Source organism: Flagellimonas sp. (assembly GCF_965222555.1).
Taxonomy (GTDB): domain Bacteria; phylum Bacteroidota; class Bacteroidia; order Flavobacteriales; family Flavobacteriaceae; genus Flagellimonas.
In genome coordinates this window covers 57,672-288,357 of record NZ_CBDCUG010000005.1, presented here as the reverse complement: position 1 = coordinate 288,357, position 230,686 = coordinate 57,672, and the positions used below count along the sequence as shown (strand labels likewise).

Here is a 230,686-nt window from a genome sequence, read left to right as displayed (position 1 = left end):
AGCCCACGCCCCAGGTGGTCAAAATAAATTTTGGATTGCTCATATCCGGTTCAATTTTGGAACGTAAACGGTTAATATGTGAGTTTACGGTATGCTCATATCCTTTAAAATCATAGCCCCAGATCATGTTCAGTAATTTTGTGCGGTCATAACTTTTTCCAGGGTTTGAGGAGAGAAGCACCAACAATTCAAACTCTTTTGGGGAAAGTTCTATTTTTCTACCATCCAAAAGCACTTTTCGCATGTCGATATCAATGGAAAGGATATCAAACTCCATAAGTTTTGGATTTTTCTCCGAAACGGATTCCACAATATCCATTTTTTGTCGCCTAAAAATGGCCTTTCACCCGAGCTATAAATTCCCGTACGCTAAAGGGTTTGGTCAAATAATCATCGGCTCCAACCTCAAGACCCAATACCTTATCAATTTCCTCAGAACGTGCCGTGAGCATCATAATGGGGGTTTTAATCTCACGTGCCCTGATTTTTTGGCAAATTTCAATACCGTCCATTTCAGGCAGCATTACGTCCAATATAATAAGGTCGGGATTTTCATTGATGGCCTTTTGCAGTCCAATATCACCTCGGATAGCTGTCAGCACCTGGCAACCCAAATCTTTAAGGTGTATTTCCAAAAGACGGATGATCTCAATATCGTCCTCAACAATCAACACTTTTTTCATGGTTCAACGAATTAAAAAGTAAAGTATCACGGAAAGTTCACCGTTTGCTATAATTTTTTGATGAAATGATGTTTAAAAAGTCAGGTTTTAAGGTAAATCTTTACAAAAAACACCAATTTTTATCGTAACAAGTTAAAAATCAGCAAGTAATATTTTTTGATTTTTATGTGATACTTCTGCAACAACTTCCCTTTTCATTTGTGGTACAATTTAAAAAACAAGAAAATGAACAACTTAAAATCGTTATTGATGCTATTGTGCATCGGAGTAATATTGAGCTCTTGTGACGGGGATACTGATGATGCACCTGTTGTACTGGATGCTGGAACACTCTCAGGTGGTCCGTTTACTTTTACCATGGATGGAACCCCAGATATGGTAAGTGGAATCACTTTGGACAATTCCAATGTGAATGGAACAAACAAAACCTATGTAATTACAAATGATGAAGGGAAGATTCTAGGACTTCCCCCGACCCTTGATGCCTTGGAAGGGGTGAATTTTGACCAGGCGGGTGTCGGGAATTTGCTTCATCTGGCATGCTGTTTACGAAGATGGACTTACCGGACTGGAAGTTGATATGAACACCAGCGACCTTTCTGGTGAGTATGACCTTTCCAATTCAATCATGGTTACTAGAAATGGATTGAACGCAGGAACACTTTCTGGCGGACCTTTCTATTTTACGGTTGATGGAACTCCTGATATGGTGAGTGGAATCACTTTGGATGATACCGATTTAAATGGAACCAATCAGACCTATGTGATCACGGATGATCAAAACAACATTTTAGGATTGCCTCCAACACTTGAAGCTGTGGAAGGCGTAAACTTTGATGGTGCCGGTGCCGGGGTCTGCTATATATGGCATTTGACCTATGAAGATGGTTTAACTGGACTGGAAGCAAGCAAAAATGTATCCGATTTTAACGGAGAATATGCACTTTCCAATTCCATTAAGGTAACAAGGAGCGCACTTAACGCTGGTGTACTTGCTGGTGGGCCATTTACTTTTGTTGTTGATGGTGAAGCGGACATGGTCAGCGGAATTACTTTGGACGATGCCGAGTTAAATGGAACCAATCAGATCTATGTGATTACGGATGATCAAAACAACATTTTAGGATTGCCTCCAACACTTGAAGCAGTGGAAGGCGTAAACTTTGATGAAGCTGGTGCTGGGGTCTGCCTTATTTGGCATTTGACCTATGAAGATGATCTAGAAGGATTGGAAGCAGGTAAAAATGTAGCTGATTTTAACGGGAACTATGCGCTTTCCAATTCCATAACGGTTACCCGAAATGAGCCTGTAGCTACTAATTTTACCGTTACCATTGAAAATGTGTTCCAACCCAGGGCGTATTTTGCCAATGGCACTACCGGGTTGATCATGCCTGGAAATTCAGAGTCAATTACGTTTAATGCTGGGGTAGGACATTATTTGAACTTTGCCACCATGTTTGTGCAGAGCAATGATTTGTTCTTTGCTCCGGATGAGAACGGAATTCCCTTATATGACGCCAATGGATATGCCCTGACAGGGAACATCACCGATAAAATTGAATTATGGGACGCAGGTACCGAAGTGAATGAAGAACCTGGCGTGGGTCCAAATCAGGCTCCTAGACAATCTGGTCCAAATACGGGAATGGATGAAAACGGAACCGTGGAACTGATTGAGAATATAAACGATGGCTATACGTATCCAGCAGTTTCAGAAACCATTAAGGTGAAACTGGAACATGATGGAGGAACGCAATTTACACTGACCATTTATAACATTTCCAACACCTGTTCCATTCCAACGCCATTTGCCCCAGGTACTTGGGTGATTCACAGCGCTGACCAAACGCCGTTGTTCGTTGAAGGTGAGGCCGCCTCAGAAGGTTTGGAGCGTATTGCCGAAGATGGTGATACCAGCATCTCAGATGCGGAACTATCCGCTGCCAGTGGCTTGGTATCCCCATTTGCCCCGGGTGCCTATGAAATAAACGGGCAAGTGTTCACAACAGGTGAAGTTTCTTCCGCAGCCTTTGAAGCTCTTGCAGAGGACGGTAACCCTTCGGGTTATGCCAATGTGTTCAACACACCTGTGGGCGCTGGCGGACCTGCTCCTATTTTCCCGGGAGAATCCTACAGTTTTGAATTTGCTGGCTCGGCAGGAGATGTACTCTCTTTGGCCACCATGCTTGTACAGTCCAACGATTGGGTAGTTGGTGCCAATAATATTGCGCTGTTTGATGGTAACACCGCACTATCCGGAGATATTACTTCCATGTTTAGTATTTATGATTCTGGAACCGAAGTGGACGAATATCCCGGAGCGGGTGCCAACCAGGCTCCTAGACAAGCTGGTCCAAACACGGGAACGGATGAAAATGGCTATGTGGAACTGGAAACGGACCTACCCGCAAATGTACCTGCTATTGCTGATATGATTAAAATTACCATTACAGCAAACTAGCACTATTGAAAAAGAAAATTAGGTGATTTGGTTATTTTGTTTGTAATGAAAACACCCAGGTGAAAGCTTGGGTGTTTTTGTATTCTATAGGTCATTCCGAACGAAGTATGAGGAGGAATCTCTTCAAATTTGGATTTCTCGTCGCTCATAAAATCGCTCTGTCGAAATGACATATAGAATAATACGAATCAGTGATTTAGGTTATTAATTAAGGATGAGAATTTCTTTCTCAGCGTAGAGCCTGACTCTTAAGCAAATGCTCCTGAAACATCCTGTATAAATTGTAGGGTGCCTTTTTCCAAGGTTTGCGTTAAGGTGTCCAAATCACTAAAATTGGGATTCTCTACCAAAATGTGTTCAATTATGGACTCTTTTGGGGTAGGTGAGAGGGGATATTTGTTCCAATTGTTGTTTTGGAACACTTCCCAATAGTTTTTTTGGATCTGTTTGTTCTGCCCAACCAGCCAAATCTCAAACCGAAGTTTTTCATGATTGAAAACCAAGCCTATTTTTAGTTTTTGGCTTTTTAGGGATTTTGGAGTAATGGGAAAATAGCTCATGTCCATATACCCTTGATAAAAATTGCCCACGATAAATTCCCCGGGATATTGATTGATAAAATGGTTCCTAAGACCCATCAGATATTCCATAAGTGCCTTATAGGCTTTGGGAACATGGCCTAATGCCATTTGTGCTTTGTACTGCGGGAAATGTTGATTAAGAGATTCTTTCATTTATTTGATTGTTGAGATTTTAGGGTCGGAATCCAGCACCGAACTTTTTTTTGATAAGCTAAGTAAGCTTCGCCAAAACGATTGACCATGTTTTTTTCCTCAATAGGTTTTACAACAAGGTGCCAAATCAGTCCTCCGATCAAAGTGTAAATTAAAATATGAATCGAGTTAAAATATAGGCTTACCGCAATTCCTTGCCCCATGCCCGCAATGGCCATAGGATTTCTTACGTATTTGTATGGCCCGCTGATGACCAATTTTTTGGTCTGATCTATGGGAAGGGGAGTGCCCTCTCCCTTTTTCACAAAAGTATAGGCACTATAAAGACCCAAAAAACTTGAAAAAAGAAACAAAACAATACTAGGAATGGCATTGGTGTTGTTGAAAATAATATCTATTTCAAAAGCCTGCATGATCATCCAAGGAAAGAATACAAGGGTTATTATCCAAACACAAATAATTTGGACAAACGTTTTTAATACGTTGACCCATATTGCACTGGATTTTGATTCTTTAAATGCATGGTCGTAATGGACCAAGAATAGATTGTAGCCCAAGCCAAGCAACATGATCGTTGTTGCCAAATAACCTCCTCCTGAAAGTATGGATGCATTGAGACAATAAAAACTTCCGTAGGCAAAACCTCCAAGAATAATAAGCTCCAAATCCCTTATGGGGCGATAAGCCCTTACAATGGATAGCACTGTTATGATGATAATATCCGGAGCAAAAAAGGAATTGAATGCCAGGCTGCTGATCTCTGGAAATTGGAACGCCGCAAAGAAATTGGGACTTATGGATAATCCCAACCACCAAAGTAGTATTATGGTAGCTTGTACTAAATAGGCTGTTCCTTTCAAATGAAGCAATTACAATTTGTAATTCTTAAAGATGCAAATATTATTAAAAAAAGAACAATCAAAATTTGAAATCCAATAAGAATTTGTCAAAGTCATAATTTATTATGACCCTTAAAACTGGGATGGGACATATCTTTGATTTGAAACGATAATCAAATGGATATTGATAAAAATATGGTACAGGAAAGTTTAATGGAACTGGTTAAAGAAGGATACGGCTCTCCAGATAAAATGGCCAATGTTTTGGATTTGGGAGTGGAAATGTTGTTTTATGTGGAAGAAGGTGCCTTTACCCAAAGGGAAATACAGCATGTGGTTACAGCTATCAGAGATATTGTTGGGGTTTTGAGAGGGTGATTGTAATTGTTTTAGTGAATTATCATTGTTACATATTCAGATTTGCACCAGTCAATTACCTTTCCATTTATATCCAGTTCTAGGTGATAAATGTTTCCCTGCCTTTGGGTAAGTTCATAGACATTTATAAAAAACCTGTTGTTTTCGGCAATTCTTGGATAGCTCAAATAGAGCTTCGGAAACCTTCCCATATTATTCCTTCTGATTCGGAATAGTTTTTTATTTAGATTGCTGAGGTCTAGTTCAAATTTGTCGGAATCAATGTGGTCTTGACCGTATTCTTTGCGATTTAGCTTTGAAACATCTTTTTTAAATACTGGTTTTTTTAAACATTCACCTTCCGAAAAATACATGTTGGAATCCTGAAAATCCATGTAATAACGATAAATCGTTACTTTTTTCTCCACGGGGTAACGTTTCAAGATTTCCGATTGGTAAAAGTCAAATGCCGCTTGTTCGAAAAATGGAAATTTGGATTGCGCCCATCCCATACAAAAACCAAAATTCCAAAGGGTAATGATTAGAAGTGTCCGTTTGATCACATGAGTTTTTAATTGAATTCTAATTTACCGATTTAATGGTTAAGAATACAAATGTTGTTTTACGTTGAGGAAGGTGCCTTTTCCCAAAGGGAAATACAGCAGGTGGTCACTGCCATTAGAGAAATTGTTGGGGTTTTGAGGAAAACAAAAACTCAATATGATTTCTGATAACAAAAAATGGCAAATGTTTTTTAGTTCATTATTGGTGTTTGTGGTAGTACAAAACTCAGTCCATAAAAGTAAATGATTCCAATTATAGTTATTATAATGTAGATTGCTTTGAAGTGTACTTTTTTTAAATCCCGCCATAGCGAATTAAGTTTCTCCTTATTGTTCATAGTAACTTTCGTATTGGCCAAAAAATCTCCTATCCGTCTTTCAGGATTGATATACCCCACGACTACTTCAATTGGCCATATAAGACAAATGGTCAGATTCCGGATGAAACATTGTAATTCACTTGCGGGTTTTTCGGTTTTTCGGTCTATTACTTGATAGCCTAAAATCCGTTTTGCTGGGCTCTTTCCGTTCAAAAAATCCTTGTTTAAATAGATAAAAAATGGGAAAAACATTAAACTAGTACCAATCCAATTATTAAGGCTTTGTTTAAAATTTATGACAAGCACGAAAATCAAAATTGAAAGGGGGACAATTACTATACATAATACTACGTGATCTAGCAGCATGCTTGAAATTCGATGAAATCTTGGATTGATATTGGAAAGTTTTGAAACTTCTTTATGCAAGGGCCCTTTATAGCTTGGTTCATTCATTTCAAATGGCTTAAAATATGTTTGTATAGATTGAAACACATCATTATATACCACAAATGGGACATAAATCTATGGTTTTACAACCTTACACAGCCACAACCCCTTTAATATGTGGGTGAGGGTCGTAGTTGAGCAATTCAAAATCGTCAAAGGTAAAGTCAAAAATGTTCTGTACACTAGGGTTCAACCGCATGGTAGGCAAAGGGCGTGGATCACGGCTCAGCTGTAGCTCCACTTGTTCCATATGGTTGTTGTAAATATGGGCATCACCAAAGGTGTGTATAAAATCCCCGGGTTGGTAGCCGCACACCTGAGCCATCATCATCGTAAACAAAGCGTAGGAGGCAATGTTAAAGGGTACGCCCAAAAAAATGTCGGCACTACGTTGGTAGAGCTGGCAGGAGAGTTTGCCATCGGCCACATAAAACTGGAAAAAGGCATGGCAGGGGGGTAGAGCCGCCTTTCCGTTGGCCACATTTTCACCAAAAGACACGGAGGTGTCTGGTAATACGCTGGGGTTCCAGGCAGAGACCAACATACGTCGGCTATTGGGATTGCTTTTTAGGGTATCAATTACTTCTTTTATTTGATCTATTTCCTCGCTGTTCCAATTGCGCCATTGGTGTCCGTACACCGGGCCCAAATCTCCGTTTTCATCGGCCCATTCGTTCCAAATACGTACACCGTTCTCCTGCAGGTAACCCACATTGGTATCCCCTTTTAAAAACCATAGCAACTCATGTACAATGGATTTTAAGTGCAATTTTTTGGTGGTCACCATTGGAAATCCTTCGGATAGGTCAAACCGCATCTGGTAGCCAAAAACGCTCATGGTTCCTGTTCCGGTACGGTCGCCCTTTTGGTTTCCGTGCTCCAATACGTGTTTTAGTAAGTCGTGGTATTGTTTCATTCTATATGTTGCTAAATCGTCATTTCGAGTGATTTCAGTTAACTGAAATCGTATCGAGAAATCTTTGATTGGGAAAGCCTTGTTTTCGATATTAAATCCATATTTAGGATTTCACTCAAACTGACGGCTTTTTTTAACCCATCTAAATTACACTAAGTATAAAGTTGTATAAAGTTAATATAGTTGGACTTATAAAGATTTTATTAACCAAGTGATTTTTCTTGTTCATTTTGTCTTGAAACAAAACGAACCAAAATTTCAAGAAGATTCCTAGGAAATTTTTGTGATGAATCACAAAACCGCTGATAAATCCAACCGCTACATGCTCTTTTTTGCTTTGCAAAACGCACTTCCACTCGATTTACAGCTATTTCTGGGGAATCTTCCGAGGGCTAGCCTTAGAATCATCCCAGCGATGGTAGCAGAAAGCAGCGAAGCCAGTGATCCTCCCAAAACGGCCTTCATGCCAAATTCGGATAGGGTTTTGCGCTGACCGGGAGCCAAAGAGCCAATCCCACCAATTTGGATACCGATGGAAGCAAAGTTGGCAAATCCGCAGAGCATATACGTAGCCATGATTACGGATTTGTTATACGTGAAATGTAGGTTGCTGGCCATATTTTTTAGTTCGGCAAGCTGAATGTAGCCGATGAATTCACTGGCAGCCAATTTTATTCCCAACAGCTGCCCCATGAGCATTATATCGTCTCCGTTTACACCAATCAACCACATTAAAGGAGCAAAAACGGTCCCTAAAATGGCTTCAAGCGAAAAACTGTCGTAAGGTGAGTTGGCAGCAATCCATGTGTTAAACGTGGTTAGATCGCCTACCCAACCTAAAATACCATTGATCATGGCGATAAAGGCCACAAAAACGAGAAGCATGGCACCTACGTTCATGGCCAATTTAAGCCCTTCAGTGGTTCCATTGGCAATGGCATCTAAAATATTGGCCCCGATTTTTTCTGTGGATACTTTTACGTCGGTATTTACTTTTTCGGTCTGTGGATATAAAATTTTGGAAACCACAATGGCACCAGGTGCAGCCATTACAGAAGCTGCTAACAAATGCTTGGCAAAGATCAAGCGTAATGCAGGGTCGTCTCCGCCCAAAAATCCAATGTAGGCCGCTAACACGGCTCCTGCCACCGTTGCCATTCCTCCAATCATCACCAAAAGGATTTCTGATCGGTTCATTTTTTCCAAATAGGCCTTGATCAATAATGGAGCTTCGGTCTGACCCAAAAAGATGTTTCCGGCAATAGAAAGACTTTCGGCACCTGAAATGCCCAAAGATTTAGTGAGCAACCAAGCCAACGCCCTTACTACTTTTTGGATAATGCCCAGGTAAAACAGTACGGATGTCAATGCCGAAAAGAAAATAATGGTAGGCAGTACCTGAAAGGCGAAAATAAACCCGAAAGTGTCCATATCTACTACTAGGCCTTCAAATAGGAACTTGCTCCCTGCACGTGTGAAATCAAGAATACTCACGAATACTTGTCCGATTTTTTCAAATATCAATTTTACCAAAGGCACTTTCAATACCCCAATGGCTATCAATAATTGAAGTGAAAGCCCTATTCCCACTGTTTTCCAGTTAATGGCTTTTCGATTAGAGCTGAAAAGAAAAGATATAAAGATCAATACTGCCATGCCCAAGGCTCCCCTCCAAAGACTATTTATGGTAAAACCTTGATTGGGTATGATCTCTGGTGCCTGGTTTTGTGTAATATCGTCAATGATGGTAGTCTCGGCAACAACGTTCAACGAATCTGCTGGTAGGGCATTCTGACCAAAAGTGGCTATACTGGTAAATAATAAGAGTATGAGAAAACTTCTGGTTTTGTTTGGCATGTAGTTGGTTTATTTACGCTTGGAGATTTCGTCCCGTAGTTTTGCAGCTTTTTCGTAGTCTTCGTTGGCCACTGCTTTGTCCAATTCTTTGTGGAGCTCCTCCAAGGTCATTTCCCTGTACCCTTGTGATGAAGCGCCTGACTCAATTTCCACGGTTTCTCCTTCTTGAAGGATTTCATCTACCACTATGCTGTCGTCATCTTCATTTTCCTCACTTTCCTTTGATGAAAATTTGAGAAAGATTCCCGCTTTGTCCAGTATGGTCTTGTAGGTGAAAATTGGCGCATCAAAACGTAGGGCCAAAGCTATGGCATCACTTGTCCTTGCATCAACAATCTCCTCTGCTTTATCGCGCTCACAGATGATGCTGGAATAAAAAACTCCATCCACCAATTTATGGATGATCACCTGTTTTACAACAATCTCAAACCTGTCCGCAAAATTTTTAAAAAGATCGTGCGTAAGCGGTCTTGGGGGTTTTATTTCTTTTTCAAGCGCAATAGCAATGGACTGTGCCTCAAAGGCACCAATAACTATTGGAAGTTTTCTGTCTCCTTCAACTTCATTCAAAATAAGGGCGTAGGCACCATTCTGTGTCTGGCTGTATGAAATTCCCTTTATTTTTAATCGTACTAAGCTCATATTATCTTCCTAAAAAGCAAAAAAGACTGTTCAAATAAGTGGCATTACCTTTTATCTGAACAGCCCCTTGCAAAAGGCAAATTAACAAAAATTAAGCGTTCTGGGCTTTAAATTCCTTTAATTTTTCGATGAGTTTAGGCACTACTTCAAAGGCATCACCAACTATTCCGTAATCTGCCGCCTTAAAGAACGGAGCTTCGGGGTCGTTATTGATCACTACTTTGGTTTTTGAGGCACTTACCCCTGCCAAATGCTGAATGGCACCAGAAATACCTACTGCCACGTATAGATTACTTGCCACGGGTTTTCCGGTTTGTCCTACATGCTCCCCATGCGGGCGCCACCCTAGATCGGATACAGGTTTGGAACATGCTGTTGCAGCTCCCAAAACTTCGGCCAGTTCCTCGATCATGCCCCAGTTTTCGGGTCCTTTTAAGCCTCTTCCGCCAGAAACCACGATATCGGCATCGGCAATAGTGGCTTTTCCGACCACTTTATCCACTTCAACGGATTTTGTGGCAAAATCTGCATCGCCAAGAGTTGGATTAAAATCTTCAACCGTAGCCGTACCTCCATTTTCGTGAACTCCGTAGGCATTATTGGACACACCAACTATCTTTACTTCGGAACTGATTTCAGTATGGGCAAAGCCCTTGTTGCTAAAAGCGGTTCTTTTCACTACAAATGGAGAGGTACTCTCTGGAGCAGCCACTACATTGGGAACGTAGCCCGCACTTAAATTAGCGGTCAAGATGGGTGCTAAAAATTTGGAGTCCGCACTTGAGCTTACTATGATAACCTTAGCTCCTTCGGCCTGAGCAGCCTGTGCAAGTATGTTGGCATAAGCTTTTGCGTTGAAGGTGCCCAATTGGTCATTGGAAACTTTTAAAACCTTGGATGCCCCATAATTCCCCAAAGAAGCATCGTATTCCGCATTTATGGTTACTGCTGTGACACTTTCACCTAGTTCTTGTGCCACTTTATGCGCATAAGATGCTACTTCAAAGGCGTTTTTTTTAAATTTTCCTTTATCTGATTCGGTATATACTAATACTGACATAATTTTTTGAAATTTCAAGATTCAAATTCCAAATTCCAAAATGGCGTTTGGTGCTTGGAAGTTGTGGTTTGATTATTTAGATGACTTTAGCTTCGTTGTGCAATAGGTTGACCAATTCTCCCACATTATCGGCATCTACCAACTTAACGGGTCCTTTTGCCGCAGGTTTTTCAAACTTTTGGTCTTGTGTTGGTTTGGGTGCGTCAATAGGTTCAACAACATTCAAAGCCTTTTTACGCGCCATCATTATTCCCCGCATATTGGGAATGCGAAGATCACTTTCCTGCACCAATCCTTTTTGACCTCCAATTACCAAAGGTAAAGTGGTGCTGATGGTTTCTTTTCCACCATCAATTTCGCGGGAAGCGGTTGCATTGTTTCCATCCACTTCAAGCCCAATACAGGTGTTTACAAAGTTCATGTCCAATAAAGTGGCCAATATGCCCGGGACCATTCCACCGTTGTAGTCTATGGATTCCCTTCCTGCAATAACCAGGTCATATCCGCCATTTTTGACCACTTCGGCCAATTGTCTGGCTACAAAAAATCCATCTGTTGGCTCTGCATTGATACGGATGGCCTCATCGGCCCCAATGGCAAGAGCCTTGCGGATGGTGGGTTCGGTCTGTGCACCTCCCACAGTAGCTACATGTACTGCGGCCCCCTGCTTTTCCTTGAACCACATGGCGCGTGTCAACCCAAACTCATCATTGGGATTAATCACAAATTGTACTCCGTTTGTATCAAACTTGGTGTCCCCTTCGGTAAAATTGATTTTGGAAGTGGTATCCGGTACGTTGCTAATGCAAACTAAAATCTTCATATGCTCTTTAGGTTTATCGCATCAAAGATAGCTATAAAAATCTGAAATTTATTATGCATGCATAATAAATTTTTGTTCTTTTTTTTGGAACCCATCAGCGTAATATTCCTGTATATTTTGCTATTTTTGCGTGCATTTTTAATGCGAGCTAAATCAACTTTTTAGTACTATTTAATGAAAACACTACAGTTTAGGGAAGCCATCAAGGAGGCGATGTCCGAGGAGATGCGAAAAGACGACTCTATATATTTAATGGGTGAGGAGGTTGCCGAGTACAATGGAGCCTACAAAGCTTCAAAGGGAATGTTGGATGAGTTTGGACCGGAAAGGGTTTTGGATACCCCAATTTCCGAGTTGGGTTTTGCCGGGATAGGAGTAGGTTCCGCCATGATTGGGAACAGGCCTATTATTGAGTTCATGACCTTTAACTTTTCACTGGTTGGAATTGACCAGATTATAAATAATGCAGCAAAAATCAGACAAATGTCTGGCGGACAGTTTGCTTGCCCGATAGTATTTAGAGGACCAACAGCTTCTGCAGGGCAGCTGGCGGCTACGCATTCGCAGGCTTTCGAAAGCTGGTACGCGAACTGCCCTGGTTTAAAAGTGGTGGTACCATCAAATCCAGCTGATGCCAAAGGGCTTTTAAAATCGGCTATTCGTGATGATGACCCGGTTATCTTTATGGAATCTGAGCAGATGTACGGTGATAAGGGTGAAGTGCCAGAGGGAGAGTATACCATTCCATTAGGAGTTGCTGAAATTAAAAGAGAAGGTACCGATGTTACCATTGTTTCCTTTGGAAAAATCATCAAAGAGGCCTATAAAGCAGCAGATGAATTGGAGAAGGAAGGTATTAGCTGTGAGATTATCGATTTACGTACCGTTCGTCCAATGGATCATGATGCCATCTTAAACTCGGTAAAGAAAACCAATCGCATGGTTATTTTGGAAGAAGCGTGGCCTTTTGGCAATGTTGCTACCGAGATTATCTACCATGTGCAGGATAAGGCATTTGATTATTTGGACGCTCCAATAGTAAAACTGAACACGGCGGATACACCAGCTCCGTATTCGCCAGTACTTTTGGCGGAATGGTTGCCAAATTCCAATGATGTGATAAAAGCTGTTAAGAAAGTGTTATATAAATAAACAGCTTATATTTGTAAGGTATATTAGCCTCGTCAACAAAAAAGTTGGTGAGGCTTTTTTTAAGGAACAGTTTTTGATAAAAAAATACTTTTAAACCAAAAATGACCGTTGCACTTCTGAAATTCCCGCTAGGATTTTCAATTGCGGCATATATCAAAACATGAAAAGATTCCTTTTAGTTTTTTCTCTCGTATTTAGTGTTTTAGCTTTTTCCCAGACCAAGGTAGGGGGTATTGTGGTGGATGATTTGGGCACACCCGTTGCTTTTGCCAATATTGTTTTCAAAGATTCTTCCGAAGGAACCATCACTAATGATAATGGACGTTTCTATATAGAATCCGATGAAACCTATAGCACCATTCTAGTTTCTTTTATCGGTTATGAAACCAAAGAGATTGAGCTTCAACAGAAGGTGAATTTTAATATGGAGATTGTGTTGACCGAATCTACCGAGCAACTTAAGGAGGTAATCGTGTACACCGGGAAGCAATCCAAGAAGGACAATCCGGCTATAGAGATCTTAAAGAAAATCTGGGCCAAGAAAAGGGAAAATGGCGTTCGGAAGTTCAAGCAATATCAATATGACAAGTACGAAAAAGTAGAGTTTGACCTGAATACGATTGATAGCGCCTTGATCAAAAGCAAAATGTTCAAAGGCTTGGAGTTTATGTTTGAAGATTTGGATACTTCGAGAATTACCGGTAAGACCTACCTACCCATGTTCTTGAACGAAAGTTTTTCCAAAGTTTATGGTGATAATGTTATAAATGAGGAAAAAGAAGATGTGCTGGGCAACAAAAATTCCGGTTTTAGCGGGAATCAGGCGATAACCGCTTTTGTGGAGGATTTGTATTCGGATTATGATATTTACAATAACTACCTGAAATTTTTTGACAAAAGCTTTACCAGCCCTCTTTCTAAAACTGGGGTTGATACCTATAACTATGTATTGTCCGACAGTACTTTTATAGACAACAAATGGTGCTATAACATTATATATTATCCCCGTCGTAAAAATGAGTTGACCTTTAAAGGGGATTTTTGGGTAAACGATTCTACATATGCCATAAAAAAAATAAATCTTCAGGTAACCAAGAGTGCCAATATCAACTGGGTTAAGGAAATTTATATTGAACAGGATTTTGACGTGGTCAACGATTCGGTTTTTTTGCTGAAACGGGATTATATGCTCAGTGATTTCAGTTTTTCAAAAAAGGAAAAATCACGTGGTGTTTATGGTAAACGAACAACGGTCTACGACAACTACCAATTTGATACGAGCAGGCCCGAGGAATTTTACAAGGCAGAATCTGACCCCTATGATCCTAGGGTGTTTGCCCGCGACAGTACTTTTTGGAAGAATGCGAGGTTAGAAACCCTTAATGAAGACGAATCGGGTATATTCAAACTGTTGGATACCCTAAAAACAGTGCCCAAGTTCAGAACCTATTACGACATTGTAAGTATTTTGGGTTCAGGATATATCGAAATTGATAAGTGGAACATAGACATTGGAAATATCTACAGCGTTCTTGGATTTAATGACGCCGAAGGAACACGGGTTCGGTTAGGTGCAAGGACCTATTTTGGACAAAACGATACTTGGCGCTTGGAAGGTTATATGGCTTATGGCTTCACCGATAAAAAAGCAAAACACGGTTTTTCGGGTAAATTTTTACTGGATAGAAAGAGCAGACTCATTTTTTCTGGGGGAAACCGGCGGGATATTGAGCAGTTGGGGTTGAGTTTAACCAGCACCAATGATGTGTTGGGAAGGAGCATAGCCTCTTCTTCCTTGGTCACCGTTGGGGCCAATGACCGGTTGACCAACATTAACCTTTCCACCGTTAACCTGGAAATGGAACCCGTTAAAAACTTTAGGGTTAGACTGGGCAGCTCCTTTAGGACATTAAGTTCCGCATTACCTGATGCATTTAGTTTGGATTATGTGGATTTGGAGTCTCCAACCGGAATATCATCGGAAGTAAAACAGTTTGATATTAATACCACCCTAATCTATACCCCGGGGAAAAGAACCATAGGTTATGGTGTGGAACGTGCTGATATCAATGATGATTATAGTACACTACTTTTAAACTATACCAAAGGAATAAGTGGGTTTTTGGAAAGTGATTTTGACTATGAGCGCATCCAGTTTTCATATCGCCAACCATGGCAGATTGGTGGTTTTGGAAGATTGACAAGCAGTATTGAATTGGGTAAGACCTTTGGAGAGGTGCCTTTGTCGCTTTTGAGTGTAGTTCCTGGAAATCAGACACTTTTTTCCTTATATAATGTCTTTCCCAATCTTGATTTTTACGAATTTGTGACCGATACCTATGCAACCCTGCATTTGGAACACAACTTTAATGGTAGGTTGTTTTCTAGGATTCCTGTATTGCGAAAACTGAATCTTCGGGAAATAGTTGGGCTTAGAGGGGCTTGGGGGCAGCTTTCTGATGAAAATATTGCGTTGAGTGCACCTACCAATATTCCATTGATGGCGCCTGAAGACCAAATATATTGGGAGTATTCCTTCGGAATAGGCAACATCTTCAAAATCCTCAGGATTGATTTTAATTTCCGAGGAAACTATCTCGATAATCCAGATGCCCGCCCATTCGGAATTACAGGTACCTTCGGATTTAATTTTTAATTAACAGAAAGGTCTGGATTTGTTGACCGTATTCCTTTTAACCGTGTTATTTTTGCAAAAAATTAAAACCGTATAATGTCAAAGAAAGAAGTAACCTTCGATGTGCTGATTGAAATCCCAAAAGGAAGTAGAAATAAATACGAATACGATTTCGCCTTAAATAAAATACGATTCGACAGAACCTTATTTTCCTCCATGATGTACCCTGGAGATTATGGTTTTGTGCCGGAGACCTTAGCGTTGGACCAAGACCCCTTGGATGTATTGGTATTGGGTACGGAACCAACCTATCCTATGGTGGTGATGGAGGTGAAGCCTATTGGAGTATTCCACATGACCGATGAAAAAGGCCCAGATGAAAAAATTATCTGCGTACCGGTTAGTGACCCGGTGTGGAATAATAAGGAAGATATCACTGATATCAATCCACATAGAAAAAAAGAAATTGAGCACTTTTTTGCCGTTTATAAGGATTTGGAGGAAAAAAAGGTAGATACTGGTGGTTGGGGCAATGTTGATGAAGCCATAGAAATCTACAATCAATGTGTAAAGCGTTACGACGAAAGTGAACACAAAAAGAAAAGGACCTTTACTATTTAGATAAAATGGACTTAAAAAAATGCGCTTTTGATATCAAAAGCGCATTTTTTTTATTAGGGTGTATTTTACTACATTAGCTGCCATTAAAAAAATCATAAATAACAACTAACTATGGATTTAATTGTAAAGTTTCTGCCCGCATTTGGTGTTTTGGGCTTGTTGTACGTGTTCATTAAAAACGTATGGGTCTCAAAACAGGAGGTAGGGGATGATAAAATGGCACGTATTGCCAAGAATATTGCTGATGGGGCAATGTCATTTTTGAAGGCAGAATATAAAATACTTAGCATTTTTGTTATCGCCGTTGCGATTTTGTTGTACTTTAAAGGAAGCAGTGAAGAGGGGTCTAATGGAATGGTGGCCGTTTCTTTTATTGTTGGTGCTATTTGTTCAGCTCTTGCTGGTTTCATCGGAATGAAGGTTGCTACAAAGGCCAACGTTAGAACAACAAATGCAGCCAGAACTTCCTTGGGGAAAGCCCTTGAGGTTGCCTTTGCAGGTGGTGCAGTAATGGGGCTTGGTGTTGTAGGATTGGGAGTTCTAGGATTGAGCGGGCTTTTCATGTTGTACAGTGGACAAGGCTGGGCACTTGGTGAAATATTGAACGTACTTTCTGGTTTCTCTTTGGGAGCTTCTTCCATCGCACTTTTTGCACGTGTGGGAGGTGGTATTTATACCAAAGCGGCTGATGTTGGTGCCGACCTTGTTGGTAAAGTTGAAGCAGGTATCCCTGAAGATCACCCGTTGAACCCTGCAACCATTGCGGATAATGTTGGGGATAATGTTGGGGACGTTGCCGGTATGGGTGCTGACCTTTTTGAATCTTATGTAGGATCTATCATTGGTACAATGGTATTGGGAGCTGTATTTGCTACACTTCCAGAATTTGCTGGTGCTTATGATGGTTTGGGAGCTGTATATCTTCCTTTGGCATTGGCTGCCATTGGAATCGTAATGTCGATCATAGGAACATTCTTTGTTCGTGTTAAGGATGGTGGTAACCCACAAACAGCATTGAATATTGGTGAATTTGGCTCTGCCGCCCTTATGTTGATAGCTTCATACTTCATTATAAATGGTATGTTGCCAGAGGCTTGGGTTGAAGGTGGAAAAGAATATTCTGCAATGGGTGTTTTCTGGGCAACTATTGCTGGTCTTGTTGCTGGTCTTGCCGTTGGTAAGGTTACAGAATATTACACGGGAACTGGAACAAAACCTGTTAACTCTATTGTACGTCAATCAGACACTGGTGCTGCAACCAATATCATTGCTGGCCTGGGTGTGGGAATGATGTCTACGGCTATTCCAATCATCTTGATTGCCGCTGCTATTTTGGTTTCACATCACTTTGCTGGTCTTTATGGTATTGCAATCGCTGCTGTAGGAATGTTGGCAAATACTGGAATCCAATTGGCTGTTGATGCTTATGGGCCTATTTCCGATAATGCAGGTGGTATTGCTGAAATGGCTGAATTGCCAAGCGAAGTTCGTGAACGTACCGATAAATTGGATGCTGTAGGTAACACTACTGCTGCTATTGGAAAAGGATTTGCAATTGCCTCTGCTGCTTTGACGGCTTTGGCGCTTTTCGCAGCTTTTATGAAAACAGCGAATGTAACCTCAATTGATGTCTCTCAACCCGATATCATGGCAGGTTTGCTGATTGGAGGTATGCTTCCGTTTGTATTCTCTGCACTTTCCATGAATGCGGTTGGAAGAGCTGCCATGGCGATGATTGAAGAAGTACGTCGCCAGTTTAGAGATATTCCTCAATTGAAAGCTGCTTTGGAAGTGATGCGGGCTGTTGATTCAGATATGTCCAAAGCCACGGATGAACAAAGAGCAACTTTTGACGCTGCCGATGGTGTTGCGGAATACGATAAATGTGTTGCTATTTCAACACAGGCCTCTATTAAGGAAATGGTATTGCCTGGACTTTTGGCCATTGCCGTACCCGTTGCTATTGGATTTATAGGCGGAGCTGAAATGTTGGGTGGATTGTTGGCCGGTGTGACCACTGCAGGTGTGTTGATGGCAATTTTCCAATCCAATGCTGGTGGTGCATGGGATAATGCCAAAAAGACTATCGAAAGTGAAGGACGCAAAGGTTCCGATGCCCATAAGGCCGCTGTTGTTGGTGATACTGTTGGAGATCCTTTTAAAGATACCTCAGGTCCATCATTGAACATCTTGTTGAAATTGATGTCCGTTGTGGCCTTGGTTATCGCTCCAAGTTTGGTGAATTTGGATGCATCGGATGAAATTAGCATGTTGAAGGCTGATGGAACTACAATTTCCATTACCGAAGATGGCATGAAAGAAACCATGCAGGTTGAAAAGCAAATCCGTGTAGAGATCAGCAACACCGCCGAAGGTGCTTATAAAGCTGTAGTGACTTCAACCCATGAAGTGGCGGGAAAAGCTACAGAAGAGGTAAAAGAATTTACTGCTGCTACCAAGGAAGAAGTCCAAAAGTTGGTAGATGAGTATAAAGAAAAGAAGGAGTAATATTCTTCACTTTTTAAAATATAGAAGAGCCACACCTTAAGGTGTGGCTCTTGTTTTTCAAGCTATTGTCAATTCGAGCACAGTCGAGAACTTAAGCAATTGCATCTGGACTGTACTTCGATATAATACTTATTGAAGTTGAAACACTATCGGAATGGAAAAAGGCACCTTTACAGGAGTACCTCTTTGCTTTCCAGGTGTCATTTTGGGTAATTTTGACAAAATGCGAGCGGCTTCGGCCTCCAATATCTTGTGCGGTCCACGCATTTTAACCTCACCAATACTGCCATCTTTTTGAATAGTAAACTGTGTGAATACTTTTCCTTGTAGGCTCATGTCAACAGCATTTTCAGGATATTTAAAATTCCTTCTTATGTGCTTTTGCATCATTTCCTGAAAACATGCTCTTTTACCCTCTTTGGTTTTTTCATTTTCACAACCAGGAAAAACGGGTACATCTTCAACAACAATAAACGATACTTCACTTGGAATATCTTCTGGGATAAAATCAACATCTTCAACATCCATTACTTCTGTGTCCTGATCTGGTTCATTGGATTCAATTACGGTTTCAATAATATCCTCCTCATCGTCAACAACTTCAATTACTGGTGGGGTTTGAATTTTTGGTGGCGGAGGTGGTGGGAGTTTCTGAAAGGTAATCGGTGCTTCTTCAATCAATTCTTTATCAGGGTTTAAACTTGCAAAATCATTATCGAATGCAGGGTAATATGTTTTCCACTCCATGGCCAAATAAGCCAACAACAAAATAGCTGTTAGTCCTATCATAAAATAAAGAGTGCTGTTCTTTTTCAGTTCCAATTTTGGATTTTTCTTGAATTCCATACGTTCAAATTTTATGAAGCCTAAGCTTCGAGTTAGAAATAGTGGGTGTTAACCCTAATCTAAAACTAGGTTGAAACTAAAGAGGATAAAACCAAGAATGAGGGAACGGGCCTTTTGAGTGAGGGAAAATTCAAATTTTGTCATGCTGAACTCGTTTCAGCATCTCACAAGAAGATATCTACCTATAATGCTCGGGTGTGATTCTGAAATAAATTCAGAATAAGGAGTGCTGATTAAAGCTTAAAACAATCCATGAATCTCAGCATCAATTTTATTGATAACCTGGCCTAAATCCTCTGGTTCATCAACAAAGTTGATGTTGTCCACATCAATGACCAGAAGCTTACCTTTTTCATAGGTGTTTACCCATGCTTCGTAACGTTCATTTAAACGGCTGAGGTAATCTATGGAGATACTGTTTTCGTATTCCCGACCTCTTTTATGGATTTGATTCACCAAATTGGGAATAGAACTGCGTAGATAAATCAATAAATCTGGTGGTTGCACCAAGGTTTCCATCAATTCAAAGAGACTTTTGTAATTTTCAAAATCCCGGTTGGTCATCAATCCCATAGCGTGTAGGTTGGGTGCAAAAATATGCGCATCTTCATAGATGGTACGATCCTGAATCACATTTTTGCCACTTTCCCTGATTTTGAGAATCTGCCGATAACGACTGTTCAAAAAATAAATCTGGAGATTAAAGCTCCAGCGTTCCATTTGCGTATAGAAATCATCTAAATAGGGATTGTCCACAACATCTTCAAATTGGGCGTTCCATTTGTAATGTTTGGCCAAAAGAGTGGTCAATGTGGTTTTTCCTGCTCCGATGTTTCCTGCTACGGCAATGTGCATGGGTGTTAATCTTGAATGGTTATTAGTTTACAGCGTTTAGTCGCAAAGGCATACAATATACAACGAATCTTGTGGACGATAAAACCAACTTTAGCGGTTTTATCAACGTTTCGATGAAAAACCATTATCAGTGCTTTAGCGCATGGCAACTGCAACCTGGAATGGTGAAACTCTGGGTCTGTTCGTGCCAGGGAAATGCTTGGTTGTACTTGTTGTTTTCCCAATAAAATTTACTACGCTCTTTAGCCTCATTACCAATTTCGTTCATGGTCTCTGTGTCATAAAGCCGTCCATTTATCATGGTATAGCGAACAGAGTGTGTGTTCTCAATATCTTCCAATGGATTTTTATCGAGTACGATCAAGTCGGCTAGTTTGCCCACTTTCAAAGAACCAATTTCACTTCCCATACCTATATATTCGGCTCCGTTGATGGTGGCTGCTTTTAAAGCATCCATATTGCTCATGCCCCCAGCTTGTAACATCCAAAGCTCCCAATGGGCACCCAAACCTTGCAACTGCCCATGAGCACCAAGATTGGCTTTCACCCCTGCATTTGTAAGATCCGTAACGGTTTTGGAAACCAATACATGTCCGTTGGTATATTCTTCTTGCGGTGCCTTGGTTCTGTGACGACTTCTGGAATCAATAATATGTCTTGGAGTATACTTCAACAACTTTTCATTTTCCCAAACATTATCCCGTTCGTAATAGAAATATTCTCCGTTTAAACCTCCGTAATTTACGATTAGAGTCGGGGTATATCCACTTTTACTATTGCTCCATAGCGTAAGAATGTCATTGTAGACCGGAGCAACAGGAATATTATGTTCAATACCCGTGTGTCCATCCATGATCATGCTCATGTTATGGAAAAAGGTAGAACCTCCTTCGGGAACCACATTGACTCCCAATTCTTTTGCAGCCTGCATGATCTGTTGTCGTTGTTCCCTTCTTGGTTGATTGTAGCTCTTGACCGAAGTGGCTCCAAAAGCCTTAGTTCTTCGAATGGCAGAACGTGCATCATCCAAACTATTGACCAACGCTTTAAAATCACCATCCGCACCATAAAGAATGAATCCAGTGGAATAGATTCTCGGACCAACCATTTCACCACTTTTCACCAATTCGGAAAGTCCAAATACGGTCTCGCTATTAGCAGATGGATCATGTGCCGTAGTGACACCAAAAGCAAGGTTGGCGTATAATTGCCAATGTTTTTTTGTATTCAATCCAGAACGGAACGCTCCAATATGAGCATGGGCATCCACAATGCCGGGCATGATGGTCTTGCCTTTGGCATCAATTATTTCAGTATTTGAAGGGATGGTGATTTCTGAAGAGGCACCTATGCTTTCAATTTTGTTGTCCTTTATAATTATAGTGGCATTTTCCAGAACTTCATCGTTTTCCATGGTGATGATTCTGGCATTGGTAAATGCGATACGCCCTTTTGGTCTATCTGTTTTCGTAACCAAGCCTACTTGTAAACCTTTTTCTGTTATTGGAGGAATGCTGTCAGGTGAATTTTTAAGGTAGGTGAATCTTTGATTCACATCATTGGAGAAATATTCACTGCCCAGGGTCCAATGCAGTTTTTGACTGTCGTTGGACCAATGTAGGCTATATCCGGCATCCTTTGCCACTTGTGTAACAGGGAAAGCTTTGCTTTTTGGGTCAAACTCTATCGTTTGACCAGTCATGGTCATCGGTGCTACATAAGCTTTGTGCAGATTGGAGAACAGCAACCATTTATTGTCAGGAGATGGTACAATATGGTTGGCATATTTGGATTTGAAATGTGTGCGTTCATCCTTCCCGTTCAAATCGATGCTTTTGAGTTCCTTGGTCAAGGATCCAAAGAATTGCCCTCCAGTTTGAAAGAAAATCCGCTTATCATCCACACTAAAGGTTGGGGTCAACCCATTGCCGGTAAGTTTTTTGGCATTATTTCCATTGAAATCCATCATATAAATCCCAGGTTCTTTGGTGAATGTATGCCCTTGATCATTGCTTCCCCCTTGTTTTCCATAAACAATATGTTTTCCATTATTGGAAAAGGAAGGGAATCTGTAGATTCCTTTAACCGAAGTCAGTTTAGTTGAAGACCCTCCAGTAGCGGGTATTTTATGAATGGCGCCCAGGTTCCCATCATCCCAGGTCACATAAATAATCTCCTTTCCATCTGGAGAGAAAGAGGGTTCAAATTCCAAATCAGTACCTTTTGTTAGACGTTTTGGTTTGCCATTGGGCAAAGTTTTGGTCCAAAGGTGTCCCAAAGCACTGAAGACAATTCTTTTGCCATCTGGAGAGGTTTTTACATGACGGATTACTTTGGCGGTAAACTCATCTGAATCTACTTGATGCTGCACCCGATGTGTCTCCGCAATTTTGATTTTTGTATCTATTTGAAAAGGAATACCGCTGACCTGAAGGGTTTCAATATTGATTTTTTGGATTTTACCCCCCGCCCAGAAAACAATTTCCTTGTTGTTGGGCATCCAACTAAAATTGGGATACGTACCAAAAATGGCCCAAGCTTCCATCTGGTCTTTATTCAACGCATCATAAATTGGCCACTCTTCACCAGTTTCCAAATCATGGATAAACAAAACGGTTTTGGTACGGACACGTTTTACAAAAGCTAACTTTTTATTGTCGGGCGATACCGTTGGTCTTGACGCACTTCCGGGACCTCCGGTTATGGTAATAGTCTTTCCAGTTTCAAAATCGTAACGTTTGATCGCATAGATCTGTGCATTCGGATTCTTGTTGTATTGGAAAAATCCACCTGGATACATGTCCTCACAGTAGTACAAATATTTGCCGTCGTTTGAAACGAAAGGTTCGTTAACATCTTGCTGGTCGTTTTTTCTCTTTGTCAACTTTAACCCACTTCCTCCAGTGATATGATACTGCCACATTTCACCCGCGCCCAAGGATCGTTGTGAAGTAAAGTGTTTTCTTGCTATTAAATGATTGCCATCCGGTGTCCAAACAGCATTGTTCAACAATCTGAAATTTTCTTTGGTGACTTGTTTTGCATCGTTGCCATCAACATCCATCACCCATATATTGTCACCGCCCCCGGCATCGGAAGTAAAGGAAATTTGTTGTCCATCTGGACTAAAACGAGGCTGAACTTCAAACGGAAGTCCAGAACGTAAAGCTTTGGCATTTCCTCCTGAAATGGGCATGATATAGATATCCCCAAGCATATCAAAAACAACTTGTTTGCCATCAGGACTGACATCTAGGTTCATCCATGTGCCTTCATCGGTTGATAAATCTACTTCATTGATTTTCCAATCGGTATAAGGATTGGAAACATCCCATTTTTTTTCGTCCTTTTTATCTTGACCTATAACTAGGAATGTAAATGAGAATAGAAGAATGGAAAGTAAAGCTTTGTTTTTCATGATCTGTGGATTAGTCGGACAGCAAAATACGGATAAACTGATAAAAATTATCCATGGAGATTTTAAAAAACTGTTCGAAAAGTAGTTTTTAGTACAAGAATGTCTGGGGATGTTTTCCTATGTAGAAATTAACAAATCAATTTATAGCCAAAGCCGCGGACATTGATGATTTGAATATTAGGGTCTTGCTTTAATTTTTTTCGGAGTTTGGTGATAAATACATCCATGCTACGAGCATTAAAAAAATCGTCATCTCCCCATAATGTTTTTAAGATTGTGGAACGATCAAGGACAAGGTTCTTTTTTTGGACCAAGTGATATAATAGTTGCGATTCACGATGGGTAAGCATGACTTCTTCAGTTTCCCAGGTCAATAATTGTTTTACACTATTAAACCGAAACTTACCTATAACAATGTCTTCCAAATTTTCTTGTAGTGATACACGGTTCAGAAGTGCCTTTATACGAACAATAAGCTCTTCCATGCTAAATGGCTTTTTTAGATAATCGTTGCCACCATGTTCAAACCCCTCAACAATATCTTTGGTCTGAGATTTTGCCGTTAGAAAGATGATGGGAATGGTCGGATTTTCCATTCTTATTTCTTTGGCCAGTGTAAACCCGTCTTTTTTGGGCATCATTACATCCAATACCAAAAGATCTGGTTTATTTTGACGATAAGCTTTAAGGGCTTTTTCTCCATCTTCACAAAAGGTGACCTCAAAATTCCTTGTTTCCAGACTTTCCTTGATGATTGTACCCAGCGCGGTCTCATCCTCCGCTAAAATTATTCTAATCGTTTGAGTCATAACTGGATTTTGAAAATAGTCAGTTTTTTGTCAGCGACCAGTTGTAGGGTGCCTTCGTGTTTTTCGATTATTTTTTTGGAATAGAAAAGCCCGATACCAAACCCCTTTACGTCGTGCTGGTTTCCAGTTGGGATGCGGTAAAACTTTTCAAAAATGCGATCTTTTTGCGTTTGGGAAATGTTGCCCCCGTTATCTGCAACTGTAATCTCAGTTTGATCAATCACCGAGTTGAGGTTCACCTGTATTTGATTGCCTCCATATTTAATGGCATTATCGATAAGGTTGGCCACAGCATTTTCAAAATGGAACGGATCTACTTCAACCTGAAGTTCAGGACAATTGGCACTGAACAACAATTCCTTTTCTGGGGCAATCATCCGATATTTTTCAACCAATTGCTTTAGCATTTTTATAAGATCAATGGGTTCCTTGTTTATAATGAGTTTATCATTGTCCAAGGTAGCTGTCTCTAAAAGCTTTTCCACCATTTGATTCAGCTTTTGCAATTGTTGGTTGGAAATGTCCAGATATTTTTCCGTTTTTACTTTGTCATTTTGCTGATTGAAATTCTTGATTCCCTCGATAGCTGTGGTTACCGTGGCAATGGGAGTTTTGAACTCGTGGGTGATATTACTTATAAGATCATTTTTGATTTCCGACAGTTGCTTCTGCTTGGTTATGATGCGAAGTAGGTGTAAAAGACAGAGAATGATGGCGGTGGACAGGACAAACGAAAGTAAGATGCCCGTTAAGCTTCTTTTGAGAATTGCCAAAGTCGGGTTTGAAAAAAATAATTGCAGGTTTTGTGAAGCAGGTAAATAGGTAGATTTTGAAAAGGTCTTTAGTTTAAACTTTTTTGGAATATTTCCTTTGGAACCATAGAGTATGGAATCATCTTCACAATGAACCAATTTGTAACCTATGGTGATGTCCTTTCTCTTAAGCTCATGAGCGAGCAAGCTGTCCATAGTGGTAAAGTTTATGCTGTCGTTTATGGCAGCTATGACCAATCGGTTGGCAAATTTTCGCATCTCTCCCGAGCTGTCCCTCATCATTTGTCTGAATATATGTAAAGGTTTTAGTGATGGATGATTTTCTCCTAATTCTATTATTGAAATTGATTCCTTAGAGCCATCCTTCCTGTTGAAAGCTCTTTGTTGGATAAATAAAGAGTCTAATCTGGATTTTATGCGCAGCGAATCCTCCCCAACTGCTTTCCAAAAGAAATCATTTCGTTTTTGCCTGTTTTTTTGATTGGTTCTTCCAGCAAATGCAAAAAAGTCGGTTTTGGCAAGTCCTGCATAGTAGGCCTCTACGCTGTTGTCCAAACTAATTTGTACTTCATTGATCAATCGCTGCTTATTGGTGGCATAGTTTTGAATGTTCCAATATATCTGGATGCCAATGGTAACCAGTATTGTCAACCCGATGAGATAAACTAACGTCCTATGTTTTTTGTAATCCACTACCTCTAAAGTAAAGGTTTGTGTCGGTAATTTATCGACGGTTAACACTAGTTAACACTGGTTAACGGTATTTTCTCCGCTTGGAGTTCAAATTTGTGGAAACGTTGAACCTATAAAAACAGTCATGACAAGTATTAAGTACATTATTCCAATTCTAGTATTGATTTTGTTCCAAGGCAATGGAATTGCCCAAGATTTCCAAGGAAAAGCCACATATTTTAGCAAAACTTCCATCGATTTGAATTTGGACGGAAGACAAATTTCCGAAGCACAGAAGCAGCGCATACAGGAACGGATGAAGAATTTATCGGAACGTACTTATGAACTGACCTTTGATAAAACGACTTCATTATATGAGGAAGAGGAAAAACTGGAAACCCCATCCAATTCCCAGGGAAGGGGGAGAGGTGGAGTTCGGATGTTTGCTAGCTTTTCCGGTGCAGATGGCAAATATTATAAGAATGTGCAAAATCAAAAGTATTCAAACCAAACCGAAATGTTTGGGAAACAGTTTTTGATTCAGGATAGCCTTAATCAATGGGAATGGAAGTTGGGTTCCGAGACCAAAAAAATAGGGAATTATACCTGTTATAAAGCTACAACGATAATTCAACCGGACACCACTGCATTTGATCGCTTTAGAAGAATGGCCCGTAGGGCACGTGGGAGGCAAGGACAACAAGTAAGGGAAAATGACACCATTGTGAAGGATAGTACCGAAAACAATTCTCTTTTGTCCCGAATTGAGGAACCTGAGGAGCGGATTGTCACAGCATGGTACACTCCAGAGATTCCAATTAGCCAGGGACCTGGACCCTATTGGGGATTGCCTGGTCTCATATTGGAAGTGAATGATGGAAGAACCGCCATTTTATGCAATAAAATTGTAATGAACACAAAGGATAAAGAAGAGATTAAAGTGCCCACTAAAGGAAAAAAGGTGAGCCAAGAAGAATATGATCAAATATTGGTTGAAAAAATGGAGGAAATGTCAGAGCGATTTCGTTCTGGAAATAGACGTGGTGGAGGTTCAATACGAGTCATAAGAGGTTAGGGAACATGTGGAATTATAAATTAATAATCTGTACCATACTTTTTGGTGCACTGGGAAGTTTTGTCCAGGCTCAAAAAATAACGGTAAGCGGAATGGTAAAAGATAGTTTGGGCAATGTATTGGATGTGGCCAATATTGTTGCCATCAATCAGACGGACCAAAAGTTGGATGGTTTTGGGATTACCAATCCCGAAGGTTTTTATAAAATCAACATCAAAGCGAATTCAACTTATATATTAAAGGTGAGCTATTTGGGGTTCCAAACTCGAGAAATTCAGCTAACTACCCAAGAAAATGATGTTAAGCTAGACGTTACCCTGTTTGAAAAGCCTGAAAGCCTTGATGAAGTAGAAGTGGTTTATGAAATACCCATTACCATTCAGGGTGATACAATCGTGTATAATACGGACTCCTTTGTCTCTGGCACAGAAAAAAAATTGGCCGATGTTCTGGAAAAGCTCCCTGGAATTGAAGTAAACGATGACGGTGAAATTGAGGTCGAGGGTAAACGTGTTTCCAAGGTGATGGTGGAAGGTGAGGATTTTTTTGATGGGGATTCCAAATTGGCATCAAAAAATATTCCTGCCAATGCATTGGACAAGGTAGAGGTATTGCGCAATTATAGTGAAGTGTCACAGTTACGCGGTGTTACCAATAACCAAGATAATGTAGCGCTGAACATCAAACTAAAAGAAGGAAAGAAAAAATTTTGGTTTGGTGAAGTCACGGGAGGTACAGGACCTGATGGTCGTTATGTGGCCCATCCCAAGTTGTTCTATTATAGTCCTGAGTATAGTATCAATATACTTACAGATCTTAACAATATTGGAGACTTACCTTACACCGCGCGTGATTTAAGAAATTTTACTGGGGGCTTGCGGGGAGGCACTAGGCAAAATAATGGGACTATTTTCAATACGGGGTCCAATGATTTGGGGTTGAGCCTACTTCAAAATAATAGGGCCAAAGAAATCGATTCACGATTTGGAGCTGTCAATTTCAGCTATAAACCTTCGGAAACGTGGCGTTTTAGTGGTTTTGGTATTTATTCATACAACAACAGCCTTATGGAAACCAATGCCATGCGAACCTTTATCACTACCAATCAACAGGAATCAACCATGACAGAAACAGATCAGGTGTCCAAATTGGGATTGATAAAATTTGAATCCAATTTCAGCCCATCATCCAACTTTCAATGGAATTATGATGGGTTTATAAAATTCTCAGATGAAGAGGAAGCGGTAAATGTCCTTTCTATAGCCAACGTAACCGACAATATTACAGAAAACAAGGTGCAACGACCAACAAACTTCACGCAGAATTCAAACCTGTATTACACCCTGAACAAAGACCATATTTTTGCTCTGGAACTGCAATATATACACAAGGATGAAGACCCTTTCTACAACGCTATTCGTGAAGAACAGCCTTTTTTGAACATTATTCCGTTTGATGACACGCAAAACAATTTTGATATTGGTCAAGAACAACGTGTTTTGACCAATAGAGTTGATGCCAAATTGGATTACTATTGGGTCACAGGTCCCAAAAGCAATTTGAATTTTACTTTTGGAACCACGCAGAGCAGCCAAAATTTTGACTCGGGAATCTTTCAGATTTTAGATAATGGCTCAACCTTGAATTTTGGTGGGGATGAGTTGAACAATAGGGTCAGTTATAATTTTTCCGATACCTTTTTTGGGTTTCATTATAAACTTATTTCCGGGAAGTTCACTATCAATCCAGGGTTTACCATACATGATTATACCGCGACCAATTCCCAATTGGGGACCGATGTAAAGGATGGACTTTTTAACATCGTTCCGGATATGTTCGTCAACTTGCAGTTGAAACAATCAGAAAGCCTTAGGTTGAATTACAATGTAAGCCGCAACTTTTCTGATATCAACCGTTTTGCACAGGGGTATGTGTTCAATAATTACAATTCGATATACCAAGGGAACAGAAATTTGGAAAGTGCCCTTTATCACAATGTGTCATTGAATTTCTTCAGCTTTAATATGTTCAATCTGCAGAATATTTTTGCCAATGCTTCGTACAGTAAAAGAATTGATGCTTTTAAAAGTAGTTCGAATATCCTTGGTATTAATCAGGTCAATACTACGATCAATTCTAACCTGGAAGATGAGACCTTCAACCTAACAGGGAATTTTCAACGCACATTTGGAAAGATAAAAATTAGTTCAAGGGCAAGTCTAAACTATTCAAACACCAATAATATTGTGAATGATGCCCCTAGAAATTCCACTTCATTGACACAGAGCTACAGTGGATCCGTGGGAAGTAGTTTTAGTAATGCGCCCAACCTGGAATTGGGGTATCGCTATACCGTCAATGACTATGATAACGGCGGAACGGAATCTACCTTTTTTACGGATCGCCCGTTTGCCAAATTCGATATGGCATTCTGGAATGGCTTTATTCTTTTAGCGGATTACGACTATTATTTTTATCGTGATAGATTGGGCACGGTGGAAAACAAATATGGGTTTCTAAATGCCAGTCTATCCTATCAAAAGAAGGATAGTAAGTGGGAGTACAGCATAAATGCTACCAATTTGACCAACAATCAGGTGTTGAACAGCGATACTTTTAATGACTTATTCTTCAGGACATCATCCTATGTGGTTCAACCCCGTTATATTGTCTTTAAAATAAAATACGATATCTGATCAGCGCTTTGAACGGGGATTAATTTTGCGGATTTTAAGTTTTCCCATACTTTTGCCCTTCATAAATATTGAGGAAAGATTTGACTGATTGCAACCTCAGAAGCTGAAACAAATTCAGCGGAAACAAAAATGCTAAAAGGAGTGTAAACTTTTTTGGGCTGTACCGTCAAATCTCTCCGTATAAATATAAGTACATGCCATATTTGTTTACATCAGAATCTGTAAGTGAAGGACACCCAGACAAAATAGCCGATCAAATCAGTGATGCACTTTTGGATAATTTTTTGGCCTTTGACCAAGAAAGCAAAGTAGCTTGCGAGACATTGGTGACCACGGGTCAGGTAGTGTTGGCAGGCGAAGTAAAGAGCAATACATATCTGGATGTGCAAAATATAGCACGGGATGTAATCAATAAAATAGGGTACACCAAAGGGGAATACCAATTTAGTGGGGATTCTTGCGGTGTAATTTCATTGATTCACGAACAATCCCAAGATATCAACCAAGGAGTTGATAGAGGAAGTAAGGAAGAGCAAGGTGCGGGCGATCAGGGTATGATGTTCGGCTATGCAACTAAAGAAACTGAGAATTACATGCCTTTGGCATTGGATATTTCGCATAAAATTCTTCAGGTCTTGGCAAAATTAAGACACGAAGGAACGCAAATAGCTTATTTGCGGCCGGATGCCAAAGCACAGGTGACCATTGAATATTCAGACGATAACGTACCACAACGAATAGATACCATTGTGGTGTCCACCCAGCACGATGAGTTTGATTCTGATGAAAAGATGTTGGCCAAAATAAAAGAGGACATTCTTTCAATTTTGATTCCGGAAGTCAAAAAATTGTTGCCAGAATCCATACAAGAGCTATTTAATGATGATATTAAATATCACATCAACCCAACAGGCAAGTTTGTGATTGGTGGACCTCATGGTGATACTGGCCTGACAGGGCGTAAAATTATTGTGGATACCTACGGTGGAAAAGGTGCCCACGGTGGCGGTGCTTTTAGTGGAAAAGACCCCAGTAAGGTAGATAGAAGTGCGGCCTATGCGGCCCGACACGCAGCCAAAAACTTAGTGGCGGCAGGAGTAGCCGATGAAATTTTGGTGCAGGTGAGTTATGCTATTGGGGTAGTTGAGCCCACTTCCATTTTTGTGGATACTTACGGTACCGCTAATGTCAATCTATCCGATGGCGAAATTGCCGAAAAAGCTTCAGAATTGTTCGATATGCGCCCTTTTGCCATTGAAGAACGATTAAAGCTGAGAAATCCTATCTATCTGGAAACTGCCGCATACGGACATATGGGAAAACAACCTCAAAAGTTGACCAAGGTCTTTGAATCGCCATACAATGGAAGGGTCGAAAAAGAAGTGGAGCTTTTCACCTGGGAAAAACTGGATAATGTTGATGCAGTTAAAGCGGCGTTCAATTTGTAAAACGCATTCCTATATCTTTCTTAACTAAGAAGATTTCTTTGTAGTTTTAGGCATCAATCAAAATTTCCTTAAGATGAAAAGAATACTTCGTCCCATAATGCTAATGTTTGTTTTAACATTGGCAATCTCAGCCTGTAAAAAAACTGTCAAAAAAGAGATTCAGCAAGAGGATACCTACGTAGCTGATAATTACAACAAGGAAGAAGTGGATATTGAGATGAGGGATGGTGTAAAGCTGCACACCACCATTTATTCACCAAAAGATACTTCAAAGGAATATCCCATTTTAATGCAACGCACACCGTATAGCTCAAGACCCTATGGCGAGGGGAATTTTAGAAAGCAGATTGGTCCCAACGTACATTTAATGAAGGAAGGAAACATTGTTGTATATCAAGATGTTCGCGGTAGATGGTTAAGTGAGGGACATTATGAGAATATGAGGGCCTATATTCCCAATAAGACATCGGACCAAGATGTAGATGAAAGTTCAGATACTTACGATACCATTGAATGGTTGGTGAACAATGTGGAAAACAACAATGGAAGAGTTGGTGTTTGGGGTATTTCGTACCCCGGATTTTATGCGACCTATGCAACGGTTGATGCCCATCCAGCATTAAAGGCATCTTCTCCACAAGCTTGTATTGGAGATTTCTTTTTTGATGATTTTCACCATAACGGAGCTTATTTATTGAGCTATTTTAGGGCGACTTCACTTTTTGGAACACCTAGGCCCAATAATGATCAACCTATTGATACGGCCTGGTATACTTTGCCAGATATTCAGACCGATGACCAGTATCAGTTCTTTTTGGATGCCGGCCCATTGGAGAACCTAAACTCTTTTTTTGAGTATGAAACGGCGGATACACCTACCATACGACCAGATGGACAAACTGATGATTTTTTCTGGAACGAACTAAAAGAACATCCCAATTACGATGAGCTTTGGCAGAGTAGGGGAATCATTCAGCATTTAAAAAATGTAAAGACCAATGTAGCCACCATGATTGTTGGTGGGTGGTTTGATGCAGAAGATTTGTACGGGCCTTTGGAAACCTATAAAAATATTGAACGCCATAACGAAGGAAACTACAACACCATGGTTTTTGGACCTTGGGATCATGGCGGATGGGCAAGAAAAAGAGATAGGAATGTAGTAGGCAATTATTACTTTGGAGATTCCATTTCTTTGTTTTATCAGAAGAATATTGAAACAAAATTCTTTAATCACTTTTTAAAGGGAGAAGGTGACCAAAACAGTGGACTTCCAGAGGCCTATGTTTTTGATTCTGGAAGAAAAGAGTGGAAAACATATGATGCATGGCCTCCACAAGGTGTTGAAAAGCAGACCATGTTTCTTTCAGAAGACCAAGAATTGACCACAGAACAAAAAGAAGTTTCCGGGATTCAATTTATTAGCGATATCAAAAAACCGGTTCCGTATTCTGAAGATATCAAATCGGTATTTACACCCAGAAAATACATGACGGATGATCAACGTTTCGCCGCACGTCGGTCGGATGTACTGGTTTTTGAAACTGAGGTGTTGGAGGAGGATTTGACCTTAGCTGGAGATATTTTAGCGAAACTAAAAGTAGCGACAACGGGCACTGCAGCGGATTGGATCGTGAAAGTGATAGATGTGCACCCTCCGGATTCCGAAACCAATGAAGAGATGCAAGACCATTTAAAAATGGCCAATTACCACCTAATGGTTCGAAGCGAGGTGCTTCGTGGACGTTTCAGAAAAAGTTTTTCCGACCCAGAGCCATTCACACCAAACAAAAAAACAGATGTGACCATAAAATTGCAAGATGTTTTCCATACCATCAAAAAAGGACATAAGCTGCAGATTCAGGTGCAGAGTACTTGGTTTCCTTTAATAGATTTGAATCCACAGACCTACGTGGACAATATTTTTAAGGCGAACGAGGATGACTTTAAAACCCAGACCCATACAGTTTTTACAGACTCGAGTATTGAGTTTTCGGTTTTAAAATAAAATGACTTCACCTAAGAAAATTAAAAGACCATGGCCCACCAAAGCGGCAATGGAGCAAATTTATGAGGCCAAGCTATGGGGGGATAATGGTTCCCATTTTTATTCAGGCGATGGGTCACATCATCCTGAATTGGTCGAACCCTACATAGCTATTCTTCAATCCTTTTTAAAATCTTTTGAAAATCCATTGACCGTAGCTGATTTAGGTTGCGGAGATTTTAATATCGGTGCCGCATTGGTTGTGGACACCAAAAAATACATTGCAGTGGATATTGTTGAAGACCTAATAAACTTCAACAAAAGGAAATTCCAACGTCCAAATTTGGAATTCCATTGTTTGGATATAGCAAAAGATAACCTACCTATGGCGGATTGTGCCATTTTAAGGCAAGTATTGCAACATTTATCCAATTCCGAAATCAAAAACATTGTGGACAAACTCCCTGACTTTAAATTTGTGATTTTAACCGAGCATTTGCCCCAAGGTGATTTCGTTCCCAATATCAATATCATTTCCGGTCAAGGAACTCGATTGAAAAAGCAAAGCGGGGTGGATTTATGCGAAGCGCCCTTCCACTTAAAAGTAAAGGAAGCAAAGCAACTGTTGTCAATTAAGTCTCCAAACCATGGTGGACGATTGGTAACAACTTTATTTAAGATGTTTTGAGTTCGATAAAACGTACATGGTGGGCTCATTTTGAACGAACGTGAGAAGTCTATCCGCCATGTCCTTATAAAATGATGTGAATTTGTAAAATTTCCCAAAATCATTAGGATTTTAAAGAATTCTGCCGTTATATTTGTCCTCACAAGTTCAAACACGTATTGAATAGTTATCAAGAAAGGTGGAGGGAATAGACCCTATGAAGCCTTAGCAACCCTTGACTCCTTATGTCAAGAAGGTGCTAAATTCTATCCCATTTGGGAATAGATAACAACAACTGAATTATTTCAGTTTCACTTTCTTATAACTTTTTGATTTTTCCTATCGACCCAAAGGTCGAGCAGGGTTTGGCTTTTTTGTGTTTTTAAAATGAAATTTTAAAACATTGTCATTCCTACGAAAGTGGGAATCTAAAAACAGAACAAGTTTAATTAAAAGCAAAAAATCATGAGTGATCAAAAATTTTCAACCAATGCTTTGCATGCCGGGCATGACACAACACAAACAGGCGGAACCAGAGCTGTGCCTATTTATCAGTCAACTTCCTATGTGTTCAATGATACGGACCATGCGGCAAATCTATTTTCCTTGGCCGAATTGGGCTTTATTTACACGCGCTTGAACAATCCCACCAATCAAATTTTACAAGAAAGAGTGGCAGCTATTGAAGGCGGGGTAGGTGCTGTTGTTTTTGCATCTGGAACTGCGGCAATTTCAACGGGATTGCTAACCCTTTTAAGGGCAGGTGATCACATAGTGGCATCAAGCAGTTTGTATGGAGGTACATACAATTTATTGAACGTTACCTTGCCAAGATTGGGCATTACCACCACTTTTGTGGATGCGTCTGACCCATCTAATTTCGCTGGTGCTGTACAAGAGAACACCAGAGCCTTCTTTGTAGAGTCTTTGGGGAACCCAAAATTGGATGTTTTGGACCTGAAAGGTATCTCAAAAGAAGCTAAGGCCGCTAAAGTCCCATTTATTGTGGATAATACTGTCGCTACTCCAGGGCTGTTGAATCCTATTGAACATGGTGCCAACTTGGTAATCCATTCATTGACCAAATATATTGGTGGTCAAGGAAATTCACTTGGAGGGGCCATTATTGATGCTGGAACATTTGATTGGGCCAATGGAAATTTCCCGGAATTTACAGAACCATCTGCTGGATACCATGGTTTGGTATATAGCGAAGCATTAGGTGCGGCAGCTTTTACATTCAAGCTTATTTTGGAAGGGCTTCGAGATTTTGGTGGAGCGTTGAGTCCCTTTAATGCATTTCAAATCATCCAAGGTTTGGAAACTTTGCCAGTTCGAATCAAGCAACATAGTGAAAATGCATTGGCTTTGGCAGAATGGCTACAGGATAGGGAAGAAGTTGCATGGGTGAATTACCCAGGTCTAAAGGGCAACAAGTATTATGATTTGGCACAGGAATACCTTCCCAAAGGACAAAGTGGTATTGTGACTTTTGGAGTAAAAGGAGGTTTTGAAGCTGCAAAAAGTTTAACTGATGCAACAAAGGTGTTTTCACTGCTGGCCAATATTGGAGATACAAAATCTTTGATTATCCATCCTGCCAGTACCACGCACCAACAATTGGACGATGACCAGCAAGAATCTGCTGGTGTCACTAAAGATTTGATTCGTTTGTCGGTTGGTCTTGAAGATATATCCGATTTGAAAGCAGATTTGGAACAAGCATTTGCCGCTATCGATAAATCAGTTTTAGCTTGATAATACTCTTTCGGTTTGAGTGCAGTGGAGAATAATTCCTTAAGGAATACCTCGCTTGGCACAGACTGATATCAATTTTTATAAAGAATGCTCCATAAAACGGAAATAAAGAATTACAGGACCATAAGTGGTGTAGCCCAAGATTTGCAGTTGTCTTATCAACTCTTTGGAAAAGAATTGCATACTGCGCCCATTATTCTGGTAAATCACGCCCTTACAGGCAACTCGAATGTCACGGGAGAGTCAGGCTGGTGGTCCGATATCATTGGTAAAGGTAAAAGTATCGATACTGATAAATACACCATTTTGGCCTTTAATATCCCTGGGAATGGATATGATGGTCTTGTAATTGATAACTACAAAGATTTTGTGGCCGGAGATATAGCCAAAATATTTCTTCGAGGGTTGCAGCAGTTGAAAATTGACCGTTTGTACGCCATTATCGGAGGGTCTTTGGGAGGAGGAATTGCTTGGGAAATGGCCGCTTTGAACCCCGAGATTACAGAGCATTTGATTCCAGTGGCATCAGATTGGAAGTCTACCGACTGGTTGATTGCCAATTGCCAGATACAGGAGCAGTTTTTGGTGAATTCAAAACAACCAGTTCATGATGCCCGCATGCATGCTATGCTTTGTTACCGAACACCAGAATCTTTCAAAGAGCGATTCAAACGTAGCACCAATGAGGAACTTCAGGTTTTCAATGTAGAAAGCTGGTTGATGCACCACGGGAAAAAGCTACAGGAACGTTTTCAATTATCGGCCTACAAACTGATGAATCAGTTGTTGAAGACCATTGACATTACAAGAAATGGGGATGAGGCATTTAAGGCGCTTCAAGAAAGCGATACCAAAATCCATATTATTGGTGTCAATTCTGATTTGTTTTTTACTGCTGAGGAAAACAAGGAAACTTTCAGGCGATTGGCATTGGTCAACACCAATGTCACCTATGGCGAAGTACAATCCCTACATGGTCATGATGCCTTTTTAATGGAGTTTGAGCAGTTGGAAAAGCTCCTAGAGCCCGTGTTCCAAAAAAATGGAAAGTCGGAGCGCATCAAAGTTTTAAAATTTGGCGGGAAATCTTTGGCCAACGGAGAAGGTATTGAACGTGTGCTTAAAATCATTTCAAAAAAGGCGAAAGAAAAAGAACATTTTGCGGTGGTACTTTCGGCGAGAGGAAAAGCTACGGATCAATTAGAGTCCTTGTTGAAAAAGGCTGCAAAAGGAGATGGTTTTGATGAAGAACTGAAACACTTCTCGGATTATCAAAAAGAAGGATTGTCTGATGCGTCAATTATTGCGAATGAGCTCAAAGCGGTAGAAAAAATCCTACAAGGAGTTTCATTGACAGGAGATTTTAGTCCTAAGACCAAAGATGAGCTTATGGCTAATGGCGAACTGATTTCGGGCAAAGCTGTGACTGCAATGCTAAAAGAGTTGGGAGTCAAGGCCAAATTATTGGATTCACGAGAGTTGATCAAAACAGATGATACCTTTACCAATGCTGAGGTGGATGAAGGGGTTTCCAAAGAAAATGTAATTCGGTCTTTTAAAAGTCTAGATTCAGATGTAGTTCCTATTGTAACCGGCTTTATTGCATCCAATAGTGAAGGAGAGACAACTACATTGGGAAGAAACGGAACCAATTATTCTGCCGCATTGCTTGCCAATTTTTTAGATGCCGGTGAATTGCTCAATTATACTCATGTAAATGGAATTTACACGGCCAATCCTGATTTGGTAGCTGATGCCAAGCTTATTGACGTTATTTCGTATGCCGAGGCGAACGAATTGGCCAATTTTGGAGCCAATATTTTGCATGCCAAGACCATTATTCCATTGATTGAGAAAAATATCCCACTTCGGATTCTTAATACTTTTAATGATGATAATGAAGGAACATTGATTGGCCCAAAAACTGATAACGGGGGGATAAAATCTTTGTCTGTTTTGGAGAATGTTGCCCTTATAAATCTTGAGGGAAGAGGGCTTTTGGGAAAAGTAGGTATCGACGCGCGGATTTTTAAGTCACTTGGGCAGAACAATATCAATGTCGGGATTATTTCCCAAGGGTCATCAGAAAGAGGCATTGGTTTAGTGGTAGATGCCAAAGAAGCACAAAAAGCCAAAAAAGTGCTTGATTTGGAGTTCGAAACTGACTATTCCTCCCATGATGTTAACCAAATCACGGTGGTAAATGATGTTTCTGTCATTTCCATTGTAGGAATGGATTTGAGTACTTTTCACGAACCCTTCAATGCATTGGTGAAGAATCAAGTGGTTCCCTTACTTTTTAATAATACCGTTTCGGGAAAAAATGTGAGCTTGGTATTGAAAAAATCTGATTTGCACAAAGCAATCAATGTGGTGCACGGGCAGATTTTCGGCATCGCCAAAAAGGTAAACCTTGCCATTTTTGGTCACGGTAACGTGGGAGGTACTTTAATTGATCAAATATTGGATTCCAAAGTTAGCATTGAAAACAGAAAAGATATTGATTTACGGGTTTTTGCGGTGTCCAATTCCAAAAAGGTATTGTTGAATGCTGGCGGTATTTCGGAAAACTGGAAAGAGGATTTGGATAAAACGGGAATTCCTTATCAAATTGAAGATGTTATCGAGTTTGCTAAGGCAAATCATCTGGAAAATTTGATTGCAGTGGACAATACGGCTAGCGAGGCATTTGTATCCCATTATGAGCACTTTATTGATAACGGGTTTGATTTGGTTTCCTCAAACAAGATTGCAAATACGCTTGGTTTCGATTATTACAAATCAATTCGAAAGCATTTGGAGAAAAATCAAAAGCAATATCTGTATGAAACCAATGTTGGAGCAGGACTTCCACTTATAGATACCATTAAACTATTGCACCTTTCTGGGGAAAATATTACTAGAATAAAAGGAGTGTTCTCTGGTTCGTTGAGTTATATTTTCAATACATTTTCAGAGAATGAAATTCCATTTTCCAATATTGTAAAAGAGGCAATGGAAAAAGGGTTCACCGAGCCTGACCCTCGTGAGGACCTTTCTGGAAATGATGTGGGTAGAAAATTGTTGATTTTGGCTCGCGAACTCGATTTGCAAAATGAGTTTTCGGATATCCAAGTTGAAAACCTTATTCCGAAGGAATTACAACCTCTGAATTTTGATGAATTCATGGGGCAAATAGAAGTTATGGACATGGTTTATGGTGAAATCAAAAAATCTCAGGATGAAGGTCATGTACTCCGATATATTGGTGATTTGCATGGAGATTTACAGCAAGACAAGGGTGTTTTGGATGTAAAACTGGTTTCAGTGCCCAAAGAAAGTGCGTTGGGTCAGGTAAGTGGTTCAGATTCCATAATTGAGATTTATACCGAGTCGTATGGGGAAAATCCTTTGGTGATTCAAGGTGCCGGTGCTGGAGCCGCGGTTACTGCTAGAGGGGTTTTTGGAGATATTTTAAGAATAGCAGAAAAAATATAGAATAATAATTGTCCTCTTGAGGGGACTTTAGGGGTGTTTTTTATGAAGAACGATAAACAACTTGGTTTTGAAACAGAAGCGATTCGTACACAAATAGAACGATCGCAATTTTTGGAACATTCCAGTCCGATGTATTTGACCTCAAGCTTTGTTTTTGAGGATGCAGAGGATATGCGAGCTTCTTTTGCGGAAGAAAAGAATCGGAATATCTATTCCAGATATTCCAACCCAAATTCAACGGAATTTATAGATAAGGTCTGCAAAATGGAGGGAGTAGAAAGTGGTTTTGCTTTTGCCTCGGGTATGGCGGCGGTATATGGCACGTTTGCGGCTTTGTTGGAGAGTGGCGATCATATCGTTTCGTGCAAAAGTATTTTTGGCTCAACCCATACACTATTTACTCAATTTTTTCCAAAGTGGAACATTACAACAAGCTATTTTAATGTTAATGATTTGGATGCGGTTGAAGGTTTGATCACGGATAAAACCAAGATTATTTATGCCGAATCCCCGACTAACCCCGGGGTGGATGTTTTGGATTTGGAAGTTTTGGGGAATCTGGCTAAGAAACACAATCTCATCTTTATTATCGATAACTGTTTTGCTTCTCCGTATTTACAGCAACCTATTAAGTTTGGAGCTCATTTGGTCATTCATTCAGGCACAAAATTAATGGATGGACAGGGACGTGTATTGGCAGGAATCACTGTTGGGAATAATGATCTTATTGATAAGATTTACCGTTTTTCAAGAATCACTGGACCGGCGCTTTCCCCATTCAATGCTTGGGTATTGTCGAAAAGCTTGGAGACTTTGGCGCTTCGAGTGGACAGACATTGTGCAAATGCCTTACAATTGGCCACTTTTTTGGAAAGCCATCCTGAAATAGCATGGGTAAAATATCCATTTTTGAAATCTCACCCCAAATATGAAATTGCGAAAAAACAGATGAAAGCCGGTGGCTGTGTGGTAGCGTTTGAAGTAAAAGGAGGATTGGAAGCGGGAAGAAAATTCTTTGATTCGGTTAAAATGCTGTCACTTTCAGCCAATTTGGGAGACTCGCGAAGTATTGTCACACATCCTGCATCAACAACGCACAGTAAATTAACGGTCGAAGAACGACAATCCGTTGGAATCTCGGATGGAACTGTTCGAATTTCAGTTGGCTTGGAGCATATTTATGATATCATTGCCGATATTGAACAGGCACTGGATTAAGTAATTTTGACTTTCATTTAAATGAAGATAGCCAATTGTTAAATTTCGCTATCTTCGTGAGATGCTCTCCAAGAAGACCAAATATGGGTTAAAGGCACTTACTTATCTAGCTTCGCTGGAGAGTAGGGAGCCCGTTCAGATAGCTGAAATTGCCAAACATGAGAATATTTCTCAAAAGTTTTTAGAAAGCATCTTGCTTACCCTTAGAAGAAATGGTTTTTTGGGTTCAAAGAAAGGCAAGGGCGGGGGGTACTATTTAATTAAGGAACCCGAAGATATTCTGATGACTGCGGTAATGCGGGTATTGGAAGGTCCTATTGCAATGGTACCATGCGTTAGTCTCAATTTTTACGAAAAATGTGATGATTGTCCTGATGAAAACAAATGTTCGGTAAACAAGTTGATGCTTCAGGTTAGGGATAGTGCACTTGAAGTCTACAGAAACAATACCTTAGCGGATTTGATAGCCTCTTAAGTTAAAATCCTTTATTATTTGAGATTTAGGATCGATAAATCTGTAAAATTTCCTGTCTCATTTGTTAAAATCTATAAAAACGATAGGGTAATGGTAATTTTATATGGTTTTTAACGATTCCAATTAAATAAAACACGTATGTTTGTATTTCCTAGTAAACCGATAGGAAAATAAATAAACAAATGATTGCAGACCAATTAGTACTGAATTCAAAAAAGACCAAGACATCCTTTGAGAAGGATAAAAATTCGGAAAAACCGCTTCGAAGCATAGCAAAAGCTGTTAGTTGGAGAATAATCGGAACCTTGGATACTCTGATTATCTCCTATTTTTTTGTTGAAGAGGTTGTCTTGGCAGCATCAATAGCCTCCATAGATTTTGTGACCAAAATGATTCTTTACTTTTTTCATGAAAGAATTTGGAACAAAATAGGTTGGGGCAAATAAATTAATATGTCATGGCATTTTCAGAAGAAAGCATAGCAAATTTAAATAAGCACTTTAAGGGTATTGACCCCCAAGAAATAATTTCTTGGGCTATAGCCAATGGAAATACTCCAGTGGTTACCACAAATTTTCGTCCTTACGAAGTAGCCATTCTTCATGCGGTTACCGATATCGACAGGAATATTCCGGTTATTTGGTGTGATACTGGGTATAATACACCAAATACCTACAAGCATGCTGAAGAATTGATTTCCCGTTTAGGACTGAACATCGAGCTATATGTGCCCAAACAGACTTCATCGCATAGAGATGCCGTTATGGGAATTCCACAAATCGATGATCCATTGCATGCCACTTTTACGGAGCAAGTAAAGTTGGAACCTTTTAGAAGAGCTATGGAAGAACATAAGCCGGATGTTTGGTTTACCAATTTACGTAAGGGGCAAACCGCACATAGAGATTCACTGGATGTATTGAGCCTGGGTAAAGATGGTGTACTTAAAGTGAGCCCATTTTATTACTGGAGCGATACGCAGTTGGATGCCTATCTACGCGAACGTGATTTACCCAACGAACATAAATATTTTGATCCCACCAAGGTTTTGGAAAATCGGGAATGTGGATTACATACATAAAAGAAATAGAACATTGAGCACACTTTTAGAAGAAATACAAAAACCAGAACTATTGGACTTGGAAAAAAGACCAAAGGCCAATGCATTGGAGCATGAGGCCATTTATATCATGCGTGAGGTTGCGGCCCAGTTTGAAAAACCCGTTTTATTGTTTTCGGGAGGAAAGGATTCCATAACATTGGTAAGATTGGCTCAAAAAGCCTTTTGGCCGGCAAAAATTCCTTTTCCCTTGATGCATATTGATACTGGACATAATTTTCCTGAAACCATTGAGTTTCGGGATAAATTGGTTGAAGAACTTGGGGTTGAACTTATTGTAAGAAATGTTCAGGACTCTATAGATCAGGGTAAAGTGGTTGAAGAAACTGGAAAATATGCCAGTAGAAATATGTTGCAGACCACTACTTTATTGGATGCCATCGAAGAATTTAAATTTGATGCATGTATAGGTGGGGCGCGTAGAGATGAAGAAAAAGCACGTGCCAAAGAGCGTATTTTTTCTGTCAGGGATGATTTTGGCCAGTGGGATGAGAAGAACCAACGCCCAGAGTTGTTCGACATGTTGAACGGTGAAATTGAAATGGGACAAAATGTCCGTGTTTTTCCGATTAGCAATTGGACGGAACTTGATGTTTGGAGCTACATTGAAAAAGAAAATATTGAGATTCCATCCATCTATTTTGCGCACAAACGAAACATCTTTTTAAGAGATGGTTTGATTTGGTCGGCAGAAGATGGTGTGGTATTTAGAGCAGAAGATGAAGTTGTTGAAGAACGAATGGTTCGTTTTCGTACCGTAGGAGATATGTCTTGTACAGCGGCGGTGGCTTCTTATGCAGATACTATTGAGAAAGTAGTAGCCGAAATCAGGGAATCAAAAATTTCAGAGCGTGGAGCAAGAATTGATGATAAACGTTCCGAAGCAGCAATGGAAAAACGTAAACAACAAGGATATTTTTAAAAAGATTATGGAAGTATTGAAAATTGCTACCGCAGGTAGTGTGGATGACGGTAAAAGTACCTTGATTGGACGACTGTTGTATGATACTAAATCATTGACAGACGATAAATTGGAGGCCATTGAGCGAACCAGCAAGCAAAAAGGATATGATTATCTTGATTTCTCTTTGGCTACCGATGGTTTGGTGGCTGAAAGAGAACAGGGTATCACTATTGATGTTGCTCACATCTACTTTTCAACCGCGAAAAAAAGCTATATCATAGCCGATACTCCTGGTCACGTGGAATACACCAGGAATATGGTTACGGGTGCATCCACTTCCCAAGCGGCAATCATATTGATTGATGCTAGAAAAGGAGTGATCGAGCAGACCAATAGACACTTTTTTATCAACAATCTACTTCGTGTCAAAGAAGTGATTGTTGCCGTGAATAAAATGGATTTGGTAGATTTTTCGGAGGAAAAATACAACGCAATCAAAGCCGACTTTGAACAATTGATGAGCAAGCGGGATTACGCAGATCAAAAAATAACATTTATCCCCATAAGTGCATTGAAGGGAGATAATGTTGTGGAGAAATCCAAAAATACACCTTGGTACGATGGCGAAACCATATTGGAACACTTGGAAAGTTTGGATTTGGCAGCTGTATCTAATGTAGGAACTCCAAGATTCCCTGTGCAATATGTGGTTCGACCAAAAACAGAAGAATTCCATGATTTTCGTGGCTTTGCTGGAAAGGTATATGGTGGCGAACTTAGTGTGGGAGACGATGTTGTGGTACTGCCATCAATGACAAGAAGCAAAATCAAGAATATTTATTTCTACGACAAAGAATACCAAACAGCACCAAGAAGGTCTTCTGTTACTATTACTTTGGAAGATGAGGTCAATGTAAGTCGCGGAGATATGTTGGTCAAGGCGGGTGATTTGCCTACAATAGACAAACAGCTCACCGCAACAGTTTCCTGGATGGATTCTGATAATCTGACTGCCGGTGGCAAATATGTGATACAACATGGAATAAACAAGGTATTGGCGAAAGTTGATGCCATTGAGCATAAGATTCATCCCGATTATTCAGGGATTGAAGAAAATGTTTCAACCTTACAAATGAACGACATTGCCAAAGTAAGGTTGAAATTGAACAAGCCCATTTTTTACGATCGGTTCAAAGACCATCGTACAAACGGTTCCTTTATAATTATCGACAGTAGAACAAATACCACCGCGGGTGTTGGCTTCATAAATTAAATGGAACAACACTAAAATAGGAGGTGATAGAATAGTTGTTAATAAAATCTATTAACCAGATAGGAAAAATAGAATAATGAAAAGCTTTAGAACAGAAATAGAGAACCCTATAGTTGAAAAGGACATCATTGAGTTGGAAAGAAAGATTCGCCAGTTTAAAGGTGGCGAATTGGACGAAGAAAAATTCAGGAGTCTACGTTTGGCACGGGGAGTTTACGGCCAACGGCAGCAAGGTGTTCAGATGGTACGAATCAAATTACCGTATGGCAAGGTGACTTCCAATCAATTGCTTCGCATTTGTGATGTTTCTGATGAATATTCTAGGGGAAGACTACATATCACCACACGTCAGGATATTCAAATCCACTATGTGGACCTTGACCGGACCCCAGAGCTTTGGGCTGAACTGGAACGAGATGATGTGACCCTTCGCGAAGCCTGTGGAAATACCGTACGTAATGTAACGGCAAGTGAAACTGCAGGAATCGATGTTGATGAACCTTTTGATGTTTCTCCGTATGCCCATGCCGTTTTTCAGTATTTCCTTCGGAATCCTATTGGACAGGAAATGGGAAGAAAATTCAAGGTTTCCTTCTCTTCGAGTGATGCCGACACTGGACTTTCCTATATGCACGATTTAGGCTTCATCGCCAAAATCAAAAATGGAGAAAGAGGATTTAAAGTGATGTTGGCCGGTGGTTTGGGTTCACAGCCCCGCCATGCCGATGAGCTCTATAGCTTCTTGCCAACAGATAAAATTGTTCCATTAATGGAAGGCGTAATCCGTGTTTTTGATAGATACGGAGAGCGTAAAAGTAGAGCCAAGGCCCGTATGAAATTCTTATTAAAGGATATTGGTCTTGAGGGATTCAAGGTATTGTTGGAAGAAGAGCAATTGGCTATTCCTATTCAAACCTATCCCATAGATTTTGAAAGTTACCCAAAACCTGTGGTTGCCAATGTTAATGTTCCTTCGGTTCAGATTGAAAAAAATAAGGAGTTCCAACAATGGAAATCCACCAATTTAGTTCCACAAAAGCAAAAAGGGTATGTAGCTATCGGAATCAAGGTCTTGTTGGGGGATTTTTACACTGATAAAGCAAGGGAATTGGCCAAATTGGTTCAAAATTATGCGGCAGGCGAAATTCGTTTATCACTGCGTCAAAATATTCTTATTCCTTATGTAAAAGAGGAATTGGTTCCATTTTTCTATTCGGAACTGAAAAAATTAGGCTTTGTAGAAGCCGGATACAACAAAGCTTTAGATATCACAGCATGTCCAGGTACTGATACCTGCAACCTTGGAATTTCAAGCAGTACAGGAATCGCCGAGGAATTGGAGCGTGTAATTAAAGCAGAATATCCGCAATATATAAGCAACCCAGATGTGGTCATTAAAATAAGTGGTTGTATGAACGCTTGTGGGCAACACAATATGGCGAACATTGGATTCCAAGGAATGTCCATCCGTACCAAGGATAAATTGGTTGCTCCGGCACTTCAGGTGTTATTGGGCGGTGGAAACTTTGGAAATGGTAAAGCCAGATTTGCAGATAAAGTGGTAAAAATTCCAAGTAAAAGAGGCCCCCAAGCCCTCAGATTGATTCTGGATGATTTTAATGCAAATGGGAATGGGGCTTCCTTTGCTGATTACTACTGGGAAAAAGGAGAACAATATTTCTATGAGTTCCTAAAACCGCTTACAGACATTGAAAATCTAACCCAAGATGATTTTATCGATTGGGGTACCGAAGAAAAATACAAAAAGGAAATTGGGATTGGTGAGTGTGCAGGAGTTATTGTCGATTTGGTGGCGACCTTATTTTTTGAAAGTCAAGAAAAGATTGAAAAAGCAGAGGAAGCATTGGCCGAAGAAAAATGGGCTGCAAGTGTTTACTATGCTTATCAATCCATTGTAAACTCAGCGAAGGCACTTCTAACATCTGAAAAGGTCAAGGTTAATACCCATTCAGGAATCATCAAGGATTTTGACAGATTGTATGTTGAAACTGGAAAAATTGATTTAGCAATCAGTTTTGAAGACATAGCACTTCAGCTAAATAAAAATAAGCCAACCAAAGAGTTTGCAAACTCCTATTTAGAAGATGCAAAACAGGTTTTGGAAACATTGGAAGCTTATAGAAAATTGGAATTGGCTCATGTTTAACGGAAAATTGACAGTAGTTGGGGCTGGCCCTGGGGATGTGGATTTGATAACACTAAAGGGAATCAAGGCATTGCAACGCGCAGATGTGGTGTTGTACGATGCCCTTGTCGACTCTGAACTATTGGAATATGCACCTAATGCCGAACACATCTTTGTAGGCAAACGAAAAGGGTGTTATGCTTACCAACAGGAACAAATCAATGAGTTGATTGTGCAACGCGCAAGTTTGAACAAGCATGTGGTTCGATTAAAAGGAGGTGACCCATTTGTTTTTGGAAGAGGAGCCGAAGAAATGGAATATGCTGCATCACACGGTTTGGATGTTGAGGTTGTTCCAGGAATTTCTTCATCTGTTGCAGTGCCAGCAGCTCAAAACATTCCGGTGACTAAAAGAGGTGCAACAGAAAGTTTTTGGGTGATTACAGGTACAACCAAAGAGCATAAACTATCCGCGGATGTAGCTTTGGCGGCGAAGTCCAATGCTACTGTTTTGATTTTGATGGGAATGTCAAAATTGAAGGAGATCACAGAGCTCTTTAAAAAAGAAGGCAAATCCAATCTTCCGGTGGCCATCATTCAAAATGGTACAACGGACAATGAAAAAATTGGAATTGGTACGGTTTCCACAATTGTAAATCAAGCAAAAGAGCAACAATTGTCAAACCCAGCCATAATTGTTCTGGGCGAAGTAGTAAAACATCGTCAAAAAATAATGGAGATTCAAAAGAATTATAAAAGAGAGGGAATAAAATTGTTTGAAAAAGTATAAATATCAGTTTATGCTGAGACTTTTAAATTAAGATTATGATCAAGACAGATATACTAATAATTGGAGCGGGACCAACGGGATTGTTCACGGTTTTTGAAGCAGGATTGTTAAAGCTGAAAACGCATTTGATTGATGCGCTTCCACAGCCTGGAGGCCAATGCTCGGAGATTTATCCAAAGAAACCTATTTATGATATTCCTGCCTATCCAGAGATTTTGGCGGGTGATTTGGTAGATAGGTTAATGGAACAGATCAAGCCGTTTGAGCCTGGTTTCACCTTAGGTGAAAGAGCCGATACGTTGGAAAAACAAGAAGATGGTTCTTTTATCGTTACCACAAACAAAGGGACTAAACACCATGCACCGGTAGTGGTCATAGCCGGGGGATTGGGCTCTTTTGAGCCAAGAAAACCCCTGATTTCCAATATTGGTGATTTTGAGGATAAAGGTGTGGCATATATCATCAAGGACCCAGAAGTATATCGAGACAAAAAAGTGGTCATTGCCGGAGGAGGAGATTCAGCTTTGGACTGGGCAATTTTCTTGGCGGATGTGGCTTCAGAAGTGTCTTTGGTTCACCGAAGAAACGAATTCAGGGGCGCCTTGGATTCGGTTGAAAAAGCATCCGAATTGGCCAAATTGGGCAAAATTCAACTATACACGGAGGCAGAGGTGAAAGAGTTGCATGGGGAGGATGAGCTAAAAGCGGTTGTTGTTAAGCATAATGATGAAGCAAAAGGAGAAACCTATGTGGAAACAGACCATTTTATTCCACTTTTTGGACTTTCACCAAAACTTGGACCCATTGGCAGTTGGGGCTTGGAGATTGAGAAAAATGCCATCAAGGTCAATAATGCTAAAGATTACCAGACCAACATACCCGGAGTTTTTGCCATTGGCGATGTAAACACCTATGAAGGGAAATTAAAACTGATTCTATCAGGATTCCATGAGGCAGCGGTAATGTGCCAGTATGCCTACCAAATCATAAATCCAGATAAACGATTTGTAATGAAATATACCACAGTTGGCGGTGTAACCGGATTTGACGGTTCCAAAAAAGAAGCCAAAAAAGAAGTGGTGCAAAGTATAGTCTAAAAGTTTTTTTAGGTTATTTGAGTTAGTCAAACCTTCCATTGTTCCACTTTGGAAGGTTTTAACGTAGAAAAAAGGGACAATAAGTTGCTTTTAAGTATAAAGTGTGGTTATTTTGTCCCCAGTTCATTTAAAAATTGAAGTTGTTATCAAGAAAGGTGGAGGGATTGGACCCTGTGAAGCCTTAGCAACCCTTTACTTATAAAGAAGGTGCTAAATTCTACCCTTATCACAAGATTGGTTCGGGAAGGATAACATAGGATACATTCCTAACGCATTTCCAATATTTTTCTTGATAGCATTTATAACCCTAATTAGGGGTAATCGTGTTATGAAACGAATTGAAGAAATATTGCAAGAGCGAATTTTAGTGTTGGATGGAGCCATGGGGACCATGCTACAGCGCTATAAGTTTGAGGAGGAAGATTTTAGGGGAGAACGTTTTAAGGATTGGGAACATCCGTTAAAGGGAAATAACGATTTACTTTCGCTGACCCAACCAAAAGCCATTGCCGAAGTACATCGAAAATACTTTGAAGCAGGAGTGGATATTGTTGAGACCAATACCTTTTCTGGGACTACCATTGCCATGGCAGATTACTATATGGAAGATTTGGTATATGAACTCAACTATGAATCTGCACGAATTGCCAAGGAAGTTGCAAACGAATTTACGGCTAAAGAGCCCCATAAACCTCGATTTGTGGCTGGAAGTATCGGTCCGACCAATAAAACGGCCAGCATGTCACCAGATGTCAATGACCCTGGATTTAGAGCTGTTTCCTTTGATGAGCTTAGAATTTCTTACAAAGAGCAAGTAGAAGCTTTGTTGGATGGAGGCTCCGATATTCTGTTGGTAGAGACCATTTTTGATACGCTAAACGCAAAAGCAGCATTGTTTGCCATTGAAGAGGTAAAGGATGAACGAAATATTGAAATTCCAATAATGGTGAGCGGCACTATTACGGATGCATCAGGTCGTACGCTATCAGGACAGACAGCAGAGGCATTTTTGATTTCTATTTCCCACATTCCAATTCTATCCGTTGGATTTAACTGCGCTTTGGGTGCAAAACAACTGGTTCCGCATCTAGAGGTGGTTTCGGCCAAAACAGATTACGGGGTTTCCGCGCATCCCAATGCCGGTTTGCCCAATGCCTTTGGCGAATATGATGAATCTCCTGAGGAAATGGCTTCCCAAATCAAAGAATATGTGGAAAAAGGGTTGGTAAACATTGTTGGTGGATGCTGTGGAACCACTCCAGAGCATATTAAGGCCATAGCTGATTTAGTGGCAGAATATGAACCAAGAAAATTGACGCAGACCCTAACCTCATAAAAAACAAACAAATGAAAAGTAGTCTATTCATATTAGTATTGATTTTGGGACTGTCCTGCAAGGATAAGACCAAGGTTCCCGCACCTGCAGAACCTAAAAAGGATTCTGATAGAAGCATTGTTGGAACATGGAAGTTAGTCTATGGAGAAATAAAAGAGGAAGATTCCGTCCAAATTAAAGATTTATCCGAAGCTGATTTCATCAAAATAATCAATGAAGATCATTTTGCCTTTTTTAACCAACCCAAGGAGGGTGGCGAAGGTTTTTATGGTGGTGGAGGTACGTACACCTTGGATGGAAACAATTATACAGAGGTGTTGAATTATGTTGCTGTTGATGAAGTTAGGGGCCATGAGTTTCCCTTCAGCATAGAAATAAAAGGGGACACTTTGATACAATCTGGGATTGAAGATGTACCAGAAGCTGGTATCAAAAGGCATATTGTGGAAAAGTATATTAAAATCGATTAAGTAAGGAATTGGCAAAAATGACCGAACCTAGATATTTAAAGCTATCGGGCCTAGAACCCTTGGTGATAACCCCAGACAGTAATTTTGTTAATGTAGGGGAGCGGACCAATGTGGCCGGGTCTAAAAAGTTTCTTCGTCTGATCAAGGAAGAAAAATATGATGAAGCTTTGGATGTTGCCCGACATCAGGTAGAAGGAGGGGCCCAGATCATAGACATCAATATGGATGATGGGCTTATCGATGGAAAAGAAGCTATGGTACGGTTCCTCAACTTAATTGTGGCTGAACCTGATATCGCTAGGGTTCCCATCATGATTGATAGCTCAAAATGGGAAATCATTGAAGCTGGGCTGCAAGTAGTTCAGGGTAAATGTGTGGTCAATTCCATCAGCCTAAAAGAAGGAAAAGAGCAGTTTGTCCATCAAGCCAAATTGATTAAACGTTATGGTGCAGCTGTCATTGTAATGGCATTTGATGAGGTTGGGCAAGCAGATACGTATGAGCGACGGGTTGAAATAGCCGAACGCTCGTACCGAATATTGGTGGATGAGGTGAATTTTGCACCAGAAGATATCATTTTTGACCTTAATATCTTTCCCGTGGCCACCGGAATGGATGAACATAAGCTCAATGCCCTCGATTTTATTCAGGGAACCAAATGGGTACGGGAAAATTTACCCCATTGTAGTGTTAGCGGTGGAGTCAGCAATGTTTCTTTTTCATTCAGAGGGAACAATCCGGTAAGGGAGGCCATGCATTCCGTTTTTCTTTTTCATGCAATTAAAGCGGGAATGAATATGGGAATTGTAAACCCAGCTTTGCTGGAGGTTTATGATGATATCCCCAAGGATCTTTTAGAACATGTTGAGGATGTGATTCTTAATAGACGAGATGATGCTACGGAACGATTGTTGGAATTCGCAGAAACAGTTGTTGGAAAAGCCAAGGAAAGCAAGGTCGATTTATCATGGAGGGAAGAGCCTTTGCAGGACAGAATAACCCGTGCCTTGGTCAAGGGAATTGACCAATACATTGTTGAGGACGTTGAAGAAGCAAGATTGGCAGCTTCTAGACCATTGGAGGTGATAGAAGGCAACCTAATGACCGGAATGAATGTGGTGGGTGATCTGTTCGGAAGTGGAAAAATGTTCTTGCCCCAAGTGGTAAAATCTGCCCGGGTGATGAAAAAGGCGGTGGCTCATCTTACTCCATACATAGAAGCATCTAAAGATGCAACAGCTTCTGCAGCTGGTAAAATATTGATGGCTACTGTAAAAGGAGATGTCCATGATATTGGAAAGAACATTGTAAGTGTGGTTTTGGCCTGTAACAATTATGAAATTGTTGATATGGGCGTAATGGTTCCACCGGAAAAAATCATTAACAAGGCTAAAGAAGAACAGGTTGATATTATTGGTTTAAGTGGTTTGATTACACCTTCTTTGGATGAAATGGTTTTCTTGGCCAAGGAAATGGAACGCCAAGACTTTAGTGTACCATTGTTGATAGGCGGAGCTACAACCAGCAAAGCCCATACAGCGGTAAAAATCGACCCACAATACAGTCATTCAGTGGTACATGTAAATGATGCTTCACGTGCGGTTACAGTTGTTGGGGATTTGTTACAAAAAGAAACATCTGATAGTTATAAAAAGTCTATCAAGCTGGATTATGAAAGTTTCCGGGATAAATTTCTGAATCGAACTAAGGCAAAGGAATATTTGACCCTTGAGGAGGCCAGAAATAACAAACTTCAAATAGATTGGGATTCGGATGATATCAAAAAACCCAAGGAACTGGGAATTCAAGTTTGGGAAGATTTCGATTTAAAAAAGCTGTTGGATTTTGTGGATTGGACACCTTTTTTCAGAAGCTGGGACCTGCATGGAAAATATCCTGACATCCTTAAGGATGAGATTGTGGGAAAACAGGCCACTGAGCTTTTTGAGGACGCCCAAAAAATGTTGAAGAAAATTTTGGACGAAAAGCAGTTAAAAGCAAAAGCTGTTTTTGGATTGTTTCCGGCCAACTCAGAGAATGATGATGATATCGAAGTCATTTCGAATGGAGGACAGAAAACTATCTTCAGGACCCTTCGTCAACAACTGAAAAAAAGGGTAGGGGTCCCAAACATTGCTTTAGCCGATTTTATAGCTCCAAAATCTTCAGGAATTCAAGACTATATGGGCTGTTTTTGTGTGACTACTGGATTTGGAACCCAAGAACTGGCCAAAAAATATGAAAAGAAGCTGGATGATTATTCCTCCATAATGGTGAAGGCATTGGCCGACCGTTTGGCGGAAGCATTTGCCGAATACCTTCACAAAGAAATCCGAATCGAGCATTGGGGATATGCCTGCAAGGAAAGTTTGTCCAACAATGAGTTGATTGATGAGAAATACCAAGGAATAAGGCCAGCGCCTGGTTATCCTGCTTGTCCAGACCATTTGGAGAAGCTCACTATTTGGAAATTATTGGATGTTGAGGAAAAAATAGGCGTTCAATTAACTGATGGTTTGGCCATGTGGCCTGCAGCCAGCGTAAGTGGATATTATTTTGGACATCCACGGGCCAAATATTTTGGATTGGGGAAAATTAAGCAAGATCAGGTAACAGATTTTGCGAACAGAAAAGGAATTGAATTAGAGAAAGCACAAAAATGGCTGGCTCCCAACATAGTGGACGAATGAATTTGAGATTTATTGAGTTGACCCTGGGGAATTACACAGTTTCCCATGGATATGAAAACAATAAGGAAATACTTGAAGATTTTAAAAGCGATGCGCCTTCTAAAAAGTTGGTGGCCATTGACAGGATTAAATCGTTAGGTGAAAAATACATTTTGATAGACTATCTGGATGGACGTTGGGTGTACTGGGAATATGAGGAGAGCTATCAGCACGTTAAAAATCTTTTGACCGCAAAGTAAGATGAAAGTAATCGACCATATAAAACAAGCAAAAGGAGAAACACTCTTCAGCTTTGAAATTATACCGCCCGTAAAGGGAAAGAGCATACAGGAACTCTATGACAACATTGACCCGTTGATGGAGTTTAAACCTCCATTTATTGATGTTACAACCTCTCGTGAAGAATATGTATATATAGACCGGGATGGTCTTTTGGACAAAAAACTGACCAGAATGCGCCCAGGAACTCTAGGTATCTGTGCCTCCATTACCCATAAATACAATGTGGACACAGTTCCCCATGTACTGTGTGGCGGATTTACCAAGGAAGAAACTGAGTACTTGTTAGTGGATTGCCATTATTTGGGAATCGACAATGTTATGGCCTTACGAGGGGATGCCATGAAAGAAGAAAAATACTTTTCGGCGACCAGTGGTGGACATCAATTTGCTTCAGATTTGGTGCGGCAAATCAGTGATTTGAACAAAGGTAATTACCTGCATGAAGTTATCGAAACCGACAATTGTGCCGATTTCTGTGTAGGTGTGGCCGGATATCCAGAGAAACATATGGAAGCACCTTCTTTAAAATCCGATCTAAAAAGATTAAAACAAAAAGTTGATTTGGGTGCTGATTACGTGGTGACTCAAATGTTCTTCGACAATAAAAAATTCTTCGAATTTGTGGAAGAGGCCCGAAAAATGGGAATCAATGTGCCTATAATCCCTGGAATAAAGCCTATTGCCGTAAAGCGACATTTACAATTGTTGCCTCAAGTATTTCGAGTGGATATACCTGAAGAGCTGATTGATGCTGTTGAATCATGCAAAAATAACAAGGAAGTAAGGCAAGTAGGGGTGGAATGGTGCATTGAACAATCCAAAGAGCTCAAAGAAGCTGGTGTACCAGTATTACATTACTATTCCATGGGAAAATCAGATAATATCAAAGCTATTGCAAAGGAGGTTTTTTAATTTCCTACTTTAGCGCCTCATGAAGCGCCTACTTTATTTATGTGTTTTTTTAAGCTGCTTTTATGGATTCTCCCAGCAAAAGGAAATCTCTAAAAAGTATGTGTTGGATGCCAGTCAGTTCTATGGCTCCGTACTTTTACACAACACAGATATTTCCCATTTAATCACCAATCACCCAGGAGGACTCATTCTTGGATTTAACCGGAAGAGATTCGGAAACGAAGAATGGGAATCCCTTTATGGATATCCTGACACTGGGTTTACGTTTGTCTATCAAGACATGAACAATTCCACTTTGGGAGAAAATTTTGGACTATATGCCCATTATAATTTCTATTTTTTTAAGCGGAATCTACAATTTCGAGTGGGGCAGGGGGTAGCCTATAACACAAACCCTTATGATAAGAACAACAATTTCAGGAACAATGCCTATGGGTCACATTTGTTGAGTTCCACCATGGTAATGCTTAACTATCACAAGGAAAATTTGTTTTCGGGATTAGGGCTGAAGGCGGGACTTTCGTTAATTCATTATTCCAACGCTAATTTTAAGGCACCCAATACTTCCACCAATACGATGGCCTTGAATATTGGACTGACCTATGATTTGGATGGAGGAAAAACGCATGAATTCCTTACTCCCGAGTCCAAAGAAAAAATTACGGAGCCAATTCGCTATAACCTGGCTTTTAGAACCGGGGTTAACGAAAGTGATGTGATTAATTCAGGGCGTTATGGATTTTGGATACTTTCAGCCTATGCGGATAAACGATTAGGAAGAAAAAGTGCAGTTCAATTGGGCACCGATGTGTTCTTTTCTTATTTTTTAAAGGAATTGATTCGATTTCAGTCCATTTCATTTCCTGAACTTAATGTAGCTCCAGATACCGATTTTAAGCGAGTGGGATTGTTTTTGGGGCATGAGCTGTTCATCAACAAAATGAGCGTTGTGACCCAATTGGGGTATTATGTCTATTATCCGTTTGATTTTGAAGGTCAGGTCTACAATCGAATTGGATTGAAACGTTATTTCGGAGATAAAGTTTTTGCAGCCATTACGCTAAAATCCCATGGTGCTAAAGCTGAAACTGTAGAATTTGGAGTTGGAATTAGACTTTAGTATTGAGATGAGAGTATTGAGAAAAAAGATAGATATTAAAAATGTCACCTTGAGCGCAGTCGAGAGGTCTTTTTATTTGGTTTTGTTTCTCCTTTTCTTTGCTTGCAATGGCGAGAATACCCCAGATTGTTTCCAAAATGCCGGGGATACAATAAGAAGGACCGTTGAAGCTTCAGATTTTACAACGATAACTGTATTCGAGAATATCAATTTGGTCGTAAAGGAAGGAGCAGAGCAAAAAGTAGAAATTGAAACGGGAGAATTTCTGCAAAACGAAGTTACGGCGTCTGTTGAGGACAATAGACTTGTTTTACGAAATGAAAACGGCTGTAATTTTATTCGTGATTACGGATTGACTACGATTTATGTTACCTCACCTAACATAACGGAAATACGAAGCAGCACGGGATTGTTGGTTTCAAGTGATGGAATTTTGAATTACCCCAACCTTAACTTGATCTCAGAAAGTTTCAACAATCCGGAATCGGAAACCACCGATGGTTCTTTTGATTTAAATGTAAATGCAGAGAATGTTCGGATTACGGTCAATGGGATAGCATTTTTTAAAGTGCAGGGGAGTACCACAAATTTCAATGTCAACATAGCTGCTGGCGACTCTAGAATAGAAGCAGAGGGTTTATCAGCTCAAAATGTAAACTTGAATCATCGTGGTTCCAATGATGTAATAGCCAATCCACAACTAAGAATTTCCGGGGTGATACGAGGTACAGGGGATGTCATTAGTATCAACCGTCCACCAGAAGTTGAAGTAGAGGAACTTTTCAATGGACGGCTGATCTTTAGAGACTGATTTACTGGATCGGAATGTAAATCTCGGTCTTCAGTTTATCTTCTGCTGTTTTTTCAGGATTGTTCAAGTATTTTTCGCGCACAGGTTCATCGCGAAGTTCATGGTCGCTTTCCATTAGCCAGGTGTTAAAAATGTAATCGTAAACACTCCCAAGATTGGAATAACTTCCTTGATAGTGGAAAACAACAAACCTACCACCCTTCAGTACTTTTGTTCCCACTTGTCCAGAAGATTTGGCCTCTTTGTGGATAACAAGGCAGGCATCATATCGGATATTGTTTTCTTCGGTGACATTGGGGTCATCAAACGGTTGACCAAAATGTTCGATTCCTGCGGTAAAGAGTTTTTGTTCCTTCACTACTTGCCATAATTTGGTCCATGCAGAAGGATAGTCCAATTTTTCGTAAGCACCCTTAAGGGTGAGATAAATACAGTTTTTTTGGTCAAGACTGACCACTTTTGGTTTTTTGATATTCAATGCTGTTGCTTCCATATGTACTGCTGTTTTAAAATTGATTTTTTTGTTTTTTCTATATTTTGATGGGGTTGTTCCAAAATGTTGTCGAAATGCCTTGGTCAATGATGAAGGGGTTTCGTAACCCACATGATAACAGATTTCTTCAATGGACAACTCGGAATACCGAATCATTTTGGCCGCTGTTTCCAATCGAATTCTTGTGATATAAGTGCCAATGGGTTCTCCCAGCAATGCACGGGTAATCCTATGAAAATGAAATGGCGAAAAATGAGAGAGTTCGGCCAAGGTTTTTATCTCAATTTTTTCATCCAGATGATTATGGATGTATTCCACAACCTTGTTCAACTTTTGTTGGTAGATTTCCCTATTGCTTTTGACTTTTGGCACTTTGTTCAGGTTTATGACACAAATGTATAGGGAAATGGCGCTATGAACTTTTCCAATCTTGCGGACTTTTCATAAGGTTAATAATTGGGGATAAAAATCTTGGAAATGTTGGATTTCTCATTACATTCGGAACTAGGAAATCCACGGAATTGAAATCACTTATTAGTTTTTTTAGAGAATTGTTGACTGACTCACCAAAGCAATCTTTGGAAGGTTTGTCTGCATTGGAAAAAGCTGATGCCATGCTTCATAATTTAGCTGTTGAAGCAAAGGTTCCGGGAATGGCCGTCACCATTTTGAAGGAAGGCAAGATTGTGTTGGAAAAGGGTTATGGCTATGCCAATCTTGAAAAAAGAACTCCGGTGTACCCTCAAAATACCCTATTTCGAATTGCAAGCATTTCAAAATGCATTACAGGAATCGCTTTGGCCAAGATGGTAGAGGAGGGGTTGGTGGATTTGGATTCTTCATTCTACGCATATGTACCGTACTATCCCAAAAAAGAATACGACTTCACCTTACGGCAATTGGCAGGACATACGGCTGGAATAAGATCATACCGTGGAAAGGAATTTGCCTTGAACCAACCATTTTCCATAAAAGAGAGTATAGAAGTTTTTAAAAATGATCCCTTGGTTTTTGAACCTGGAAAGGGGTACCTGTACAATAGCTTTGATTTTGTGTTACTTTCCTTGGCCATGCAAGAGGCTGCTGGAATCCCTTTTGAGGATTATGTCATGGAAAAGGTTTTGGGCCCTTTGAGCATGAAAAATACCCATCCCTCAAGTAAATACGATATTGATTTGAAAACTAAAGTGAATCTGTCAGAATTCTATACAAAAACTGCAACGGGATTTAAAAAGGCAGTGGCGGTAAACAACAATTATAAAATAGCAGGAGGAGGCTATTTGTCCACAAGCAATGACATAGCCAAATTAGGAGATGCAATATTGAATCAGAAATTGGTAGCGCCTAAAATTCTTAAAGAGGTTCTTACTTCCCAAACCGTTAATGGTGACTCCACCTACTATGGCTTGGGTTTTCAGGTCAGTCAAGATATAGAGGGTAAAAGCTTTGTTGGGCATGTGGGCAACAGTGTAGGGGCATACTCCAACTTTTTTGTGTATCCCAATGAGCAAACGGTGATTTCCATTTTGATTAATTGTACTGATCCCAAAGTGCAAAATGAACTTGATTCCATAAATATTTTATTTAATTAGGAATCCTTACTATATTTGCAAAGCAATATTGCAAAAACCTTAAAAAATAGAAGAAATGAGTAAATCAGTTTTTTATCACGCAGGTTGCCCTGTATGCGTAAGTGCCGAACAAGATTTGGTTAATCTTATCGGTTCCGAGAATGTTACAATAGTTCATGTCGGAGAAAATGAAGAAAAAGTAGGCGAAGCCGAACAAAAAGGCGTTAAATCAGTTCCAGCTTTGGTGACCTCAAATGGAAATGTGTTGCACATTAATTATGGCGCATCCATTGAAGATTTGAAGAATTAATTTTTTTAACTTTAAAAGTTAGGATTCCTAATTAAATTATTCGAAATGAGAAATAGAAATTTATTTATGATGAGCTTGTTAGTGGTTTGCGGACTATTCACTTCTTGTGCCCAAAAAAGTCCATATAACAATGCTGATTTTCAAATTAAAACAGTTGAAGTTACTAATAAGCCTGATTTAGGCGTCATGGTATGGGAGATTACGGTTAATGGTCAAGCAGGCAGTACTCTTCCAGTTCCGGCTGGAAAGTTGGATGGAGCACCTGTTTTAGGTTATGTTTTTCCAACAAGCTTAAAACCCACCGATGTTGGTTTTAGCGCTACAGAAGGTATTCTGGCATTGGCCCTCACCTCCCATCCCGATTTTGATGACACTCCTTTATGGGACGAGAACAATGATTCAGTTTTTGACAATGACGGAATCATATGGCATCCCCATTGGGTAGTACTTACTAAAGATGAGCGTGTAGCGGGTGGACTTTCGGTAAAACAGTTCAAAAAAGCAGATGAAACCGTTGTATTACCACCAACCAATCCTGGTATGCCCATGTATATGGATTCTCCTGGATATCCAGTAACGGCTGCAAGCAATAGCATAAAAGTTGTTGTGCCCAATTATCGGATGAACAATAAGACGGATTTCAACTATGACGGCGTTGCAGCTTTTATGAAAGTCAACACTAGTGTTGATGATTTACCCATGCTGGGTGTTTATGAAGTCTTTAGTGTGGCAAGTGGCGACCTGTCCTTACCCTATACCGTTAAGTAATGGAAGTTTCAGTTTGGGATACCTATGTGCCAAGGGAGGACGGAAAAGTAATGCATTTTGACATTTTGGTCCCTTCGTCCATGACCGATACTAATATTATTTTTGAATATGGAAGGGAATATTTGAAGTCCAAATCCTTTCCGTCTGGAAAATTATCTGCTAACGAGTGTCGATTCTGCCATATGCAATCGGCACCAGAGAATGTGGTAAAAAACATTGAAGCGGAAGGATATCATATCATTGAAATGGAAAATTGTTCCTAATTTAATTAGGATAACTAACTTTGCCTGTCGAGACTGTCGGCAGGCATTGTTCACTATGGATAGAGGAAGCGTTTTTGACCCGGAACAGCAGCAGAATGACCTTTCGAGCAAAATAATTGCTGGATTGGAGCGTATTTCACAAGCGTTCAAGGCACTTTTATGGGAAAAAGCGAAACAATTGGGGTTAAGCCCCATCCAGATTCAAATCTTGATTTTTGTTGCGTATCATAAAAGTGAGTTCAACAATGTGAGCTTTTTGGCTCAGGAATTTAATGTGACCAAACCTACCATCAGTGATGCCATACGTGTTTTGGTCAAAAAGGAATTGGTAATCAAGGACCATTCCTCTGCAGATAACCGTAGTTATTCCATTCTTCTTTCTGGAGAAGGAAAAAAGATTGTTGCCGAAACAGAACATTTTGCGAATCCGCTGGCTGAACAGTTGGAATTTGTTGATGCTCACGAAAAAGAAAATCTGTTCAAAACCTTGAGTAAATTGATTTATCAACTGAATCAAATTGGGGTGTTGACGGTTCAGCGTACCTGTTTTGCTTGTAAATTCTATCAAAAAACTGCGGACAATCATTATTGCAATCTATTGGAAAAACAATTAAAGCATTCCGATATTCGATTGGATTGTGTGGAATTTGAGGAAAAGCCATGATTTCTACAGTGTTGTTGAAAAAATATGGTGCTTCAGAGATACATCTTGAAAAAAGGGAAATACTCTTTAAGGTGGATACCCAAGCTCGATACTTTTATCAGGTGAACTCTGGCAAAATCAAAATGAACAATTTCAATGAAGACGGAAAGGAGTTTATTCAGGGAATATTTTCGTCAGGTGCAAGTTTTGGAGAACCTCCCTTGTTTGCTGAATTGAAATATCCTGCCCAGGCCGAAGCTGTGGAAAAAAGCTCGGTTTGGAGATTGGAAAAAGAAAGTTTCTTTAAACTGCTCAGGGAAAATCCGGAAACACATTTGGAATTGACCAAAGTACTTGCAGGCCGTCTGCACTATAAAGCCACCATGGTTGCTGAGATTTCAACGGAAAGCCCGGAGCACCGATTGCTAAAGTTGATAGATTACTTCAAAACCCATATCCATAAGATTCCGAAAGAGGAACCCTATTTGGTGGAATTATCTCGGCAACAAATGGCCGATCTTACCGGTTTAAGGGTGGAAACCGTGATTAGGGCCATTAAATCCTTGGAGAAAAAGAAGATGGTTCAGCTACAATCGCACAAGATTTTACGATAGAAGTAGGATTACAATCCGTTTTTATGATTTCAGTCATAAACAATAGCAGTTCGGCTCCGCTAATTTTGTTCCATAATATGACAAAAATCAGGTATTATGGAACTCTACCACAAAGGACTATACGAATTTAAAAAGAACATGAGCGGGTACGCTGCTATTTTTATTATTGCCCAAAGCTGTTTGGGGTCTGTGGCCGCTCTTTATATTCTTGTAAACGGAGTTGCTCCACTTCAAATGTTTCAGTTGTTTTTGATTACCATAGCCTGTATGGGATTCAATGCTGCGGTTTTATCCCAGCAAAAGCCAAAAGTGGTTTTCAACCTATTTATTGTTAGCATTTTACTGAGTACCGCCGTATTAATCCTAAATTTGCTGTAGCATGCAGAGAAAGAACATAGAAACCCGGGAGGATGTTAATTTTTTGGTGACCAAGTTTTATGAAAAGGTCAGAAAAGATGCTGAAATAGGTCATTTTTTTAATGAGACTATTGAGGATTGGCCTGAACACATAGAAAAATTGACCAATTTCTGGGAAACCAATTTGTTCTTTGTTCAAAAATACAAAGGTAATCCGCTGATGGTCCATGCAGAAGTGGATGAAAAAATGGATCGGACCATAACCAATTATCACTTTGGTATTTGGTTACGGCATTGGATCGATACCATTGACACCAATTTTATTGGTGAGAATGCCGAAAAGGCCAAACAACGGGCAAGAAATATTAGCGTACGGATGTTCATGACCATTTTTGAACATCGCAAACGTCTATCAGCAAAATAAGCTACATTCTGCCTAACTGTAGTCTTTGGCAAAGTCTTCGCAGAGTGTCAAAGTCTCCTTCACATCATCAAAAGTGGTCCTTGGGTTGATCAGGCACATACGCAAAACCACTTGTTTGTGTAAAATGGTTGTGACCAATAGCGCTTTTCTGGAAGAAACTACCTTTTCTGAAATATGCTGATTGATTGCATCCAGTTTCTTTTGCGAATATTTTTTTCCGATGGGATTGTACCTAAAATTGATAACGGCCAGTGTTGCCGGAAAAACAACCTCCCAATTTTTACTGGCTCTTAAGAGATTTTCTACCTCTTCCGCTAAATCAATGTTATAGGTAATGGCATTTCTGAACTCCTTAAGACCGAACGTTTTAATGGACATATAAAATTTAAGTGCCCTGAACCTTCTGGTCAATTGAATACCGTGATCATAAAAATTGATTTCAGAGGTATTTCCTTCAATGTCCCTTAAATATTCGGGTTTTTCTGTGAAGGTGTGGCTTAAATGTTTGTGGTTTCTCACCAAAAGACATCCCATCTCATAGGGTTGAAAAAACCATTTATGCGGATCTACGGTCAACGAATCGGCTTTTTCAATACCTTTCATCAACTGTTTTCCTTTCTGGGATAGAATGGCTGCTGCGCCATAGGCGCCATCAATATGAAACCAGATATCTTCTTTCTTGCAGATTTTGGCCAACTCTGGTAGCTGGTCTACCGTCCCTGTGTTTGTTGTTCCTGAGGTGGCAATCAAACAAAATGGGAAAAGACCTTCCAAACGGTCTTTGGCAATACAATTTTTAAGCTTATTGATGGCAAATTTGAATTCAATATCAGTTGGAATGATTCGAATCTGTTCTTTTTTGAATCCTAAAACCCGAATTGCCTTAATATTTGAAGAATGCGCCTGATCTGAAAGATAAATTACCGCCTTGGAGAAATCTTCTCCACATTTAACCCTTCTTGCCGTGGTTAAGGCCGTCAGATTGGCCATTGAACCTCCGCTGGTAAAAATTCCTCCACCTTTTTTCTGTGGAAACCCGAAAATTTTGAGTAACCATTGAATAGTGATAATTTCCAATTCTGCCGCTGCGGGTGAAGCTGCCCATCCACCAGAGAAAATGTTATACCCAGTAGCCAACGTATCGGCCATAACACTCACATAATTGCTAGGACCTGGCACAAAGGAATAAGATTTGGGGTGGGACATATTGGTACTATTGGTCATCACCTTTTCAAGGACAAAATCCAAAACCTTTTTCGAATTCATTCCTTCTTCTGGGGCTTCTTCCAAAAAAAGAGAATCCATTTCTTCCCGTGACCCCATGGCTACGGGTAGTTTTTTGTTTTGAGTGTGAAAATGGTCGACAATGGCATCAATGACCTGATAACCATAGTTTTTCATCACTTCCTTGTTCAATTCTAGCTTGGAATTGTTCTTTTTCATGGATTTGGTTTAGACCTAAGCTGCAAAAATACCTATTTGGCACTTCAGATAACATGATATTTGGCGTAAAATGAAATTGTTTCTAAAAGCAAATACCGTAAATTTATTCAGTAAGTATTGGCGATGTACAAATCATTTTTAGTTTTCATTTTTACCCTTTTTGGATTACAGCTTTCGGCACAGAATGCTGTTTCAGGTTTTGTGAATTTTGATGATTCAGAGGCTTGGAAACCTAAAATATATCTGAGTCAAGTTCCATTATCTGGCTTGGAGCATAACAAAAGACAAATGCGCATTGCTATAGCTGATATCCAGGATAATGGTTTTTTTAAGTTTGATAAAAAGCATTTCTCCGATAGTAACAAGATTTATCAATTGCATGTTGAGCGAATACGTCAAATTGTGAACGATACTGTGACCACCAATGTGACCTTCATGCTATCCGGAAAAGATAAAATTGAATTCAAAAGAGGGAACCAGGTTTTTGGGGAGTATTCCACAACTAATCACGCTGACAAGGAATGGCAAAAATTAAAGGCATTTGAGTCAAACCTGGTAAGTCAATACTTGGTGCAGGGTGAAATGACAGACTCTAGAAAGGGCTTTGTAAAGGACTCGCTTCAGATTTTAATGGTAAAATTGATAGGAATAAAACAGTTGGAGAGCAAACAATTGTTGGACAAGGATATTTCTGAGAACCCGTCCTATTATCTTGATGTTTTGGCAGACCTAAAAGAAAGCACCATTGATGCATCTGAGTATTGGTTTTTGGAGAAAAAAACCGCCTATTTGACCCAAATGGTTATGGAAAAAGAGCTACAGAAAAGTAGATGGTTGAACATGGGGCTTGGCTTCTTGGTTTTGGTATTGGGTGTAGTTATTATTGGAATGAAGAAAAAGCGACAAGCAGTGTTGATTTCAGGATTGAGCAAACAGGAGAAAACAGTTCGAAACCTTATTCTTCAAGGAAAAACCAACAAAGAGATTGCCAATGAACTTTTCATTAGCTTGAGTACGGTAAAAACCCATATCACCAATATTTACAGCAAGCTGAATGTTGGTAGTAGAAAAGAATTAGTACAAAAAAGTACAGGTACTAGTACCTAATTCAGACCCAAGAATTCCCTTATAAAGCCTAGAGTCTTTTTAATTGCATCAAAAAAGCAATGGTGCAGGTATTTTACAGATACTTTTTTCCCTTTCACAAACAATTTAAAAACTGGAACATCTTACTAGGGTGGGTGGTCTTTTTTAATGCCCTCATCACTTATAGCCTAACCGTTGAACCCACAGTTAGTTTTTGGGATTGTGGCGAATACATTGCTACATCAGCAAAACTTGAGGTGCCCCACCCGCCTGGCGCTCCTTTTTTTCAAATGGTGGGAGCTGTTTTTAGTTTTTTGGCACAGGATAAAACCCAAGTGGCGTTAATGGTCAACTATGTATCGTGCTTATCCAGTGCATTTACCATTTTGTTTTTGTTTTGGACCATAACTAATTTGTTGAAAAAACTATTGAAGGATGACCAAAAGATTGATGGTTCAAGAACGTTGGTGATTTTGGGGAGCGGAGTGATTGGTGCTTTGACCTTTACATACTCGGATAGTTTTTGGTTCAATGCTGTTGAAACTGAAGTTTATGCCATGGCAAGCTTGGTTATGGCATTGTTAATTTGGCTTGGTTTAAAATGGACGGATAATCTGGATAATCCAAGAGGCAATAAGTGGTTGTTGCTAATGTCATTTGTCGTGGGACTGACCTTCGGTATTCAGTTTATGGGTTTTTTGACGATTCCTTCACTAGTGTTGCTCTATTTTTTCAAAAGATACAGGGAAATTACTTTAAAAAAGTTCATTGTTTTCAATTTGATTGCGGTTGGAATATTAATGTTGGTGTTTAAATTTTCTTTGACCAACATTTTAAAACTATTCTGGGGACTGGAAATTTTTTCGGTTAACCAATTGGGGATGCCATTTAATACCGGAACTTTATTGGCCCTACTTTTTTTGATGTTTCTCGCCTACTCAATTTTAAAATATGCGCATAGAAAGAAACACTATACACTGCATACGGCCATTTTGTGTATGTTGTTTTTGGTTATGGGCTTTACTCCCTGGTTGGTACTGCCCATAAGGGCAAACGTAAACGTGGGCATTAATGAAAACAACCCGTCAGATGCACGTTCATTGCTGGCGTATTATAATCGGGAACAATATCCAAGTACGGACAGCCCCTTTTATGGGGCTTATTATTCGGACAGATTTGTGGCATCTGAGGGCTACAGAGACGACAATCCAAAGTACGAACAGAATACAAAGTTGGAGAAGTATGAAATAGTCAACCCGTATAAAAATGCGCTGCATAAACCCAACCAAAAGCACAAAGGTTTTTTACCACGGATGTGGAGTGGAGAAAGTGCAGAGAACTATATGAAGTACTTTGGGGCATTGCGTTTCCATATTAAACCAAAATATGTGTCCAACGAAGAACTTAGAACGATTGTGGGTGATATTAGGGACAAATTGAACAGCGGAGAGCTTGATGTTGGCCAGTACATTGAATTCCTAAAGAAGTTTCAAGAATACATTGAGGTTGAACCGCCATCGCTTTGGGATAACATCAGATACATGCTCCAATATCAGTTCAGTTACATGTATTTCAGATATTTCATGTGGAATTTTGTGGGAAAGAACAATGACATTCAAGGGCGTTATGATGGCAATGGGGAATGGTTGAGCGGAATTGAGTTTTTGGATGCTCTGCGTCTTGGGGACCAAAAACATCTGCCAAATGATATGCAAAAAAACAAAGGACGGAACACTTATTTTTTTCTACCCTTGTTGATAGGAATTATAGGTTTTGTATTTCAAATCTCGCGAGACCCAAAGCAGTTTTGGGTGCTTTTTGTGTTCTTTTTATTTACAGGTTTGGCAATTCAGTTTTATACAAATCCACCCATATTTCAACCTCGTGAAAGGGATTACTCCCTTGTTGGTTCCTTTTATGTGTATGCTATTTGGATAGGTATGGGAATTTATGGACTTTATCATCTGTTTCAAAAAATCATTCAATCCAAAAAATCCATAGTGCTGTGCCTCCTTTTAGGTGTTGGTACAGTGCCCTTGTTGATGGCTTTTCAAAATTGGGATGATCATGATAGATCCAACAAATATACAGCCAGGGCTTCGGCAAAGGCTTATTTGGATTCCACAAAATTAAACTCGGGAGCCATACTATTCACTATTGGGGACAATGATAATTTTCCATTATGGTATTTACAGGAAATAGAAGAATATAGAACGGATGTTAGGGTAATTGTAACAAGCTATTTTGCAACAGATTGGTTTATTGACCAGATGAAGAGAAAATCCTATGAAAGTGACCCTATACCGTCACAACTGAAACATGAACAATATTGGTATGGGACCAGAGACTACATATATCATCAACCTTTAACGGATAAGCGGTGGGATATCAAGGATTTTATGAATTGGATAGCAAGCGATAATCCAGTGACAAAACGAAGAGATTTGTTGGAAAAAAATGGAGTTGACATAAGTCAATATTCCGAAAGTGAATTGAACACCGTCTTTTATCCCACCAATAAGATTAGGGTGCCTGTGAATAAGAAGAAGGTTCTAGAAAATGGTTTGGTGAATGAAAAGGATACGGCACTTATTGTGGATTATATCGATATTGACCTGCCAGATATATTGTATAAGAACAGGATTATGATGCTGGATGTTTTGGCCAACAATGATTGGGAGCGGCCCATCTATTTTTCTGGAGGAAGTTTTGATGATGGAGAATACATTTGGATGAAAGAATATTTGCAACTAGACGGGCTGGCATATAAACTGGTGCCCATACATACACATTATAAGGGGGGAATTGATATGGGCAGAGTAGATGCAGACCTTTCCTTTGAGATGGTAAAAAAATGGGATTGGGGCAACTCGGGTAGCGATAAAATTTATCATGACCCGCAAACCAGAAGACAATTTGGGGTTACTTTCAGAATTTGTTTGGCTAGATTGATGGAGAAGCTGATTGAGGAAAACAAAATAAAGGAAGCCAAAGAAGTGATTGATATGGCTATGGAGAATGTCCCTTTTGAACATTACGGATATTTCATGTTTGTAGAACCTTTTTTGGATGGATATTATAAAGTAGGGCAAACAGATGATGCCCGAAAGTTGTTCGAAAAACTTAAAACCGTTTATCAAGAACGATTGGATTATTATGCAAAGCTTTCGGTTGATGATCAATTTGACCGAATTGAAGAAATCATTTCGGATATCCAGGCTTACCAAAGAAATATTGATATACTTCTGGAGAACAAGGATGGGAAATTCGGCAAAAAAGAAACAGAAAACTTCAATCCGTATCTAAAAAAGTTTCCCCATTTTTTGGGAGAATAGATTATGAAGAGGTCAACTCCGTGAACAAACTTTCCAAGTTTTTGTTTTTTCTACTCAACTGAAGTGTTTTTAGCTTGTTGTCATGGGCAAAATCAAAAACAGCAGGTCGCATATCCTCAGCCGTGGAAAAAGTAAGTTCGTAAACAAACCCTCCAATGTTTTTGACATTTGTAATATGGGGAAGGTTTTTCAGCAATTGTTCTTCTACCCTATAATCAAATTCCACCTCAATGATTTGCTCATTGGCCGTTCGTAACTCTTCTAACTTTTTGTCGGCCACCAATTCACCTTTATTGATAATGATGACCCGATCACAAACCGCTTCCACTTCTTTCATAATATGTGTAGAAAGCAAAATGGTCTTTTCTTTCCCTATTTTTCGAATCAGCTTTCTAATTTCCACCAGTTGATTGGGATCTAGACCAGTTGTGGGTTCGTCCAGGACCAATACTTGTGGGTCATGTAACAAGGCAGCCGCCAGGCCCACACGTTGGCGGTATCCTTTGGATAACTGTCCGATTTTCTTGTGAGCTTCCGCTGTTAACCCAGTTTCTTCAATAACATCAGCTATTTTGGTTTTGGGAACATTATACACATCGGCATTAAAGGTCAAGTACTCCCGTACGTACATTTCCAAGTACAACGGATTGTGCTCAGGTAAATACCCAATACTCTTTTGAACCTCGCGTTCAGCTTTTAAAACATTAAACCCATTGACTTCGGCTTCGCCAGAGTCTGCCTTATAATACGTGGTTAAAACCCGCATCATAGTCGATTTTCCAGCTCCGTTCGGACCCAAAAAACCTACAATCTCACCCCTATCAATTGAAAAAGAGATATCGTTCAATGCTTTTTGTTTTCCAAAAGTCTTGGTGATGTTCTGAACTATAATGGACATTCAAGTTTATTTGAATTCAATTTTCCTGAAATACTGTTTTAGATTTCTCTATGGGAAAGAGAGGCCATATTTTGGAAAGGGAACACCAATTTTGAGGAATCATTTATCATTTCAAAAATTCCAAATCCTTAAAAAATCAATGGTTCTGCGGAGCAAAATGTAACAAATGGAACAAATTCCCTAAAAATCGAAAAAATTTTGACTTTGTCTTTTGTTTTTCAATTGAATACCTATCTTAGCCCAAGATTTTAATGAAATGACAAAGACGTATTTCTGGAACAGCTTTTATTTCTACTTCTTTTTTAAAGGAAGTACGGGACTGTTCTAGATATACTTTAAGTATAAAAAAGATATGAAGTCCCGATGTAAATCGGGATTTTTTTTTGCCATGAGTTTAAAAGTAGCCATTCAGGGAATTAAAGGATCGAACCATCATCAGGTGGCTAACGATTTTTTTGGAAATAATATTGATTTGGTCGAATGTCTTTCATTCGATGCCATGATCGATAATATATGCAACGGTACAGCTGACAAAGGCATTATGGCCATTGAAAACTCGATTGCAGGCTCCATAATTCCAAACTACAATTTGGTTTACCATAATAATATTCACATCATTGGGGAGCATTATCTAAGCATACATCACAATTTGATGGTTTCGCCTGGAATAACTATTGAAGGTATCCAGGAAGTGCATTCACATCCTATGGCCCTGTTGCAGTGCAAGGAGTTTTTTAGACAATATCCCGAAATCAAATTGGTGGAAAGTGTGGATACCGCAGAAACGGCAAGGAGAATCAAGGAGGAAAAATTGACCACTATTGCAGCAATTGCACCCAAGAAAGCAGCTGAGCTATATGATCTTGAAATAATTGCGCCAGAAATCCAGACGATAAAGAACAACGCCACAAGGTTTATCATTCTAAAAAAGCAGAACAAGGTTCTTCCGAAGGAAGAAATCAATAAGGCATCATTGCGTTTTATCACGGATCATAAGCGCGGGAGTTTGGCAACGGTATTGAATGTTATGAGCGATTGTAATATGAATTTGACCAAAATTCAGTCTTTACCCGTGATTGAGACCCCATGGAAATATGCATTTTTTGTGGATGTGACCTTTGAAACATACGATCACTTTGCCAAAGCAAAATCATTATTGGAAATTATGTCTGAAGACTTTAGGGTCTTGGGCGAATATAAAAATGCATTACTGCCATGATCACAGCTGAGCGATTAAATACGGTTCAGGAATACTATTTCTCTAGAAAACTAAGGGAAGTCAGGGGCTTGTTGAATAACGGAAAACCCATCATCAATATGGGTATAGGCAGTCCAGATTTGGCACCATCACCAAAGGTGTTGGAGACATTGAAAGACTCCATAACCGATATGGGCGCACATCAATATCAAAGCTATCAAGGTCTACCTGAGCTAAGAGATGCCATTGCAAGCTTTTACCAGAAAAAATTTGCGGTGGACATGGATCCATCCAATGAGATTTTGCCTTTGATGGGATCCAAAGAAGGCATTATGCACATTAGTATGGCCTTTTTAAATGAAGGCGATGAGGTACTGCTGCCAAATCCCGGCTACCCGACCTATGCTTCGGTGACCAAATTGGTGGGAGCTGTTCCCAAAACGTATGATCTAAGTGCTGATAATGGATGGTTCCCAGATTTGGAGGCACTTGCTGCGCAAGATTTGTCCAAAACCAAGTTAATGTGGGTAAGTTATCCGCATATGCCCACAGGAGCAACCGCGAGCAAAGGACAGCTAAAATCTTTGGTGGATTTTGCCAATACACATGAGATTTTATTGGTGAACGACAATCCATACAGTTTTGTCCTCTCCAATAATCCTATAAGTATTTTGTCTGTTGAAGGCGCCAAAAATTGCGCACTGGAACTGAATAGTTTGAGCAAAACCTTCAATATGGCAGGTTGGAGAGTTGGGATGATATTAGGAAGTCCAGAGCATATCAATGCCGTACTGAAGGTAAAGAGTAATATGGATTCCGGGATGTTCTACGGAATCCAAAAAGGAGCAATTGCCGCCTTGCAAAGCGGCCCCGAGTGGTTTGAAGAACTCGATAAGATTTATACCAAACGGAGAGAGCTAATTTTTCAACTGGTTGAAAAATTGGGTTGTGATTATGATAAAAATGCGGTGGGCATGTTTGTATGGTGTAAACTTCCAGAAGGGTCGGTTTCTTCTGAAGAGTTTATTGATCAAGTGCTATATGACAAAGATATTTTCATTGCCCCTGGAACTATTTTTGGAAGCATGGGTGAAGGATACATTCGATTTTCACTTTGCGTTAAAGAGGAAAAAATCATGGAAGCAATAGAAAGATTTTAAACATGAATATTGTTGTAATAGGTATCGGTTTAATTGGAGGGTCTTTTGCGAAGGATATGAAACTAGCGTATCCCAATGCCAATATTGTGGGAATTGATAAGAATGAATCCCATTCTGCTGAGGCTTTGGAACTTGGTATTATTGATGAAAAAGGGGATTACGGCACTTTGTCTTCGGCAGATGTGGTATTTATCAGTATCCCAGTGAATGCATTGGTGTCGGAACTGCCCAAAATTTTGGATGCTGTTGGAGATGAAACTGTTGTAATCGATGCAGGATCAACGAAGGGCCTGATCTGTAAAGTGGTTGAGAACCATCCCAAGCGTAGAAACTTTTTGGCAAGTCACCCTATTGCGGGAACTGAATTTTCTGGACCTTCGGCAGCTATCAATGGTTTGTACGATGGGAAAACAAATATTATCTGCGAAGTAGAAAAGACAGCATTTAAGCTTCAAGAAAGGGCATTGGAGCTTTTTCAAAAATTGAAAATGCGTATTCGTTATATGAATCCCGAGGCACATGATAAACACATAGCTTACGTATCCCATTTATCACATATTAGCTCATTTATGTTGGGAAAGACGGTTATTGAAAAAGAAAAAAATGAGCGCGATATTTTTGACATGGCGGGCAGTGGTTTTGAGAGCACGGTGCGTTTGGCAAAAAGCTCTCCAGCAATGTGGACACCAATTTTTGAACAGAATAAGGACAATGTTATTGAAACCTTGGAAGAATACATTCAAAATCTTGAAGAGTTTAAACAATTGCTTTTAAACAATGATTTTGAAAATGTGTATGAAGAAATGAACAATACCAATAGAATAAAACAAATATTAAAAGGAATACCACTTACCAAAAATGTAAAATAGATTATGGAAAACAATAAGGAAATGAGAAAATGGTTGGATGATATGAGTTTGCCGCATCCGTTGGTGATAGCCGGACCATGTAGTGCAGAAACCGAAGACCAAGTACTAAAGATTGCCCACGATTTAAAGGATACCGATGTGAACTATTACAGGGCTGGTATCTGGAAGCCAAGAACACGGCCAGGTAATTTTGAAGGCGTTGGGGCCATTGGATTAAAGTGGTTGCAAAAAGTAAAAGAAGAGACGGGCCTAAAAACTGCTACAGAAGTTGCTAATCGTGCGCACGTGGATCTTGCCTTGGAACATGATGTGGATTTATTGTGGATAGGCGCCCGTTCTACAGTGAGCCCGTTCATTGTTCAAGAAATTGCGGATGCACTGGAAGGAACTGATAAAATTGTATTGATCAAGAATCCTGTAAATCCAGATTTATCATTGTGGTTGGGAGCTGTAGAAAGACTGTACTCGGCAGATATTAAAAAACTAGGGGTAATCCACAGAGGGTTTTCAACCTATGAAAAATCCAAATACAGAAACATTCCTGAATGGCAAATGGCGATTGAATTGCAATCCAAGTTTCCAGATTTACCAATTATCAATGACCCAAGTCATATTACGGGTAAACGAGATATGATTTTTGATGTATCGCAAACTGCTTTGGACCTGAACTTTGACGGTTTGATGATAGAGACCCATCACGATCCTGATAATGCCTGGAGTGATGCTGCTCAGCAAGTGACCCCAGATACCCTGGTACAAATCATGAAAGATCTTCGCATTAGAAAAGAGACTGATGAGGAAGCGGAATACAATAGTAAATTGAGCAACCTAAGAGCTCAGATTGATGTGATAGATAATCAATTGATTGATATTCTTGGAAAACGTATGAAGGTTTCTGATGGCATTGGACAATTGAAGAAACAAAAGAATGTTGCCGTATTGCAATCAAACCGATGGAACGCGATTTTGGGTAAGATGATTTTGGAAGGGGAAACCCAAGGTCTCAGTGAAGAATTTGTGTTGAGAATGTTCAAGGCAATTCACCAAGAATCCATTAATCATCAAGAGAAGATTATTAACGCGTAGGCAATTTAGATTTAATTTTGAATGCCATTAAGGTTATGAAAGTAATTTTCAATCCTTAATGGCATTTTTTATGGACAAAACTGTAACAGTTGCTGAAAAACTTCATCTTTTAAAAAGTTAACACGAACAATTATGAAAAAACTGTTTACACTCGGTCTAATATTCTTTTCTACTACCATTTTTTCACAAAGAATGATTGATACAGAGGTAGGGGAGTTTAGCAAAATCAAGGTTTTTGACCTAATAGAAGTAAATCTTATCCAATCTGATGAAGATAGGATAGTGATAAAAGGAAGAAATGTGGATGATATTATCTGGATGAATAGGGATGGTGTACTGAAACTAAGGATGAAGTTGGATAGGAAATTTTTAGGTGAGGATACCTTGATTGAAGTTTTCTACACCAATTTGGACGTTATTGATGGCAACGAAGGGGCTAAGATTACCTGTAACGAAATGGTGAAGAAAAACAGAATCGAACTCAAGGCGCAAGAAGGGGCTGTGATTCGTATTGGGATGGATGTAGGATATGCCGATATAAGAGCGGTAACGGGTGGGATTGTTCAAGCCTCGGGATTGGCTCAAAATCAAAGTATAGTAATAAATACTGGAGGTATTTTTGATGGTAAGGATTTAAGAACAGCTACTACGGATGTAAGAATTTCAGCGGGAGGAGAAGCAGATGTCTTTGCGTCCGATCAGGTGGATATCAATGTAAAGGCTGGAGGGGATGTACATGTGTATGGAAAGCCTAAAAAAGTTTACAAGAACACTTTTGCCGGAGGAAGAATCTATATAGTGGACTAATATTTTGAAGCTATAAAAAAAGGCCCCTTATCAATAAGGGGCCTTTTTTGTTTTTTTACTGGTTTATTTTTTGAAGATGTATCGGGTCACAAAGATTCCTTGGCCATCATCTTCACCTGCGTCGCTTTCAACGGCGCTGTTTACAAAGGCCAATTCCCAACCGTTGGCTACCATGTCATTGATCATGGAGGTTAGCATGGCGTCATTGGCGGCAATATTCTGAAAACGAATTCCACCAATGTTATAGAAGTTCAACAATTTGGTTTCCTCAAAGTTTTTTACCCTGATTTTACCTCTTTTCGATTTGTTCCGAGTATTGTCATCTTCGGTTTGTACACTGGTGTACTCCCTATAATCCTTATCCTCTAAGGCATTGATGATTCTTGATCTACCCAACCCGTTGGGTACAATGGACTCAACACTGGTGATTACCTTATACTCTTGGGCACTTGCCCCAAAACTCATGGTCAATGCTAAACTTGCAACAAATAAAATTTTCTTCATGATTATTTTTCTTTTCTATACCAAAAAGACAATTGCATGGGGTAAAGGGTTGCATTTAGGGAAATAAAAAAGCCCTTTGCTCAAGCAAAGGGCTTCGTATATGGCTAAAATCTTTAGATTTTATTTCTTAAAAATGTATCGGGTAATAAAAATACCTTGACCATCACCTTTCCCGCCTTCACTTTCTACGGCGCTGTTTACAAAGGCCAATTCCCATCCATTGGCAACCATATCATTGATCATAGAAGTAATCAAGGCATCATTGGCAGCAATATTTTGGAATCGGATACCACCAAGGTTATAGAAGTTCAACAGTTTGGTTTCTTCAAAATTCTTTACACGGATATCCCCTCTTTTTGATTTGTTTCGGGTGTTGTCCTCCTCAGTCTGTACACTGGTATATTCCCTGTAATCTTTATCCTCCAAGGCATTAACGATTCTGGAACGTCCCAGACCGTTTGGTACAATGGATTCCACGCTGGTAATAACCTTAAATTGTTGTGCATTCATTTCAACTGTTGCAGCTAGGGCTATCACTGCGATAAAAAAGATTTTTTTCATGATTAAATTATTTTGGTTTAATAAACTGTTAACTACATATATCGTACCAATAAGAGGATTATTGTTTCTTTGCAATGAAAATGTTAAAAAATAATGTTGGGAACTGTCTATAAATCTACTGGAAGCTGGTACACTGTTAAAACAGAGGACGGTAGTTTTTATGAATGCCGAATCAAGGGCAAGTTCCGAATTAAAGGTATTAAAAGCACAAACCCTGTTGCCGTGGGCGACATTGTAACTTTTGATTTGAAGGAGATTGGTGACGAAAAAGTTGCCGTTATTTCCGAAATTAAGGAACGCAAGAACTACATCATCCGAAAATCCGTAAACCTATCTAAACAGACACATATTATTGCAGCCAATTTGGATCAGGTTTTTCTGTTGATTACATTGAACAACCCACCTACATTTACCAGCTTTATAGACCGTTTTTTGGTTACTGCGGAGGCTTATGGCATTCCTGTGGTGCTTTTGTTTAATAAGATGGATATTTACGATGATGGGGAAATGGTTGAGGTGGATTATTTGGTGCAGTTGTACAAAGAAATTGGATATCATTGCATAGATATTGCGGCCAAGGAGGGTGTTAATGTGGAATTGGTGAAGGAATTGATGGTGGATAAAACCAGCATGTTTGCAGGTCATTCCGGTGTAGGAAAATCCACTTTGGTCAATGCATTGGAACCTGGGTTAAAACTAAAAACTGCAGAAATTTCAGAACAACATTTACAAGGTCAGCACACCACAACCTTTGCCGAAATGTATGATCTTTCCTTTGGTGCAAGAATTATAGACACACCTGGAATCAAGGGATTTGGTATTGTGGATATGGATCAGGACGAGATTGGCGATTATTTCCCCGAGTTCTTTAAACTCAAATCAGAGTGCAAATTCAACAATTGCCTTCATTTGGACGAACCTAAATGCGCCATCAAGAAAGCACTGGAAAATGATGAAATCTCTTGGAGTCGATATCGAAGTTATGTACAAATGGTAACGGGGGAGGACGAAAATTATAGAGTGGATATTTATAAATAACAAGGATTGAGAGCAGTTGTACAACGCGTTTCAAGGGCTAGCGTAACAGTTGAGGGCAAAACTATTTCAAGCATTGAAAATGGACTCCTTGTCCTTTTGGGCATTGAGGATGCGGATGGCAAGGAAGATATAGATTGGCTGTCCAAGAAAATTACTAATCTTCGCATTTTTGGAGATGATGATGGTGTTATGAACCGTTCCGTTCTAGATGTTGAGGGAGATATTATAGTGGTAAGTCAGTTTACGCTACATGCGCTTACCAAAAAAGGAAATCGGCCATCATACATCAAGGCATCCAAGCCTGAAGTAGCCATTCCAATTTATAAGGCTTTTGTGAAGCAATTGGAAATGACCCTAGGAAGAAAAGTTGGAACAGGAATTTTTGGGGCCGATATGAAAGTGGATTTGCTTAACAACGGGCCTGTAACTATTCTAATTGACACAAAAAACAGGGAATAGGGGCTGTTAGTCGAAATTGTTTTTATATTTTGTGAGAAAATTAACAATTTAGCGCTACACAATTCAACCTACCAATCTTAATGCGAATTCTTACTTTTTTTCTATTCTTAGCCAGTATACAATTTTCTTTTTCACAAAATTACAGTTACAGCACCATTCCTGAAGAACTTCTAAAGAATGCCAATGCTATTGCGAGGTTGGATGAAATGAACATCCAAATAGAGGCCATTGATAAAATGACCTATAACGTAAGGCAGGTTGTGACTGTGCTCAATAAAGAAGGGGATAGGTATGCAAGAACATCGGCATCCTATGATAAGCAAAGGAAAATAAAAAAGATAGAGGCGTTTGTATATGATGGTTCTGGTGAAGAACTGGAGCATATCAAAAGAAAAGATTTTAGGGATATTGCTGCCGTCGACGGATTTTCCCTGTACTTGGATGACCGAATTCTTTATTATAGATATGTTCCAACACAATACCCTTACACCCTTGAGTTCACTTATGAGATAGAAACCACCGATACGGGTGCATTTCCTTCTTGGTATTTTGTTTCAGGATATGGGCTTAGTGTGGAAAAAAGTAACTACACAATTTCGTATCCGTCGGAGGAGTTAAAACCAATAATCAAGGAACAAAACCTATCTGGGATAGCATTTCAAAAAACAAATGATTCCAATATTACAGGTTACACATCGGATGGCATTGCGGCCATTAAACAAGAGAGTTTAAGTCCTCCGTTTAATAAGCTTTCACCAAAATTATCCGTGCGACTGCCCAATTTTCATTACAAAGGGTTTAATGCCAAAATTGACAATTGGAAAGAAATGGGGATTTGGATAGATGAGAAACTCTTATCCGGAAGGACAAAATTGGACGAAGGAACCATTGCTAAAGCAAAAACGCTTGTAAACGGAATTGAAGACGATTTGGAAAAGGCCAAGATTATTTACCAATATGTGCAGGAAAATACCAGATATATCAGTGTCCAGATAGGAATTGGTGGTTTTCAGCCCATTAGTGCAGTTGAGGTGGATAGAGTTAAATATGGAGATTGCAAAGGACTTTCCAATTATACAAAAGCATTGTTGGAGGCGGTTAACGTTGAATCTTATTATGCAGTTGTCCAAGCGGGAAATACCAAGGTGGATTTTGAAGACGATTTTGCTGATTTGATTCAAGGAAACCATGCAATTTTGGCCATTCCCTATAACAATAAATTGCATTGGATAGATTGTACCTCACAAGTACATCCTTTTGGATTTATCGGTGATTTTACGGATGACAGAAAAGTGCTTGTTGTTAAACCTGAGGGAGGTGAAATAGTTAGGACCACTGCATATATCAATGAAGATAACCATCAAAAAGTTGAAGGGAAATATAAGATTTTGGAAGATCTTTCCATTGTGGGTGAAACAACAATTAAAACCCAAGGTGTTCAGTACGATAACCGTTTTGGCCTGGAAACCGATTCAAAAGAAGATGTAATTAAACATTACAAGAATGCATGGAACAACATTAATGGACTTAAAATAAAGACTTACAATTTTGATAATGATAAAAATAAAATAGTCTTTACCGAAGAAGTGACTATGGAAGCAACAGATTATGTTTCCAAAACAGGGGAAGATTTGATATTTACGTTAAACGCATTTAACAACAATAATTATGTTCCCACCAGATACAGGAACAGGAAAATGCCCTTTAGAATTCAGAGAGGATATTTGGACGAAGATGAATATGTTATTGAAATACCGGAAAGCTTTCAATTTAATGCGCTTCCTGCAAAAATTGCAAAAGAGACAAAATTTGGTTCTTATGAAATGGAGGTTCTAAAGAAAAATGAAAACCAACTCTTGTATAAAAGAAAATTGTTGATAAAAAAAGGAGATTATACCAAGGAAGAATATGGTGACTATAGGTCATTTAGAAGATTTATTGCCAAGAACGACAACCAAAAGATTGTTTTAACAAACCAAAAACAGTAATGAAAAAAAACCTTTTTATCCTACTCCTGATTGTAGCGGGAAATCTAAAAGCGCAAGATTATAAATTTGGAAAGGTTTCCAAAGAAGAGCTTCAAGAAACGGTGTATGCCAAAGATTCATCAGCGGTAGCAGCTTATCTCTACAAAAAAAGAAGCTCATACCACAGGTATATAAAAGGGCAGGGACTGGAGCTTATCACCGAAGTTCATAAACGCATAAAAATCTATAATACTGAAGGCTTCGATTTTGCAACGGAGACCATCAATTTATACCAAGGTAGTGGTGATGAGGAAAAAGCTTCTTCCATTAAGGGCTATACATACACATTGGAGAATGGTGAAGTTGTCAAAACAAAGCTTAGTAAAGATGGGGTATTTAAATCCAAATATTCCAAGAATACGAATCAGGTAAAATTTACCATGCCTAATGTCAAAGCAGGTTCGGTGGTTGAATTTGAGTATAAAATTTCATCTCCCTACGTTCAGAACATAGATGAATTTATATTCCAACATTCCATTCCAATAAAGAAATTGGATGCAAGTATGAAGATTTTGGAGTATTTCAAATTCAACCAAAGGCAAAAAGGATTCCTCCCACTGATTCCTAAAATTGAAAAAATCAGAGATCATACATTAGACGCTTCAATAACACAGACCTCATTTAACCTTACTGATGTTCCGGCCCTAAAAGAAGAGAGTTTTGTCTCGAGCATAAAAAACTTCCGTTCTGGGGTGAAATTTGAAATAGTTTCTTTGGAAATACCCGGGAGTATTCACAGGGTATATTCCAAAACTTGGGATGATGTTGTCGAAACGATATACAATAGCAGTTCTTTTGGAGATGAATTGAATAAGGAAAAGTATTTTAAAGAAGAATTGGATGTGGTTCTACAAGGTGTTTCGGATCCAGAAGAAAGAATAAAAAGGGTATTGACATTTGTAAAACAAAAAGTAAAGTGGAATTCCTATAAAGGATTTAGTGCTTACGAGGGAGTTAGAAAAGCATATAAAGAAGGTACGGGTAACAGTGCAGATATTAATTTAATGCTGGTGGCCATGTTAAAATATGCCAGAATAACAGCACATCCGGTGCTCGTAAGTACAAGGGATCATGGAGTTCCGTTGTTTCCAACCCTTAATGGATACAACTATGTGGTTGCCGCGGCAAAAATTGGTAGTGAATATTTTCTTTTAGATGCCACAAGTGTATATAGTACTTTGGATGTTTTGCCAACTAGAGCCTTGAATTGGTACGGAAGAATGGTTTCTGAGGATGGGAATTCCATTGAAATGGATTTAATGCCAAAGAAAAAATCCTTGGATGCGGTTATGATGAATGTCGATTTGCATGAGGATGGTTCTTTTGATGCCCAATACAGGCAACAGTATACCAATAACAATGCTATGTTATATAGAAACATGTATAACAAAGGCACCGAGGATTCTTTTTTGGAAGAACTTGAAAAAAAACAAGGAGATATAGAAATATCAGACTTTGACCTAAAAAATAATGCAGATTTGGATAAACCCATTGTTCAGAGCTATAACATATTTAAAGAAGATGCATTTGAATCTATAGCAGGCAAACTATATTTCTCCCCCATGTTCCATTTGTGCACCACAGAAAACCCTTTTAAATCTGAAAAAAGGGAATATCCCATAGATTATGGGTTTCCTTGGGAAGATAAATACATCATCACCATAAAAATCCCAGAGGGGTATAAAGTGGAGTCATTACCCGCTCCAATGGCCATAGCACTTCCGGACAATATGGGGTCTTTTAAATATAATTTGTCCTCTAACAATAATACGGTCAATTTACGAGCTTCCATTAGTGTCAATACAGCAATAATGCCGGCTCTATATTATGATGGATTAAAGGAATTTTATAGACAACTTGTAGAAAAAGAATCAGAAAAGGTAGTTTTGTCTAAAATCTAGATTATGAACATTCAAAACGCCCAAAAAGCTGTTGATGAGTGGATTAAAAACCACGGAGTACGTTATTTTAATGAGCTTACCAATATGGCCCAACTTACGGAGGAAGTGGGTGAAGTGGCCAGAATAATAGCTAGACGCTATGGGGAACAGAGTGAAAAAGAATCAGACAAGACCAAAGATTTGGGCGAAGAATTGGCAGATGTATTGTTTGTAGTGCTATGTCTGGCCAACCAAACAGGAATAGATTTACAGGAATCATTTGATAAAAAACTGGATCTGAAAACAAAACGGGACCATGATCGTCACCAGAATAACGAAAAACTTAAATAAAACAGGTTACATCACAGCTTAATAAAGGTGTTTTTTCTAGCTTTGGGCTTTCAATCAAATTAAAACCATTGAGACTCCAACTTTCCTTTCCTGCCAATAAAAAAATAACCAAAGCAATAAAGATTACGGGCTCCAAAAGTGAGACGAACCGATCTTTATTGCTACAAGCTCTTTTTCCTAATGTCAACATTGAAAACCTGTCCAATTCAGATGATGGCCAGGTCATGCAAAAGGGATTGGCAACATCCCATGGTGAGGTCGACATTCACCATGCAGGAACCGCAATGCGATTTTTAACGGGGTACTTTGCCTCCCAAGTTGGAAAAGAAGTGGTCTTGACGGGTTCGAAACGTATGAAAGAGCGTCCAATAAAGGTTTTGGTCGATGCCCTTCGTGAACTGGGCGCTCAAATTGAATATGAAGGTGAAGAAGGCTGTCCTCCCATTAAAATAAAGGGGAAAAAGCTGGATAAAAGCAAAGTGTCTCTACCAGCAAATATCAGTAGTCAGTACATTTCATCACTATTGCTCATTGCGCCAAGTCTTCAAAATGGTCTGGAATTGGAACTTATAGGTAAGATTACCTCAGTGCCATATATTAAAATGACTTTGGCACTTTTGGAGGAGATAGGTGTGGACACAGAATTTGAGGCAAATACCATAAAAGTAGCTCCAAAGGAACAAGTGAAAAACACAACTTTGGTAGTAGAATCAGATTGGAGTTCGGCAAGCTATTTTTATAGCATTGCTGCCATGTGTGAAGTGGGTACTGAAATCAAATTGTCCTCTTATAAGGAAAATTCGTTGCAGGGTGATAGCGTTTTGGCAAAACTCTACAAAGATTTTGGAGTGGAAACCAAGTTTTCCAATAACCAGATTACCCTATCCAAGGTTAAGGAGTGTGGGCTTAATACGGTTAATTATGACTTGTCCAATGCCCCTGATATAGCACAGACCATTTCCGTTACCTGTTTGGGGCTGGGAATGGGGTGTCACCTCACAGGCCTGCACACACTTCCCATAAAAGAGACCGATCGTTTGGCGGCGATGAAGATAGAATTAGAAAAATTTGGGGCAAAAGTGGACATTGACTCCGAAAGCCTTACGCTACAACCAACAAAAGAGATCCTTTCTGGAGTATCGGTAGATACCTATAATGATCATCGAATGGCCATGGCATTTGGTCCCTTGGCAATTAAAACAACCTTTGCCGTCAATGATGCCGGGGTAGTTTCCAAGTCGTATCCAGATTTTTGGAATGATCTTAAAACCCTCGGTTTTAGTGTTCAGTAAATGTAATTTGCATTTAATCACCAAATTACTTGACATCCCCTATACCGAGATTGTATATTTGCCCTCTTTTAAGAAAAACCAAAATAGCTCTACATGAAATTATCAAACTTCAACTTTGAATTACCCAAGGAATTATTGGCTGAATATCCTGCAGAAAACAGGGATGAATCCAAATTGATGGTGATTCACAGAGAAACAGGAAAAATTGAACACAAAATGTTCAAAGATCTTATTGATTATTTTGATGAAGGAGATGTAATGGTCTTGAACAATACAAAAGTATTTCCTGCAAGATTATACGGTAACAAGGAAAAAACCGGAGCGCGTATAGAGGTGTTTTTGCTGCGTGAACTAAATCAAGAACAGCGCCTTTGGGATGTTTTGGTAGACCCTGCAAGAAAAATAAGAATTGGTAACAAACTTTATTTTGGAGAAGATGAGAGTTTGGTGGCAGAAGTGATAGACAACACAACTTCCAGAGGAAGAACCCTTCGTTTTCTTTATGACGGGTCGTATACCGATTTTAGAAGAAAACTTCGTGAGTTAGGAGAAACTCCACTTCCTAAGTACATAAAAAGGGATGTTGAACCGGAAGATGAAGAACGTTACCAAACCATTTATGCCAAATACGAAGGTGCCGTAGCGGCTCCAACGGCTGGATTGCACTTTTCTAAACATTTGTTGAAACGTTTGGAAATCAAAGGAGTCGATTTTGCCGAAGTAACCCTTCATGTTGGTCTGGGAACCTTCAACCCGGTTGAGGTAGAGGACCTGTCCAAACATAAAATGGATAGTGAGGAGTTGGTGATTGACGAGAAAGCTACCGAAGTGGTGAACAATGCAAAAACGAATAAAAAACGTGTTTGTGCAGTGGGAACTACAGTAATGAGAGGACTGGAAAGCGCTGTATCATCAGAACATACCTTGAATACTTTTGAGGGGTGGACAAACAAGTTCATATTCCCTCCATATGATTTCAGTATTGCCAACTGTATGATTACCAATTTCCATTTGCCAAAATCTACATTATTGATGATGGTTTCGGCATTTATTGGACACGACTTAATGAAAAAGGCCTATAAACAGGCCATTTTAGAAGGATATCGTTTTTACTCCTACGGAGACGCGATGTTGATCATATAAAAATGAAATGCCCATTTAAGTGGGACCATAAGGCAAAATCCCGTTCAGCAAGTGAGCTTTTCGGGATTTTTTCTTGATTATATTTGACTTGTGGAAATCAAAAAAAGAGACATAAGGGCACTTACCAAAGAACAGCTACGCGACTTTTTTGTAGCGCAGGGCGATAAAGCTTTTCGTGGTAACCAAGTGTATGAATGGTTGTGGCAAAAATCAGCATACTCCTTTGATGCCATGACCAATATTTCCAAAGAGACAAGGAAGATGTTGGAAGATAATTTTGTAATCAACCACATTCAAGTAGATCAAATGCAGCGCAGTTCCGATGGGACCATTAAAAATGCTGTACGACTTCATGATGGATTGATAGTGGAGTCCGTTCTTATTCCCACGGAAACAAGAACAACAGCTTGTGTTTCAAGCCAGGTAGGCTGTAGCTTGGATTGCCGGTTTTGTGCCACCGCACGGTTAAAGCGTATGCGGAACCTAAATCCGGACGAGATCTATGATCAAGTGGTCGCTATAGACAATGAAAGCCGATTGTATTTTGACAGACCGTTGAGCAATATTGTTTTTATGGGAATGGGAGAGCCATTGATGAATTATAACAATGTGTTGAAGGCAATTGATAAAATCACTTCCCCTGAAGGTTTGGGCATGTCACCCAAGCGTATTGTAGTTTCCACCTCTGGTGTTCCCAAAATGATCAAAAAGATGGCGGATGAAGAGGTGAAGTTTGGATTGGCAGTTTCACTGCATTCGGCAATTGATGAGGTACGAACATCCATTATGCCATTTAATGCTACTTTCCCTTTAAAAGATTTGCGCGAAGCCCTGGAATATTGGTATAGCAAGACCAAAAATAGGATTACCTATGAATATGTGGTGTGGGAAGGAATCAATGACACTCAAGAAGCTGCCAATGCTTTGGTCAAATTTTGCAAGTTTGCCCCTTCAAAAGTAAATCTGATCGAATATAACCCTATTGATGACGGTGAATTTCAGCAGGCATCCAACCAAGCTGTAGAAATGTACCAACGCACTTTGGAAAAAAACGGAATAACGGTCACCGTTAGAAGATCACGGGGAAAAGATATTGATGCAGCCTGTGGACAGTTGGCCAATAAAAGCTAAATTCAATTATCACAGTTTATGATAAACTGTTTAATGTCCACAGCATTTCACCGAAGGTTTTGCCATGCCATCCTAAAACTTGGAACATCCAGCAACGAACTCTATCATTTTCCCTACTTTTAGGCTTTCAAACCAGATTAACCAAACACGGTTGCATTGAAGGTAGTTTCGCAGATTAGGGAGCCCATTGAACAAGAAATGGAACTTTTTGAAGATAAGTTCCTGAAGTCCATGTCTTCAAAAGTGGCATTGTTCAATAGAATAACGTACTACATCGTCAATAGAAAAGGGAAGCAAATGCGTCCCATGTTTGTGTTTCTTACAGCGAAAGTGATCAATGATGGCATTGTGAACGATAGAACATATTGTGGAGCATCCATTATTGAGTTGATTCATACCGCAAGTTTGGTTCATGATGATGTGGTGGACGATAGCCATAAAAGAAGAGGATTTTTCTCCATTAATGCCCTTTGGAAGAACAAAATTGCCGTTTTGGTTGGCGACCTGCTGTTCTCTAAAGGAGTTCAAGTAGCGTTGGAAAATAAGGATTATGACCTTTTGCAAATTATTTCGGATGCTGTCAAGGATATGAGCGAAGGAGAATTGCTTCAGATAGAAAAAGCAAGACTCCTTGATATTACCGAAGAAGTGTATTACGAAATCATTCGCCAAAAAACAGCAACTTTGATAGCTGCCTGTTGCAGTATGGGGGCTTGTTCCGTTAAACCGGATTCAGAACACGTAGAAACTTTTAGAAAATTTGGGGAGCTTTGTGGCATGGCCTTTCAAATAAAAGATGACCTGTTTGATTATGGGGCCGACAAGATTGGAAAGCCTACGGGAATAGATATCAAAGAGCAAAAAATGACCCTTCCACTGATTTATGTTTTAAACCAAAGCAATAAGGAAAAAAAGCGCTGGTTGATCAACTCCATTAAAAATCACAATAAGGATAAAAAGAGGGTGAAAGAGGTCATTGCCTATGTAAAGGAAATGGGAGGATTGGAATATGCCGTCTCCAAAATGCTGGAGTTTAAGGATGAAGCATTATCCTTGTTGGACAACTACCCAGATTCCAACTATAAAGATGCCCTTACCTTGATGGTCAATTATGTGGTTGATCGCAAAAAATAAATCGCAATAAAGGTATTTACCTGTCATATCGAGCGCAGTCGAGATATGCTTTCAGTTAAAAAAAAATGAATTTGGTTGTATGTGAACATGACCAAAAACAAAAAAATCCTATACCTAGACAACCTTTTTAAAAACTACCGCGTCTATCTTTATAGAAAACAAACCAAGACCACTTTTGAAAATTGTGTCATTATATACCAACGAAAAGCTTTTGATTAAAAAAGCTGTAGCTGGAAACCAGCGAATACAAAGGCAATTGTATGAAAAGTATGCACCCAAAATGTTGGGTGTTTGTAGACAATATATCAAGGATCTACAATTTGCGGAAGATGTTATGATAAATGGGTTTGTAAAGGTTTTTCAAAACTTGAAATCCTTTCAGCATAAAGGAAGTTTTGAAGGGTGGATCAGGAAAATTATGATTAGGGAGAGTATTTCCTATTTACGAAAAAAACAATTTGTGGTCTATGATGATGAGGTTTATGAGTCTAAATCCAAGGAATTGGAAAATGACTCTTCATTATTGGATGTGGAATACGTACAACATTTGATTGACACATTGCCCGAAGGGTATAAAATGGTCTTTCTGTTGTATGCCATAGAAGGCTATAAGCATCATGAAATTGCAGAGATGCTAAAAATATCCGTAGGGACATCGAAATCCCAGTTGTTTAAAGCAAGAAAAATGCTTCAGGAAAATTTACAACTGAAAGGAATGTCACCTCGAGCACAGTCAAAAGGTAAATAGAAAAAATGATGGAAAAGTTGGAAAAGCATATCAAAGAAAAATTGGGAGAACGAAAGATCACCCCCTCTCCAAAGTCTTGGGATAAAATAGCTTCCCAAGTGGCTATAGATGAGAATCCAGGGCGAAGAAAATGGTTTCCCTATGCCATAGCGGCAAGCTTTATAGGTATCCTGATTGTTTCAATGCTGTTTTTTATATCAAAATCACCCGATAAAGACCCTATTCAGGTAGTGGAGGAAAACAAGTCGAAAAAGACCGGTGTTCAGTCAAAAGAAGAAATATTGGAGATAAAAACTAAGGAACAGGAACAATTGGAAGTTGTTGAAATAAATGCAAAAAAGGAGGTTCACCAAAGAGAAATGAAACAGGAAAGAACTTTGGAATCCACTTCTGAACAAGAATTGGTAGAGCATGTGGTAAAGCAACCCATCAATGATGATTTTTTACCTGAGTCTGATCCATTGATAGCTCAAAAGATCAATGAAATTGTGGAGCAAGTAGCGATTCTGGAAAGCACTAACACAGAGGTCACGGAAGCTGAAGTAGATGCTCTTTTAAGAACGGCCCAAAGAGAAATTCTTACGGAAAAACTTTTTGCTTCGGACGGTACAGTAGATGCCATGGCTTTATTGGCGGAAGCTGAGGACGAGCTGAACGAATCGTTTAGGGAACAAATTTTTGATGCCCTCAAAGATGGTTACTCCAAACTAAGAACAGCCGTGGCCGAACGAAACAATTAAAATATTCATCAATCAAAAACACCTTTTTAATTTTCCCATCTTGAGATTTTCAGGATGGGAGGTTAGAAAGGGCATAAATCAAAAACAATCATGAGTAAAATTACACTGTATTTAGCATCAATCTTAGTATTGCTTCTTTCCCAAACTGTGATGGCCCAAGAGGTTTATGAACGTAAGATAGAAGTCTTAAAGGCTCAAAAGGAGAAGATTACCGAGCAGGAAAAGGAAGCCCTGAAATTTGAGATAGAGGAAATCAACAAACGGTTGAAGAACAGGGATATTTCTGAAAGTGAAGCCAAAATATTAAAGGAAGCGGCGGCAAAGAAAAGAGCCTTGAATATTGAAAACAGAATTGGCATTATAGATAATCAAATTTCACTTCTGGAGCGTAATGAAGGCAAGACTCTGGCTAAAATAGAGGTGGATTCCCTTGATATAGACCGAATAGGTTTTACCATAGATGTTAATGGCGAACCTTTGGTTATTTCAAGATCACGTAGGTGGAAAAGGGAGATAAAATATGACAGACGCACCTATTCTGACTTTGTTTTTGCAATTGGATTGAACAATGCCTTGATAGAAGGGCAATCTTTGGACAATTCACCCTATAAAATTGGAGGAAGTCGGTTTTTTGAAATGGGTTGGCAGTGGCGTACTCGAGTATTTAGTAGATCAAATTGGTTGCGGTTCCATTACGGATTTTCATTTCAATTTAATGGTTTAAAACCGGATAACAACCAGATTTTTGTCCAAAATGGAAATCAGACCATGTTGGAAGAGTTTGAATTTGAATTGGACAAATCCAAATTACGAATGGACAACTTGGTATTTCCGGTACATTTTGAGTTTGGCCCCTCCAGATTGCGTAAAACCGAAAAAAGCATACGATATTCCATTCAGAACCAATTTAGAATGGGAATTGGCGGCTATGGGGGATTTAACTTGGGAACCCGGCAAAAACTAAAGTATAGCCGTGAAGGGGAACAGGTAAAAGATAAATTTAAACGGGATTACAATACCAGCGACCTCATTTATGGTCTAAGCGCTTACGCAGGCTTTGATGGGGTACTCCTATACATTAAATACGATTTAAATCCCATATTTAAGGATGCGGCCATAGAGCAAAACAACATTTCCTTGGGCTTTCGGTTTGATCTGTAACCAACCACCATTTTATCAGTTTGAGCGAGGTCGAGAACAATTGTTGCGTCTCGACTTCGCTTTACACCGTATTAAAAAAAAGAATCTGTTTTATAGTGCCCTTTCCATTTCGGAAGTAAATTCTTCCTTATAAAAACCGCGCTTGCAATGCGAACATTCCGCAAATTGGGATGTTTTCAGCTTAAAAATGGGAATCCAGAACAAATGCACATAGTTGGGTTGTGTGATAGCGGTCAAAGTCCCTGTTTGGGAACAATGTGGACATGAAACATTGGACAATGTTTTGGTCTGTTTTTTACCGGAACGTGTGCCGAAGAATAAAATCATCACTACAAAACTACTATTCTTCAAAAAACATGGCGATGTTTTTGAGTTAATACATGATATGCTGCTTGGATTTATCTTTCCAGCCCGCTTTATAAGCAGAGTCCACAAAATAAATTCTTAAATCGGCCTTATAATTGGAATCAACAAAGTAAATCTTCTTTTTTGCTTTATATTCAGCATCTGTGAAGAACCACTTGCCTTCATTTTCCTTGGTTTTGTACTCGGCATCTACTTTATAGACCAAAAGGTCTGCCTTATACTCTTGATCAACCACAAATACTTTAATATCTGCTTTATATGCTTGGTCGGTGGAATAGACCTTTTGTGCATGAATATCATGGGCTATAAACAGCATCGCGGCAAATGGAAGTATTCTTTTCATTGGTATGGATTTAACTTGATTATGCTGTTGATATCAAGTTTTGTTCCAAAAGGCATTTTAGTAACCGTCTAAATCCAAATATCCATTGGACCTAAGCCATTTTATCATCTCATTTCCAACTTGAAGATGTTCTGTTGAGTGATTAGGTACAATCTTGTTTTCAGACTTTAAAGATTCCTCTTTTATGGAATTACCACTACGCGCACTGAATTTTTTTGATAATTGCCTTAGTATTTGATCGTTTTTATAATAATATCTTTCTTCTGTTACCGATACTAAAGGTTTGCTATTATTGAAATGGTTATAACTTTGATATTCCGAATAGGAAAAGAATATCCTCTCTTGATCAAAATGGAATTGGTTTTTTCTAAAGAAGTTGCCATCAGGCCAATCCCATTTTGAAACCTCAATTTTTTTGACTTTGCCATTCCAAAAAAACACTGTTATCTCTGCATCCAAAGTAAAGTTTTTAACCGTATCCTTTAAATCTACTTCATAGGCACCGTGATAGGAAAGTACCCATAATTCTGGAACGTTGTCAAAAACTCTGTTTAGAATAATCCTTTTGGCATGGGGCAGTGAATCCTCAATATTTTGGTATTTGATCCTGATTTCTTGGATGTCAGATTCTATTGGCTGGCCTAAGCAGGTATTGAAAACCATGGTTAAAACAAGGGAGAGGAATTGTTTCTTCATTTTAACTTATGTTTTAATAGCCATCCAAGTTCAAATATCCATTGGAAAACAGGAATTGGATGATTTCATGCCCATCCTTAATATTTCCCATGTCGCCTTCAACAATATCAATTTCTTGGTTAGGAGCATTTTCAGATTTGCGTTTAATCTCATCTTTATTGTCATTTGGATGAATGGAAAAATTCTTTTCCAAATGTTTTATCAATTTTGAATGCTTATAGTAGTATCTTGATTCTGTAATGGTTGACAAACAATCATTCTCAATAGAGGAGTCATTATCCTGGAATTTTGTATTTGAGAAAAAAACTTCCCCATCGAAAAATTCGGGTCCATTATCAAAATAAAAAAACACCTCCCGGAAATTGGAATTATCAATGGCTTTTCCTGAGTATGCTAATTTTTTGATTTTGTTGTTCCAATAGTATACAATTAATACTGCATCTTCTTTATGATTTTTGGCACAATCCAAAAAATCTATCTTGAAAGTATCATGAAAGGAAAGAACCCATAACTGAGGATGGGTATTTGGTAATCTTTTTAATATAATTCTAGTGGCATGAATTAATGAATCCTCAATATTTTGGTATTTGGTTCTGATTTCTTGGATGTCAGATTCAACGGATTGGCTTAGACAGATGTTGGAGGCCATTATTAAAATGAAGGACAGGAATGGTTTTTTCATTTGTGTTTAAGCAGTTTTCTTGCAATGGTAGATTAGCTCGGCTGAATCAAAACCATATCTGTTTTGATCTTTAAGCGAAAAGGTATTTACGAAATCATCTTTGAATACCTCGAAACCAACTTTTTCAAGACGTTCTTGGTAATCTTTGCCATACCACCTCACATGATCATATTGGCCGAATTCTTTTTCCCGTTCTTTGGGATTGGTAATTGATGGATCTTCGTAGGTGACCTCCCTGGAATAATCTATGGGTACTTGAAAGATACCAAACCCACCACTCTTCATAACCCTAAATAATTCGGACATTGCTTTTTTGTCATCGGGAATATGTTCTAAAACGTGATTGCAAAGAATGAAGTCAAAATAATTGGATTGAAAAGGGATGTCGGTAATATCTCCTTTTAGTATTTTATGGGAGTTGGGATAGTTAAAACTATCTGGATATAAATCACAGGGATAATATTCAATAACCTCATTTTTGGACAGAATTTCAAAAAACTTTTTTTCAGGAGCAAAATGCAAAACCTTGATTGGCCTGTTTAATATGTCAAACTTGTCATTTAGATATTTCCAAATTAATCTGTGTCTTTGAAAAGAACCACAATTATAACATCTGGGTTTCTTTTTTCCTCTCCACCCAAACGTCTTAAACTTTTTAAAGCCGGATTCACATACACAGCAATATACGTTGTCGCCTTTGTACAGGTTTGAGTTTAGTTGCTGTTTAAAAAGGTCAAATGTTCTCTTTATCATGGAATGTGTACATTTTTTGAATTCTTTCAAAGAAATCGGTTAAGTGAGAATTTTGTGGCTTGTTTGAATATTTGCGTCTAGTGGAAAAAATTGGTATTAAAAATGGCAACAAGCTGGAGTTTGGGAGGGTTTAAATTGATGGATTGCCAATATGATCTGACCGAATGGTTATTTCTAGGAAAATTTCGTTTTTTACTTACCTTTAAAGGCTATTTCAAAGCACTGATTTGATTTCAAAAACTACCATAGATCAAGTATATGAAACTGCCCGTCTGGAGGAGGTCATCGGGGACTTTGTGCAATTGAAGAAATCGGGTTCCAATTTTAAGGGGCTGAGTCCCTTTACCGATGAACGCACCCCTAGCTTTATGGTTTCGCCTGTAAAGCAGATTTGGAAGGACTTTAGTAGTGGAAAAGGAGGCAATGTGGTGGCTTTTTTAATGGAGCATGAGCATTTTACCTACCCAGAGGCCATAAAATATCTGGCCAAGAAGTACAATATTGAGATTGAGGAAACCGAGCAGACCAATGAACAAAAGGAGCAGGCCAATGAAAGGGAAAGTATGTACTTGGTATCGGAATATGCCCAAAAGTACTTTTCAGAAACATTGTGGGACACCGAACCTGGCAAGGCCATAGGGCTCACCTATTTTAAAGAACGTGGGTTTACCGATGAAACCATAAAAAAGTTTGGTCTGGGCTATGGCCTGGATGAATGGGAAGCCTTTACCAAAACAGCCATGGACAATGGCTACCAATTGGAATTCTTGGAGAAAACTGGTTTGACCATAGTCAAGGAGCAAGCTGGGGGAGAATCCAGAAAATTTGACCGTTTTAAAGGCCGTGTACTTTTCCCGATACACTCTATGAGTGGTCGCGTGCTTGGTTTTGGGGGTAGAATCTTGACCAGCGATAAAAAAGCGGCCAAGTATTTAAACTCTCCGGAGAGCGATATTTACCATAAGAGCAAAGTGCTTTATGGTATCTATTATGCTAAACAGGCCATTGCGAAAGAGGATAATTGCTATTTGGTGGAAGGGTACACTGATGTAATCCAATTTTACCAAAGTGGTGTGCAGAATGTGGTGGCCTCCAGTGGAACAGCTCTGACTCCCGAGCAAATTCGGTTGATCAATAGGCTTACGAAGAACATTACCGTACTTTTTGATGGCGATGCTGCTGGTTTGCGGGCTTCGTTACGTGGAATAGACCTTATTTTAGAACAGGGAATGAACGTTAAGGTCTGTACCTTCCCCGAAGGGGAGGACCCAGATAGTTTTGCCAAAAACAATACCTATGAGGATTTGGTACTCTATTTAGAGGAAAATGCCAAGGATTTCATTCAGTTCAAGACTTCGCTTTTAGCAAAAGAGGCAGCAAATGACCCAATAAAACGGGCGGATACTGTTAGAGATATCGTAAATAGCATCAGCAAGATTCCTGACCGCATTAAAAAGGAAATCTATATTCAGGAGTGTTCCAAAATGATGCAGATTTCTGAAGAGGTACTCTACAATACGCTGGCACAAATAGATAAAAAAGGCTTTGCAGATGCTGCCAAAAAACTAAAACAAGAACAGAAAGCTTTTGAGGTCGTAAAAAATGAACAACCTGCTGAGAAGGTCGATGTTCAATACGAGTTGGAGAGAAAAATCATTGAAATGCTCCTTTTGTACGGAAATCAAAAGCAAGAGTTTGAAGATTTGGTACTAAAAGAAAACGAGGAAGGAGATTTAGTATTGGAACCTGAGATTGTAGAGGCTAAAGTATATGAAAAGGTATACTTGGACCTTCAGGAAGACGAAATTGAGCTGACCAATGAACAATTTAAGGCCATTTATTACAAACTTATTGAAGGATTGAACGAAAGTGAGGATTTTACCGTAAACACTTTTTTGGCCAATCTGGATCAAGAAATGGTAAATGAGGTTTCTTCAATTTTAATGGAGGAAGAGCGTTATGTGCTCCATGATTGGGAACGGAAAGACATTTATCCCAAGGAAAAAGGAGAGGGAGTGGCACAATTGGTAGGGGAGACCATACTTACACTACGCTGCAACCTGATAAAAAACCGAATTCTTAAACTTCAAAAAGGAACAGAGGGAAACAATGGTGATAATTCTGAGGTATTGGAAGAAATTGTGAACTACCTGCAGTTGAATAAACTATTGAATGCCAAACTGAACCGAGTACTTTCCTAAAATAAAAATCCCGAACAACTGCTCGGGATTTCCAATAAATTGTACTGAGCTGTCCAACATTATGAAATATTGGATAGATTATAATCAAGGTCTTTTATCAGATCTTCAGGTGATTCAAGCCCTATTGATATCCGCATATCTCCTAAACTTATTCCCATGCCTTCAAACTGTTCTTTGCTGAGCTCTTTTAAATAACTTATGGCAGGAGCATAAATTAGACTTTCATGCCCTCCCCAGCTAACACCTATTTGAAATAGGGACAGACCGTTGAAGAATTTCTTTATTTCATCCAAATTATTGGTTTTCAATTGAAAACTCATCAGCCCACTATACCCACTCATTTGTTTTTGTCCCAATTCATATTGAGGGAAACTCTTTAGTCCGGGATAATTCACTTTTTCAATCTTTGGATGTTTCTCTAGAAATTGAGCAATGGCCAATGCACTTTTTTGATGTTGCTCCATCCGTATTTTTAGTGTTCTCAAACTTCGCAACAGCAACCAAGCTTCAAACGGTGCAACCTTTGCCCCAAACAATTCAAATTCCCGAGTGAACAAATTGTCGATATCATTTTTGGAACCAATGACCACACCTGCAACAACATCGCTATGTCCACCAATGTATTTGGAACAGGAATGAATCTCCAAATCCACACCTAAACTCAACGGTTTTTGAAAAATTGGAGAAGCCCAGGTATTATCAATCACCGTTTTTATTCCGTTTGATTTGGCCAAACGACCAATTGCTTCAATATCTTGCAAACTTAATATTACGGAAGATGGACTTTCCAGATAGATTAGCGAGGTGTTTTCTTGAAGTGCATCTTCAAATTCATTAACATCGGTCCCAGAAACATAGGTAATCTCAATATCAAACTTGGGCTTAAAATAGGTTTGGAGCAAATTATTTGCTGGCCCATAGATGTTTTTCACGGTTATTATGTGGCTCCCTTTTTCTATACAGGACAGTATGGATGCGCTAATAGCGCCCATTCCGGAAGCGAATAATTTTGCAGAATCACCACCGGCTATTTGGGCCAATTTTTCCTCAACTATTCTGACGGAAGGGTTGTTTCCCCTAGTGTATATGTAATTGTTTATTCTATCATCAAAGGTCTTGTCCACATCGTCCCAACTTTCCATGGTGAACAGGGAATTTTGATAAATTGGAGGAACCACAGCGCCTTTACTATGCGCCTTTTTACCATCATGGACCAATAAGGTCTCCGTACTCAACTTTTTCATTCTTAACTATTATAATTTTTTGGGTGCTCTTTCATTTCGAAAACAGCCTATTCCTGTTATTGCGAGGAGAGGAGCAATAAAGATATTCAATAATGAAAGCAGTTGCCAATGCCAATAATCGGCATAACTTACCCCTAATGTTGCTACCACAAACAGGGTTGAGGCCGTCCATGGAATAAGTGTTTCGATCATGGTGCCATAATCTTCTATAGATCGGGACAATACTTTTCTTGATACGCCTAATTTATCGTAGGCGGGTTTAAAGGCATCTCCAATAATAAAGCTGGTGGCACTTTGGTTGGATGTGAAAGCATTGGTAAATGCGGTTGCAATTAAAGAAGAGATGATCAAGGTCCATTTTTTTTTCACTCCTTTAAAAACAATATTTACTAGGGTGGGCATAGCCTTGACCAAATCTAAAATTCCTATAAAAATAAACACCATAAAAGTGAAAAAGATGGCTTCGTTGAGGGCATACAGTCCTCCTCTGTTAAAAAGCGTGGCCACATTGTCGGGCACCGCTGTTTCCCATATAGCCATATCCACATGATACCCTTTTAAAAGGGTCTGTACCAAATCTTGCAAGGAATAATCCTGGAAAATAGCTGATAGTACACAGGCAGCAAAAGCCGAAAACAACATCACCGGAACGGTAGGTTTCCTTTTTATAGATCCATATAGGATTATGGCTGGTGGAATAATCAGCAAAACGTTAAAATTGAACAAGCTATTTATAGCTGTTAATGTCTCTTCGGAGGTTGCACTACTACCAATTTCAGCGGATGGAGGATAAACAAAGGACAAACTGAAAAAGATAGTTGCTGCTATTATTGCAGAAGGCACGGTTGTATACATCATTGAGTGAATGTGATCGTACAACTTCACCCCTGTAGCCGCGGAAGCAAGATTGGTGGTATCGGATAATGGGGACATTTTATCACCAAAAAAAGCGCCTCCTATTATGGCCCCGGCGGTGATTCCCAAATCAACTCCAGCGATGGATGCAATACCGATAACGACCACACCAATTGTAGCTATGGATCCCCATGAAGTTCCAGTGAGCATTGAAAATACAATGGAGACAATAAATGCGATGATATAAATGTAATCGGGGTTGATTATTTTGATTCCGTAGTACACAAACATTGGGATTGTACCAGAAATCATCCAAGAACCTATCAGAATTCCTATGGAGAAGAAAATGAGTATGATAGGAAAGCCTTTAGCTATTTTTTTAACGACCGCCTTTTGAATTTGTTTCCACGTATACCCAAGAATCATTAGCTGGGATGCGGAAAAAACGGCAGCCAGTAAAAAAATGATTTCTAAGGGGAACTGTTTGAGTCCTAAATAATTTGGACCGATTACCAGACCAAACGAAATAAGTACAAACAAAAAAATGACGGGTAGTAGAAGTTGGTAGGTTTTTAGGTTAGAATGCTCCAAACTTTATATCTGATTTTTGGCGGTGAGTACCAAATATAACGTTGTTATTTGTTTTAAGGCTGTGTTACCCTATAACAATTGCATAATTGTACTTTTCTGTACCAATATGTTATAACATTAGGGTAAAAAAAATCCCGAACAAAATGCCCGGGATTCCTAAATAGTTTGCACTGGTTATTTCAATATAGCTCCAAAGCTTTCGCCTGTTGCAATAAGTCTACCAGGTTGTCAACGTTTAATTTTTTCATTAAACGCGCTTTATAGGTACTAACGGTTTTTTCATTTAAGTTTAACCCTTCAGCAACCTCTTTGTTTCTTTTTCCGCTAGCCAAAAGCTTTAGAACTTCTACTTCTCTTGAAGAAAGTTTTCTAAAGAACCTTCTTGGCTTTTGTGTTCCTTCATCAAATGCTAGGCGTTGGGCCAGCTCATTGGTGATGAACATGTTTCCTTCACTAACCTTTCTAACGGCAGTGATCACGTAATCTAAATCTGCTGTTTTGGATAAGTATCCAAATGCTCCGGCACGAATGGTGCTTAGGGCATAAACATCTTCAGATTGTCCACTGTACATTAGGGATTTAACGTTGGGGAACTCTTGTTTCAATTTTCTTAAAGTGGCAATCCCGTTTATTTCAGGAATGTCCATTTCAAGCATAACTACGTCTGGGGTAACTTTTTCAAGTGATTCAAATAATTCGGATGTTGTTGAAACATCGGCAATGACCTCAATATCTGGACTTGATTCGAGCACCTGCTTAATGCCCAGTCGAACTATGGGATGATTGTCAGCTATTAATACTTTTATCATTTGGTTTGAGTTTAATTCTGTTTAGTACTTAATTACTTACGTGGCGTGGCAAGCAAGTTAACGATTTAGTGACGTAAAACTGTAATTTTTTTCTTAAAACCACAGAATTTCTGGGGTTTTTTTCGTCTTATGCTGGGTTTTTTGGGTTAAAAGGTCATTTTAGACGAGCAGGAATTTCACAAATAGGTATAGGAATCATCTTATGTTTGTTAGAAGTATTAAACTTTTTATAGATGTCGAATACTACTTTTTTTCTGTCAGAAAAATCATCAGAACTTTTTCCCATTGAATCCATTTCCATGGCCCATTCCAATTCTGGGTAGGAGGCGCCTATTTGGTCTTCGTCCGTTCTGCTATCTCCCCAAAGCCCATCAGTAGGGGCTGCTTCCATAATATCTTGGTTGATGCCAAGTACCCTTCCTATTTCATAGACCTCTGTCTTTAGTAGATCGGCAATTGGGCTTAGATCAACGCCACCATCGCCATATTTGGTATAAAATCCTACACCAAAATCTTCAACCTTGTTTCCCGTGCCTGCTACCAAGTATCCTTCCAGTGCGGCAAAATAATATAATGTTGTCATTCGCAACCGGGCCCGTGTATTGGCAAGGGACATAAAACGTTCCTCTTCGTTATCCACTTTTGGGAACGCGTTTACCAGAGTATCAAAAACAGGAGTTAGATTAACCTGTTGTCTCTTAACCTTAAAAAAGTTTGTAACCAACCAATCAATATGTTTATCTGCACGGGTAACTTGATTGGCTCCTTGATGGATGGGCATCTCCAAACATAATAAGTCCAATCCCGTTTTGGCACAAAGTGTAGAGGTGACTGCAGAATCTATTCCACCAGAGATGCCAATGACAAATCCTTTGCATTTTGCATTGGTTGCATAATCTTTTAACCAGTTAACAATATGTTCTATTACCTTTTCGGTTTGCATGTCTTACATTTTAGATTCAATAAATTACCTTTGTGCCCTGTAAATTTAAACGCTGTTACCTTAAAAATGAAGAGGTTGTTAAAATACTTTGCTAGCAATGTATTTGTTGGTGCTGTTTTTCTGATGCTATACCTATTTTTCGGTTGTAGAGAAGAAGATAAAACGGCAGCGGCCATTTCCAATATCCAGGTTGATCTTTCAATAGCACGTTTTGATCGTGAGTTTGCAAAAGCCAGTGTGGATGATATCCCAAAGCTTAAAGAAAAGTACCCTTATTTGTTCCCGGAACAGTTTGCTGACAGCATTTGGATTGCGAAATTAACAGATACCATTCAGTTGGAGTTGTCCAGTGAAGTGGATAAGGCCTTTGGAGACTTTAAAAAAGAGACAACAGATTTAGAATCTCTTTTTAAGCATATTGTTTATTATTTCCCAAAGTATAAAGAACCAAAGGTGGTAACGGTCACCTCAGATGTACGATATAATGATAGGGTAATACTTACTGATTCACTTTTGTTATTAGGGTTGGACAATTATCTGGGACAGGACCATCATTTTTACAATAGTATTCAGCGGTATGTAGCCAAGGGACTGGATAAGGAATACCTAACATCGGATGTTGCCAGTGCATTTGCAAAAAAGGTGGTAAAGCGTCCCGGCAACCGTTCCTTTTTATCACGAATCATATATTATGGTAAAGAGCTTTATGTAAAGGACAGATTACTTCCATTAATTTCGGATGCCCAAAAAATTGGGTATACCAATGAGGAAATGGATTGGGCACAAACCAGTGAAGAGGATATTTGGAAATATTTTGTGGAGCGCGAATTGTTGTACAGTACGGATTCAAAGTTGGACAGGAGATTTTTGGACCCTGCTCCATTTTCAAAATTCCAACTGGAATTGGATAGTGAGTCTCCAGGACGGTTGGGAAGATATATGGGATGGCAGATTGTTAGAAGTTTTATGGAAAAAAATGATGTTTCCCTAAACCAGCTTCTTACTATGTCTGCGGATGAAATTTTTAAGAAATCAAATTACAAACCAAGAAAATAAATGGCGGTAGCACATACTTCAGAAATAAAACTAACAGTGGGACTTGATGAAAACAGGGTTCCCGAGCAACTAAATTGGTCTGCGCAAGATGGCGGAATAGAAAATGAGGAAGCCAAAGCAATGATGCTTTCCGTTTGGGACAGTAAGAACAGAGAATCCCTTAAAATTGATCTTTGGACCAAGGATATGCCGGTTGATGAAATGAAAATCTTTTTTCACCAGACTTTGGTGACCATGGCAGATACATTTATGAAGGCAACCCAGGATGAAAAAATGACCGCCACCATGAGGGACTTTTGCGATTATTTTGCTGAAAAACTGGAAATAAAATAGGTGTAATTAGTTCAGAGGCTGATTGCCCTTGTTGAACGCTGCTTTGTCACTCCCTGTAAGATTTAGGGTGCGAATTATTTTCTCTCTTGTTGGCCTGAGCATAAAGAAATATAGTATCAGAATGGCAGATATCAACATAAAAACAAGATTCCCGGTCATGTAATATGCAATGATTCCAAAAAAGGCTGCAGCCTCAACCAGGGCGTACCTAATTATGGAAGCAGTCTGGAATCGTACCAACTTTTGCCTTAGGCTACTTGTCCTTGCAATATTTTTAATGGATTGTCCAAAGATAAAATTCCCTAAAAAAATACTGGACAGTGCAAAAATGGGAATTACAATCAGGAACATATCATCCGTATTGGAGAAATTGATATGTGTACTTTGGCTATTGAAATAAACAATCAAGCCAAAAACCAGGGGACCGGCAATCAGTCCCAAATGGATGATCGATAAGGTTCTGATAAACCTTTCTGGAGTAAAAGGGTCCGATTGGTTTTCCATGTTTTTTGCGTTGATCGGTTCTCAATATATAAAGGAATGTAAAAATAACACAGTATTTATGTGTCAATTGACCAAACCATGTTATGGAATAAAAGATACTGGGTTTGGGTTGATATTTTTAATATTTACCTATTGCTGAAAAATGGTTAAAAACGTTTGGTGTAAGATCCAATATCTTTTAAAAGACTCAGATTAGAAGTATGACATTCATTGTTGTTTAAACAGCTCTGCGGTGTAATCCAACAATTCTGTACCTCCTTCCTTACCATGTCCTGGAACCACAATTTCAACATCTGGAAATTTTGTTTTTATTCGTGATATTGTTGCGGACCACTCACTTACATTGGCATCTGAAAGATTACCTTTACTAGCTCCCATTTCTTTGACAAGGCAACCACCAAAAAGAAGTTTATCATCTTTAAAATAGCTAACTACATTGTCCTTTGTGTGACCTTCTCCTAAAAAGATGGTCTCTGTTTCCATTTGTCCCACCTTAAGTAAAATTTTGTCATCGAACGCATGGTTTGGCGGAACCAGGCTATCTTTTTTGGCCTCAGCAATAGTTAGAGTACTGCCATAAGATGGAATATCGTGTTCATGAATCGCCTCAAGTCCACCTAGGCAATCATCATGGAAATGGCTTGCCACCACGCCTTTAATAGTACATTCCAACTCCTTTTGAATATAATTTATCAATTCTGAGGTAACTTGAATGTTGGAAGGAGTGTCAAATATTATAGCGTCCTTGTTGTTCACGTAAATTACTCCATTACAGGGAAAAGAACCATAATCTGGAATGTGAAGGTAGGAGGTGTGTAGATAGACATTTTTGGACAAAGATTTTATGGAAAGTGTCTTGGATTCATATACCGTTGAGAGACGCTCTTTTTTGCATCCTAAGATGCTCAGGCTTATGATGACCGTAAGTGTTAGCACTTTCAAGATTTTACGACGAAATGTAGATGTGTAGGCCAATGGGAATGAAATATGTATTTTCAATAAAAATAAGCTGCTTTCCTTTACCGTGAAAAAGAAATCCATCCAAAAACTGCTTTTTGTTTACAATGCCAATTCTGGAACCCGCAATGCCATAATGGATAGTATGCACAAAGTTTTTAGTCCAACTACGTATCAATGCAGTCTTTGTGATATCACCTTTGGAATTGTTTCGGAAAACAAAATCTGGAAAAAGTTCAGGCAAGAAAGTGAACATGAAATGGTATTTCTGCATAAAGATGAATTCGCCAAAGAGTATACATCAAAATCGATGAATAAATTTACCTTCCCAATTGTGTTTTCAGAAAGTGAAAAAGGATTGGAGGTTTTTATACGTACTGAAGAGTTGAATCAATTAAAGTCGGCACAAGAACTGGTACGGCTAATTGAAGAAAGGATTTAAGCAATCGGTTACTTGGACTATGACTGGGAAGAAAAAAACTCCTGATTGATTTCACCAATATAATTGAGCAACTCATCCCTGCCTGTACGATTTGATGAAGAGGTAATAAAATGTGGAGGTGTTTCTTCCCAAGCACCTTCAAGTAATTTTTGAAGATAAGTATTGGCCTGCTTTTCAATTACTGCGGGTTTTAGCTTATCGGCCTTGGTGAAAATTATGGCAAACGGAATTTGATGCGAGCCCAACCATTCCATAAACTCCAAATCTACCGGTTGTGGATCGTGCCTAATATCCACAAGCACAAAACCACAGACCAATTGTTTTCTTTTTTGAAAATATTCGGTAATGTATTTTTGAAAAACCTTTTTGTCTTTTTTGGAAACTCGTGCATAACCATATCCTGGTAAATCCACCAGAAACCAATTATTATTGACCTTAAAATGATTGATGAGCTGGGTCTTTCCGGGTCGACCCGAAGTTTTGGCCAAACCTTTGCGTTCCATCAACATATTGATCAACGAGGATTTTCCCACATTGGAACGTCCAATAAATGCATATTCAGGTAAGGGTTCGTTGGGGCATTTGGCCACATTGGAATTGCTCATTACAAATTCGGCCGAGGTAATTTTCATGATTTAGAAGTTCCGCTTGTTGAGCCAGGCTTCAAGAATCCTGTTAAAATCTTCTGGGTGTTCCATCATTGGGGCATGGCCACATTTTTCTATCCAGAACAAATCGGAATCTGGAAGCAATTCATGGAACTCTTTGGCTACGTTGGGAGGGGTGACTGTATCATTTTCGCCCCAAATAATACAAGTTGGCGTATTCATATGCGGCAAATCCTTGGACATATTATGTCGTATGGCACTTTTTGCAATGGCCAATGTCTTTACCAGCTTCATACGGTCGTTTACCGTGGCAAACACTTCATCCACAATTTCTTTGGTGGCAACTTCAGGGTCATAGAAAACATCTTGCGCTTTCTTTTTTATGAATTCATAATCGCCGCGTTTAGGGTAACCATCTCCCATGGCACTTTCATAAAGTCCTGAACTACCTGTAATAACCAGAGCTTTGACCATTTCAGGGAACATTTTGGTGTGTAGCAGTCCAATATGCCCGCCTAGCGAATTCCCCAACAGAATAACATCCTTAAGGCCTTTGAACTCGATAAACCCTTCCAAGAACTTCGCAAAATTCTTGACTGTGGTTTTTAGCATGGGCATATCATAAATAGGAAGCTCTGGAATAAGAACCTGGTATCCCTGGGATGGAAAATACTCGGATACCCCTTGGAAGTTGCTGAGTCCCCCCATAAGGCCGTGCAATATAATCATGGGAGTACCTTCGCCCATTTCAATATATCGGTATTTACCTTCCTTGATAATATGTTCTTCCATCTATAGTTAGTTGGTCCTAAGAAGGGCAAATATAGGCAATTCAAGTTACACAGATTTTAGGTTTTTGGGATTGTAAAACCTTACCTTTTTTATGCTTCTCAAAATCATTCTAAAGGTTATGTTTTTCCTGTAAGACATTTTATAACCTATAAATCCATTTTTTCTGTAAAAGTGGAGAATTTATTAACAAAAGTGATGTTAAGTGGAGAAATGTGGAAATAAAATCTATATATTTGAGTTATTAATTGTAACCAATTGATTTCTAGTGACCCATATCATAGGACAACATGACTGTAAAGCTGATACCAAAGGAAGGGTGATTTTACCTATTTCCCTAAAGAATCAGTTGTTGCCCGTTTTAAAAGATGGTTTTGTGATAAAGCGCTCTGTTTTTCAACAGTGTTTGGAGCTTTATCCCAAGAGCGAGTTTGATGTATTGATGCAAAAGGTCATGAAAAAAAGCAAGATTAACAGAAAGTATGATGCTTTCGTAAGAAATTTTGTGGCGGGAATGAAAGAGGTCACAATAGATGGTGATACGGGAAGGTTGCAGATACCAAAAAATTTAGTGGAGCATGCTGAAATTGGAAAAGAAGTCGTGTTGAACGCTGTTTTTGACAAGATAGAGATCTGGAACAAGGATAAATATGAAAAGGTCCTGGCTGAGGGTGAAAAGGACTATGCAGACCTAGCGGAAGAGATTTTTGCAGACGATGACTAGGGAATATCATAATCCGGTATTGCTGCAAGAATCTGTGGATGGATTGAATATAAAGGAAGATGGGGTATATGTAGATGTCACCTTTGGTGGCGGAGGGCATTCCAAAGAAATATTGAAAAGGTTGGGAGAGGGTGGAAAATTGTTTGCATTTGATCAAGATGAGGATGCACTGGCCAATGCCATTGACGATGACCGGTTTCAGTTGATCAATCAAAATTTTCAGTTCCTCAAGCAATTTTTAAAGTTCTATGGCATTCGGAAAGTTGATGGAATCTTGGCGGATTTCGGGGTTTCTTCCCATCAGTTTGATGAGGCGGAACGTGGCTTCTCCATTCGTTTTGATGCGAATCTGGATATGCGGATGAACAAAAACAGTGAGTTGTCGGCTTTTGAAGTGGTGAATTCATATTCCCAAGAAGCTTTATCATCGGTTTTGTTTCAATATGGTGAATTGCGCAATGCAAATGCCGTGGCCAAAACCATTGTTGAGGCGAGGTTACAGGCTCCAATTAAAACAACGGATCAACTTAAGGCGGTGTTGAAGCGGTTTTTACCCAAAATGAAAGAGAACAAGATTTTGGCGCAGATCTATCAAGCTATCCGAATTGAGGTCAATCAAGAAATTGAAGTTCTAAAGGAGTTTTTACTGCAGGTACCAGAGGTTTTGGATAGGGGAGGAAGATTAAGTCTGATCAGCTATCATTCTTTGGAGGATCGATTGGTGAAACGATTTATCCGTGCTGGCAAGTTTGAAGGTGAGCCCGAAAAGGATTTTTATGGGAACATAAATGTTCCGCTAAAAAAAGTGGGAGGATTAATAGTGCCATCGGCAGAAGAAATTGCAAGGAACAATAGGGCAAGAAGTGCAAAGCTCCGTATCGCTGAGCGGATTTAGATAACGAGAACAAGAATGAAAAAAGGATTACTGGACATATTAAAAGGAAAGTTTTTGGTGAGTGGCGATGCTCCCAAAAACTGGATGTTCTTGCTGTTTGCCTCCTTTCTGGCGGCCATGATGATATCCAGTAGCCATAGAGCGGATAAGAAAGTGCATGAAATTGCTGCACTTAGCGAAGAGGTAAGAAAACTTAAAAGCGAATTTTTTGAATATAGGTCAACGGTGCAGCAATTAAAGTTGGAATCGTCCTTAAGGGAATCAGTAGCTGTTGAAGGGCTTTTGCCGTCAAAAAATCCACCATATAAAATCAAAGTGAAATCTAGCAAGTAATGGCGATTACGGAAAAAAATATTATGAATAGACTGTACCTGGTAGCGGGCTGTCTGGTCGTTTTTTCCATTTGTGTGGTAGTCAAGTTGGTGGATATTCAAATGATCAAAGGTGAGGATTACAAAGAGTTGGCCTTGAACAAAACTGAAAAAATGTTCACCATAGAGCCAAATCGGGGAAATCTATATTCGGATGATGGCAGTTTATTGGCGGCTTCCGTACCAAAATATGAGATTCGATTTGATGCAAAAACAGTTTCCGAAGAAAATTTTCAGAATAACGTAGCGGCACTTTCCGATTCTTTGGGCAAACTTTTTGACCGACCTTCTTCATATTATAGGAAGCTCTTCAGAAAAGCACGGGCAAATGGTAATCGTTACAAATTGGTGGCCAGAAATGTGGATTATTTGGATTATGTGCGGATAAAGCAATTTCCATTGTTCGAGCTTGGACCGTATAAAGGCGGTTTTATAGAAACACACCGGGTTGTTCGTGAATACCCTTTGGGTAAAATGGCCGCTAGAAGTATTGGTTACGAAAAGGTGGATGAAAATGGCTACTACACTAGAGTTGGATTGGATGGTGCTTTTGGGGAACAATATCTCCGTGGAAAGGAAGGAAAACGCCTAAAGCAAAAAATTGCAAAAGGGCAGTGGAAACCAGTTGGGTTGGACAATATTGTAGAACCGCAGGATGGATTGGATGTAGTATCCACTATCGATATCAGTATTCAGGATATTGCCCATCATGAGCTTTTAAGACAATTGGAAAAATACAAAGCCGATCATGGTTGTGTTGTAGTGATGGAAACCGCTACAGGTGAGATTAAGGCCATTTCCAATTTGGGAATAACCTCTAAAGGAAAGTATTATGAAAAGCTGAACTACGCTGTTGGCGAATCCCATGAGCCAGGTTCTACTTTCAAATTAATGTCCATGGTGGCAGCTTTGGAGGATAAAGTGATCGACACCAGTACAGTTATTGATACAGAAAAAGGTAGGTATCGAATCTATGACAGGGTGGTTAAGGATTCCAAATGGGGTGGATACGGTAAAATTTCGGCAGCAAAGGCTTTTGCGCTTTCTTCCAATACCGCTTTTGCTAAAATAATCCATGAAAACTATAAGGAAACACCAGGGAAATTTGTGAACCGCTTGATGAACATGGGATTGCATAAAAAATTGGGACTGCCCATCATAGGAGAGGGGAGTCCGGTAATCAGATACCCTGGGGATGAAGGATGGTCGGGAATTTCATTGGGTTGGATGTCTCACGGATACGAAGTGTCTATGACTCCAATGCAAACCTTGGCCTTTTATAATGCCATTGCCAATGATGGTGAATTTGTTAAGCCAAGATTGATCAAGGCGGTCAAGGAAGGAAATAAAGTTATTAAAAGCTTTGATAAAGAAGTTGCCAACGCCTCCATCTGCTCCAAAGAAACCATGCTCAAAGTACGTCAGCTTATGAAAGATGTAGTGGAAAAGGACTATGGAACTGGGCATGGACTTTATTCCAAGAATTTTTCAATGGCGGGCAAAACAGGTACTGCCCAAAAGAATTATGTAGCTAAAGATCCAGATAAATTACAATATATCTCATCTTTTGCAGGGTATTTCCCAGCAGATAACCCTAAATATTCATGCATTGTGATAATTCATGAACCAGATCGGGATTTGGGGATATATGGAGCTGATGTAGCTGGTCCTGTTTTTAAATCCATGGCGCAAAAAATATATGCCACCTCGCCAACGGTAGATGAAGTTGAAGGGAAAGCCATGAATGGGGAGGTTTTGGAAAAGAAATATGAACAATACTTTGCCCAAGCGCAAAAAAAATATACCAAAGTCCCTAATGTAAAAGGGATGAGCGGAATGGATGCAGTTTCATTGTTAGAGAATCTTGGACTTAAAGTTGAGGTTCACGGTAATGGAAAAGTGAAAAAACAATCCATTGTTCAAGGGACGGAAATCAATCAAGTTAAAAAAATAGTACTGGAGCTTTCATGAAGTTGTTGAAGGACATATTATATGGAGTTAGACTATCCGCGGTAAACGGGGACACCAATGTAATGGTAAACCAGATTCATTTTGATTCTAGAAAAGTTGAATTGGATGATGTTTTTGTGGCAATAAGAGGTTTGGTGACAGATGGGCACAAATACATTCAAAAGGCCATAGAACTTGGAGCCAAAGCTGTTGTTTGTGAAGAATTCCCGGAAATATTGGTCAATGGGGTCACCTATTTAAAGGTAGTGGATAGTAACAGTGCTCTGGCCATTATTGCTGCCAATTACTACGATAATCCTTCCAAAAACCTAAAATTGGTTGGAATTACAGGTACTAATGGCAAGACCACGGTGAGCACATTACTTTATAATCTGTTCAAGAAGGCAGGTTTTAAGGTAGGGTTGATCTCCACTATCAAGGTTTTGGTGGATGATAAAGAATACACTACCAGTCATACTACACCCGATGTGTTGACGATTAACGGTCATCTTTCTGAAATGAATGAAGAGGGAGTGGAGTATTGTTTTATGGAAGTGAGCTCTCACGGAATCCATCAAAAGAGATCCGAAGGATTGCATTTTGAGGGAGCCATATTCACCAACTTATCCCATGATCATCTGGATTACCATAAAAGCTTTGCAGAGTATAGGGATACCAAGAAAAAACTTTTTGATAATCTTCCGAAAACCGCTTTTGCGCTAAGCAATATTGATGATAAAAATGGTTTGGTGATGTTGCAAAACACCAAGGCAAGAAAAGTTAGCTATGCGCTCAAAACGTATGCTGATTATAGAGCGCAAATCTTAGAAAAACAGTTTAATGGCCAGTTGCTGAAGATTGATGACAATGAAATTTGGTCCAAATTGATAGGAGATTTCAATGCTTATAATTTGCTCGCCATTTATGCAACGGCAGATATTCTGGGGCTGGAAAAAATGGAAACCTTGAAGCTTATCAGCGAATTGGAAAACGTTGATGGCAGGTTTCAATACTATATATCAAAAGAAAAAATAACGGCAATTGTTGATTATGCCCATACTCCGGACGCGTTAAAAAATGTGTTGATTACCATCAATGCATTGAGGACTGGAAATGAAAACGTCATCACCGTAGTGGGGTGTGGTGGTGACCGTGATAAGTCTAAGCGTCCGGTTATGGGTCATATCGCTTCAGAAATGAGCAATCAGGCCATTTTCACCTCAGATAACCCAAGAACAGAGTCTCCTTCTATAATTATTGAGGAAATGGAAGCGGGAGTAGAGCCGCAAAACACGAAAAAAGTGCTTTCCATTGAAAATAGAAAGCAGGCCATAAAGGCAGCTTGCAAATTGGCTTTGGCCAATGATATCATTTTGGTGGCAGGAAAGGGACATGAAACCTATCAGGAAACCAATGGGAAAAGGGTGGATTTTGATGATTTTAAAGAGGTAAAAGAGGCTTTGGCGAACTTAAATAAATAATGTAGTCCATGTTATACTACTTGTTTGAATATTTAGAGAAACAATATCAATTACCAGGAGCATCACTGTTCCAGTTCCAAACCTTTAGGGCTGGAATGGCGGTCTTGTTCTCGCTGTTGATTGCTATGGTCTATGGTAAGCGGATCATTCTATTCTTGCAAAAAAAACAAATAGGAGAGAGTATTCGTGATTTGGGACTGGAAGGACAACGGCAAAAAGCAGGAACGCCCACCATGGGTGGTCTTATCATTATAATGTCCACACTTTTACCAGTGGTACTGTTCGCTGACATAAAAAACATTTATATCATTCTCTTAGTGGTCACCACTATTTGGATGGGTATTATTGGCTTCATCGATGACTATATCAAAATCTTCAAAAAAGATAAAAAGGGACTAAAAGGAAGATTCAAAATAATGGGACAAGTGGTATTGGGGCTTATCGTTGGCGCTACCCTTTATTTTCATCCAGAGGTCACCATAAAAGAAAAAGATACTACACGAATCACTGAAAACTTTAAGGTAGAAAGGGTGTTTGGTCAAGAAATGAAAGAGGTGATGACCAATGTTCCCTTTCTAAAAGGTAACGAACTGAATTATGCGGATTGGATTTCTTGGACAGGGGAAGGAATGGAGGAGTATGCTTGGTTAATCTTTATCCCTGTGGTGATATTGATAGTTACAGCTGTTTCCAATGGCGCAAACCTTACGGATGGAATTGATGGCCTTGCAGCCGGTTCTTCGGCAATAATTGTGTTGACGCTTGGAATCTTTGCATTGGTATCGGGGAACATCCAATTTTCAGATTATTTGGACATATTTTATATCCCAAGAGTTGGGGAGCTATTGGTTTTTATAGCGGCCTTTGTTGGTGCATTGATAGGTTTTTTGTGGTATAACACTTTTCCTGCCCAGATTTTTATGGGAGATACGGGAAGTTTGACCATCGGCGGGGTAATAGCAGTTATAGCCATCATCGTAAGAAAGGAACTGTTGATTCCCATTTTGTGTGGAATTTTCTTTGCGGAATCACTTTCAGTGATGTTACAAGTGGGTTATTTCAAACACACCAAAAAGAAATATGGTGAAGGCAAGCGAATATTCTTAATGGCACCGTTGCACCATCATTTTCAAAAGAAACTATATCACGAGAGCAAAATAGTGACCCGGTTTTGGATCATTGGAATTATGCTGGCCATTATCAGTATAGTGACGCTAAAAGTGAGGTAGATGACACGTTTGGTGATTCTTGGTGGTGGAGAAAGTGGAGTGGGAACGGCCATATTGGGGCAACAAAAAGGATTTGAAGTCTTTGTCTCGGACAAAGGAGAAATAAAAAAAGAGTACAGCAAAGTTCTTGAACATTTTGAGATTGAATGGGAGTCTGGTAAGCATACAGAATCTAAGATTCTAAATGCCGATGTAGTTATGAAAAGCCCTGGAATTCCGGATAAGGTGCCACTTGTAAAAAGGTTGGTGGAAAAAGGAGTTCCAGTAATTTCAGAGATTGAGTTTGCATCCAAATATACTGATGCTACACTGATAGGAATTACGGGAAGTAACGGCAAGACCACAACTACCATGTTAACACATCATGTGTTGAAAAATGGCGGATTAAACGTTGGAATGGCGGGGAATATTGGTGATAGCTATGCTAAGATGGTCGCAGAGCAGGATTTTGACCAGTACGTGCTTGAAATAAGCAGTTTTCAGTTGGATGGTATTGTGGATTTCAAACCACATGTTGCAATCCTTACGAATATCACGCCGGATCATTTGGACCGATATGATTATCAGTTTGAAAACTACATAGCTTCAAAATTTCGCATTGCGATGAACCAAGATGAAAATGACTACTTGATTTATGATGCCGATGATGAAGTTATTGAAGATTGGTTGCAACAACACCCGATTCAATCCAAATTGGTTCCTTTTTCATTAAAGGAAAAGCAAGAGCAGGGAGCTTGGCTCGAAAACGATACAATTAAAATAAAAATAGAACATAAAACCTTGGAAATGAGTACTGATATTTTGGCCTTGGAAGGGCAGCACAATGTAAAAAACACCATGGCAGCTAGCCTTGCAGCGCTATTGGTAAATGTGAGGAAGGAGACCATTCGTCAGAGTATCCAAAACTTTCAGGGAGTTGCCCATAGATTGGAAAAGGTGCTCAAAATAAATCATGTGGAATACATCAATGATTCCAAGGCAACCAATGTTAATGCAACCTATTACGCCTTGGATGGGATAAAAAAGCCCATTGTTTGGATTGTTGGTGGGGTGGATAAAGGAAATGATTATTCCGAATTGATGCCCATTGTAAGGGAAAAGGTCAAAGCCATTATTTGTTTGGGAATGGACAATTCCAAGTTAAAAGATGCCTTTGGCAATGTCATTGAGCCTATGGTAGAGACCTATTCCATGGAAGAAGCGGTGAAAGTGGCCTATAAAATTTCAGAACGGGGAGATTCAGTTTTGTTGTCACCGGCATGTGCCAGTTTCGACCTTTTTGAAAATTATGAGGATAGGGGGAATCAATTTAAAGCAGCAATAAAAAATTTGTAAATAATGTTAGCGGTTTTTAAAAATTTGAAAGGTGATAAAGCCATCTGGGGTGTAGTGGCCCTTTTGGCACTTTTCTCATTTTTACCGGTGTACAGTGCCAGCACTAATCTGGTCTATGTAAATGATGATGGAACAACCGTAGGCCATTTGATAAAACATGCAGTCTTACTGTTTTTAGGCTTTGGAATTATCTATGCGGTTCACCGTATACCCACACATTATTTTAAAGGGCTTTCCATCATAGCACTGCCCATTGTACTCATTCTTTTGGCGTACACATTGACCGTGGAGACAAAAATAGGTGGAGTTACGGCAAACCGATGGATAAAAATTCCCTTTGTTGGGGTAAATTTTCAAACATCAACCTTGGCGTCGGTGGTACTGATGATATGGATAGCTCGGTATTTGACCAAAATCAAGGATGTGGCCATCACATTTAAAGAAAGCATACTGCCACTTTGGTTACCTACTGCTTTGGTGGTACTGCTGATTTTGCCCGAAAACTTTTCTACGGCTGCCATCATTTGTTTTTTAGTATTGGTGTTGTGCTTTTTGGGAGGATATCCTCTAAAATATTTGTTCAGTATTGTTGGGGTTGGTCTTGTTTTGGCTTCCATGTTTTTGTTTGTGGTGTTCAAAACTCCAGAGGTGATACCGGGTCAAAGAGCCACTACATGGAAATCTAGAATAGAAACTTTTTGGAGTCCTGAAAAAGCTGGAAAAGATGATTTGCACCAATTGACTTTGGCAAAGATTGCCATTGCCGAAGGGGGAGTCGTTGGAAAAGGAGCTGGTAAGAGCGTGATTAAGAACATGCTCTCGCAAAGCACATCCGATTTCATTTTTGCCATCATTATTGAGGAATATGGACTTTTAGGTGGAGGAGCATTGTTGTTTTTCTATTTGTTGTTGCTGTTCCGGATTGTGGTTGTGGCAAATTCGGCCAAGACGGTTTTTTCAAAATTATTGGTGATAGGCGTGGGCTTGCCCATTGTTTTTCAAGCTTTTATCAATATGGCGGTAGTGGTACAATTGTTTCCGGTTACCGGGCAGCCCTTGCCATTGATCAGTATGGGAGGGACATCCATCTGGATGACCTGTATGGCTATTGGAATTGTATTGAGCGCAAGCAATAAAAAAGAAAATTTAGAGGAGGAATCCTTAGATATAGATGAAAGCAATCCTTTAGAAGTATTGAGTGGGCAATTATAGGTTTATACTTTCTGGAGGAGGAACGGGAGGACATATTTATCCGGCGATAGCCATAGCCAATGAGCTAAAGCGACGGTATCCAAAAGCGGAATTTTTATTCGTAGGAGCCAAGGATAAAATGGAAATGGAAAAAGTGCCACAGGCTGGTTATAAAATACAAGGCTTGTGGATCAGTGGATTACAGCGGAAACTGACATTGAAGAATCTAATGTTTCCGATTAAAGTGATAAGTAGTTTGATAAGAGCACGTAAAATAGTAAAGCAGTTTAAGCCAGATGTTGCCATTGGCACCGGAGGCTTTGCCAGCGGTCCATTATTAAAAATGGCCGAAAAGGCTAGTGTGCCGTGTGTGCTTCAAGAACAGAACTCTTATGCTGGCATTACAAATAAGCTCCTTGCGGGTAAAGCAGAGGCCATTTGTGTGGCGTATGATGGAATGGAACGCTTTTTTCCGAAAGATAGAATTGTAAAAACGGGAAATCCAATACGGTCAGATTTAGTGAATCTGAAAGTAGGCAGAGAAGAAGCTATCCAATTTTTTGACTTAGACCCAAACAAGAAAACCATTTTGATTATAGGTGGGAGCTTGGGGGCAAGAAGAATCAATCAATTGATTGAAAAAGAGCTTGGTTTTTTTAAAGAACAGGGAATACAGTTGATTTGGCAATGTGGGAAGCTCTATCACGATGAGTATAAAAAACATGATTCTGAATCCGTAAAAGTGCTGGCATTCCTAAATAGAATGGATTGTGCATATGCGGCGGCCAATATTATCATATCCAGGGCAGGAGCGGGGTCGGTTTCAGAACTCTGTTTAGTGGGCAAACCGGTAGTATTTATTCCATCACCCAATGTTGCAGAGAATCATCAAACCAAGAATGCCGAAGCATTAGTTTCCAAAGAAGCGGCTATACTATTGAAGGAAAACGAGCTTGATGAAAAATTTGAAACGACTTTTTTGGAAGTAATGAATTCTGAAAAGTTGCAGGAATCCCTAGGGAGCAATATCAAAAAAATGGCAATGCCAAAGGCTACAGAGCATATAGTTGATGAAATAGAAAAATTATTACAATGAATCTAAAGGACATACATAACGTTTTTTTCATCGGTATCGGTGGGATAGGTATGTCCGCCTTGGCACGCTATTTCAATTTTGTTGGAAAGCAGGTAATGGGCTATGACAAAACCAAGACTCCAATTACGGATGAATTGATTGAAAATGGAATTGCTGTCCATTTTAAAGATAGCTTGGATTTGATTCCTGAATCCTTCAAAAATGTTGAAAATACATTGATAGTCTATACTCCAGCGGTGCCTTCATCCCATTCCCAACTGCAATTTTTTCAAAATAATGGTTTTGAAGTAAAAAAACGTTCTGAGGTATTGGGCATTGTTACCCAAGATACATTCTGTTTTGCCGTGGCGGGTACTCATGGTAAAACCACCACATCTTGCATTCTAGCGCATATTCTTAAAGAAACGGGCACTCCGTTAACAGCGTTTTTGGGAGGTATTTCAGAAGATTTCAATAGCAATTTTGTGTTGGAGGGAACAGACTACTCAGTGGTAGAGGCTGATGAGTTTGATCGTTCCTTTTTGCAATTGTCGCCCAACGTGGCCTGTATAACTTCCATGGATGCCGATCACTTGGATATTTATGGAACTGATACGGAATTACAGCAATCCTTTAAGGATTTTACAAAAAAGATAAAGCCAAACGGAACTCTCTTTGTTAGAAAAGGTTTGCCACTTGAGGGAATCACTTTTGGAATACAAGACGGTTCTGATTACAGCATAGAAAACATTTCAATTGAACATGGTACCTACATATTTGATTTGATCACGCCTTCGGAGGTCTTGAAGCAAGTTCGCTTCAACAAACCTGGAAGGCACAATTTGCTCAATGGATTAGCTGCTTTTGCAATGGCGGTGCAAATAGGATCCCCACCCCACCGCCTAGCCAAAGCTTTAGGGACATTTAAAGGCGTTCAACGGAGGTTTTCGTATCAAATTAAGGAAAAGGACTTTGTTTTTATAGATGATTATGCGCATCACCCTACAGAAATAAGTGCTGTGCACCAAGCAATAAAGGAAATGCATCCCAACGAATTGGTGACTGCTGTTTTTCAACCCCATTTGTTTTCAAGAACAAAGGATTTTGCAGATGATTTTGCGGCAAGTCTATCAAAATTTGATGTCATTTTGTTGTTGGATATCTATCCGGCACGGGAAGAACCCATTGAAGGAATTACATCAGCTTGGTTATTGGATAAAATTGATGGCCCTAAAAAGAAATTGATTTCAAAATCAAACCTAATAAATGAAATAAATAATTGTAAAACAGGTGTTTTGGTGACCATGGGGGCGGGTGATATTGGACTGGAAATACCAAAACTCAAAAAAGAATTGGCGTATGCGAGTTAATTGGGATTATATAAAATTGACATTGCTTTCTGTGGCCATAATTGGGCTTTATGGCTTTGCAGACCATAGGAACAAGAGCAAAAAAGTGAGTGATATTTCCATTAAATTTTTGGGAGACAATAACTTATATCTTACCGAGGCCTCAGTTAATAAATTGTTAATACAAAAATATGGAGCGGTAAAAAATAGGGCAAAAGAACAACTAGCTTTGAATACCATAGAGGAGGTAATTCTGTCCAACGCTATGGTGAAAAACGCCCAAGTCTATCTTACTATAAATGGAGAACTTATATCTAAGATTGTTCAGCGTAAACCGATTGGGAGAATAGAGGGAATCTCCAAATTTTATTTGGATGATTTGGGTGAACGTATGCCGTTATCCAAGCATCATTCAGCAAGAGTTCCCATAATTACAGGTAAAATCACGGGAAAAAGCCTTGAGGATGCCTATACTATTCTGAATTACATCAACGAGGACGATTTTCTTAGGAAAAATGTTATCGGAATACATATTGAGGAAGAAGGAAAATATCAGCTCAAGTTTAGGTTGGAAAACTTTGTGGTGAATTTGGGAGGAGTGGAGAATCTCAATGAAAAGTTTAAAAATTTTATGGCATTTTATGCCAAGGCATCCAAGGACAATTCTTTGGAAAAATATGCAACAGTGAGTTTGGAGTTCAACAATCAAGTGGTTTGCACCAAAATATAAAGTATGGAACAGGGTAAGTATTCAGTTGGTTTGGATATTGGAACTACTAAGATCGTAGCGATTATTGGTAGGGAAAATGAGTATGGAAAAATTGAGATTTTAGGAACGGGGAAATCCAAAAGTCTGGGTGTCCACCGGGGAGTGGTCAACAATATTACCCAGACCATTTCATCAATTCAACAAGCTGTGGAACAAGCAGAGGTGAATTCTGGGTTAAAGATTGGCTCTGTTGTGGTTGGTATTGCTGGACAACATATCAGAAGCCTTCAGCATAGTGATTACATTACCAGGCCAAACTCTGAGGAGGTCATCAATGATGACGATTTGGAGAAACTCTGCAACCAGGTTTACAAATTGGTGATGCTTCCAGGAGAGGAAATCATCCATGTACTGCCTCAAGAATATAAAGTGGATGGTCAATCTGAGATAAAAGAACCCAAAGGAATGTATGGTGGACGTTTGGAAGCCAATTTTCATGTGGTAGTGGGGCAGGTTTCGTCTATAAAAAATATTGGCAGATGTATTAAAAGTGCCGGATTGGATTTGGGGAATATCACTTTGGAACCGCTGGCATCCGCCGAAGCTGTTTTGAGTCAGGAAGAGAAGGAAGCTGGTGTTGCTTTGATAGATATAGGTGGTGGAACCACTGATTTGGCCATTTTTAAAGATGGCATAATCCGTCATACCTCTGTAATCCCATTTGGTGGAAATGTTATAACCGAAGATATCAAAGAAGGCTGTTCCATTATTGAAAAGCAAGCCGAGTTGTTGAAAATTAAGTTTGGGTCTGCTTGGCCAGGGGAGAACAAGGACAATGAAATTGTGTCCATTCCTGGCTTAAGAGGTCGTGAGCCCAAGGAAATAACCTTGAAGAACCTATCCAAAATTATCCATGCCCGGGTGGTGGAGATAGTGGAGCAGGTGTACGTGGAAATCAAGAACTACGGACACGAGGATCAAAAGAAGAAGCTTATTGCCGGAATTGTACTTACCGGTGGAGGTAGCCAATTGAAACACTTAAAACAATTGGTGGAATATATCACTGGGATGGACACGCGCATTGGGTATCCCAACGAACATTTGGCCGGAGATTCCGATGAAGAGATAGCAAGTCCATTATATGCTACGGCTGTAGGGCTTTTAATGAACGCCTTGGAGACCAAAACCAATAATGTGCTGGAAAGCGAAATGGAGCAGGAGGAAGAAGAGGTTTTGGTGGGACAAGAAAGCGTGGCAGGTCAGTCGACAAGTACGCGAACGGCACCTAGAAAATCCATTTTTGATAAATGGTCCGAGAAGTTGAAGGACTTTTTGGACAATGCAGAATAATAACCCCATTAATAGTAACAAAACAGTCATGAGTAAGAGCACCGAATTTGACAACATTTCTTTTGACCTTCCAAAGAACCAAAGCAACGTAATAAAAGTAATTGGCGTTGGTGGCGGAGGTAGCAATGCCATTAACCACATGTTCCAGGCCGGTATTAACGGAGTGGATTTTGTAATCTGCAATACAGATGCCCAGGCTTTGCAAAACAGCGCAGTTCCCAACAAGATTCAGTTAGGAGTATCCCTGACCGAAGGACTTGGCGCTGGAGCTAATCCAGAGGTTGGTGAACAGGCAGCTTTGGAGAGTATGGAAGACCTCAAGGCCATGTTGGGAAATACCACAAAGATGGTTTTTATTACTGCCGGGATGGGTGGTGGAACAGGGACAGGTGCAGCTCCCGTTATTGCCAAAGTAGCTCGGGAAATGGATGTTCTAACTGTGGGAATTGTTACTATCCCTTTTCAGTTTGAAGGTGCTATGCGAAACAAACAAGCGCAAACCGGGATTGAAAAGTTACGCTCCAACGTGGATTCTTTAATTGTAATCAATAACAACAAACTACGTGAAGTATACGGAAACCTCGGGTTTAAGGCCGGTTTTTCAAAAGCAGATGAAGTATTGGCAACTGCAGCAAGGGGGATTGCAGAAGTAATTACACATCACTATACGCAGAACATTGACCTTAGGGATGCCAAGACAGTGCTTTCCAATAGTGGAACGGCTATAATGGGCTCTTCTACAGCTTCTGGCTCTGCAAGGGCAGGTGAAGCCATTATGAAAGCCTTGGATTCTCCGCTGTTGAATGATAACAAAATTAACGGCGCCAAAAATGTGTTGTTGCTTATTGTCTCCGGCACGCAGGAAATCACTATAGATGAGATTGGTGAAATCAATGATTACATTCAGATTGAAGCTGGACATGGAGCCAATATCATTATGGGTGTCGGTGAGGATGAAAACCTGGGAGATGCCATTGCGGTTACCGTTATTGCAACTGGATTCAACATTGATCAGCAAGACCATATTGTAAATACGGAAAGCAAGAAGGTGTTTTACACCTTGGAAGACGAACAGACCGCCGAGCAGGAATTGGCACCTGAAACAACATCCGTTCAGGAAATCAATGTTGAAAAAACTCCGGTGGAGGCAGAACCAATGATTGTAAAGCATACATTGGAAATGGAAGAAGAGGAAGTGGTTGAGCCAAAACAACAAGAATCTGATCTTATTCCTACAACAAATTATATCAGAAACTTTAATGTTTTCTATGAAGAAGTGGTACCGGAAAATGTTGAGGATGATTTTGTGATTATAGAAGCCAAAAGTATCCTAAACGATATCGAGGTGGTAGATCCAGAGGTAATCTCACCAAAGGCTGCAGAAGATCAGTTTGCCTTAACTTTTGATATGCCGTTAAATGCTTCCAAAGAAGAGGAAGAAAAAGAGCATACCATTACGTTTGACCTAGATGAAGATGTGAAGGATATCGATGTAAATGAATATGTAGAGGTAAAACCTGTTTTGGAATATAAAAAAGAGGGTGAAACCAGATACAATTTGGAAGAGTACATGGAATTGGAGACCCAATTAACGGGCGCTAAATCCGTTGCGGAGACCCACGAACCCAAATTGGTGGAAGATGAACTGGTTTTTGAAAAGAAAACTATCAAAGTTGAAGCTAAAGCGGAAGGTGATAACAGTGGCAATGTGGACCCATTCAATAGTTCCATCAATGAATTGTTGAAAGATAGAGCGGATGAACGCAGAAAAAAATTGAAAAACTTCAACTATAAATTTCAGAACAGCAGAAATAGTATTGATGAGATAGAGAAGCAGCCTGCATATAAAAGACAAGGCGTTGATTTGGACGATACACCACAAGAGCAGAAGGTCTCCAGAACAACATTGAGCGAGGACAGCAATGATGATTTGCAATTGCGATCCAATAACTCCTTCTTGCACGATAATGTTGATTAGTAGTGTTTAAATTGACTCCATTTTTAATGGAAAACCTAAACCCGTAAGTTAAGAGACTTTCGGGTTTATTTTTTATCTTCGCAGCCCAAAATAAAGACAACATGAGTTTGCAAGAACAAATAATGACAGAGATGAAATCGGCAATGAAAGCCAAGGATACTGTTGCTTTGGAATCCTTGCGAGCCATAAAATCTGCAATTTTGTTGGCCAAGACCGATAAAGGTGGTGGTGGAGAGCTTTCGGAAGCCGATGAGGTAAAACTGGTTCAAAAATTGGTGAAACAGCGTAAGGACAGTGCAGCAATCTTTACTGAGCAAGGTAGAGATGATTTAGCGGCTCCGGAGTTGGCACAAGTTGCAGTTATTGAAAAGTTTTTACCCGAACAGCTTACGGAAGAAGAGATTGAAAAAGTTGTGGTTCAAACGATAGATTCCATTGGGGCATCTGGAATGCAGGATATGGGGAAGGTAATGGGGTTGGTTTCCAAAGAATTGGCTGGTCAGGCCGATGGAAAGACCATTTCAACCATAGTTAGAGCAAAACTAAGTTAGTAATAATATAATGGCCACGTAGCTCAGCTGAATAGAGCACTGGATTTCGGCTCCAGCGGTCGTAGGTTTGAATCCTACCGTGGTCACAAAAATTACGATAAAAACGTTCAAGTTTACCTGAACGTTTTTTTATTTTCAGTCCAAAATGCAGCTGGGTTCGCTTTGGAATAGCTTAATCGTTTGTCATCCATGAGGAGATATCATCAATTAATTGTGATGCTTCGGGTATGGTTGGTGAAAAGTTCCAAAATGTATGGAACATATTGGGATATAATTTGTAACGGGTTGGTGTACTATTTTTTATGAGTTCGGTTTTAAGAGCCTCAGTTTGATCTAGTAAAATTTCGGCACTACCTACACCAATAAAGGTTTTTGGAAGCTGTGGTATGTTATCCACATTGAATGACATAGGGTAATCGGAACTTTCCATCTTATTTCCTAAATAGAGTTTATAACAATTGGTTACAAAAGTTCGATCTCCAATATCATTGTCATTATTATAGTTTATTGATCCAATTTCAGAAAGAGGATCTACCCAAGGTGATATAAGTACCGTGCCATGGATATTTTTCCTTTCGGTTGTATTGAGATTTTTGAAAGTTGATAGTGCCAGAGCCGCCCCCGCCGAATCACCTGCAAGTATTAAGTTGTCACAGTCTTTCATGATTTCCCTTACAAAATTTAAACAGGCTATTTGAGCTTTTGGATATTCTGCTTCTGGCGCCGTAGGGTACTCAGGGATTAATATCACCGTTTTTAGGGCAATGCTGAGTCTAGTTATGAATTCCAGAGAAGCTTCCGGAGAGCCCAGGGTGTATCCGCCACCATTAAAGTAAACAACTGTTTTATTGGAATCTGCAATAGCATGTGGGGTAACTTTTATATAGTTGATGCCTTTTATTGAATTATGATCTATGTTGATTTGCTTTTTCAAAGTAGGTTTTGGCATAAACTTTTGTGATATTCTTTTCAACCATAATAAACCATATTTGTTCGAAGCGAGAAGGGTCATACGTGATGTGGCCCAAATGATTTCTGTTTTGACGGACCAATTAGGATATTTTTTATAGCCCAATAGTCTTTTGAGCAAAACTTGTACAGTGACCCCAACTAATGAAATGATATACAACAGACTATTCATACTTCAATATTTTGCCCTTTTCTTTCAGCAAGGTTTTAGCTACTCCCCATTTAGGAAACTCATTTGCATCTATGGTCAGGGTTCTTACTTCCTTGGCAATTGAGCTGGTTTTTTTTACAGCGGCTAAATGATTGCCACTCCTGGAAAATTTATTCATTTCCTCTTTATTGGGCCAAAGGGTCATGGTATAGTGTTCTGTCCAAAAACCTCTTTTTTTGAGCCCTATACACGAAGAGCCCTTTATTTGATGGACTACGCGCATAGCTTTCATGGACAAAGAAAAAAACATCCAAGGAGATTTTAATTTAATGCAGGTAACTACTAATATCATATTTGATTGTTTCTAAATTTTTTTGAGTAATTAAAAGTGACTAAGAATATTAGAAATCAAAAGATACGCCCGTTTTGAAAAAGACAATGAGGTACTAGTTGTTTTTTGATAAGATTAACTATTACTTTTTATATGGGTTCTGGTTAGACGCATTATTTCCCACATAATTGCCTGACTTTTATCCCCATTATTAGTTAAAATGATGACTTGTAGGTCTAGATCAGGGTTGATTGATAAAACCGAACGATATCCATCAAAACCTCCGGAATGCCAAAAATCATTGGGGTCGGATAATTCATCGGTATGCCAATATTTTCCTGTTCCAGTCATCCAACCATAGCCGTAATCCGCTATTTCTTCCACAGGCCCTTGTGTTGCCGTCATAGTATTAAGACTTTGTTCTGTGATTATGTCAAAATTCAAAAGTGCTTCAGTAAATAGGTTAAGGTCGTGGGTTGAACTCACCACACCACTACCTCCATAAATCAATGAATCAAACCCCAATACCTTTATTGAATTACCAAAGGATAGTGCATAATTAGCATTGACATCTCCTAAGTGTTCATCCTCGTAAATTACAAAAGTATTGATCATTCCTATGGGCTCAAAAATATTTTCCTTAAGGAAATCAGGGTACGACATACCACTAACTTCTTCAATGACCAGCGCAAGAAAAACATAGCCTGTATTTGAGTATTCACCTTCAGAACCGGGCTCAAATAAAAGGTTGCCCAACCCAGAACCAGGGATAATGGACGGAATTTGGGAAATAGTGACACCATCAAGGGAAGATAGATTGTTGTTATCGTCTATATAATCCAATAGACCAGACCGATGTGATAACAGATGTGCTATCGTGATATTTGTAAAAGAGTTGGGTAAATCTGGTAGAATGTCAAGCAGTCTATCCTCTAATGAAATTTGGTTTTGTTCCACCAATTTCATTATAGAAATTGCCGTTATGGTCTTGGTTATCGAACCTATTCTAAAACCTGTGTGCTGATTTATAGCATGATTGCCTTCTAATCTGGCAAGCCCTTTGTGATTTTGATACAAAATTTCTCCCTGGTACTTGATCAATATGCTTAATCCAGGATCAGAATCGGATTGGTTCTGGTCTAAATATTCTGTAAGAGTGGTTGTAAGGTCTTTTTCTGTAGGTATTGAAACATCGTTGTCATCATTACTGCAGGACATAAAGAACAATACAAATGGAGCAATGAAATACAATTTGAGGTTGGTACTGGTGTTTTGAATTAGCATGGTATCAGTTTTTTGTTCGATATTGAAATCGAATGTTACAGATACAAATGTGAAGCGTCTCAACCAATAAAATGCCTCATGCGATAACCTGAGACCTAATTGTTACTTCAGGATTGAGCCCAATTTATTAAATGGTACGTGGTGATTGGTTTTGCTGAAACTCTTTTGGGGATTGCCCAACAAAATTTTTAAAGACCCTGTTCATTGAAGCTTTTGAATTGAAACCGCTTTCAATTCCCATAGATAGAATTGTAAATTTATGATTATTGGGATCGGACAGCAGTTTTTTGAAATGTTCTACGCGATAGCGGTTTACAAAGTCAAAGAATGTTTTATTGGACTTGGAGTTGATGATTTGTGAAACTTTATGGACAGAAATATTGAGTCTTTGGGCTATTTCTTCAATTTTGAACTGTGGCTCAAGAAACAATTTCTCCTGATCAAACAATTGTACTATTTCTTTGAAATAAGTGTCGATATTTTCTTTGGTCAAACTTGATGATTGATACTTCTCGGTTACCAAAACATTTTTTCGTGAACCAGAAACCAATATTATTTCGTCATTGTTCCTTACTGAGGCTAAAGAGTATTGTTTTATTCCATTGTAGCATAGGTAAAACAATAGAATTATGAAGATCATGTATTCAATGCCAAAGGGAATTTCTATGTTTTTGATTATACCGGCACTGAAACTTGTGAAAATTACAAGACCTATACTACTAAGGCACAAAAAAGAAAGGATAAAAAAACGAAACCAATTTAAGTTGATATGTTCAATGGTTGAATAACGGCTCTTGATTTCCAAAGTATATGCTTTAAGTTTTTTCCAAAGCCATATTAAAAGAACTATGACATAGATATACTGCGTCAAATAAAAGAATAGCTGATATTTTGATGGTTCTGTAAATAACTTCTGAACAGCTACTGGGGAGCCATAGTCGTTTAATACCAAAACATCAAGAAGTATAAAAATGGTATAAACGATCGGATAGCCATAAATCCACAACCACTGTTTATTGAACTTATTATTACCACTCAATAAAATTAGTCCATAGATCATCAGGACTGGAAAATAGTAGGTGTTAAAAAACAAACTTATTAGATAGGCCTCAATAGAAAGCCATTTTTCCATTATGATGTGGGTACCAAGTATTCCTGCAAAAAAGAAAATAATCGCAATCAAGTAATAATCGCTCAAAACCTTGTCTTTTTTGGGTAAGATGAACAACAGGAATATTGCTAGAATGCTTAAGCCAACAACGATGAGAAAAATCATAGAACTTTAACTTAAGTTATAAAACATTTTCCTGAGAATACAGTTTTAAGAAATGATCAAAAAGCATGATAAATAATTGCAAGTTAGCGAAACCTAGTTATCAATCTCAAAACAATTGCCCTATTGGATATGTCAGTTCATTTTAATTTTGAAAACACCTACGGATGAACTCCATTATGAACAAATGTTTTTTTGGGTTACATTGATCTATGACCAATTTAAAATATCTGTTTTTTAAAAGCTCACCCTAAAAACAAAATTGGGCGTAGTACCCAAAGAATACCTTGTTATTTCCTGCAGCTCTATTGTGCTGTTGTTTTGCTGATCGGTTATCTGAAACAACCCAAAATTCCTATTCAGAATGTTCTTTTGGCCATAAATGTTTTGAACGGAAAGACCAATTTTGGCGGTAACTGGATTTTCTTTTTTGGATAGCACAAAATCGTAAATCAATGAAAAGTCCAAACGATGATAGTCTGGTAATGTTTTGGCGTTGATGGCTCCATACTGAATTTGGATATCATCACCTTCCCCAATTGTCCCAATAGCTTCGGTAAACGGAATCCCCGTTCTATATTTCCACCCCAATGAAAATTGAAGATTTCTCCAAGTATAAAAATGAGACCAAGTGAGGGAATGCCCAATGTTGTTGTTGCCCTTAAAAGCATTTCCCATATTGAGTTCGGAAAACTTGAAGTCGGTGTTGGAAACCGTATACCCTAACCAGGAGGAATAATTGTTCCATTTCTTTTTTATAAACAGGTCTATTCCTTTGGTAGTACTTTTTCCTTCGGTAAAATTGGCATCAACGGACTCAAAACCCCTTGTAAAAGAGGTAATCCCATTGATGGTTTTATGATATGCCTCAAAATCCATGCTCCATCCTTTTTTGTACCATAAAAGCCCCGTGGAGAACTGATAACTTTCAAGCAACGGAATATCATTACCGTTGGCCAAAGCCCAAATTTGGTTTTCCAGTCCAAAATCTTGGGTGGCAAACTCCAGAATTTGGCTAATGGCCTGCCCCCTGACTTCTGCCGACCCTTTTAATCTAAAATTATCTCCAATTTTTTGTTCGGCATAAAGCCGTGGTTCAGCAAGAAAACGTTGCAATTCTGAATAATAGGAAGTTCGAAGTCCCATCTGGACATAACTTTTTCCAAACTGATAGACCAGATTTTGAAATAACGTATGGGTTGGATTATCAACTTTGTCAGTTTCGGATAAATCATCCTGTTGCAACAGAAAATCAACTCGATTATTAAAAAATTGATAACCATTGGATAGCGACCATTTCTCATTGATTTCCCAATCCATTTTGAATGAAAACCCAGTTTCCTTGATAGTGTTTCTTTTAGAAGTGATTAGTTCCGATCCAAAGTATTCGTTTCGTCCATCATAACTGAAATCATATGCAGAATGGTACAGCTGCAACTCTGAAGAAGTTTTGCTGTTCCAGATGCTACTCCAAGTGGCATTGGCCCCATAGTTTTTGATGTTAAGCTTGTCACTGGAAGCATCTGTAAATTCAGTGTCCGCAAAAGAATAGTCCAATTTGTTCCTTGTGGAAAGTCCTGAAACCATTATTTTATCTTTTTCCGAGACATCCCAAATGGTCTTTAGGGTTATGTCCGTAAAATAAAAGGATTGGGTACTTTCAGTAAACTCCGGTTCAAATACTTCTTGATTTCTCCGAATGCTGGTATTCTGGAATGCTTTGTCTGTAAATTTGCCAAAAGTAGGGGAGTCAAAGAGGTCAGTAAACGCTCTCCTTGCAGATACCTGAACTCCAAATTGTTTGGTTAGGGGAATTTTAAGGAAAGCGTCCCCATGTGTCATGTTAAATCCGATACCACCTTGAGCCATGTCCGCGACGGTATCATCTGTATTGATATCCAATACTCCGGAGACCCTATCTCCATATTCCGGAAGGGCGCCACTACGGTACACTTTTACATTTTTGACAATGTACGGATTGAATGCCGATAACATACCAAAAAAGTGATCGGAATTGTACATTTTGATGCCATCCCACAGAATAAGGTTTTGATCGGGAGTACCACCTCTTATGTACAGTCCTGATGCCGTTTCATTGGGGCTTTCAATTCCAGGCAGCAATTGGGTGCTTTGAAGCACATCAGGTTCGGGCAGTCCTGAAAGGATATCCTGGTTATTGGGAGCAATTTGTATGGATCCGTCTTGGTTTTTGGATATCCCCCGAGCCAAATACTCCTTGACCACGACTTCTTGAAGAGTTTCGGCATTGGCGGATAATTCCAAAAGGGTACAATCATCTTTGTTGACAGCACTGCCCGGTAGAACAAGTGTTCCATATCCCAAATATGAAATGGAAAGAGTATCGGTTTCACCTACGTTTTCCAGTTTAAAAAAACCATTGTTATTGGTAATTATTCCAGTTTTCTTTTTGGTATTTGCCACGGTGGCACCAACTATGGCAAGACCATCAGCTTTGTCCTTTAGATAACCGCAAAAAACGTGTGTTTGTCCCTTTAAAATATAATAACGTTCATTGACTCTCTCAAAGGTAAGTCCGGCAGAATTGGCCAAATCCCCAATAGCCTTTTTAAGAATCGCATTATCAATATTTAGGGTAACATGTTTGTTTTTGACCAATATGGCCTTGTAAGAGAATTTAATATCGAAAGTTTTGGCCACTTGGTCAAGGGCCTGCGATAAAGGAACATTATTGAACGTGAACGAATGCACGGCTTCTTGGGCGGATGCAGCAATGCACAGTAGGAAAAAAAAAGAAACAAAAAGGTTTTTCATCTACTTCTCAACAAGAATAACGGTATTCTTGTTGGTAAAAGTATATGTAATATCCATGGACTCAAAAACAATTCGTAAGGCGGCATTTAGGTCTCCGTGGGTAAAACTTCCTGTAAATCGCGCATCCGTGTCCACATTTTCTGCATTGATGGAGATTTCAAACTGATTTTCAAGAGCTTTGATGACCTGTGATAGGGGAGCATTGGTAAAATTGCTCTCACCTTGTATCCAAGTAGGTTTTGCATCTGACAATTTCCAATGCTCAACAGTTGCCCCATAAATTCTCAACGCATCTCCTTGATGTAATACTTGGGTAAGATCATTATTAGTTACCTCTACTTTTCCTTCATAACAAATAACTTGAAAAACACGGTCGCCGGAATTTACGGTGAATTCGGTTCCTAATACGGTCACATTGCCATTGGTCGTTTCAACCTTAAAATCTGACCCTTTCTGTACTATAAAGAAAGCTTCTCCTTTTAAATTCACTGTTCTGTCTCCGTTTTTCCAATCTTCTTTTATATAAGATAGAGCGGAGTTTGAATTGAGTATGATTTCGGAATTATCAGGGAGTTGGGCGGTCAACTGTTCTCCAAAGCCTGTTGTGTAATCAACCGTGGTACCGGCAAACCATATGTATCCAAAAAGCAATACTGCAATTGCTGCAGCGGTGGCATACACCCATTTGGGAATAAGCGTAACAACCTTTCCACTGTTTTCTCTTTGCTGCTGTACCTTTAGGTACAGGTCTTCTTTTTTATAAGATGGCACATCCAATGCCTCTGTTCCCTCCAGAATAGCTTTGTAGTACACATACTCTTCTGATTGTTCAAAAGTTTTCTTTTCAGCATCGGACAGTTCCCCACTTGCCCATTTGGCCAAAAAATCATCTATGTTATTCAATTCTTCCATTTTTTTGTCTTAAATGGACCTTCCTATCTTTTCCCTAAGCTTTAACAGCGCAAGATGCATGCGACGCTCTACCGCTTTTTGGGTAATGCCTACGATTTCAGCAATTTCCCGATATGTTTTTTTATCTTTTCTGCTCAATAAAAACACTATCCTTTCCTTTTCAGGAAGACTGGAAATGCTGCGTTGTAATTTTTCCATGAATTCTTGCTCTTCCATTAAAAAATCAGGACTTTCTGTAAACATCTTTTTAATGGAAACGGTCGAATTGTATTTCAAAACCACTTTTTCATGGGCAGCTTCATTGTAAAATGCATTTTGAGCAACTTTCATTACAAACGACTTTGCTTTGCTAAAGACCACTTTCTTGCAATTCTTCCAAAGTTTTACAAAGGCATCCTGAGTTAGATCTTCTGCCTGCTGCATGTCTTTGCATTTGTAATAGATGAAATTTCGAATCACTTCGGAATGATCATCAAATATCTTCTTAAAAGTGTTTTCGTCACAAACGGATTTATGCTCAAATCCCATATTTTGAAATAAGGTTTGTATTTCAAAACTAATTATTTCAAAAAGGTTATTCCCATCATTTTTCCATTATTCCGGATTTCCCCTTGTTGATGATACAACAGGAAGGTCTGCACATACCCTATTTTTTTAATGGTAGTTTTTTTTGTCCGGAGGGTTATCGAAAAATTCTGAAAAAAAATAGGGTACTCCAAAAGTTGCCTGTTGTGGTGTTAAACAATGTTCAATTAAAGATTTTATTTATGAAAAGGCTGCAACAACTAAAATGGATTTTATTACTATTCTTTGCTATACTCACCATTCAATCCTGTGAGAAGGATGATGTTCTTATAAATGGCGATTCCGTTGCGGATACTACAGGCACGGATGGCAATGATAATTCCGGAGGAGATGACAATGTAGATAACAATGGCAACGACAACTCTGATGGTGATAATAATGGAGACCAGGGAGATAATTCGGGAACGGATGGTGAAGAGGGGGAAATAACCTTATATAAGGTTGACGGTGCCAACATTACAAAACAAACGGACTATAAGGTATCGGGAACCGATCTGGAACTTCAAAAAGACACCAATAAACATCAAGAAGTTTGGGAGTTGGTAAAGAAGATTGTCCCGACCAGCTATCTTTCCAAAATGAGTGAATTTATGATATTCTCAGGGGAGAGTAGTGGAACGGCCGGATATGTGTTTCCCACTGAAAATGACCTGTCTAAATGGCAAATGGGCATAGCCATAGATTTTGCATACGAAGGTGGTTTTAATGCCGGGGGAGAACTGGCCTATACCATAATCCATGAGTTTGGACATATTTTAACCTTGGATATTGACCAAGTGAATGTCTCTATTTCCCAAAGCGATTGTAAAAACTACTTTACTGGGGAAGGCTGTGCAAAGACCGATTCGTACATCAATAAGCTGCAAACTCGATACTGGGCAGATATATGGAGCGAGTTTGAGTCGGCTCAGGAAAATGAAGATAAAATGGAACAGTTCTATCAAAAACATAAGGAGCGCTACGTAACTGCTTATGCATCCACAAATCCGGGTGAGGACATTGCTGAGGTATTTGCCACTTTTGTGACCAGAAAAGGAGGTCCCAATGGTAATTCCATTGCCGAGCAAAAGATTCAACTCATGTACGATCATCCGGAACTGATATCCTTCAGAGATTTTATCCGAAACAACATGGCATCTGCCAAAGGTAGAAGTTACCTGCCAGTTGCAGGTTCTTGGAAAAAGGCAAAAACAATTGGACACCCCAAAAAGGGCTGCACCCATAAAAAGGCCGGGTGATAATAAAGAATTCAATGCCCCTTGACCAAGTTCAAGGGGCTTTATTACAAAAAGATTCAATTATGAAAAAAATATATATGATTTTGGTTTTTACATTGTTTGCTTGTAAATCTGGCGAGGGAACATCAGCCATTCCTCAAGGAGAACCGTTACTTCAGTATTCCAAGGGTCCTTGTTTGGGAAGATGTCCGGTTTATGATTTTATGGTTTATCCGGATGGAAACTTCACCTATAAAAATGTAAGGGCAATTGGGCCCAACAAGGAAATAAAAGGAAGGTTGGCCACAGAGGAAATGGAAAAATTGACAAGTGCCCTCAAAAGTGAACTTGGAACACCGAGTGCCTTTAAAAGGGTAAGGGATCTTCCTATTACTAAATTAAAGTTTGACACAAAGAAGTATGAGTATCATGCTTCCAAAATAAGTGAAGGGTTAAAGAAGGTCAACACACTCATTGAAGATATGGTGGCAGGGATTGTTGTAGGGCAGTAGTTGGTCAATCCTCTGAGCCCTATATTTTTATGAGATCAATTAAGTATAAACCGGTTTTTAAATATTGAAATAATATGTGCTTACACAACCATAAATTCTAAATTCCGTCTATGGATGTTCATGAACAAAGCTTAAATATATTTTTTTAAGTTTGTTTATATTCAACCTAAGGTAAGAGCAGGTGTGGGCTCAAACATGCACTAGATTATCTATGGATCAGGGCAATTTATGGTCAAAATTTAAAGCTGGAGATAAGACTGCATTCGAATCGGTGTATAAGTCATGTATTGATGATATGTATGCCTATGGTTTGAAGCTAGATTCTGATAAAGAATTGGTAAAGGACAGCATCCAAGAAGTGTTTATAGACATTTTTGAACATCGAAACGCCATATCCGAACCCAACAATATCAAGTTTTATATTCTTAAGGCGCTAAAGCACACCATATTTAAGAAAAAGAAAAAGGAAAGAAAAAAGACAAAACTTCACGAACAGCCTGGATTTAGTGTTAGTGCGGGCTATAACTTCGAGGACAAAAGAATCCTATCAGAATTGGATGAAGAAAAGCGTAATCTGGTGAATGAAGCATTGGATTCCCTGACACCAAAACAAAAAGAGATCATGTATTTGCGCTTTAGCGTGGGGCTGGGCTATGAAGAGATTTCTGAAATTGTAAAAATTGACCATTCCTCGGTTAGAAAACAGGTATACAGGGCGGTTAAAAAGCTTAGGAACAGTAAAGCCTTTGATGATTACAAGGGCATAGTCCTGTTTTATTCCATGCTAAAGATTTTTTAGCATTGCCTTCTTTTTTGATCAATTTAGTTTTAAAGATTTTTAAAATACAATACATTGATTTTGAGCGTATTGTGTTTAAAAGTGAAAAAAAACTTAAAAAAAGTGTCCACAAAATGAAAACTTCTGTCCCTATAGAACAAATAGCATTGAATTGGACGATTTTACCAAATATCTTGATGACGAAAAATTTGTGGATTGGATTGCCCATCCAACCAATGAAAAAAACGCCTATTGGGAGAACTACATAAAAGAAAACCCTGAAGAGGGAGCAAAAATCCAAATTTTAAGGGATTGCCTTGGAACTTTAGGGGCAAGCAATGAAAAGCTTTCACAGCACGAAAAGCGCGAGATTCTTGATAAGATTTATGAAAAGGTAGGTAATAAGGAGTCTAGACGTGGTCCAATCTATCTTAGCATATTCAAATATGCTGCAGTTCTGGCGATTGTTGTGGGAACAGCCATTTATCTGACTACGAGCCGAGATAAGAATGAAAGACCAAATATAGAATCGCTATTGCAGGTTTCCATCGATTCAGCAACAGATACAAAACTGATACTAGAGGATGACCAAGAAATTGCGATAGACCAAAAAAGGTCTAATATCAACTATTCCGGTAGCGACAATCTGGTTATCAACAACAAAGATACTTTAGACATTGGTGGTGAAGATACCTCTGGAGTGCCTCAAATGAACCAGTTGATAGTTCCGTTTGGCAAGCACAGCAAGATTACATTGAGCGATGGGTCAATTGTACATGTGAATTCAGGATCTAGATTGGTTTTTCCAAAAAAGTTCATTGGAAATTCGCGGGAGGTCTATTTGGATGGCGAAGCCTTTTTTGAAGTGGAATCCAATGTGAACAAACCTTTTACGGTAAGGGTGTTAAAGGATGATGAGTTTTCCATTACTGCCGTTGGAACCAAGTTCAACGTAAATTCTTATAGCAAAAACGATAAGGTGACCACTGTTTTGGCAGAAGGAGAAGTCCATTTGGTAAAACAAACCAAAAACACCTTGTTTGGTAAGGAAGACAAAACTATTATGAAACCGGGAGAGCTTGCAGAATGGAGCGTATCAGCCAAAGTTGTCCAAAACAGAATGAAGGTTGATACCGAAATTTATATTTCTTGGATTGAAGGACTTTTGATATTTAGGGGAGAACCGTTGCAGGATATTGTGGAACGGGTGGAGACTTACTATAATATTAAAATAAGCCTGGCAGAAGACATTAATCAACAATTTAAACTAGCTGGTAAACTGGATCTTAATGATTCAGTTGAAAAGACCATGGAAAATTTGGCCATGTCAGCATCAGCTAAATATGAAAAAACTGGAATCAATGAATATTTGATAACCAAATAAAAAACCAGAGCATGTTCGTACCATGCTCTGGCGGGTAACCTGTAAAAACAGGAATTGTTAAAACTAACAACTAACTAAATTATGGAAAAAAAGGGGTTTCCGTATGGTCGTTCAGGCGATTTTATGGACAAAATCAAAAAAGTGATGAGGTTTCTGACACTATTTTTATTGCTCTTCACACTTTATTCTTACACTGACTCTTACTCACAAAAGACAAAGTTAAAAGTCAACCTAAAAGATGCCACGCTACTGGATATCATTTATAGCATTGAGGGGCAAAGTGAGTTTGTTTTTATGTATGGAGAGGATTTGCTGCCTGCCTTGAACAAGAAAAAGGGGGATTTTAATATCAAGAATGAGACAATTGATGCCACTTTGGAGCAGCACTTTAAACCAAATTATATTGACTACCATATAAATGGTAGGCAAGTTGTCTTGAAAAAAAGCGCGAAACAGTCCAAAAAAGCTTCTGTAAAGGGAGTGCAAATGGCAGTTTCGGGAACAATTACAGATGATACCGGCCCATTGCCAGGAGCAAGTGTTGTCGTTAAAGGCACAACAAATGGAACCACATCGGACTTTGACGGTAATTACACTTTGGAAGTAGACGATGGGAATGCCATTTTGGTTTTTAGCTATATCGGTTATGCCTCCATGGAGGTTCCCGTTAATGGACAAACTACCATCAATGTGGTTTTAAAGGAAGATGCCCAAGCCCTGGATGAGGTGGTGGTAACGGCTTTGGGTTTTGAGGTACGTACAGATAAATTAGGAAGTGCGGTCTCAAGTGTAAAACCAGAAGCTTTGGTGCGATCAGGAGAGACATCGGTGGCAAACGCAATTCAAGGTAAAATGGCCGGTGTTAATATAACCAGGTCCAATGGCGATCCCGGCTCAGGTTCCAATATTAGGATTCGTGGGGCAAATACCATTTTTGGGAGTACCCAACCTTTAATCATCGTAGACGGAATCCCGATAAGTAACAGCAGTACCCAAGGAGGTGCAAGCAGTGCTACTGGTAATGGTACATCCCAGCAATCGCGTTTAAACGATATCAACCCCAACGACATTGAGACGCTGCAAGTGCTTAAAGGAGCTTCTGCAGCTGCATTATGGGGGTCAAGAGCATCGAACGGTGTGGTTATCATAACAACGAAATCAGGGAAAAGAGGGTTTAGGGTCAACCTAAAAACTTCCATATCCTTGGATGAAGTGAACGCTATAGCACCTTTGCAATCAAATTATGGGCAAGGACTTAGCGGTAGGTATAGATACGGCTATCTACATGGATGGGGAGATGAAATATCAACAAGGACAGGTGGTGAAGATACCTTCGATACTTCAGGCGGCTTTTTTATAGGAGACCAAACGGGTAGAACATATTATCCCATTGCTGATGGAACAACTGATAATCTGCATGGAGGCAAAAACTCCAGGGAAACCTTTTTGGACGAAAACTTCGACCAGGTGTTCAGAACAGGTATTTTGTTGGAGCAGTCTGTTAGTATAAGCGGGGGTGATGAAAAGAGCAATATTTTCTTCAGTTTGGGAAATACGGATCAAGAGGGAATCATTAGAAACAATGATTACAGACGCCATACGGTAAATCTAAGCGCTTCGCACAAATTCAATGAATACATCAACCTTAAACTTAAAGGGAAATATTCCAGGATAAGCGCAAACAGAATTCAGCAGAACTCAAATACTGCTGGATTGTTGCTCGGATTTTACAGAAATATTTCCGACTTCAATATTGAGGATTATACAGGAACCTATGTAAGTGATACCGGTGCAGAATTTAGTGGTAGACATAGATCTTACCGAAACCCAATTGGGGAAACGGAACGGCCAAGGTATAACAATCCATTGTGGACTACCAATGAACAAAAAGCTCCAAACATTGTAAACAGGCATATTTACTCTGCTGAGATTGATGTTTATCCTGTAGATGGATTGAACATTAAACTTAGGGGAGGTGTGGATACCTATAGTGATGATAGAACCTATTTATACCCGCGAGGGTCTGCAAGAACTGGTCTTATTCCAAGATTGGAAGGAAACCTGACTTTTGAAAGTATCGGCGCCACAGAATTAAATTTCGATGCCATAGCAAAGTATGATACAAATCTGACCGAAAATATTACCTCTTCCTATATTTTGGGGTGGAATATAAATGATAGAAAGTTCAATAGGGAGACCACTATTGGTAGCGACTTTATTGTGAACGATGAAATCTATACGCTGGACAATTCCAGGATTATCCAGGGAGATAATTTTATAAGCCACAGAAGATCTAATAGAGGTTTTGCCACAGCAAATTTTGGACTGTACGACCAATTATATATTGATCTTTCTGGTACAGTTGAAGCTGCTTCAACTATAAAAGATCCGTTCTTTTATCCATCTGCCAGCGTTGCTTGGCAATTTTCAGACGCTGGATTTTTCTCTGAAGAAAGCTTTATCAGCTTTGCAAAAGCGAGGTTGAGCTGGGGTAAAGTGGGTATTCAACCTGCCATTTATAGAAGCTCAACAAACTATGAGGGTGATTTTACCTATAGTAATGGAATTTTTGGAAATCTTTCCTCTACAAATCATGGTGGTGGATTTAGATTGGACAACCGATTGGGGAATGCCAATTTAAGGCCTGAGATAAAAACAGAAATTGAAGGAGGGCTTGAGTTACGGTTTTTTGATAATATGTTGAATACCAGTTTCACTTATTACACCAACGACATTGAGGATATATTGTTGACCTTGGATAGGTCGCCTTCAAGTGGTTTCTCCAGTATTTATACCAACGGGGCTTCTATGAAAAACCGAGGATTTGAATTTGAATTCAGCGCAAATTTTTTAAGGGATAGTAACAACTGGACGTTCACGCCCTATGGTAATTTTGCGACAAACAAAAATGAGGTCACTAGTTTGGCTGGGGCAGATGTACAGCGCCTAACCGGTTTTGGTACTGGTGATTCTGTGGCTGCCGTAGGTTATCAGATGGGTGCAATTTTCGGAGGAAAATTACCGCGCAATGCAGATGGTAGCATAGAATTGGATGCCAATGGATTTCCTGTCGGGACACCTGAGTATGATGTCATCGGAGACCCTAATCCAGATTGGACTGGAGGACTCGGATTTAACCTAGGGTTTAAAAATTTATCATTGAATGTACTGTTTGAGCATTCACAAGGAGGTGATTTTTACGATATGACCCGCCAGATTAATAGTCAAAGAGGTTTCAGTAAAGAATCTGGTAACAAAGTTACCATACCCTCCGATGGTATTACCGATGTAACGGGTGCCACCTATACTTCTGGACAAGTTGTAAGGGGAAATCTATACGATTTTGGCGCAGGGCCGGTTCTTTTGGAACAAAACTGGTATCGCGGAAATGGAGCTGGAAACAGAGGCTTTAGCGAGCTTTGGCTTCAAGATGCAACTTGGACCCGTTTAAGGGAATTGACCCTTACATACTCTTTGAGCAAAAAGATTGTTGAGAAATTAAAACTATCTGATCTAAGTCTGAGTTTCACTGGAAGAAACCTAGTGCTTTGGACCGATGTTATTGGCAATGATCCAGATAAGAATTTTGCCGGAGTTGGGAACTCAAGAGGATTGGATTATTACACAAATCCATCCACCAAGTCCTATTTGTTCAACTTGAGTTTAACGTTTTAAAAAAAAGAGTTATGAGATTATTTAAAATAGCTACAGTTATAGTAATTCTTTTCAATTTTCTTGCATGTCAAGAAATAGTTGATGATATAAATGACAACGACCCCAATACCATTAGTAAGGTAGATGGTCAGACGCTGTTTACCGGAATGCAATTGGCCAATATTACTGCGCAATTGGGATATTTAAATTGGGCAGCAGGCGTGTGGACCGGAAATTTTGTGGGAAGCGGAAGATTTGCACCTATTCAAGAATATCAATATGGAAATACCAACTCCAATACACCTTGGTTCAATATTTATGTTGGAGTTGTACAACAAGCCAGGGAACTGCGAAGCGGAATTCCGGTGACAAATAAGGATTTTTTCTTTGGAGCCTCCAGGGTTTTGGAAGCACATGCCTTGGGTACGGCGGCCAGTATGTTTGGAGATGTTCCTTTTACCGATGCTGTAAATGCCGAGATTCCAACTCCAACCTACGATGGTCAAATTGCGGTTTATGGCAGTGTACAGAGTTTACTGGATGAAGCCATAGCCAACTTGCAAGCTGCTGGTACAGGAGGGGGAATCTCTGAAGATTTGTTCTTTGGAGGAAACTCCACCAACTGGATCAAAGCAGCATATTCGCTTAAAGCCCGTTTGTATCTTGAGGTTGGGGATTATAGCAGTGCAATTGCTGCAGCCCAGAACGGGATTTCTTTACAATCTGAGTCAATGCAGTATCACCCACCTGCTGTTGTTTTGACAGGGGATACAAACTTGTTGAACCAGTTTTTTACAGGAAGTTTTCCTGATGATTTAACTACCGAAGGGGCATACTTGATTGATTTGATGACTGGCGCCAATAACAGGAATAATGCCAAAACAGATGAAGTGGACAGAGCGGCCTATTATTTTGATGGGACCCAGATTAACCTGAACGGCATTGCTGGAGTGGATGAACCTATGAATCTGATTTCATTGCAAGAAAACCTGTTGACATGGGCCGAAGCAGCCATACGATCAAATGATTTTGCCACAGCCTTGGCTAAATTGAACGAGCATCGGGGCAATTTGAGAAACGGAGAGTACTTTGCAATAAGCACAGGAATATATGATGACTATGTTGAAGCGGATTTTGAAGCCGCTGGAATAGAAAATGTAGATGGGTCGTTGTCCAAAGAAGATGCACTTTTGAGGGAAATTATTCAAGAGAGATACGTTTCTTTCTTTGCCGAATTGGTGAGTTTCAACGATTTGAGAAGAACCAAGAAAGATCCAACGGCAATACAAGTAGGTGTTCCGTTCAATACAGGTAGTCAACATCCAGAAAGATTCCTGTATCCATTTTCAGAAGAAAATACCAACGGCGCCAATGTTCCTGACATTGCGGACATATTTGTAAAGACGCCTGTCAACCAATAAGAAATTGAGTTAGCTAAGTTTAGTGATTTTAGATTAAGTGATGTTCTGTGAACAGGCTGTCCAGATCCACCTTTGGACAGCCTGTTAACCCAGACTTTCCTATAGCTCAGATAATCAACCCATTTTCAATACCAGTTATGTCAGCAAAATATATCATTACTGTTCTTTGCCTTGCCACATTAATGGTGGCATGTAAACCTGAAAATGGCAATGCTGATATGGTTTTTGATACTTCTTTTAAAGGAGCAAGACTCAGTAAGGTGGAAAATATAGGAGAAAAGAAATATGTTGGATATGTCCATCCAGAATCGGAACCGGTGAACAAAAGTCCATGGTTTGCGTTTGCGGTTACTTCCAAGGTTAAAAAAAATATTGAACTAAGGCTGGAATATGGAACGCATAAACATCGCTACATTCCAAAACTAAGTACCGACAAAGTACATTGGAAACCAATGGAGCTAAATAAGATAAAAGTTGATACAACTTTAGGAACGGCAACACTCTTACTGGAAGTTTCACCCAAAAAGCTTTATGTAGCTGCCCAGGAAATAGAAACTTCTGTGGATACCTATGGTTGGATGAAAAAGTATGTTGATGGAGACTACGGGGTCAATCTCAAAGTGGCTGGGAAAACAGCTCTCAACAATGCCAATTATGTCTTGGAGCATGAAAAAAAAGATGTAGAAGACTTCATTGTTTTGGTGGCAAGACAACACCCCCCGGAAATACCTGGTGGCACCATTGGGTTCAAAAGTTTTTATGAAACTGTTTTTTCTTCTTCGGAAACAGCTAAAAAGTTTAGGGAAAAATTCAATATCTACACATTTCCATTGCTAAATCCAGATGGGGCAGATAAGGGAAATTGGCGCCACAATGCCAATGGGGTTGATTTAAATAGAGATTGGATTGATTTTACGCAACCTGAGACCAAAATGGTAAGACAGTTTGTTGCGGATAAGGTTGAACAGGGCGGAAAAATCCGTTTTGCGCTGGATTTCCATACTTCGTACAGCGGTCCGTACATGTTGGTTTTGGACAGTATAAATGAAACTAAAACTTCTGGGGTGATTCCCAAATGGATTGAAACTATTGAATCTACTTCTTCCTTTAAGGTAGAAGCAAGACAAAGAAGTCAAGAACTGCCTTATTGCTATAATTACTTTTTCAATACCTACGTGGCAGAAGCGGTTACTTATGAAGAGGGAGATGAAATAAATCGCGACACCATTCGAAAGCGAGCTAGTGTATATGCCGAAAAATTGATGCAAACCTTGTTGGAAAAACAAAAAAACAATGCTTTTACGAAGTAAAGTGCTATATGCATATGTATTGCTGCTTACAGTTGTTTCTTGCTCAGAACCACAGCTCAAGGTCGATTTGCTTATTGTAAACGGAACCGTGTACAACGGCCTTGATAAAGAACCTACCTTGGTTTCTATAGGTATCTCTGAAGACAAAATTGTTTTCGTGGGCGATGAAATCAACAACATTTTCGCCAAAAAAAAGATTGATGTTTCTGGAATGATTGTATCACCAGGATTTATTGACCCGCATACCCATGCAGATAGGGATTTGAACAAACCAGAGACCGCACATAATCTTCCTTTTTTAATGCAGGGAATCACCACGGTCATTGTAGGCAATGATGGGGATAGCTTTTATCCGCTGTCAAAATACAAGAAACTTTACACCGAACAGGGTGTAGGAACCAATGTGGTTCCCTTGTTGGGGCATCATGAAATTATAGAATCAGTGGTGGGCAAAAGTGATAAGAGACCCTCTCCGGAGGAACTTCAAAAAATGCAGGAATTGGTGCAAAAAGAAATGGATGCTGGTGCTTTTGGAATGTCCACAGGCTTGTATTATGCCCCGGGGAGCTACACAAAAACCGATGAGGTAGTGGAATTAGCCAAGATAGTTGCCAAAAATGATGGTGTTTATGATACCCACCTCCGTGATGAAGGTTCTAGCAGTATAGGTCTGGTCAATGCGGTAAAAGAAGCTATTGAAATTGGCAGAAAAGCCAATTTACCTATTCATCTGTCCCATATCAAATGTTTAGGGGTAGATGTTTGGCACAAAAGCGATTCCATAGTGGCCTTAGTCGAAAATGCGCTGTCGGAAGGCTTGCAAATTACGGCTAATCAATACCCTTATGATGCTTCGGCTACCAGTTTAAATGCAGCGGTTTCACCAAGATGGGCTGAGAGCGGGGGTAAAGATTCCTTATTGTTGAGGGCAAAGAATCCCAAAATCAAAAAAAAGATTTTTAAGGAAACAAAAGAGAATATTGTCCGCAGGGGAGGCCCTGATAAATTGTTGATCGTTAAGTGCGATGACAATAGGTTTCTTGGGAAAACACTTTTGGAAGCTTCCAACATTTTGCAGATGCCCCCGGAAGAAGCTGTATACCCCATTCTGGAAACCGGTTATGTACGGGTGGCCTCTTTCAATATGAACCCATACGATATTGAAAATTTTATGAAACAAGATTGGGTTGTGACCGGTTCTGACGGGAACACCGGACATCCTCGAAAATATGGCTCCTTTCCCAGAAAATACTACAAATACGTAAAACAAGATAGTGTAATCGGTCTTACTTCATTTATCAACGGAAGTACGGCAAAAACAGCCAAAATCTTTAAGATACCCAACAGAGGGGCGATCAAGGAAGGATTTTATGCTGATATCATCATATTCAATCCTGATACGTTCAGGGACAAAGCTGACTATTCTGATGCCTTTCAATATGCTGAAGGATTGGAATACAGCATTATCAATGGAAAAATATCAGTGGAAAAAGGAGAGTTCACCAAAAAACTGAATGGAAAAGTATTGACAAAATAGCGACCATCAAGTTGTTGGTACTGCAAAACAAAAAATCATGAGAAGATTAAAAATTTCCGCTTCAATTATAGTTGTGTTGCTCGTAACGGCGTGCAAGCAAAAGGAAACTGCTGCAACAGTGCATACTGAAACGGTCAAAGAAAACATCATAAATACCATCATTAATGATGAGGATAACTTTTATCATATTGATTTTGAGAATTACCCAACCAATGATAAAACCTTACCTATTGGTGTTTTTGATTCCGGTACAGGTGGATTGACCGTGTTGAAAGCCATTGTCAATTATGATCAAAACAACAATAAGTCTTTGGATAATGGGGGTGACGGTCAACTCGATTTTAACAATGAAGCTTTTATTTATCTGGGAGATCAGGCAAATATGCCCTATGGTAACTATTCTGAAGTCGAAAAAGTCGATTTGCTCAAAGAGCACATCATCAAGGATGCCCAATTTCTATTAGGCAACAAATACTATTCTGATGAATTGGATAAAGATGCGAACACTGATAAAAAACCTGTAAAGGCCCTGGTCATTGCATGCAATACAGCTACTGCCTATGGTAAGAATTATATTGAGGAATTTCTGAAAAAAGCCGATGCCAATATCAAGGTTATTGGGGTTATCGATGCAGGAGTAAGAGGAACTTTGGAAGGAATAGGTAAAAATGAAGATGCCATAGTTGGAGTTTTGGCAACAGCCGGCACAGTGTCTTCAAAGGGATATCGCAATACCATTTTGAAACTAAAAGATGAAATGGGGTATACGGGTAACATTCAGGTTTTTTCACAAGGTGGTGTAGGTATAGCCGAAGCTGTGGATGAAGACCTGGATTATTTCAACAAAAACTTAGAGACTCCAAGAGAAGATTACAAGGGGCCGGGATTGGAGGGCAACCTAAAAATAGACAAGACTCTCTTTGATATCTACAATTTTGATTTTGAAAGTAATAAGATGCTCTGCGACACAAAAAATACGGATGATTGTTCCATAATGCAGATCAATGATGCTGAAAATTATGTGCGGTACCATTTGGTCACACTATTGGAAAAAATCAGGAAATCAGGAATCGCCAATAAGCTTAAATCATTGATTTTGGGTTGTACCCATTATCCTTACATGACAGAAGAGATTAACGATATTCTACAAGAGTTATACAACTACAGGTCAAAAAACGGGGATTATTTGTATCGCCCTTTTATGGTGGAAGAAATCAGGTTAATTGATCCTGCGGTGGACACTGCTAAAGAACTATATGCCCATTTAAAGGAAGAGTCACTCTTCAATCCAGAGGGAAGTATGAAGGAAAGTGAGTTTTATATCAGTGTGGCAAATCAAGACAATAAGGCAAATGTAATTGACCAAACGGGACGCTTTCCATATGATTTTAAATATGGAAGGAATGCTGGGGAGATACAGGAATACGTGAAAGTGGTTCCCTTTAGTCGGGACAATATCTCGGATGACATCCTGGCTCGTTTTCAAAAACAGATTCCCCATGTGTACCAGTTAATGCAGAATTTTAATGAAACCAACACCAAGGCAAAAGAGCTAAGAAAGGAAAGCAAAATTTAAACAATGTCGATGAAATTAAAACTTGCACTTCACTGGAAAATTTTGATAGGAATGACACTGGGTGTTCTGTTTGGTCTGATGATGTCTTTGTTAGATGGAGGAAAAGGGATTGTACAGGACTGGGTGAAACCTTTTGGGAAGATATTTATAAATGCCTTGAAACTGATTGCCATTCCCTTGATATTGGCAGCTTTGATAAAAGGAGTATCCGATTTAAAGGATATTTCAAAACTCTCTAAAATGGGAGGTAGAACCATAGGAATTTATTTGGCCACCACCCTTGTTGCTGTGAGTATTGGATTGTTTTTGGTGAATATTATAAAGCCCGGCAATTCCATAACGGAGTCCACGCGAACAGAAATGGTGAGCAACTATACTGACAATACCCAGACGTATAAGGAAACGGCAAAACGGCAAAAGGCAGCGGGGCCTTTAAAACCACTGGAGGATTTGGTGACCGATAACATTTTTGCATCGGCCACTAGTAATAGGAATATGCTGCAAGTGATCTTCTTTGCGGTCTTTTTTGGTATAGGACTTATTTTGATTCCGCCAGAGTTGGGCAGTACTGTAAAACACTTTTTTGATGGATTTAATGAGGTAATCCTTAAAATGGTGGACCTTATAATGCTGGCAGCACCCTATGGCGTATTTGCATTGCTGGCCGCAATTGTTGTAGAAGCCCCCAGTGTGGATTTGTTCAAAGCATTGGCTTGGTATTCTTTAACGGTGGTCATTGGGTTGTTCATAATGATATGTATCTATACACTGTTGGTGTTTTTGATAACCAAAAAACCTCCCCGCTTTTTTATCAATGGGATTTCGCCTGCACAACTCTTGGCATTTTCCACCAGTTCTAGTGCTGCAACCTTACCAGTGACCATGGAAAGGGTAACAGAACATTTGGGTGTAGAGGAGGAGGCTGCAAGCTTTGTACTCCCTATTGGTGCTACCATAAATATGGATGGCACTAGTCTTTATCAGGCCGTAGCAGCGGTCTTTATAGCACAGGCATTTGGTATGGACCTGGATTTCTCTACCCAATTGGGTATAATCGCTACAGCAACCTTAGCTTCAATTGGTTCGGCTGCGGTACCTGGCGCGGGAATGGTAATGCTGGTAGGGGTAATGGGATACGCCGGAATTCCAGAAGCAGGTCTCGCCCTTATTTTTGCTGTTGACCGACCATTGGATATGTGCAGGACTATGGTAAATGTAACTGGAGACGGAGCAGTGTCCATGATAGTTGCCAAATCGGTGGGGAAATTAGGAGAACCTCAGATAAAAAATTGGGATGACCACTACAAAGGTTAGTGTGGAATTAAATAATCAGAATCAATTGAACAGTACACTCATGAAGAAGCGTAACAAATTAATAAGAAGAAATATCCAAATGTATTTGGGGTTGATGCTTGCCATTTTGGCAAGTGGTTGTAGTTCACTGAAAAGAGTGGCTTTTGAAAAACCCATAGATACAAAAAACAAGGAAATTTCCCTTCAGACCAAAAAGAACCACTACTTTGAGGGTTTGGATGTATGGGTTGGCAATCAATTTGATGGAGCCCGATTAAATGGTGCATCCCAATTAAATGATTCTACCATAGTATTGCAATTTGATCCAGAGAACCTTCCTATTAACAAGAGTCCATACTATGCCTTCAATACTTGGTCAAACACCCCAAAACAAGTTTATTTCAAGTTCGGTTACCCAGAGGGATTTGAGCATAGATATAAGCCAAAAAAGAAAACAAATGGGCATTGGGATGTATTGGATTCCTTGGATATGATCAAAACAGACAATGGGGTCTTGTTAAAACTGAACGTGGGTAAAGCCCCTGAAATAGTTGCTGGTCAGGAAATCAATTCATCAAAAGATGTACAGCAATGGTACATGGAGAATATTGTAAAATCAAATGATTTTGTGCACTTGAAAAGCGCTGGAGAAACCAAATTGGGAAGAAATCTTCCTGTTTTGGACATTTATCACGGTAATCCGCAAAACAAGCCCATCATAGTTTTATTAACAAGGCAGCACCCACCAGAAGTTACAGGATATTTTGCGTTTCAGAGTTTCTTGAAAACAATAGTGGACCAAACAGAACTTTCTAAAGCCTTTTTAAACAAATACAGAGTTTTGGCATTTCCAATTCTAAATCCCGATGGTGTTGATTTGGGTCATTGGAGGCATAACGCTAATGGTGTTGACCTAAACCGGGACTGGTCAAAATACCGTCAACCAGAAATTAAGAGTGTAGTGTCTTTTGTAACAAATGCCAGTAGGGAAAATGACGGTAAGATTATTTTAGGGTTGGATTTCCATTCCACCTATGAAGATGTATTTTACACCAATGTTAAAAGAGAGGGAACCACGTTGCCCAACTTTATTGATGAATGGTTTCAATTATTGGAAAAAAATATTTCTGGATATAAAGTGAATGAAAAAGCTGCGAATAGCACTACACCAGTTTCTAAGGGTTGGTTCCTTTATGGACAACAAGCTACAGGGATTACCTATGAAATAGGAGACCATACACCAAAGGATAGGATTTTGGAAATCGGCACCCATTCAGCAACTGCAATGATGGAGGTACTTTTAAAAGAATAGGTTTAAGGCCATGTTTGGATGAGGTGGTTTGGGCTTGATTCCATAGTTTTCCAACTACCTAAAATGTGGAATGTGTCTTATGGGAAATATTCTTTTTCCTTTGGGATTCTTTTTAACCATTATGGATTACTTTTGACTTCTTATAAAAAGGTTGAAGGACGTCCTGATGAAATATTTGATTCACACTATTTGCTTTCGATTTAAGCACGCACCTAAGTGCTTTGTATTGTTCATGCTGATTTTATCGGCATGTAAAGAAAAAAAGGAAGAAAAGACTACTGTCAAGGCTGAGGCAAAAACACAAAAAAGTGTGGAAGTCGATACCGTTGACTTAATTAAGGCTCAACCTGCAGGTATTGAGGTTCCTAAAGGAATGGTATGGATTCCAGGGGGAACCTTTAAACAGGGAGCCATACCTCAAGATAAAGAAGCCATGCACCACGAAAAACCGGCCCACCAAGTTGCGGTTGATGGCTTTTTCATGGATACCACTCACGTGACCAATGCAAAATTCTCAAAATTTGTAAAAGAAACGGGATACCTTACTGTCGCAGAACGCAAACCGGACTGGGAAGAGCTTAAAAAGCAACTTCCAGAAGGAACGCCTAAGCCCCATGACTCGATAATGCAGCCGGGGTCCTTGGTTTTCAAGAAAACAAAATCCTCGGTACCTAATCTATATGATTTTTCCCAATGGTGGACATGGTCCATTGGAACCAACTGGAAAAACCCTGAAGGACCTGGGAGTTCCATAAAAGGGAAAGATGATCATCCTGTAGTACATATTTCATATGAGGATGCATTGGCCTACTGTAAATGGGCTGGAAGGCGTTTGCCTACGGAAGCAGAATGGGAATATGCCGCTAGAGCCGGAAAATCTGATAACACCTATTTTTGGGGAAATGATGTGAGTGAGCTGTCAAAATATGCCAATACCTGGGAAGGAGAATTTCCGGTAAACAATACCAAAGTAGATGGTTTTGAGGGCAGTGCACCTGTAGGAACATTTCCATCCAATGATTTTGGACTGTATGATATGTCGGGGAATATTTGGGAATGGACCAGCGATTGGTACAATACAAATTATTATAAGGAATTGTTGTCAAAGGGTATCGTTCTAAATCCGAAGGGAGCGAAGCAGCCCTTCAATTCTACCAACCCCTATGCGAAGGAAAAAGTAATTCGGGGTGGATCATATTTATGCAGTGCCTCATATTGTGCCAGTTATAGGATTTCTGCAAGAATGGCCTCCACTATGGACTCTTCAATGGGACATTTGGGTTTTAGGACAGTTTTAAGTGTTGATATGCTTTCTAAATAAACTAAGATTTAGCGTTCAAATAAATACATTTGCCAAAATAAAAATTGATAATTACACAACCGAAAACCAAATTCTTTTATACATATGGAATTGACAGGTAAAAATATATTGGGTTATACCCAGTCTGCTAAAGGAGAAACCCTTTTTTATGCTAAGAACCCGTCTACGGGAGATCAATTGAAAACACCGTACCACGAAGCTACGCAACAAGAGATAGACGAAGCTATGGCTCTTGCGGAAGCAGCTTTTACGGAGTACAGGGAGAAAAGTGGAAAAGAAAAGGCGGTTTTTTTAGAAACCATTGCGGATGAATTGGCTTCTTTGGAGCAAGAAATTGTTGCCATCGGGACTCAAGAAACTGGATTGCCTGGAGGTAGATTGACAGGTGAGTTGGGACGAACCACAGGTCAATTGCGATTATTTGCTTCTTTGTTACGCGATGGATCATGGGTAGATGCCAGAATAGATGCTGCTGACCCCAATAGAACACCGGTTCCAAAACCAGATACACGACAAATGCAGATTGCATTGGGGCCGGTTGGAGTTTTTGGGGCAAGTAATTTTCCCTTGGCTTTTTCAGCTGCAGGTGGTGATACAGCTTCTGCCCTTGCTGCAGGCTGTACGGTGGTAGTCAAAGCACACCCTGCACATCCTGGAACTTCTGAATTGGTGGGAAATGCAATCATCAAGGCAGCCAAGAAATGTGATATGCCAAACGGAGTTTTTTCAATGGTCAATGGAGCTTCCATTGCTGTGGGGCAGGCTGTTGTTCGACATCCTTTAATTAAAGCGATTGGGTTTACAGGGTCTTTTAGAGGAGGAAAATCTTTGTTTGATGAGGCAGCCCGACGTGAGGAACCTATCCCGGTTTATGCTGAAATGGGAAGCTCTAATCCTGTTTTTGTACTTCCAGGTGCTTTAAAAGAGAATCACCAAGCTTTGGCGGAAGGCTTGTCCAGTTCCGTTCAATTAGGAGTAGGACAGTTTTGTACCAACCCTGGGTTGACCATAGTTCCAGAACAGGAGGAAGGTGATCTTTTTGAAAACATATTAAAGGAAAGTATTTCTGGTGCTGAATCGGCAACCATGCTTACGGAGTCTATTCAAAAAGCATATAATTCAGGACTTGAAAAACTAAAGGCAAAAGCTACTGTTGCATCTGTTTCTTTCGGAAAAAAAGGTGAGCAACAGTCACAAGGAGTTCCAGAAGTTCTTTCTGTTTCTGCCAATGATTTTCTATCCGATAAAGAATTGGAAGAAGAAGTATTTGGTCCATCAACACTTTTGGTGAAAACGCAGGACAAAGCCGAGATGATCAAAATAGCCAAAGGATTAAATGGTCATCTTACCGCTACGGTACAGGGTACGGAAGCTGATTTGGTTGAGTATGCCGATTTGCTTAAGATTTTGGAGCGAAAAGTAGGTAGATTGCTTATAAATGGATTCCCAACGGGGGTGGAAGTATGTCATTCCATGGTACATGGTGGACCTTTCCCTGCAACTTCGGATGCTAGAATGACGTCTGTCGGAACTGCTGCCATAACAAGGTTTACAAGACCTATTTGTTATCAGAATTATCCGGATGCATTGCTTCCAGAGGAATTGAAAACTGCAAATCCACTTAATATCTTGAGGCTGGAAAACGGTGCTTACGTGCTTCCAAAGCAATAGGGTAAGGCGCTAGAGCTCTTTTTTTAAGGTTTTGATATCAGCTATCAATTGGGAAATGGCCGTTTTGTTGAGTCCGTTATAGATTCCTCGGATATGTCTTTGTTTGTCGACAAGGATAAAGTTTTCGGTATGGAGAAAATCGTCTTCCTCTTTGGGAATACCCAAATCCTCCTCTACAAAATAGGCAAACCTCCCAAGGTCATAAATTTCCTTTCGGGCTCCAGTGGCCAAATGCCATTTATTGGGCAACACACCCTTGGCGTCTGCATAGTTTTTTAAAATGGATACAGAATCGTATTCCGGTGTTACCGAATGGGACAACAACAATACATCGTTGTCGTCCTTAAAAGCATCTTGGACCAAAGACATATTTCGAGTCATTTTAGGGCAAATGCCCGGACAAGAGGTGAAAAAGAAGTCGGTCACGTATATTTTATCGGCGAAGGTCAGTTCTGAAATGGTATCTCCGAACTGATTGACCAGCGAAAATTTGGGAATGGTATGCATGCCCCAAATGGAATCGTTTCCGGGTGTTATCCATTTTGGAGTAAAAGAAGGGTCATCATAAAAAGGCAATATATGTACCCTGCTCTCCCTCTCCGCATTTGTTTCTTTACAACTGGAGAGCAGGGCTGCTATCAACATCAATATGATCTTGTTAAAACTAACGTTGTACCACTTCATCCTTAAGTTCATAGCAAAGATTTGAACGTTTTAATCCAAAAAACCGACCATTTTTGGCTTCATAATTGGCATATAGCTTGCCAGTTTTTAACCAAGCTTGCTGCAAACCTTCTTCAAATCCATTGTTGAGGTGCGTTTTGCGAGCCAATTGACCGTTTGGATACCATTTCTTCTGTACTCCATTCCGAATTCCCATAACATAAGTGGATTCCGTACTTAAAACGCCATTGGGCCACCATGATCTAGAGGTGCCATCCAATTTATTGGCATTGTAAACCATCTGGGCCCTCAAAACCCCAGAATTGAACCATTTTTTGGCGATACCTTCCTTTTTGCCTTGGGAATAGCCGGTTTTAGTGGCAAGAATGCCATTTTTATGATATTCCACCGCATATCCGTCAAAGGGAAGGTTTAAATAATACCATCTACCTGCTGTCTGATCTAATTTCAACTCACTTTTGGGGACCTCTGTTTGTTTGATGTATCTCTTTCTGGTATGGTTTTGCGAACAGCTTTCAATAAAAAGTAGACAAAGTGTACAAACAGAAACCAGTTTAATTGATGGCACTTGGAGTGCCTTGATAATCTCCTGGGAAAATGACATAATATTGATTTAAGTAAAGTTCATTCTCTATATGATAATGGTACTCTTCCTCCGTGGCATACTGGGTTGTGGAAGTATGCCCACCTGAAGCATCCAAATCACTGGGATAATCCCCTGTGGAATCACATTTTCTTCCATAGATGAAGAATCCGTCTGCTAAAATTCCAATAAGTTCCCCATCATCTTCCGACCAAGCAGTTGGTTCCAAATGATAATGATACTCAGCAGGGCCAATATGTCCACCAGTGTAATCTAGACTTACGGCAGCATCATTTAGCGCTCCATTGCCCTCCTGATCATTGAAGATTGCTGCTCCGCTTACAGCAATACCGATGGCACCCATATTGGTAGAAGTGCTGCTTGAAGCTTGCTGTGGATTTTGTGGCACCCTTAGGGTAGCATCTGCATTGAAGTTGGGAATAATACTTGGAGTGGTTTCCACATCTGGTTCATCAATATATAGATCTTGGCCATTTCCCCAGTATACAGTAGTGTGGTTGGGGAGTCCGTTGGTCTCAATCACCACATTGGAACCTTCCAGATAAATGTCAGTATTGTTTTCATCAAACGCTGCAAAAGCGGCATGTAACTCACCAGTGGTTTCCTCATCAGCTTCGACATCATCAATATCTTCACTATCCGAACTACAGGCAATAAAACCAACAAAAAGGAATGAAATACCTGCTAAAATTGTGGGGAATTTGTACTTGATCATAGACTTTTTCATAACATATAATTTTATTATTGCTTTTTTGGCCCTCTTTTGGGTTTCGGGGCTTTTTCAAATTCCTCTTCGGTTAAGAGGCCATCTTCATTTAGATCAATCTTGTCAAAATGTTTTTCCAAAGGACCCTTGGCTTCCTCTTTGGAAATTTTCCCATCTTCATCTGCATCCATTTTTTCGAGAAGTACTTTAAAGGAAGGAGGGCCTTTACGTTCGCCTTTTTTATCTTGTTTTTGTGCTGATAAATTGCAGGAGACCAATATTCCGATAACTCCTAAATAAATGCCTAGCTTCATGGATTTACGCATCATAATTCAATTGTTTTGCTTTTTTGTTTTAGATGCGAGTCTTTTCAAAAACTTGTGCATACCGATTATTTTTTTCTCTTTTTATTCTAAAAAACCTTCTAAATTGCATGAAGATTAACCACGCAATTTATTGGAAGACAAGCAGTTTTTAGCGGATCTTAAAGATCACAAACAGTCTGCATACAGTAGGCTGTTGGACGAGTATCAGTCCAAGGTCTTCAATACCTGCATATCATTTGTCCCCAATAAGGAAGATGCAGAGGACATTGCCCAAGAAGTTTTTGTGGAGGTATATAATTCCATTAAAAAGTTTAAAGGAAATTCCAAGCTTTCTACATGGATATACAAGGTTTCGGTAAACAAGAGTTTGGAATTTATACGGAAGAAAAGCGCTAAAAAGCGATTTGGTTTTATGCAATCCATTACAGGGGGAGATATTCCAATGGACCGTTCCAGCTATTTTACCGAGTTTAACCATCCAGGAATTCAACTGGAAAATAAGGAGAAGAGCGAAACGCTTTTTAATGCAATCAATAGATTGCCCGAAGCACAAAAAGTGGTGTTCACATTGCACAAGATAGATGGGTTGAGTTACAAGGAAGTTAGCGAGATCACCGAAAAAAGTGTGTCCTCTATTGAATCATTGTTGTTCAGGGCCAAGAAAAATTTGAAGAAGATTTTAACTGTTTACTATAAAAATGAGCCATAGACCGCAAGGTTGGATAAAAAATTACATCTAATTAATATAACGTTAACAATTATGGATGGTAAAAAAATTACGCAGCAAAAAATAGATGAGGTTTTGGAAACAGCTTCCCAAATTGACACTGTCGATACCTCACCATTTTTTAAGGACAAGGTGCTTTATCGATTGGCCAATGTGGAAGAGGAGAAAGAACCTTATTTTCCATTGGGATGGTTCACCCCAAAATACCAGGTTGCTGCCCTGTTCCTCTTTGCAATTCTGAATATTGTGGCTATCTACACATATCGTTCTTCAAATCAACAGGAGCAAATAACTGCTTTTGCTGAAGCTTTTGGTCTTTCAACTTCGGATGACGAATCATTTTTAAATTAGGGGATGATGAAAAAAAATATACTCCTTGCAATTTTGTTGATTTTTTTAATGGTGATGAATGGCGTTCTCCTGTTTTTACTATTGAACAAACCTGAAAAAAGAAAAGGCCCGCCGGGAACATTTATTTCAAGCCAACTTGGATTTGACCTAGGGCAACAGTCCGATTTTTTGGAAATTGATAGAATACACCATCTAAAAATGAGGGAGATAGGTAATCGCTCTAGAAACCTGAAGGAATATCTCTTTGCCAACATGGACGACGTTGATTTCACTGATAAAAAATTGGATTCCATTACCGATTTGATTGGGAAATTGGGTGCGGAAAAAGAAAGAGAGGTTTTTAGTTATTTTAAGCAAATTGAAAGTATTTGTAACAAAGAGCAAAAACTTAAATTGGAAAGTATTCTTCAACAAGCACTTAGAAGGGGTCCTGGACCCGGGCCTGGACATGGCCCTCCAGGCCCACCACCACATTGATAGTACTTAAAATTTTGATTTATCGCACAAGTTTTTGAAAAGATTCGCATCTAATCATAATACAGGCTTACAAAGTTTGGAGTTGTGTTCATTTTTTGGCAATAAACGGAGTAACCTGCCATGTTTTTGATTGGGGATTAGATTTTTTGGTTATTGAAGGCCTGGGAACATTGGTTTCTGGGCCTTTTCTTCTGCTATCCTTTTAGTATTGGTTTTTGCATTAACTTACTGTTGTAATGCGAATTAAAACATTTCGACCTAAAAGCTAGTATCAACTAACTCTAAATACCGAACCAAACATGTCACAAAAGCTTATTGAGATTGCCAAAGTTTCCAACCTTGAAGAGAAAAAACCAGCTTACGCCTTAGTCAAAAACACGGATTTAGTCATTATAAAACATGAAACTGGGATATCTGTTTTATATGGCCGTTGCCATCATCGAGGTGCTCTTTTAGCTGATGGACATGTGGATGGACAGAATCTGATTTGTGGTGTGCACGGATGGGATTACAGGTATGACACGGGTATCAGTGAATACAATAATGATGAACAACTCCATAAATTCCAAGAATATATTGAGGGCGATTCACTTCAGGTTGATGAGAACGAGGTGGCCGCTTTTGAAAAAGAACACCCGCAACCGTTTGACCGAGAGACTTACTTGGGCACTTATGCCGACACGCATCCTGAAGACACCGAACCGTACACGGGATATATTAAAGAATTGGCTAGAAATGGATTGAAGAATTTGGGCCATCATGGATTTTCAGCCTCCATGGGAGTGGATAGAAATACGCTTCCCAAATGGAGTGACATCCAATTTTTACCGGCCCAATTGGCAACAAGACCTTTGTTGGACCATGAAGAAGTCGCCACCAAAGTGACCATTGGCCCAAAAGCAAAAAAACCGTTGATATTGGACATTCCGCTTTTTGTGAGTGATATGAGTTTTGGTGCTTTGTCCCAAGAAGCCAAAATAGCATTGTCCAAAGGGGCAGAGATGGCCGGAACTGGAATCTGTTCGGGAGAAGGAGGTATGCTGCCCGATGAACAAAAGAACAACTCTAGATATTTTTATGAATTGGCCTCGGCACAATTTGGTTTTTCTTGGGATAAGTTGGACAACGTACAGGCTTTTCACTTTAAGGGAGGTCAAGGAGCCAAAACGGGTACCGGAGGACATCTGCCAGGAAACAAAGTAAGTAAGGAAATTGCCGAAGTACGTGGCCTAAAAGAAGGCCAAACCGCAATTAGTCCTGCTACATTTCCTGATTTTCATGGAGTGGAGGACTTTAAGTCCTTCGCCGAAAAAGTAAGGGAGCGAACTGGTGGAATTCCCGTGGGTTTTAAAATTGCAGCAAGCCATATTGAAAAAGATATTCAATTTGCGTTGGATGTTGGTGTAGATTATATCATTTTGGATGGAAGGGGAGGAGGAACCGGTTCCGCGCCCACCATTCTTCGTGATAATATCAATGTGCCTACAATTCCCGCACTGGCCAGGGCCAGAAAATATTTGGATAAAGTTGGAGCAAAAGACGTAAGCTTGGTCATTACCGGTGGGTTACGAATTGCAGAAGATTTCGCCAAGGCCATGATGCTTGGAGCGGATGCCATAGCGGTTTCCAATTCGGCCATTCAGGCGGTAGGTTGCTTGGGAATGAGGGCATGTGGAACCAATAATTGCCCTGTGGGTATAGCAACACAAAAAGAAAATTTACGAAGTAGGTTGATCATTGAAGCTTCTGCCAAGCAACTCTATAACTTCTTTACGGCTACCAATGACCTGATTAAAGTGGTGGCACGTTCATGTGGATATGATGATATTTCCAAGTTTAATCATGATGACCTGTCAACCTTCAACAAGGATATGCACCAGTTATCTGGAATCAATTATGCGGGTGTGCAGTAAGGCTATTTGTATAAGGAAAATGCTTCCTGAAAGAAATTGACAGCTGTTTTTTCGGTTGTGCCGGATGTTTTTAATATTGCACCTTTAAAACCATCATTTTTCCATTCACCTTGAGCAAGGTTTTTAAATGTTGAGGTGTCAATCCCATCATGGCCATGATATCCGCTGATATAGAAATAATGCCCGTTGACCATACTATCTGGAATGGCCAGACCCAAGCCGATGGATTTGCCTGAACCATCATTTAGTACCACAAATGCCCCAGTATCAAAATGGTGTGGCCAAATACGGATATCGGATTCCAGATTTTCTTTTTGCAAGAAAAATTCCAAAGCATTTTGCGCCAATGTTCGGAGATTGGTCAATTTTTGTAATTCTTCGGAATTTGGATCGCCAAACTTAAAACTGCCTTCATTGGAGTAGGGCAGGTCATAGTGCAGATCATAGACGTATGGTTTAGAAAGTTTGGATTCCACAGCTATTTTCGAAATCCATTCCACAATTTCACCATGCGATTTACCCTTAAGGGTAAACGTCTCCTTTTTGTCCTTTGAAACCCAGTTCAATGAAAAATGGTCATACTGAAAAGCCAAATAAGTTCCAGATTCATCTAAACCCCATGTGCGTAATGTATGATCTTCAGAGAAAAAGCCAACATTGGTGTGGCTGTCATCAGATTTTGCTTCCAGAAAGCTTTTACCTGCCGTGGCCAAATATTGGGATGCCAAATGTACTTGTGCTAGTGTGTCCATGCTATAAATGTATGGAATCTTAGTCGTGTCAAATACAATTGATTACAAAAGAGTGTCAGGACTTAACAGCTGATTGCTTATTGATTATGGCATCCATGATTATGGGTGCATGAATCCGAGAATTCTCAATAAACCATTTATGAGTTTCCATTCCACCGCAGATTACTCCGGCCAAAAACAAACCTTCAATGTTGGTTTCCATGGTTTCGGGATCGTAATTGGGAAGACGTTTTTCATCCTGTGAGAGTTCAATCCCCAGTTTTTCCAAAAACTCAAAGTTGGGCATGTAACCAGTAAGTGCCAATACAAAGTCATTTTCCAATGTAACCTCCCCCTCTGGTGTATCAAGGATAAGCTCCGTAGGTTTTATTTCCTTGACATTGGAATTGTAGTAAGCTTTTATGCTTCCTTCCTCAATTCGGTTGATGATATCCGGACGGACCCAATATTTGACCCGTTGTCCCACCTCTGGCCCCCGAATGATCAAAGTGACCTCCGAACCTTTACGCCAACACTCCAAAGCAGCATCTATGGCCGAATTGCTCGCCCCGACCACAGCCAATTTTTGACTGGCATAAAAATGCGGGTCTTTATAGTAATGCGATACCTTGGGTAAATCCTCTCCTGGCACATTGATCTTGTTTGGTAAATCATAAAACCCTGTGGCTACGACGATATTTTTGGCCGAATACTGTCCTTTATCTGTTTTAACGGTGAAAATTTGGGCCTGCTTTTGTACTTCCAAAACTTTCTCAAACAGATGGATATTGAGTTGGTTTGATGTCACAATCCGACGGTAGTACTCCAACGCCTCATTACGTTTGGGCTTGGCTTCTTTGCTGATAAAGGGAATATCATCAATCTCCAATCGCTCCGAAGAGGAAAAAAACTGCATATTGATGGGATAGTTGAACAAGGAGTTCACTATAGGCCCCTTTTCAACAATGAGATAGGAAAGTCCTTTTTTCTTGGCTTCAAGACCACAGGCAATACCAATAGGGCCTCCTCCAATGATCAATACATCAAGTTTTTGCATTAATTGATGATTTCTTTTAGATTTTTAATGATGTCGATGGGATTTTCACTTTTAAACACAAAACTGCCTGCAACCAAAACATCCGCTCCGGCATCCACCAACTTTTTGGCATTGGTCGCATTTACCCCACCATCAATTTCAATTAGAGCCTTGGAATTTTTCTTTTCGATGATATTTTTTAGGTCCGAAACCTTTTGATAGGTGTTTTCGATAAAGGATTGTCCCCCAAAACCAGGATTTACGCTCATCATACAGACCAAATCGATATCTTGGATGGTATCTTCCAGCAAGTTTACGGAGGTATGTGGGTTCAACGCCACTCCTGCTTTCATGCCTTCAGCTTTTATGGCCTGTAAGGTTCTATGAAGGTGGGTGCAGGCTTCATAGTGAACAGTGAGGTTATTAGAACCCAAATCTGCAAAGGTTTTAATGTATCGGTCTGGGTCGACAATCATTAAATGAACATCCAAAGTTTTTTTTGCATGTTCGGCTATGGCTTTAATCACAGGCATTCCAAAGGAAATATTGGGAACGAAAACACCGTCCATGATGTCCAAATGAAACCAATCGGCTTCACTTTGGTTTACCATTTCCGAATCACGTTGAAGATTGGCAAAATCTGCTGCCAATAGGGAAGGAGCTACTAATTTTGTATTCATTTGTGCTTTATATGCGTACAAAAATAAGCAAATGAAGTGGGTTTAGAGGGCTGTTCTGTTTCCTAGAGCCAATAGGTAGCCTTTAACACTATGGACCTGTTTTTTATCCCCAAACCAGTGGTATCATGATTTTCATTGAAGATGAGAAAAATGTCGGACATTGGGCTATATCGCCATTGCAAACGGGAAAAAACACTAAAATTATCTCCTTGGGTATTGTATTGGACCACATTTCTCCATGATAATTTGTTGGAGAAGCTGATGTCTCCATTAAATCGCATTAAATGAATTTTATCCTTTCCAAAACTTTCCGCCAAACGTACATCGTTGTAATCATAGGTAATGCCAAAACTACCCCAAGGTCTAAAACGAAGTGAACCTTGGATCATGGCACCTGACCGGGTTCCGTTAAAAAACTGTCCGTAGTTAATGTTAGTATTCCAAACAAAAGTCTTTCTAACATCCGAACTGTACCGAAGCTCCGACCAAGCAAATGAATAGTCGCCAATTGGTATTGGGGTATAATCATCACCAAGCAAAGAGGTTGGAAACAATAAATCTACCTTTCGATAACGGGCCAATAAAAGCATCCGTGCCGTATTCTTATATTCAAAATCATATCCAACATTATTTTGACTTTCATTAAATGTTCCATCGGAGTTTAAATACAAGTTGTGCCAGGTACGCAATCCATGATAATTGAGTTTTTTGTCTTCGTCTTTGGTAAAAGTTAAATAACGCAACCATGGATTGATCAAGGTATAGCCCAAACGAACAGTTTCTTCCGTCTCAGCATTATAATTTTCTAAACGAGGGTTGATACCAAGTTCGGTAATGTAGTTATCACCAACTACATTTAAGGTCCAACCAGTCCGAAGTCTTTTGGAGCTATAGTAGCCATCCAAACCATAAAAATGGGTATCCTTATAGTTTTCAGGAGTTATTGAAGTATGGTATAAAAATGTGGTATTCAATTTTCCACTTTCTGAAACATAGCTAAACTCCAGGCCAGCATTTCTGGAATATTCCAGCTCAGGAGTTGTGCTGGTCGCTTGTCGATTAATAAATATACCCTTGATGACCGATCTTTTTAGTACTTTTTGTTGAAAAGCCCCTACACTATAGTTTTGGGAGGCATATTCCCCAATTTGCCTAGTTTGTACGTTCATGACCCCAATACGAAGGTTGGGGGAGATATTACCTGTCAATCTGCCGCCGAAATCAATGGGAACTGCATCACCTTCTATAATGCCTATTCTTCTTGAAAAGAAGGGCTTTATGTCGTAAGTCCCAAAATTTGAAAAGATATCGTTGTTTTCAAGAAAAAAGTTACGTTGTTCGGGTAAAAAGATGTTAAAACGGGTAATATTGGTTACCTGCTCATCAACATCTGCATTGGAAAAATCAGGGAACAGGGTAAGATCTAGGTTGAGGCTACTTGTCAGTGCAATTTTCACTTCACCCCCCAAGTCACTTTTCAGTTGTGCTTCTGTTTGATCTGTATCTTCATAATCCCGAACAGAGGAAGAGGTCACATAAGGATTTAAGATAAAAGCCCCTTTTGCTTTCTCTGGACTTTGATCCCATTCCAAAGATCCCATATAGTTCATACTGATACCGTTGAAGTTTACCGGAAACTGGGTCCAAGTAGTGTACATGTTGTTTTGCTTGTCCCCTCTTATAAAATTGATTCCCCAAGTTTGCTGATTGGCATTGTAACGCAATGTTTTAAAGGGGATGGCTATTTCGGTAAGCCAATAATCGGGAAATTGTGCAGTTTTGGAGACCCATTTGTTGTCCCAGTTTTCTGAAAGCCAGGTAAGGGAGCCTTCAATGGTTAAACTTCCTTCAATTTCTGCCCCTCCTGCTGTGACTCCAAACATAAAACCACTTTGTTTGGTATTTACAGGGTCCAAGGCCACAGAAAAATTATCACTCCCCCAGTAATCTTCATCCCTATCCCTGGTCAACGATTGTACAATACGTTCTCCATTGTCATAACACTTGGCCAAAATGTATAGGTTTTGGCTATCATAGGTCATTTTAACCTCTGTTTGGTTTTGGGCCTGACCCGTGTCGTTGGGCCAATGGTTGTAAAAGTTGGTGATGGGTGCGTGATGATTCCATTCATTTTCCCCAATGGCGGCATCCAAGGTAATAGGATTGGTGGTTTTTTTGATATGGTATTTATAGAGTGACCTTGTGTTACCGCCACCGTTTTGGGAAAAACTAAGTATTGGAATTAAAATAAAGATGATTATCCAAACAGTTTTCATAAGCTGTTCGTTTTTTGATGATGATGGCTCAAAGAACAGGCACCTTAAAACTATTCACAAGTGAATTTTGGGAATGTAGGCCTATAACTAGGAAACGACACTTAAGGGCAGTTTGGAGCCGAAAACGTATGTAAAAGTGTCATAAATGGGTTTGGAGTGACACTGAAGCTTGATTTAAGGAATGCTTAACACAAAAGGGATGATAATATTTGATTTTAGGCTAGTTGGAGCTTTTTTGAAGTATGCTCAAAGCCTGGGAACGATAGTTTCGTCCAATTGGCAGTTCCTTCCCTTTGACTTCAACCATAATACTATTGAAAGCGGCCACTTTTTTTGCCGAAATTATAAAGGACCTATGAATCCGGATAAATTTATTTTTCGGTAATTTCTCCTCAAGATAGCCTATGCGCTGGGTGGTCATTACCTCATTCTCATTGGTGTGGATGATTACTTTATCGTTTAAGCTTTCAATATAATTGATATCACATAGGTCCAATTTTATGATTTTTCTTTGTGATTTAATGTAGAGTAGTTCGGGTTCTGAGGTTTCCTGATCGGAAACTGTGTTTTTCTGGACCGTTTGCTCGTTAACCTCAAGGGCATTGCTACCCATAAGATATTTGTTGGCTTTGGATATGGTTTTCATAAAACGGGCCAAGGAAACGGGTTTTAGCAAATAGTCTATGGCATCCAGCTCAAAAGCTTTAATGGCAAACTCCCTGTACGCGGTTGTAAAAGCTACCAAAGGCTGGTGATCTAGGGATTCCAGTAGTTCCAAACCGCTAATTTTTGGCATCTTTATGTCTAAAAAAACAAGATCGATCTCCTCTTTTTGTAGGTGCCCAAATGCTTCTACAGCATTGGCGCAGACCGCAACAACTTCCAGTTGATCAATTTGATCCGCATGGTCTACAAGAACACTCCTTGCAAGGGGCTCATCGTCTACAATAATGCATTTAATATTTCTTGCCATTTGCATAACACCAGATTTAGGTACTTATACCGCTAAGATCAATCTCCAATTTAACCAAAAAACTGTCTGGTTCTTCCAATATTTTTAGCTCATGCTTATCTGGAAAAAAGAGTTCCAATCTTCTTCGCACATTTTTAAGGCCAATATTCTTATCACTATCCAAAACTTCATTGGTTTGTACTGGTGCCTTACTATTTTCCACCATAAATAGGAGTTGCTGGTCTTTTAAACGTAAATCAATGTTTATCCACGAATCTGAAATCAGGTTATCCGCCCCATGTTTAAAAGCATTTTCCACAAAAGGCAACAATAATAATGGTGGAATTAGACTTTCTTGGTTATCGTCCTTCAATTTGGTCGAAATCGTGAGTTTATCACCATATCGAAGCTTTTCCAGTTCTACCAAGTTCATTAATTGTTCCCATTCACGCTCCACGGTAATAAATTTATCATTGCATTCGTAAAGCATATAATCCAAGAATTTTGATAGGCCCAAGACGGAATCGGGTGTTTTTGTGGATTTTTTTAAGGAGAGAGAATAGATACTATTAAGTGTATTGAACAAAAAGTGAGGGTGGATCTGCGCTTTTAAGAATTTTAGCTCGGTTTCTATCTTTTCTTTTTCAAGTGCTTTGTTAATCTGGTCTTTTTGATAGTAAAACCGCTGCAATTTAATTGCCATTGCAACAAATACCGGTGTGTAAACTCTAATAAGCGAGTTCAATATTTTGGGGAAATACCAAACAGAATGGTCCCAATGATCTACTTCATCAGCATAGAACCAAGGGTACAGATAGCTCCAGGTCATGTATCGGTCTATCAAGGCCATACTAATGGCCAATATAACTGAAAGTACTATATATGCCCCCATTTTTTTGAGGTATAAGTACTTGGGCATCAGATAATAAAGTGTAATGTAGGTGGGGATGATTTTCCAGGGCAATAGGAACAACAATTGAAGGAATTGGTCCCAGTAATTACCCTCGTAACTTCCCCAAAAAACAGTATAAAATAATATATATCCCAACCAAAAAAGGATATGATAGGATATTCTATTCTTTGTATTTAAAATTTTGTCAATCATCCAATACACATTTTATCGGAAGCTATACTTTCTGCGTTACCCGATTTGTATAAAATAGAAAGATATTGGGCGTGAAAGTACAAAATAGCGCTAAGGATTGGGAGCCAAAACGGCAGACAACAGCTTTTTATGGTCAAATGTCTTGTTCTCTCCGTAAACGCATTCCATTCATATGCAAAAACAAATGAATGGTGTTAATAATTGTTTGTCAGTCTATTAAAGCAGATTCAGACAAAATTATTGGGTCACACCGAAGGATTTTTTTGCTGCACATCTTACACTGATTATTTGCGTTTAGCTCTTTTAAAGATAATAGGGTAGGATCAGGAAGCTCATATGCATCCGCAGCTTTATAATCAACTTGATAGCCCATATCTTGAAAGGCTCCAATGGACATTTTACTTATTGGATTGTCCTCATTATCAATGAATCCAGTCATCAGTTCATTGTCAAAAACAAGTTCACGCCAATGGCCATCCCGGGTTCCCTCGCCTCCTGTATTGGCCAAAGGAACTGTGTCCAATTCAGTGTTGTTTGCCAAGGTTTTGTACTCGTTAATGGCATTTTCACCTGTAAATTGTGGATTTTCCGTACCCTCTCCGGTTATTAGATTCAAAAACTGACTGGACCAAAGGGTGCCAAATCCCAAAACATGTCCCATTTCATGAATGATGACGTCTTTTAAGCTGTTTTCGGCCTCCAAACGTGCTAGATCGGCACTGTCAAACCGCATGATTCCTGTGGCAGGTAAAAAGCTTCCAGCCCTCAGCTGTGTTGGACCGGCCTGACCTAAAATTCCAGATGCGCCATCAATATTAGTACCCTGGGCATCAATTCTCACATCATCAATAATCTCACCATTGGCTAATTGAACCCTTGGTAATTCACCAGTAATAATTTTTTGCCACCTACATGCGGCGATGTCAAAAATCTCTTGTTGACTTGGGGTCAATCCTCCCAAGAACCTTACTTCTATTGAAAAACTCATACCTATACCTTTAGATTAATATGTAGCCCTAAATATTTACGTTGGAAATTGATGAAAGGGAAGTGATTGAAGAAACTTTAACAGGGAGTGGAGAATGGTGTCAATTTTTTTGACAATGTACTTAGGTATATAAATGAAAAAACTCCGGTAATCAGCCGGAGTTTATTCATCAATCAAAAAACGAACAGTCATGATAAACTGTTGTAGGATTACAAATTACAACTTTCTTGCCAAAAAACAAATTTAAGGTTTGTTTAACTGTAATTTGTGCGGATAATCTTATGATTATCCCAAATAAGTCTTTAATATTTTACTTCTAGAGGTATGTTTCAACCTTCTGATCGCTTTTTCCTTTATCTGGCGAACACGCTCTCTTGTCAAATCAAAAGTTTCACCAATTTCTTCTAAAGTCATGGAATGTTGCCCTGCCAAACCAAAATAAAGTCGGATAACATCAGCTTCCCTTGGGGTCAAGGTTTCCAATGCACGTTCTATTTCAGTACGTAATGATTCGTGCAACAATTCCTTGTCCGGATTTGGAGATTCCCCACTACGCAATACATCGTAAAGGTTAGAATCTTCACCATCGATTAATGGTGCATCCATAGATACGTGTCGACCAGAATTTTTCAGGGATTGCTTTACATCTTCAACGGTCATGTCCAATTCTTTGGCAATTTCCTCAGCGGAAGGAACACGCTCATGTGCCTGTTCCAAGAAAGCAAAAGTCTTGTTGATCTTGTTGATGGAGCCAATCTTGTTCAATGGCAAACGAACAATACGGGATTGCTCGGCCAATGCCTGAAGAATAGACTGACGGATCCACCATACAGCGTACGAAATAAATTTAAATCCACGGGTCTCATCAAAACGTTGTGCTGCTTTGATCAGTCCCAAGTTTCCTTCATTTATTAAATCAGGAAGGGTCAATCCTTGGTTTTGATACTGTTTTGCAACAGAAACCACGAATCTGAGGTTGGCTTTAGTTAATTTTTCCAAGGCTATCTGGTCTCCCGCTTTGATTCGCTGTGCCAATTCTACTTCCTCATCGGCAGTGATTAAATCCACTTTACCGATTTCCTGTAAATATTTGTCCAACGAAGCGGTTTCCCTATTGGTAACCTGTTTTGTGATCTTTAACTGTCTCATTATTTTCCCTTCAAATTAAATTTGTGAACCGAAGCTCATTAAGTTATACGTAGGAAAATGCAAAAAGTTACATTTTACTAAAATTTATTTGCTTTTTTGTTGTAAAAAAGGCCCCAAGCGGTGCTTGGAGCCTTTAAAATCTATTATTTGACTAAAAAATTAGTCTCTTTTCGGCTTTCTATCACGATTACCACCTCTACGGTCGTTGTTCCTGCGATCTCCACCTCTACGGTCATTGTTTCTAGGAGGACGTTCTACATAACCTTCTGGTTTTGGTAAAAGCGCTTTTCTAGAAACCTTTTCTTTTCTGGTTCTAGGATCTAACCCGAAGTATTTCACGTCAAAAACATCTCCCATGTTTACTACATCAGAAACGTTTTCGGTGCGTTCCCAAGCCAATTCGGAAACGTGAAGCAATACTTCGTTGCCTGGAGCTTCAGCATATTCCACTACAGCACCGAAGTCAAGCATCTTGATCACTTTTACTTCGTAAACGCTACCAACTTCTGGTTTGAACATTACCGCATCGATTTTGGCGATTACGGCATCGATACCACCTTGGTCAGTACCCAAGATTTCAACAATACCTTCTTCGGTGTCAGGATCTTCATTGATAACAATTGTAGTATTGGTCTCTTTCTGCAATTCCTGAATCACTTTTCCACCAGAACCGATTACTGCACCAATATATTCACCAGGAATAATTTTGGTAACAATTTTTGGTGCGTATGATTTTACCTCTGCATTAGGTGCAGCAATAGTATCGGTAAGTTTCTCAAGGATATGAAGTCTTCCATCTTTGGCCTGCATCAATGCTTTCACCAAGATTTCATAAGAAAGTCCTTTTACCTTGATATCCATTTGACAAGCAGTAATACCATCAGAAGTACCAGTTACTTTAAAGTCCATATCTCCCAAGTGATCTTCATCACCCAAAATATCGGAAAGAACGGCATATTTGCCAGAGTCGGTATCGGTAATCAATCCCATTGCTATACCGGAAACAGGCTTTTTCAATTGCACACCCGCATCCATCAATGCCATGGTACCGGAACAAACTGTTGCCATAGAAGATGAGCCATTGGATTCCAATACTTCGGAAACCACACGTACCGTATATGGGCAGTCTTCAGGAATCATCCCTTTTAATGCTCGTTGGGCCAAGTTTCCGTGACCTACTTCACGTCGAGAAGTTCCACGAATTGGCCTTGCTTCTCCAGTTGAGAAAGGAGGGAAGTTGTAGTGCAAATAGAATGTTTCTTCACCTTCATAAGATGGCATATCTATCTGGTTGGCTTCTCTAGATGTACCCAAAGTAACAGTGGCCAAAGCCTGTGTTTCACCTCTGGTGAAGATCGAAGAACCGTGAACAGATGGCAAATAATCGATTTCACACCAGATAGGTCTGATTTCATCGGTTTTACGTCCATCCAAACGAAGGCCTTCTTCTAAGGTAAGGTTACGAACAGCTTCTTTTTCAGCTTTGTAGAAGTATTTTGAGACCAAATCCCCAATTTCTTCCAATTCTTCTTCAGAAAATGTTGCTTTTACTTCTTCTTTAATAGCATCAAAAGCAGCGCTACGCTCATGCTTGGCAGAACCTGCCTTTGCAATGGCGTATACCTTATCGTAGGTAAGATCATGAACTTTCTTTTCAAGCTCTTCATCTTCAACTTCTGGCTCATACTCTCGGGTTTCTTTCTTTCCGAAAGCTTCTGCCAGTTTCAACTGTACTTCACACTGTACTTTGATGGCTTCGTGTGCAAACTTGATGGCCTCTACCATTTCCTCTTCGGAAATTTCGTCCATTTCACCTTCTACCATCATAACAGAATCTGCGGAAGCACCGATAACCATATCAATGTCCGATTCTTTAAGTTGTGCTCTTGTTGGGTTGATGATCAATTCACCATTGATTCTACCAACACGAACTTCTGAAATGGCACATTCAAACGGAAAATCCGAAAGTTGGATAGCCGCAGAAGCAGCAAGTCCAGCCATGGCATCCGGCATAACATCATCGTCATGGGACATTAACTGAATCATCACCTGTGTTTCGGCATGATAATCTTTAGGGAATAATGGTCTTAAAACCCTATCCACCAAACGCATGGTCAATACTTCACCATCACTTGGTCTTGCTTCACGTTTAAAGAAACCACCGGGATAACGCCCAGCAGCAGCAAATTTTTCACGATAATCTACCGTAAGCGGTAAAAAGTCAACATCGCTTTGTTTGTAATTGGAGACAACTGTACACAACAGCATACATTTGCCTGATTGGACAACAACAGAACCATGGGCCTGTTTTGCCAATTTTCCGGTTTCGATAGAAATTTCCCTACCGTCACCGAGGTCAATGACCTCTTTAAAAGTTTTTGGAATCATAGAATTAGTCTTACCCACTAAAATTTGCGTGGGTCGTTAAACATTTGGTCTACCGCCATCCGGACGGTCGGGTTGTGTTGTTGTTGTGTGTGCCAATGGCACTGACCAATGAAAAACTGTAGGCAGCTTTTTGTATTTGCCCAATCTTAAGATTGGGATTTAAGTACCAAAACGAGTTTGGCAAAACAAAAGGGGAAGCCAAGCCTCCCCTTTTTATTTTTATTTTCTAATACCTAGTTCTTTAATTAACTCACGGTATTTTACAATGTCTTTTTTCTTTAGGTAATCCAAAAGACTACGTCTTTTACCTACCAATTTTACCAAAGAACGCTCGGTGTTGTAATCTTTGTGGTTCTTCTTAAGGTGTTGTGTCAAATGGTTGATACGGTGCGTGAACAATGCAATTTGCCCTTCCGTAGAACCGGTGTTGCTCTCAGAGCCGCCGTGTTTCTTAAAGATATCGGCTTTTACTTCTTTAGTTAAATACATTCCAATATTTATTTAAATGATTTTTATGTATTGATTGTCTTTCAATCAGCGTGCAAAGATAACTCCTTTTTTAGAATGAAAAAATTTTAACCCTTTGATTAAACCTTTTGTTTTAAGATCGGTCATAAGACCAAACCCAAAAATTTAATCATTATGAAAAAGAATCTTAAACAATTTAATTTGACCAAAGTTGCTTCATTTTTTCTTGGAGCCTTGCTTTTGGTGGCAATATCGTGTTCAAAAGAAGAGGACTCCACAGAAGAACTATCAAGTTCCGAAGTGATTTCTTCTACAGAATTAAAATATAGTGATGAAACCGAATTGATTTCGGAAGAGGTTACTGCAATTGCCGAGGATGTGTATGCTTCCGATGAGATTTCGTTTGTTTCCAAAATACCGCATAGGTCGGATTTTCTTCCTGATTGTGTTACCATTACAACGGTGGTCACGGACACAACTAAAGAAAAGACCATTGATTTTGGAGCCGGTTGCGAATTGCCCAATGGAAATGTATTGAGCGGAATTATTAATCTCAGCTATGCAAAAGATATGGAATTGGCCACTAAGACATTGGTTTTAAATCTGGAGGATTTTACATTCAATGGTGTAGCTATTGAGGGAAGTGCCGATATTCTTCGTGAGCGTTCCAATGAGAACGAAAACCCGCAATCGACGGCCAATGCATCTTTTACTGCCACGTGGCCTGATGGTGATATTGCTTCCTTTGAAGGAACCCGTACCAGGGAGTGGATTGAAGGTTATGGTTCTGGTTTTTGGGGTGACAATGTTTTCTTGATTACTGGTAAGCGAACCTATGTAGGTAGGGAAGGCAATGTTTTTATCAAAGAAGTAATTACACCACTACGTAGGGAAATGGCCTGTAGGTTTATTGTAAGTGGAGTGTTGGAAATCACCAGAAATGACAATACGGCCAGTTTGGATTTTGGTGATGGAACATGTGACGCAGTTGGTATTCTGACTCAGCCCGATGGAACTGAAAAAGAAATATTCTTAAGACGGTTTAAGAAATAAGAATCCTAAAAAGGAAAATGGAGGAGAGGTGTAAAACCTCTCCTTTTTTATGCTTTAAAATGAATGAAACAATTTTATGTGCCAGAGTCAAATAAATTGGGAGTTTTCAAGTTTATAAGGAACCTTTTTTTATGTAAACTTTAAATTTATGAGAATAAAACTTGGAACATATTCACTTAAAATAAAGTCGTTTTCTGCTGGAGAACTTGGCCTGAAGGGTGCTGAAAATCTTAGTTTCAATATATATCAAAAGGTTTTCCATTTCTGGTATATCCCAATTTTTCCCGTTGAAAAGCATTGGAAAATAAAGGATAAGGAGACGAAGAAAGAATTTGCCGATACCACTCCCGAAATGCGCTCTGCCATAAACTTGAAAATGCTGAAAAAGCGTAGTCCCATTTGGAGCTATGCAGGTTCTATAGTTTTGGCTCTTCCCATTTTGTTTTTATTGGGTTATGTGATTTATGGAGCAGTTGATGTCTCCGCAGAGAATATTGGCAAGAGTTGGAGCAAGAATTCCAGAATATCTGCAAAAGAAGATTTAGTGGAAATACCCGAAATTGATGATCGGTATACTTTTAAGGTTATAGAGGTAGAGGCCGTTACAGATATGAATGGTCATATTGCCAAATATCAACCCAGTCCATATTTTTCACCCCAAAAAATGGATTTTATGGTTAACTATGTTTCCAAAGACTCTGTAGGTTTTGACTTTGTTGAAGATCAAGGTTTTGTAGTTTACGGAGATGATGTTAAAAAGGAATTTAGACTTTCCAAAAAAGCCCTATTGGGTGCAATTAAGGGATATAAAAATTTGAATATACTTAAACGTCCCAATGAAGAAGGGAGTAAGACCAAAAAACTGGCGGGTATCTTTCAAATAAAAAGACCAGAAAATCTAGAAGAAGAAAATTGATTTATAAAAGAAAAGCCCCGAATTTCGGGGCTTTTTTATGTTATACTCTCATGGGTTGATTGGTAATCAAATCAATGTACTGATTGATTTTCTTTTTCAAATCCCTTCGGTGGGAGATGAAATCCAAGAACCCATGTTCTTTTAAAAATTCCGATGTTTGGAAACCTTCCGGAAGGTCTTTTCCAACAGTATCCTTAACTACTCGTGGCCCTGCAAAACCGATCAGTGCTCCAGGTTCGGCAATATTGATATCGCCCAACATGGCATAAGATGCTGTGGTTCCACCAGTAGTTGGGTCTGTACATAATGATATGTAAGGAATCTTTGCCTCGGCCAACTGAGCCAATTTTGCCGATGTTTTGGCCAATTGCATTAATGATAATGCGGCTTCCATCATTCGTGCACCACCAGATTTTGAAATCATTACAAATGGAATCTTCTTCTTTTTGGCATGGTCAATGGCACGTGAAATTTTTTCACCTACCACACTTCCCATAGATCCACCGATAAAGCTGAAATCCATACAGGCGATGACCAAGTCCTTGCCCATGGATTTTCCAACCGCAGTGCGCACCGCATCCTTCAATTTTGTTTTTTGCTGTGCAGCCTTAAGTCTTTCAGAGTATTTTTTTGTGTCCACAAACTTCAAAGGGTCTTTTGCAGACAATTTTTCATCCAACTCTTTGAACTTGTTGTCATCAAAAAGAATCTCAAAATATTCCTTGCTGCCAATTCTTACATGATAATCATCTTCCGGACTTACATAAAAATTTTTTGCAAGATCCTCAGATTCAACGATTTTCCCAGTGGGGGACTTGTACCAGAGGCCTTTAGGTGTGTCCTTTTTTTCCTCGGTAGCTGTTTGTATTCCTTTTTCCTTTCTTTTAAACCAAGACGACATGGAATCAATATTTTGGTTAAACCGCTTTTAGAACTCTAGAGTGTATTGATGTTGTTAAGGTCTTCAAAGGCCTTTTTTAATCTTTCAACAAAGGATTTTTCTCCTTCGCGAAGCCAAACCCTAGGATCATAGAATTTTTTATTGGGCTGATCATCTCCATCAGGGTTTCCTATTTGAGCTTGAAGATATTCAGATTTGTCCTGAACATAATCTCTTACTCCTGAAAGAAATGCGTACTGTAAATCTGTGTCAATATTCATTTTGATGACACCATAACCTATGGACTCTCTGATTTCCTCCAAAGTAGATCCTGATCCACCGTGGAAGACAAAATCAATATGATTGTGTTCCACTCCGTACTTTTCAGAAACAAATTCTTGCGAATTCTTCAAGATTTTTGGAGTCAACGTTACATTCCCAGGCTTGTATACCCCATGAACATTACCAAAAGCGGCAGCAATGGTAAACTTTGGGCTAATTTTTGACAATTCTTCATAAGCATACGCCACTTCTTCTGGTTGCGTATAGAGTTTGGAACTATCAATATCGGTATTGTCAACACCATCTTCTTCACCACCGGTCACACCAAGCTCAATTTCCAGAGTCATGCCCATTTTGCTCATGCGCTCCAAATAACCTTTACAGATTTCAATGTTTTCTTCAATGGGTTCCTCGGATAGATCGATCATATGTGAGCTGAACAGCGATTTTCCAGTAGCTGCATAATGCTCTTCGCTGGCATCCAAAAGTCCATCAACCCATGGCAACAACTTTTTTGCACAATGGTCTGTATGAAGAATTACAGTAGCTCCATAGGCTTCGGCCAACTGGTGCACGTGCTTGGCTCCGGCAACAGCTCCTTGTACGGCTGCTCTTTGGTTTTCATTGGACAATCCCTTTCCGGCATTGAACTGTGCTCCGCCATTAGAGAACTGTACAATAACGGGTGAGTTTAGGGCAGCGGCAGTTTCCAATACGGCATTTATGGTGTTGGACCCGATTACATTTACTGCAGGAAGTGCATAACCATTTTCTTTTGCGTGGTTAAAAATAGCTTGGACTTCATCGCCTGTAGCAACGCCCGGCTTAATATTGTGGGACATACGTTTAGTTAATTTTTGGTTAAATAAGTGAACAAAAGTAATAAAATATTCGGTCTAGAAAGGATAATTTATACCGATATTGAAACCTGCGTTTTTAAAGTTGTACTGCCTAAACCAACGTTTTGATGTTTCTTCGGCTGGATTATAGGTTTTAAAGCCTACGTCAAGCCGGAAAACAAAGTACGTGAAATCGTACCGGAGTCCAAAGCCAGTTCCTAGAGCTATATCTGCTAACGAATCGAATCCACTGAAGATGGCATCTGGGTTATCCTCATTGTCAAAAACATTCCAAATGTTGCCGGCATCAGCAAAAAAAGCACCTTTGACATCACCTGCTATGGGGAATCGATATTCAAAATTTAAGGCAAGCTTTAGGTTGGCCTCATTAAAATCATTGATGTTGTTTGTTCTTCCGGGGCCAAGTTCGTACGCCCTCCATGCCCTATTATCGTTAGACCCTCCGGCAAAGTAACTTCGGACAAAGGGAATGCTTTCCGAGTTTCCATAAGGTATAGCTAATCCCAAAAAGCTGCGGAAGGCCAATACTTTTGAGTTTGATACTTCCCAATGTCTGATGAAATCGAACTCAGTCTTGAAGTATTGCGAGAAAGGCACTCCAAAAACCAAAAGTTGGTCATTATCATTTTTATTGTAGGGTACTATCCCATCCAAAAGGGAAAGCAGGTTGCCCGCACTCTCTAACTTCACCCGTAGTTGATAGAAATCGTTGTCATTGATATCAACCTTACTGTTTTTTGAAAAAGAATAGTTGCTTGCAAAAATCAGGTTGTTCTCTGTTAACCGCTGTCTGCGTTCCTCAATACTGTTTATATTGTTACGTTCCTCTTGGTTCACTGGAATTTCATCATTCAATACTCCTTGGACAAAACTATTGGCTCCTGTAGGAATATTTAACTGTAACGGGTCGTCCACATTGTCTACTGTTTCATAAAATGACGCATACTGTGGATCATCCTGAAATTGATCCGCAATATTATCCAACCTTGCAAAAGTGTTTTGGTATTGATTATAAAAATTGTCGGGGTTTACATTTCGGACAAACTCTACGTTGATAAGCTCTATATTGTTTCTCAGGCTATTGGAAGGATTCCAATTATAAGAGAGAATTGTATTAAAGGATTGCTTGTCCAAGCCAATATTCTTTTGAAAATTGGTACCCACCAAGAATCTACTTTGGGGTAGCATATAATGCGGAATTATTTTCTCTGTATTCAATGGAAACCAGATACGTGGAAATGTAATGTTCACATCTCCGCCCAATTCCGATGTAAAAGTTCCGTTGGCCAGGGATGGATTCCGGTCATTGAGAAGTCCGATAGATCCCCTAGCTGATATATTCAATGTTTCTGCGCCTCCAAAGACATTTCTGGTAATTACAGTGGCACTAAATGCAGTGCCGATTTGATGAATATTGGAGTGGGTGACATCAAAATCAAGATTTAACGAGAATTTGGGTCTTGGAGTAAGGTAAATACTTGAGATGAGTTTGTTGTTCTCAACCAGCGAATCAATGATACTTGGATATTTAAAAGTGTTTAGGTTGGTAATCTGTCTATAGGTACGGATTCGATCCAGGTCTCTATATATACTATCCTTTTCAAAGAAAATGGCATCGGTCAGTGCTTCCGGTTTGTATTTGAGCTCGCCATTATAATATATGGTATAGTTCTCATGCTCTATCGATTTCAAGGAATCCTTATCCTCACCAATGAGATAATCGGCATAAATGTTCACTTTTTTAAAGCGATGTATTCTATAGGGTTCACCTGCTGAGTTATTATCATCGGCATTTCTGGGCTTTTGAATATTGAGTTGGACATTCATGGATTGGTCATCCGCTAGTCTCGTAGTATCCCTTAAAATGTCATAATTTATAGAACTTTCCTGAAAATTGTATACCCCCGAGTTCCTAAACAAAGTTGTTAAACGTTCCCGTTCACTATTGAAATTGGCCAAATCAAATTGTTCACCAGTATTGACAAGCGATTGTTCAGTGGAGCTATTGTAGATTGAATCCAGTTCTGGGGAGGATATATTTTTTTGTACGGTGTCAATAAAAAAAGGTTTTTGCAAATTGATTTTGTATTCAATTTCAGCCCTTTTTTTTCTTTTCTTTTGAACAATATTATAAGTTCCGGTGCGGTTAAAATAACCCTTGCTATTGTAATAAGCTTTTAATCGATCCACAGATTTTTGGGCCTGGGCAGTATCTATTATCACTGGAGCTTCACCAATTCTTTTTAAAAAATCACTGGCTCCTTTTACCATAAAAGATTCCCTTAATCGGTTTACTTGTTTTTGGGAAAGTAGATTGTTCAATCTTTTTTCCCTTTTTTCTTTTCTGTGCAGCCAAGACTGAAATGAAGAATCCGGGTTTTCCTTGGCAAGATTGTATAGATTTAAGCGTAATGGATATCCTAAAAGGCTACTATTGGGTTTTTGGGCAATCAAACTCCTTATGTCATCACTCTTTATCTTCTTGTCATCAGCAAAAATGGAGTTTTTGGTAAGGAGCAATTCATCATCCCCCACTTTTTTTAGGGTATTGCAACCAACCATGGTTAACATAAGCAACAATAATCTTATTTTTGCCCAGTTGCACATTAGACCTGAAAAACCCCTCATAGACGCCAAAAATACGCGATTTAGATGGTTACCAAAAACCAAATTAAACTAGTTACCAGCTTACAGCAAAAAAAGTACCGAACTCAACACGGACTCTTTGTGGTTGAGGGAAAAAAGACGGTAAACGAACTTTTGCAAGCTAGTACAAGGTTATATAAATTGTTTGTTACTAATGTGCAAGCAGTTCAGGATTTTGAAGGGACAGAGCTTGTTTCGCAAGCAGAATTGAGGCAGATGAGCAGTTTAAATACACCGAGCGACATACTGGCTGTATTTTATAAACCAAACAGTGTTGAAATAGAAAACAAGGATTGGATCATTGCTTTGGATGCCGTTCGTGATCCAGGAAATTTGGGAACCATAATACGATTGTGCGATTGGTTTGGGATAAAGCATTTGGTGTGTTCCTCAGATACTGTGGATTGTTATAATCCCAAGGTGTTGCAAGCAACCATGGGTTCTATTGCCAGAGTGAATGTTCTGTATAAAGATTTATCCATTTTTCTTAAGGAAACATCCTTGCCAGTCTACGGTGCTTTTATGGATGGAAATACTGTGCATAATGAAAAATTGCCCAAAAAGGGTATTTTGGTTATGGGTAATGAAGCCAATGGAATTTCAAGCGCTGTTGAACAAGTGATTTCCCATAGAATTTCAATACCACAATTTGGAGATCAAACAACAGAAAGTCTAAATGTAGCAACTGCTACAGCCATTCTTTTAAATGAGATCAGAAGGACGTAACCCTAAAAACAGGCAAAGTTTCCTGAATTATTCAAATGTAAAATTGATGAAAAATCCCCTGGTGCGCATGGCATCAATGTTTCCTGTCCAAGGACTATTGGGGTCATTGTCAGGAACCAGCTCATCAGATAGGGCAAAAACACCGCGAATAGAAGGTGAAAACTTAAAGTATTCTGTGTAGATATCTATGCCAAAACCAAGCTCATAACCATAGACATTCTTTTTCATTCTGAACTCACCACTGCTGTTATCATCCAAACTATCTTCCTTACTCCCCAAATTCATCGAAGTATAAACCCCTCCGGTAACATACGGCTTCCAATTGCCAAACCTTTTGGCGCTTACTTTCAACAATAACGGAAATCTAATGTATGTTGATTTTACCTCTCGAATAGCATCTGCTTCAGAAGTAAAACCCGGAAATCCCAAATTTCTTGCCGTATATAGTAGGCCTGGTTCAAATCTTACATCCAAAAATTCATTGACACGCATTTCCCCAATTAAACCAACATTGAATCCAACACTCTTGTCCACCAATATATCTTGCCCAATATCATTTTCGTATTCAAACTGAAAATCATACTGGTTAAATCCAAGATAATAACCCCAATTCAAAAACTTTTGATCCTCGGTTTGAAGATTTAAGATGGGGTCTTTTTTAAACTGTGCCATGGAATTTGGGCATGCCACCAATAGCAGGCCAAATAGAAGAAGGACGTTTTTCATTAATTTATTTTGTAGCGACATAGATGGATGCCACCCCAAATGTCTGGGGCTTGTTCTCTATACCTATAAACCCAATTTTGTCCAAAATATTGTTGAATGCCGGTCCATGCGGAAAAACAGACGCCGATTTACTCAAATAAGCATATGCAGATCTGTCTTTAGAGAAGATTTTTCCGATAGTTGGTAAAATGTATTTAGTGTAAAAGCGATATCCCTGCTTAAAAGGTATTTTTGTGGGTACGGAGGTTTCTAGAATGACCAAACTTCCATTGGGTTTTAACACTCTGCGAATTTCACCTAAGCCTTTCTCCAAGTTTTCAAAATTACGAACCCCGAAGGCCACGGTTATGGCATCAAAAGTATTATCCTCAAAAGGAAGGTTTTCACTATCACCTACTACCATTTCAATGGTATTTTGAAGGTTTTTTGCTGAAATTTTGGCTTTGCCCACTTCCAGCATGCCTGGAGATAGATCTAGACCAACAATTTTCTCGGCTCCAGTAGCTATCATGGCAATGGCCAGATCACCAGTTCCTGTGGCAATATCGAGAATATTCTTCGGAGCTTTCTTTTTGAGAATGGAAACCACCTTTCTGCGCCATTTTATGTCAATACCAAAAGAAATAACCCTGTTCAACCCATCATAGTCCTCTGAAATTGTATCGAACATTTGTTTTACCTGTTCTTTTTTTCCTAGGTCGGAATCCTTATATGGTTTAACTTTTTTGGACATCTGAAGAATTTGCTGGCAAATATACAACTTAGGGATATGGAAGGGGTACAAAAATAATTACGTAATTTTGCCCAACAACAATGGAAATCTTTTCCGTATTATGTTAAGTATTCGTCTTTCAGACAGTGGGGACCATTCATTTTTGTTATTCAAATTGCACGGATTGGTTTTTTTTAAAACATCTTATTCTAATCAATGAAGATTATAATTGCGGGAGCAGGTGAAGTAGGCTTTCATTTGGCAAAGTTATTGTCGTATGAAGCACAGGATATCACATTGATCGATACCGATAAGGAAAGTTTGTCCTATGCCGATAATCACTTGGATATTAGAGTGCTTCGTGGCGATGCTACATCAATAGAAGTACTTCGGGATGCCAGGGTTGAAAGCTCGGAACTAGTAATCGGGGTAACCGCATCCGAAACCACAAATTTGACACTTTGCCTTTTGGCCAAGCAACTGGGTTGTAAACGGACCATTGCCAGGATTTCCAATACCGAATTTATGGATAACCGTGAGCTCATTAAATTTGATGAGCTTGGTATTGACGAATTGATTTCCCCTGAAGAATTGGCGGCCACTGAGATTCAATTGCTGTTGAATCAATCGGCATTCAACGATACTTATGAATTTGAAGAAGGGTTGTTGACCATGATTGGTGTTTTCTTGCCAAAATCGGCACCTTTTGTGGGAAAAATGGTCAAAGAAGCAGCCAAAATTTTTCCAGAGCTTCATTTTATGCCCATAGCGTTACAGCGCATGGGGACACAGTATACATTGATTCCAAGGGGTGACACTGTTTTTAAGGAAGGTGACCAAGTGTATTTCATTACATCCGATGAAGGTGTGGATGAGTTGTACAAGCTTACCGGTATGCAAAAAAAGGAGATCAAAAATGTGATGATTCTTGGAGGCAGTAAAGTTGGATTTAAAACTGCCCGTGATTTATGCAACAAAAAGTTCAATGTAAAACTTATAGAAAAAGACAAGGAAAAGGCCTTTGATATTGCTGATGACCTTCCACATGCACTGGTAATCAATGGAGATGGTAGAAACGTGGAGCTTTTGGATGAGGAAAGTCTGGATTCCATGGATGCCTTTATTGCTGTTACGGGAAATTCGGAAACCAATATCATGTCCTGTTTGGTGGCCAAATCCAAGAAGATTAAAAAGACTATCGCAATGGTAGAGAACATGGATTACTTTCAACTCTCCCATTCCATTGGTGTGGATACCTTGATTAATAAGAAATTATTGGCTGCCAATAATATTTTTAGATATATAAGAAGAGGAGAAGTTTTGGCCTTAACCCGTTTGAACAACTTAAATGCCGAAATTCTGGAGTTTGAGGTAAAAGCAACTTCCTTGGTAAACGGTGAGATCATCAGAGAACTGAACTTCCCGCGCGAGGCCAGTATAGGTGGGGTAATTAGAGATGGAAAAGGGATTATTGCATTAGGGGATTTTAAGATTATGGAAGGAGATCGCGTAGTGGTCTGTTGTCTTCCAAAAGCCATTCCACGAATAGAAAAGCTGTTCTTGTAATGGGATTGAATACCAGAATAATCATTCACATTATGGGGCTGTTGCTACTTTGCAATGGCTCTTTTATGCTTTTGGCCGCTTTTGTAAGTGGTATTTATAAAGATGGCGCAACATTGGATATTACGTTGGCAGCCATTGTGACCATGCTTTTTGGGGTAATGGCCATGTTTTACACCAGAGGTCATAAAAAAGAGGTCAAAAGGAAAGAAGGTTACATTGTAGTAACTTTTGGGTGGATAATCATGTCCATTTCCGGTACGTTGCCCTATCTTTTTTCTGGAGCAATACCTTCTGTTACCAATGCTTTTTTTGAAACAATATCAGGTTATACTACAACAGGTGCCTCTATATTGGATGATATTGAATCCCTTCCCAAAGGAATACTTTTTTGGAGGAGCCTGACCCATTGGATAGGTGGGATGGGTATTATTGTACTGGCCATTGCCATTTTACCACTTTTGGGCATAGGGGGAATGCAGTTGTTTGCAGCTGAGGCTCCAGGTCCGGCAGGAGATAAACTGCATCCAAGAATCACAGATACCGCTAAACGTTTATGGCTTATCTATTTTGGATATACAGTAGCGGAGACCATTCTTCTAAAACTGGCAGGAATGACATTTTTTGATGCCATGAACCACTCACTTGCCACACTTTCAACAGGAGGGTTTTCCACAAAAAATGCAAGTCTGGCGTATTGGAACAACCAACCGTTGATTCAATACATTACCATTGTATTTATGTTTTTGGCGGGAAGCAATTTCGTTTTGAGCTATTTCGCATTTACAGGGAAAGTACAACGGGTTTTAAAGGACGAGGAATTTAAATATTATACAAGCTTTATTGTGCTCTTTACCATAGCAGCGGCCTTGGTGGTATATTTTAGGGCAGATGTGCCCATTTCGGATTTTCACCCCATGGTTTTGGGAAAAGCAGAGAGTGCCTTTAGGCATACACTTTTTCAGGTGGTAGCTGTGGTGACCACAACAGGGTTTGTAACAGCTGACTTTACCAGCTGGACACCCTTTTTGACCGTTTTCTTTTTTGGATTAATGTTCCTTGGAGGGTCTGCAGGATCAACTGCTGGCGGAATTAAGGTAATGCGCCACCTTCTTATCATCAAAAATGGACTGCTGGAATTTAAACGTACCCTACACACCAATGCGGTTATACCGGTTAGATACAACAACAAGACGGTCACCGAACATATCGTCTACAACATTATAGCCTTTTTTGTGCTTTATATGCTGTTGTTTATTATAGGATCATTGGTTTTGGGCTTTTTGGGGCTTGATTTTGTGTCTGCCATTGGAGGGGCCGCTTCATCCTTGGGAAATGTTGGTCCGGCTTTGGGAAGCCTTAATCCTGTAAGCAATTATAACAGTTTGCCCAACGCTGGAAAATGGTGGTGTGGCTTTCTTATGATACTGGGAAGGTTGGAACTGTTTACAGTGTTGATCATACTTACCCCTTATTTCTGGAAAAAAACGTAGCTTACCTTCCATTTTAAAACGCAACTTCGAATGCTATGAAAAAAATCGTTTTTCTTTTTCTAGGTACTTGTCTATGTTTTTTTGGTTGTAAGGTTTCCGAAGAAGATGATAAGGCGGAAATTATGCAAATATTACATGATCAAGAAGAAGCTTGGTCCAATCATGATTTGGAAGGATTTATGCAGGGCTATTGGAAAAATGACTCACTACAATTTTATGGAGCAAGAGGGCTGACCCTGGGCTGGGACAAGACCCTTTCAGGATACAAGGAAAGATATCCTTCCAAGGCAGATACGGGGAGTTTGAAATTTACCATTGATGCGGTTACCAAAATCGATTCAAATTCCTATTATGTTATGGGACAATATCACCTTACCAGAGAAGTTGGTGATGCCAATGGGGTATTTTTGATCGTACTGCGAAAAATCAATGGTGAATGGAAAATTGTTGCAGATATGTCTTGCTAAAACCCCTTTTCAGAATTGAAGCAACCTATCTATATAAATGAAACATTTATTGAGGAAAACACAAATTTCCTTGAGCTTGTTGATGAACTGAGTAAAATTTTTAACTCAGGTTCCATTGTGGTGCCCAAACGCCATCATCATGACTTTCCAAATCCGAAAACCAATAAAGACAGTACTCTGCTACTTATGCCCGCTTGGAACCCGGGAAAAGAAGCAGGGGTCAAAGTCGTTACCGTGAATCCCGGTAACGATAGCTTTGGGTTACCTTCCATTCAGGGAACCTATCTTTTTATGGATGCTGTCACGGGAACACTGAAGGCAATAATGGAAGCCAAGAGTTTGACCGCAAAACGCACCGCTGCTGCGTCGGCCTTAGCTTCAAGCTATTTGTCCAAAAAAAATGCATCTTCCATGTTAATGATTGGCACAGGAGCACTTTCTGTGAATTTAATCAAGGCACACGCTTCTGTTAGACCCATTAAAAATGTGTTTGTTTGGGGAAGAAATCAGGAAAAAGCAATAAAGGTTTGCAAGGCACTTTCCAACGAAAAGTTTCAGATAGAGGCTATTTCCAGGATAGATGAAAAAGTTGGGAAAGTTGACATTGTTTCTTGTGCTACACTTTCGGAAACGCCATTGATATTTGGTAAAAATCTGGTCTCAGGACAACATATTGATTTAGTTGGGGCGTACAAACCGAATATGCGTGAGGCTGATGACGAAACCATTTTGAAATCTTCTATTTTTTTGGATACGTTTGAGGGTGGACTTAAAGAAAGTGGGGACATCGCAATCCCTCTAAAAGCTGGAATCTTCAAAGAATCTGATATTAAAGCAGATTTGTTTGGTCTGTGCGGCAAAAAACATGGGGGCAGAACAGATGAAAATGAAATTACGATGTTTAAATCAGTTGGACATGCTTTGGAGGATTTGGCCGCGGCAACGTATTACTATTCCAAATTTCAAAAATGAGCAACACCTATAAAAATATACTTGAAAAAACCACTTTTTCGCCTCCTTCAGATTGGTTGCAGATAAAAACCATTGATATGCATACCGGTGGAGAGCCTTTAAGAGTGATTGTGGATGGATTTCCAGAGTTAAAAGGAAATTCTGTTTTGGACTACCGAAGGTATTGCAAGGAAAATTACGATGATTTGCGCACCTCCCTAATGTTTGAACCTAGGGGGCATGCCGATATGTATGGGTGCATTTTGTTGCCACCCAACGATGAAGATGGAGATTTAGGAATCTTGTTTTTGCACAATGAGGGCTATAGTACCATGTGTGGTCATGCAATAATTGCCATTTCCACCCTTGCGGTTCAGATGGATTGGATTCAGGTGATGGAAGGTGAAAACATGCTCAAAATTGATGCGCCATGTGGGCGGATTATTTCCTATGTAAATGTGGTGGATAAGGAAGTAAAGAGCGTTCGTTTTCACTGTGTGCCTAGTTTTGTGGTTGGACTCGACAAAAAAGTCAATGTGGAAGGGTTGGGAGAAGTGATATATGATTTGGCGTATGGCGGGGCATTTTATGCCTACGTGGATTTGAAAAAGAACAATTTGAACCTGGATTTATCGACTGAATCGTACCAAGATTTAATTACAAAAGGAATGACAATTAAACATGCAGTAATGAGGCAAGACACAGAGGTATTGCACCCTTTTGAAGATGATTTGAGCTTTCTTTATGGAACTATTTTTATCGATGGTTCTTCTAAAGAAAATGTTGACAGCAGAAATGTGTGCATTTTTGCCGAAGGAGAAGTGGATAGATGTCCGACAGGTTCAGGAGTTTCAGGACGGATGGCCATTCATTGGGCCAGAAAAGAGTTGGAGTTGGACCAAACCATGACCATTGAAAGTATTACGGACTCTGTTTTTAAGGGAAGTGTGGTTTCCGAAGAGGATTATGGTCCATTTAAAGCGGTTATTCCACAAGTTGAAGGTACTGCCCATATAACCGGGGCACACACTTTTGTCATCGACCCAAAAGATCCCATGAAAAATGGATTCATCCTTAGATAAAAAAAGGAACCCTTAAGGGTTCCTTTTTAATTCAATTTCAGTATTTGGCTATGATACCGCTGAAGCGATTCGAGAAATAGCTTCCTTGATTTCATCAACGCTGGCAGCATAAGAAATACGAATGCTATTGCCATTTCCAAAAGCATCTCCGGTAACTGTTGCAACATTGGCTTCTTCCAATAAATACATGGCAAAGTCAGAAGCATTGTTGATTTGCTTACCATTCAGTGTTTTTCCAAAGAAGGCACTTATATCGGGATATACATAAAATGCTCCTTGGGGTTCGTTGCACTTGAAGCCTGGAATATCATTCAATAACTCCAAAATAAGCTTTCTTCTGTTTTTGAATTCATCGACCATATATTGTACACGACTCGGTGATTCCAAAAGCGCTGTAATTACAGCGCGTTGTGCAATACAATTGGCACCACTGGTAACCTGTCCTTGCAATTTATTGCAGGCTCTGGCAATATAAGTTGGAGCACCAATGTATCCAATTCGCCATCCTGTCATGGCAAAAGCCTTGGCCACTCCATTAACGGTAACTGTTCGGTCGTACATATCATCAAAACCGGCCATGGAGGCATGCTCTGTTACGCCATAATTGATATGTTCGTATATCTCATCACTCACAACTACTATTTGCGGGTGTTTTTGCAGTACATCTGCTAGGGCCCTGAGCTCCTCTTTACTATAAATAGACCCACTGGGGTTGCATGGAGAGCTGTACCAAAGCATCTTGGTCTTTGGTGTTATGGCAGCTTCCAACTGCTCTGGGGTCATTTTAAAATCATTTTCAATGGAAGTGGCAACTTCCACTGGTACGCCACCGGTAAGTTTAACGATATCGCTGTAGCTTACCCAGTATGGGCATGGAAGAATAACCTCGTCACCCTTGTTCAAACAAGCTTGGGCCACATTATAAAGTGACTGTTTTGCCCCTGTGGAAACTACAATTTGAGAACGGTCATAGTCAATGTCATTGTCTCGTTTGAATTTGGTGATGATGGCATCTTTTAGCTCAACATATCCATCCACCGGAGTATACGAGTTGTACCCGTCGTTTACGGCCTGAATGGCTGCTTCTCTAATGTAATCAGGTGTTTTAAAATCTGGTTCTCCCAGACTTAGTCCAATGATATCTTTTCCTTCAGCTCTCAGTTCCCGAGCTTTTGCAGCCATTTCAAGGGTTGCGGAAGGGACTAAACTATTAATCCTATCCGAAAGTTGGTTGCTCATAAATCCAATTATTTTACTGGTATTGAAGAGCTGGGTTTTTGCCTAACTCTCTCAAATGTTTGAAGTGCGAAATTATAGCTTTTCTAGTAGTTTTATATTCGTTGTAAGGCAAATTAAACTCCTTAGCCGTTTGTTTCACAATTTTGGAAATTTTTGTGTAGTGAACATGGCTGATATTCGGAAAAATATGATGCTCAACTTGATGATTAAGACCTCCGGTAAACCAGTTTACGATACGGTTTTTTGTGCCAAAATTTACCGTTGTGGCCAGCTGATGGATGGCCCAAGTATTTTTCATAGTCCCATTTTCATCGGGTAGAGGAGTCTCTGCTTCATCAACAATATGGGCCAATTGAAAGACCACACTTAAAATTACGCCAGCCACATAATGCATGATAAAGAAACCTAAAAGAACTTGCCACCATGCAATTTCTACAAAAATCAATGGAAGAACAATCCAAATGGTAATGTAAAGTAGTTTGGTAATCACCAAAGTACTCCAGTTGATAACAGGATTGGGTAATTTACCATAGGACAACTTTCTTTTCATGTAACGGTACATTTGTTGAAAATCTGTGGTAATCGCCCAGTTAAAAGTCAACAGACCATAAAGGAATATGGAATAGTAGTGTTGAAATTTATGATGCTTTCGCCATTCGGCATGCCTTGAAAAACGAAGGATTCTTCCTGCTTCCATGTCCTCATCATGGTCTTGGATATTGGTATAGGTGTGATGTAGTACATTATGTTGTACTTGCCAGTTGTATACGTTACCGGCCAAAATGTATATGCTGCCACCCATGAGTTTGTTCACCCAATTTTTATTGGAATAAGAGCCGTGGTTGCCATCATGCATAACGTTCATTCCAACACCGGCCATACCTACTCCCATTGTTATGGACAAAAGAACATAGCCCCAAAAGGGAAGGTTCAATGTCAACATTAAAAAATAGGGGGTTAGGAACACGGCGAACATTACCACTGTTTTCAAGTGGAGTTTCCAATTTCCGGTTTTCTTTATTTGGTTTTCACTAAAGTATTGGTTTACCCTTTTGTTTAGTGTTTTGAAGAATTGTGCTGAATCTTTTCTTGAAAACCGGATAATCTCCTTTTCCATAAAATAAATTTTTTCAAAGGTAACTAAATTGACCTGTCAAGCGAGTTACCTTTTTATAAAACGATGTTAAGATGCCAAAAGTATTAATTTTGCGCAAATTAACAGATTGTACATGGATGTAAACCTAATATTCAAGTATTTTACGAAACTCACCGAAGTTCAAAGACGTCATTTTGAGGATTTAGATGCGCTATATCAGGATTGGAACAAAAAGATAAATGTGGTATCCAGGAAGGATATTGATGAGTTATACCTTCGCCATGTGTTACATTCCTTGGGCATCGCAAAGATTCAGCAGTTTAATGAAGGTTCGCAAATTTTGGATGTAGGGACTGGTGGAGGTTTTCCAGGAATTCCATTGGCAATTTTATATCCAGAAGTACAATTTACTTTGGTAGATGCCATTGGAAAAAAGATTAAGGTGGTACAAGAGGTTATAGATGGGTTAGGGTTGAAAAATGTTAGTGCACATCATTCCCGCGTAGAAGATTTAGATGGTCAATTTGATTTTATTGTAAGTCGTGCGGTGGCGGCCATGCCTACTTTTGTGCACTGGACCAAAGGAAAACTCAAGAAAGATTCCGCTCATGAGCGGAAAAATGGAATCCTTTATTTGAAAGGAGGAGATTTAGCAGAAGAGTTGAAGGATTACAAAACCGTACAGGTTTTTGATTTAAAAGAGTACTTTTCCGAAGCATTTTTTGAGACCAAGAAAGTGGTATATCTGCCTCAAAAATATAAAGTCCCCTCTTAAATACTCAACATTCTATTATAGACCAATCTGCATTTTCTGCTATACTCCCTAACGGATTGTATAAAGTGATAGATTCGCTTTTTCATAGGAAACAAAGTTTAAATTGCGTTAATTTTACAATTACTTAACGTTAAATTTACATAGAAAATTGCTTTCATCCAATTTGGATGTCAATTTTAACTTAAATATGCGGTTCTGCAATTGGATGTCCTATATGTGTAAAAGCTTTAAGTATAAGGAATTACGGTCTTGGCTCGGATTTGAGTAGTGGGTTTAGTTTACTAAACATAAACTCCCATGCTTTGGTTCTATTTTCCATATCTGGAGGTAATATTTCAAACTTTTGGACAAATGTTAGTTTTGTAGAGCTTGGAGTTACTTGTTCCAAAAGAATTTTTACGACACTGTCCGGAGGAGGTTTCAAAAGGCCATCATATGTAAGGTTGAAAACGATTTTCTCTGGAGCCAGGATTTCTTGGTAAATACCAGTAATGTAAAAAGAGTCTCCATTTTCTTTTTTTAGTTCGATACGATAAGCTCCGTTTATCTGAAAATTCACACTGATATTTCCAATATTTAGGTGTTTTGGGCCGAACCATTGAGCAATCAAATTGGCTTTGGAGAACCATCGGAATAGCTCTTCAATGGAACAGTCAAAGGTTCTTTCTAAGTAAAGACTATTTGTTATCATTCCTACTGCTGTTTTTGAATCAATAGTTCGAGCTTGTCAAAAGATTGATTCCAAAAGTTACTGTAATAGGTAATCCACTTTAGGGCAGGTTCCATGGAGTCTCTATTCAAGGATAGGATACGATACTTACCCTTTCTTTGCTTAGAAACAATCTTAGCTTCTTCTAAAACCTTGATGTGTTTGCTCAAGGCTTGAAAGGAAATGGAAAAATTCTCTTGTAGTTCCAATAACGTTGAATCCTTTTGGTGTAGTAACTCCACTACCTGTCTTCTATTGCTATCTGCTAACGCCGAAAATATATTTTCCATGGCTTATGCTATTTCAAAAGATGCGCTCACGATGTCCAATGTGGTCTGTTTAGGTGGGGATTTAGGTTGGCTTGCCTTTAATGCCATTCTAAAAGAGATGAATTCAGGAACATTATTAAGTTTGGCCATGGTTTCGTTATCCGCGGCCATATTTATATGAATGAAGGTATTGGGGTTTTCTTGATCTGTGTAGGATGAGTAAAGCATTCCCTCAATTGGGTTGTCCTTAAGAGCTTGCATTACCTTCTGAATGTTTCTTTTGTTTTCTTCAATATAATGTTCCTGTACTGTGTATTGAACCTTCACTGCTTTCATAATACAATATTTAAGTTTTTGATGTGATAAAGGTATTTAATTTAATTCATTCAACCAATTGGTTGAATGAATGACTTGAAAAGGATAAAGTCCATCGGAAAAAATCGTACTAGCGTCTACCTGAAACTAAAAGTGACTTGTATTCCTTGAGCCTGGATATTACTGTTGGAATGGAACATGGTTTTGGTCATCCTCACCAAGAATCCCTACTTCAGATTCGAGTTGTTCCAGTGATTTGGATTCCTCAAGAATGGGGTCCTTCGTAATGTAAAGTAATTCGACCACCGAAATCAAGTCTTTGACTATATTGATCGTGGAGTCGCTATCGTTCATCAAAGAAGTGGCCATTTCATTGGTAATGTGGTTTTTTCGGATCAACTGGTTGATCGAGCCATTCATGATTACGTCACTTTTATCTGCTTTGTCCCTAAGCCTATCCAATTTGGTAAGATATAAGGATGGGTTTTCGGCATTTTGGATATCCGTTATAATACGCATGACCTTTACTATGATTTTACGCAGCGCATTATATTCTCTTTTAATATAGGAATTGTTGGAATCCATATACAAAGAAAGATTTCGATGTATAGGTTTCATGGCTTTAACCACGGAAACAATGTGCCTGTTTGCAATAAGGATGTTTCTAATTGTAGCTATAAGATCTTTGTCCAGTTCATGCTTACTTTGTAGAATGGTGGCATACTCTACAATTTTGTTATAGATTGATTTGATTTTCAGATAATACAGTTGATCTAAATCCACCTCGATAACCTTTTTACTGTCTGCAAGGACTTTGGCTTTTTTGTCTGACCGAATGTCCTCTCTTCGAATATGTATTCCATGAGCGATCGCCTTAAAGGCCGATTTTTCAAAAAGTCTGGTTGATTCTTTAACAAGTGCCGCTATCCCAGTTTGGGGATACTTAAGGTCCGCCTTGTTGAGGTACATGGGTTGGTCAATTTCTTTTTCTGGATCAATTTGTTCCGGGACAAACCTTTCGACAATTTTGGCTATGGTGGGTACAAACCAAATCAATAAAAAGGTATTTGTTATGTTAAATGTGGTATGAAATACCGATAAGGCCACAGGAATGGCGGTCGCCTCAACAAAAGGAGATGCCCCTCCATCCTTTGTAACGAACCAATTAACCGTATTTAAAAAAGGGACAAAGAGAATGAGCAACCATATTACCCCTAGCAGGTTGAATATCAGGTGCGCTCGAGCAGCACGTTTAGCTTGAAAATTGGCCACTATGGCCGCCAAATTGGCTGTAATCGTAGTTCCTATGTTTTCCCCAAGAACCATTGCGGCTGCCATATCAAAAGGAATCCAGCCCTCATAACACATAATCAAGGTCAGGGCCATGGTGGCACTGGAAGATTGAATGATGACGGTCAATAATGTGCCAATCAATAAAAAAATCAGGATTGACCAGAATCCAAGTTGCGTGTATTTTGCTAAAAAGGCCAAGGCCTCTGGATTGTTTCCTATATCTGGAACGGCATCCTTTAAAAACTGAAGCCCCATAAACAGGATGGCAAACCCTATAATAAAACGTCCCCATTCTTTGGCATTTTTGTTTTTTGAAAAAGTCAACATAAAACCAAGTCCTACCAGAGGGAGCGCTATCGCTCCCATATTGACCTTGAATCCCAACAACGTAATTAGCCATGCGGTTACTGTGGTGCCAATATTAGCACCCATAATTACCCCAATTGACTCAGTAAGGGTAAGCAATGATGCATTGGCAAAACTTACTACCATTAAAGTTGTTGCCGATGAGGATTGAATAACGGAGGTAATCAAAAAACCTGTAAAAACTGCAAAAAGGCGATTTGATGTCATGGAAGCTAGAATCTTGCGCATTTTATCACCGGCAACCTCCATGAGTGCATCACTCATTACCTTCATTCCATAAAGAAAAAGCCCTAGCGAACCGAGCAATGTGACTATTTCAGCAAAACCATATTCCATAAATGAACAAGATTGTTAAACAATTCCTTGAAATGAAAGTACAAGAAATACTCGAAAATTAAAATGACGGTTGGAGTTCCAAATCATTTATATGGGTTTTATGTGAGAATCATACAGGTCTTAATAAAAAAGCCCCATTCTCCTTTAGGAAAATGGGGCTTTAATTACTGTTTTTTCAGGAAATTATCCCAAAAAAGGATATCTGTAATCTTCTGGTGTCACAAAAGTCTCTTTGATCAACCTTGGAGATACCCAGCGTAGTAAGTTCTGTGCAGAACCTGCTTTGTCATTGGTTCCTGATGCCCTTGCTCCACCAAATGGCTGCTGTCCAACAACAGCACCGGTTGGTTTATCGTTGATATAGAAGTTTCCAGCGCAATTTTGCAATGCTTTGGTGGCTTCATCAATAGCATAGCGGTCCGTGGATAAAACAGCACCTGTCAGTGCATATTCCGATGTTCCATCGACCAATTCCAAGGTTTTGCTCCAATCTTTGTCTTCATAAATGTATATGGTAACTACAGGCCCAAAAAGTTCAGTGCACATTGTTGTATACTTAGGATCCTGAGTTAGGATAACCGTAGGTTCTACAAAATATCCTACGGATTTATCGTAACCACCACCTGCAATGATTTCCGCATTATCATCCGCTTTGGCTTGGTCAATGTATTTGGCCAATTTATCAAAAGAACCTTCATGGATTACCGCAGTGATAAAGTTGCTCATATCGGCTGGAGAGCCTGGCTTGTTCATTGAATCAATATCAGCTTTAACCAAATCCAAAACTTCCTTTGCAGTTGATTTTGGTAGGTATACCCGAGATGCAGCACTGCATTTTTGTCCTTGGAACTCAAATGCGCCCCTGACAATTGCAGTTGCTACCTGAGCTGGTTTTGCCGTTGGATGTGCAAGAATGAAATCTTTTCCTCCAGTTTCCCCAACAATTCTTGGGTATGTTTTATAAGTATGAATATTGTTTCCAATTTGTTTCCACAATTCTTTAAAAACAAAGGTTGATCCAGTAAAGTGAAGCCCTGAAAAATCTGGATGGGAAAGTACGGTTTCCGTAACCATGACAGGATCTCCAAAAACTACGTTTATAACTCCATCGGGTAAGCCAGCTTCCTTAAATACATCAATAAGTACTTTTGCAGAGAAGACCTGACTGTCACTAGGTTTCCAAACCACAACATTTCCCATCATAGCCGCACTTGCTGGCAGATTACCTGCAATGGCCGTGAAGTTAAAAGGTGTAATGGCATATACAAAACCTTCCAACGGACGATATTCCACACGGTTCCAAATACCATCGGCGGACTCTGGTTGTTCCGAATAGATTTGTGACATGTATTCCACATTAAAGCGTAGAAAATCGATAAACTCACAGGCTGCATCTATTTCTGCTTGGTGAATGGTCTTGGATTGAGCCATCATGGTAGCTGCGTTTATTTTGGCACGGTAAGGACCTGCAACCAAATCTGCGGCTTTTAAGAAAATTGCTGCTCGCTGTTCCCAGGTTAAGTCTGCCCAAGTTTTCCTTGACTCCAAACAACTGGAAATAGCTTGCTCTACATGCTTTTTTTCTGCTAAATGGAACTTTCCAACTATATGTCCATGCTCATGCGGAGGTGACATTGATATGGTGTTTCCGGTCTTGATTTCTTCAGAACCGATGTACAGTGGAACTTCAACATTTCCATTGTAATAAGCGTCATATTGCTTAAGTACTTCCTCACGTTCTGGAGTGCCGGGAGCATAACTTTTTATTGGCTCATTATAAGCAGTCGGAACTTGAAAAAAACCTTTTCCCATTATGGTGAATTTTATGTGTTAAAAATTCCGACAAAGGTACTAAAAGAAAAAAGTATTTACAGATTAATAATTACAAGATATTGTAATTGAATTAATGAAAATAAAGAGCTCGAAATTTTAATTTATCGCAAAAGGAGCAGCAAATTTGAAAGTGGGAATATCTACTTCAAATTCTTCTGTTGAGGTGAAGTTTACCATATGGTAATACCCACGCATGGCACCAATAGGAGATGCCAATAAGCAACCGGAGCTATATGTGTGGGATTTGCCGGGCTTAATAACGGGTTTTTTACCAATTACACCTTCACCATCTATAGTTTCCATTTCTTTTAAAGCATCAAAAATATCCCAATGCCTGGCAATTAGCTGGACGGCATCTTTGCTCTGGTTTTCTATAGTGATGGTATACCCAAAGGCATAGTGCATTTTGTAGTTCTTAAAAAAAGTACCTTCAAAAGTGGTTTGCACAGATACCTTTATTCCCTTTGTAATTTGAGTAAACATAAGCTTAATAAGTAAAAATACTTCCTGTAAACAGCACAATGATAACAAACAATGCCAAAAAAGCAAACATCGTGTTCAGGAAAATGTATTTAACAATCGTTTTAACCCTTCCTTGCCCATAGAACCTTCGCATTGACTTATACAGGTAAAAACTGAAAATCAGAAAAAAGATACCCATACTCGCCGTATTGAAAATAGTATCTATTATCAGGCTAAGGATGAGCAAGATAAATAATAATGATTGGTTGTGGAAACTAAAGATAAGATGATCGGTGTAGGTGTATTTTTTTCTGATGTATACCACCCAAATGAAAACCGTAAAGATGGGAAGGAAGAAGAAAATGACCAAAGGTAACTTGCCAATGGTGTTGTTTACGTATGTGCCTGGCTGTTCCATGGCTTTTAAAGAACTCTTAGATCCATTAAAGGCTATTCTGTTTCTCCATGAAGTGTTTGCTCCATATTTTTCCTGTGCTTCTTGAAAGGTTTTTATGGAATCCTTTTGTAAAAACGTAAAGAAAAATTCCATTCTTTTTCCAAGACCTCCTGCATTCTTATTTTGAATACTTTCAAGGTATTTTCTTGGATTTGCCAACATAAAGGAATCTTTTTTGGCCTCTGCCCGTATTCCTTGACCTATAATGGACTGTAATGAGTCTATGCTTTGGATTCCAGGAATAGGAATTTTTTCTAGGTTATCCAGAGAATCAAGTTGATTTAGCGCTTCTTCAGTCTGTTTCTGTATGTTCGTGCTGTCTTTGGGAGTTTCTCCGTTATTAAAACTATAAGATAGCGGGCCCGTCTTCTCAATTCTATCTTTCAAACCAAGATCATCCCAAGTGTAAAGATTGTTGTCATAGGTAAACATTAGGATGTAGATAAACGCTAAGCTCAATAAAAATCGAAATGGATTGGTATAGGCAACACGCTTTCCGTTAATGTAGTCCTTTGTTATGGTCCCTGGTTTTATAAGAAGGGCATAAAGGGTTTTTAGAAGCTTGGAGTCGTAATTGATGAGATTGGAGAAAAACTCATCAAAAAAATCTTTTAGCACCAGTTTTTTTGTGCTATTGGCTTGGGAGCAGTTGGGGCAGTATTTGTCACTGATGTCCAGTGGGTGATCACAGTTTAGGCACTTGTTTCCCCTGTATTTAAGCTCATATCGGCCCTTGGTGACTAAGGTTGGTTTTTTGTCCATTCCCTTTCAGGATTTGGCACTAAAGATAATTAATTGCTGATATTTCTGGAGTTGACGGATCCTATACCTATTATGCTGTCATATAGGTCTCCAAAATTTCGATAATACACTAGAATGAGATAGTTGTTCTCCGTAAAATGAAAGTTTCCACTTATATAGTTAAGGTCAATAGCTCCATCTTGGCGTTCCACCACATACTTATAATTATAAAAACCTTGTTTTATGGGTAATGTGAGCTCAAGCTTTCCATTCTCTTCATTAAAAACCATCTTATTCTCTTCTCCCAGGGCATAATTGTTGAATTTTCCAACGACATAGACATTGTCCAGTCCAATTTCGTTGGAGTAGGGAAGGCTAAAATGCACGTTAGAATATTCAGCTTCACGGGATACATCATCCCCTTGCAAGGTGCGAACCACAAAATCCCCATTTATATCAGGAAAATAGGTGTACGCTTTGTCATTTCTGTACTCGTTGGTGAATAAGTAATGGTTATATAACTCTTTAAATTCTACTTTGGAAATGGCAAACGTTGGTGATCTTAGGTCTTTGGTATCAAAATTGAGAAACTCATTGCTCCCATAAAAACTTGTTTCTTGGTCATATTTATAGACAAGCTCTTTGCCTAGGGTAAATTGTGGTTTAATGTTGTATAGTGTTGTTGGCCAGAAGTGATTTTGAAGAATGGCCACTTTAATTTCTTTCTTTGGGTTAACCACTGGAAAGCCTGCTGTATTAATGTTGAACTGGACTACTTGCTTTTCGTTTAAAAAGTTGAAATCCCTTGAACGCTTTACTACCCCGCCAACCTTCACCAAATCTTTGTAGATTACAAATCGTCTGGAAAACTGAAGATCGCCATAACTATTATAAATCTCAATAAGGTAGTTGCCACTTACTTTTAACCGCACATTGTTATTGGGAATGGTCAATCTATAATTGGAATAGGGCTGAAGTGTGTTATAACTGTTTTCGTAATCAATAATACGTTGGTTGTCCGCTCCCACCAGATATTGCGATTTTAAAAGCTGGGAAGGAGTCCAATCATAATCGCAGTGAACAATTTTATAGTAATAATCTTGTTCGCTTGCCGTAAGATCGTCAAACTCCAGATTTAAGGACTCCCCTAATTTAATGACTGGGAATTGATCTTCCGTGGGCCCTCTAAAAACTACGGTCTTTATATGTTCGGGAGGGTTGATTTCCTCTTGTACCTGACCAAAAACACCGGTAATAAAAAGGAAAAAGAATGTTTGTTTGATTAAAAAGCGCATTCAGGGCTTATTTTTGGGTAAAGGTAAACAAAAAGTGTGCCTGGCAAATTTAGCTCGATGTAATCCCATTTTTATGGTCAAATAATTATGAAAACAATCCTTTTAGTGCTAAATTTGCCGCGATTTTGATAACAAAAGGTCTATAACAATATGTCTAAAGACATCCGGATTAAAAAAGGGTTGAACATCAACCTTATCGGGGCAGCTGAGCAGACTACTTCTAAAGCCGTTTTAAGCAACGTATATGCCCTAAACCTAGACGATTTTCATGGAATAACACCAAAAATGTTAGTAAAACAGGGAGCTGAGGTAAAAGCCGGCGAACCACTATTTTATAACAAAAACAAAGAGGAAATGCTTTTTGTTTCTCCGGTAAGTGGAGAATTGGTTGAGATTGTCCGTGGGGCTAGAAGAAGAATTTTGACCCTCAAGATTCTTGCAGATAAAACTCAGGAATATGTAGAGCATAAACCTTTGGATTTGGCTAAATCAGATGCTGAAGGCATTAAAACCTTTTTATTGCAATCAGGAGGATGGCCCTTTATAAAGCAACGTCCTTACGATATCATCGCAAATCCTGATGCTATGCCCAAGGCTATTTTTGTTTCAGGATATACAACGGCGCCGTTGGCAGCTGATGCTGATTATGTTTTGCAAGGAAAAGAAGCAGAGCTTCAAGCCGCCGTTACTGCTTTGGGTAAGTTAACACCTGGTCAAATACACGTTTCTGTAGGGAAATCAAACAATTCGCCATTGGCAAATTTGGACGGTATTTCGCTTCATAAGGTGAGTGGGCCCCACCCTGCGGGATTGGTAGGCACCCAGATCAATAAAATAGACCCTATCAACAAAGGAGAAGTGGCATGGACCATTACTCCACAAGATTTGGTGATTCTCGGAGAGTTGTTCCTCACGGGTAAGTTTAATGCCGAGCGAACCATTGCATTGGCTGGTTCCGTAATCAAAGCACCAAAATATTATACCACTAAAATAGGGGCTGAAATTTCTACCTTTTTATATGCAAGTGGTGTCAACGAGGATAAATTCAGGTTGATTAATGGAGATGTCCTTACAGGTTTAAGGACAAACACCGAAGGTTATCTTGGTTTCTATAATAATACCGTAACGGCCATTCCAGAGGGTGACGATTATGAACTTTTTGGATGGAACAAGCCTGTTTTCAATAAAATATCGACAACAAGGGCACTTACCTTTTCTTGGATGCAGCCCAAAAAGAAATATGACCTTAACACTAATACCAATGGTGAGCATAGGGCATTTGTGGTAACCGGACAGTATGAAGAGGTGTTCCCAATGGATATTTACCCTTTACAACTGCTAAAAGCATGTATGGTAAAAGACCTTGACGAAATGGAACAATTAGGATTGTACGAAGTGGCTCCTGAGGATTTTGCCTTAACAGAGTTCATTTGCATCTCCAAACAACCACATCAACAAATAATCAGGGAAGGATTGGATTTATTACATCAAGAAATCGGATAAAATGGGATTAAAAGAGAACTTACATAAATTCAGAGTAAAGAATCAAGGCAAAAAATGGTTCCCCGTTTTTAGTGGTTTCCATACTTTTTTGTTTACTCCAAATGAAACTACGCACAGTGGAACCCATGTTAAGGGAGCAGATGATTTAAAACGTACCATGAACACCGTGGTCATGTCATTGATACCCTGTTTGATTTTTGGGATGTTCAACACTGGATATCAACATTACTTGGCTTTAGGTGAAATTCAAGCAGCTGCAGATGGTTTTTTCAGCGCAGCTTTTTGGACTTGGGATAATTTCATTCTAGGGTTTTGGAAAATGATACCCTTGGTGGTCGTCTCTTATGTTGTAGGACTTACCGTTGAGTTCATATTCTGCGTAATCAAAGGGCATGAAATTGAAGAAGGCTATTTGGTGACGGGGATGTTGGTGCCGCTGATTGTACCTATTGATATACAACTTTGGATGTTGACCGTGGCCGTTGTATTCGGTGTCGTTATTGGTAAAGAAGTTTTTGGTGGTACTGGAATGAATATTTTGAACCCGGCATTGACCATTCGGGCCTTTTTGTTCTTTGCTTATCCAACTTGGATGAGTGGCGACAAGGTTTGGGTACATGGCGCAGTTGATACGGCCGGAACAGCGGACGCAATTTCTGGTGAAACGGTTTTAGGCTATTTGGCACAAGGTAAAGGAGTGGATGAATTTTCATATTCCCTTTCAGATATGTTCTTTGGATTTATTCCAGGTTCCGTTGGTGAGACATCAACACTATTGATTCTATTGGGAGGACTTTTCTTGGTATTCTCGAAAATTGCTTCGTGGAGAATTATGTTGAGTGCTGTAATTGGCTCCTTGGTCATGGGATTGATTTTTAACAGCATTGTTGCTGCCGGATGGATTCCAGAGTATAGTAAGTTCTATGGACTAATGAGTTTTGAATACTGGCAACATTTGCTTGTTGGTGGTTTGGCCTTTGGTATTGTATTTATGGCCACAGACCCTGTAACAGGTTCGCAGACCAATAGAGGAAAATGGATCTATGGATTTTTGATTGGATTCTTATCCGTTATGATTCGTGTATTCAACCCAGGATACCCAGAAGGAGTGTTCTTGGCGATCCTATTGATGAATGTATTTGCACCTACAATCGATCACTACGTGGTAAGAGGGAACATCAAAAGAAGAATGAAGCGATTGAAAAACGCTACCATATACCCAAAAACATCGGGTGAAGTGGAAGCATTAAAAACGGAAACAGTTTAATTATGGCAATTAACACGGATAAAAATAGCTATACTGTAATTTTTGCAGCCATAATGGTAGTCATTGTGGGCTCCCTTTTGGCTTTTTTGGCATCTGGATTAAGACCACGAATTGATGAGAATGAGCGTTTTGAAAAACAACAGAACATTCTTTACGCCATGGGGGTCAACCAGAATGAAGAAGGCGGAGGTGCAAATTTTGTTCCTACGGATATTGTTGAAGAAGAATTTTCAAAATATATCAAACAACAACTTGTTGTTGTAGGTTCCGAGACCAAAGAAAGGGAAGAAGCATATTTAATTGATCTTAAAAAGCAATTGAATATCATCAAAAATGGTGATGAGGCGGAGTTGCCACTTTTCATTGGGGAAAAAGAAGGAAAGAAATATTATATCATTCCAATGTATGGAAAAGGCCTTTGGGATGCTATTTGGGGATTCATTTCCTTGGATGAGAACATGGTGGTGCAGGGCGTGGTATTTGACCATAAAGGAGAAACTCCTGGATTGGGTGCCAATATAAAGCTTCGCTTTTTTATGGACGATTTTACAGGAGAATCCATTTTGGATGGAAACCGTATTTCGGGAATCTCCGTGATAAAAGGAAACAATGATCCTTTGAACAACGATAAAGAAGACAACGAAGTGGATGCATTGGCTGGAGCTACCATTACTGGAAATGGAGTTTCTGCTATGATCAAGGAGACGCTTAAACTTTACAAACCTTATTTAGAAACTATTAGAACCAAATAATATGGGGCTACTTTCAAAAAAAGATGCAAATCTAATATTAGATCCATTAGCGGATAACAACCCAATCACCATTCAGGTATTGGGAATCTGTTCCGCACTGGCAATTACCGCCGAACTTAAAGCATCCGTGGTGATGGCAATTTCTGTAATATTCGTGCTTGGTGTGGGTAACGTGGTAATATCGCTTTTGCGTAACATCATCCCATCAAAAATCAGGATTATTGTGCAGTTGATCGTAGTTGCCACCTTGGTAATTGTGGTAGATCAGGTGCTAAAGGCCTTTGCTTACGAATTGAGCAAGACTCTAGCAGTTTTTGTAGGGTTGATCATTACCAACTGTATTATCATGGGGCGGTTTGAAGCCTTTGCTTTAGGAAATGGACCATGGAGATCCTTTTTGGACGGAATAGGAAATGCACTTGGTTACGGAGTTATATTGATTATTGTTGGATTTTTCCGTGAACTGTTAGGTTCTGGAACCTTGTTTGGAATTCCGGTATTGGGAGATCCCATCGCAAAAACTGGATTGTACGCTACAGGATATGAAAACAACGGGTTTATGATTATTCCACCAGCAGCATTGATTGTTGTGGGGATCATTATCTGGGTACAACGTTCCAGAAACAAAGCATTAATAGAAGAAGCATAAATAGGAAGATATGTTAGAGCATTTAGAACTGTTTTTTAAGTCCATTTTTATAGATAATATGGTATTTGCGGTCTTTTTGGGAATGTGTTCCTATTTGGCCGTATCCAAAAAAGTATCCACAGCCGTAGGATTGGGAGCCGCTGTAATCTTTGTATTGGCGGTTACTGTACCGTTAAACTGGTTGTTGGATCAATACTTGTTACGTGATGGTGCCTTAGTTTGGTTAGGGCCTGAATATGCCGATTATAACCTAAGCTTTTTATCATTCATCCTGTTTATCGCAACAATTGCTACAATGGTGCAATTGGTAGAGATTGTGGTTGAGAAATTTTCTCCATCCTTATATAACTCCTTGGGTATTTTCTTGCCATTGATTGCAGTGAACTGTGCAATCTTGGGAGGTTCGCTATTTATGCAGGCCAGGGAAATTCCAAGTTTGGGATTGGCCTTCAACTATGGGGTAAGCTCGGGAATTGGATGGTTCTTGGCTATTTTGGCCATTGCGGCTATCCGTGAGAAGATTAGATATTCAAACGTTCCTGCACCACTTCGTGGACTGGGGATCACATTTATCATCACAGGATTGATGGGTATCGGTTTCCAGAGTTTTGGTGGAATGTTGACCGGTGACAATGAGCCACCAGAAGAGGTTGAAACTTCTACTGCCAAAACCATTGAAGAGAAAGAAATTAAAAAAGAGATTGAAGACGAAGAGAAAGCAGTCTCCTATAACGAAGTTATAAACGAATAAAGATGATTTTAGCCACCAGTACCGGAGGTACTATTCTAATTACTGTAGTAGCATTTCTTATCCTGTTATTATTGTTGGTAGCACTTTTGTTGTTCACAAAGGAGAAACTATCTCCTTCTGGCCCCGTGACCATCACCATTAATGGCGAAAAAGAGATTGAAGTAGCTTCTGGAGATTCCCTGTTGACCACATTGGGTAACCAAAAAGTGTTTTTGCCATCTGCCTGTGGTGGAGGTGGAACCTGTATCCAATGTGAATGCCATGTACTTTCAGGTGGAGGAGAGGCGTTGCCAACAGAAACTCCCCATTTCTCTAAAAAGGAATTAAACCACGGTGCACGTTTGGCTTGTCAGGTGAAAGTAAAACAGGACATGGAAATTACCATTCCTGAAGAAGTCTTCGGTATTAAAAAATGGCCTGCAAAAGTTGTTCGTAATTACAATGTGGCATCTTTTATCAAAGAATTTGTGGTTGAGATTCCGGAGGATATGAACTACAAAGCAGGAGGGTACATTCAGATTGAGATTCCACCTTGCGAAGTAAAATATTCCGATATTGATATCACTGCACACCCAGAAGAACATGAAACCCCGGATAAGTTTAAAACGGAGTGGGATAAGTTCAACCTGTGGCCTTTGGTAATGAAAAACACGGAAACTGTTGAACGTGCCTATTCTATGGCCTCTTACCCTGCAGAAGGACGAGAGATTATGCTAAATGTACGTATTGCAACCCCACCATGGGATCGTTCCAAAAACGGATGGATGGATGTAAACCCAGGTGTGGCCTCTTCCTATATCTTCGGATTGAAACCAGGGGACCCTGTAACCATTTCAGGACCCTTCGGTGAGTTCTTCATCAATGAGTCTGAGGCAGAAATGTTGTACGTAGGCGGTGGTGCCGGAATGGCTCCAATGCGTTCGCACTTGTATCACTTGTTCAAAACCCTTAAAACCAATAGAAAAGTAACCTATTGGTACGGTGGACGTTCCAAAAGAGAGTTGTTTTACATAGAGCACTTCAAGGAATTGGAAAGGAACTTCCCTAACTTCAAATTCTATATGGCACTTTCAGAGCCAATGGAAGAAGACAATTGGAAGGTAAAAGAAGATATTGATGCAGAAGGAGATGGTTTTGTTGGGTTTATACACAATTGTGTAATTGACAATTACTTGAACCATCATGATGCTCCAGAAGATATTGAACTGTACTTCTGTGGTCCGCCATTGATGAACAAAGCTGTTCAGAAAATGGGCGAGGATTTTGGAATCCCAGATGAGAACATCAGATTTGATGACTTTGGTGGATAAAACCTCACGCTAAACTTTTCAGAACTAGGTTCTAGGAATCGTTAAAGTATTCTTATAAAAATCAACCGATGCGAAAGCATCGGTTTTTTTGTTTGATATTTAGTTTTATGAAAAAACTTGTATTCATTGTATTGGTGATTTCAGTTTTGGGTTTGATCGCATACAAAATCAAACCGGTTAATCATGCAGTTTCAGCGATTGTTGTCGAACCCAAATTGGTGAATGAGGACAGCCTTAGTATTAAGACTAGGGTAAATGTACCGGAAGGATATGAACGAGTTGCTTACCCCGAGGGTTCCTTTGAAGATTATTTGCGGAACTACAAGCTAAAACCTTTTGGAAGCAAGATTATCAATTATGATAGCTCAGAATATTTCTGGCAACACGGACATATTGGTATTTTGGAGATTCCGGTTCCCATAAATGGATTGCAGCAATGTGCCGATGCTTTGATTCGGATTCGAAGTGAATATTTGTGGGACAACAACAGAAAGAATGAAATAGGTTTCAATTTTACCAGTGGGCATTATTGTTCCTGGGAGCAGTATGCCAACGGGTTCAGACCAAAAATTGATGGAAACAGGGTTACTTTCTATAAAACCGCCCAAGAGAATCATAGCAAAGAAAATTTTTATCGTTACCTGAATTTGATTTACACCTATTCCGGTACTTTATCGTTATTCCATGAGCTTCCCAAAATTGAGGATGCCAAAAACTTGAAGATTGGAGATATGCTCATCAAAGGAGGAAGTCCTGGGCATATAGTAATGATTTGCGATGAGGCCGTCAATGCCAAAGGAGAAAAGCTATATCTACTTTTTCAGGGCAATACGCCCGCACAAAGTGTACACTTGGTTAAAAATTTGGAAGAAACATCCATTTCCCCATGGTATACGTTGAAAAAAGATGCAGTCATTCCCGTTTCAAATTATACGTTTGATAGCGCTAAATTTGTGCGGTTCAAATAACTTTAAACCCTAATTTTGCGCAATGGGCAGACCACTAACAGAACAAGAATTGCACAATTTGGCAATGAATATTGTTGGAAGACAACTAGAGGCCGAGGGTTATGAATTTATGGCCATCAATAGCAAGCCTAAAAAGAATCCGCAATACGTTTGTTTAAAGGAGAAGGTACTTCATTTTATCGTGGTTAGGAATGTGGAATACCCCAACAATCCGAAAGATTATGATTTGGAAGTAATGCAAAAGGTGAAAAACCATGCGGAAAAGTTTGAAGCTAGAACTTATTTTGCTGGTGTGGGACTGTCAAATGCATCAAACAGGGAACAACCTGTTTACTTAAATGAAGAGTACGTAGTAGATTACCAAGGTTTAATAGAGATTTTAGAATGAAACAATTGATTTTTGTATGTAGTGCAGCACTGTTATTTGGGTGCACCACTAATCCACTGATAAAAAACCAAACAGTGGGCAATGCCTTGGGTACAACCTATTCCATCATTTATTTAGACGATGAACAACTGGATTTTCAAAAAGAGATAGACTCTGTCTTTCAAGTGCTCAACCAATCGTTATCAACCTATATTCCTACCTCCGACATCTCAAAAATAAATAAAGGAGATTCCACTATTGTGGTCGATCATATGTTCAAGGATGTTTTTGAAACCTCCAGCCAAGTCCATAAGGCTTCTAACGGCTATTTTGATCCTACAGTTGGCGTATTGGCCAATGCATGGGGTTTTGGTCCTGGTGAACAATTGCGATTGGACAGCTTGAAGGTGGATAGCTTATTAAATTATGTTGGGTGGGACAAAGTACATCTGAATGCTGATGGAACTATTTCCAAAACCCATCCAGAAACATACTTTGATTTTAATGCCGTGGCCAAAGGATATGCCATTGATCGCTTGGGCGCTTTGCTGGATGCCAAGGGCATTGAAAATTATTTGGTTGAAGTAGGTGGGGAGGTTGTAACCAAAGGAATGAACAAAATTTCAGGGAAACAATGGTCCGTTGGGATTGATGACCCCCAGGTTGAAATAGGACGACAATTAAAATTGATTGTATCGATACAAGATATGGCCATGGCATCTTCTGGCAATTACCGCAAGTTTAGAATTGACCCAGAAACTGGAGAAAAACACGTGCACACCATAGATCCGAAGACTGGATATACCAAGAACGCAAAAGTTTTGGCAGCGAGCGTGGTGGCAAAAACCTGCGCAGAGGCGGATGCTTTTGCCACAGCCTTTATGGCAATGGATTTGGAGGAATCCAAGCGTTTGTTGGCAGCTCATTCTGAGTTGGAAGCTTACATTATTTTTTTGAATGAAAGTGGGGAAACAAAAGAGTATATGACTTCCGGTTTTGAAAAACTGATAGTAAACGCCAATAATTAGCGTGTTAAACGGTTGTGCGTTGGTACTGTTGCCAATATCTGATGTACCCTTTGTATATTTAGCCTACATCAATCAATTTTTCTAGGCTATTCCACATGTTTTCCTTTACCAATGTTATCCATATCATCATCATTTTTCAAGGAGCATTGCTTACGTTTTATATTCTAATCTCCAATCCTAAAAAAAGTAAAGGGGATTTTATATTAGCAGCAATAATTGGAACACTTACCATCCAGGTTCTAGGATTGTTTTTGGTGAACCGGGGCATTGCCAGTGATTTTTTTCAAAGTATTAATTGTGCCTATGGTTTTTTGTACGGCCCATTGCTGTTTTTTTACAATAAATGTATCACTCAAAGGCAGTTTACCTTTAATAAGATGAGTACCATGCATTTTCTTCCCTTTATTACAATCTGTTTTGGTATTGGGTTTACCAAAGGGAATATTTGCCAACCGGAGCTATATATTGGATACGTAGCTCATGTTCTCATCTATATCTTTCTCTGTTTTTTGGAAGTTAGGCGATATAAAAGAGTTATCCGGGATAACTATTCAAGGTTGGAATGGTTGAACGTTGGTTGGCTGCACTGGGTCTTCATCATATTTAGTTTGATTGTCTTGGTGGACATTACCCAGTTTGTTGCCTTTCTTTTGAGGTTGAACACTTACTTTTTGGAAAATGCTGTATTTCTTTTAATGTTGATAGCTATTAATCTGCTATATTTCTATGGATTTACCACTTCCAGAAACCCTTTTGGCTATAACAAAGATGACTTGGAATTCTCCACTTCATTAACATCTCGAAAGCGTATAAACACAACTTTGGAAGAAAACAAAAAGCTCATTGGTCAGTTGGAAGCACATTTGTTGAATAAAGAATCATTCAAAAACTATAATCTTACCATTGCTGCCCTTGCTGAAGAAATTGGTATCCCAAAAAGAAGACTTTCCGAATTGATCAATGATCATTATGATCAGAATTTTGTGGACTTCATCAATACATATAGAATCAACAGGGCCAAAGAACGACTGATGAACCCTCAAAATCCCAATGAAACCATATTGGAAGTGCTGTATGAGGTCGGTTTTAATTCCAAGTCGTCTTTCAATACTGCATTTAAGAAAAAAACAGGAATCACACCTTCGGAGTTTAAGTCCAGGTATAATTAAGAATTACAATTGTTTTAAAAGGGTTCGGATTCGCGTTTTCGGACGACAGGTGTTTATTGTGAAGGTACTTTTGGTACAAATTCTAAAAGACATCAATCATGAAAACAATCAAAATTTTATTACTTCTATGCCTTTTTGCCAATGGTTGTAAATCGCAACAAATAGAAGAAAACACCTTTTTCTTTAAGGTAAGCTCGGAGAATATCACAACTATAACCATTTCCAAGTATGATTACGATCAAGAAAAAATGATTGAATGGAAATCCATTACCAACATTAATCCAAATGAAACCTACAATGTGGCCAATCAATTTTTAGAGCCATCAATTTATGGAGTAAAATTGAATACGGGCAAAGAGGTGAGAATTGCTGTGGAGCAGAGTGGTACAATCAACCTTCAATTAGATGATGGGATTACGCTGGATTCAGAAGTTGCATCGGAACTGAACTTTAATCAAAGCATTGAAACCCTCAATAATAAGTTTTTTGCAGGTATGATTCAAGATTTTGATCAGGCCATGAAAGAGAATGACCAACAAAAAATAGCGGCACTTGAAAAAAAGAAAGATCAGGTACTGGTTGAATTTATAAAGGCCATGGAAAATCTCATACGGGAAATGGGACCATCAGCTAAGGCTTATGATGCCTTAGGCTATCTAGATCTTTACAAGAACAATAAATTCTTTAAAGAAATGCTCGGAAAATTTGAAACTGATTATCCATCAAGCGGAATGAGCAAATCTTTGGGAACCAGGATTGAAAAAGCTGATCAACTGGCCTTGGGGAGTAAAATGGCAAATTTTAAGGCTATGAACAAAAATGGAACTTTGATAAGCCTTTCTGATTTCAGGGGTTCTTATGTCTTGGTAGATTTTTGGGCGTCATGGTGCAGACCATGCAGGGTGGAGAATCCTAAACTGTTGGAGCTGTATAAAACTGTAAAAAATGTAAAGTTTGATATTGTAGGTGTAAGTATAGATTCAAACAAAGATCATTGGGAAAAGGCAATTGAAAAAGACAAATTGGAATGGAATCAAATTTTGGATTCAGAGCAGACCATTTATAAACAATATCTCTTATCGTCCCTGCCAGCCAATTTTTTATTGGACAAAGAGGGAAAGATAATTTCTAAAAATATCACTGCGCAAGAACTGAAAGCAAGACTTGAGGAGTTAGAATAAAGGAATAAGAAAAAACAGTTTTGGAGAGGAAATCATTTCTTTACCAAAGGAATGATTTCTCCCTTTGCCAATCGATATTTTTCAATGGTTTTGGCTGATAGTTTTTGGGAATAGTCAATTTCTTCAACCCGGAAACCTATCCGACGGAGTTTATCAAAATAATCTCTTCCATAAATTCTGACATGATCATACTGACCAAAAATTTTGGCTCGCTCCTTTTTGTCGGTTATGGAGTCATCTTCAAAGGTTTTTTCGCGCTTTAAATCTTGCGGAATCTGAAAGATGCCCCAACCGCCTGGTTTCAGTACCCTATACAACTCCTGCATGGCCTTGGTATCGTCAGGGATGTGTTCTAAAACGTGATTACAAAGAATAACGTCAAAAGAGTAATCGGCAAAAGGAAGGTTGCAAATATCTGCTTTTACGTCTGCAAGAGGCGAATTTAGGTCTGTAGTGGTATATTCTAAGTTTTCTAACTTTTTAAATCTTTTGTAAAAAGCTTGTTCTGGAGCAAAATGTAAAAGGCTCAGCTTTTTAGTGAAAAAGTCTGTTTCCGTTTTCAAAAACAGCCAAAGCAAGCGATGCCTTTCTAAAGAAAGGGTAGAGGGGGAGAGCACATTTTCCCTTGGGTTTTCGTAGCCATAGGGCAGAAATGACCTAAAACTTCTCCCATCAATGGGATCTACATGTTTTTTTCCTTTTAGAAAAAGGGCAATGATGGGACGCACCCAATAGCTTAGTTTGATGAGCAACGGTCTGGGAAAAAGATTCAAGAAAAATTTGAAGAACCGTTTCATTTCTTTTTTGATGAAGGGCTAATTGGTTTAAACCTGAAGCTTTTTTCTTCGGAACTCCTCTTCTTCATCACTTTTGATTCCCAGGGCATCATAAATATACTGGAATGTGGACAAAAGTTCTGGCTTGCCATCAATTAGTGCCACATCGTGTTCAAAGTGTGCGCTTGGCTTGCCATCTGCAGTTAAAATGGTCCAGCCGTCCTTAAGTTGTTTTATTCGTCTGGTGCCCATATTGATCATGGGTTCAATGGCGACCACCATCCCATTCACAAACTTTTTCCCCCTGCCTCGCTTTCCATAATTGGGCATTTGGGGATCTTCATGAAGTTCGGTTCCCAAACCGTGACCTACCAGCTCTCTTACCACTCCATAACCGTGATTCTCACAATATTTTTGGATAGCATAACCTACATCGCCAACACGATTTCCTTCCTTAAATTCCCGAATGCCAACATATAAAGATTCTTTGGTAACTCTAAGCAATTTTTTGGTTTCCTCGGCAACTTCACCCACTTCAAAAGTATAGGCATGATCCCCGTAATAGCCATTTTTTAAAGCACCGCAATCAACTGAGATAACATCACCTTCCTTCAAAGGTTCATTATTGGGAATACCATGTACCACTTGGGCATTTGGACTCCAATTTAAGGTGTTGGGAAAGTCATACATCCCCAAAAAACCTGGTTCTGCACCTTGCTCGTGTATAAAATCCTCAGCTAGTTTATCCAAATGTAATGGATTGGCACCCGGTTTAATTTCTGAAGCCAACATTCCCAGAGTTTGGGAAACGACCAACGCACTTTCGCGCATCAATTCAATTTGCTCTGCTGTCTTAATTTTTATCATGGCTGCAAAGATAAGTTGAAATCAATTAATGGCAGGCCTTCCAATAAATGGATAACTGTTTAAACCAGTGATTTTTGAGTCATCAAACTAGGTTGTTCAATTCCCAAAAGGTGTAAAACTGTGGGAGCAATATCGCCCAATACACCATCTTTGATTTCTTTGATTTCCTTGTCCACCAAAATTAGGGGTACGGGATTGGTGGTGTGTGCTGTATTTGGGCTGCCATCTGGATTGATCATGGTATCGCAATTTCCATGATCTGCAATGACTATGGTTGAATAGCCATTTTCCAATCCAGCAGTTATAACATCACGGGCACAGGAATCTACTGTTTCGCAAGCCTTTACAGCCGCTTCCATGACCCCAGTATGCCCCACCATATCAGGGTTGGCAAAATTAAGACATACAAAACTGGCCTCTCCGGTTTGCAATTCAGGTATAATGGCATCCCTTATATCATATGCACTCATCTCCGGTTGAAGATCATAAGTGGCCACTTTTGGGGATGGACAGAGAATTCGTTTTTCACCGTCAAAAGGTTCTTCCCTGCCTCCGTTGAAGAAAAAGGTAACGTGGGGATATTTTTCGGTTTCAGCTATACGGATTTGTTTTTTGCCATAAGACGCAAGCACTTCCCCCAGGGTGTCCTTTATATTTTCCTTGTCATATACGACTTTGATTCCTTTGAACGAATCATCATAATTGGTCATGGTGACATAGTACAGGTCCAATTTATGCATGTTTTGCTCATGAAAATCTTCCTGGCTCAAAACCTGCGTCAATTCCCGCCCTCTGTCAGTTCTAAAATTGAAGAAAACAATGACATCACCTTCAGAAATCTTAGCAACCGGATTATTTGCACCATCCTTTAAAACCAAAGGTTTGATAAACTCATCTGTGGTACCTTCATCATAACTTTTCTGCATGGCTTCAGAGATGTCCGCTACTTTTTCCCCCATACTGTTCACCATTACATTATAGGCCAGTTTAACCCTTTCCCATCTTTTATCGCGGTCCATGGCATAATATCTACCTACAACGGTAGCTAGCTTGGTGCTTTTGTCTGAACAAAAATTATTCACATCTTCAAGAAAACCCTTCCCACTTTTGGGGTCAACATCCCTACCATCCGTAAATGCATGAACAAAGGCCTTTTGAACTCCATTTTCATCTGCTGCTTTTATCAAGGCTTTTAGGTGGTCAATATGGCTATGTACCCCACCATCACTTACCAATCCCAAAAAATGAACGGCCTTATCATTGATTTTGGCATGTTCAAAGGCATTTTTAAGTACTTCTTCATGCTTTAAGGTATCTTCTGTGACGGCCTTGTTGATTTTTGCCAAATCTTGATAGACAATTCTACCTGCTCCCAGATTCATATGGCCTACTTCACTATTTCCCATTTGCCCCTCGGGTAGTCCAACATTCATACCATCCGTTAACAAGTTTGCGTCAGGGTATTTGGTGTACAATGAATCGATAAAAGGTGTGTCTGCTTGCTCTATGGCGGATACTTTTGGATCTGGTGATTTTCCCCAGCCATCCAAAATCATAAGGATTACTTTCTTGTTCATGCTATCAAGATTAAACACCAAAAATAGCTTGATTTGGCTGGATGCACCAGTATTTGGGCTAATTTCTGCCTACGGATTTGTTAATTATTTATGTTAAAAAATCTCGTGTTGTTAAAGTTTAGTTATTTAAGTGTTAATGCTGTAACAAATCATGAAGAAGGGAGTCTATTTTTATATTAATTAATCATTAATCAAAAATTATTCATCATGAAAAAAACAATCTTAACCGTAGCTGCGGCATTTATGTTCGTGGTTACAGGCAGTTTTGCCAACGAATCAACAACTACATTTAAAGAAGACCTAAAAGTTACAACCGCAATTCCAGATGAGCTTAGCTCTTTTTGTAAAGCTATATTGAAGGGAGATGTGGACACGGTTAAAAAATTAATTGAACTAGGAGAAGATGTGAACAGAAAGTCTATGGGGATGGCCCCGATTCATTTTGCGGCCCGCTACAACAAGGCTGAAATCCTAGAACTGCTTATTGCCAATGGCGCAAATGTGAAGAAAAAATGCGACAAAGGCTATACTGCAAAGAAATATGCAGAGCTTTCTAATGCAACAGAGTCATTGGAAGTATTGAAATTGGCTATGAAGAAATAGGAAGAGAGTTTATTCATCCAATTAAAAAGCCCATCCAAACGGATGGGCTTTTTAGGTCATTTACCTTATAGTGTTCATGTAAAAGAGTAAATAATATCGTTTTTAAAAATCAAATCCTGTAAAGGCCCTGTATAAAAATGCATATACCGCCATAGACAATAAAATACCACAAAAGATTGCATATCCTTTGAGCAAGACAACCACAAAACTTGGTTTGCAATTATCAAACGCCTCTGTGTAAAGGCTTCTGAAATGTAATAGTGTTCCCATATGCTGTTCTCGTTAGATAGCAAAAATGGGTTAAAGAATGGTATTATTGATTTGGGGTCACACAAAGGTAACTAAAACTGGCGAATGAAACTTTTTAATCGACGAACGTGCCAAATCTATCGACCTGAATATTTTTCAATGGCTTCCTTTATCTTTTCTATCCTATTTTCGGGGTCTGGGTGCGTACTCTGGAACTCTGGAACCCTATTTGGCCCAGCTGCTGCCTTTAGAATTTTCATCACTTCAATCATTTCATAAGGATCATAACCAGATTGTTTCATTAATAATACACCCAGTTCATCGCTTTCAAGTTCATCGCCTCTTCCATTTTTTAATAAAGTGTTCTGGCCTATACCACTCACCAAACCTCCCATATCTCCACCTACGGAAGCACCCATGGTCAAGGTCTGCCAAAAACTGCTTTCCGCAATCCGTTCTGCAGAATGTCTTCCAATTACGTGTCCAATTTCATGCCCCAATACTCCAGCAAGTTGTGCCTCTGTAAGTTGAGAGAACAACGCATAGGTTATAAAACATTGTCCACCTGGCAAGGCAAAGGCGTTTATGGTTCTGTCATCAGCAAGCAGGTGGAAGTCATATTTGTATGGAGTTTCCCTGGCAATGCTGCTATTGACCAGCTTTTGCCCTACAGCGTCCACCAAAGCTTGCATTCTCTCATCAGGGTATAGTCCGCCATGCTGTTGTGCCATCTCTGGGGCACTTTGCAAACCAATGGCTATTTCCTGATCTGCAGTCATGTTTATATTTTGGACCCTTCCCGTATATGGATTCTCCTGTTTGTTGTTACAACGTTGGATAAACGCAAAGGCTACAATGGCAAGTCCGATCAGGATACGGATTTTCCAACTTCCTCTTCTCATAATGTTAGTGTTCTTGAAAACTCAAGATACAAAAAATGAGCTATAATAGGTTTTGGTTAATATCTAAAATATTATCCTGAATGTATGTTCTTAAAAATCCTGAAGTAAAATGTTCGCACCCCAAGAACTCCTCTTTTTGAAGTAGTTTTAAAATATTCAGTTTTCTATATGCGGTCAGCATGGGAATGGAAATGGGGGCATAGCTGTAATGCCATGGCTCATATTTGAAGCCGCGTCTTTTGGGTTCATCGGTATAAACCAGATAATAGCCAAACCTTTCCGAGTTTTCATCCAACCAAACCTTAAAATCCGCGAACGGACCTCCAGCCTCAAATTTTTCGGGAACCAAAACATCGCCCGATGTTTTTGGATAACCATCTATAATGTCAATATCTGTTCCCCAATGGTGTCTACTGGTTCCAGGGATTGTGGAGTATTCAATTATCTTATCTATGGCATCCAAAGGTTTCATTCCGTCATCTTCTGTAAAACGAAGATATTTTCGCTCCCAAATACCTTCCTGCCTATAAAAATCCCTAAAACTAGAAACCATCTTTATATCAAATCCATCTGCATAGGCCGCTTTTTTCATTTTTTCAAAAGCTTCAAAGGCCTCCTTGCGCAGGTTGATTCCTTTTCCAAAGAGCTCGATATCTGCTTTTCCCATTAGTTCGTCCACAGAATATCCCAAATCTGGATTCATTGGAAAAAAAGGAGGGAGGGTGCAAGCCACTCCTGAAATAGCAGTTTTTTTGATAAAAGTCCTACGCTTCATTAAATGGAATTTGTTTATGAGGACAAGTTAAGAAGTATTTTTTTTGTCTGATAAAGAAAATATAGCAGAATGTGGCCCATGATTATACCCTATTATTCTGATATGTACATGTATCCCTGAAATTTTTGTCGGGTATCCTGCACCGTAAGTGTATAAAAATAGATTCCCGAAGCTAACCCAGAATCTCTGCTAACAACAGAATTTCGATTGGAAATGCCCTTAAATTCATTAGCATAATTCAATTTGGAGTATACTAATACCCCATAGCGATTGTATATATTCAAGATATTATTTGGAGCATTTTCTATGCCGTCGATTATCAAATAATCGTTGACCCCATCATCATTTGGAGTTAAAAAGTAGTTGTCAAGTTCAAGGACAGAAAATGGTTCCAACAAATCGTCCGTTCCACCTATAGTCAAAATTTCATAGTCATCTGGAATAAAAGTATTGGAAGTAATGCTTCCAACCTGGATGTTACCACTTATGGAAGAGTTTCCCAGTTGCTCCCATTGATTTTCTGCCTTGCTCCAACCAACCACTACCAATTCTTCAGGAGTGTTGGCCAATTCATCTGCATTGCTATTTATGTCCCATGTAAGTGTCACCACAGAAGGGAGATTGCCTTCCAATCTCCAAAACTCAAGTTCACTGATTTGCAGATCATCAAATTCTTTGCTTTCAGTATTAAATTGCATTCCTAATGAAACGCTGTTATTAGGATTTTCAAAATAGTAGGCACATTTGGCCAAACTGTTGATAGCACTTGATGTTAGCGTTAGATATCGCAATCGATTCCCATTGCCAACGGGAAATGTTATGATTTCCTTATTGGTGGCACCTGAATATCCGTTAATATGGGTAGTGTTTCCGGTTCCGTTGTAAAATGCGGCATCCATAAAGTTCAAGTAATTGTTGGAAGTGCCTTTTTGGGTGAGAACGTTGCCTATCACGAAATTAGTGTTATTGGTAACTCCCACCCAAGTATTTAATTGTAATCCATTATCAACAACAATTTCAAGGTCATTGAAAACTGGGTTTGAGGAACCCGATACCGTCAATCTGTTTGAACTATAAAAACCTGCCAGCCCTTTATTATTGTTAAATACACCGTCATCTATCAAATCAATGTGGAACCCAACCGAAGCTGTGGCATGGAACTGAAGGTTTCCGAAGTTATGTACTGCATCTTGACTCCATGAGAATAGTGTCAGACTTAAACTTAACCCTAGCACAAATGGCGTTATTTGTTTTTTTACTTTTAACATATGTTCATTGATATGCTTGAAATGGCACTGTATTTAATTAAAATAGTTGCTTCATTTTTGTGAAATCATCTTGAATAGGTTTGTTTTAATCCCTTACTATTTGTTGCCATTCCACACCATCACTTTGTAAAACATAGCATCGTCCATTGCGAATTTGAGTGCTTGAACCCCCATTATCTGCTCTGTATGTTGAACTGAACCTATTGCTTCCTGAATAATTTTTAATAATGTAAACCCTACCTTGACAACTATTAGCATTTGGCAAGGTTATATTGGGAGAACCACCTGTCATTATTATTGTGTGATGATCCTCTGTAAGCGTAATACTGTTGGTGATTCTTGTAATTGCGGTTGACATAGATCCATTGACCTGGAAGGTGGAATTAGCCATTTGCCCGGTATTTACACCTACTCTGGGTTTGGCATTTTGAGCGTTGGCACTTCCTTGAATTCTAAAAAGTTCTTTAAGTTGTTGATCCCTATAATCAAAACGTTTGAAAAGAAAAGGTTCTGCACCATCATCAGCTATAATGAACTCTAGTTCTCCATTGTTGGAAACCCCATTGGAACCAATTTCAAAAAAGTCAGTACCTGCAGCACTTCCTTTAAGTCTGAAATTCCCATCGCTATTTGTAAAGAACATGGGTTTATAAAAGGCTGCAGCGTCTGCTTGAAATTGCAGTGCGGAAACTCCATTATTACCTTTAACATAGGTTAGATATTGATTTGCATCCGTGTAATCAACATAATTCTGAACCAATCCCAGTGTCTGTCGTCTACCAAATTCAAGAGTGCTAACATTGTTAGATCGTATGTCCATGCTGACATCATTTGTTGTGCCTAAGAAAGACCCATTACTGCCTACATTTCCTGTTAGTTGCCAGTTGGAATTAGCTGTGGTTACCCAATTACTTCCGTTAAAAACCAATAATTCACGGGTATCAGAATTGAATAACATTTGACCCTGTTGCATGCCAGTAATAGCATTTATTTCTGACGTAGTTCCTGTGTTGAGGCTAAACAATAAGCCTGCCTCAATTTGAGCATAAGAAGCGCTGGCTGTTAAAACAAAAATTAATATTGTAAGTGCTTTTCTCATAGTTATCTATAAATCTAAAATGGTAAACATAAATTCGGAATTAAACCTAAATCGATTACCTCCGCCATTGTCATTGTCGCCTATAATGACCTCAAAACCTGATGGCGTTTGATTGTTATAGGATATTCCAGGATCATCATTACCAGCACCGCCTCTTCCTGGCTGAGTTAATTGTATTATATAGTTGGCATCCGATACTAATCCAGAGGGTAGATTCACCCTATAACGGCCATTCCCACCCAATTTGGTAACCGTAATGCCAGAAGTTGCCCTCAGGATTGATCCGTTTGAAGCTATTTTTCCAAATGCTTTGACAGGGCTCTCATAATATGCCCCACCATTGGCTCCCACTGCTATACTGTTATCAGTTTCAGCCCCTACCACATTGGCGGTTTGGTCAGTAGAATTTTCATTGGTATAGGTTATTACCCCGGTTCCATTGTTTTGTGATAAGCTGGTTACAGTTTCGTCAACTGATCCCCCACCATCACTTAAGGTAATGGTAATACCAGATTTGCTTAAAGTTTGTGGCGGACCCACTGGTCCCTCGGGTCCTATCTCGCCCTGGATTCCCTGTGGCCCTTGTGGCCCTTCGGGTCCGATCTCGCCCTGTATCCCTTGTGGTCCCTGTGGTCCTTCGGGTCCGATCTCTCCTTGTATCCCTTGTATGCCCTGTGGTCCCTCGGGTCCTGTTTCACCTTGTATGCCCTGTGGTCCCTGTGGTCCCTCGGGTCCGATCTCTCCTTGTATGCCCTGTGGCCCTTGTGGCCCTTCGGGTCCGATCTCGCCCTGGATTCCCTGCGGTCCCTCGGGTCCTGTTTCACCTTGTATGCCCTGTGGTCCCTGTGGCCCTTCGGGTCCGATCTCGCCCTGGATTCCCTGTATCCCTTGTGGCCCTTGTGGCCCTTCGGGTCCGATCTCGCCCTGGATTCCCTGTGGTCCCTCGGGTCCTGTTTCACCTTGTATGCCCTGTGGTCCCTGCGGTCCTTCGGGTCCTATCTCGCCCTGTATCCCCTGTGGTCCCTGTGGTCCCTCGGGTCCGATCTCACCCTGTATCCCTTGTGGTCCCTGTGGTCCTTCGGGTCCGATCTCGCCCTGGATTCCCTGTGGCCCTTGTGGCCCTTCGGGTCCGATCTCACCTTGTATCCCTTGTGGTCCCTGTGGTCCCTCGGGTCCTATCTCGCCCTGTATGCCCTGTGGTCCCTGTGGCCCTTCGGGTCCGATCTCGCCCTGGATTCCCTGTATCCCTTGTGGCCCTTGTGGCCCTTCGGGTCCGATCTCACCTTGTATCCCTTGTGGTCCCTGTGGCCCTTCGGGTCCGATCTCGCCCTGGATTCCCTGTGGTCCCTGCGGTCCCTCGGGTCCGATCTCACCCTGTATCCCTTGTGGTCCCTGTGGTCCTTCGGGTCCGATCTCACCCTGTATCCCTTGTGGTCCCTGTGGCCCTTCGGGTCCGATCTCGCCCTGGATTCCCTGTGGTCCCTCGGGTCCTGTTTCACCTTGTATGCCCTGTGGTCCCTGCGGTCCTTCGGGTCCTATCTCGCCCTGTATCCCCTGTGGTCCCTGTGGTCCCTCGGGTCCGATCTCACCCTGTATCCCTTGTGGTCCCTGTGGTCCTTCGGGTCCGATCTCGCCCTGGATTCCCTGTGGCCCTTGTGGCCCTTCGGGTCCGATCTCACCTTGTATCCCTTGTGGTCCCTGTGGTCCCTCGGGTCCTATCTCGCCCTGTATCCCTTGTGGTCCCTGTGGCCCTTCGGGGTCCGATCTCGCCCTGGATTCCCTGTGGTCCCTGTGGCCCTTTCGGGTCCGATCTCACCCTGGATTCCCTGTGGTCCCTCGGGTCCTATCTCACCTTGTATCCCTTGTGGTCCCTGTGGCCCTTCGGGTCCGATCTCGCCCTGGATTCCCTGTGGCCCTTGTGGCCCTTCGGGTCCGATCTCGCCCTGGATTCCCTGTGGTCCCTGTGGCCCTTCGGGTCCTGTTGCCCCGTCAGCACCATCTGCGCCCGGTAACCCCTGTGGTCCCTCGGGTCCTGTTTCACCTTGTATCCCTTGCGGTCCCTGTGGCCCTTCGGGTCCTGTTGCCCCGTCAGCACCATCTGCGCCCGGTAACCCTTGTGGTCCCTCGGGTCCTGTTTCACCTTGTATCCCTTGTGGCCCCTGTGGTCCTTCAGGTCCTGTTTCACCTTGTATCCCTTGCGGTCCCTGTGGTCCTTCGGGTCCGATCTCACCCTGGATTCCTTGTGGTCCCTGTGGTCCCTCGGGTCCTGTTTCACCTTGTATGCCCTGTGGTCCCTGTGGTCCCTCGGGTCCGATCTCTCCTTGTATGCCCTGTGGCCCTTGTGGCCCTTCGGGTCCGATCTCGCCCTGGATTCCCTGTGGTCCTTCGGGTCCTGTTTCACCTTGTATGCCCTGTGGTCCCTGTGGTCCTTCGGGTCCTATCTCACCCTGTATCCCTTGTGGTCCCTGTGGCCCTTCGGGTCCTATCTCACCTTGTATCCCTTGTGGTCCCTGTGGCCCTTCGGGTCCTATCTCGCCCTGGATTCCCTGTGGTCCCTCGGGTCCTGTTTCACCTTGTATGCCCTGTGGTCCCTGTGGTCCTTCGGGTCCTATCTCACCTTGTATCCCTTGTGGTCCCTGTGGTCCCTCGGGTCCGATCTCTCCCTGTATCCCTTGTGGTCCCTGTGGCCCTTCGGGTCCTGTTTCACCTTGTATGCCCTGTGGTCCCTGCGGCCCTTCGGGTCCGATCTCACCCTGGATTCCTTGTGGTCCCTGTGGTCCCTCGGGTCCGATCTCTCCCTGTATCCCTTGTGGTCCCTGTGGCCCTTCGGGTCCTGTTTCACCTTGTATGCCCTGTGGTCCCTGTGGTCCCTCGGGTCCGATCTCACCCTGTATCCCTTGTGGTCCCTGTGGTCCCTCGGGTCCTGTCTCTCCCTGTATGCCCTGTGGTCCCTGTGGTCCCTGTGGTCCCTCGGGTCCGATCTCGCCCTGTATCCCTTGTGGTCCCTGTGGCCCTTCGGGTCCTGTTTCACCTTGTATCCCTTGTGGTCCCTGTGGCCCTTCGGGTCCTGTTTCACCTTGTATCCCTTGTGGTCCCTGCGGTCCTTCGGGTCCTATCTCGCCCTGTATCCCTTGTGGTCCCTGTGGTCCCTCGGGTCCTATCTCTCCCTGTATCCCTTGTGGTCCCTGTGGCCCTTCGGGTCCTGTTTCACCTTGTATGCCCTGTGGTCCCTGCGGCCCTTCGGGTCCGATCTCGCCCTGGATTCCCTGTGGTCCCTGTGGTCCCTCGGGTCCTGTTTCACCTTGTATCCCTTGTGGTCCCTGTGGTCCTTCGGGTCCTGTTTCACCTTGTATCCCTTGTGGTCCCTGTGGTCCCTCGGGTCCTATCTCGCCCTGGATTCCCTGTGGTCCCTCGGGTCCCTATCTCGCCCTGGATTCCCTGTGGTCCCTGTGGTCCTTCGGGTCCTGTTTCACCTTGTATCCCTTGTGGTCCCTGTGGTCCCTTCGGGTCCTGTTTCACCTTGTATCCCTTGTGGTCCCTGTGGTCCCTCGGGTCCTATCTCGCCCTGGATTCCCTGTGGTCCCTGTGGTCCCTCGGGTCCTATCTCGCCCTGGATTCCCTGTGGTCCCTGTGGTCCCTCGGGTCCTATCTCGCCCTGGATTCCCTGTGGTCCCTGTGGCCCTTCGGGTCCGATCTCACCCTGGATTCCCTGTGGTCCCTCGGGTCCTATCTCACCTTGTATCCCTTGTGGTCCCTGTGGTCCCTCGGGTCCGATCTCACCTTGTATCCCTTGTGGTCCCTGTGGTCCTTCGGGTCCTGTTTCACCTTGTATCCCTTGTGGTCCCTGTGGTCCCTCGGGTCCTATCTCGCCCTGGATTCCCTGTGGTCCCTGTGGCCCTTCGGGTCCGATCTCGCCCTGGATTCCCTGTGGTCCCTGTGGTCCCTCGGGTCCTGTTTCACCTTGTATGCCCTGTGGTCCCTGTGGTCCCTCGGGTCCGATCTCTCCTTGTATGCCCTGTGGCCCTTGTGGCCCTTCGGGTCCGATCTCGCCCTGGATTCCCTGTGGTCCTTCGGGTCCTGTTTCACCTTGTATGCCCTGTGGTCCCTGTGGTCCTTCGGGTCCTATCTCACCCTGTATCCCTTGTGGTCCCTGTGGCCCTTCGGGTCCTATCTCGCCCTGGATTCCCTGTGGTCCCTCGGGTCCTGTTTCACCTTGTATGCCCTTGTGGTCCCTGTGGTCCTTCGGGTCCTATCTCACCTTGTATCCCTTGTGGTCCCTGTGGTCCCTCGGGTCCGATCTCTCCCTGTATCCCTTGTGGTCCCTGTGGCCCTTCGGGTCCTGTTTCACCTTGTATGCCCTGTGGTCCCTGTGGTCCTTCGGGTCCTGTTTCACCTTGTATCCCTTGTGGTCCCTGTGGTCCCTCGGGTCCTATCTCGCCCTGTATCCCTTGTGGTCCCTGTGGCCCTTCGGGTCCGATCTCGCCCTGGATTCCCTGTGGTCCCTGTGGCCCTTCGGGTCCGATCTCACCCTGGATTCCCTGTGGTCCCTGTGGTCCTTCGGGTCCTATCTCACCTTGTATCCCTTGTGGTCCCTGTGGCCCTTCGGGTCCTATCTCGCCCTGGATTCCCTGTGGCCCTTGTGGCCCTTCGGGTCCGATCTCACCCTGGATTCCCTGTGGTCCCTCGGGTCCTATCTCACCTTGTATCCCTTGTGGTCCCTGTGGTCCCTCGGGTCCGATCTCACCTTGTATCCCTTGTGGTCCCTGTGGTCCTTCGGGTCCTGTTTCACCTTGTATCCCTTGTGGTCCCTGTGGTCCCTCGGGTCCTATCTCGCCCTGGATTCCCTGTGGTCCCTGTGGTCCCTCGGGTCCTGTTTCACCTTGTATGCCCTGTGGTCCCTGTGGTCCCTCGGGTCCGATCTCTCCTTGTATGCCCTGTGGCCCTTGTGGCCCTTCGGGTCCGATCTCGCCCTGGATTCCCTGTGGTCCTTCGGGTCCTGTTTCACCTTGTATGCCCTGTGGTCCCTGTGGTCCTTCGGGTCCTATCTCACCCTGTATCCCTTGTGGTCCCTGTGGCCCTTCGGGTCCTATCTCACCTTGTATCCCTTGTGGTCCCTGTGGCCCTTCGGGTCCTATCTCGCCCTGGATTCCCTGTGGTCCCTCGGGTCCTGTTTCACCTTGTATGCCCTGTGGTCCCTGTGGTCCTTCGGGTCCTATCTCACCTTGTATCCCTTGTGGTCCCTGTGGTCCCTCGGGTCCGATCTCTCCCTGTATCCCTTGTGGTCCCTGTGGCCCTTCGGGTCCTGTTTCACCTTGTATGCCCTGTGGTCCCTGTGGTCCTTCGGGTCCTGTTTCACCTTGTATCCCTTGTGGTCCCTGTGGTCCCTCGGGTCCTATCTCGCCCTGTATCCCTTGTGGTCCCTGTGGCCCTTCGGGTCCGATCTCGCCCTGGATTCCCTGTGGTCCCTGTGGCCCTTCGGGTCCGATCTCACCCTGGATTCCCTGTGGTCCCTGTGGTCCTTCGGGTCCTATCTCACCTTGTATCCCTTGTGGTCCCTGTGGCCCTTCGGGTCCTATCTCGCCCTGGATTCCCTGTGGCCCTTGTGGCCCTTCGGGTCCGATCTCGCCCTGGATTCCCTGTGGTCCCTGTGGCCCTTCGGGTCCTGTTTCACCTTGTATGCCCTGTGGTCCCTGTGGTCCTTCGGGTCCTGTTTCACCTTGTATGCCCTGTGGTCCCTGTGGTCCTTCGGGTCCGATCTCACCTTGTATCCCTTGTGGTCCCTGTGGCCCTTCGGGTCCGATCTCTCCCTGTATCCCTTGTGGTCCCTGTGGCCCTTCGGGTCCTGTTTCACCTTGTATGCCCTGTGGTCCCTGTGGTCCTTCGGGTCCTGTTTCACCTTGTATCCCTTGTGGTCCCTGTGGTCCCTCGGGTCCTATCTCGCCCTGTATCCCTTGTGGTCCCTGTGGCCCTTCGGGTCCGATCTCGCCCTGTATCCCCTGTGGTCCCTGTGGTCCCTCGGGTCCGATCTCACCCTGTATCCCTTGTGGTCCCTGTGGTCCTTCGGGGTCCGATCTCGCCCTGGATTCCCTGTGGCCCTTGTGGCCCTTCGGGTCCGATCTCACCTTGTATCCCTTGTGGTCCCTGTGGTCCTTCGGGTCCTGTTTCACCTTGTATCCCTTGTGGTCCCTGTGGTCCCTCGGGTCCTATCTCGCCCTGTATCCCTTGTGGTCCCTGTGGCCCTTCGGGTCCGATCTCGCCCTGGATTCCCTGTGGTCCCTGTGGCCCTTCGGGTCCGATCTCACCCTGGATTCCCTGTGGTCCCTCGGGTCCTATCTCACCTTGTATCCCTTGTGGTCCCTGTGGCCCTTCGGGTCCGATCTCGCCCTGGATTCCCTGTGGCCCTTGTGGCCCTTCGGGTCCGATCTCGCCCTGGATTCCCTGTGGTCCCTGTGGCCCTTCGGGTCCTGTTGCCCCGTCAGCACCATCTGCGCCCGGTAACCCTTGTGGCCCCTGTGGCCCTTCGGGTCCTGTTGCCCCGTCAGCACCATCTGCGCCCGGTAACCCCTGTGGTCCCTCGGGTCCTGTTTCACCTTGTATCCCTTGCGGTCCCTGTGGCCCTTCGGGTCCTGTTGCCCCGTCAGCACCATCTGCGCCCGGTAACCCTTGTGGTCCCTCGGGTCCTGTTTCACCTTGTATCCCTTGTGGCCCCTGTGGTCCTTCAGGTCCTGTTTCACCTTGTATCCCTTGCGGTCCCTGTGGTCCTTCGGGTCCTGTTGCCCCGTCAGCACCATCTGCGCCCGGTAACCCTTGTGGTCCCTCGGGTCCGATCTCGCCCTGTATCCCTTGTGGTCCCTGTGGTCCTTCGGGTCCTGTCTCTCCTTGTATGCCTTGCGGTCCCTGTGGTCCTTCGGGTCCTTGAGCCCCTGTAAGGTCTGGTGAGGTAAAAACTATTCCATTATTATCATTGACAGTAAATGTACCATCTCCATTGTCTACAAAAGATAACCCTGAAGTATTTGAGGAATTACAAAGATTAATCCATTGTGAACCATTATAATAATGAACGCATGATGTTTCTATGTTATAAACCAGTGCACCATTCAGAGGATTAATGCTTTGCATCTGCGCAGATGTTAACCGGGTTAAGACCAGTGCTTTATTGGAACTTTCCAACTCAATAATTGACGAAGGGTCAATATTATTGGGGTTGTTTCCAACCTTAACCTGTGAAAAGGCAATTACTGAAAAGAATAGGGCAAAAAAGGGTAATAATATCCTCAATTTCATCACAACTAACTTTGGTAGTTGTTAAAAATACCTGCACGAAGAAGAAAGAACCATTAAATGTTGTGTAGTTGGGAAAGAATGTTGTAAAACAAGGAAAACAGTTTTAACGTGCTAATTTTAAATGCTTTATAAATATTATTTGAAGTATTTTTCCTACTTTTTTAAACAATAAAGTATTTTTCAAACTACCAGACTAGATGCGTATTCTGTTTTTTGAGATTTAGCCTTTAATATTATCTCTTCTATTTCATTAATGAGTTTCATAGGGGAATTTAAGAATAACTTTGGTGCCCAAAGATTTTTCATTTTTATCCATTTTATCAATGATTTGTATATCCCCACCTTCATCCTCATCAGTATTTAGCGCTTGCATTCGTTGTATAGTGACTTCCAGCCCCCTGGATTTTCTCTTCTTTACATAGTTATTTTCCTTTTTATCTTCTCTTATTCTGCCAATTCCATTATCATCTATTTCACATGTGATGAACCTTTCTTCTTTCTTAAAGTTAATAGTAATCTTCTTTGATGCTTCTTTTTTAGGAAGGAGTCCATGGATGATGGCATTTTCCACAAAGGGTTGCAATATCATAAAAGGGACCTCTACAGTATTGATATCTATATCCTTTTCCACAGTGATTGCATAGGTGAAGGTATTATCAAAACGGACGGATTCCAATTCTAAATAATCTTGGATCATTTTTATTTCATCAGCTAAAACAACATTTGTTTCTATGGAGCTTTCAAGAATGTTTCGTGTCAACCTACTGAATCTTGTGAGGTATTTTATAGCCGAAACCTTATCGTTTTTGGTAATAAGACCTTGAATAGAGCTTAGGGAGTTAAAAATGAAATGCGGATTAATCTGTGCTCGCAACGCTTTCGTTTTGTTTACAAATGCTTCCTGTTGCAGCTGTAAATTTTTCTTATGTTCCAATTGCATTTTATAATTAAAACCCAAGGCAAAAATTATCATTTCTATGGAACAACCTATAATTAAATAGTAGAGACTGTCCATAAATAATCCATCACCAGGAGCAGCGAAATACATACGCATTAAAGAGGAAATACAGAATGCCAATGAAGCAAACGCTATAATATAAGGTAATGGCCGCCTACTGGAATATATTAAATAAATTAAGGCTATCACCGCACTGGCATATCCTAACTTAAATGTTATATTGATGAGGTATCCTAGACTGTCTATAAAATCAAAGACGTGAAAAATGGAAATCAGAATGAAGATTACAATGTTATAGCCAATAATAAATTGTACAAGTTTATGGACCCAAGGATAGTCTCTTTTTGTCTCAAGATAGTATGCAAGAAATAGGGTGTAGGCTACATTGGCCAATAGTATAATGATTTGGGAAAACCATAATTGCACTATGTGATTTCCACCAAACAAAAATTGATAGATTCCAAATTTGTTTCCAGCAACATAGGTAAACAACAAAATAATGTAAACCGAATAAAATAAGAATTCAGGTTTCTTCAACATAAAAAAGAACGAGAGTGTCAAAAACCACATGATAAGGCACAATCCCGCAAAAAAGTAATAACTGTTTTTGTTTAAAAAATTCTCCGAGGAGGCTAATTGGTTTGGATGTTGGTCACTATAGATAAAATTCCAATTGGCAATATCTTCTTTAAAGGTTAGGCGTTTTACCTTAAGAATCAAATATCTACTTTGGATAAGGTTCTTTGTTTTAAATGGTAGAAAAGCGTAATAATGAGAGAATTTAACCTTTTTGCTTATCGAATTTGGATCAAATAACCCAATGCTTCTTTTTACTATATGGTTATTGTCCTTATAAAATAATTTTCCATAATCGAAACTGTTGAATTTCAGATATAAAGTAGTGTCAGGATAAATATCGATAGTAGCTTTGTCCTTAAAGTCCAAAAGAATCCAGAAGGTGTCATCTGGAGAAGTTTTTTCTGAAAAACTGGAAGCAGTCCTAAAAGTATCTTTTATATCTAAAATGTCCTTGACCGTATAACTATCATTATTTGTTTTTAAAATTTTGAAATCAACGGTAAGCTTTGTTCCATTTTGGGAGGAAACAAAAATGGGAATGAGCAGGATAAAAAAAAGCAAAGATTTTGGTAGGCTCATACAGTTTGATTGATGATTTACTGAAGCTAAGATTGGGGAAAACACTATCAGTAAATATTGTATGACAAGTTAAGCATGTTGTAAAATGGAAGCAAACATCCTTAAGTTGTTGTTGTTAAGTGTGTTGTGGTAAATAAGCGAGCTATAATTCCTACAAAATCATCTGTCAAGGAACAAAAAGCCCTGATATTCGAGCTCCAGGTCATCAAGAGTGACCAAGTAATAATAAACCCCTTCAGGCAAGCCAATATCCTGACTTAGAATGAAATTTCCAGTATTGGAAACTCCCGTGAACTCATCGACATAGTTTATTTTTTCAAAAACCTTTTGACCAAAACGATTGAATATCCTCAAACTGTTATTGAGTGACTCGGACATGCCGTCAATAACCAAAAAGTCATTGGTGCCATCTCCATTTGGGCTTAAAAAATAGTTTCCCAAGGTGGGATTGTTTACCACAAAAGTATCTGTTGGTAATGGAATGGTTCCAAAAGTGACGGCGTCATACTCGCTAGGAACAAATGGATTGGAGGTTATAAAACCTTGGGTAATATCTCCGCTTTGAGCAGAATTTCCAATAATTACCCACTGATTGGAAGATTTGCTCCATCCAACCACTATTATTGCGTCTACTGTAGTGTTGGGAATCGATGCTAAAGCACTTCGTTCATTCCAACTTATGGTCACTGTAGATGTAACATCACTTTGAACTATCCAAAACTCCTTGTCGGTTACGGTACCAATATCCCTTACTTTTTCATCCACATTAAAACTTTCCAGTAATGAAGGAGGGTTTGAAGGATTCTCAAAAAAATACGCACAGATTGCCAATGGAGCTTCACTTTGTGACTCCAATAGTAAAGGACGCAATTGGTTTTCATCCCCAACTGGAAACGAGAAGAAACTTCGGTTGGTAATGGCAGCAAACCCGGTTACCTTGGATGCATCACTTTCACCAGTGAAAAAACCACTATTTGAAAAATTAAGGTACAGGGTTTGATCATTAAAGGGGGAAAGGACATTTCCATCCACAAAATTCACATTGTTAAGTACGTTGACGGAGTTTTGTAAAACCACATCGTTCGAAGCCATAAACTCTACATCCCTAAAGGTGGGCGAAATACTTCCGGTTACCTGTATCACATTGTTACCATAAAATCCTGCCAAACCTTCATTTTGGTCAAAGGAGGTGTCATTGATCAAGTTGGTATGAAATCCAAGGTTGCCATTGGCATGGATACGGATACTACCACTATTGTATAAAGCGGTTTGGGCGCTGGTAACAATTCCCAGCAACAAGATTGGTATATAAATTAACTTTTGCATTAGTTGATTTGTTGCCAAGTTGTACCGTCATTTTGAAGCCATAGGGCCGAATTGAGATTTACGATTCCAACCGATGCAGTTCCAGTAATATTAACATTCCCACCACTGTTATTACGAATAACAAAAATTTTTCCAACAGTAGTAACTCCCGGAGCTGGTAAGGAAACACCAGTGGTGTATACGCCAGCATTTAAAATAACTGTATAGTTGGCATTTGTAAGTGCTATATCGGTACCTGTTGATATAATTGGTTTGACCGTGGCATCTAAATAGGCCCCTCCGTCGGTTCCGCTTGCGGTAATCGAGTTTCCGGCATCGGCGCTGACGATGGTCTGGTTGGATGCGGTTATCTCGGTATCGACATATGTCTTGACGGCCTGTTCCGTTGGGAAATCTGTTGCCGAGTTGCCCGCCAGAGTCCCGTCATTGGACTTGTTGGCTGAATCCTCTTTTGCTGCGATAGCCGTGAGCACCGCGGCATCATCGTAGAACGCCCCTCCGTCGGTCCCGCTGGCGGTGATCGAGTTTCCGGCATCGGCGCTGACGATGGTCTGGTTGGATGCGGTTATCTCGGTATCGACGTATGTCTTGACGGCCTGTTCCGTTGGGAAATCTGTTGCCGAGTTGCCTGCCAGAGTCCCGTCATTGGACTTGTTGGCTGAATCCTCTTTTGCTGCGATAGCCGTGAGCACCGCGGTATCATCGTAGAACGCCCCTCCATCGGTCCCGCTGGCGGTGATCGAGTTTCCGGCATCGGCGCTGACGATGGTCTGGTTGGATGCGGTTATCTCGGTATCGACGTATGTCTTGACGGCCTGTTCCGTTGGGAAATCTGTTGCCGAGTTGCCCGCCAGAGTCCCGTCATTGGACTTGTTGGCTGAATCCTCTTTTGCTGCGATAGCCGTGAGCACCGCGGCATCATCGTAGAACGCCCCTCCATCGGTCCCGCTGGCGGTGATCGAGTTTCCGGCATCGGCGCTGACGATGGTCTGGTTGGATGCGGTTATCTCGGTATCGACATATGTCTTGACGGCCTGTTCCGTTGGGAAATCTGTTGCCGAGTTGCCCGCCAGAGTCCCGTCATTGGACTTGTTGGCTGAATCCTCTTTTGCTGCGATAGCCGTGAGCACCGCGGCATCATCGTAGAACGCCCCTCCATCGGTCCCGCTTGCGGTAATCGAGTTTCCGGCATCGGCGCTGACGATGGTCTGGTTGGATGCGGTTATCTCGGTATCGACATATGTCTTGACGGCCTGTTCCGTTGGGAAATCTGTTGCCGAGTTGCCCGCCAGAGTCCCGTCATTGGACTTGTTGGCTGAATCCTCTTTTGCTGCGATAGCCGTGAGCACCGCGGCATCATCGTAGAACGCCCCTCCGTCGGTCCCGCTGGCGGTGATCGAGTTTCCGGCATCGGCGCTGACGATGGTCTGGTTGGATGCGGTTATCTCGGTATCGACGTATGTCTTGACGGCCTGTTCCGTTGGGAAATCTGTTGCCGAGTTGCCTGCCAGAGTCCCGTCATTGGACTTGTTGGCTGAATCCTCTTTTGCTGCGATAGCCGTGAGCACCGCGGTATCATCGTAGAACGCCCCTCCGTCGGTCCCGCTGGCGGTGATCGAGTTTCCGGCATCTGCACTGACTACAGTTATAGCGGCAATGTTTGCAGTATTTGTTGCAATATTTGTAGTATTCGTTGTCACAGACGTCTGCAATGCTGAGTCATCGTAGAACGCCCCTCCGTCGGTCCCGCTGGCGGTGATCGAGTTTCCGGCATCTGCACTGACGATGGTCTGCATGGAGGCTGTTATTTCGACATCAACATAATTTTTAGTGGCTGCATCTTGAGCAATTGTCGGATTTTGAAGATTATTGATTTGGAAACCACCTAGATCTACATTGTTTCCGGCTGGCGCAAAACCACTCAGTGGTATATTGGCCTTATCTAATTTTCCATTGGTCACATTACCATTCAAAATTTTATCCGTAGTGACTGCATTTGTGGCCAATTCATTGTCTGTAATTCCACCAGTACTTACATCCAAAAGAAAAGGGTTTACTTCTGTACCCATTCCAGAAAGCTCCAAAGTAGCATCTGCCGGACCTGTTACCTCATTTCCAACTACAGCGTCCTCTTCGGTAATACCAAGATCCGATTCATTTACATATACCCAGCCTGTGCCAGGCCCATCCCAACGTATAAGTTGACCAGAGGTTGGCAGTGTGGTTGGGGCAAGTTTGTCTAAGGTTATAGCTCCGTCTGCGATTCTTGTGCTTGTAACGGATTTTGGCTGAAGATCCGCATCTCCATTGATGGAAGTATCCACAATATTGTCCCCGGTAATCATGTTTACCTCAAAATTGTAATTGTTGCCAGTTTGGGTAACTACAACGGTACTATCCCTAAAAGACGGATTAAAAACTGCGTTTGTGCTTATGGTAAAGGAATTGTCAAGGGCTTCGCAAATGTTGACCCAAGTAGTGCCATCGTAATAATGAATACAATCTTCGTCTGTGTTGTACACCATTGCACCCTCCAAAGGGGAAATCGTATTCATTTGCACATTGGTGACTCTGGTTATCACAAAAACTTTTGATGTGCTTTCCAGTTCCAGAACCGAAGAAGGGTCCAGGTTTTGAGGATTATCGCCAATTTTAATTTGCCCTTTTAAGGAGGTGATCATCAGTAGGCCTATGATCAAAAATGTTATTTGCGTTTTCACAGGGTTTGTTATTTGAGGATTTCCAAACGTAAACGGCAAAACTAAGCCTATCGTCGGATTATTCTAATTATTACCGTCAAAATACCCTAGTTTAAAGGTGAATGGACCTTAATATTCATTTGATCATTTTTGAGAATTAACAAAAGTTTAGAACACGATTATTTTTTTTTATGACGTTCAAGGGTTTTCTTTAACTTAAGCTAAAGGCTTTCTTATGAAAAACACCATTCTGGTCTTATTTTTTTTGGTTTTCTCAAGTGTATCAATGGCACAGGAAACCAGGCAAGTTTTAAGAGGTAAAGTATTGTATAGGGGCGGAAATGTACCCAACGAAAATGTAATCAACGCAACATCGGAAAGCGCCACAATTACCAATGATAATGGAGAGTTTATGATTTTGGTGAAAGAAGGTGACCAGTTAGTATTTACGGCCGTGAACTATCAGTTGGAGGTGGTTCCAATTACCCAAGAGATTTTGGATAAAAATAGATTGGTGGTTGAAGTGACCGAAAAAATCACTGAATTGGAAGGGGTTATTGTTACTCCGGAGAATCAAGAGAAATTCCTTCAGGTAAAAAACGAAGATTTTAAGGGCTTTGAATATGAAATCGATCGGGGCACTGAGGTAGAGAATATTGCTGAGTCCAGAACCGTTAGAGGCATGAGGGATGGTATTAATTTTGTGAACATCTTTAAGGCCTTGTTCAAAACAAAAAGGGAGAGCGGGGAAGATAAAAAACCTTTAAAAGTAAGTGAGGTATTAAGACAGGTTTATGACGATGAATTTTTTGTTGTGGACCTAAAACTGCCTCAGGATAAGATAGACGCTTTCTTGTATTATTGCGATGACAAGGTACCATCCCAGACCTTGTTGCGTAAGGAAAATGAATTTCAGTTGATTGACTTCTTGGTTACCCATAGTAAAACCTATTTAGAAGAGTTGAATGAGGATTAAGCTCCTTTTTTCATTGTTTTTGTTGGTTACTTTTTCTGCTTTGGGCCAACATGGGGTTTCAAAACAGCTGAAAGGGAAAGTCTACGGAAAAGATAAGGATGTTGTTGGCGTTGTAGTGCAGAACATTTCTTCCCAACGCGCTGTAATTACTGATGTAGACGGAAACTTTTCCATTTTGATAAGACAAAATGATACTCTTGTTTTTTCGGCAGTTCAGTTTAAAAGAAAGGTAATTTACGTTAACGATGAACTTTTCAACACCAGTTTTATCACTGTTCCTTTGGAAGAATTTGTGAACCAGCTAAAGGAAGTTGTGGTAAGACCCTATGATCTTTCTGGGGATTTGAACCAAGATTTGGATGACCTGCAATTGGAAAAAGATGTAAGTGCCGAAGCTTTGGGGCTGCCCAATGCACATGCCAAAATAATTACGCAAAGTGAACGAAAACTACAAGAAGCCTCCGGAATGTCTATAAAAGGAGGTGGAGGAATTGGGGGAGCCGGGGGTGCGCTAACGTTGAATCCTATCATCAATGCCATTACGGGTCGGACCAAAATGCTCAAGAATAGGGTAAAGGTGGACAAAACTTATGCAAGGACCCAAAGGGTCCAAGGTTTTTACGTTGATTCCCTCTTTGTGATGACTTTAAAAATACCAGCAGAAAAAGTGGATGATTTTATGTATTTCTGTGAAGTGGACCCGACATTTCAAGATATGGTTGACTCTAAGGACAAATTGAAAATATGGGACTTTATGGTCTCTAAGAGCAGGGCTTATAGAGAAAACAACAACCTTGACTGATTTTGTTCGGGGCTACCATTCATATAAGATTTCATGTACTGGGTTTTTTATTGATGTCTGGTATTGCAATAGCCCAGGAATCAAAAATTTTGAAAGGCAGGGTTGTTGGTAAAGAAAAAGATGTTACTGGGATCGTGGTGCAGAATGTCACTTCCAAGCGCTCCACAATAACAGTTGAAAATGGAGAATTTTCCATATCGGTTAAACCCAATGATACGCTTTTGTTCTCTGCCGTTCACTTTAAAAGAAAAATGCTCCATGTCAATGAAGACATTTTCAATACCAGTTTTGTTACGGTTTTCTTGGAAGAGTTTGTAAACGAGTTAAATGAAGTGGTGGTAACCCCTTATAACCTTTCGGGGGATTTAAACCAAGACTTGGGTAATCTGCAACTGGAAAAAGATGTGAGTGCCGAAGCTTTGGAATTGCCAAATGCCAATGTTAGAATAATTACACAAAGTGAGAACAAGCTTCATGATGCTGACCACGGAAAATTTATATATTTCTACGGAGCTTTTTCAATCAATGTGAATAAGATTCTGAACAGGCTCAGCGGAAGAACCAAAATGTTGAAAAAAAGGGTGCTTTTGGATAAGGAATATGCCAAAGTGAAAGAAGTTGAGGAAAGTTTTTCAGATTCGGTTATGGCGAATTTTTTAAAAATTCCAAAAGATAAATTTTACGACTTTATTTATTATTGTCAAATGGACACTAAATTTGAGAATTTGTCCAACAGCCAAGACAAGCTGTTGTTATGGCAGTTTTTGCTTTTGAAGAGCAAGGCGTATAGGGAGGAAAATAACCTGGACTGATCTAACTTGGCACATGCTTTGCATTTCTGAATTGTGGAATGAAATACGCACATAAAAACAGCGAATATATTTTAACATAAAAAATGTAACATAAACGCATACCAAAGAGTCCTAATTGTACCATGATGAAATTTAAAATAACCCAGAATATTGCCATTCTGTTTTTAGCAGTATTTCTGCTATCCTTTACCACTGCTCATAAGTTTTATGTTAGCGTAACCAATATGGTCTATTCGGAGAAAAATACTTCGTTTCAAATTACCAGCCGCATTTTTATAGATGATTTAGAAGAGGTTTTAAAGGAACGGTATGGCATAAATGCCAAGCTGGCTACTGAAGACGAAGCGAAAATAGCCGATGAGTACATAGAAAAATATATTCGAGCAAAGTTTACCATTGAATTAAATGGTGAAATAACGGACTATGACTTTTTGGGAAAAGAATATGATAACGATGTTATGATTTGCTACATGGAAGTAACCAACATAGATATTTCAGACTTAAAATCCATAACCGTACAAAATGAAATTCTGACAGATTTGTTCGAGGAACAACAAAATATTGTCCATTTAAAATGGAAGGGAAAGAAGAAGAGTTTTGTGTTGATCAAAGAGAATAATAAAGGAATGTTAAACTTATAACCAATTCTTAACAGTTGGTTAAAAAAAAGTTATTTTTCACCGTTTAAAAATCAAATAAGAAAATGAACAAAGTCAAGTATTATTTTGCTTCCATGTTGTTCCTTTTGGGTGCCATTGCTATTGCACAAGAAGGAGAGGAAGGCAAAGAAGAGAGGAAGCCCGGTCATTATAACCAAAGTAAATTTAAACAGTTGTATGAGGAGTTTTCTACCCCAAACACATATCGTTCCGCTTCAGGGGCGCCAGGTCCAGATTATTACCAGCAACGCGCAGATTATGCCATGAACATTGAGTTGGATGATAAAAACTCAAAACTTTATGGTGAAGAAACTATTACCTATTTCAACAATTCACCTGATGATTTGGAATTTCTTTGGGTTCAATTGGACCAAAATGTTAGGGCGAAAGACTCCAAGTCTCCCTTGCGCAATGGTAACGGTGTAAATTTTGCATATACAGCGGATAATTTCGCCAACACCTATATCAATGAACCTTTTGATGGCGGTTTCAACATAGAATTTGTGAAGGATGCCAATGGAAGACCATTGTCATACACCATCAATCAGACCATGATGCGGGTCAATATACCCAAGCCACTAAAAAGTGGAGAGCAGATTTCATTCTCCATCAAGTGGTGGTACAATATCAATGATCACGTTAATGGAAGAGGGCGTTCAGGATATGAGTATTTTCCAAAAGATGGAAACAAAGCCTATGTAATTGCCCAATTTTTCCCAAGAATGGCAGTATACAGTGATGTTGAAGGATGGCAGAACCATCAGTTCTGGGGAAGTGGAGAGTTCGCACTGCCATTTGGTAACTACGAGGTGAACATTACGGTACCTGCCGATCATATTTTAGATGCCACCGGAGTGCTGCAAAATAGAGATGATGTCTTCTCCAAAGAAATGATGAAGCGCTACAAGATGGCTAAAAAGTCATATGATAAGCCGGTAATTATTGTAAACCAAGCTGAGGCGGAAGCAGCAGAGAAAGGTTTTTCAGAAAAGAAAAAGACATGGAAATTCAAAGCAACCAATGTCCGTGACTATGGTTTTGCAACTTCCAGAAAGTTTATCTGGGACATGCAGGCCGTTAAAATAGGTGGAAAAGACGTAATGGCCGTTTCCCTGTATCCAAAGGAAGGAAACCCACTTTGGGAAGAGCAATCTACCAAGGCCGTTGCCCAAACTTTGGAAACCTATTCAAAACACACTTTCGATTATCCTTACCACAAGGCTATTTCCGTTCATGCAAAGAATCAGGGTATGGAATACCCAATGATTTGCTGGAACTATGGCCGACCTAATGAGGATGGTACCTATTCCGACAGAACAAAATACGGAATGATCAGTGTAATCATCCATGAGGTAGGACACAATTTCTTCCCAATGATCGTAAATTCTGATGAGCGTCAGTGGGGTTGGATGGACGAAGGATTGGATACTTTTATGCAGTATTTAACAGAGCAAGAGTTTGGTAAAAATTATCCTGAAGTAATTGCTCCAAATAAAGCTTATCCTTCCCGAAGAGGTGAAGCAGCAAAGATTGTTCCTTACATGGCCGGAGATCAAAGCTACATTTCCCCGATTATGTCAAACCCGGAGAATGTGTATCAATTGGGTCCAAACGCTTATGGTAAACCTGCAACGGCACTGAATATTCTTCGTGAAACCGTAATGGGCAAGGAATTGTTCGATCATGCCTTTAAAACATATGCGCAACGTTGGAAGTTTAAGCATCCTACCCCAGAAGATTTTTTCCGTACTATGGAAGATGCATCTGCAGTTGATTTGGATTGGTATTGGAGAGGATGGTTCTACACAACCGATTATGTGGACATAGGTGTGAAAGGTGTTAAAAAATACTATGTTTCCAACAAGCCTACCAAGCAAATGGAAAAGTATATGGCAGACAGAAACCTTACAGAAGCTGACTTGCCTCCTCTGGTATATTTGGCGGAAGAAGGTAGTGAGGACTATGACCCTGAACTAAAGGGAAAATCGCCAACAGAAACCTCCCAAAACCTGAAGGAGTTTATGATGGACAACATGACCGAAGCAGAAAGAGCTCAGGTCAAAGAGCCTAAGTACTTTTATGAAATAACATTTGATAAGCCAGGAGGTATTCCAATGCCATTGATCGTTGAGTATACCTATGCGGATGGTAGCAAGGAAAACATTACTTATCCTCCTGAAATTTGGAGAAAGAACGATGCTGAGGTAAAGCGTGTGCTGTCTACTCAAAAAGAATTGGTAGGTATTGTAGTAGATCCCAAGTTGGAGACTGCAGATATTGATACTGCCAATAACTCTTGGCCAATTAAAGAAGAGAAATCTGATTTTGATAAGTTCAAAGAGAATATCAAAGGAAAATAATTTCGAGAATAAAGCATAAAAAAGCCCTGTGAATTCACAGGGCTTTTTTTGTTAGTCAAAATCAAGTTCTACAACCGCTATTTTTTCATCCGTTATGAAATCGTAGAGCGTCAACTTTCGTAGAAGGTAGTAATCGGTCCAAAATTTTTCCAGGGAATTTAAATAGTCTATTACGGCCTTATCCTTTTCTTGCTGCGCCAAATTAAGGTCGGTTATGGAAACCTTGCCAAGAACATATCTTTTTTTAGTGATATCATATCTTTTAAGAGCGACCTCTTGGGCTTTTTCCGCAGTGGACAAAAAACTCCTTTGATTGGACCAGTTCAAGGTATGAAGGTATATCTCTTGCTCAAAAGCCTGACTTTCCTGTTTTATATTGGTATCCGTAAGGTCAAGATTGGCTTCTGCCATTTTTCTCTTGGATTTTGAAACTCCCCAATCAAAGATTGGAATACCCAAGGTAACATTCACATTTTGTTGTTGGTCATAATCTTGGAACAACGTACTGTATTCATCGGATTGACCGTTAAGCCCAAAATTGGCATTTACACTTAAACGTACCCTATTGTTGCCCTTGGCTTCGGCAAGTTCTTGTTCCATTTCCAGCCTTCTCCTTCTAAACTCAATAACTGCTTTTCGATTATCATAAGCTTCTTCCAAAGCTTTTTCCACACTCACCGTAAACTCTTTGAGTTCTTCCGGGATAGATAGCTCGATGTCCTCTGTATTCAAAGAAAGGTACCTGGCCAAATCTTGCGAGGCCCTTTTAAAGGCCACTGTATTTGTGGTAACAAAGTTTTGGGAATTTAAATGACGAAGCTCCATTTGCAGTAAATCGTTCTCAGGTATTTTCCCAATTTTGTATCTTCCTTTTGCAATTTGCAGCAAGGTATCTTGATTGGACAGGTTACGTTTTGCAATTTCCAACTGCATTTGTGCCTTTAATAAATCAAAATATCGCCTACACGTATTTAGGGATATATCCTCCATCCGTTCTATAAAATCCCGTTTGGACTCTTCGTAGCGCAATGGTTCAATCTTTTTATCCCATTTAAATGGATTGTAGAACAAGGAATTCTGGAAATACCGGATTGAAAAGGGAACAACGGAGAAGCTGGTAGAATTGTCGTCACCAAACCGATCTATTCGCTGTAATTGTGAGTTAATGGAAAATATACCTCCGGTATAGGGTACCTGTTGGCGCAGACTAAGGCCACCATCAATGATGGATTGATTTTGTCTGACAAAAATATCTTGCCCCAAATTATTGGTGATTCTGTTTATGGAATTGGTATAACGAGGAGAAAGGTTCAAGCTCAGTTCCGGTAAAAAACTGGCAATGTAATTACGGTATCTCCAATAACGGGCCTGAGTGTTGTTTACAAGTGCCTGATACTCTGGCGACTTTTTTTTTGCCAATGTAATGGCCTCTTTTAGTTGGATTTGTTTTTTTTGGGAGAATATGGCTAAATGAAACGCCGCGAAAAGGAAAAAAAGAAGCTTCTTCATCTTCATATGTTTTGTTGTTTATGGTTTGGTCTTATGATTGATAAATAAGAAAGTGGTCTTGTCCATTATTCATGTCGGATTGCTTCGATGGGTCTTTTATTGGCCGCAGATCGCGCGGGAAAAACCCCAAATACCAATCCAACCAAAGTGGCCACAAAAAAGGATAATAGAATAGAACTTATGGTCAGGATGGTTTCTATGCCCGTTAGCTTTTCTAAACCAAAAGATGCAATTATTCCAAGTATTACACCAATGATACCTCCGCCCAAACTAATAAGAATGGATTCTGACAAAAACTGCCAAATCACATCCTGACGGGTGGCACCCAAGGCACGTACTATTCCAATCTCTTTGGTACGTTCCAAAACAGAAGCCAACATAATGTTCATTATCCCAATTCCACCAATCAACAAGGATATACCTGCAATAATGCTCAATACAATATTGAATATTTGTTTGGTCTTTTGTTGTTGCTTTAGAAGATTTATAGGGATGGAAATTTCAAAATCGAGAACATCATTATGTTTTCGTTTGAGCATTCTGCTTATGACCTCTGCTGTACCCTTAAGCTCACTGGAATTGTTGACCTGAACGGTCAACCGGTCAATTTGATGGTAGTTGCCCCTGGGAATTCTTTTTTTCGGCCCATTTTGGTTTCCGACCATGATGATTCCTCCACTAAAATCCAGTTGCTTGTCATGAATGATTTTTCTGTCCTTATAACGGACCAAAAATGTTTTTATAGGAATATAGACATCTTGGTTAAGGTCCCTAATGCCCAAATTTTCCTGGGCTTTTTCCGATATCAATTTTTCCTCGATGATGCCAATAACTTTAAGCCAGACATCCTTTACCTTGATTTGCTTTCCCAGTGCACTTTCCCCAGTAAACAGTTTTTTCTCTACTTTTTCGCCAATAATACAAACCGGCATTGCGTTGTTGGATTGTGCTTCTGAAAATTTTGTTCCACGCCCCAACGATATGTTCGATGTCTCAAAATAAGCATTGGTGATGCCTATTAGTTTAACCCCATTCTGTTTTCCTTTGTTGATGACGTAGGTGTCCATTATAATTTCAGGGCTTAGACGTTTGACAGAAGGAACAATTTTCGATATACTGGACACATCTAAAAGATCAAGCCCTTTTGAAAAACGCTTTTGCTCTGTCGCTCCCCCTTCCTCATCGCTTTCTTCGTCTGAAGAATTCTCATCCTCTTCATCTGGAATGGGTTCAATTACAATGTTGTTGACTCCCACCAATTCCAATTGGGATAATATTTCTTTTTCAGCACCATTGCCAATGGCCAACATGGTAATTACGGCGGCAACACCAAAGATGATGCCCAGTGCCGTTAGGAAAGTACGTACCTTATTGATTACAATAATCCGATAGGCCTCAATGAAATTGGACTTTATTTGTTCTAAAAGTATCTTATCCATTACTCTAGCCGCTTGATACCTTTATTCTCCAGTCCATCCGGTTTACTTAGATAAACAACATCGTTTTCACCCAGTCCTTTTAGTATAATAACTTCATCTACATTTGATCCACCCAGCTCCACTTCTTTTTTGTCAATGGAAAAACCGGTTTTTTTATACACATAGCTAATGGAATCTTTTGAAAAAATAGCTTCCAGCGGAACGGTAACAACATTTTCTTCCTTATTGATCAATATGCGGTTAGAAGTGGTCATGCCCGGTCTAATGTTGGAATTGGTTTCATTCAACTTGATAAGAACCTGAAAGAGATTAATGTCCGAGCCTCTTTTCTTTTCTCCCACATTGGCCACGCTGGTAACTACACCTTCAATGGTCACATCTGGGAAAGCATCAAAGCCAATGGTTACAGTTTGGTCCTTTTTTATTTTTCGGATGTCCACTTCATTGGCGTAGGTTTTGGATTCCATCTTGGTCAGATCAGGTAAAGTTGCTATCGTAGGATCCCATGGACTTATACTGGAACCTACCTTTCGTTTGGATCCATCCCAATTTTTGTGATAGGTTATCATTCCATTGGCGTCTGAATGGATTGTGAACGATTTTTGCAGATTGGTAAGGTCATCCAATCGCTTTCTAATTTTGGAAACCTCTGTTCCAACCTCGACCATTTTGGCAATGGCCTTACGTTTTTTTATTTGGTAATCCTCCGTTTTCTCCTTTAAATCTCTTACGTTTCGTTCTATCTTGATTTCAAGCTGTTTAATAGTGCTTGGGGGTTCATAAATAGATCTTTCCAACTCCAACTTATCCTCAGCCAATGTAAACTCCAAATCTTTTATGGCTGTTCGTTCCTGTTTCAGGGTTAAGGTGGTGTCCAATTGTTCCTGGGTGAACTTGGATTCCGCTTTTTCAAGGTTCAGTTGGGCATCAATAATTTGCCCGTTGAGCTCTGAGGGGTCTAACCTGCCCACATAATCGCCACTCTTTATTATGGTTCCTTCTGGGATTAGGTCTTGAATTTTTACGTTGTTCAATCGATATTTTCGAATATCGGTTGGGCCATTGATTTTTTTTAGACTTGTGGACTGTGCTTCACCAGAGATAATTACTTCATTCAAGAAATCTCCTTTTTTTGCTTCCGCAGTAATGGAAACATCATTTTCCGTGGTACCAGAGAAAAAAAAGTAAGAGAGAAGAATCAACAGAATAGGTAAAGCTATTAAGCCAAGCTTTTTTTTGGACATGGTTTTTTGGTTTGATTTATTGGTAATGTTTCAAAAATATAGAATGAATAGCCTCAACTATTATACCACTGTGTTATACTTTTCATAATATTTTTATTACAAAGAGGATAGGGGGTTATTTAGGTTTTTTTTCAGGATTACAAATGAACTTCTCATTATATTTGTCCTATGCATTTTTTATTTATAAGCGGCGGAGAAATCTTTTTTATCCTCTTTATTGTGGTCATGGTGTTTGGTGCGGATAAAATTCCGGGGATAGCCAAAGGATTGGGCAAAGGAATGCGCCAATTGCGTGATGCCACTGATGATATAAAACGGGAAATTCAGAAAAGTGCTGAAAAGCAGGGTATTGATACCGACTTCACCAAAGACATTCGTAACGAACTGAATGAGGTCAAAAAAAATGTA

General features: G+C 40.0%; 209 protein-coding genes, 1 tRNA gene and 2 riboswitches (2 of these 212 only partly in view). Of the genes, 120 read left to right on the top strand and 90 right to left on the bottom strand.

The features are described from left to right. Positions 1-319: the 5' portion of a winged helix-turn-helix domain-containing protein gene (locus tag ACOQO1_RS09875; protein ID WP_420602711.1), read on the bottom strand. It extends 32 nt beyond the left edge of the window; 319 of the gene's 351 nt are visible here — the first part of the coding sequence; it begins with the start codon at positions 317-319; its stop codon lies off the left edge, out of view. Positions 320-329: 10 nt separating this feature from the next. Then, entirely contained in the window at positions 330-683 is a 354-nt protein-coding gene (locus ACOQO1_RS09870) for a response regulator transcription factor (RefSeq protein WP_420602710.1), read from the bottom strand. 225 nt (positions 684-908) lie between these two features. On the opposite strand from ACOQO1_RS09870, the gene ACOQO1_RS09865 reads away from it, so the two are divergent. Together ACOQO1_RS09865 and ACOQO1_RS09860 are read left to right on the top strand one after the other, a co-directional pair. After that, the gene (locus ACOQO1_RS09865) at positions 909-1,262 is read left to right on the top strand and encodes a hypothetical protein (protein WP_420602709.1); all 354 of its coding nucleotides are present in this window, start codon (positions 909-911) and stop codon (positions 1,260-1,262) included. Beyond that, positions 1,198-3,147, top strand: a complete 1,950-nt coding sequence (locus ACOQO1_RS09860; protein ID WP_420602708.1) for a spondin domain-containing protein — start codon at positions 1,198-1,200, stop codon at positions 3,145-3,147. The genes ACOQO1_RS09865 and ACOQO1_RS09860 overlap by 65 nt, the downstream gene beginning before the upstream one ends. 248 nt (positions 3,148-3,395) lie before the next feature. On the opposite strand, the gene ACOQO1_RS09855 is transcribed toward ACOQO1_RS09860, so the two are convergent. Continuing rightward, positions 3,396-3,881 (bottom strand): DUF7000 family protein, encoded by a 486-nt coding sequence (locus ACOQO1_RS09855; RefSeq protein ID WP_420602707.1) that lies wholly within the window; start codon positions 3,879-3,881, stop codon positions 3,396-3,398. Beyond that, on the bottom strand, positions 3,878-4,741 hold the full coding sequence (locus ACOQO1_RS09850; RefSeq protein WP_420602706.1) for a methyltransferase family protein: 864 nt from the start codon (positions 4,739-4,741) through the stop codon (positions 3,878-3,880). The genes ACOQO1_RS09855 and ACOQO1_RS09850 overlap by 4 nt, the downstream gene beginning before the upstream one ends. Before the next feature lie 156 nt (positions 4,742-4,897). Here ACOQO1_RS09850 and ACOQO1_RS09845 point away from each other — a divergent pair, with 156 nt between their 5' ends. After that, a complete protein-coding gene (locus ACOQO1_RS09845; protein WP_420602705.1) occupies positions 4,898-5,098 on the top strand; it encodes a hypothetical protein in 201 nt (66 codons plus the stop codon). Between the two features lie 11 nt (positions 5,099-5,109). Here the strand turns inward: ACOQO1_RS09845 and ACOQO1_RS09840 are convergent, their stop codons facing one another. The 7 genes from ACOQO1_RS09840 to ACOQO1_RS09810 all read right to left on the bottom strand — a co-directional run bounded on the left by ACOQO1_RS09840 (position 5,110) and on the right by ACOQO1_RS09810 (position 11,705). Beyond that, the gene (locus ACOQO1_RS09840; RefSeq protein ID WP_420602704.1) at positions 5,110-5,520 is read right to left on the bottom strand and encodes a hypothetical protein; all 411 of its coding nucleotides are present in this window, start codon (positions 5,518-5,520) and stop codon (positions 5,110-5,112) included. 311 nt (positions 5,521-5,831) lie between these two features. Continuing rightward, entirely contained in the window at positions 5,832-6,413 is a 582-nt protein-coding gene (locus ACOQO1_RS09835) for an RDD family protein (protein ID WP_420604325.1), read from the bottom strand. 85 nt (positions 6,414-6,498) lie between these two features. Then, entirely contained in the window at positions 6,499-7,323 is an 825-nt protein-coding gene (locus tag ACOQO1_RS09830) for a thymidylate synthase (protein WP_420602703.1), read from the bottom strand. Positions 7,324-7,641: 318 nt separating this feature from the next. Then, positions 7,642-9,180 (bottom strand): NupC/NupG family nucleoside CNT transporter, encoded by a 1,539-nt coding sequence (locus tag ACOQO1_RS09825; protein ID WP_420602702.1) that lies wholly within the window; start codon positions 9,178-9,180, stop codon positions 7,642-7,644. A 9-nt stretch (positions 9,181-9,189) separates the two neighbouring features. After that, on the bottom strand, positions 9,190-9,822 hold the full coding sequence (locus ACOQO1_RS09820) for a bifunctional nuclease domain-containing protein (RefSeq protein ID WP_420602701.1): 633 nt from the start codon (positions 9,820-9,822) through the stop codon (positions 9,190-9,192). Between the two features lie 91 nt (positions 9,823-9,913). Beyond that, positions 9,914-10,882 (bottom strand): electron transfer flavoprotein subunit alpha/FixB family protein, encoded by a 969-nt coding sequence (locus tag ACOQO1_RS09815; protein ID WP_420602700.1) that lies wholly within the window; start codon positions 10,880-10,882, stop codon positions 9,914-9,916. 76 nt (positions 10,883-10,958) lie between these two features. Next, the gene (locus ACOQO1_RS09810) at positions 10,959-11,705 is read right to left on the bottom strand and encodes an electron transfer flavoprotein subunit beta/FixA family protein (protein WP_420602699.1); all 747 of its coding nucleotides are present in this window, start codon (positions 11,703-11,705) and stop codon (positions 10,959-10,961) included. Positions 11,706-11,879: 174 nt separating this feature from the next. Here ACOQO1_RS09810 and ACOQO1_RS09805 point away from each other — a divergent pair, with 174 nt between their 5' ends. From ACOQO1_RS09805 to ACOQO1_RS09790, 4 genes are all read left to right on the top strand, one after another. Next, the gene (locus tag ACOQO1_RS09805; protein ID WP_420602698.1) at positions 11,880-12,857 is read left to right on the top strand and encodes a pyruvate dehydrogenase complex E1 component subunit beta; all 978 of its coding nucleotides are present in this window, start codon (positions 11,880-11,882) and stop codon (positions 12,855-12,857) included. Between the two features lie 160 nt (positions 12,858-13,017). Then, positions 13,018-15,513, top strand: a complete 2,496-nt coding sequence (locus tag ACOQO1_RS09800; RefSeq protein WP_420602697.1) for a DUF5686 family protein — start codon at positions 13,018-13,020, stop codon at positions 15,511-15,513. A gap of 75 nt (positions 15,514-15,588) precedes the next feature. Next, positions 15,589-16,113 carry an inorganic diphosphatase gene (locus tag ACOQO1_RS09795; protein ID WP_420602696.1) on the top strand — a complete coding sequence of 175 codons (525 nt, stop codon included), beginning with the start codon at positions 15,589-15,591 and terminating at the stop codon, positions 16,111-16,113. 111 nt (positions 16,114-16,224) lie between these two features. Further along, entirely contained in the window at positions 16,225-18,621 is a 2,397-nt protein-coding gene (locus ACOQO1_RS09790) for a sodium-translocating pyrophosphatase (RefSeq protein ID WP_420602695.1), read from the top strand. Positions 18,622-18,750: 129 nt separating this feature from the next. Here ACOQO1_RS09790 and ACOQO1_RS09785 read toward each other — a convergent pair whose 3' ends face one another. From ACOQO1_RS09785 to ACOQO1_RS09765, 5 genes are all read right to left on the bottom strand, one after another. Further along, a complete protein-coding gene (locus ACOQO1_RS09785; RefSeq protein WP_420602694.1) occupies positions 18,751-19,467 on the bottom strand; it encodes an energy transducer TonB in 717 nt (238 codons plus the stop codon). 240 nt (positions 19,468-19,707) lie between these two features. Further along, a complete protein-coding gene (locus tag ACOQO1_RS09780) occupies positions 19,708-20,322 on the bottom strand; it encodes a deoxynucleoside kinase (protein ID WP_420602693.1) in 615 nt (204 codons plus the stop codon). A 127-nt stretch (positions 20,323-20,449) separates the two neighbouring features. After that, the gene (locus ACOQO1_RS09775) at positions 20,450-23,740 is read right to left on the bottom strand and encodes an amidohydrolase family protein (RefSeq protein WP_420602692.1); all 3,291 of its coding nucleotides are present in this window, start codon (positions 23,738-23,740) and stop codon (positions 20,450-20,452) included. A gap of 128 nt (positions 23,741-23,868) precedes the next feature. Then, positions 23,869-24,549, bottom strand: coding sequence for a response regulator transcription factor (locus ACOQO1_RS09770; RefSeq protein ID WP_420602691.1), 681 nt, complete (start codon positions 24,547-24,549; stop codon positions 23,869-23,871). Continuing rightward, a complete protein-coding gene (locus ACOQO1_RS09765) occupies positions 24,546-25,973 on the bottom strand; it encodes a sensor histidine kinase (protein ID WP_420602690.1) in 1,428 nt (475 codons plus the stop codon). Before ACOQO1_RS09765 ends, ACOQO1_RS09770 begins: the two co-directional genes overlap by 4 nt. A 166-nt stretch (positions 25,974-26,139) precedes the next feature. Here ACOQO1_RS09765 and ACOQO1_RS09760 point away from each other — a divergent pair, with 166 nt between their 5' ends. The 23 genes from ACOQO1_RS09760 (at position 26,140) to ACOQO1_RS09650 (ending at position 55,746) form a co-directional block, all read left to right on the top strand. Beyond that, positions 26,140-27,069 carry a GLPGLI family protein gene (locus ACOQO1_RS09760; protein ID WP_420602689.1) on the top strand — a complete coding sequence of 310 codons (930 nt, stop codon included), beginning with the start codon at positions 26,140-26,142 and terminating at the stop codon, positions 27,067-27,069. Between the two features lie 5 nt (positions 27,070-27,074). Next, the gene (locus ACOQO1_RS09755; RefSeq protein WP_420602688.1) at positions 27,075-29,765 is read left to right on the top strand and encodes a carboxypeptidase-like regulatory domain-containing protein; all 2,691 of its coding nucleotides are present in this window, start codon (positions 27,075-27,077) and stop codon (positions 29,763-29,765) included. Between the two features lie 194 nt (positions 29,766-29,959). Next, entirely contained in the window at positions 29,960-31,213 is a 1,254-nt protein-coding gene (gene metK, locus ACOQO1_RS09750; protein WP_420602687.1) for a methionine adenosyltransferase, read from the top strand. Between the two features lie 73 nt (positions 31,214-31,286). Further along, positions 31,287-33,221 carry a CocE/NonD family hydrolase gene (locus ACOQO1_RS09745; protein ID WP_420602686.1) on the top strand — a complete coding sequence of 645 codons (1,935 nt, stop codon included), beginning with the start codon at positions 31,287-31,289 and terminating at the stop codon, positions 33,219-33,221. 1 nt (position 33,222) lies between these two features. After that, positions 33,223-33,888: a methyltransferase domain-containing protein gene (locus ACOQO1_RS09740; RefSeq protein WP_420602685.1), complete on the top strand. Its 666-nt coding sequence runs from the start codon at positions 33,223-33,225 to the stop codon at positions 33,886-33,888. Between the two features lie 163 nt (positions 33,889-34,051). Continuing rightward, a riboswitch (SAM riboswitch) is annotated at positions 34,052-34,159 on the top strand. A gap of 173 nt (positions 34,160-34,332) precedes the next feature. Further along, a complete protein-coding gene (locus ACOQO1_RS09735) occupies positions 34,333-35,625 on the top strand; it encodes an O-acetylhomoserine aminocarboxypropyltransferase/cysteine synthase family protein (protein WP_420602684.1) in 1,293 nt (430 codons plus the stop codon). 87 nt (positions 35,626-35,712) lie between these two features. After that, a complete protein-coding gene (thrA, locus tag ACOQO1_RS09730) occupies positions 35,713-39,102 on the top strand; it encodes a bifunctional aspartate kinase/homoserine dehydrogenase I (RefSeq protein ID WP_420602683.1) in 3,390 nt (1,129 codons plus the stop codon). A 42-nt stretch (positions 39,103-39,144) separates the two neighbouring features. Then, positions 39,145-40,320 (top strand): trans-sulfuration enzyme family protein, encoded by a 1,176-nt coding sequence (locus tag ACOQO1_RS09725; RefSeq protein WP_420602682.1) that lies wholly within the window; start codon positions 39,145-39,147, stop codon positions 40,318-40,320. Positions 40,321-40,381: 61 nt separating this feature from the next. After that, positions 40,382-40,795: an RrF2 family transcriptional regulator gene (locus ACOQO1_RS09720; protein ID WP_420602681.1), complete on the top strand. Its 414-nt coding sequence runs from the start codon at positions 40,382-40,384 to the stop codon at positions 40,793-40,795. A gap of 182 nt (positions 40,796-40,977) precedes the next feature. Beyond that, a complete protein-coding gene (locus ACOQO1_RS09715; RefSeq protein WP_420602680.1) occupies positions 40,978-41,241 on the top strand; it encodes a DUF2061 domain-containing protein in 264 nt (87 codons plus the stop codon). Positions 41,242-41,252: 11 nt separating this feature from the next. After that, positions 41,253-41,876: a phosphoadenosine phosphosulfate reductase family protein gene (locus ACOQO1_RS09710; protein WP_420602679.1), complete on the top strand. Its 624-nt coding sequence runs from the start codon at positions 41,253-41,255 to the stop codon at positions 41,874-41,876. A 109-nt stretch (positions 41,877-41,985) separates the two neighbouring features. Then, positions 41,986-42,837 (top strand): sulfate adenylyltransferase subunit CysD, encoded by an 852-nt coding sequence (gene cysD, locus ACOQO1_RS09705; protein ID WP_420604324.1) that lies wholly within the window; start codon positions 41,986-41,988, stop codon positions 42,835-42,837. A gap of 7 nt (positions 42,838-42,844) precedes the next feature. After that, entirely contained in the window at positions 42,845-44,092 is a 1,248-nt protein-coding gene (locus ACOQO1_RS09700; protein ID WP_420604323.1) for a sulfate adenylyltransferase subunit 1, read from the top strand. A gap of 76 nt (positions 44,093-44,168) precedes the next feature. Then, entirely contained in the window at positions 44,169-46,259 is a 2,091-nt protein-coding gene (locus ACOQO1_RS09695) for a HEPN domain-containing protein (RefSeq protein WP_420602678.1), read from the top strand. After that, positions 46,252-47,028: a uroporphyrinogen-III C-methyltransferase gene (gene cobA / locus ACOQO1_RS09690; RefSeq protein ID WP_420602677.1), complete on the top strand. Its 777-nt coding sequence runs from the start codon at positions 46,252-46,254 to the stop codon at positions 47,026-47,028. Before ACOQO1_RS09695 ends, cobA begins: the two co-directional genes overlap by 8 nt. Positions 47,029-47,063: 35 nt before the next feature. After that, positions 47,064-48,125: an NAD(P)/FAD-dependent oxidoreductase gene (locus ACOQO1_RS09685; protein ID WP_420602676.1), complete on the top strand. Its 1,062-nt coding sequence runs from the start codon at positions 47,064-47,066 to the stop codon at positions 48,123-48,125. 140 nt (positions 48,126-48,265) lie between these two features. Beyond that, positions 48,266-48,380: riboswitch (SAM riboswitch) on the top strand. A gap of 73 nt (positions 48,381-48,453) precedes the next feature. Next, the gene (locus ACOQO1_RS09680) at positions 48,454-49,461 is read left to right on the top strand and encodes a homocysteine S-methyltransferase family protein (RefSeq protein WP_420602675.1); all 1,008 of its coding nucleotides are present in this window, start codon (positions 48,454-48,456) and stop codon (positions 49,459-49,461) included. 11 nt (positions 49,462-49,472) lie between these two features. Then, positions 49,473-49,931: a hypothetical protein gene (locus tag ACOQO1_RS09675; protein ID WP_420602674.1), complete on the top strand. Its 459-nt coding sequence runs from the start codon at positions 49,473-49,475 to the stop codon at positions 49,929-49,931. Between the two features lie 17 nt (positions 49,932-49,948). Continuing rightward, on the top strand, positions 49,949-52,621 hold the full coding sequence (gene metH, locus ACOQO1_RS09670) for a methionine synthase (RefSeq protein WP_420602673.1): 2,673 nt from the start codon (positions 49,949-49,951) through the stop codon (positions 52,619-52,621). Then, positions 52,618-52,860 (top strand): hypothetical protein, encoded by a 243-nt coding sequence (locus tag ACOQO1_RS09665; RefSeq protein WP_420602672.1) that lies wholly within the window; start codon positions 52,618-52,620, stop codon positions 52,858-52,860. Before metH ends, ACOQO1_RS09665 begins: the two co-directional genes overlap by 4 nt. A gap of 1 nt (position 52,861) precedes the next feature. Beyond that, complete coding sequence (gene metF, locus ACOQO1_RS09660) at positions 52,862-53,815, top strand: methylenetetrahydrofolate reductase [NAD(P)H] (RefSeq protein ID WP_420602671.1); 954 nt, start codon at positions 52,862-52,864, stop codon at positions 53,813-53,815. A gap of 19 nt (positions 53,816-53,834) precedes the next feature. Further along, positions 53,835-54,935 carry an acyloxyacyl hydrolase gene (locus tag ACOQO1_RS09655; protein ID WP_420602670.1) on the top strand — a complete coding sequence of 367 codons (1,101 nt, stop codon included), beginning with the start codon at positions 53,835-53,837 and terminating at the stop codon, positions 54,933-54,935. Further along, entirely contained in the window at positions 54,913-55,746 is an 834-nt protein-coding gene (locus tag ACOQO1_RS09650; protein WP_420602669.1) for a head GIN domain-containing protein, read from the top strand. Before ACOQO1_RS09655 ends, ACOQO1_RS09650 begins: the two co-directional genes overlap by 23 nt. Before the next feature lies 1 nt (position 55,747). Here ACOQO1_RS09650 and ACOQO1_RS09645 read toward each other — a convergent pair whose 3' ends face one another. Further along, a complete protein-coding gene (locus tag ACOQO1_RS09645) occupies positions 55,748-56,611 on the bottom strand; it encodes an AraC family transcriptional regulator (RefSeq protein ID WP_420602668.1) in 864 nt (287 codons plus the stop codon). A 149-nt stretch (positions 56,612-56,760) separates the two neighbouring features. Here ACOQO1_RS09645 and ACOQO1_RS09640 point away from each other — a divergent pair, with 149 nt between their 5' ends. From ACOQO1_RS09640 to ACOQO1_RS09605, 8 genes are all read left to right on the top strand, one after another. Further along, positions 56,761-57,831: a serine hydrolase domain-containing protein gene (locus tag ACOQO1_RS09640; RefSeq protein WP_420602667.1), complete on the top strand. Its 1,071-nt coding sequence runs from the start codon at positions 56,761-56,763 to the stop codon at positions 57,829-57,831. Positions 57,832-57,886: 55 nt separating this feature from the next. After that, positions 57,887-58,120 (top strand): thioredoxin family protein, encoded by a 234-nt coding sequence (locus ACOQO1_RS09635; RefSeq protein ID WP_420602666.1) that lies wholly within the window; start codon positions 57,887-57,889, stop codon positions 58,118-58,120. A 45-nt stretch (positions 58,121-58,165) separates the two neighbouring features. Continuing rightward, positions 58,166-58,888 (top strand): hypothetical protein, encoded by a 723-nt coding sequence (locus ACOQO1_RS09630; protein WP_420602665.1) that lies wholly within the window; start codon positions 58,166-58,168, stop codon positions 58,886-58,888. Then, the gene (locus ACOQO1_RS09625; protein ID WP_420602664.1) at positions 58,888-59,151 is read left to right on the top strand and encodes a DUF2024 family protein; all 264 of its coding nucleotides are present in this window, start codon (positions 58,888-58,890) and stop codon (positions 59,149-59,151) included. The genes ACOQO1_RS09630 and ACOQO1_RS09625 overlap by 1 nt, the downstream gene beginning before the upstream one ends. Positions 59,152-59,206: 55 nt before the next feature. Beyond that, complete coding sequence (locus tag ACOQO1_RS09620) at positions 59,207-59,815, top strand: MarR family winged helix-turn-helix transcriptional regulator (protein WP_420602663.1); 609 nt, start codon at positions 59,207-59,209, stop codon at positions 59,813-59,815. Continuing rightward, on the top strand, positions 59,812-60,408 hold the full coding sequence (locus ACOQO1_RS09615; RefSeq protein ID WP_420602662.1) for a Crp/Fnr family transcriptional regulator: 597 nt from the start codon (positions 59,812-59,814) through the stop codon (positions 60,406-60,408). Before ACOQO1_RS09620 ends, ACOQO1_RS09615 begins: the two co-directional genes overlap by 4 nt. 96 nt (positions 60,409-60,504) lie before the next feature. Then, positions 60,505-60,786, top strand: a complete 282-nt coding sequence (locus tag ACOQO1_RS09610; RefSeq protein WP_420602661.1) for a hypothetical protein — start codon at positions 60,505-60,507, stop codon at positions 60,784-60,786. A gap of 1 nt (position 60,787) precedes the next feature. Continuing rightward, a complete protein-coding gene (locus tag ACOQO1_RS09605) occupies positions 60,788-61,189 on the top strand; it encodes a group III truncated hemoglobin (protein ID WP_420602660.1) in 402 nt (133 codons plus the stop codon). Between the two features lie 12 nt (positions 61,190-61,201). Here ACOQO1_RS09605 and ACOQO1_RS09600 read toward each other — a convergent pair whose 3' ends face one another. After that, positions 61,202-62,632 (bottom strand): pyridoxal phosphate-dependent decarboxylase family protein, encoded by a 1,431-nt coding sequence (locus tag ACOQO1_RS09600; RefSeq protein ID WP_420602659.1) that lies wholly within the window; start codon positions 62,630-62,632, stop codon positions 61,202-61,204. Between the two features lie 123 nt (positions 62,633-62,755). On the opposite strand from ACOQO1_RS09600, the gene ACOQO1_RS09595 reads away from it, so the two are divergent. Both ACOQO1_RS09595 and ACOQO1_RS09590 read left to right on the top strand, forming a co-directional pair. Beyond that, a complete protein-coding gene (locus ACOQO1_RS09595) occupies positions 62,756-63,739 on the top strand; it encodes a response regulator transcription factor (protein ID WP_420602658.1) in 984 nt (327 codons plus the stop codon). A gap of 59 nt (positions 63,740-63,798) precedes the next feature. After that, positions 63,799-67,053 carry a DUF2723 domain-containing protein gene (locus ACOQO1_RS09590; protein ID WP_420602657.1) on the top strand — a complete coding sequence of 1,085 codons (3,255 nt, stop codon included), beginning with the start codon at positions 63,799-63,801 and terminating at the stop codon, positions 67,051-67,053. 1 nt (position 67,054) lies between these two features. Here the strand turns inward: ACOQO1_RS09590 and gldA are convergent, their stop codons facing one another. Beyond that, positions 67,055-67,951, bottom strand: coding sequence for a gliding motility-associated ABC transporter ATP-binding subunit GldA (gldA, locus tag ACOQO1_RS09585; protein ID WP_420602656.1), 897 nt, complete (start codon positions 67,949-67,951; stop codon positions 67,055-67,057). 388 nt (positions 67,952-68,339) lie between these two features. Here gldA and ACOQO1_RS09580 point away from each other — a divergent pair, with 388 nt between their 5' ends. The 5 genes from ACOQO1_RS09580 to ACOQO1_RS09560 all read left to right on the top strand — a co-directional run bounded on the left by ACOQO1_RS09580 (position 68,340) and on the right by ACOQO1_RS09560 (position 73,071). Then, positions 68,340-69,170, top strand: a complete 831-nt coding sequence (locus tag ACOQO1_RS09580) for a prephenate dehydratase (RefSeq protein ID WP_420602655.1) — start codon at positions 68,340-68,342, stop codon at positions 69,168-69,170. Then, the gene (locus tag ACOQO1_RS09575; RefSeq protein WP_420602654.1) at positions 69,167-70,309 is read left to right on the top strand and encodes a pyridoxal phosphate-dependent aminotransferase; all 1,143 of its coding nucleotides are present in this window, start codon (positions 69,167-69,169) and stop codon (positions 70,307-70,309) included. The genes ACOQO1_RS09580 and ACOQO1_RS09575 overlap by 4 nt, the downstream gene beginning before the upstream one ends. A gap of 2 nt (positions 70,310-70,311) precedes the next feature. Continuing rightward, positions 70,312-71,178, top strand: coding sequence for a prephenate dehydrogenase (locus ACOQO1_RS09570; RefSeq protein ID WP_420602653.1), 867 nt, complete (start codon positions 70,312-70,314; stop codon positions 71,176-71,178). A 3-nt stretch (positions 71,179-71,181) separates the two neighbouring features. Next, positions 71,182-72,264 carry a chorismate mutase gene (locus tag ACOQO1_RS09565; RefSeq protein WP_420602652.1) on the top strand — a complete coding sequence of 361 codons (1,083 nt, stop codon included), beginning with the start codon at positions 71,182-71,184 and terminating at the stop codon, positions 72,262-72,264. A 132-nt stretch (positions 72,265-72,396) separates the two neighbouring features. After that, entirely contained in the window at positions 72,397-73,071 is a 675-nt protein-coding gene (locus ACOQO1_RS09560) for a head GIN domain-containing protein (protein WP_420602651.1), read from the top strand. A gap of 63 nt (positions 73,072-73,134) precedes the next feature. On the opposite strand, the gene ACOQO1_RS09555 is transcribed toward ACOQO1_RS09560, so the two are convergent. Next, positions 73,135-73,575, bottom strand: coding sequence for a hypothetical protein (locus ACOQO1_RS09555; protein WP_420602650.1), 441 nt, complete (start codon positions 73,573-73,575; stop codon positions 73,135-73,137). A gap of 120 nt (positions 73,576-73,695) precedes the next feature. Beyond that, positions 73,696-74,136 carry a hypothetical protein gene (locus ACOQO1_RS09550; RefSeq protein ID WP_420602649.1) on the bottom strand — a complete coding sequence of 147 codons (441 nt, stop codon included), beginning with the start codon at positions 74,134-74,136 and terminating at the stop codon, positions 73,696-73,698. A 93-nt stretch (positions 74,137-74,229) separates the two neighbouring features. Between ACOQO1_RS09550 and rsgA the strand changes: the two genes are divergently transcribed. From rsgA to ACOQO1_RS09490, 12 genes are all read left to right on the top strand, one after another. Further along, positions 74,230-75,174: a ribosome small subunit-dependent GTPase A gene (gene rsgA / locus ACOQO1_RS09545; protein WP_420602648.1), complete on the top strand. Its 945-nt coding sequence runs from the start codon at positions 74,230-74,232 to the stop codon at positions 75,172-75,174. Positions 75,175-75,180: 6 nt separating this feature from the next. After that, entirely contained in the window at positions 75,181-75,633 is a 453-nt protein-coding gene (dtd, locus tag ACOQO1_RS09540; RefSeq protein ID WP_420602647.1) for a D-aminoacyl-tRNA deacylase, read from the top strand. An 80-nt stretch (positions 75,634-75,713) separates the two neighbouring features. Further along, on the top strand, positions 75,714-77,621 hold the full coding sequence (locus tag ACOQO1_RS09535; RefSeq protein ID WP_420602646.1) for a DUF3857 domain-containing protein: 1,908 nt from the start codon (positions 75,714-75,716) through the stop codon (positions 77,619-77,621). Further along, the gene (locus tag ACOQO1_RS09530) at positions 77,621-79,561 is read left to right on the top strand and encodes a transglutaminase domain-containing protein (RefSeq protein WP_420602645.1); all 1,941 of its coding nucleotides are present in this window, start codon (positions 77,621-77,623) and stop codon (positions 79,559-79,561) included. The genes ACOQO1_RS09535 and ACOQO1_RS09530 overlap by 1 nt, the downstream gene beginning before the upstream one ends. A gap of 3 nt (positions 79,562-79,564) precedes the next feature. Further along, a complete protein-coding gene (locus tag ACOQO1_RS09525; protein WP_420602644.1) occupies positions 79,565-79,891 on the top strand; it encodes a nucleotide pyrophosphohydrolase in 327 nt (108 codons plus the stop codon). 68 nt (positions 79,892-79,959) lie between these two features. Next, positions 79,960-81,183, top strand: a complete 1,224-nt coding sequence (gene aroA, locus ACOQO1_RS09520) for a 3-phosphoshikimate 1-carboxyvinyltransferase (protein ID WP_420602643.1) — start codon at positions 79,960-79,962, stop codon at positions 81,181-81,183. Between the two features lie 93 nt (positions 81,184-81,276). Further along, on the top strand, positions 81,277-82,326 hold the full coding sequence (queA, locus tag ACOQO1_RS09515) for a tRNA preQ1(34) S-adenosylmethionine ribosyltransferase-isomerase QueA (RefSeq protein ID WP_420602642.1): 1,050 nt from the start codon (positions 81,277-81,279) through the stop codon (positions 82,324-82,326). 90 nt (positions 82,327-82,416) lie between these two features. Beyond that, positions 82,417-83,457, top strand: coding sequence for a 23S rRNA (adenine(2503)-C(2))-methyltransferase RlmN (gene rlmN, locus ACOQO1_RS09510; protein ID WP_420602641.1), 1,041 nt, complete (start codon positions 82,417-82,419; stop codon positions 83,455-83,457). 156 nt (positions 83,458-83,613) lie between these two features. Further along, positions 83,614-84,591: a polyprenyl synthetase family protein gene (locus tag ACOQO1_RS09505; RefSeq protein ID WP_420602640.1), complete on the top strand. Its 978-nt coding sequence runs from the start codon at positions 83,614-83,616 to the stop codon at positions 84,589-84,591. A gap of 175 nt (positions 84,592-84,766) precedes the next feature. Next, a complete protein-coding gene (locus ACOQO1_RS09500) occupies positions 84,767-85,339 on the top strand; it encodes an RNA polymerase sigma factor (protein ID WP_420602639.1) in 573 nt (190 codons plus the stop codon). 5 nt (positions 85,340-85,344) lie between these two features. Continuing rightward, positions 85,345-86,079 (top strand): hypothetical protein, encoded by a 735-nt coding sequence (locus tag ACOQO1_RS09495; RefSeq protein WP_420602638.1) that lies wholly within the window; start codon positions 85,345-85,347, stop codon positions 86,077-86,079. A gap of 90 nt (positions 86,080-86,169) precedes the next feature. Further along, positions 86,170-87,240: a hypothetical protein gene (locus ACOQO1_RS09490; protein WP_420602637.1), complete on the top strand. Its 1,071-nt coding sequence runs from the start codon at positions 86,170-86,172 to the stop codon at positions 87,238-87,240. A 90-nt stretch (positions 87,241-87,330) separates the two neighbouring features. On the opposite strand, the gene ACOQO1_RS09485 is transcribed toward ACOQO1_RS09490, so the two are convergent. The 5 genes from ACOQO1_RS09485 to ACOQO1_RS09465 are packed head-to-tail and all read right to left on the bottom strand — an operon-like array spanning position 87,331 to position 90,080. After that, the gene (locus ACOQO1_RS09485; RefSeq protein ID WP_420602636.1) at positions 87,331-87,591 is read right to left on the bottom strand and encodes a zinc-ribbon domain-containing protein; all 261 of its coding nucleotides are present in this window, start codon (positions 87,589-87,591) and stop codon (positions 87,331-87,333) included. A gap of 22 nt (positions 87,592-87,613) precedes the next feature. Further along, positions 87,614-87,949, bottom strand: a complete 336-nt coding sequence (locus tag ACOQO1_RS09480) for a DUF6150 family protein (protein ID WP_420602635.1) — start codon at positions 87,947-87,949, stop codon at positions 87,614-87,616. Positions 87,950-88,006: 57 nt separating this feature from the next. Then, a complete protein-coding gene (locus ACOQO1_RS09475; protein ID WP_420602634.1) occupies positions 88,007-88,645 on the bottom strand; it encodes a hypothetical protein in 639 nt (212 codons plus the stop codon). A 13-nt stretch (positions 88,646-88,658) separates the two neighbouring features. After that, on the bottom strand, positions 88,659-89,327 hold the full coding sequence (locus ACOQO1_RS09470) for a hypothetical protein (RefSeq protein ID WP_420602633.1): 669 nt from the start codon (positions 89,325-89,327) through the stop codon (positions 88,659-88,661). Positions 89,328-89,333: 6 nt separating this feature from the next. Next, complete coding sequence (locus ACOQO1_RS09465; protein WP_420602632.1) at positions 89,334-90,080, bottom strand: class I SAM-dependent methyltransferase; 747 nt, start codon at positions 90,078-90,080, stop codon at positions 89,334-89,336. 227 nt (positions 90,081-90,307) lie between these two features. On the opposite strand from ACOQO1_RS09465, the gene dnaG reads away from it, so the two are divergent. Beyond that, a complete protein-coding gene (gene dnaG, locus ACOQO1_RS09460; RefSeq protein ID WP_420602631.1) occupies positions 90,308-92,281 on the top strand; it encodes a DNA primase in 1,974 nt (657 codons plus the stop codon). Positions 92,282-92,340: 59 nt separating this feature from the next. Here the strand turns inward: dnaG and ACOQO1_RS09455 are convergent, their stop codons facing one another. The 4 genes from ACOQO1_RS09455 to nadE all read right to left on the bottom strand — a co-directional run bounded on the left by ACOQO1_RS09455 (position 92,341) and on the right by nadE (position 96,723). Then, positions 92,341-93,525 (bottom strand): trans-sulfuration enzyme family protein, encoded by a 1,185-nt coding sequence (locus tag ACOQO1_RS09455; RefSeq protein WP_420602630.1) that lies wholly within the window; start codon positions 93,523-93,525, stop codon positions 92,341-92,343. A gap of 9 nt (positions 93,526-93,534) precedes the next feature. Next, on the bottom strand, positions 93,535-94,971 hold the full coding sequence (gene nhaC / locus ACOQO1_RS09450) for a Na+/H+ antiporter NhaC (RefSeq protein ID WP_420602629.1): 1,437 nt from the start codon (positions 94,969-94,971) through the stop codon (positions 93,535-93,537). A 179-nt stretch (positions 94,972-95,150) separates the two neighbouring features. Further along, the gene (locus ACOQO1_RS09445) at positions 95,151-95,780 is read right to left on the bottom strand and encodes a response regulator (protein ID WP_420602628.1); all 630 of its coding nucleotides are present in this window, start codon (positions 95,778-95,780) and stop codon (positions 95,151-95,153) included. Positions 95,781-95,934: 154 nt separating this feature from the next. Then, on the bottom strand, positions 95,935-96,723 hold the full coding sequence (nadE, locus tag ACOQO1_RS09440; protein ID WP_420602627.1) for an NAD(+) synthase: 789 nt from the start codon (positions 96,721-96,723) through the stop codon (positions 95,935-95,937). Between the two features lie 66 nt (positions 96,724-96,789). Between nadE and gldB the strand changes: the two genes are divergently transcribed. Continuing rightward, positions 96,790-97,779: a gliding motility lipoprotein GldB gene (gldB, locus tag ACOQO1_RS09435; RefSeq protein ID WP_420602626.1), complete on the top strand. Its 990-nt coding sequence runs from the start codon at positions 96,790-96,792 to the stop codon at positions 97,777-97,779. Beyond that, a complete protein-coding gene (gene gldC / locus ACOQO1_RS09430; RefSeq protein WP_420602625.1) occupies positions 97,780-98,112 on the top strand; it encodes a gliding motility protein GldC in 333 nt (110 codons plus the stop codon). It begins immediately after the preceding gene. Between the two features lie 6 nt (positions 98,113-98,118). Here the strand turns inward: gldC and ACOQO1_RS09425 are convergent, their stop codons facing one another. Continuing rightward, positions 98,119-98,616: a hypothetical protein gene (locus ACOQO1_RS09425; RefSeq protein WP_420602624.1), complete on the bottom strand. Its 498-nt coding sequence runs from the start codon at positions 98,614-98,616 to the stop codon at positions 98,119-98,121. 207 nt (positions 98,617-98,823) lie between these two features. Continuing rightward, positions 98,824-99,657, bottom strand: a complete 834-nt coding sequence (gene bla / locus ACOQO1_RS09420; RefSeq protein ID WP_420602623.1) for a subclass B1 metallo-beta-lactamase — start codon at positions 99,655-99,657, stop codon at positions 98,824-98,826. On the opposite strand from bla, the gene ACOQO1_RS09415 reads away from it, so the two are divergent. Then, the gene (locus ACOQO1_RS09415) at positions 99,641-100,015 is read left to right on the top strand and encodes a GTPase (protein WP_420602622.1); all 375 of its coding nucleotides are present in this window, start codon (positions 99,641-99,643) and stop codon (positions 100,013-100,015) included. The two genes, bla and ACOQO1_RS09415, sit on opposite strands and share 17 nt — an antisense overlap. A gap of 17 nt (positions 100,016-100,032) precedes the next feature. On the opposite strand, the gene yihA is transcribed toward ACOQO1_RS09415, so the two are convergent. Next, positions 100,033-100,647, bottom strand: coding sequence for a ribosome biogenesis GTP-binding protein YihA/YsxC (gene yihA / locus ACOQO1_RS09410; RefSeq protein WP_420602621.1), 615 nt, complete (start codon positions 100,645-100,647; stop codon positions 100,033-100,035). 3 nt (positions 100,648-100,650) lie between these two features. Next, positions 100,651-101,415: an alpha/beta fold hydrolase gene (locus ACOQO1_RS09405; protein ID WP_420602620.1), complete on the bottom strand. Its 765-nt coding sequence runs from the start codon at positions 101,413-101,415 to the stop codon at positions 100,651-100,653. Between the two features lie 265 nt (positions 101,416-101,680). Between ACOQO1_RS09405 and ACOQO1_RS09400 the strand changes: the two genes are divergently transcribed. The 15 genes from ACOQO1_RS09400 (at position 101,681) to ACOQO1_RS09330 (ending at position 117,686) form a co-directional block, all read left to right on the top strand. Then, positions 101,681-102,136: a division/cell wall cluster transcriptional repressor MraZ gene (locus tag ACOQO1_RS09400; protein ID WP_420602619.1), complete on the top strand. Its 456-nt coding sequence runs from the start codon at positions 101,681-101,683 to the stop codon at positions 102,134-102,136. Beyond that, positions 102,129-103,031, top strand: a complete 903-nt coding sequence (gene rsmH, locus ACOQO1_RS09395; protein WP_420602618.1) for a 16S rRNA (cytosine(1402)-N(4))-methyltransferase RsmH — start codon at positions 102,129-102,131, stop codon at positions 103,029-103,031. Before ACOQO1_RS09400 ends, rsmH begins: the two co-directional genes overlap by 8 nt. 15 nt (positions 103,032-103,046) lie before the next feature. Continuing rightward, positions 103,047-103,364 (top strand): FtsL-like putative cell division protein, encoded by a 318-nt coding sequence (locus ACOQO1_RS09390; protein WP_420602617.1) that lies wholly within the window; start codon positions 103,047-103,049, stop codon positions 103,362-103,364. Continuing rightward, a complete protein-coding gene (locus tag ACOQO1_RS09385; protein ID WP_420602616.1) occupies positions 103,364-105,373 on the top strand; it encodes a penicillin-binding protein in 2,010 nt (669 codons plus the stop codon). The genes ACOQO1_RS09390 and ACOQO1_RS09385 overlap by 1 nt, the downstream gene beginning before the upstream one ends. After that, positions 105,370-106,833 carry a UDP-N-acetylmuramoyl-L-alanyl-D-glutamate--2,6-diaminopimelate ligase gene (locus ACOQO1_RS09380; protein ID WP_420602615.1) on the top strand — a complete coding sequence of 488 codons (1,464 nt, stop codon included), beginning with the start codon at positions 105,370-105,372 and terminating at the stop codon, positions 106,831-106,833. Before ACOQO1_RS09385 ends, ACOQO1_RS09380 begins: the two co-directional genes overlap by 4 nt. An 8-nt stretch (positions 106,834-106,841) precedes the next feature. After that, positions 106,842-108,062, top strand: coding sequence for a phospho-N-acetylmuramoyl-pentapeptide-transferase (gene mraY / locus ACOQO1_RS09375; RefSeq protein ID WP_420602614.1), 1,221 nt, complete (start codon positions 106,842-106,844; stop codon positions 108,060-108,062). Beyond that, positions 108,063-109,397 carry a UDP-N-acetylmuramoyl-L-alanine--D-glutamate ligase gene (murD, locus tag ACOQO1_RS09370; RefSeq protein ID WP_420602613.1) on the top strand — a complete coding sequence of 445 codons (1,335 nt, stop codon included), beginning with the start codon at positions 108,063-108,065 and terminating at the stop codon, positions 109,395-109,397. A gap of 3 nt (positions 109,398-109,400) precedes the next feature. Beyond that, entirely contained in the window at positions 109,401-110,609 is a 1,209-nt protein-coding gene (locus ACOQO1_RS09365) for an FtsW/RodA/SpoVE family cell cycle protein (RefSeq protein WP_420602612.1), read from the top strand. After that, positions 110,596-111,684 (top strand): undecaprenyldiphospho-muramoylpentapeptide beta-N-acetylglucosaminyltransferase, encoded by a 1,089-nt coding sequence (murG, locus tag ACOQO1_RS09360; RefSeq protein ID WP_420602611.1) that lies wholly within the window; start codon positions 110,596-110,598, stop codon positions 111,682-111,684. The genes ACOQO1_RS09365 and murG overlap by 14 nt, the downstream gene beginning before the upstream one ends. Beyond that, positions 111,681-113,033, top strand: coding sequence for a UDP-N-acetylmuramate--L-alanine ligase (murC, locus tag ACOQO1_RS09355; RefSeq protein WP_420602610.1), 1,353 nt, complete (start codon positions 111,681-111,683; stop codon positions 113,031-113,033). The genes murG and murC overlap by 4 nt, the downstream gene beginning before the upstream one ends. Next, complete coding sequence (locus ACOQO1_RS09350; protein WP_420602609.1) at positions 113,023-113,742, top strand: cell division protein FtsQ/DivIB; 720 nt, start codon at positions 113,023-113,025, stop codon at positions 113,740-113,742. The genes murC and ACOQO1_RS09350 overlap by 11 nt, the downstream gene beginning before the upstream one ends. A 3-nt stretch (positions 113,743-113,745) precedes the next feature. Continuing rightward, positions 113,746-115,071, top strand: coding sequence for a cell division protein FtsA (gene ftsA, locus ACOQO1_RS09345; protein WP_420602608.1), 1,326 nt, complete (start codon positions 113,746-113,748; stop codon positions 115,069-115,071). Positions 115,072-115,099: 28 nt separating this feature from the next. Then, the gene (gene ftsZ / locus ACOQO1_RS09340; protein ID WP_420602607.1) at positions 115,100-117,049 is read left to right on the top strand and encodes a cell division protein FtsZ; all 1,950 of its coding nucleotides are present in this window, start codon (positions 115,100-115,102) and stop codon (positions 117,047-117,049) included. Between the two features lie 101 nt (positions 117,050-117,150). Beyond that, complete coding sequence (locus tag ACOQO1_RS09335; RefSeq protein ID WP_420602606.1) at positions 117,151-117,600, top strand: GatB/YqeY domain-containing protein; 450 nt, start codon at positions 117,151-117,153, stop codon at positions 117,598-117,600. Positions 117,601-117,612: 12 nt separating this feature from the next. Further along, positions 117,613-117,686: transfer RNA gene (locus ACOQO1_RS09330), tRNA-Arg, on the top strand. An 86-nt stretch (positions 117,687-117,772) separates the two neighbouring features. Here the strand turns inward: ACOQO1_RS09330 and ACOQO1_RS09325 are convergent. The 7 genes from ACOQO1_RS09325 to ACOQO1_RS09295 all read right to left on the bottom strand — a co-directional run bounded on the left by ACOQO1_RS09325 (position 117,773) and on the right by ACOQO1_RS09295 (position 125,841). Then, a complete protein-coding gene (locus ACOQO1_RS09325) occupies positions 117,773-118,741 on the bottom strand; it encodes an alpha/beta hydrolase (protein ID WP_420602605.1) in 969 nt (322 codons plus the stop codon). After that, positions 118,734-119,030, bottom strand: coding sequence for a DUF3291 domain-containing protein (locus ACOQO1_RS09320; protein ID WP_420602604.1), 297 nt, complete (start codon positions 119,028-119,030; stop codon positions 118,734-118,736). Before ACOQO1_RS09320 ends, ACOQO1_RS09325 begins: the two co-directional genes overlap by 8 nt. 156 nt (positions 119,031-119,186) lie before the next feature. Further along, positions 119,187-120,335: a serine hydrolase domain-containing protein gene (locus ACOQO1_RS09315; protein ID WP_420602603.1), complete on the bottom strand. Its 1,149-nt coding sequence runs from the start codon at positions 120,333-120,335 to the stop codon at positions 119,187-119,189. 127 nt (positions 120,336-120,462) lie between these two features. Next, the gene (locus ACOQO1_RS09310; protein ID WP_420602602.1) at positions 120,463-121,611 is read right to left on the bottom strand and encodes a helix-turn-helix domain-containing protein; all 1,149 of its coding nucleotides are present in this window, start codon (positions 121,609-121,611) and stop codon (positions 120,463-120,465) included. 234 nt (positions 121,612-121,845) lie between these two features. Next, positions 121,846-124,401 (bottom strand): carboxypeptidase-like regulatory domain-containing protein, encoded by a 2,556-nt coding sequence (locus tag ACOQO1_RS09305; protein WP_420602601.1) that lies wholly within the window; start codon positions 124,399-124,401, stop codon positions 121,846-121,848. Then, positions 124,402-125,313 (bottom strand): FecR family protein, encoded by a 912-nt coding sequence (locus ACOQO1_RS09300; RefSeq protein ID WP_420602600.1) that lies wholly within the window; start codon positions 125,311-125,313, stop codon positions 124,402-124,404. Positions 125,314-125,322: 9 nt separating this feature from the next. Then, on the bottom strand, positions 125,323-125,841 hold the full coding sequence (locus tag ACOQO1_RS09295; protein WP_420602599.1) for an RNA polymerase sigma factor: 519 nt from the start codon (positions 125,839-125,841) through the stop codon (positions 125,323-125,325). Between the two features lie 239 nt (positions 125,842-126,080). On the opposite strand from ACOQO1_RS09295, the gene ACOQO1_RS09290 reads away from it, so the two are divergent. The 13 genes from ACOQO1_RS09290 to ACOQO1_RS09230 all read left to right on the top strand — a co-directional run bounded on the left by ACOQO1_RS09290 (position 126,081) and on the right by ACOQO1_RS09230 (position 144,884). After that, positions 126,081-127,136, top strand: coding sequence for a hypothetical protein (locus ACOQO1_RS09290; protein ID WP_420602598.1), 1,056 nt, complete (start codon positions 126,081-126,083; stop codon positions 127,134-127,136). Positions 127,137-127,198: 62 nt separating this feature from the next. Beyond that, positions 127,199-127,627 (top strand): DUF6438 domain-containing protein, encoded by a 429-nt coding sequence (locus tag ACOQO1_RS09285; protein ID WP_420602597.1) that lies wholly within the window; start codon positions 127,199-127,201, stop codon positions 127,625-127,627. A 211-nt stretch (positions 127,628-127,838) separates the two neighbouring features. Then, positions 127,839-128,426, top strand: coding sequence for an RNA polymerase sigma factor (locus ACOQO1_RS09280; protein WP_420602596.1), 588 nt, complete (start codon positions 127,839-127,841; stop codon positions 128,424-128,426). A 151-nt stretch (positions 128,427-128,577) separates the two neighbouring features. Then, positions 128,578-129,789: a FecR family protein gene (locus ACOQO1_RS09275; RefSeq protein ID WP_420602595.1), complete on the top strand. Its 1,212-nt coding sequence runs from the start codon at positions 128,578-128,580 to the stop codon at positions 129,787-129,789. 81 nt (positions 129,790-129,870) lie between these two features. Beyond that, complete coding sequence (locus ACOQO1_RS09270; protein WP_420602594.1) at positions 129,871-133,464, top strand: SusC/RagA family TonB-linked outer membrane protein; 3,594 nt, start codon at positions 129,871-129,873, stop codon at positions 133,462-133,464. Positions 133,465-133,475: 11 nt separating this feature from the next. Continuing rightward, positions 133,476-134,864, top strand: a complete 1,389-nt coding sequence (locus ACOQO1_RS09265) for a SusD/RagB family nutrient-binding outer membrane lipoprotein (protein WP_420602593.1) — start codon at positions 133,476-133,478, stop codon at positions 134,862-134,864. Positions 134,865-135,001: 137 nt separating this feature from the next. Next, positions 135,002-136,174, top strand: coding sequence for a M14 family metallopeptidase (locus ACOQO1_RS09260; protein ID WP_420602592.1), 1,173 nt, complete (start codon positions 135,002-135,004; stop codon positions 136,172-136,174). Beyond that, positions 136,158-137,711: an N-acyl-D-amino-acid deacylase family protein gene (locus ACOQO1_RS09255; protein ID WP_420602591.1), complete on the top strand. Its 1,554-nt coding sequence runs from the start codon at positions 136,158-136,160 to the stop codon at positions 137,709-137,711. The genes ACOQO1_RS09260 and ACOQO1_RS09255 overlap by 17 nt, the downstream gene beginning before the upstream one ends. 37 nt (positions 137,712-137,748) lie before the next feature. Beyond that, on the top strand, positions 137,749-139,287 hold the full coding sequence (locus tag ACOQO1_RS09250; protein WP_420602590.1) for a glutamate racemase: 1,539 nt from the start codon (positions 137,749-137,751) through the stop codon (positions 139,285-139,287). A 9-nt stretch (positions 139,288-139,296) separates the two neighbouring features. Continuing rightward, the gene (locus tag ACOQO1_RS09245) at positions 139,297-140,601 is read left to right on the top strand and encodes a dicarboxylate/amino acid:cation symporter (protein WP_420602589.1); all 1,305 of its coding nucleotides are present in this window, start codon (positions 139,297-139,299) and stop codon (positions 140,599-140,601) included. Further along, the gene (locus tag ACOQO1_RS09240; protein WP_420602588.1) at positions 140,582-141,892 is read left to right on the top strand and encodes a M14 family metallopeptidase; all 1,311 of its coding nucleotides are present in this window, start codon (positions 140,582-140,584) and stop codon (positions 141,890-141,892) included. The genes ACOQO1_RS09245 and ACOQO1_RS09240 overlap by 20 nt, the downstream gene beginning before the upstream one ends. A 232-nt stretch (positions 141,893-142,124) precedes the next feature. Continuing rightward, positions 142,125-143,213, top strand: coding sequence for a formylglycine-generating enzyme family protein (locus ACOQO1_RS09235; RefSeq protein ID WP_420602587.1), 1,089 nt, complete (start codon positions 142,125-142,127; stop codon positions 143,211-143,213). A gap of 84 nt (positions 143,214-143,297) precedes the next feature. Beyond that, a complete protein-coding gene (locus ACOQO1_RS09230) occupies positions 143,298-144,884 on the top strand; it encodes an aldehyde dehydrogenase (NADP(+)) (RefSeq protein ID WP_420602586.1) in 1,587 nt (528 codons plus the stop codon). A gap of 9 nt (positions 144,885-144,893) precedes the next feature. On the opposite strand, the gene ACOQO1_RS09225 is transcribed toward ACOQO1_RS09230, so the two are convergent. From ACOQO1_RS09225 to ACOQO1_RS09210, 4 genes are read right to left on the bottom strand one after another with little or no spacing between them, the layout of a single operon-like run. Further along, entirely contained in the window at positions 144,894-145,580 is a 687-nt protein-coding gene (locus tag ACOQO1_RS09225; RefSeq protein WP_420602585.1) for an SCO family protein, read from the bottom strand. Continuing rightward, positions 145,549-146,172, bottom strand: a complete 624-nt coding sequence (locus ACOQO1_RS09220) for a toxin-antitoxin system YwqK family antitoxin (protein ID WP_420602584.1) — start codon at positions 146,170-146,172, stop codon at positions 145,549-145,551. Before ACOQO1_RS09220 ends, ACOQO1_RS09225 begins: the two co-directional genes overlap by 32 nt. Further along, a complete protein-coding gene (locus tag ACOQO1_RS09215; protein WP_420602583.1) occupies positions 146,123-146,899 on the bottom strand; it encodes a YHYH protein in 777 nt (258 codons plus the stop codon). Before ACOQO1_RS09215 ends, ACOQO1_RS09220 begins: the two co-directional genes overlap by 50 nt. A 14-nt stretch (positions 146,900-146,913) precedes the next feature. After that, positions 146,914-147,207 carry an EF-hand domain-containing protein gene (locus ACOQO1_RS09210; RefSeq protein WP_420602582.1) on the bottom strand — a complete coding sequence of 98 codons (294 nt, stop codon included), beginning with the start codon at positions 147,205-147,207 and terminating at the stop codon, positions 146,914-146,916. Positions 147,208-147,334: 127 nt separating this feature from the next. Between ACOQO1_RS09210 and ACOQO1_RS09205 the strand changes: the two genes are divergently transcribed. The 4 genes from ACOQO1_RS09205 to ACOQO1_RS09190 all read left to right on the top strand — a co-directional run bounded on the left by ACOQO1_RS09205 (position 147,335) and on the right by ACOQO1_RS09190 (position 150,672). After that, complete coding sequence (locus ACOQO1_RS09205) at positions 147,335-147,913, top strand: RNA polymerase sigma factor (protein ID WP_420602581.1); 579 nt, start codon at positions 147,335-147,337, stop codon at positions 147,911-147,913. A 51-nt stretch (positions 147,914-147,964) separates the two neighbouring features. Next, positions 147,965-148,282, top strand: coding sequence for a hypothetical protein (locus ACOQO1_RS09200; protein WP_420602580.1), 318 nt, complete (start codon positions 147,965-147,967; stop codon positions 148,280-148,282). A gap of 3 nt (positions 148,283-148,285) precedes the next feature. After that, positions 148,286-148,759 carry a hypothetical protein gene (locus tag ACOQO1_RS09195; RefSeq protein WP_420602579.1) on the top strand — a complete coding sequence of 158 codons (474 nt, stop codon included), beginning with the start codon at positions 148,286-148,288 and terminating at the stop codon, positions 148,757-148,759. A 299-nt stretch (positions 148,760-149,058) separates the two neighbouring features. After that, positions 149,059-150,672, top strand: a complete 1,614-nt coding sequence (locus tag ACOQO1_RS09190) for a glutamate synthase-related protein (RefSeq protein ID WP_420602578.1) — start codon at positions 149,059-149,061, stop codon at positions 150,670-150,672. Between the two features lie 2 nt (positions 150,673-150,674). Here the strand turns inward: ACOQO1_RS09190 and ACOQO1_RS09185 are convergent, their stop codons facing one another. The 10 genes from ACOQO1_RS09185 to rpsO form a co-directional block, all read right to left on the bottom strand. Beyond that, positions 150,675-151,424, bottom strand: a complete 750-nt coding sequence (locus ACOQO1_RS09185; RefSeq protein ID WP_420602577.1) for a hypothetical protein — start codon at positions 151,422-151,424, stop codon at positions 150,675-150,677. A gap of 55 nt (positions 151,425-151,479) precedes the next feature. Further along, positions 151,480-152,460, bottom strand: coding sequence for a YpdA family putative bacillithiol disulfide reductase (locus tag ACOQO1_RS09180; protein WP_420602576.1), 981 nt, complete (start codon positions 152,458-152,460; stop codon positions 151,480-151,482). Beyond that, a complete protein-coding gene (rpe, locus tag ACOQO1_RS09175) occupies positions 152,460-153,119 on the bottom strand; it encodes a ribulose-phosphate 3-epimerase (RefSeq protein ID WP_420602575.1) in 660 nt (219 codons plus the stop codon). Before rpe ends, ACOQO1_RS09180 begins: the two co-directional genes overlap by 1 nt. Positions 153,120-153,181: 62 nt before the next feature. Next, a complete protein-coding gene (locus ACOQO1_RS09170; RefSeq protein ID WP_420602574.1) occupies positions 153,182-155,395 on the bottom strand; it encodes a DUF5916 domain-containing protein in 2,214 nt (737 codons plus the stop codon). Between the two features lie 220 nt (positions 155,396-155,615). Continuing rightward, a complete protein-coding gene (locus tag ACOQO1_RS09165) occupies positions 155,616-156,368 on the bottom strand; it encodes a LytR/AlgR family response regulator transcription factor (protein ID WP_420602573.1) in 753 nt (250 codons plus the stop codon). 16 nt (positions 156,369-156,384) lie between these two features. Then, entirely contained in the window at positions 156,385-157,452 is a 1,068-nt protein-coding gene (locus ACOQO1_RS09160; protein ID WP_420602572.1) for a sensor histidine kinase, read from the bottom strand. A gap of 208 nt (positions 157,453-157,660) precedes the next feature. Then, positions 157,661-158,440 carry a leishmanolysin-related zinc metalloendopeptidase gene (locus ACOQO1_RS09155; RefSeq protein ID WP_420602571.1) on the bottom strand — a complete coding sequence of 260 codons (780 nt, stop codon included), beginning with the start codon at positions 158,438-158,440 and terminating at the stop codon, positions 157,661-157,663. A gap of 285 nt (positions 158,441-158,725) precedes the next feature. Continuing rightward, the gene (locus ACOQO1_RS09150) at positions 158,726-159,589 is read right to left on the bottom strand and encodes a sigma-70 family RNA polymerase sigma factor (protein WP_073180565.1); all 864 of its coding nucleotides are present in this window, start codon (positions 159,587-159,589) and stop codon (positions 158,726-158,728) included. A gap of 159 nt (positions 159,590-159,748) precedes the next feature. Next, the gene (locus ACOQO1_RS09145) at positions 159,749-161,977 is read right to left on the bottom strand and encodes a polyribonucleotide nucleotidyltransferase (protein WP_420602570.1); all 2,229 of its coding nucleotides are present in this window, start codon (positions 161,975-161,977) and stop codon (positions 159,749-159,751) included. A 219-nt stretch (positions 161,978-162,196) separates the two neighbouring features. Beyond that, entirely contained in the window at positions 162,197-162,466 is a 270-nt protein-coding gene (gene rpsO, locus ACOQO1_RS09140) for a 30S ribosomal protein S15 (protein ID WP_420602569.1), read from the bottom strand. Positions 162,467-162,619: 153 nt separating this feature from the next. Here rpsO and ACOQO1_RS09135 point away from each other — a divergent pair, with 153 nt between their 5' ends. Together ACOQO1_RS09135 and ACOQO1_RS09130 are read left to right on the top strand one after the other, a co-directional pair. Continuing rightward, the gene (locus ACOQO1_RS09135; protein WP_420602568.1) at positions 162,620-163,498 is read left to right on the top strand and encodes a hypothetical protein; all 879 of its coding nucleotides are present in this window, start codon (positions 162,620-162,622) and stop codon (positions 163,496-163,498) included. Positions 163,499-163,646: 148 nt separating this feature from the next. Further along, positions 163,647-164,414 (top strand): hypothetical protein, encoded by a 768-nt coding sequence (locus tag ACOQO1_RS09130; protein ID WP_420602567.1) that lies wholly within the window; start codon positions 163,647-163,649, stop codon positions 164,412-164,414. 40 nt (positions 164,415-164,454) lie between these two features. Here ACOQO1_RS09130 and accD read toward each other — a convergent pair whose 3' ends face one another. From accD to ACOQO1_RS09115, 3 genes are read right to left on the bottom strand one after another with little or no spacing between them, the layout of a single operon-like run. Continuing rightward, entirely contained in the window at positions 164,455-165,315 is an 861-nt protein-coding gene (gene accD, locus ACOQO1_RS09125; RefSeq protein ID WP_420602566.1) for an acetyl-CoA carboxylase, carboxyltransferase subunit beta, read from the bottom strand. Between the two features lie 35 nt (positions 165,316-165,350). After that, positions 165,351-166,418 (bottom strand): class II fructose-bisphosphate aldolase, encoded by a 1,068-nt coding sequence (gene fbaA, locus ACOQO1_RS09120; RefSeq protein ID WP_420602565.1) that lies wholly within the window; start codon positions 166,416-166,418, stop codon positions 165,351-165,353. 54 nt (positions 166,419-166,472) lie between these two features. Continuing rightward, positions 166,473-169,007: a BamA/TamA family outer membrane protein gene (locus ACOQO1_RS09115; protein WP_420604322.1), complete on the bottom strand. Its 2,535-nt coding sequence runs from the start codon at positions 169,005-169,007 to the stop codon at positions 166,473-166,475. Between the two features lie 81 nt (positions 169,008-169,088). On the opposite strand from ACOQO1_RS09115, the gene ACOQO1_RS09110 reads away from it, so the two are divergent. Next, entirely contained in the window at positions 169,089-169,808 is a 720-nt protein-coding gene (locus tag ACOQO1_RS09110) for a TrmH family RNA methyltransferase (protein WP_420602564.1), read from the top strand. Between the two features lie 27 nt (positions 169,809-169,835). Here ACOQO1_RS09110 and ACOQO1_RS09105 read toward each other — a convergent pair whose 3' ends face one another. Both ACOQO1_RS09105 and ubiE read right to left on the bottom strand, forming a co-directional pair. Further along, positions 169,836-170,534: a porin family protein gene (locus ACOQO1_RS09105; protein WP_420602563.1), complete on the bottom strand. Its 699-nt coding sequence runs from the start codon at positions 170,532-170,534 to the stop codon at positions 169,836-169,838. Positions 170,535-170,538: 4 nt separating this feature from the next. Beyond that, entirely contained in the window at positions 170,539-171,267 is a 729-nt protein-coding gene (gene ubiE, locus ACOQO1_RS09100; protein WP_420602562.1) for a bifunctional demethylmenaquinone methyltransferase/2-methoxy-6-polyprenyl-1,4-benzoquinol methylase UbiE, read from the bottom strand. A gap of 195 nt (positions 171,268-171,462) precedes the next feature. On the opposite strand from ubiE, the gene trkA reads away from it, so the two are divergent. Genes trkA through ACOQO1_RS09075 form a run of 5 tightly spaced genes read left to right on the top strand, consistent with a single transcriptional unit; the run spans position 171,463 to position 176,802 of the window. Further along, entirely contained in the window at positions 171,463-172,812 is a 1,350-nt protein-coding gene (trkA, locus tag ACOQO1_RS09095; RefSeq protein WP_420602561.1) for a Trk system potassium transporter TrkA, read from the top strand. After that, complete coding sequence (locus ACOQO1_RS09090; protein ID WP_420602560.1) at positions 172,812-174,302, top strand: TrkH family potassium uptake protein; 1,491 nt, start codon at positions 172,812-172,814, stop codon at positions 174,300-174,302. The genes trkA and ACOQO1_RS09090 overlap by 1 nt, the downstream gene beginning before the upstream one ends. 35 nt (positions 174,303-174,337) lie before the next feature. After that, positions 174,338-174,769 carry a YybH family protein gene (locus tag ACOQO1_RS09085; protein WP_420602559.1) on the top strand — a complete coding sequence of 144 codons (432 nt, stop codon included), beginning with the start codon at positions 174,338-174,340 and terminating at the stop codon, positions 174,767-174,769. A 15-nt stretch (positions 174,770-174,784) separates the two neighbouring features. Then, positions 174,785-175,741, top strand: coding sequence for an ornithine cyclodeaminase family protein (locus ACOQO1_RS09080; RefSeq protein WP_420602558.1), 957 nt, complete (start codon positions 174,785-174,787; stop codon positions 175,739-175,741). Next, positions 175,738-176,802, top strand: coding sequence for a proline racemase family protein (locus ACOQO1_RS09075; RefSeq protein ID WP_420602557.1), 1,065 nt, complete (start codon positions 175,738-175,740; stop codon positions 176,800-176,802). The genes ACOQO1_RS09080 and ACOQO1_RS09075 overlap by 4 nt, the downstream gene beginning before the upstream one ends. Positions 176,803-176,850: 48 nt before the next feature. Here ACOQO1_RS09075 and ACOQO1_RS09070 read toward each other — a convergent pair whose 3' ends face one another. Further along, positions 176,851-178,041, bottom strand: coding sequence for a pyridoxal phosphate-dependent aminotransferase (locus tag ACOQO1_RS09070; RefSeq protein WP_420602556.1), 1,191 nt, complete (start codon positions 178,039-178,041; stop codon positions 176,851-176,853). Positions 178,042-178,054: 13 nt separating this feature from the next. Next, positions 178,055-179,158 (bottom strand): fatty acid desaturase family protein, encoded by a 1,104-nt coding sequence (locus tag ACOQO1_RS09065; RefSeq protein WP_420602555.1) that lies wholly within the window; start codon positions 179,156-179,158, stop codon positions 178,055-178,057. A 112-nt stretch (positions 179,159-179,270) separates the two neighbouring features. Between ACOQO1_RS09065 and rsmG the strand changes: the two genes are divergently transcribed. After that, positions 179,271-179,912, top strand: coding sequence for a 16S rRNA (guanine(527)-N(7))-methyltransferase RsmG (gene rsmG / locus ACOQO1_RS09060; RefSeq protein WP_420602554.1), 642 nt, complete (start codon positions 179,271-179,273; stop codon positions 179,910-179,912). A 241-nt stretch (positions 179,913-180,153) separates the two neighbouring features. Here the strand turns inward: rsmG and ACOQO1_RS09055 are convergent, their stop codons facing one another. The 8 genes from ACOQO1_RS09055 to ACOQO1_RS09020 all read right to left on the bottom strand — a co-directional run bounded on the left by ACOQO1_RS09055 (position 180,154) and on the right by ACOQO1_RS09020 (position 187,988). Further along, the gene (locus ACOQO1_RS09055) at positions 180,154-180,603 is read right to left on the bottom strand and encodes an SRPBCC family protein (protein ID WP_420602553.1); all 450 of its coding nucleotides are present in this window, start codon (positions 180,601-180,603) and stop codon (positions 180,154-180,156) included. Between the two features lie 2 nt (positions 180,604-180,605). Beyond that, entirely contained in the window at positions 180,606-180,911 is a 306-nt protein-coding gene (locus ACOQO1_RS09050; RefSeq protein WP_420602552.1) for an ArsR/SmtB family transcription factor, read from the bottom strand. Between the two features lie 3 nt (positions 180,912-180,914). After that, entirely contained in the window at positions 180,915-181,226 is a 312-nt protein-coding gene (locus tag ACOQO1_RS09045; RefSeq protein WP_420602551.1) for a hypothetical protein, read from the bottom strand. Between the two features lie 159 nt (positions 181,227-181,385). After that, positions 181,386-183,200 carry a Na/Pi cotransporter family protein gene (locus ACOQO1_RS09040; RefSeq protein ID WP_420602550.1) on the bottom strand — a complete coding sequence of 605 codons (1,815 nt, stop codon included), beginning with the start codon at positions 183,198-183,200 and terminating at the stop codon, positions 181,386-181,388. A 183-nt stretch (positions 183,201-183,383) separates the two neighbouring features. After that, positions 183,384-185,012, bottom strand: a complete 1,629-nt coding sequence (pruA, locus tag ACOQO1_RS09035) for an L-glutamate gamma-semialdehyde dehydrogenase (RefSeq protein WP_420602549.1) — start codon at positions 185,010-185,012, stop codon at positions 183,384-183,386. A gap of 117 nt (positions 185,013-185,129) precedes the next feature. Beyond that, the gene (gene apaG, locus ACOQO1_RS09030) at positions 185,130-185,516 is read right to left on the bottom strand and encodes a Co2+/Mg2+ efflux protein ApaG (RefSeq protein ID WP_420602548.1); all 387 of its coding nucleotides are present in this window, start codon (positions 185,514-185,516) and stop codon (positions 185,130-185,132) included. Between the two features lie 4 nt (positions 185,517-185,520). Next, positions 185,521-186,714 carry a DUF3667 domain-containing protein gene (locus ACOQO1_RS09025; protein WP_420602547.1) on the bottom strand — a complete coding sequence of 398 codons (1,194 nt, stop codon included), beginning with the start codon at positions 186,712-186,714 and terminating at the stop codon, positions 185,521-185,523. Between the two features lie 29 nt (positions 186,715-186,743). Beyond that, positions 186,744-187,988 (bottom strand): type IX secretion system plug protein domain-containing protein, encoded by a 1,245-nt coding sequence (locus ACOQO1_RS09020; RefSeq protein WP_420602546.1) that lies wholly within the window; start codon positions 187,986-187,988, stop codon positions 186,744-186,746. Between the two features lie 150 nt (positions 187,989-188,138). Between ACOQO1_RS09020 and ACOQO1_RS09015 the strand changes: the two genes are divergently transcribed. The 11 genes from ACOQO1_RS09015 to ACOQO1_RS08965 all read left to right on the top strand — a co-directional run bounded on the left by ACOQO1_RS09015 (position 188,139) and on the right by ACOQO1_RS08965 (position 198,933). Next, positions 188,139-189,491 carry a Na(+)-translocating NADH-quinone reductase subunit A gene (locus ACOQO1_RS09015; protein WP_420602545.1) on the top strand — a complete coding sequence of 451 codons (1,353 nt, stop codon included), beginning with the start codon at positions 188,139-188,141 and terminating at the stop codon, positions 189,489-189,491. Position 189,492: 1 nt separating this feature from the next. Then, entirely contained in the window at positions 189,493-190,758 is a 1,266-nt protein-coding gene (locus ACOQO1_RS09010) for an NADH:ubiquinone reductase (Na(+)-transporting) subunit B (protein WP_420602544.1), read from the top strand. 2 nt (positions 190,759-190,760) lie between these two features. Beyond that, the gene (locus ACOQO1_RS09005) at positions 190,761-191,510 is read left to right on the top strand and encodes a Na(+)-translocating NADH-quinone reductase subunit C (protein ID WP_420602543.1); all 750 of its coding nucleotides are present in this window, start codon (positions 190,761-190,763) and stop codon (positions 191,508-191,510) included. Between the two features lies 1 nt (position 191,511). Beyond that, positions 191,512-192,159: an NADH:ubiquinone reductase (Na(+)-transporting) subunit D gene (locus tag ACOQO1_RS09000; protein WP_420602542.1), complete on the top strand. Its 648-nt coding sequence runs from the start codon at positions 191,512-191,514 to the stop codon at positions 192,157-192,159. Between the two features lie 10 nt (positions 192,160-192,169). Continuing rightward, positions 192,170-192,910 (top strand): NADH:ubiquinone reductase (Na(+)-transporting) subunit E, encoded by a 741-nt coding sequence (gene nqrE / locus ACOQO1_RS08995; RefSeq protein ID WP_097046238.1) that lies wholly within the window; start codon positions 192,170-192,172, stop codon positions 192,908-192,910. 2 nt (positions 192,911-192,912) lie between these two features. Further along, a complete protein-coding gene (nqrF, locus tag ACOQO1_RS08990) occupies positions 192,913-194,220 on the top strand; it encodes an NADH:ubiquinone reductase (Na(+)-transporting) subunit F (protein ID WP_420602541.1) in 1,308 nt (435 codons plus the stop codon). Positions 194,221-194,327: 107 nt separating this feature from the next. Next, the gene (locus tag ACOQO1_RS08985; protein ID WP_420602540.1) at positions 194,328-195,188 is read left to right on the top strand and encodes a DUF4846 domain-containing protein; all 861 of its coding nucleotides are present in this window, start codon (positions 194,328-194,330) and stop codon (positions 195,186-195,188) included. 22 nt (positions 195,189-195,210) lie between these two features. Then, positions 195,211-195,576 (top strand): Na(+)-translocating NADH-quinone reductase subunit F, encoded by a 366-nt coding sequence (locus ACOQO1_RS08980; protein WP_420602539.1) that lies wholly within the window; start codon positions 195,211-195,213, stop codon positions 195,574-195,576. After that, positions 195,573-196,583, top strand: coding sequence for an FAD:protein FMN transferase (locus ACOQO1_RS08975; RefSeq protein WP_420602538.1), 1,011 nt, complete (start codon positions 195,573-195,575; stop codon positions 196,581-196,583). The genes ACOQO1_RS08980 and ACOQO1_RS08975 overlap by 4 nt, the downstream gene beginning before the upstream one ends. 95 nt (positions 196,584-196,678) lie before the next feature. Beyond that, positions 196,679-197,752, top strand: coding sequence for a helix-turn-helix domain-containing protein (locus ACOQO1_RS08970; protein WP_420602537.1), 1,074 nt, complete (start codon positions 196,679-196,681; stop codon positions 197,750-197,752). Positions 197,753-197,850: 98 nt separating this feature from the next. Then, positions 197,851-198,933, top strand: coding sequence for a TlpA family protein disulfide reductase (locus ACOQO1_RS08965; protein WP_420602536.1), 1,083 nt, complete (start codon positions 197,851-197,853; stop codon positions 198,931-198,933). Positions 198,934-198,965: 32 nt separating this feature from the next. Here ACOQO1_RS08965 and ACOQO1_RS08960 read toward each other — a convergent pair whose 3' ends face one another. The 3 genes from ACOQO1_RS08960 to gpmI are packed head-to-tail and all read right to left on the bottom strand — an operon-like array spanning position 198,966 to position 202,153. Next, the gene (locus tag ACOQO1_RS08960; protein ID WP_420602535.1) at positions 198,966-199,730 is read right to left on the bottom strand and encodes a class I SAM-dependent methyltransferase; all 765 of its coding nucleotides are present in this window, start codon (positions 199,728-199,730) and stop codon (positions 198,966-198,968) included. Positions 199,731-199,757: 27 nt separating this feature from the next. Further along, the gene (gene map / locus ACOQO1_RS08955; RefSeq protein ID WP_420602534.1) at positions 199,758-200,576 is read right to left on the bottom strand and encodes a type I methionyl aminopeptidase; all 819 of its coding nucleotides are present in this window, start codon (positions 200,574-200,576) and stop codon (positions 199,758-199,760) included. 59 nt (positions 200,577-200,635) lie between these two features. Beyond that, entirely contained in the window at positions 200,636-202,153 is a 1,518-nt protein-coding gene (gene gpmI, locus ACOQO1_RS08950; RefSeq protein WP_420602533.1) for a 2,3-bisphosphoglycerate-independent phosphoglycerate mutase, read from the bottom strand. 207 nt (positions 202,154-202,360) lie between these two features. Between gpmI and ACOQO1_RS08945 the strand changes: the two genes are divergently transcribed. After that, positions 202,361-202,756, top strand: coding sequence for an ankyrin repeat domain-containing protein (locus ACOQO1_RS08945; protein ID WP_420602532.1), 396 nt, complete (start codon positions 202,361-202,363; stop codon positions 202,754-202,756). 102 nt (positions 202,757-202,858) lie between these two features. Here ACOQO1_RS08945 and ACOQO1_RS08940 read toward each other — a convergent pair whose 3' ends face one another. The 14 genes from ACOQO1_RS08940 to ACOQO1_RS08875 form a co-directional block, all read right to left on the bottom strand. After that, positions 202,859-203,026, bottom strand: coding sequence for a DUF6747 family protein (locus ACOQO1_RS08940; RefSeq protein ID WP_420602531.1), 168 nt, complete (start codon positions 203,024-203,026; stop codon positions 202,859-202,861). Between the two features lie 116 nt (positions 203,027-203,142). Then, positions 203,143-203,907: a M48 family metalloprotease gene (locus ACOQO1_RS08935; protein ID WP_420602530.1), complete on the bottom strand. Its 765-nt coding sequence runs from the start codon at positions 203,905-203,907 to the stop codon at positions 203,143-203,145. A gap of 40 nt (positions 203,908-203,947) precedes the next feature. Beyond that, positions 203,948-204,682: a M15 family metallopeptidase gene (locus tag ACOQO1_RS08930; RefSeq protein WP_420602529.1), complete on the bottom strand. Its 735-nt coding sequence runs from the start codon at positions 204,680-204,682 to the stop codon at positions 203,948-203,950. 92 nt (positions 204,683-204,774) lie between these two features. Beyond that, on the bottom strand, positions 204,775-205,950 hold the full coding sequence (locus ACOQO1_RS08925; protein ID WP_420602528.1) for a gliding motility-associated C-terminal domain-containing protein: 1,176 nt from the start codon (positions 205,948-205,950) through the stop codon (positions 204,775-204,777). An 85-nt stretch (positions 205,951-206,035) separates the two neighbouring features. After that, positions 206,036-207,049, bottom strand: a complete 1,014-nt coding sequence (locus ACOQO1_RS08920) for a hypothetical protein (RefSeq protein ID WP_420602527.1) — start codon at positions 207,047-207,049, stop codon at positions 206,036-206,038. 6 nt (positions 207,050-207,055) lie between these two features. Beyond that, positions 207,056-207,589: a hypothetical protein gene (locus ACOQO1_RS08915; RefSeq protein WP_420602526.1), complete on the bottom strand. Its 534-nt coding sequence runs from the start codon at positions 207,587-207,589 to the stop codon at positions 207,056-207,058. Positions 207,590-208,724: 1,135 nt separating this feature from the next. After that, positions 208,725-208,865, bottom strand: coding sequence for a hypothetical protein (locus ACOQO1_RS08910; protein WP_420602525.1), 141 nt, complete (start codon positions 208,863-208,865; stop codon positions 208,725-208,727). 27 nt (positions 208,866-208,892) lie between these two features. Continuing rightward, positions 208,893-209,450, bottom strand: a complete 558-nt coding sequence (locus ACOQO1_RS08905) for a hypothetical protein (protein ID WP_420602524.1) — start codon at positions 209,448-209,450, stop codon at positions 208,893-208,895. A 207-nt stretch (positions 209,451-209,657) separates the two neighbouring features. Then, positions 209,658-210,125 carry a hypothetical protein gene (locus ACOQO1_RS08900; protein ID WP_420602523.1) on the bottom strand — a complete coding sequence of 156 codons (468 nt, stop codon included), beginning with the start codon at positions 210,123-210,125 and terminating at the stop codon, positions 209,658-209,660. A 266-nt stretch (positions 210,126-210,391) separates the two neighbouring features. Then, positions 210,392-210,568 (bottom strand): hypothetical protein, encoded by a 177-nt coding sequence (locus tag ACOQO1_RS08895; protein WP_420602522.1) that lies wholly within the window; start codon positions 210,566-210,568, stop codon positions 210,392-210,394. A gap of 689 nt (positions 210,569-211,257) precedes the next feature. Continuing rightward, entirely contained in the window at positions 211,258-213,216 is a 1,959-nt protein-coding gene (locus ACOQO1_RS08890; protein ID WP_420602521.1) for a hypothetical protein, read from the bottom strand. A 1,370-nt stretch (positions 213,217-214,586) separates the two neighbouring features. Further along, positions 214,587-216,452, bottom strand: a complete 1,866-nt coding sequence (locus ACOQO1_RS08885) for a sensor histidine kinase (RefSeq protein WP_420602520.1) — start codon at positions 216,450-216,452, stop codon at positions 214,587-214,589. A gap of 159 nt (positions 216,453-216,611) precedes the next feature. Then, the gene (locus ACOQO1_RS08880) at positions 216,612-217,778 is read right to left on the bottom strand and encodes a gliding motility-associated C-terminal domain-containing protein (RefSeq protein WP_420602519.1); all 1,167 of its coding nucleotides are present in this window, start codon (positions 217,776-217,778) and stop codon (positions 216,612-216,614) included. Further along, positions 217,778-220,498, bottom strand: a complete 2,721-nt coding sequence (locus ACOQO1_RS08875; RefSeq protein WP_420602518.1) for a beta strand repeat-containing protein — start codon at positions 220,496-220,498, stop codon at positions 217,778-217,780. Before ACOQO1_RS08875 ends, ACOQO1_RS08880 begins: the two co-directional genes overlap by 1 nt. A gap of 214 nt (positions 220,499-220,712) precedes the next feature. Here ACOQO1_RS08875 and ACOQO1_RS08870 point away from each other — a divergent pair, with 214 nt between their 5' ends. From ACOQO1_RS08870 to ACOQO1_RS08850, 5 genes are all read left to right on the top strand, one after another. Beyond that, entirely contained in the window at positions 220,713-221,453 is a 741-nt protein-coding gene (locus tag ACOQO1_RS08870) for a hypothetical protein (RefSeq protein WP_420602517.1), read from the top strand. After that, complete coding sequence (locus ACOQO1_RS08865) at positions 221,443-222,255, top strand: carboxypeptidase-like regulatory domain-containing protein (protein ID WP_420602516.1); 813 nt, start codon at positions 221,443-221,445, stop codon at positions 222,253-222,255. The genes ACOQO1_RS08870 and ACOQO1_RS08865 overlap by 11 nt, the downstream gene beginning before the upstream one ends. A 53-nt stretch (positions 222,256-222,308) precedes the next feature. Beyond that, positions 222,309-223,067, top strand: coding sequence for a hypothetical protein (locus ACOQO1_RS08860; protein ID WP_420602515.1), 759 nt, complete (start codon positions 222,309-222,311; stop codon positions 223,065-223,067). A gap of 122 nt (positions 223,068-223,189) precedes the next feature. Next, positions 223,190-223,708, top strand: a complete 519-nt coding sequence (locus ACOQO1_RS08855; protein ID WP_420602514.1) for a DUF6702 family protein — start codon at positions 223,190-223,192, stop codon at positions 223,706-223,708. A gap of 62 nt (positions 223,709-223,770) precedes the next feature. Then, the gene (locus ACOQO1_RS08850; protein WP_420602513.1) at positions 223,771-226,086 is read left to right on the top strand and encodes a M1 family metallopeptidase; all 2,316 of its coding nucleotides are present in this window, start codon (positions 223,771-223,773) and stop codon (positions 226,084-226,086) included. Positions 226,087-226,137: 51 nt separating this feature from the next. Here the strand turns inward: ACOQO1_RS08850 and ACOQO1_RS08845 are convergent, their stop codons facing one another. The 3 genes from ACOQO1_RS08845 to ACOQO1_RS08835 all read right to left on the bottom strand — a co-directional run bounded on the left by ACOQO1_RS08845 (position 226,138) and on the right by ACOQO1_RS08835 (position 230,278). Continuing rightward, positions 226,138-227,595, bottom strand: a complete 1,458-nt coding sequence (locus tag ACOQO1_RS08845; RefSeq protein WP_420602512.1) for a TolC family protein — start codon at positions 227,593-227,595, stop codon at positions 226,138-226,140. 65 nt (positions 227,596-227,660) lie between these two features. After that, positions 227,661-229,034: an ABC transporter permease gene (locus ACOQO1_RS08840; protein ID WP_420602511.1), complete on the bottom strand. Its 1,374-nt coding sequence runs from the start codon at positions 229,032-229,034 to the stop codon at positions 227,661-227,663. After that, positions 229,034-230,278, bottom strand: coding sequence for an efflux RND transporter periplasmic adaptor subunit (locus ACOQO1_RS08835; RefSeq protein ID WP_420602510.1), 1,245 nt, complete (start codon positions 230,276-230,278; stop codon positions 229,034-229,036). The genes ACOQO1_RS08840 and ACOQO1_RS08835 overlap by 1 nt, the downstream gene beginning before the upstream one ends. 168 nt (positions 230,279-230,446) lie before the next feature. Between ACOQO1_RS08835 and ACOQO1_RS08830 the strand changes: the two genes are divergently transcribed. After that, positions 230,447-230,686, top strand: the 5' portion of a protein-coding gene (locus tag ACOQO1_RS08830; RefSeq protein WP_420602509.1) for a Sec-independent protein translocase subunit TatA/TatB. Its footprint extends 39 nt past the window's final position; the window shows 240 of its 279 coding nt (coding positions 1-240); the start codon lies at positions 230,447-230,449; the stop codon falls past the right edge of the window.

What these genes read in the sequence shown, in the direction of transcription:
- rpsO (WP_420602569.1), bottom strand. Translation starts at nt 162,466, where the DNA reads ATGTATTTAACTAAAGAAGTAAAAGCCGATATCTTTAAGAAACACGGC.
- ACOQO1_RS09295 (WP_420602599.1), bottom strand. Translation starts at nt 125,841, where the DNA reads ATGGGATTTGAGCATAAATCCGTTTGTGACGAAAACACTTTTAAGAAG.
- ACOQO1_RS09605 (WP_420602660.1), top strand. Translation starts at nt 60,788, where the DNA reads ATGCAGAGAAAGAACATAGAAACCCGGGAGGATGTTAATTTTTTGGTG.
- ACOQO1_RS08860 (WP_420602515.1), top strand. Translation starts at nt 222,309, where the DNA reads ATGTCTGGTATTGCAATAGCCCAGGAATCAAAAATTTTGAAAGGCAGG.
- ACOQO1_RS09715 (WP_420602680.1), top strand. Translation starts at nt 40,978, where the DNA reads ATGATTGCAGACCAATTAGTACTGAATTCAAAAAAGACCAAGACATCC.
- ACOQO1_RS09015 (WP_420602545.1), top strand. Translation starts at nt 188,139, where the DNA reads ATGTCTAAAGACATCCGGATTAAAAAAGGGTTGAACATCAACCTTATC.
- ACOQO1_RS09480 (WP_420602635.1), bottom strand. Translation starts at nt 87,949, where the DNA reads ATGAAAAGAATACTTCCATTTGCCGCGATGCTGTTTATAGCCCATGAT.
- ACOQO1_RS08855 (WP_420602514.1), top strand. Translation starts at nt 223,190, where the DNA reads ATGATGAAATTTAAAATAACCCAGAATATTGCCATTCTGTTTTTAGCA.
- ACOQO1_RS09225 (WP_420602585.1), bottom strand. Translation starts at nt 145,580, where the DNA reads ATGAACTTAAGGATGAAGTGGTACAACGTTAGTTTTAACAAGATCATA.
- ACOQO1_RS09380 (WP_420602615.1), top strand. Translation starts at nt 105,370, where the DNA reads ATGAAGTTGTTGAAGGACATATTATATGGAGTTAGACTATCCGCGGTA.
- ACOQO1_RS09185 (WP_420602577.1), bottom strand. Translation starts at nt 151,424, where the DNA reads ATGGACACACTAGCACAAGTACATTTGGCATCCCAATATTTGGCCACG.
- ACOQO1_RS09755 (WP_420602688.1), top strand. Translation starts at nt 27,075, where the DNA reads ATGTGGAATTATAAATTAATAATCTGTACCATACTTTTTGGTGCACTG.
- ACOQO1_RS09775 (WP_420602692.1), bottom strand. Translation starts at nt 23,740, where the DNA reads ATGAAAAACAAAGCTTTACTTTCCATTCTTCTATTCTCATTTACATTC.
- ACOQO1_RS09195 (WP_420602579.1), top strand. Translation starts at nt 148,286, where the DNA reads ATGATGAAAAAAAATATACTCCTTGCAATTTTGTTGATTTTTTTAATG.
- cysD (WP_420604324.1), top strand. Translation starts at nt 41,986, where the DNA reads ATGCGTGAGGTTGCGGCCCAGTTTGAAAAACCCGTTTTATTGTTTTCG.
- ACOQO1_RS09595 (WP_420602658.1), top strand. Translation starts at nt 62,756, where the DNA reads ATGTACAAATCATTTTTAGTTTTCATTTTTACCCTTTTTGGATTACAG.
- ACOQO1_RS08850 (WP_420602513.1), top strand. Translation starts at nt 223,771, where the DNA reads ATGAACAAAGTCAAGTATTATTTTGCTTCCATGTTGTTCCTTTTGGGT.
- ACOQO1_RS08835 (WP_420602510.1), bottom strand. Translation starts at nt 230,278, where the DNA reads ATGTCCAAAAAAAAGCTTGGCTTAATAGCTTTACCTATTCTGTTGATT.
- ACOQO1_RS09065 (WP_420602555.1), bottom strand. Translation starts at nt 179,158, where the DNA reads ATGGAAAAGGAGATTATCCGGTTTTCAAGAAAAGATTCAGCACAATTC.
- ACOQO1_RS08940 (WP_420602531.1), bottom strand. Translation starts at nt 203,026, where the DNA reads ATGGGAACACTATTACATTTCAGAAGCCTTTACACAGAGGCGTTTGAT.
- ACOQO1_RS08945 (WP_420602532.1), top strand. Translation starts at nt 202,361, where the DNA reads ATGAAAAAAACAATCTTAACCGTAGCTGCGGCATTTATGTTCGTGGTT.
- ACOQO1_RS09045 (WP_420602551.1), bottom strand. Translation starts at nt 181,226, where the DNA reads ATGAAAGCAGTGAAGGTTCAATACACAGTACAGGAACATTATATTGAA.
- ACOQO1_RS09010 (WP_420602544.1), top strand. Translation starts at nt 189,493, where the DNA reads ATGGGATTAAAAGAGAACTTACATAAATTCAGAGTAAAGAATCAAGGC.
- ACOQO1_RS09770 (WP_420602691.1), bottom strand. Translation starts at nt 24,549, where the DNA reads ATGACTCAAACGATTAGAATAATTTTAGCGGAGGATGAGACCGCGCTG.
- gldB (WP_420602626.1), top strand. Translation starts at nt 96,790, where the DNA reads ATGAAGAGGTTGTTAAAATACTTTGCTAGCAATGTATTTGTTGGTGCT.
- nqrF (WP_420602541.1), top strand. Translation starts at nt 192,913, where the DNA reads ATGATTTTAGCCACCAGTACCGGAGGTACTATTCTAATTACTGTAGTA.
- ACOQO1_RS08865 (WP_420602516.1), top strand. Translation starts at nt 221,443, where the DNA reads ATGAGGATTAAGCTCCTTTTTTCATTGTTTTTGTTGGTTACTTTTTCT.
- ACOQO1_RS09025 (WP_420602547.1), bottom strand. Translation starts at nt 186,714, where the DNA reads ATGGACAAAAAACCAACCTTAGTCACCAAGGGCCGATATGAGCTTAAA.
- ACOQO1_RS09600 (WP_420602659.1), bottom strand. Translation starts at nt 62,632, where the DNA reads ATGAAAAAGAACAATTCCAAGCTAGAATTGAACAAGGAAGTGATGAAA.
- ACOQO1_RS09530 (WP_420602645.1), top strand. Translation starts at nt 77,621, where the DNA reads ATGAAAAAAAACCTTTTTATCCTACTCCTGATTGTAGCGGGAAATCTA.
- ftsZ (WP_420602607.1), top strand. Translation starts at nt 115,100, where the DNA reads ATGAGTAAGAGCACCGAATTTGACAACATTTCTTTTGACCTTCCAAAG.
- ACOQO1_RS09305 (WP_420602601.1), bottom strand. Translation starts at nt 124,401, where the DNA reads ATGAAAAACCTTTTTGTTTCTTTTTTTTTCCTACTGTGCATTGCTGCA.
- ACOQO1_RS08930 (WP_420602529.1), bottom strand. Translation starts at nt 204,682, where the DNA reads ATGAAGCGTAGGACTTTTATCAAAAAAACTGCTATTTCAGGAGTGGCT.
- ACOQO1_RS09615 (WP_420602662.1), top strand. Translation starts at nt 59,812, where the DNA reads ATGATTTCTACAGTGTTGTTGAAAAAATATGGTGCTTCAGAGATACAT.
- murC (WP_420602610.1), top strand. Translation starts at nt 111,681, where the DNA reads ATGAATCTAAAGGACATACATAACGTTTTTTTCATCGGTATCGGTGGG.
- ACOQO1_RS09795 (WP_420602696.1), top strand. Translation starts at nt 15,589, where the DNA reads ATGTCAAAGAAAGAAGTAACCTTCGATGTGCTGATTGAAATCCCAAAA.
- ACOQO1_RS09020 (WP_420602546.1), bottom strand. Translation starts at nt 187,988, where the DNA reads ATGCGCTTTTTAATCAAACAAACATTCTTTTTCCTTTTTATTACCGGT.
- ACOQO1_RS09280 (WP_420602596.1), top strand. Translation starts at nt 127,839, where the DNA reads ATGGATCAGGGCAATTTATGGTCAAAATTTAAAGCTGGAGATAAGACT.
- ftsA (WP_420602608.1), top strand. Translation starts at nt 113,746, where the DNA reads ATGGAACAGGGTAAGTATTCAGTTGGTTTGGATATTGGAACTACTAAG.
- pruA (WP_420602549.1), bottom strand. Translation starts at nt 185,012, where the DNA reads ATGGGAAAAGGTTTTTTTCAAGTTCCGACTGCTTATAATGAGCCAATA.
- ACOQO1_RS09720 (WP_420602681.1), top strand. Translation starts at nt 40,382, where the DNA reads ATGCTCTCCAAGAAGACCAAATATGGGTTAAAGGCACTTACTTATCTA.
- ACOQO1_RS09445 (WP_420602628.1), bottom strand. Translation starts at nt 95,780, where the DNA reads ATGATAAAAGTATTAATAGCTGACAATCATCCCATAGTTCGACTGGGC.
- ACOQO1_RS09470 (WP_420602633.1), bottom strand. Translation starts at nt 89,327, where the DNA reads ATGAAAAAACCATTCCTGTCCTTCATTTTAATAATGGCCTCCAACATC.
- ACOQO1_RS09790 (WP_420602695.1), top strand. Translation starts at nt 16,225, where the DNA reads ATGGATTTAATTGTAAAGTTTCTGCCCGCATTTGGTGTTTTGGGCTTG.
- ACOQO1_RS09635 (WP_420602666.1), top strand. Translation starts at nt 57,887, where the DNA reads ATGAGTAAATCAGTTTTTTATCACGCAGGTTGCCCTGTATGCGTAAGT.
- ACOQO1_RS09785 (WP_420602694.1), bottom strand. Translation starts at nt 19,467, where the DNA reads ATGGAATTCAAGAAAAATCCAAAATTGGAACTGAAAAAGAACAGCACT.
- map (WP_420602534.1), bottom strand. Translation starts at nt 200,576, where the DNA reads ATGATAAAAATTAAGACAGCAGAGCAAATTGAATTGATGCGCGAAAGT.
- accD (WP_420602566.1), bottom strand. Translation starts at nt 165,315, where the DNA reads ATGTCGTCTTGGTTTAAAAGAAAGGAAAAAGGAATACAAACAGCTACC.
- ACOQO1_RS09160 (WP_420602572.1), bottom strand. Translation starts at nt 157,452, where the DNA reads ATGATTGACAAAATTTTAAATACAAAGAATAGAATATCCTATCATATC.
- ACOQO1_RS09390 (WP_420602617.1), top strand. Translation starts at nt 103,047, where the DNA reads ATGAAAAAAGGATTACTGGACATATTAAAAGGAAAGTTTTTGGTGAGT.
- ACOQO1_RS09760 (WP_420602689.1), top strand. Translation starts at nt 26,140, where the DNA reads ATGACAAGTATTAAGTACATTATTCCAATTCTAGTATTGATTTTGTTC.
- ACOQO1_RS09580 (WP_420602655.1), top strand. Translation starts at nt 68,340, where the DNA reads ATGAGTTTAAAAGTAGCCATTCAGGGAATTAAAGGATCGAACCATCAT.
- ACOQO1_RS09680 (WP_420602675.1), top strand. Translation starts at nt 48,454, where the DNA reads ATGAAACGAATTGAAGAAATATTGCAAGAGCGAATTTTAGTGTTGGAT.
- ACOQO1_RS08840 (WP_420602511.1), bottom strand. Translation starts at nt 229,034, where the DNA reads ATGGATAAGATACTTTTAGAACAAATAAAGTCCAATTTCATTGAGGCC.
- gldA (WP_420602656.1), bottom strand. Translation starts at nt 67,951, where the DNA reads ATGTCCATTATAGTTCAGAACATCACCAAGACTTTTGGAAAACAAAAA.
- ACOQO1_RS09475 (WP_420602634.1), bottom strand. Translation starts at nt 88,645, where the DNA reads ATGAAGAAACAATTCCTCTCCCTTGTTTTAACCATGGTTTTCAATACC.
- ACOQO1_RS09565 (WP_420602652.1), top strand. Translation starts at nt 71,182, where the DNA reads ATGGAAAACAATAAGGAAATGAGAAAATGGTTGGATGATATGAGTTTG.
- bla (WP_420602623.1), bottom strand. Translation starts at nt 99,657, where the DNA reads ATGGATTTCTTTTTCACGGTAAAGGAAAGCAGCTTATTTTTATTGAAA.
- ACOQO1_RS09210 (WP_420602582.1), bottom strand. Translation starts at nt 147,207, where the DNA reads ATGATGCGTAAATCCATGAAGCTAGGCATTTATTTAGGAGTTATCGGA.
- ACOQO1_RS08970 (WP_420602537.1), top strand. Translation starts at nt 196,679, where the DNA reads ATGTTTTCCTTTACCAATGTTATCCATATCATCATCATTTTTCAAGGA.
- gpmI (WP_420602533.1), bottom strand. Translation starts at nt 202,153, where the DNA reads ATGAACAAGAAAGTAATCCTTATGATTTTGGATGGCTGGGGAAAATCA.
- ACOQO1_RS09110 (WP_420602564.1), top strand. Translation starts at nt 169,089, where the DNA reads ATGGTTACCAAAAACCAAATTAAACTAGTTACCAGCTTACAGCAAAAA.
- nadE (WP_420602627.1), bottom strand. Translation starts at nt 96,723, where the DNA reads ATGCAAACCGAAAAGGTAATAGAACATATTGTTAACTGGTTAAAAGAT.
- ACOQO1_RS09170 (WP_420602574.1), bottom strand. Translation starts at nt 155,395, where the DNA reads ATGAAAACTGTTTGGATAATCATCTTTATTTTAATTCCAATACTTAGT.
- ACOQO1_RS09675 (WP_420602674.1), top strand. Translation starts at nt 49,473, where the DNA reads ATGAAAAGTAGTCTATTCATATTAGTATTGATTTTGGGACTGTCCTGC.
- ACOQO1_RS09050 (WP_420602552.1), bottom strand. Translation starts at nt 180,911, where the DNA reads ATGGAAAATATATTTTCGGCGTTAGCAGATAGCAATAGAAGACAGGTA.
- ACOQO1_RS09350 (WP_420602609.1), top strand. Translation starts at nt 113,023, where the DNA reads ATGCGAGTTAATTGGGATTATATAAAATTGACATTGCTTTCTGTGGCC.
- trkA (WP_420602561.1), top strand. Translation starts at nt 171,463, where the DNA reads ATGAAGATTATAATTGCGGGAGCAGGTGAAGTAGGCTTTCATTTGGCA.
- ACOQO1_RS09805 (WP_420602698.1), top strand. Translation starts at nt 11,880, where the DNA reads ATGAAAACACTACAGTTTAGGGAAGCCATCAAGGAGGCGATGTCCGAG.
- fbaA (WP_420602565.1), bottom strand. Translation starts at nt 166,418, where the DNA reads ATGTCCCACAATATTAAGCCGGGCGTTGCTACAGGCGATGAAGTCCAA.
- metK (WP_420602687.1), top strand. Translation starts at nt 29,960, where the DNA reads ATGCCATATTTGTTTACATCAGAATCTGTAAGTGAAGGACACCCAGAC.
- ACOQO1_RS09870 (WP_420602710.1), bottom strand. Translation starts at nt 683, where the DNA reads ATGAAAAAAGTGTTGATTGTTGAGGACGATATTGAGATCATCCGTCTT.
- ACOQO1_RS09620 (WP_420602663.1), top strand. Translation starts at nt 59,207, where the DNA reads ATGGATAGAGGAAGCGTTTTTGACCCGGAACAGCAGCAGAATGACCTT.
- ACOQO1_RS09215 (WP_420602583.1), bottom strand. Translation starts at nt 146,899, where the DNA reads ATGAAAAAGTCTATGATCAAGTACAAATTCCCCACAATTTTAGCAGGT.
- ACOQO1_RS08845 (WP_420602512.1), bottom strand. Translation starts at nt 227,595, where the DNA reads ATGAAGAAGCTTCTTTTTTTCCTTTTCGCGGCGTTTCATTTAGCCATA.
- ACOQO1_RS09700 (WP_420604323.1), top strand. Translation starts at nt 42,845, where the DNA reads ATGGAAGTATTGAAAATTGCTACCGCAGGTAGTGTGGATGACGGTAAA.
- murD (WP_420602613.1), top strand. Translation starts at nt 108,063, where the DNA reads ATGACACGTTTGGTGATTCTTGGTGGTGGAGAAAGTGGAGTGGGAACG.
- ACOQO1_RS09665 (WP_420602672.1), top strand. Translation starts at nt 52,618, where the DNA reads ATGAATTTGAGATTTATTGAGTTGACCCTGGGGAATTACACAGTTTCC.
- ACOQO1_RS08920 (WP_420602527.1), bottom strand. Translation starts at nt 207,049, where the DNA reads ATGAGAAAAGCACTTACAATATTAATTTTTGTTTTAACAGCCAGCGCT.
- ACOQO1_RS09075 (WP_420602557.1), top strand. Translation starts at nt 175,738, where the DNA reads ATGAGCAACACCTATAAAAATATACTTGAAAAAACCACTTTTTCGCCT.
- ACOQO1_RS09325 (WP_420602605.1), bottom strand. Translation starts at nt 118,741, where the DNA reads ATGAATAGTCTGTTGTATATCATTTCATTAGTTGGGGTCACTGTACAA.
- ACOQO1_RS09830 (WP_420602703.1), bottom strand. Translation starts at nt 7,323, where the DNA reads ATGAAACAATACCACGACTTACTAAAACACGTATTGGAGCACGGAAAC.
- ACOQO1_RS08870 (WP_420602517.1), top strand. Translation starts at nt 220,713, where the DNA reads ATGAAAAACACCATTCTGGTCTTATTTTTTTTGGTTTTCTCAAGTGTA.
- yihA (WP_420602621.1), bottom strand. Translation starts at nt 100,647, where the DNA reads ATGAAAATTACCTCGGCCGAATTTGTAATGAGCAATTCCAATGTGGCC.
- ACOQO1_RS09780 (WP_420602693.1), bottom strand. Translation starts at nt 20,322, where the DNA reads ATGCACATTGCCGTAGCAGGAAACATCGGAGCAGGAAAAACCACATTG.
- ACOQO1_RS09800 (WP_420602697.1), top strand. Translation starts at nt 13,018, where the DNA reads ATGAAAAGATTCCTTTTAGTTTTTTCTCTCGTATTTAGTGTTTTAGCT.
- ACOQO1_RS08925 (WP_420602528.1), bottom strand. Translation starts at nt 205,950, where the DNA reads ATGTTAAAAGTAAAAAAACAAATAACGCCATTTGTGCTAGGGTTAAGT.
- ACOQO1_RS09610 (WP_420602661.1), top strand. Translation starts at nt 60,505, where the DNA reads ATGGAACTCTACCACAAAGGACTATACGAATTTAAAAAGAACATGAGC.
- ACOQO1_RS09115 (WP_420604322.1), bottom strand. Translation starts at nt 169,007, where the DNA reads ATGTTAACCATGGTTGGTTGCAATACCCTAAAAAAAGTGGGGGATGAT.
- ubiE (WP_420602562.1), bottom strand. Translation starts at nt 171,267, where the DNA reads ATGTCCAAAAAAGTTAAACCATATAAGGATTCCGACCTAGGAAAAAAA.
- ACOQO1_RS09245 (WP_420602589.1), top strand. Translation starts at nt 139,297, where the DNA reads ATGAAATTAAAACTTGCACTTCACTGGAAAATTTTGATAGGAATGACA.
- ACOQO1_RS09710 (WP_420602679.1), top strand. Translation starts at nt 41,253, where the DNA reads ATGGCATTTTCAGAAGAAAGCATAGCAAATTTAAATAAGCACTTTAAG.
- ACOQO1_RS08935 (WP_420602530.1), bottom strand. Translation starts at nt 203,907, where the DNA reads ATGAGAAGAGGAAGTTGGAAAATCCGTATCCTGATCGGACTTGCCATT.
- ACOQO1_RS09685 (WP_420602676.1), top strand. Translation starts at nt 47,064, where the DNA reads ATGATCAAGACAGATATACTAATAATTGGAGCGGGACCAACGGGATTG.
- ACOQO1_RS09270 (WP_420602594.1), top strand. Translation starts at nt 129,871, where the DNA reads ATGGAAAAAAAGGGGTTTCCGTATGGTCGTTCAGGCGATTTTATGGAC.
- queA (WP_420602642.1), top strand. Translation starts at nt 81,277, where the DNA reads ATGAAATTATCAAACTTCAACTTTGAATTACCCAAGGAATTATTGGCT.
- ACOQO1_RS09465 (WP_420602632.1), bottom strand. Translation starts at nt 90,080, where the DNA reads ATGATAAAGAGAACATTTGACCTTTTTAAACAGCAACTAAACTCAAAC.
- ACOQO1_RS09250 (WP_420602590.1), top strand. Translation starts at nt 137,749, where the DNA reads ATGAGAAGATTAAAAATTTCCGCTTCAATTATAGTTGTGTTGCTCGTA.
- ACOQO1_RS09385 (WP_420602616.1), top strand. Translation starts at nt 103,364, where the DNA reads ATGGCGATTACGGAAAAAAATATTATGAATAGACTGTACCTGGTAGCG.
- mraY (WP_420602614.1), top strand. Translation starts at nt 106,842, where the DNA reads ATGTTATACTACTTGTTTGAATATTTAGAGAAACAATATCAATTACCA.
- ACOQO1_RS09845 (WP_420602705.1), top strand. Translation starts at nt 4,898, where the DNA reads ATGGATATTGATAAAAATATGGTACAGGAAAGTTTAATGGAACTGGTT.
- ACOQO1_RS09320 (WP_420602604.1), bottom strand. Translation starts at nt 119,030, where the DNA reads ATGTTTTTTTCTTTGTCCATGAAAGCTATGCGCGTAGTCCATCAAATA.
- ACOQO1_RS09190 (WP_420602578.1), top strand. Translation starts at nt 149,059, where the DNA reads ATGTCACAAAAGCTTATTGAGATTGCCAAAGTTTCCAACCTTGAAGAG.
- ACOQO1_RS09335 (WP_420602606.1), top strand. Translation starts at nt 117,151, where the DNA reads ATGAGTTTGCAAGAACAAATAATGACAGAGATGAAATCGGCAATGAAA.
- ACOQO1_RS08985 (WP_420602540.1), top strand. Translation starts at nt 194,328, where the DNA reads ATGAAAAAACTTGTATTCATTGTATTGGTGATTTCAGTTTTGGGTTTG.
- ACOQO1_RS09365 (WP_420602612.1), top strand. Translation starts at nt 109,401, where the DNA reads ATGTTAGCGGTTTTTAAAAATTTGAAAGGTGATAAAGCCATCTGGGGT.
- ACOQO1_RS09820 (WP_420602701.1), bottom strand. Translation starts at nt 9,822, where the DNA reads ATGAGCTTAGTACGATTAAAAATAAAGGGAATTTCATACAGCCAGACA.
- ACOQO1_RS08880 (WP_420602519.1), bottom strand. Translation starts at nt 217,778, where the DNA reads ATGCAAAAGTTAATTTATATACCAATCTTGTTGCTGGGAATTGTTACC.
- ACOQO1_RS09625 (WP_420602664.1), top strand. Translation starts at nt 58,888, where the DNA reads ATGGAAGTTTCAGTTTGGGATACCTATGTGCCAAGGGAGGACGGAAAA.
- ACOQO1_RS09695 (WP_420602678.1), top strand. Translation starts at nt 44,169, where the DNA reads ATGAAAAGCTTTAGAACAGAAATAGAGAACCCTATAGTTGAAAAGGAC.
- ACOQO1_RS09745 (WP_420602686.1), top strand. Translation starts at nt 31,287, where the DNA reads ATGAAAAGAATACTTCGTCCCATAATGCTAATGTTTGTTTTAACATTG.
- ACOQO1_RS09810 (WP_420602699.1), bottom strand. Translation starts at nt 11,705, where the DNA reads ATGAAGATTTTAGTTTGCATTAGCAACGTACCGGATACCACTTCCAAA.
- ACOQO1_RS09835 (WP_420604325.1), bottom strand. Translation starts at nt 6,413, where the DNA reads ATGAATGAACCAAGCTATAAAGGGCCCTTGCATAAAGAAGTTTCAAAA.
- ACOQO1_RS09130 (WP_420602567.1), top strand. Translation starts at nt 163,647, where the DNA reads ATGAGAATAAAACTTGGAACATATTCACTTAAAATAAAGTCGTTTTCT.
- ACOQO1_RS09150 (WP_073180565.1), bottom strand. Translation starts at nt 159,589, where the DNA reads ATGAGACAGTTAAAGATCACAAAACAGGTTACCAATAGGGAAACCGCT.
- ACOQO1_RS09145 (WP_420602570.1), bottom strand. Translation starts at nt 161,977, where the DNA reads ATGATTCCAAAAACTTTTAAAGAGGTCATTGACCTCGGTGACGGTAGG.
- ACOQO1_RS09070 (WP_420602556.1), bottom strand. Translation starts at nt 178,041, where the DNA reads ATGAGCAACCAACTTTCGGATAGGATTAATAGTTTAGTCCCTTCCGCA.
- ACOQO1_RS09290 (WP_420602598.1), top strand. Translation starts at nt 126,081, where the DNA reads ATGAAAAGGCTGCAACAACTAAAATGGATTTTATTACTATTCTTTGCT.
- ACOQO1_RS09310 (WP_420602602.1), bottom strand. Translation starts at nt 121,611, where the DNA reads ATGATTTTTCTCATCGTTGTTGGCTTAAGCATTCTAGCAATATTCCTG.
- ACOQO1_RS09865 (WP_420602709.1), top strand. Translation starts at nt 909, where the DNA reads ATGAACAACTTAAAATCGTTATTGATGCTATTGTGCATCGGAGTAATA.
- ACOQO1_RS09135 (WP_420602568.1), top strand. Translation starts at nt 162,620, where the DNA reads ATGAAAAAGAATCTTAAACAATTTAATTTGACCAAAGTTGCTTCATTT.
- metH (WP_420602673.1), top strand. Translation starts at nt 49,949, where the DNA reads ATGACCGAACCTAGATATTTAAAGCTATCGGGCCTAGAACCCTTGGTG.
- ACOQO1_RS09855 (WP_420602707.1), bottom strand. Translation starts at nt 3,881, where the DNA reads ATGAAAGAATCTCTTAATCAACATTTCCCGCAGTACAAAGCACAAATG.
- apaG (WP_420602548.1), bottom strand. Translation starts at nt 185,516, where the DNA reads ATGTTTACTCAAATTACAAAGGGAATAAAGGTATCTGTGCAAACCACT.
- ACOQO1_RS08980 (WP_420602539.1), top strand. Translation starts at nt 195,211, where the DNA reads ATGGGCAGACCACTAACAGAACAAGAATTGCACAATTTGGCAATGAAT.
- ACOQO1_RS09315 (WP_420602603.1), bottom strand. Translation starts at nt 120,335, where the DNA reads ATGCTAATTCAAAACACCAGTACCAACCTCAAATTGTATTTCATTGCT.
- ACOQO1_RS09815 (WP_420602700.1), bottom strand. Translation starts at nt 10,882, where the DNA reads ATGTCAGTATTAGTATATACCGAATCAGATAAAGGAAAATTTAAAAAA.
- ACOQO1_RS09590 (WP_420602657.1), top strand. Translation starts at nt 63,799, where the DNA reads ATGGTGCAGGTATTTTACAGATACTTTTTTCCCTTTCACAAACAATTT.
- ACOQO1_RS09230 (WP_420602586.1), top strand. Translation starts at nt 143,298, where the DNA reads ATGGAATTGACAGGTAAAAATATATTGGGTTATACCCAGTCTGCTAAA.
- ACOQO1_RS09090 (WP_420602560.1), top strand. Translation starts at nt 172,812, where the DNA reads ATGGGATTGAATACCAGAATAATCATTCACATTATGGGGCTGTTGCTA.
- ACOQO1_RS09630 (WP_420602665.1), top strand. Translation starts at nt 58,166, where the DNA reads ATGAGAAATAGAAATTTATTTATGATGAGCTTGTTAGTGGTTTGCGGA.
- ACOQO1_RS09265 (WP_420602593.1), top strand. Translation starts at nt 133,476, where the DNA reads ATGAGATTATTTAAAATAGCTACAGTTATAGTAATTCTTTTCAATTTT.
- ACOQO1_RS09200 (WP_420602580.1), top strand. Translation starts at nt 147,965, where the DNA reads ATGGATGGTAAAAAAATTACGCAGCAAAAAATAGATGAGGTTTTGGAA.
- ACOQO1_RS09300 (WP_420602600.1), bottom strand. Translation starts at nt 125,313, where the DNA reads ATGGAAGAATTGAATAACATAGATGATTTTTTGGCCAAATGGGCAAGT.
- ACOQO1_RS09455 (WP_420602630.1), bottom strand. Translation starts at nt 93,525, where the DNA reads ATGAAAAAGTTGAGTACGGAGACCTTATTGGTCCATGATGGTAAAAAG.
- ACOQO1_RS09085 (WP_420602559.1), top strand. Translation starts at nt 174,338, where the DNA reads ATGAAAAAAATCGTTTTTCTTTTTCTAGGTACTTGTCTATGTTTTTTT.
- ACOQO1_RS09040 (WP_420602550.1), bottom strand. Translation starts at nt 183,200, where the DNA reads ATGGAATATGGTTTTGCTGAAATAGTCACATTGCTCGGTTCGCTAGGG.
- rpe (WP_420602575.1), bottom strand. Translation starts at nt 153,119, where the DNA reads ATGAATACAAAATTAGTAGCTCCTTCCCTATTGGCAGCAGATTTTGCC.
- ACOQO1_RS09055 (WP_420602553.1), bottom strand. Translation starts at nt 180,603, where the DNA reads ATGATAACAAATAGTCTTTACTTAGAAAGAACCTTTGACTGTTCCATT.
- ACOQO1_RS09220 (WP_420602584.1), bottom strand. Translation starts at nt 146,172, where the DNA reads ATGTCATTTTCCCAGGAGATTATCAAGGCACTCCAAGTGCCATCAATT.
- ACOQO1_RS09555 (WP_420602650.1), bottom strand. Translation starts at nt 73,575, where the DNA reads ATGAAGAAAATTTTATTTGTTGCAAGTTTAGCATTGACCATGAGTTTT.
- ACOQO1_RS09425 (WP_420602624.1), bottom strand. Translation starts at nt 98,616, where the DNA reads ATGGAAAACCAATCGGACCCTTTTACTCCAGAAAGGTTTATCAGAACC.
- ACOQO1_RS08960 (WP_420602535.1), bottom strand. Translation starts at nt 199,730, where the DNA reads ATGAAACGGTTCTTCAAATTTTTCTTGAATCTTTTTCCCAGACCGTTG.
- rsmG (WP_420602554.1), top strand. Translation starts at nt 179,271, where the DNA reads ATGGATGTAAACCTAATATTCAAGTATTTTACGAAACTCACCGAAGTT.
- nqrE (WP_097046238.1), top strand. Translation starts at nt 192,170, where the DNA reads ATGTTAGAGCATTTAGAACTGTTTTTTAAGTCCATTTTTATAGATAAT.
- rsgA (WP_420602648.1), top strand. Translation starts at nt 74,230, where the DNA reads ATGTTGGGAACTGTCTATAAATCTACTGGAAGCTGGTACACTGTTAAA.
- ACOQO1_RS09740 (WP_420602685.1), top strand. Translation starts at nt 33,223, where the DNA reads ATGACTTCACCTAAGAAAATTAAAAGACCATGGCCCACCAAAGCGGCA.
- ACOQO1_RS09260 (WP_420602592.1), top strand. Translation starts at nt 135,002, where the DNA reads ATGTCAGCAAAATATATCATTACTGTTCTTTGCCTTGCCACATTAATG.
- ACOQO1_RS09655 (WP_420602670.1), top strand. Translation starts at nt 53,835, where the DNA reads ATGAAGCGCCTACTTTATTTATGTGTTTTTTTAAGCTGCTTTTATGGA.
- ACOQO1_RS09725 (WP_420602682.1), top strand. Translation starts at nt 39,145, where the DNA reads ATGAAGAACGATAAACAACTTGGTTTTGAAACAGAAGCGATTCGTACA.
- ACOQO1_RS09105 (WP_420602563.1), bottom strand. Translation starts at nt 170,534, where the DNA reads ATGAAAAACGTCCTTCTTCTATTTGGCCTGCTATTGGTGGCATGCCCA.
- ACOQO1_RS08885 (WP_420602520.1), bottom strand. Translation starts at nt 216,452, where the DNA reads ATGAGCCTACCAAAATCTTTGCTTTTTTTTATCCTGCTCATTCCCATT.
- ACOQO1_RS09165 (WP_420602573.1), bottom strand. Translation starts at nt 156,368, where the DNA reads ATGGCAAGAAATATTAAATGCATTATTGTAGACGATGAGCCCCTTGCA.
- metF (WP_420602671.1), top strand. Translation starts at nt 52,862, where the DNA reads ATGAAAGTAATCGACCATATAAAACAAGCAAAAGGAGAAACACTCTTC.
- ACOQO1_RS09285 (WP_420602597.1), top strand. Translation starts at nt 127,199, where the DNA reads ATGAAAAAAATATATATGATTTTGGTTTTTACATTGTTTGCTTGTAAA.
- ACOQO1_RS09550 (WP_420602649.1), bottom strand. Translation starts at nt 74,136, where the DNA reads ATGAAAAAAATCTTTTTTATCGCAGTGATAGCCCTAGCTGCAACAGTT.
- ACOQO1_RS09735 (WP_420602684.1), top strand. Translation starts at nt 34,333, where the DNA reads ATGAGTGATCAAAAATTTTCAACCAATGCTTTGCATGCCGGGCATGAC.
- ACOQO1_RS08975 (WP_420602538.1), top strand. Translation starts at nt 195,573, where the DNA reads ATGAAACAATTGATTTTTGTATGTAGTGCAGCACTGTTATTTGGGTGC.
- ACOQO1_RS09180 (WP_420602576.1), bottom strand. Translation starts at nt 152,460, where the DNA reads ATGCAAAAACTTGATGTATTGATCATTGGAGGAGGCCCTATTGGTATT.
- ACOQO1_RS09235 (WP_420602587.1), top strand. Translation starts at nt 142,125, where the DNA reads ATGCTGATTTTATCGGCATGTAAAGAAAAAAAGGAAGAAAAGACTACT.
- ACOQO1_RS09155 (WP_420602571.1), bottom strand. Translation starts at nt 158,440, where the DNA reads ATGAGTTTTTCAATAGAAGTAAGGTTCTTGGGAGGATTGACCCCAAGT.
- ACOQO1_RS09495 (WP_420602638.1), top strand. Translation starts at nt 85,345, where the DNA reads ATGATGGAAAAGTTGGAAAAGCATATCAAAGAAAAATTGGGAGAACGA.
- thrA (WP_420602683.1), top strand. Translation starts at nt 35,713, where the DNA reads ATGCTCCATAAAACGGAAATAAAGAATTACAGGACCATAAGTGGTGTA.
- ACOQO1_RS09405 (WP_420602620.1), bottom strand. Translation starts at nt 101,415, where the DNA reads ATGGAAGAACATATTATCAAGGAAGGTAAATACCGATATATTGAAATG.
- ACOQO1_RS08965 (WP_420602536.1), top strand. Translation starts at nt 197,851, where the DNA reads ATGAAAACAATCAAAATTTTATTACTTCTATGCCTTTTTGCCAATGGT.
- ACOQO1_RS09570 (WP_420602653.1), top strand. Translation starts at nt 70,312, where the DNA reads ATGAATATTGTTGTAATAGGTATCGGTTTAATTGGAGGGTCTTTTGCG.
- ACOQO1_RS09560 (WP_420602651.1), top strand. Translation starts at nt 72,397, where the DNA reads ATGAAAAAACTGTTTACACTCGGTCTAATATTCTTTTCTACTACCATT.
- gldC (WP_420602625.1), top strand. Translation starts at nt 97,780, where the DNA reads ATGGCGGTAGCACATACTTCAGAAATAAAACTAACAGTGGGACTTGAT.
- ACOQO1_RS09825 (WP_420602702.1), bottom strand. Translation starts at nt 9,180, where the DNA reads ATGCCAAACAAAACCAGAAGTTTTCTCATACTCTTATTATTTACCAGT.
- ACOQO1_RS09240 (WP_420602588.1), top strand. Translation starts at nt 140,582, where the DNA reads ATGACCACTACAAAGGTTAGTGTGGAATTAAATAATCAGAATCAATTG.
- ACOQO1_RS09535 (WP_420602646.1), top strand. Translation starts at nt 75,714, where the DNA reads ATGCGAATTCTTACTTTTTTTCTATTCTTAGCCAGTATACAATTTTCT.
- ACOQO1_RS09000 (WP_420602542.1), top strand. Translation starts at nt 191,512, where the DNA reads ATGGGGCTACTTTCAAAAAAAGATGCAAATCTAATATTAGATCCATTA.
- cobA (WP_420602677.1), top strand. Translation starts at nt 46,252, where the DNA reads ATGTTTAACGGAAAATTGACAGTAGTTGGGGCTGGCCCTGGGGATGTG.
- rsmH (WP_420602618.1), top strand. Translation starts at nt 102,129, where the DNA reads ATGACTAGGGAATATCATAATCCGGTATTGCTGCAAGAATCTGTGGAT.
- ACOQO1_RS09525 (WP_420602644.1), top strand. Translation starts at nt 79,565, where the DNA reads ATGAACATTCAAAACGCCCAAAAAGCTGTTGATGAGTGGATTAAAAAC.
- ACOQO1_RS09005 (WP_420602543.1), top strand. Translation starts at nt 190,761, where the DNA reads ATGGCAATTAACACGGATAAAAATAGCTATACTGTAATTTTTGCAGCC.
- ACOQO1_RS09575 (WP_420602654.1), top strand. Translation starts at nt 69,167, where the DNA reads ATGATCACAGCTGAGCGATTAAATACGGTTCAGGAATACTATTTCTCT.
- ACOQO1_RS09490 (WP_420602637.1), top strand. Translation starts at nt 86,170, where the DNA reads ATGAGTAAAATTACACTGTATTTAGCATCAATCTTAGTATTGCTTCTT.
- ACOQO1_RS09255 (WP_420602591.1), top strand. Translation starts at nt 136,158, where the DNA reads ATGCTTTTACGAAGTAAAGTGCTATATGCATATGTATTGCTGCTTACA.